Consider the following 226,214-nt stretch of genomic DNA (forward strand, 5'->3'; position numbering starts at 1 on the left):
GAAGCTCGCCTACGTGGCGGCCTTCGACCGGACGGCCAGCCGTCCGGACGCCATCGTGGTGCTGGACACCGATCCCGACTCCCCCGCCTACGGGGTCGACGGGCGGCGGCACCCGGGCCGCTCTGGCTCGGGGCAGGCGGCACCGCGGCCGCCGGCGGCACCGGCCCGCGCGCACGGGCCGGCTCGGCCGGCGCTCCCGTCCGCGGCCTGGCGGACTCTACCGGCGCACCCGTCCGCGGCCCGGTGGGTTCGGCCGGCGCACCCGTCCGCGGCCCGGCGGGTTCGGCCGGCGCACCCCCGCGCGGCCCGGCGGGCTCCACCGGCGGACCACCGTGGGGGCGGTGGGGTTCGGCCGGCGCGCCGTCCGGACCCAGTTCACCGCGTTGCTGCTTGGCCGAGCGGAGGTCGTCGATCCAGCCGAACTCCTCGCCGGCGACCGGCTCCTCCGGCTCGGCCTCGGCCGCCCGGCCTCGACCCCACCGGCGCGTCTTGGCGCGGGGATCGCGCCGTTCGTCCGGGCCCTCGTCCGGGCGGTCCCCACCACGCGATCTCACTGTTGACCCTCTCCTGCGGCGTCAGCGCCGCTGTCCTGCGTCGTGCCGGAGGTGCCCGTGCCCGTCGTCGGGCGGCCGTTCTCACCAGGAAGCGCGGACGCGGTCCGCGTCGTTACCGGCGGCTCGGCTGTCGGAGTGTCCGGACGGGTGGCCGGGGCCGGCAGGCCACGCACGATCCGGCGCAGCACCGGCAGCCGGTTGGCCACCGACCGTTCCGCGCCGTGCGGGCTGGGCTGGTAGTAGTCGGTGCCGACCAGGTCGTCCGGCACGTACTGCTGGGTGACCACGCCGCGCTGGTCGTCGTGCGGATAGCGGTAGCCCGTGCCGTGGCCCAGGCCGCGAGCGCCGGCATAGTGCGCGTCGCGCAGCCCGCGCGGCACGGGGCCTCCCCGACCGGCCCGGACGTCGGCGATCGCGGCACCGATGGCGGTGGTGGCCGAGTTGGACTTGGGGGCGGTGGCCAGGTGGATCACCGCCTGGGCCAGGTTGAGCTGCGCCTCGGGCAGCCCCACGTACTCGACGGCGTGGGCGGCGGCGGTGGCGACGCTCAGCGCGCCGGGGTCGGCCATGCCCACGTCCTCGCTGGCGAAGATGACCAGGCGGCGGGCGATGAACCGGGCGTCCTCACCGGCGACCAGCATGCGGGCCAGCCAGTGCACGGCGGCGTCCACGTCCGAGCCGCGCATGCTCTTGATGAAGGCGCTGACCACGTCGTAGTGGGCGTCGCCGTCGCGGTCGTAGCGCACCGCCGCGACGTCGACGGCCTGCTCGGCGGTGGCGAGGTCGATCCGCCCGCCGCCCAGCGCCATGGCGGAGGCCGCCGCCGCCTCCAGCGCGGTGAGTGCCTTGCGGACGTCACCGGCGGCGAGTCGGACCAGGTGGTCCTCGGCCTCCGGGGCCAGGGTGAGCACGCCGCCCAGGCCACGCTTGTCGGCGACCGCGCGGCGCAGCAGGCCCCGCACCGCCTCGTCGTCGAGCGGTTGCAGGGTGAGCAGCACGCACCGCGACAGCAACGGCGAGATGACCGAGAAGTACGGATTTTCGGTGGTCGCCGCCAGCAACGTGACAGTGCGGTCCTCGACCGCGGCGAGCAGCGAATCCTGCTGGGTCTTGCTGAACCGGTGCACCTCGTCGATGAAGAGTACGGTCTGCGGGCCGCCCGAGCGGCGCTGGCGGCGGGCCGCCTCGATCACCGCCCGGACGTCCTTGACGCCGGCAGAGAGCGCCGACATGGCGACGAAGCGCCGGTCGGTCGCCCCGGCCACCAGGTGCGCGATGGTGGTCTTGCCGCTGCCCGGTGGACCCCAGAGGATCACCGACATCGGGGCGCCGCCGGAGACCAGTTGCCGCAGTGGGGCGCCGGGGGCGAGCAGGTGGTCCTGGCCGATCAACTCGTCGAGAGTCACCGGGCGCATCCGGACGGGTAGGGGCGAGTCGTCGGCCACCGCGGTGAAGCCGTCGACACCGGCGGGACCGTCGGGCGCGCTGCGCGACCCGGCGGGTTCACCGAGGGAGAAGAGGGCGTCGGACTCCATCACGAAGACAGTACCGGGCCGGGCCCACGAGGCCAGAATCGCGCCGTGGGCCCGGCCCCGGTGATCGGTTCCGGTCAGCCACGGCCGGGGCGACGGCCCCGGTACCAGCGACCGCCGCCGCCACCGCCGCCACCGCGCGGGCCGCTGCCCACGCCGCCCAGGTAGAGCGCGAGCAGGAACAGACCGAGGAGCACGAGGGTGTTCCAGTTGAACAGGTCGGGTGCGCCGAAGTCGGTGTCGAGCAGATCGATCAGCAGGGCAAAGCCAAAGACGATGGCGGCCAGGATGGCGAGCATGTCGGTCCTCCGGTGGGGGTTCCCAGTAGGTCGGCGCGTGATGTACCCAATCGGTCGACTCGCCAATCTCCACCGTGGATCTGGGGTGTCCACCTCCGGACCGGGTGGACCGCCGCCCGGGTGCGTGCCCTCCTACCGTTGCGCCGACACGGGCACCGCGGTCGGCTCGACGGGCGTCGCGGCCCGACGGCCGGCCAGCCAGGCGGGCAGGTAGAGCGGCGCGGCGACGGCGAGCACCACCGCGCCGACCACCATCGCGGTGCTGACGCTGACGGCGGCGGCGATCGCGGTCAGGATCACCCCGCCGAGGGCGAAGCCGGGTTGCGCCATCATCGAGTTCAGCGAGAGAACGCTGGTCCGGTACGGGCCGTCGACCTGCCGGTGCAACAGGCCGCTGTGCAGCGGGTTGGACGCGCCGTGCACGGCATAGCAGGCCAGGTAGGCCACCAGCACCCCGACCGGCCCGGCGAACAGCCCCATCCCGACCACCGTGACGCCCTGCAGGATGCGCAGCAGCGCCGCTCCCGGAGCAGCCCCGAACCAGCGCAGCAGCAACGGGGTCAGCGCCGCGCCGGCGGCCGAGGCCAGCCAGGCCGCCGAGTTGGCCGGCCCGAGCAGCGCGGCGGCGCGTTCCGGGTCACCGATCACCTCAGCGAGCCGGACCGGCAGCAGCGACTCAAAGGTGACCATGCCGAAGCCCCAGAACAGCTCCACCAGCACCAGCGCCAGCAGCACCCGGGAACGGCGCAGCAGCCCGATCGCCTGGCCGATCATCCGGGGCGCCTGGACCACCGAGGCCCGCAGGGCCGCGAACCCGCTGGCCGGTCGCTGCTCGACCAGCAGGACGAGCAGCGCGACAAGCGACACCGCCTGCGCGATGATCGCGGCCAGCACGGGCACGGTGAGCGCGCTGACCCGCCCGATCGAACCCAGTGCGACCAGGCCGCCACTGAGCAGCGCGCCAGCACCGATCGCCCCGCCGCTGACGGTGCCGGCGTAGCCCAGTCCCCGCTCATACTCGGCATCCGGGTCCGCGGCCAGTGTGGCGTCGACGTACCAGGACTCCAACGGCCCACTGTCGAGTGCCCGGTAGATCCCCTGCACCGCATAGACCAGGAAGAACACCCAGAACGAGTCGGCCACCGCGAACAGCGCCAGCGAGACGAGGCTGAGCGCCCCGGCCACGACGAGCACCGGTCGGCGGCCGAGGGCGTCGGCCAGCCCGCCGGTGGGCAGCTCCAGCGCGAGCACCAGCAAACCCTGCGCGCTGAAGACCAGGCCGATCTGCGGCAGCGACAGGCCGCGCTCCTGCATCAGCAGGATCATGACCGGGATGATCAGACCCGTGGGCAACCAGCGCAGACCGTAGAGCGTGAGGTAGCGGAACCGGACCTGGCGTACGGTCAGCGCGCTCACGACGACACCTCACTTCGCGACTGCGGGGTTCGCAACACCGGCTCACTCCTCGCGCTCACCAGGCCACCGTTCGTTCGCGACTGCGGGGCTCGCAACACCGGCTCACTCCTCGCGCTCACCAGGCCACCGTTCGTTCGCGACTGCGGGGCTCGCAACACCGGCTCACTCCTCGCGCTCACCAGCGATCGTCCAACCGGGGGAAGCCGGCCAGGAACACGTGCACCGGCTTGGCGTCCGACGCCTCGGTGACCGCCTCCTCGCGGTAGCGCATCAGCACCGCCCACAGGTCGGCACTGAGGGCCCGCAGCCGGGTCGGGTCCAGCGGCAGCACCAGGTCGCTCATGCCGGCGGCGTCACGCCAGTCACGGGACTGGTGGTGCTCGACGGCCATCCACCGCTCGGCCAGCTCGGCCATCACCCGTACCTGGTCGCCCTGGATCCACTGCACGGCGGCACGGGCGTCCGGATCGTCGTCGAAGTCGGTGGGCTCGAAGTCGCTGACGTCGTGTGCGGCCTGCCACCATCGCTGCCGGCTGGTGCCCCGGTCGGGGTCCTCGGTCACCAGCCCGACGTCGGCGAGCTGACGCAGGTGGTAACTCGTGGCGCCGGTGTTGGTGCTCAACCGCTCGGCCAACGCGGTCGCGGTCGCCGGGCCGTCGACCCGCAGCGAGCCGAGCAGCCGCATCCGCAGGGGGTGGGCAAGCGTGCGAACCTGTCGGCCGTCCAGATGGACGCGGCGCTGCTCGACCGGTCGGTCGGGTGAAGGACTCTCCATTCCTGCACACTATCCCTGCACAACTCTTGTGCACAAGAGTTGTGCATGACATGTGTGCAAGGCTGCTCAGGGCGCGAGAAGTTCGCGTACTCCCCGCAGTCGCGTGCGGAGCAGGCCGGCGGCGCGAGCGGAGTCGAGGCGTACGTCGAGGGGGCGGGACAGGCCGGCGGCGGCCCCGGTGGTGGTTGTCAGCCCGGCCGCGTCCAGACCGAACCGCGTCGCGACCAGCAGGCCCAGGTCGGCGCGGCTGACGGCGTCCGGGCCGGCGACGTTGAGCAGACCCGTGTACGAGGAGGCGACCAACTCCAGCACGGCGTCGGCCAGGTCGGTGACATCGATCGGGCAGCGGGACTCGTCGGTGAACAGCGCCGCCCGGCCGGCGAGCGCGTCCCGGCAGAGCTGGATCTGCTTGCTGCCCTCCCCCAGGATCAGGGAGGTACGCACCAGGGCCGCACCGGGGTCGATCGCCCGCACGGCGGTCTCGGCCGCGGCCTTCGCCGCTCCGTAGGCGTGCACCGGGGTGGGTGGGTCGTCGTCGGCGTACGGCATGGGACGGCCGGCGTGCAGCGCGTCACTCGACACGTGCACCAGCCGGGCGCCCACCTCGGCGGCGGCGACCGCCACGTTCGCGGCGCCGTCGGCGGTGACCGCCCAGTCGTCGTACCGGTAGGGGGTCCCGACCACGGCGTCCGGTCGCACCTGCGCGACAAGCGCGCGCACGGCGGACCGGTCCGTCACGTCCAGCCGCCGCGCGTGCACGCCCGGCACCGCGAGCTCACCGGAGTGGAAGGTCCCGACCACAGCGAGCCCGGCGCGAACGCCCCGCCGACACACCTCGGAACCCAGAAACCCACTGCCCCCGACCACAAGCACCCGCATGCCAGCCCACTCCCCCACCGATGATCAAGAGGTTTGCGTCATCTCGCGGGGCGATGATGACGCAAACCTCTTGATCAACCAAGCGGGGGCGGGGGTGCGGTTAGACCGGGTCGGCTACCGGGGCTGCGGGGCCGGCCGTACCCGTGTGGGCTGTTGCGGGGGGCTTGGGCTTGGCGTCGATGCCGGCCTCGGTGCGCTGCTGGGCGGTGATCGGGGTGGGGGCACTGGTCAGCGGGTCGAAGCCGCCCCGGGTCTTCGGGAACGCGATCACCTCGCGGATCGAGTCCGCGCCGGCGAGCAGCATGCAGACCCGGTCCCAGCCGAAGGCGATGCCGCCGTGCGGCGGTGCGCCGTACTTGAACGCCTCCAGCAGGAAGCCGAACTTGTCCTGCGCCTCCTCGGGCGTGATGCCGAGCAGGTCGAAGACCCGCTTCTGCACGTCACCCCGGTGGATACGGATCGATCCGCCGCCGATCTCGTTGCCGTTGCAGACGATGTCGTACGCGTACGCCAGGGCCCGGTCCGGAGCCTCCTCGAACCGGTCGACCCACTCCGAGTTCGGCGAGGTGAACGGGTGGTGCACAGCCGTCCAACCGCCCTCGTCCGTGCGCTCGAACATCGGCGCGTCGACCACCCAGCAGAACGCCCAGGCGCTCTCGTCGATCAGACCGGACCGCTTGGCGATCTCGACGCGGGCCGCGCCGAGCAGCTCCTGCGCCTCCCGAGTGGTGGCGCTGGCGGCGAAGAAGATCGCGTCGCCCGGCTTGGCGCCGACCGCGTCGGCGAGCCCGCCCAGGTGCTCGGCGGAGAGGTTCTTCGCCACCGGGCCGCGCGCCTCGCCGGTCTCGGCGTCCAGCACCACGTACGCCAGGCCGCGCGCGCCACGCGCCTTGGCCCAGTCCTGCCAGCCGTCCAGCTCCTTGCGGCTCTGCGCCGCGCCACCCGGCATCACGACCGCGCCGACGTAACCGCCCGCGTCGATCGCCCCGGCGAACACCCGGAACGCGGTGCCGCGCAGGTAGTCGGTCAGCTCGGTCAGCTCGACGCCGTAGCGCAGGTCCGGCTTGTCGGAGCCGTACCGGGCCATGGCGTCGTGCCAGGTGATCCGCGGGATCGGCCCGGAGATCTCGTGCCCCGCCAGCTCCTTCCACAGCGTCGAGACGATCGCCTCACCGAGGTCGATCACGTCGTCCTCGGTGACGAAGGACATCTCGATGTCGAGCTGGGTGAACTCGGGCTGCCGGTCGGCCCGGAAGTCCTCGTCGCGGTAGCAGCGGGCGATCTGGTAATACCGCTCCATGCCGCCGACCATCAGCAGCTGCTTGAACAGCTGCGGCGACTGCGGCAGCGCGTACCAGCTGCCGGGCTGCAGGCGCACCGGCACCAGGAAGTCGCGGGCGCCCTCGGGCGTCGACCGGGTCAGCGTCGGCGTCTCGATCTCCAGGAAGTCCCGCTCGTGCAGGACACCCCGGGCCAGGTGGCTGGCGCGCGAACGCAACCGCAGCGCGTTCGCCGGCCCGCTGCGACGCAGGTCCAGGTAGCGGTACTTGAGCCGAATGTCGTCGCCGGCCTCGATCTGGTCGTCCACCGGCAGCGGCAGCGGCGCGGCCTCGGAGAGCACCTCCAGCTCGGTGACGGTCACCTCGACCTCACCGGTGGGCAGCTCCGGGTTCTCGTTGCCGGCCGGTCGGCGGGTCACCTCGCCGACGACCTTCACGCAGAACTCGTTGCGCAGCGCGTGCGCGTCCTCCTCGCGGAAGACCACCTGGACGACGCCGGTGCCGTCGCGCAGGTCGACGAAGATGACCCCGCCGTGGTCGCGCCGGCGGGCCACCCACCCGGCGAGCGTCACCGTCGAGCCGGCGTCCGCGGCGCGCAGGCTTCCGGCATTGTGGGTACGGATCACGGCTGGCAACTCCTCATCGTGGAACAGTCCTCACCCGCATTCTGTCAGGGGTGGCCGCCCCGCCTCCGGGCACCCGGCAGGCCGGCGCGATTCGCTGGTGGGGTGGACCGGCGAACCCGACTCCCCCGGCAGCCGCGCCGGTTAACGTGGCGAAATGCGGCCCGTACCGAACTGGGCCGTCGCCACGGCGGCGGCGGCGCCCGTGCTGCTGGTGGCCGGTTGGACCGTCGCGGAGGCCCGGCAACCCGCCGGGTACGACCCGATCCGGGACACCATCAGCGAGCTGGCGGGGCAGGACGCCACCGACGCCTGGATCATGGTGGTGGCGCTGGTGCTGCTCGGCTGCTGCTACCTGTCGGTGGCCGCCGTCCTGCACGCGGCCGGACTGCCCAGCCGGTTCCTGCTCGCGATCGGTGGGGTGGCCACCATCGCGCTTGTCGCGTTTCCCCGGCCGCCGGTCGGCGGCTCGGTCAGCCACGGCGTCGCGGCCACGGTGGCCGTCCTCGCCCTGGTGCTCTGGCCGGCCGGCTCGGCACTGCGGCTGCCGCGCGGTCACGACACCGCGCACCCCACCCGACCGGAGGCGCCCTGGGCGTTCCGCCGGGCGGTGGGGCTGAGCACCACCCTCGTGCTGCTCGCGCTCTTCGGCTGGTGCGCGTTCGAGGTGACGAGTGGGTCGCGCACCGGGCTGGCCGAGCGGGTCACGGCGGTGGCGGTCTCCCTGTGGCCGCTGCTGGCGGTCGTCTCCGCCCGGCGGGCACACCTCGCCTGGTCCGTCGGCGCCGCGACACCCACCGGTCCCGCCGTGGGTGTCGTACCCCCGGATCCCCTGCGACCCACCCAGCGGCCCGACCGGCTCGCGTGAGCCGGCGCGCGACGGCGCCCGGACGCGCGACGCGGGCCGCCGGAATCCTCCGGCGGCCCGCGGGCGGTGACGGGATCAGAAGACGCTGACGCCGTAGCGGCTCAGGGCCTCGGTGACGGGCTGGAAGAAGGTCGTGCCACCGGTGCGGCAGTTGCCACTGCCGCCGGAGGTCATGCCCAGGGCCGTGGTGTTGGCGAACAGCGAGCCGCCGCTGTCGCCCGGCTCGGCGCAGACGTTGGTGCGGATCAGGCCGGAGACGGAGCCCTCGGCGTAGTTGACGGTGGCGTTCGTCGCGTTCACCGTGCCGCCGCGCAGGCCGGTGGTGCTGCCGGAGCGCTGCACCGACTGGCCGACGGACGCGTTGCCGGCGCCGGTGATGTCCCGGTAGCTGCCGTTGTAGAGGTAGACGTTGCCGGCGGCGTTCGCCGAGTTGCTGTGCCGCACGATGCCGTAGTCGTTGCCCGGGAAGCTGGTGCCGGTCCGCGTGCCGATGAGGGCGGTCTGGGCGGAGTTCGAGTACCAGTTGGCGGAGATGTTGGTGCAGTGCCCGGCGGTCACGAAGGAGTAGGTGCTGCCGCTGCGCACGTTGAAGCCGAGCGAGCAGCGCCCGCCCCCGCCTGCGTAGATGGCCTGGCCGCCGGAGATCCGGGTGCTCAGCACGCCCGCCTCGGCCTCGACGCGGACCGCGCCGTTGGCCCGCGCGGCGGCGGCCTTGACCCGCTCCAGCTTGGCGCCGGTGACGGTGCTGTCGACGGAGACGACGACCTGGTTGGTGACCGGGTCGCTCCACCAGGCGGTGCCCGGGATCTTCGCGGAGCGCTCCAGATCGGCGGTGGCCCGGTTGAGTTCGCCGGCACCGCGGGTGACGTAGCGGACGGCGGCGCCGGCCTTGTTGGCCGCGCTCGCGGCGGCCGCGTCGGTCACCGTGACGACGGACCTGCCGCTGGCGTCGATGTACGAACCGGCCGAGCGGTCGCCGAGTTGCGCGGACAGCGCGGCCGCGGCGTCGGGCGAGGCGGCGGGTGCGGCCTGGGCGGGTGCGCCGATGAGCACACCGACGACCAGACTTCCGGAAACGGCGACAGTGGCCGCAACGCGGAATGTGGACCTCGTGGGTCGCATGTAACAACCTCCTGGGCGGGGGAGCGGGTCTCGCCGAGGTCGGCTGACCCGAGGGCAACCCGGCCGATCTGGGGAAACCGGCCAAGTGCACTGAAGTATTCACATACTTAAGATCATTGACAAGGCTTGGTTGAGCCCGGATTCAGCGAACGCAGCCGGCCACATCTCCGCAACACCACCGACACGATGGCGAACAGCCGCCGTCACACCCAACCCGCCCTCGGCGGGCATGGTTGTCGATGCCTTGTGACACCGGTCGGCGCGGGTCCGCCCGTCAGGGCGTACGGCGGCGGGCACCGGGGCCGGGGCGGGGAACCACGTCACGCACCCGCCCCACATCGTGTCCGTCGGCGCAGCGCAACTCGACGTGCACGAGGGCGCCGCAGTCACGGTGAGTGACGGTGAGCGGCGAGCCCTCGGCGTCGGCAAGGTGCCGGTCACCCCACCCGAGCACGGCCACCAGGACGGGCCAGAGATCCAGGCCCTTCTCCGTCAACAGGTACTCGTGGCGCAGCCGGCTCCCCGGCTCCCGGTACGGCTCGCGGCGCAGCACGCCCCGCTCGACCAGGCCGGCCAGCCGGTTCGTCAGCACCTGCCGTGGGATGCCGGTGCGTACCCGCATGTCGTCGAAGCGGCGGACGCCGGTGAACACCTCGCGGAGCACCACAAGGGTCCACCGCTCACCGAGGATCTCCATGGCACGGGCGATGGTGCAGTTCTCCACCGACCAGTCCAGCGCTGCGGGTCGCATCCGACCAGGCTAGGTCTCGTTGACAGACTCAGCAACCTGCTGCCAGGCTGCGTCGATGACGCAGACGCAGGAACCGGCGCGCAGCCGTACCTTCACCTGGGCGGACCCGGCGGTCAACGCCGCTCAGATCGGTCGACGCAGTGGCCTCGACATGCTCCGGGCGATGATCGCCGGCGAGCTGGCCGCACCACCGGTGATGCACCTCATCGACATGACCCGGATGGCGGCCGACGAGGGCGTGGTGGTCGTCGAGCTGACCCCGCAGGAGTTCCACTACAACCCGCTCGGCACCGTCCACGGTGGTGTCCTCTCGACACTGCTGGACACGGCCGCGGGCTGCGCCGTGCACAGCACCCTGCCGGCCGGCGTCGGCTACACCTCGCTGGACCTCAACGTGAAGTTCCTCCGCCCGGTCACCGTCGCCAGCGGCACGCTGCGCTGCGAGGGCACGGTGCTGCAGAGCGGCCGCCGGACGGCCCTGGCCGAGGCCCGCATCACCGACGCCAACGGCCGCCTGACAGCCCACGCCACCAGCACCTGCCTCCTCCTCCCCCAACCCTGACCCCGTCCCTGGATGGTTGATCAAGAGGTTCGCGTCAGGAAACGGGCTCCCGGTGACGCAAACCTCTTGATCAACACGGCAATTGGTGGGGGTGGGGGTTAGCGGAGGGCTAGGCGGGCGGCTCTTGCGTCGCGCTTTTCCTCGAAGCGGTTTGCTGCCTTGTCCAGGTTGTCCAGTTGGGCGGCGAGCTGCTCGCGGGCCGCCTCGCCGTCGGCGTCGAGACCTGTCACGTTGAAGACGTCCCACTGGCGCAACACCGGCTGGAGCACCTCGTCGCGGTGCTGGCGCAGGTCGTAGATGCCCGCCAGGGCGATCGCCACCGACTTGCGGGCGAAACCGTCGATGCCGGCGCCCGGCATCTGGAAGTCGGCCACCACGTCGGCGACGGCCCGCATGGCCTGACTCGGGGCCAGCTCGAACGCGGCGGCGAGCAGGTTGCGGTAGAAGACCATGTGCAGGTTCTCGTCGGCGGCCACCCGGGCCAGCAGTGCCTCACAGGCGGGGTCGCCGGTGGCCTTGCCGGTGTTGCGGTGCGAGATGCGGGTGGCCAACTCCTGGAACGAGACGTACGCCAGCGAGTGCAGCACCTCGTCGCCGTGGGCGTTGGTGTAGCCCTCCGACATGTGCGTCATCCGGGCCCGCTCCAACGCCACCGGGTCGACCGCCCGGGTGACGGTCAGGTAGTCGCGGATCGCGACCCCGTGCCGACCCTCCTCGGCGGTCCACCGGTGCACCCAGGTGCCCCACGCGCCGTCCCGGCCGAACAGGGTGGCGATCTCGTGGTGGTACGAGGGCAGGTTGTCCTCGGTCAGCAGGTTCACGATCAGCGCCGTGCGGGCCACGTCCGGGATGGTGGAGTCGGTCGGTGACCACGCCTCGCCGCCGAGCGGCCCGTCGAAGGTCCGCCCTTCGCTCCACGGCACGTACTCGTGCGGGAACCACTCCTTGGCGAGCGAGAGGTGGCGGTCGAGGTTGCGGGCAACCACCGGCTCCAACTCGACGAGCAGTGCGGTCTGACTGACTGTGGTGCTGACGGTCACGAGAAGCTCCCTACGGTGGCGTAACTTACGCTACCGTAGGTCCCCGCGGCCAGGAGCGCCAGTGGTGAGACTCAGCTGACCGTCGGTTTGCGGTCCGCCAGGGGTGGCATCCACTCCCCCGCACCGGCCGTGACCTGCTCACCCGAACGGATGTCCTTCACCTCGTCCGGCGCTCCGTCGGCACCCGGGAACCACACGTACGGGATGCCGCGCCGCTCGGCGTAACGGATCTGCTTGCCGAACTTCGCCGCGCTCGGCGAGACCTCGGTGGCGATGCCGCGGGACCGCAGCGCCGCCGCGATCCGGCCACTGGCCGGCCGGTGCTCCTCGTCGGCCAACGCCACCAGGACACAGGTGGGCACCGAGCGGGACACCGACAGGTCCCCCGCGCCGAACAGCAACCCGAGCAGCCGGGTCACCCCGATCGAGATACCCACCCCGGGGTACGAGACAGCGCCGGCGCTGGCCAGGTTGTCGTACCGGCCGCCGGAGCAGATCGAGCCGAACCGCTCGTAGCCGCGCAGCTGGGTCTCGTAGACGGTGCCCGTGTAGTAGTCCAGGCCGCGGGCGATGCGCAGGTCCGCGACGCAGAGGCCGGGTGAGTGCTCGGCGGCGGTCTGCACCACCCGGACCAGCTCCTCGATGCCCTCGTCGAGCAGCGGGTCACTCACCCCGAGCGCCCGCACGGCGTCGGCGAACGACGCGTCCGGCGCGGAGATCTCGGCCAGCGCCAGGCACGCCTTGGCCTGCGCCTCGCTCGCCCCGGCGGTCTGGGCCAGCAGCTCGGCCACCTTCGCCGGACCGATCTTGTCGAGCTTGTCGATCGCCCGCAGCGCCGCCTCCGGGTCGGTGAGCCCGATACCCCGGTAGAAGCCCTCGGGGATCTTGCGGTTGTTGACCTGGATGGTCACCGGCGGGATCGGCAGCGACCGCAGCGCGTCCCCGATGACCAGCGGCATCTCCGCCTCGTGGTGCGGGGCCAGAGTGTCCCGGTCGACGATGTCGATGTCGGCCTGGACGAACTCCCGGTAGCGCCCCTCCTGCGGCCGCTCCCCCCGCCACACCTTCTGGATCTGGTAGCGACGGAACGGGAAGGTCAGCTTGCCGGCGTTCTCCAGCACGTAGCGGGCGAACGGCACGGTCAGATCGAAGTGCAGGCCGAGCTGGTCGTCGCCGCCCGCGCCCTCGGCGTCGGCGTGCAACCGCCGGATCACGTAGACCTCCTTCGAGGTCTCGCCCTTGCGCAGCAGCTGGTCCAGCGGCTCCACCGCGCGGGTCTCCAGCGGCGCGAAGCCGTACAGCTCGAACGTGGCCCGGATCTTGTCGAGCACGAACTGCTCGATCATCCGCTGACCGGGGGTCCACTCCGGGAAACCGGAGATGGGCGTGGGCTTGCTCATCGGCGTACTCCTTGCGGTGCCGCGCCCGCGGCGCGGTGGTGTCGTGGGTCCGCGCCGCGGCGCGGACGAAAGATCTAGAGGCCCCGGGTGGGAGCGGCCGGCGTCGTGCCGGCCACCTCGACGAGGTACGGGTTGCTGGCGCGCTCGCGGCCGATGGTGGTGGCGGGGCCGTGGCCGGGCAGCACGACGGTGTCGTCGGCCAGCGGAAGGATCTTGTCGCGCAGGCTGGTGAGCATGGCCGGCATGCTCCCGCCCGGCAGGTCGGTGCGGCCGATCGACCCGGCGAAGAGGACGTCGCCGGACAGGCAGATCTCGTCCGCCTCCCAGCCCGAGCCCGCGCCGGGCAACCGGAACAGCACCGACCCGCCGGTATGGCCCGGGGCGTGGTCGACGGCGATCTCCAGGCCAGCGAGGGTGAGGGTGGCGCCGTCGGTCAGCTCGGCCACCTCATCCGGCTCGGTGTAGCTCAGTCGGCCGCCGAACAGCGACGTCAGGTCGGCGGAGAGGCCCTTGGCCGGGTCGGCAAGCATCTCCCGGTCGCCGGGGTGCACGTAGGCGGTGATGCCCCGCGCACCGCAGACCGGCGCGACCGAGAACGTGTGGTCGAGGTGGCCGTGGGTGAGCAGGACAGCGGCCGGATGCAGGCGGTGTTCGGCGAGCAGCGCGTCGAGCTGGTCGAGCACCCCGATGCCGGGGTCGACCACCACGCACTGCTCCCCCGGCGCGGTGGCAACCACGTAGCAGTTGGTGCCGAAGGCGTCCGCGGGAAAGCCGGCCACGAGCACGGGCGCTGTCCTTTCGTCGAACGGCTGTCGTCCTGCCCAGCAGCCTAACGGGCGCGCCGAGTGAGTTTGCCGCGTCCGTCCCGCGCGCCCCGCGGGACACAGTGACACCGCCCGATAAGCGCTGCTCGGAACGGGGTGGACCTCGTACACCACTTTCCCAGTCACTAGCCGTACACTCTGGCGGGCGTGTGGCGCGGCACACGTGACGCCCGGACGGGCCGGGACGCCCGGTCGCCGGCGACGACCAGGTAGAGGAAAGGGGAGCACCGGTGGCTTCCAGCAGGGACCGGCAGCGCAAAATGGCGCGGGCCAAGCTCGACCGGCAGTTGGCCCGCCGGGCCGCCGCCACGCGGCGGCGTCGGCAGATCCAGGCCGGCGTCGGCGCCGCCCTGATCCTCGTGCTGGTCGTGGCCGGCTCCGCCTGGGCACTCGGAGCGTTCGACTCCGACTCCAAGCAGAACACGGCAAACGAGGACACCTGCCTCTGGACGCCGCAGGACGCCTCGGCCAACGCCAACCTCAAGGACGTCGGCACGCCGGAGAGCAAGGGTCTGCCCACCGAAGGCACCCGGGCGATGACGGTGACCACCAACCAGGGCGGGCCGATCACCGCGGAGCTCAGCCTGACCAACTCGCCCTGCGCGGCGGCGAGCATCGCGCACCTGGCGAGCCGGTCGTTCTACGACAACACCAAGTGCCACGAGATCACCGCCGACGGCGCGCTGCGCTGCGGTGACCCGAGCGGCACCGGCCTCGGCGGCCCGACCTACTCGTTCTACGACGAGGAGCTGCCGACCGTGCCGTCGGCCAGCCCCGCTTCCGGCCAGCCGCCGACGTACCCGAAGGGCACCGTGGCGATGATCGCCAACCCGCCGGGCAGCAACGGCAGCCAGTTCCTGATCTTCTTCAAGGACTTCACCACCGCCGAGCCGAAGTTTCCGGTGATCGGACGGGTGACCGCCGGGCTGGACGTGGTGGAGAAGATCGGTGCCCTCCCGACCGTGGACAATGGGACCGGGGCCAAGGTCAAGCCCAGCACCGACGTGACGATCCAGAGCCTCACCGTCGGTGAGCCGGTCACCGCGGCGGCGCCGATGCCGTCGGCCTCCGGCGCGCCGTCCAGCAGCCCCAGCGCCGGCTGACCGGCCGCCACCACCCACACCCAAGCGGCACCCCAGCAGCAGACAGCCAGGAGGATCCAGGCGTGACGTCCACCAGAGAGCGGCAGCGCGCGGCGGCACGCGCCCGGCTCGAGAAGGAGATGGCCGAGCGGGCGGCCAAGGCCCGCAAGCGCCGGCAGACGCGGGCGATCGTCAGCGCGGCAGGCGCGCTGGTGCTCGTGGTTGCCGGCACCGTCTGGCTGGCGGTGAGCCTCGGCGGCGGCGACGACGACAAGAAGAACACCGCCGCGCCGGCCGGCGCGGCGGAGTGCGCCTTCAACGAGCTGCCGAAGGAACAGCGTCCCCCGCAGATCAAGGACGTCGGGCTGCCGAGCAACCAGCAGTCCGCCACCGGCGTGCAGACCATGACGATCGACACCAACCTGGGCCCGATCACGGCCAAGGTCGACCGGTCGAAGGTGCCGTGCACGGCGGGCAGCTTCAGCTATCTCGCGGAGAAGAACTTCTTCGACAACACCAAGTGCCACCGCCTCGTGAGCGAGGGCATCAAGGTGTTGCAGTGCGGCGACCCGAGCGCCACCGGCAACGGCTGGCGCCCCACCGACGGCCAGGGCGGCCCGAGCTACCGCATGGCCGAGGAGAACCTGCCCACCGACAAGCGCCCGCCGTACCCGGAGGGTGTCATCGCGATGGCCAAGTCGCAGGATCCGGGCAGCACCGGCAGCCAGTTCTTCATCGTCTACGGCGACTCGCCGCTGGACCCGGCGTACACGGTGCTGGGCACCATCACCGGCGGCATGGACCTCGTCAAGGACGTGGCCAAGGCCGGTGACGACGGCGCGTTCGCCCAGCAGGCCGGTGGTGGCCACCCGAAGAAGGAGGTCATCATCAAGGACCTCGCGATGAGCCCGCCGCAGGGCTGACCCCCGCGCTGACGACCAGGCGCCCGCCGGCTGAGCCGGCGGGCGCCTGTGTGTCCGGGGTACGCGTCAGGCGCCGGAGGTGACCCGGTACGCGTCGAAGACGCCATCCACCTTGCGGACCGTGGCCAGCAGGTGGCCCAGGTGCTTCGGGTCGGCCATCTCGAAGCTGAACCGGCTCACCGCCACCCGGTCGCGGGTGGTGGTGACGGTGGCGGAGAGGATGTTGACCCGCTCGTCGGAGAGCACCCGGGTGACGTCGGCCAGCAGCTTGTGCCGGTCCAGTGCCTCGACCTGGATGGCGACCAGGAAGGTCGAGGCGGAGGTGAGCTTCCAACTCACCTCGACCACCCGCTCGCTCTGGGCCCGCAGGTCCTCGGCGTTGGCGCAGTCGTCGCGGTGCACGCTCACCCCGCCGGAGCGGGTGACGAAACCGAACACCGAGTCCGGTGGGACCGGGGTGCAGCAGCGGGCCAGCTTGATCCAGACGTCGCTGACGCCGCGGACCACGACACCGGGGTCGTTGCTGCTCTGGCGGCTGCGCGGTGGCCGGGTGGCGACGGCGGTCTCGGCGATGTCCTCCGCCGCGCCCTCCTCGCCGCCGTACGCGGCCATCAGCTTCTGCACCACCGACTGGGCGGAGACCTGGCTGTCGCCGACCGCCGCGTAGAGCGACGCCACGTCGGCCAGGTGCAGGTCCCGCGCGATCGACATGAGCGCGTCGGAGGTGAGCATCCGCTGCAACGGCATGCCCTGCTTGCGCATCGCCTTGACGATCGCGTCCTTGCCGGCCTCGATCGCCTCCTCGCGCCGCTCCTTGTTGAAGTACTGGCGGATCTTCGTACGCGCCCGCGGGCTCTTCACGAAGCCCAGCCAGTCCTGCGTCGGGCCGGCGGTCTCGGACTTCGAGGTGAAGATCTCGATCACGTCGCCGTTGGACAGCGTCGACTCCAGCGGCACCAACTTGCCGTTGACCCGCGCCCCGATGCACTTGTGCCCCACCTCGGTGTGCACCGCGTACGCGAAGTCCACCGGCGTCGACCCGGTCGGCAGCGGGATGACGTCACCCTTCGGGGTGAAGACGTACACCTCCTGGCTGGACAGGTCGAAGCGCAGCGCGTCCAGGAACTCGCTCGGGTCCGCCGCCTCCCGCTGCCAGTCGAGCAACTGCCGCAGCCAGGTCATCTCGTCGATGTGCGCCGGCGGGCCGACGATCTGGGTGCCCTTGTGCTCCTTGTACTTCCAGTGCGCGGCGATGCCGAACTCCGCGGTGCGGTGCATCGCGTACGTGCGGATCTGCATCTCCACCGGCTTGCCGGTGGGCCCGATCACAGTCGTGTGCAACGACTGGTACATGTTGAACTTGGGCATCGCGATGTAGTCCTTGAACCGGCCCGGAACCGGCTGCCAGTTGGCGTGGATGACGCCCAGCGCCGCGTAGCAGTCCCGAACCGTGTCGACCAGGATCCGCACCCCGACCAGGTCGTAGATGTCGTTGAAGTCACGACCCCGCACGATCATCTTCTGGTAGATCGAGTAGAGGTGCTTCGGCCGTCCGGTGGTCTCCGCCTTGATCTTGGCGGCCTTGAGGTCGGTGCCGACCTTCTGGGTGACCTGCCGCAACAGCGTCTCGCGCTGCGGCTGGTGCTCCCCGATCAGCCGGTTGATCTCCTCGTAGCGCTTCGGGAACAACGTGCCGAAGGACAGGTCCTCCAGCTCCCACTTGATCGTGTTCATACCGAGCCGGTGCGCCAGCGGCGCCAGGATCTCCAACGTCTCCTTGGCCTTCTGCTCCTGCTTGGGGCGGGGCAGGAAGGTCAGGGTGCGCATGTTGTGCAGTCGGTCGGCCAACTTGATCACCAGCACCCGCGGGTCCTTGGCCATCGCCACGACCATCTTGCGGATCGTCTCGGCCTTCGCCGCGTCACCCAGCTTGACCTTGTCCAGCTTGGTGACGCCGTCGACCAGCAGGGCGACCTCGCCGCCGAAGTCGGCGCGCATCGCGTCGAGGGTGTACTCGGTGTCCTCGATGGTGTCGTGCAGCAGCGCGGCGACGAGCGTGGTGGTGTCCATCCCCAGGTTGCCGAGGATCGTCGCCACCGCGAGCGGGTGCGTGATGTACGGGTCACCGGACTTGCGGTACTGCCCGGAGTGCCACCGCGCGGCCGTGTCGAAGGCGCGCTGGAGCAGCCGGGCATCGGCCTTGGGATGGTTGTCCCGGTGGCTCGCGATGAGCGGCTCCAGCACCTCGCTGACCTGGGAGGTCTGCCAGGGCGCGTTGAACCGGGCCAGCCGGGCCCGCACCCGCCGACCGGTGGGCGCGTTGGACAGCCCGAAGCCACCGCTCGGCGACGGGTCGACGCCGGCGTCACCCGGGAACGGCACCACCACCCCGTCGGCGCCGGGAGACGCCTCGACGCTCGGCGGGCCGCTGATCGGTCGTGCCGCGCTCTCGCCCGCAGCCCGGCCAGAGCCGCTGCCGGCGCCCGTGACCCGGGCTGGCGCGTCGCCTGCCCGGTCAGTCACCGTGCCGTCAGCGTCGCCTGTCGGGTGCACCGTGCCCTCCGCCGGAGGGACGACATCGTGGGACACCGGCCTCCTCACCGCTCGCCGGGAAAACACCTGCCGAACAATCGGCCGGCCTGGTCTCGCGCCGCCGGACGGCGTACCGCCGGCGTCAGCAATGGGCAATGCTACCCGCACGCACGGTCCGCTGCCGCTCCGCCGGACGGTCGGCACAGGCTCCGCCCGACCAGTCCACCATCAAACGGTCAGCCCGCCACCGAACGACTCAAACGGTCAGCAGGGCATGGACGGGACGCGGCGCCAACCGCTCCCGCCCACCCAGGAAACCGAGTTCCAGCAGCACGGTGAAACCGGTGACGGTGCCGCCGGCCCGCTCCACCAGGTCCAACGTCGCCTCGGCGGTACCGCCGGTCGCCAACACGTCGTCGACCACCAGCACCCGGTGCCCGGCGGTGAAGGCGTCCTCGTGCACCTCGAGGGTGGCCTCGCCGTATTCGAGCGCGTAGGAGACCGAGTGCGCCGGGCGGGGGAGCTTGCCGGCCTTCCGGACCGGCACCACGCCGACCCCGGCCGCGTACGCCACGGCCGCGGCGACGACGAACCCGCGTGCCTCGATGCCGACCACCACGTCGAAGGCGTCCCGACCGTGGTACGCGACGATCCCGTCGATCACCTCACGGAACGCCTTCCCGTCGGCGAACAGCGGCATCAGGTCCTTGAACATGACGCCGGGCTTGGGGAAGTCGGGCACGTCCAGCACCCGGCTGGCGACCAGTCGGGCGGCCTCCGGGCCGCTGTCCCCGCGCGCCGCGGTGCTGTGGGTCTCCGTCATGGCTGTTCCGCTCTCCTTCAACGACGACGGCGTCCGGCAGTGCTGCTCGCACAGCATGCCGGACGCCGTTCGGTTGTGTCGTGGCGGGTCAGCGCCGTTTGGCGCCACCCGGCCGGTTGCCGCCACCACCGGGGCGACCGCCCCGGGCACCGGTCGGCCGCTTGCCCGCCGGGCGAGCGCCCACCTTGGGCGCGGCGCCGGCCAGCGCGGCAGCGTCCGGGTCGAGCGACTCCTCGGTCACCTGACCCTGGGTCGGGCTCACCGCACCCTTGCCGGTGACCTCGCCCCGGGCGAGCCCGCTGCGCCGGGCCAGGACGCGCTTGTTGTGCGCCTGGATCCGCGGGTCGTAGTTCTTCAGCAGGGCCAGCAGCGGCGTGGCCACCAGGATGGAGGTCAGGAACGCCACCGCCATACCGACGAACAGCACCAGGCCGAGGTCCTTCAACGTGCCGGCGCCGAGCAGACCGGCACCGATGAAGAGCAGACCGCCGACCGGCAGCAGGGCGACCACCGAGGTGTTCAGCGACCGCATCAGGCTCTGGTTGACGGCCAGGTTGGCCGCCTCGGCGTACGTCTGGTTGTTGTTGGCGGTGATGCCGCGGGTGTTCTCCTGGACCTTGTCGAAGACCACCACCACGTCGTAGAGCGCGAAGCCCAGGATCGTGAGGAACCCGATGATCGTCGACGGGGTGACCTCGAAGCCGACGAGCGAGTAGATGCCGGCGGTGAGGATCAGGTTGGTGAACAGCGACGCGACCGCCGCGACGGCCATCCGCCACTCGAAGCGCAGGATCAGGTAGACCATCACCAGCGCGATGAAGATGACCAGACCGAGTACGGCCCGCTGGGTCACCTGACTGCCCCACGCCTCGCTGACCTGGTTACCGCTGATCTGGTCCGCGTTGATCCCCAGATCCTCGGCGATCTGACCCTTGACCGCGTTCGTCTGCTCGGCGCTGAGCTGCGGCGTACGCAGCTCGTAGGTGTCACCACCGGTGCCGCCGACCTTCTGTGCGGTGGCCACCTTGATGCCGGTGTTCTCCGCGGCGAGGGCCGAGTTGACCTCCCGCTCGGCGTCTTCCAGGGTGCCGACACTGGCCGGCACCTGGAACGAGTTGCCGCCGGCGAACTCGATGCCGAGGCTGAACCCACGCAGCCCGAAGCTGAGCAGCGCGATCAGGATCAGGACACCGGCGACGCCGAACCAGAGCTTGCGGCGGCCGACGACGTTGAGACCGGCCTCGCCGTTGTAGAGGCGGCTCGCCAGACCGTTTTCAGCCATCTCAGGCCTCCTTGGCGCGCGGGTTGCGGGGCTGAGTCTGCTGGCTGCGGGCCGGCAGTGCCCGGCCCAGGCCGCTGACCCGCGGGGACAGGAACGCCCGGGTCCGGGCGAACATCGTCATGATCGGGTGCCGGAAGAGGAAGACCACGACCAGGTCCAGCACGGTGGCCAGACCGAGGGCGAACGCGAAGCCCTTGACCGTGCCGACCGAGACCACGTAGAGCACCACGGCGGAGAGCAGGGTGATCGCGTTGGCCGAGATGATCGTGCGACGAGCCCGCATCCAGGCGCGCGGCACCGCGCTACGCGGGCTGCGCCCCTCCCGGATCTCGTCCTTCAACCGTTCGAAGTAGATGACGAACGAGTCCGCCGCCACACCGAGCGAGACGATCATGCCGGCGATGCCGGCGAGGGTGAGCGTGAAGCCGATCTGCCGGCCGAGCACCACGAGCGCGCCGAAGACCAGCAGCGCGGAGAGGATCAGGCTCAGGAAGATCACCGAGCCGAGCAGCCGGTAGTAGAAGAACGCGTAGATGATGACCAGCAGCATGCCGATGCCGGCCGCGAGCAGACCGGCACGCAGGTGGCTGGCACCCAGCGTCGCGGTGACGTTCTGCGCCTCCTGCTGCTTGAACGTCACCGGAAGCGCGCCGAAGCGCAGCTGGCCGGCGAGCGCGCTCGCGTCCTTCTGGTTGAAGTTGCCGGTGATCTGGGAGTTGCCGGTCAGCACGCCCTGGATCTCCGGCGAGGAGACGATCTCGTTGTCCAGCACCACGGCGACCCGGCACTTGCCGTCCTGGCCGAGTGCGGTCGCGTCGCAGGCCTGGCCCTCGTTGTTGAACGACTCACGGGTGAGGTCGGTCCACTTGCCCTGACCGTCGCTCTTGAAGTCGAGGCTGACCACCCAGGCGTTGGTCTGGTCGAGCACCGCGTCGGCGTCGGACACGTCGGTGCCCAGCACCTTGGCCTGGTCGAGCAGGTACTTCGAGGCGCCGTCCTCGCAGGAGACGACCTGCTGCTTCGGCTCGGAGATCGACGCCGGGGGGCGCTCGTCGAGCTGCTTGCAGCCGATGGTCGGCACGTTGAACTGCATCTGCGCCGACAGCACGGCGACCTCTTGCGGCGACAGCTCGCCGAACGGCTTGAGCTTGTCGGCGAGCGACGGGTCGGCGGTCAGGTCGGCCGGGGCCTGCAGACCGTTGGCGGCCTGCCAGGCGGCGGCGCCGACCTTCTGCTCGACGGCCTTGCGCTGCTCCTCGATGCTGGCCGGCACCGGCTCCGCGCTGGCACTGGCACTGGGCGCCGCGGCACTCGCCGAGGCGGACGCGGACGGAGTCGGCGTGGCGCTGGGCGCCGGGGCCATCCCACCCTGACCGCCGCTGGGCGACGGGCTTATCTTCGGCGCGCCGCTGCCCGACGGGGTCGGGGTGGCGCCGCCGGACGGCGTCGCGCTGCCGGACGGGTTGGGAACGGCGCTGCCGGACGGGGTGGGCGCGGCCGGCGGCGGCACGGCGGCCGTCCCGCTGCCGTCGGCACCCTTGAGCACCTTGCGGAAGCGCAGCTCGGCGGCGTTGCCCACGTCTCTGAGGTCCCGGTTCTCACCGGGCAGGGAGATGACGATGTTCCGGTTGCCCTCGGTGACCACCTCGGCCTCGGCCACGCCGAACGCGTTGACCCGGCTCTCGATGATCTGCCGAGCCTCCTCGAGATTCTCCGCCGTCGGCGCCTTGCCGCCGATGCTGTTTCTCGCCTCCAACGTCACCCGGGTGCCGCCGATGAGGTCCAGACCGAGCCGAGGCTCGAGCCGATCCTTCAGGCTGCCGCTGGCACCCGAGAAGAACACCAGAAGATAGAGGACGACGAAGATGAACCCGAGCACGGCGAGCTGCCGCCCGGGGCGCATCTGTCCCTGAGGTGGTGCCACGGCTGTCCTGTCTCCCTGTGCGGTGGCGCCGCTGTGCGCAGCGGCGGCGGTGTCGGGCCGGGGGTCCCGGCTGACGGGCTGACCTGAGCCGACGAGATGCCGACACGTGGTCCGGACACCCAGCGCGGAACGCCGATGGTCACGGGTACGTGCCGACGCCCGACGTCGACCCAACTATCCAGTTTTCACGTCTGGTCCGCTGCCCCGTCGGGCGCGGTGGCCCGGAAGCCGGTCGACCGGCCGTACGCCGGACTCGCCACCCCCGGAGAAGACGTCATTCCTTGATGACGTCGGCGTCCCCGCTGACCGGCTCGCTCGGCAGCTCCGCGCGGGTGACCACCCGGGCGATGGCGGCCCGCGCGTAGCGGGTCTGCACACCAGGGGCCACCTCGATCAGGACGGTGTCGTCCTCGATGCCGGTGACCGTGCCGTAGAGCCCGCCGATGGTGACGACCTCGTCGCCCGGGCCGAGCCCGGACTGCATCGACTCAGCCTCGCGGCGGCGCTTCTGCTGGGGTCGGATCATCATGAAGTACATGACACCGAAGAGCAGGACGATCATCAGGATCGGCGTGATACCGCCACCTGAGGGGCCCGCTGCTATGTAATTCACGGTTACTGACCTTCCCACTGGCCACCGGCCCGGCACCTGGGTGCCGGAGCGGAGGCGGAATCTCACGTCCTGTACAGACCGCGGCGAAGTCTAAACCCTGCACCTGAGAACACCGAATGCGGCACAGATCACGTTCACATCACGGCTGATCGGTATCCATCGAGAACAGATCGGGCACAGGCGGACTATCCATACCAAAGGTACCATTCGGCGGAGTGCGCCCCAGATGCCGCCAGGCGGCCTCCGTGGCCACCCGCCCCCGCGGCGTACGCGCCAACAGACCAGCACGGACCAGAAACGGCTCGCAGACCTCCTCGACCGTGTCCGGCTGCTCCCCCACCGCCACGGCAAGGGTGGACAGACCCACCGGCCCACCCCGGAACGAGTCGACCAACGCGGTCAGCACCGCACGGTCCAACCGGTCCAACCCGAGCGCGTCCACGTCGTACACGATCAGCGCCGCACGGGCGGTGTCGACATCGACCACGCCGTCGGCCCGCACCTCGGCGTAGTCGCGGACCCGGCGCAGCAGCCGGTTGGCGATCCGCGGCGTGCCCCGGGACCGACCGGCGATCTCGGTCGCACCCTCCGGGGTGATCGGCACACCCAGGATCCGCGCCGAACGGTGCAGCAGCGTCTCCAGATCCGCCGGAGCGTAGAAGTCGAGGTGGGCGACGAACCCGAACCGGTCCCGCATCGGACCGGTCAACAGACCCGAGCGGGTCGTCGCGCCCACCAGGGTGAACGGCTCGACATCCAGCGGGATCGCCGTCGCCCCCGGCCCCTTGCCGACCACCACGTCGACCCGGAAGTCCTCCATCGCGCTGTACAGCAACTCCTCGGCCGGACGCGCGATGCGGTGGATCTCGTCGATGAAGAGCACATCGCCCTCGGTGAGACTGGTCAGGATCGCCGCCAGGTCCCCGGAACGCTCGATGGCCGGGCCACTCGTCACCCGGATACCCGCGCCCAACTCGGCGGCGACGATGTTGGCCAGACTCGTCTTGCCCAGACCGGGCGGGCCGGAGAGCAGGATGTGGTCCGGTGGCGACCCCCGCCGCATCGCGCCCTGCAACAACAGGTCGAGCTGATCACGCACCCGGTCCTGGGCGATGAACTCGGCCAACCGCCTCGGCCGGACCGTGGCCTCCGCGTCCCGGTCGGCGTCACTGACGTACGCCGAGACAAGCCCGTCGGTCTCGCTCACCGTGCCCTCTTCACTCGCGACTGCGGGGCTCGCAACCCCGGCTGACTCCTCGCGCACACCGCGCGGGCGCTCACCGGGTCCGACCCAGCAGGCGGATGGCCTGCTTGAGCAGGACCGGCACCGGCGGCGTCTCACCCTCGATCGACTCGGCCACCGCGGCCACCGCCTGATCGGCCTGGCCAGCCGTCCAACCCAGTCCGACCAGCGCCTGCCGGACCTGGTCCGACCAGCTACCGCGGGTCACCCCGGTCACCCCGTCGACGCCGATCGGCACCGGGCCGATCCGGTCGCGCAGTTCCAGCACCAGGCGCTCGGCGCCCTTCTTGCCGATCCCGGGCACCCGGGTCAGGGCGGCCGTGTCGGCGTTGGCGATGGCCTTGCGCACCGCGTCCGGGCTGTGCACGGCAAGTACCGCCTGGGCCAGTCGCGGACCCACCCCGCTGGCGGTCTGGAGCAACTCGAACAGCGACTTGGCGTCGTCGTCGGCGAAGCCGTAGAGGGTCAGCGAATCCTCCCGCACGATCAGGCTGGTGGCGAGCCGGGCGACCTGGCCGACCCGCAGCTCCGCGAGGGTGCCGGGGGCGCAGTGCACGGCGAGACCGACACCGCCAACCTCGATCACGGCCTGGTCCGGACCCGTCGCGGTCACCGTGCCGCGCACGCTGGCGATCATCGTGCTCCTCCTCGTCGTGCCCGGTCGGCTGCCGCGGCCAGCTTCGAGCGGGTCCCGCCGCGCCACACGTGGCAGATGGCCAGGGCGAGCGCGTCGGCGGCGTCGGCCGGCTTCGGCGGCTCGGCCAGCCGCAACAGCCGGGTGACCATCGCGGTCATCTGCGCCTTGTCCGCCTGACCGGACCCGGTCACGGCCGCCTTCACCTCGCTCGGCGTGTACGTCTGCACCGGCAGTCCGGCGCGCGCCCCGGCCAGCACGGCGATGCCGCTGGCCTGCGCGGTGCCCATCACCGTACGCACGTTGTGCTGACTGAACACCCGCTCGACGGCGACGCTCTCCGGCTGGTGCTCGGCGACCAACTTGTTGAGCGACCGGTCCAGGTGCAACAGGCGCAGCGCCAGGTCGTCGGCCGGGTCGGTGTAGACCACGTAGTAGGCGATCAGAGTGCAGGGACGCCCGGGCACACCCTCGACCACACCCACCCCGCACCGGGTCAGCCCCGGGTCGACCCCCAGCACCCGCACGCCGCCCCCTCCCCAGCCGTCAGCAGTACGTGTGTTCGACACCCTAACCGGCGCCCTTCCCACCAGCCCCACGGGACACGCCCCGCGCCCCGCGCGCCCCACGCTCGACCGGCGGGAGCGGAGGTCCGGGGCGCCAGCCGCAAGGTCACGCTCGATCCGGGATGTAGTGGCAACGAAGCACCCGGACACCACTACATCCCAGATGCTGCGCGATCTGCGGCGGCGAGGGCGGGTGGGCCACACAGCTTTGGTACGGAGTATGTGTCGCTGGCCCATGTGCCGGAGAGCACACAGCTCGTAACTTCTTGCGCCATGACGGCAGAACCCGTGGCGGTCCCCCACGTCGTACAGCTCGACCTCGCCGGTCGGACCGCCCTGGTCACCGGGGGCGGTGGCGGCATCGGGCGGGCGTGTGCCCTGCGGCTGGGCGCGGCCGGCGCCACGGTGCTCGTGGTGGATCGCGACCTGGAGGCGGCCAAGGCGGTGGCCGCGGAGGTCGGCGGCCGGGCAGAGGGTGTGGACCTGTCCGACGCCGCGGCGGTGGACCGCCTCGACGTGGACGTGGACATCGTGGTGAACAACGCCGGCCTTCAGCACGTCGCGCCGCTGCAGGACTTTCCCGTCGAGCGCTTCGAGTACATCCAGCGGGTGATGGTGGAGGCGCCGTTCCTGCTGATCCGTCGCGCGCTGCCGCACATGTACGCCCGGGGCTGGGGTCGGATCGTCAACATCTCCTCGGTGCACGGGTTGCGCGCGTCGCCGTACAAGGCGGCCTACGTCTCGGCGAAGCACGCGCTGGAGGGGCTGTCGAAGGTGGTGGCGTTGGAGGGCGCCACGCACGGGGTGACCGCCAACTGCATCAACCCGGCGTACGTGCGCACCGCGCTGGTGGAGAGCCAGATCGCCGACCAGGCGGCCAGCCACGGCATCGACGAGGCCGAGGTGATCGAGAAGATCATGCTGGCCCGGGCCGCGATCAAGCGCCTGATCGAACCGGAGGAGGTCGCCGAGCTGTTGGCGTACCTCTGCTCGCCGCCGGCGGCGTTCATCACCGGCGCGTCGATCGCCCTCGACGGGGGCTGGACGGCCAACTAGTGGGGCTGAGCACAATGTCGACCATGTCATCGCCGGTGGAGTTCCTGGAGCTGCTCGCCCGTGAGGCCGCGGCGGTCGAGTTCGAGGGACCGTTGGTGGCCGCGCGGGCCGCGGGGCTGCCGCCGGAGCGGCTGGCCGAGCTGGAGCAGGCCAGGTCGGTGGCGTTGCGGGTCCGCGCGCTGCTGGAGCGTCGCCGTCGCCGGGAGTCCGAGCTGTCCGGCCTGTACGACACGGTCAGCGACCTGGCCGGGCTGCGCGACCTGGACGACGTGCTGCGGGCGATCGTGCACCGGGCTCGTAACCTGCTCGGCGCGGACGTGGCCTACATGACGCTCAACGACGACGAGCGCGGCGACACGTACATGCGGGTGACCGACGGGTCGGTCTCGGCCCGTTTCCAGCGGTTGCGGTTGCCGATGGGCGCCGGTCTCGGTGGCCTGGTGGCCCAGTCCGGCGCGCCGTACGTCACCGGGAACTACGGCGAGGACGCGCGCTTCCACCACACCGGGGAGATCGACGCCGGGGTGGGCGAGGAGGGTCTGGTGGCGATCCTCGGGGTGCCGCTGCGGCTCGGTTCCACCTCGATCGGTGTTCTCTACGCGGCCAACCGTTCGGCTCGGCCGTTCGTCCGGGAGGAGGTGGCGCTGCTGGTCTCGTTGGCCGCGCACGCCGCGGTGGCGATCGACACCGCCCGACTGCTGACCGAGACCCGCTCGGCGTTGGCCGAGTTGTCGGCCGCGAACACCACCATCCGGGCGCACAGCAGCTCGGTGGAGCGGGCCGCGGCGGCGCACGATCGGATGACGGCGCTGGTGCTGCGCGGCGGCGGGGTGGAGGACGTGGCGGCGGCGGTGACCGAGGTGCTGGGTGGTGCGCTGCTGGCGTTGGACGCCGAGGGCCGCCTGCTGGCCCGGGTGGGTGAGATCGACGAGCCGGACCGGGCGGACATCGTGGAGGCGGTGGCGGCGTCGCGGACCGAGGGGCGAAGTGTGCGCCGGGGTCCCCTCTGGTACGCGGCGGTGGTGGCGGGCGCGGAGAACCTGGGCGCCCTGGTGCTGCGTCCGGACGACGAGTTGGTCGACGCCGACCAGCGGATTCTGGAGCGGGCCGCCCTGGTGACCGCGCTGCTGCTGCTGTTCCGCCGGACGGTCGCGGAGGCGGAGGGGCGGGTGCGTGGCGAGTTGCTGGACGACCTGATCGCCCGTCCGCTGCGCGACACCGACGCGTTGCGCAGTCGTGCTCGCCGGCTCGGGGTGGACCTGGACGCACCGCACGTGCTGGTGGCGGTGGGCGACGACGCGATCGCGGCGACCGGCTCGGCCCGGCAGCGGGTGCTCTCCTGGGCCACCACGTACGCCTCGGCGCGCGGTGGGCTGGCCGCGGCTCGCGACGGTCGGGTGGTGCTGATGCTGCCGGGGTTGGACGCGGGCGGCAGCGCCCGCGCGGTGGCAAGGGACCTGTCCCGGGTGACCGGCCGACCGGTGACCGCCGGGGCGAGCGGCCCGTCGAACGGGCCGGCGGCGCTGGCCGGGACCTTCCACGAGGCCGACCGGTGCCTGACGGCGCTTGGCGCGTTGGGCCGGACCGGCCAGGGGGCGAGCACCGCCGAGCTGGGCTTCGTCGGGTTACTGCTGGGCACGGTCGGTGACCGGGGCGAGACGGACGTGGCCCAGTTCCTCCGCACCACGGTCGGGCCGGTGGTCGACTACGACGCCCGGCGGGGCACGGCTCTGGTGCGGACGTTGGAGGCGTACTTCGGGGTGGGTGGCAGCCTGGCGCGCGCCGCCGAGCAGCTGCACGTGCACGTGAACACGGTGACCCAGCGGTTGGAGCGGGTCGGGCAGTTGCTCGGCGCGGACTGGCAGCGGCCCGAGCGGGCGTTGGAGGTGCAGCTCGCGCTGCGCCTGCACCGGCTGCGCGCATCGGCCGACTGATCGACCGAGGCCAGCCGGCGACCGCCCCGAGCAGCCGCCGGCTCGCGGACCAGCGGCCTGCTCAGCGGACCTGGATGCCCCGCAGTACGGCGTCGACGACCCGCTCGGGCAGGGTCTGCTCGTCCAGGTCCGGGTTCCACTGGAGCACCCGCTGGATCAGCATCGGCCCGGTGAGCAGCGCCATCGTCACCTCGATGTCGATGTCGCCCCGGAGCACTCCCTCGTCGATGCCGCGCCGCAGCACCTCGCGCATCAGCTGCCGGCGGGGCGCGATGATGTTCTGGTAGAGCTGGAACTGATCCGAGTCGCGGTTCACGGCGGACGCGAGACAGGGCATGATCTTCGGCGCACGCGGGTCGACGTTCTTGCCGATCGCGCCGACCAGCAGCACCAGGTCGTCGCGGACCGAGTGCCCGGCGGGCTGCGCCAGGACGCCCTTGAGGCGACGTAGCGCGTCCAGCAGCAGGGCGTCCTTGCCCGCCCAGCGGCGGTAGATGGTGGCCTTGCCGACCCCGGCGCGAGCGGCGATCGCCTCGATCGAGAGCGCCTCGATGGTGCTGCCCTCGGCGAGCAGGTCGAGGGTGGCCTCGATGATCGCCTCGTCGGCACGGATGCTCCGCGGTCGCCCGGGCGACCGCGGAGCATCAGCGGTGGACGTCATGGCAGACATCTTTCCGCACCTATGCCGTACCGGCCAACTCGGGCTCGGCGACCGGGGCCGCCGGAGCGACGCTGGTCTCCTCCCGACCCGGCATCCAGCGCAGCACCACGATGATCCCGAGCGCGGCGATCACCGCGGAGAGCCCGGCCGCCCAGTGCATGGCGGTGACGAAGGCGTCGTTGGCCGCCGAGATCAGCGACGGGCCCGCCGGGCCGAGCTGGCCAGCCGCCGCGTACGCGCCGGAGATCGACTCGTTGGCCGCGTCGCGGGCCTGCGTGGGCAGGCCGGTCAGCGCGTCACCGATGTCGCTGCGGTAGACCGCGGAGAGGACCGAGCCGAGGACGGCCACGCCGAGCGCGCCGGCCACCTGGCGGATGGTGTTGCTGACCGCGGAGCCCACGCCGGCCTTCTCGCGGGGCAGCGCCGACATGATCGACTCCGTGGCGGGCGGCATGATGTTGGCCATTCCCGCGCCCTGGATGAGGAAGACGAGCAGCACGATCCAGATCGGGGTGGAGGCGCCGATGAAGAGGAAGGCGCCGAGGGACACCACGGTCAGCGCCAGGCCGACGGTGGCGACGGCCTTACCGCCGTAGCGGCGGACCATCGCGGCGCTGCGCGGCGCGAAGATCAGCTGGGCACCGGCGAAGGGCAGGAAGAGCAGACCGGTCTGCAACGGGCTGTAGTCGCGTACGAGTTGCAGGTAGAACGAGCCGAAGAACATCGAGCCCATCGCGGCGAAGAACACCAGGCCGACGATGGCGACCGGCGCGGCGAAGCGGGGCACCTTGAACAGCCGGACGTCCAGCGACGGGTGGTCGCTGCGCCGCTCGTGCCGGACGAACCAGGCGAGCACCGCGACGCCGATCAGGATCGAACCCCAGGCGATCGGGCGGTCGAAGCCGTGCTCGCCGCCGTCGATGATGCCGTAGGAGAGGGCGACCAGGCCGACCACGGAGAGCAGCACGCCGAATACGTCGATCCGGCCCGGTCGCGGGTCACGCGACTCCGGGACCAGCAGGCCCACCAGCACCACGCCGGCGATGACCACCGGCACGTTGATCAGGAAGACCGAACCCCACCAGAAGTGCTCCAGCAGCGCGCCGCCGAGGATCGGGCCGATGGCCACGGCGAGGCCGACGGCGCCGGCCCAGACACCGATGGCCCGGCCACGCTCGCGCGGGTCGAAGACGTTGGAGATGATCGAGAGCGTCACCGGCATGATGGCCGCGCCGCCGACCCCCATCAGGGCGCGGGCCGCGACGAGCTGGCCGGGGCTCTGGGCGTACGCGGAGAGCAGCGACGCCAGGCCGAACAGCACCAGACCGATCATCAGGAAGCGCTTGCGGCCGGCGCGGTCGCCGAGCACCCCGAAGGTGAACAGCAGTCCGGCGAAGACGAGCGTGTAGGAGTTGATGGACCACTCCAGCTCGCCCTGGCTGGCGCCGAGGCCGTGCACCGGGTCGGCCAGGGTGCGCAGGGCGACGTTCAGGATCGTGTTGTCGAGGACGACCACGAGGAGGCTGATCACCAGCACCCCCAGGATCGCCCACCTCCTCGGGTGGCCGGTGTTGTTGTGCAGCTCCATGCCTGGTTTCCCCCCACGCTTTCCCCGCGCCGCAATACGATACGGGTCAGACTCGTAACGCGGGTCAGCCTACGGCGCGCATTAACGATACGGCACCGATCCGTATCGTATGTGGTGGGCATCACGCCGGGTAGCAACGGCCAGGCAGGCGGCGACGGCGGTCGGCAGCGAGTCGAGGCGGTCCGCCGGCGCGGTGAGTGGCTCGATCCAACCCGGTCCCGCGCCGTACACCCGCAGGCGTGGGAAGTCCCGGGCAAAGCGCACCAGACGGTACGCGCGGCCGGTGACCGGCGTCTGCGACCAGAGCACGACGGTGTGCGGGCGGGCCCGGTACACCGCGCTGGCCAGCGCCGACCAGGGCAGCGCGGGCCCCAGGTGCAGACACCCGCGCCCCTGCTCGCGCAGCGCGGCGGCGAGCGCGTGCAGACCAAGGCAGTGCGCCTCCTTCTCGGCGCCGGCCAGCAGCAACCCGCCGGCGGGCAGTGACCGGCCCGGCTCCCGGCGGTACACGTCCAACCCGACCCGGACGCCCTCGGAGAGGGCATGTTCGACGGCGACCTCGGCGGCGGAACGTCCCCGCAGCCGGGCCAACAACGGACGACAGACCTGCTCCCAGAGCGCCGGCACGCCCCAGGCCTCGGCCACCTCCAGCACCAGCGTGGCGACGGCATTGCCGTCCAGGTCCTCGGCAGCCAGCGAGACCTGCTTGTACGCGATCTCCACGGTCCGCGCCGGCATCGGCTCGGTCAGCACCAGACGTACCCCCGGATAGACGTTCCCTACCCGGGGTTTCGCTGGAACGGCGGGCGGTGGATGCGCCGGCGCGGGATTTGCCGGCGGCGACCTTGACCGGACCTCCTAGGTTGATGATCTACCCAGCCCCGCGGAAGGTCCCCACCCATGCCTGTCGGCTTCACCACGGCGATCGTCTTCACCGCCGCCCTGGCGGTCAGCGCCGTCCTGGCCCTCGTCACCCGCGCGCGGCCACTGAAGCGGGTGGCCGCTCTCGCGGCCCTCGGCTTCCTGGCCCTCACCCTGCTGGTCGGGATCACCTCCAGCGCCCACTCGGTGCCCATCCGCTCGGTCGGCATCGTCACCAGCTTCGGCAAGCCCACCGGCGAGGTGACCGGTTCCGGCCTGAAGTGGGTGGCGCCCTGGCAGAAGGTCGGCGAGTGGGACGCCGGCCGGCAGAAGTACGACCACATCGGCGGCAACAACTGCGTACGGGTCCGCACCGGCACGCTCGCCGACGCCTGCGTCGAGGTCCTCATCGAGTGGCAGGTCAAGCCGGAGAACGCGCCGAAGCAGTTCATGGACTACAAGGGCGACTTCAACAGCTTCCGGGGTCAGCGGGTGGGAGTGCAGTTGGACAGCGCGGTCAACGACGCCTTCGCCGCGTACAACCCCCTTGAGAAGATCGACGCCCAGACCGGTGACCTCAACGTCGACCTGAAGCCGTTCGCGGCGAACATCAAGACCAGCGCGGAAGCCCGGCTCACCACCGACGTGGACATCCTCTCGGTGACGATCACCCGGGTGAACCACGACGACAAGACCGAGGGCAACATCAAGGCGTTCCAGGACAAGCTGGCCCAGACCCGCAACCTGGAGCAGGACCGCAAGAACGCCGAGATCTCCAAGCAGATCACCGAGACCAACGCGAAGGTCGACAAGGTGACCCGTTGTCTGGAGATCGCCGAGAAGAACGGCGCCAACCCGGGTCTGTGCATCAACCCGGGCATCGTCACCGGCAAGTGACCGACGCCGAGCGGGTCGGCGCTCGTCAGCGCGCGGCGGCCCGCTCCCAGGCACGGGGAGCGCTGACCTTGGCCCAGCTCGCGCCGAAGGTCATCCGGCGCAGCGGTGGCACGATGTCGCAGAGGCTGAACCAGCGACGGGTCAGGCCCACGTTCAGCGGGTTGCTCATCATGCCCTGGTGGAGGGTCCGCAGGGCCAGGTCGACGGCTTGGAATCCGTACTCGCGCATCTCGGTCTCGTACTCGCCGATCGCGTCCAGCAGCGGCAGGTGGCCGGTGCCGGCCAGGGACAACTGGCGGGTGAGCAGGGCGGAGTCGCGCAGTGCGGTGTTGGCGCCGTTACCGCCGGCCGGCGGCATGCCGTGCACGGCGTCGCCGAGGACGGTGACCCGCGACGGCGCCCAGGGCACCGGGCGATCGGACGCCTGGAACGGAAACGCGCTCACCTCCCCCGGTGGACACTCGTCGATCAGCCGGCGGAGCGCCGGGTGCCAGCCCGTGATCAGCCCGGCGACGTAGGCCTTCAACTGTGCGCCGTCGAGGCGCTCCGGACGCGAGGGAAACAGTTCGTTGCGGCCGACGAACGCGCAGAGCAGATAGTCGTCCCCGACCGGCTGCTGGCGTTCGAACACGGAGGTGAACAGGAAGTACGGCGCACCGGTCAGGACGAGGTTCATGCCGTCCGCCAGCCGGGCGGGTAACCAGGCTCGGGTGTCGTCGTTCAGCGGCAACTTGAGCCCGACGCCCACCGCGCCGGTGTCGCGCTGGGTTGCGGTCGGCAGGTACTGCGCGCGTACCCGGGAGTTGATCCCGTCGGCGCCGACCAGGACGTCGCAGCTGACGGACGTGCCGTCGGCGAAGTGCGCGGTGGGCCGACCGTCGGCGGCGAGCTCGTAGCGTTCGAACGTCCTGTCGTAGTGGACGGCGTCGTCGAGTCCGTCGAGGAGGACGCCGCGCAGTGTCTGACGGTCGACCGGGTAGGCCCGTTCCGCGGGGTCGGGATCGTCGGGATGCATGAGCGCGTCCTCGACGAGGACGAGCGTGCGCAGGTCCGTGCCCAGGAAGCCGAAACCGCCGCCGGGGCGGCCCGCGGTGTCCGTGAACGCCTGCCACTGCCGGTCGGGCAGGCAGGCACGCAGCGACCGGCTGCCCGCCGGGTTGATGGCGAGCCGGTAGCGGTCCACCCGGTCGTCGCGGCACCGGTCACGCTCGTACACGGCGGCGTCGAGGCCGTGTTTACGCAGACCCTGGGCGAGCGCGAGACCGCCGATGCCACCGCCGACGATGAGGACGTCAATCATGGGTGAGTCCTTCCGGTGCGAAGAGGTCGCACAGTTGGTTGACAACCGACTCGGCCTTGTCGGGACGCAGACGGATGCCCTTGACGGTGGCGATCACCAGCTCGACGCTGGCGGCGACGTTGAGGTTCACCGACCAGACGTGGTGCGCGACGCCCTCGCTGAAGATCGCCGCGAGGGCGTCGCGCCACCCCTGTTCGTCACGCTCGATATCGACCTCGGTGGACGCGTCACGTCGAGCGCGAAGATCAAGCTCATCGAGTACGACGAACAACTCGGGCCGTTCCGCGACGGCGGTGGCGATCTCGCTGAGGTGTTGCCGCAACCGGGCGGCGGGTTCCAGGTCGGTGTGCATCGTCGCCTCGAATTGGCTGGTCACGTGCTCGAGCACCGCGGCGATCAGATCGGCCTTGGTCCGGAAGTAGTGGTGCAGGGTGGAGTGGTCGATGCCTGCCGCGGCAGCGATCGGTCGCAGCCGGAACCCCTCGAAGCCGTTCTCGGCGATCGCCGAGAACGCCGCGTGCACCAGGGCCTGCCGGCGGTCGAGCTGTTCAGTCATTCCCACCCATCCTCAACCAAGCGGTTGGTTGATAGTTCAGCATCTGTGTGACCAGGTGTCAACCACCTGGTTGGTGGGCACCTCCCGATCCCGGCCGGGAGGTGCCCACACCGCCGAGCGCGCCCTAGGCGTAGCTGAACAACGGGGGAAAGACGAGGACCACGATCCAGGCCCACGCCGCGTACACCGGCAGGTAGCCGGTCTGCCACCGTTCCAGCGTGGCGAACGGCGTGCGTCGGCGGATGAAGGTCAGCAGGAGCCACGCCGACCACGCGAGATTGACCAGCAGGATCACGTTCTCGCCGAGCGCGGCCGCCCGGTTGGGCGTGCTGCCGTACTCGTCGGTGATGCGCCCGGTGATCTCCAACAGCACCAGCACGTCGATCGCCAACGCACTGACCACCAGCGCGAGTTGGAGTTTGTCGAACGCTCCGGCCGGGGCCAGCGGATCACGGGCCGAGAGTGAGTAGAGCAGCAGCCCCAGCACCACGACCAGCAGGAGGTCGAACAGGATCAGCGCCTCGCGCTCGACGTCGATGCCGTGGCTGGTCCAGACCACCGCGACGAGGAAGGCGAGCAGGGCGGCCGTGAAGAGCGGCGTGAACAGTCGGGTGAGGACCGGCGCGATGTTCTCCACGACACTCTGCTTGGCCTCGACCAGCCACCCGGCCACCACGACCGCGGCCGCGGCGCCGCAGGGCAGGAGCCACTGCGAGACGAACGCCTCCGGGACGATGCCGATGGCCGCGAAGGTGTTGAACAGGAACGCGGCGAGCACGCCGCCGCCGAGGGCCATCAGCACGAAGTAGATGAACCACTCGCCGGTGAAGCGGATGAAGTCCATGCGTCGACGAGACGAGCGCCAGTCGTCGGCGACGTAGGCCAGACCGACCACGAGCCAGAGAGCGATGGGCAGGTGGACGCCGGTGACGACCACGGACTGCGAGTCGTCCGGCAGGGGGTAGGCGTTGGCCGCCGCGACGCCGAGCGCGAACAGCGCCACCAGCACCGCGAGCACCGCCGGCCGGGCCTGCCGGCGCCAGGCCAGGAACCCCGCCAACCAGGGCAGCGCGAACAGGGTGGCGTTGCGCGCGTAGAACGAGCCGTCGTCGTCGAGGCTCAGCCCGAACAGCGCGGGCGCCTTGACGGACACCACCGCACCCGCCGCGCAGCCGAGCAGGACCCACAGGTCCCGGCGGGAGCGTGTGCCGGCGACCGGACCGCCGGAGTCGCCGGTCAGCACCAACTGCTTCCACAGACGTTCCGAATGTTCCCGGGCGAACTCGCGGGAGAGATCGTCGAGGCTGCCCATCCGTTTCACCGCGACCAGGAACGCCTCGTCCGGGCTCAGGCCGGCGGCGACGAGCTCGTCGACGGAGCCGCGAAGGTGGTCTTCCAGCTCGTCCGCGTCCACCGCCTGCAGCTCCCTGCGGCGCAGCACGTACCGACGCCACTGCGCGAACTGCTCTTCCAGCTCCTCCGGCCCACCGTGCCTTGTCATGCGAGGCCCTCCAGCGGGTACGCCGTCAGTGGCGCGCGGTCGTGCCAGATCTCCTTGAGCGCACCCACGACGGTGTCCCACTGCCGGCGCTGCTCGGCCAGTTCGGCCAGGCCCCGGTCGGTGATGCGGTAGTACTTGCGCTTGCGCTCACCGGCGACCGCCTGCCAGCTCGACTCCAGATAGGCGAGCCGTTCGAGCCGGTGCAGCAGCGGGTAGAGCAGCCCCTCGGTCCAGTCCAGCTCTCCCCCCGACAGCTCGTTGATCCGCCGCAGGATGGCGTACCCGTAGCTCTCGCCCTCGGCCAGGATGCCGAGCACCATCGGTGTCGCCGAGGCGGCGACCAGATCCTTGGCGACTTTCATGAAGCCTCTCACCCCTAACCCTAGAAGTACAATGCATCGTACTGCTAGGTATTGCTCCACCCGCAAGGGGCGACGACCAAATCGCCGTTACGGGCAGCTGTGGTGCCCCGAACCGGCACGGCCGGGTTAGCCTTGGCGCATATGGCTACCTTTCGCAGCGCCTCAGTGCTCCTTTCCTCCGACGGCACCCGCACCCCCGGCACCGCCGCGCTCTTCGCCGAGCCGGCCCGTAGGGGCGGTATCGCACCCTGGGCGGGCGACTTCCGCCCCGCCAACAGCGCCGGCAACGGCCCCAAGAACGCGATCGGAAAGACCTTCACCCTGGAGCTGCCCGACGGCAGCACCGGCAAAGTCGTGGTCCAGGGCCTCAAGAGCGGCAAGGGTGGCGTCGTGCTGGCGCTGATGGGCGAGGACGCCCCACCCTTCTGATCTGTCGCCCGGCTTTGTCGCCCGGGCGCCCAGGGTTGGCCCGTTCGGAGCCAGCCCAGGGCACCGGGCCAGGCACGCCCCTCGTCGCCGACAATCCCCTGGGAAACCGGTGGTCGGGTCGCGATAATGCCTGCCGTGCAGGAAGTCGAAGTCGTCGTCGCCCATCGCGAACGCGCGACCCTGCGCGTCGGCGACACGTTCCTGAAGATCGACGCCGATCCGGTACGCGCCGACGTCGAGGTCAAGGCGATGGCGATCGCACCGATCCCGACTCCCGAGGTCCTCTGGCACCGGCCGCCGGTACTCGCGCTCGCCGCCCTGCCCGGAACCGCGCTCGGTCGCCTCGGCGAGCCGTCGACCGCGTCGCCGGCGGCGTGGGCCGCGGCGGGCGCCGCCGCACGTACGCTGCACGACGCGCCGCTGCCGCCCTGGCCCGGCCGCAGCCGCGACGAGTTGGCCGCACGGCTCGACGTCGAATGCGAGTGGCTCGTCAGCAACGACGTTCTCCCCACCGACCTGGTCATCCGCAACCGCCACGTCGCCGAGGCCGCGCTCCGGCCGTGGACACCGGTGTTCACCCACGGCGACCTGCAGATCGCTCATGTGTTCGTCGACGGTGACGAGATCACCGGTGTGCTCGACTGGTCCGAGGCGTGCCGGGGCGATGCCCTCTTCGACCTCGCCACGTTGACGCTCGGGCACGAGGAGCACCTCGACGACGTCGTGGCCGGCTACGGCGTCGACGTCGACCTCGACGTGATCCGGGCGTGGTGGTCGATGCGCAGCCTGCTGGCGATCCGCTGGCTCGTCCAACACGGCTTCGACCCCTCGTCGCCAGGCTGCGAGGTCGACGTGCTGCGGGCGCGGATGTGACACGCGTCCGGGTGAGCGGCAGTGGCCGACCCACTCGGCTCAGTCCAGGGTGACCACCCAGCGAGCGCCCTCGCCTCGCGCCAGTCGGGCGAATGCCGTGGGCGCGTCGTCCAGCGGGACTGTGCCACTGACCAGCACGCGCAGATCCAGCGCGCCGTCGGCCAGCTTGGCAGCCAGCGCCGGCACCTCCCGCTCCGGGTCGGACGAGCCGTACACCGAGGAGCGCAGGGTGCGGGCGGAGTGGAAGATGTCGAGCGCGCCGAGACTGACCATGTCGTCCTTGGCGCCCATGCCGACCACTGTCACCACTCCCCCGCGCCGGGTCAGCCGCCAGGCGGCGCGGATGGTGGTGGCGCGGCCGACGCACTCGAAGGCGTGGTCGACGCCCCGGCCCTCGGTGCGCGCCCGTACCTCCTTGGAGAGCCGGTCGTCGGAGAGCAGGAAGTCGGTCGCCCCGGCGGCGAGCGCCAGGTCCCGTTTGGCCTCGGCGACGTCGACCGCGAGGATCGTCGTTGCGCCGGCCTGGCGGGCAGCGGTGAGCACGGCGAGCCCGACCCCGCCGAGTCCGATCACCGCGACCGACTGGCCGGGCGCGACCCGGGCGGTGTTGTGGACCGCGCCGACACCGGTGAGCACCGCGCAGCCGAGCAACGCGGCCCGCTCCGGCGGCAGGCCCGCCGGGATCGGGATGACGGCGTTCTCGGGCACCACCACCGCCTCGGCGAGCGCGCCGAGGCCGAGGGTCAGGTGCAGCGGGAGGCCGTCGTCGGTCTCGCCGCGCGGCACGGTCGGGGCGGTGGTGTCGGCGCAGAGCCACGGTTCGCCGTTGCGGCACCACCAGCAGGCCCGACAGGCCGGTGCCCAGTTGAGCACCACCGGGGTGCCGACCCGCAGGGTGCTGCCCGGCCCGGCCTCGGCGATAACGCCGGTCGCCTCGTGCCCGAGCGCCAGCGGGAACCTCGCGGCGATGGTGCCGTTCACCATGGACAGGTCGGAGTGGCAGACGCCGGCGGCTCGGATCGTCACCCGTACCTCGCCCGGACCGGGCGCGGGCAGGCGTATCCGCTCGACGCGCAGCTCGGCGCCGGCCCCGCGCGCGACAAGCGCGCGGACGATGACCGGCTCGCCGCGGCCCGGCGCGGCCGGGGACGGCTCGGGGCCGCTCATCGCTGGATCGCCTTCAGCTCGCAGAACTCGGCGAGCCCGTGCACGCCCAACTCCCGGCCCAGGCCGGACTGCTTGTAGCCGCCGAACGGGGCGAGCGGATTGAACGGGGCGCCGTTGATGTCGACCGCGCCGGTCCGCAGCCGCCGGGCCACCGCGAGCGCCGCCTCGGTGTCGGCGGACCAGACCGCGCCGGCCAGCCCGTACCGCGAGTTGTTGGCGATGGCGACCGCCTCGTCGGTGTCGTCGAACGGGAGGACGGCGAGGACCGGGCCGAAGACCTCCTCCTGGGCGAGCGCGCTGTCCGGGTGCACGTCGGCGAAGACGGTCGGGGCGACGAAGTGCCCCTGGGCCGGCACCGGAGCGTCCGGTCCGCCGGCGACCAGCCGGGCGCCGTCGGCGAGCGCCCGGTCGACGTGGCCACGGACCCGCTCGACCTGGGCGGCGGAGACCAGCGGGCCGAGCCGCGTGGCCGGATCGAACGGATCGCCGAGCCGGTAGCCGGCCACCGCCGCGGCGACCAGGTCGAGTGCTTCGGCGTACCGGTCGCGGTGCACCAGCATCCGGGTCCACGCGGTGCAGGTCTGCCCGGAGTTGAGCAGGGCGTTGCCGACGCCCACCTTGACCGCGCCGGCCAGGTCGGCGTCGCGGAGGAGCACGTTCGCGGACTTGCCGCCCAGCTCCAGCGCGACCCGGGCGATCCGGTCGGCGGCGACCCGCATGATCCGCGCGCCGGTGGCGGTGGAGCCGGTGAACGAGACCAGGTCGACGTCGGGGTGCCCGGCCAGGGCCTCGCCGACCACCGGTCCGGTGCCGGGGACCAGGTTGAGGACCCCCGGCGGCAGGCCGGCCTCGGTGACGGCGTCGAACAGCAGGTACGCGGTCAACGGGGTCAACTCGCTGGGCTTGAGGACCACCGTGCAGCCGGCGGCCAGCGCGGGCGCCAGCTTGGCCACCACCTGGTGCAGCGGGTAGTTCCACGGGGTGATCGCGCCGACCACGCCGATCGGCTCGCGGACGACGAGCGAGTTGCCGATGCTCTCCTCGACGGGTGGTCGGGCGGCGAGCGCGACGTGGTCGCGCAGCACGGTCAACGGCAGCCCGACCTGGACGCGGGTGGCGAACCTCAGCGGCGAGCCCAGCTCCACGGCGATGGTGCGGGTGAGGTCGTCGGCGCGGGCGGCGAGTGCGGTGTGCAGCCGGTCGAGGTGGGCGGCACGCTCGCCGGGGGCGGTGGCCGCCCAGCCGGGGAAGGCGGCGCGGGCCGCGGCGACGGCGCGATCCACATCGGCCGGGGTGCCGGCGGGCACCTGCCCGATCGGCTCGCCGGTGCTCGGATTCTCCACCTCGAGCAGGTCGGTGCCGGCGGGAGAGGTCCACTCGCCGCCGATGTGCAGGTGACGTCGGAGGCGCAGGGTGTCGGGCAGCTGCGACGGCGGGGCGGCGAGGTCCATGGCGTCCCTTCGGGGGTGGTCGACGGGCGATGGCGACGGGGTCGCGGCGGGTGATGGCGACGGGGCGATGAAACTAGCGCTGGGAGTTTGGACGCTACCCGCTGGGCCGCCCGGACTCCACCGTGCCGACGCTGCGGGCGTACTCGGCGGCCAGACCGTGCAGCAGCGCGTCCAGGCCGAGGGCGAAGGCGCCCTCGTCCACGCTCTGCTGGTGCTCGGCGAGCCGGTGTGCCTGCCGCAGGTGCGGGTAGTGCGCGGCGTACAGCTCCGGGTCCTCGACGAAGCCGCGGGCGAACGAGCCGAGCGCCGACCCGGCCACGAAGTAGCGCAGCGCGGCGCCGATGTGGGTGGCGCGGGCCGGCGGCCAGCCGGCGCGTACCAGCCCGCCGTAGACGGCGTCGGCCATGGCGAGGGCGGCCGGTCGGCGGCCCGGCCCCTGCGCCAGGTACGGCACGATGTTCGGGTGCGCGGTGAGCGCCCGCCGGTACGACCAGGCCCAGTCGCGCAGCGCGGCGGCCCAGTCCCGGCTGGCGAAGCCGCTGGTGTCGACGGCGCCGGTGACCGTGTCCGCGACGGCGTCGAGGATCTCGTCCTTGGTGGCGAAGTGGTTGTAGAGCGACGGGCCGCGGACGCCCAACTCGGCGGCGAGCCGGCGGGTGGAGAAGGCGGGCAGGCCCTCGGCGTCGATGAGCGCGGTGGCGGTCTCGACGATCAGCTGCCGGGTGAGGCGGGGCTGGCGGGGTCGGGGCACTGCGCTCCTCGCGGGTCTCGGCGGTGGGGGTCTGGACGCGGCAAAACTTGCACCGCTAGTTTAATGGTGACCGGCAGCTCCGACGCCAGGAGGACCACCGTGGACTTTTCGCTGACCGACGAGGAGCGGGCGGTGCGGGACACCGTCCGGTCGTTCATCAGCCGCGAGGTGCTGCCCCTGGAAGCCGAGGTGCTCCGCCGGGAGCGGGCGCACCAGCCGGGCCTGGACCACTCCGAGGTGCGCGAGCTGCAACTCAAGGCCCGCAAGTTCGGCTTCTGGGGCCTGGCCACCCCCGAGGAGTACGGCGGCATGAACCTGCCGGCCGTACTCCAGTCCTTGATCTGGACGGAGTTGGGCCGCACGTTCGTGCCGTTCCGCTTCGGCGGGGAGGCCGACAACATCCTGTTCCACGCCACCGAGGAGCAGAAGCGGGAGTTCCTTCTCCCGACCATCGAGGGCGAGCGGCGCTCCTGCTTCGCGATCACCGAGCCGGGGGCGGGCTCGGACGCCGCGAACATCCGGCTCTCGGCGCGCCGCGACGGCGACGACTGGGTCCTGGACGGCGAGAAGACCTTCATCACCGGCGGGCACGACGCGGACTTCGCCATCGTGGTCGCGGTGACGGATCGGGACAAGGGCGCCCGCAACGGTGGGGCCACCGCCTTCCTGGTCGACCGGACGATGGGTTGGCGCTCGGAGTTCATCCAGACCATGGGCGAGGGTGGCCCCGCATCGCTCATCTTCGACGGCGTCCGCGTGCCGCACCGCAACATCCTCGGCGAGATCGGGCAGGGCTTCACGCTGGGCATGGAGTGGATCGGCAAGGGCCGCTACACCATCCCGTCGCACGCCATCGGCATCGCCGAACGGGTGCTGCAGATGGCGATCGACTACGCCAACACCCGCGAGACGTTCGGCGCGAAGATCGGCACCAACCAGGCCATCCAGTGGATGATCGCCGACTCGGAGACCGAACTGGAGGCGGCCCGGTGGCTGGTGCTGCGTTCGGCGTGGACCGTCGACCAGGGCCTGGATCCCCGGCACGCGTCGTCGATGGGCAAGCTCTACGGCGCCGGCATGGTCAACCGGGTGGTCGACCGGGTGCTCCAGATCCACGGCGGCATGGGCTACACCCGGGAGCTGCCCATCGAGCGGTGGTACCGGCAGGTCCGGCTCTACCGGATCTTCGAGGGCACCGACGAGATGCAGCGGCTGATCATCTCCCGGGACCTGCTGCGCGGCTACACGAAGATCGGTGGTCACCTCGCCTGAGCGGAGTCACCCCGTCAACGCCTCCAACGCCGCGTCCACGTCGGCCTCGGTGGAGTAGACGTGGAAGGAGGCGCGGACCCGTCCGGCGCGGACCGCCGCCCGGATGCCGGCCGCCGCCAGCCGCTGCTCCGCGTCCGGCACGTCGACGCTGACGATGGCGCTCTCCCCCGGCGGCCGGCCCAGCCCGGCCAGGAACCGGTTGGCCAACGCCACGTTGTGCTCCCGGATCGCCGGCACGCCGATCTCGGCGACCAACTCCAGCGCCGGCGCCGCGCCGACCCAGCTGAACCAGGCCGGGGAGATGTCGAACCGGCGGGCGTCGTCGGCCAGCCGCAGCGGCGCGCCGTAGTAGGAGGCGTGCGGGTCGCGGCCCGCGTACCAGCCGGCGGCGTCCGGGCGCAACCGCTCGCGCAGCGCCGGGGCCAGGTAGGCGTAGGCGGTGCCGCGCGGGTTCATCAGCCACTTGTAGCCACCGACGGCCACCACGTCGGCCCCGCTCCCGTCGAACGGCAGCCAGCCGCACGCCTGGGTCGCGTCCACCACCACCAACGCGCCGTGCGCGCGGGCCGCGGTCACGATCTCGTCGTACGCCGCCACCGCCCCGTCGGCCGACTGCACCAGGCTGAACGCGACCACATCGGTGTCGCTGTCGATCGCGTCGACCAGGCCAGCCAGCGACACCGTACGGACCTTGACCCCGCGCTCCTCCTGCACCAGCCACGGAAACAGGTTGGAGGTGAACTCGACCTCGGGGACCACCACCGTCGCCCCGGCCGGCAGGGCCGCCGCGACCGGCGCGAGGATCTGCGACACGGCCGCGCCGACCGCGACGTCACCGGCCGGCACCCCGATCAGGGCGGCGAACGCGGTACGGGACGAGTGCACCGCCTCGCCCCAGCCCTCCCACGACGTGCGGCCGACGCGCCACGCGCCCAGGGCGTCCTGTAGTGCCGTCCACGCCGGCTCGGGCGGCAACCCGTAGGAGGCGGTGTTCAACCAGCCGGGCTCCGGCTGCCACAGCTTCTGCGCCTGCTCGATCTCCATCTCGCCGACGTTAGGCGAGGCGGCGTCGAACGGGCAGGACCAATCGGCGATCGGCGGCCTGTCAGATCCGGACGAAGTCCTGGCCGAGCACCGTCCGCAACCTGGTCAGTGCGCGGGCGTTCTGCGTCTTGACCACCGAGACGGAGACGCCGAGGGTGCTGGCGACGGCCTCGACGCTCTGGTCCTCCCAGTGCCGAAGCACGACGATGGCCTGGTCCCGAAGGGGCAGGGTGGCAAGCGCCCGAAGCAGGGTGACGTGCACCTCCGCGGTGTCGTCGAGCCGTCGGGGCGCCGCCTCGGGCAGCTCGGCCAGCACCAGCTCGGTGGCGCTACGCCGCTTCGCGTGGTCGAAGACGACGTTCATCAGCACCCGCCGGCTGTACGCGTCGAGGTTCGTGGTGTGCCGGATCCGGCTCCAGTTCGCGTACATCTTCGCGAAGGTGGTCTGGGTCAGGTCCTGCGCCAGGTGCCAGTCGTGGCACATCAGGTAGGCGGTCCGGCGCAGTCGCGGCGCGGTGGTCTCGACGAAGGCGGTGAACTCCGCCTGCCGGGCGGTCTGCTCGCGCCGTCGGGCCGCGCCCCAGCGCACACCCGCCATCAGTCGACCGCCGACGCGTTCGTGCCGGCCGGGCAGTCGATGCCGATGATCTCTTCGACTCCGGGCATGCGTTTGACCAGGCCCTTCAACGTCGCGAACTGCTCCCGCGCGACGAGCGTGATCCGGTACGACTCCGGAAATTGGCTGGCCTTCACGCTGGCGGCGAGTTCGGGCGCGTCCTCGTACATCTTCCTGAAGTTGATCAACGCCTGTTCGCGACTCACGAACACCAGGGTCCCGACCGCCGGATCCACGTCCAGCGCGCGGTTGACCGCGTCGCGCTGCCCATTGGTGATGTCGTCGGTGAGGAAGATCGAAGCATCGGTCGCGGTCGTCTGGGCGGGGGCCTCGCACGCCCTGTTCACCAGCATGCCGAACGCCGCCGGCACGGTCGTCGGTTCCGGGGCCGACCGTTGCGGCGGTGCCACCACGTTCACCACCCCGACCGCCGCGATGGCGGCCACGGCTGCCGTGCCCGCCGTCACCAGGCGCTGTCGACGTCGGCGCAGGCTGGTGCCGGCTGCCATCGCCGCGCCGGCCAGGTCGGTCGACGGCAGTGCGGGCTCGTCGACGATCGCCCGGTCGAAGAGCATCCGCAGGTTCTGATCCATGATTCACTCCCGTGCTCCGGTGGACTCCCACACTCCATGACTGGTTGGGGCACCGGATCGGTCACATCGGGGCCGAATCGCCAGCCGGTGGACGGATTCGGGCGAGGCTGGCCGAGAGGCCGGTGAGCCACCTGTCGACCTCCACGAGGTGCCGGACCGACCGCGGGTCCGGCCCGCTGAGCAGTGGACGAACCCGGTCCAGTTCGTCGCCGCAGCCGGCCGGGTCGGCCGTCGGACCCGCGGCGCGGTCGTGCGCCACCTCGCGGGCGACGTCGTCGTACGCCGAGCGCAGATGCGCGGCGGAGTCCCGCAGCAGGGCCGCCGCGGCCGGCCAGCCGGCGAGGCAGCCGGGCGGGTTGCGGCGCAACAGCGACTCCGCGCCGGGCACCACGTGGTGCCCGGCGCTCAGGACCGCGTCCCAGTTCACCTGCTGCCGGTGCGGATGGTGTCGCTCCGAGTGGTACTGGCAGTACGACGAGTCGACAAGGATCATTCGGCGCCGGACCCGGTCGAGGGCACGGTCGGGAGGCGGAGCGCCGCCGACGATCGCCAGCACGGTCTGCTCGACGGCGTCCGCGCTGGCCCTCAGGTAGCCCGTCGCGTTGTGCCGCAGATCGTGGCTCGCGCCGCGCGGCCACATCGCCACGCCGGCGAGCACGCCGATCACCGCGCCGAGCAGCACGTCGACGAGGCGGGTCTCGGCGAGCCGCCACCCTTCCGGGCTGAGCTGGGCGAAGACGACGGTCAGCAGCACGGTGAACAGCGCCTGCTGCCACACCGGGCCGAGCAGGCGACCGACGCCGAAGGCCAGCAGCAGGGTCACCGGCAGGACGACGGCGTACACGATCGGCTTGTCGATGACGAGCATCAGCCCGCCGCTGACGACGGCACCGACGATCGTGCCCAGCACGGCCGGGCGCAGGGCGGTGCGGGTGTCGGCGGCCGAGGTACGCAGGACGGTGAGGGTGGCCAGCAGCACCCAGAAGCCGTGGGTCAGGTGCAGCGCCCCGGCGGCGATCCGGGCGACGGCGAGCGCCACGGCCACCCGAAGCGAGCTGTGCAGGTGGGCCGAGCGGGGTGCCAGGTGGGAGCGGAACTGCCACCAGTACAGCCGCCACGGGCTGTGCCGCGCGTACGCGAAGAGCCCTCCGGGGGCGTCCTCGCCGTCGGGCCGCGACCCGGTGGCCACCCGGACGCCCACGGCGAAGACCCGGGTCTGGTCGGCGACGGCCAGTGCCGTCGCGTCCCGGCACAACCGGGACGCGTCCGGCGGGTCGTGGCCGTCGCCCTCTCCGGCGAGGTACGCCGTCTCGGCTCGCCCGATCGCGGCGTCCAGGTCGTCGAGACCCACCGGCGGGGCGCCCGGTGTCAGGGTCCGGCCGGCGGCGCGGGTCGTCACCGCGCACGAGCGCAGCAGACTCGCCGCCGCCAGATCCCCAATCGGTACGGCTGGCGCGTCCACGGCCAACCGGTCCGCCTCGGCGAGCGCCTCGCGGAGCGCGGACGCGCAGATCCGCAACGCCCGATCCTGGGCGCCCGCCGCGCTCGGCGCCCACTCCGGGGGGTTGCGGCCCAGTTCGATGGCGGCCACCGAGTCGTACGCGCGCTCGCGCCGCGGGTCCCGAGCACCCGGACCGGTGGGCGGGTCGGTCAACCGCTCGGCGGTGACGTCGAGGAACGCCGCGACGCGGTCCGCCGCGACGGCGAGGCGCTGCCGGTAGGAGACCGGCACCGGATCGGGCCAGAGGAGCACCTCCGCCGCGGCGAGCAGCACGATGGCGAACGTGACGCCGCCGAGTCGCTCCGGCAGGGTGCCCGGCTGGTACGGCGGGAACGACGCCAGGATGTAGAAGAGTTGGAACGCGCTGGCCAACCCCACCAGGCGCGGGTTGCCGACCCCGGCGAACGCCACGACGAACCCGATGACCACCATGCCACCGGCGGCCGACCACGTGCTCCACGCCAGCAACGACCCCACGGCGATCAGCGCCCACGCCGCCGGCAGTGCGGTGACGAGGATCCGCGCCCGTTGCGGCGCCGGACCGGGCAACTGCGCGAACGATCCGGCGGCGATCGTGCCGAACAGGCCGTAGGTGGCGAGCACCGAACTGCCCGCGCCGTAGCGGCAGCCGTAGAAGACGACGGACGCGACGAGTGTCAGTCGTGCCGCCCGCCGCAGGACGGCATCGCCCGGGTCGCGGCGGCGGAGCCGGCCGAGGAGGCCGGTTGCCCGCACGCCTGCTCCCCCGGATCGTCGCGGCACCCCTCATTCTCGCCCCGGGACCTGCTGGTGGCGGCGCGTTTCGCGACGAATCAGCGCGATGTGGCGGGCGCGCCGCTGAGCGCTACACGGTGGTGCGTCGCCACTGTTGGCTGGTGCCGGTGCCGCAGGTCCACTGCACGGTCTGGGCGCCGTCCGCGGTGGCGGCGTTCAGCACGTCCAGGCACTTTCCGCTGTGCCGGGCGACGAGCCGGACGTAGCCGGTGCCGAGATCCTCGACGCGCCACTGCTGGTTGGTGCCGCCGTTGCACGCCCACTGGATGACCCGGACGCCGTCGGCGGTGGCACTCGCGCCGCCGTACACGTCGAGGCACTTGCCGCTGCTGACGCTTGTCACCGTGGAATAGCCACCACCGGTGTCCTGGAACCGCCACCGCTGGTTGGCCTGCCCGTTCGCGCCCCACTGCACGACGTTCGCGCCGTCCGCGGTGGACGCGTTGGAGACGTCGAGGAGCTTCCCGCTGTGCCGCGCGGCCACGGTGGAGGTGGTCGGCGTGGGGGTGGTGGTCAGCGGCGCCAGCCGGTACAGGCCACTGCCGTGGGCGGGGAGGGACCCGCTGAGCGTGCCGGTGACGGTGCCGAGACTCGCGCCGGACCACAGGTCGGTGACGGTGGCCGAGCCGATGCCCAGGTCGGCCAGGTTCAGCGAGACGGTGGCGGTCGCGCTCTCGCGGTTGAACAGCGCCACGTACCGGTGGTCGCTGCCCGGCACGTCGGCGGTCCACACCTGCCGGGTGCCGCCGACGAGCTGCCGGTTGTTGGCGCTGTTCTGGTCGACGGCGAGGACCGCCGCGTTCGTCATCAGCGCCAGCTCGGCGGCGCGGTTCTCGACCAGGTTGCCGCCCCACATCAGCGGGGCCCGGTTGATCGCCCACAGGGTCATCAGCGTGCGCTGCTCATCGGCGGTGAGCGCCGAGTAGCGGGGTGCGCCGACCGGGCCGTACTTCGACAGCCGCCCGATCGGGATCATGTCCGGATCGGGCCAGGCACCGGTCGTCCGGTACGGCGTCCAGTTGCGCAACTGGTCGAAGAGCGCGTCGAGCGACGACCAGTTGTCCCACAGGTCGTTGACGATGCGCCACATGTGCGCGTTGTCCCGCACGTGCCCGCCGCTGGCCAGTGGTGTCGCACCGGGCGAGAGGCTCAGCACCATCGGCCGACCGCTGCGCTGGATCGCCGTCCGGTAACCCTCGACCTCGGCCTGCCGGTAGGTCGGGGCCGCGATGTCGTCCACCTTCACGTAGTCGACGCCCCAGCCGGCCAGGAGTTGGAAGACCGAGTCCAGGTACGCCTGCGCGCAGGCGTTGGACATGTTCAGGCCCCACATCAGGTTGAGCCAGGCCGCGGTGGTGCTGTTGTTGATCTGGTTGGCTCGACAGTTGGTGCCGAGGATGGGCACGTTGTCGGCCACCGCCTGCCGGGGGATGCCGCGCATCAGGTGGACGCCGAACTTCAGCCCCTGGGCGTGCACGTAGTCGGCGAGAGGCTTGAACCCGTTGTCGCCCGCCGCCGAGGGGAACCGCGTGGTGTCCGGCAGCAGGCGCCCGTTGGCGTCCATCCGCAGCCGGGGGTTGAGGCCGGCGTCCTGGTTGGGGCTGTTGTTGTGCTGGCCGGGGTAGTACCAGGCCCAGTCGATGACGACGTACTGCCAACCGTGCTGGCGCAGGTTGTCGCGCATGTAGTCGGCGTTGGCCCGGACGTCGGACTCGGTGACGCGCCAGTTGAACGAGTCGTAGCTGTTCCAGCCCATCGGCGGGGTGTCCGCCGTGCCGTTGTCCCACGCCGCGGCCGGCTTGCCGGAGATGACGCTGAGGCCGACGGCGAGCAGCACGACCAGAGCCGTGAGCCCGGCCATCCGACGTGCGGTGGAACGCGCGAGGACGAGCGTCATCGGACCTCCCGACAGACAGTGGTGGTTGTCGATGTTAACGCTCACACATCGCTTGTCAAGCGCACCGGGGGTAGACAGGACCCGTGACCTACTTCGCGGACCTGACGCCGTACACGTACCTGGAGCGGCGTGAGGACGAGCCAGGGTTAACCGACGAGCCGTGGCCGGACCTGCCGCTGCTCAACGTCGGTTGGCTGGACGCCGCGCATCCGTTCCCGACCGGCGCTCCCCCGGACGGCCTGATGCCAGCCCTGACGAAGCTGGCCACGGTGCGGGTCCGCCAGACACGCGGATACCACTTCTGCGAGATCTGCATCCGGGACATCGGCGGTGACGCCAGAGAAGCCATTCGGCTGGGCATGATCGCCCGCGAGAGCGCCGAGTTCCAGGTCCAGGGCGACGGCGTCGTGTACGCCGCACCTCAGCTCCTGCTCCACTACGTCTCCGTCCACGAATACCTGCCACCAGCCGAGTTCTGCGCGGCGGCTCTGGGTGCGACGAGCTGACACGGGTCGGCGCGTCACCCGAGGCGCCGGATGCGGACCTTCGGATCCTCGTCGCGCAGGTGGCCCGGCTCGTGTCGGTTGATGTGATCGCGGAACCAGTCGAGCGTGAAGCGGTGTGCGGCGATGCCGTAGTCGAGCGTTGCGCGTTGATGGGTGGCGAGGTCGCGGTGCTCCTCGGGCACCTCCAGGTCTCGGAGGTGCGTGGCGAGGGCCGAGAGCCTGGCGAGGTCGTTCTCGATGCGACCCGTGACACCGCGCAGCGCCGGTACGCGTTCGTCTGGCTTCAGCAGACCGAGGAAGTAGAGCCGGGACAGCGCCGCGGTTTCCAGATCGGACCCGGTCAGCTCTCCGGTCATCCACGCGTGGAACTCCTGCCGGCCGGCGTCGGTGACGCGGTACACCTTCCGTCCCCGCCCGCCGGCTTCGGTGCTGGCCACCTCGATGAGCCCTCGGGTGAGCAGGGTGTCCAGCGCCCGTTTGATGCTTCCGGAACTGGCGCTGTAGAAGAGCGCGACGCCGGCCTCGAATCCCTTGATGAGGTCGTAGAAGGTCTGCGGGGTGATCAGGAGCAGACCAAGGATCACGTGGGCCATTGGCCGAGTCTAGGTTGTTGCCTCTCAGAGACATGTCTAGTAGACATATGCTGGTGAGATCGTCACTGACCACAATCACCGCTCACGACAATCACGTTCCCGCCGGTGTCGACGCGCGACTGAGGGGCTTGCTGGAGAATCTCGTCGCGCACCGCGGCGTACACCACGCCAACCTCGCCGTCGCCAGCGGCGACGGGACGCTGCGCTGGTCGGCTGCCTGCGGGCGGGTCGGCGCCCACGATCAACCGGTGCGTCCCGACACCCCGTTCTTCATCGCCAGCGTCACCAAGCGGTTCATCATCGCGCTGGTTCTGCAGGCGCACGAACGCGGTGAACTCGACCTGTCCGCGCCGATCACCAGCTACCTGCCGGCGGAGACGACGACCGGCCTGCATGTCCTCGGAGGAATCGACCGTACGTCGGCGATCACGGTGCGCCACCTCGCCAGTCACACGTCCGGCCTGCCCGACCACTTCGAGAAGCGTCGGGAAGGCCCCAGCCTGAATGAGCGCCTGGCTACCGGGCAGGATCTGGCCTGGACCTTCGAGGACACCGTGCGGACCACGCGCGAGCAGCAGCGCCCGCACTTCACGCCGCAGGACCTCAGTGCCGTACGGCAGAAGGCCCGCTACTCCGACACCGGCTTCCAACTGCTGATCCGCATCATGGAGACGGTGACCGGTCGGTCGTTCGCCGACCTGCTGACCGAACGGATCCTCGGCCCGCTCGACCTGACGCACACCTGGCTCCCCGGGGATCCCCCGCCACCTGCGGCGTCCGCACCGCCCTCGCCGCTCTACGCGAAGCAGCGCCGCGTGGAGGTGCCCTCGATGATCGGATCCTGCAACGACCTGTTCAGCACCACCGCCGATCTCCTCACCTTTCAGCGAGCGCTCCTTGGTGGTGCCCTCTTCCGGGACACCCGCTCAGGGCAGCTGCTCACCGAGCGGCGCAACCGACTGCGCAACATCCCCGTCCTCAGGTACGGGCTGGGCACCATGTTCTTCACGGTCGGCCGGCTCATGTCGTCGGGCCGCCGCCCGGTCACGCTCGTCGGCCATTCCGGAGTCACCGGCACGTGGCTCTTCCACTGTCCACAGCTCGACCTGCACCTGGTGGGCACCGTCGACCAGACCAGGGGCCAGGCCATCCCCTACCGGGTGATGGCCCGGTGTCTGGGCGCTCTACGAACATGAGGCGACGACGACGCGCCGAACCTGAGCCGGAGTTAAGGTGATTTTCTCATTCCGGTCGGCGGCGCTGCCGTCACCCGTCGCCGACATCGACAGAATTCGAGGTAGCCAGTGCTCACCGTAGGCTCGGCGGACACGACCGCGGTGCCCGCGAGTGAGCGGTTCGGTTACTGGCACGACCTGGTGGCGCGTGAATCGGTCCCGATGCGGATCCACAGTGCCCACGCGGCAAACTTCCAGGCCCGGGCCGAGGTCATCAGTCTGGGTGAGATCGTCCTGTCGTCCTGGCGGTACCCGTCCCTGGACATGCAGCGGACCAGCACGTTCATCCGCCGCAGCGACCCGGAGATGTACGAGTTCGCGCTGCCGTTGTCCGGGCACGGCGGGGTGGAACAGGAGCGGCGGACCAACCTCTTCACGCCGGGGCAGTTCGCCGTCGTCGACACGTCGCGACCACACCAGTCGTCGCATCAGGGGCGGTCGCGGCTCGAGGGTCTGTTGACCACCCTGACGATCCTCGTGCCGCACGGTCTCGTACCGCTGCATCCCGACAAGATCGCGCAGCTCCTCGGCACCAACATCTCCGCCGTCGAGGGAATGGGCGCGCTGCTCAGCAACTTCGTACACCAGGTGTTGGGCCACCCGGAGCAGTACCAGGAGCGCGACGTCCCACTCCTGGGCATCGTCGCCCGAGACCTCATCTCCGCGACACTGGCCCAGCGCCTGGACCTCACCGAAGCCCTGCCGACCGAGGTACGCGGGCACAGCCTGCGCGTGCGCGTCAAGGCATTCATCGACGAGCACCTCGGCGACCCGGACCTCTCCCCCGGCACCGTGGCGGCCGCGCACCACGTCTCGCTCCGCAGCCTGCACCGGGCGTTCGAGGCCGAGGACCAGACCGTCGCCGACATCATCCGGACGAGGCGACTGGACCGGTGCGCGCGCGACCTGCGCGATCCCCTGCAACGCGGGCGGGCCATCCACACCGTCGCCGCCCGCTGGGGCTTTCCTTCCCAGGCCCACTTCAGCAGGGTGTTCACCGCCGCCTTCGGCATGTCCCCCCGAGCGTTCCGCAACGCCCCCTCGGCGCCCGACCGGCGTCGCTGACGAGACCGGTCAGTCGGTTCGGGTGCGGAGGCTCCGCGCGAGGACGGGAATCGTCACCGCCGCAGGCACCAGGTGCAGCCCGACGAGGGCGGCGATGGTCGCGGCGCTTGCCCCGGAGATGACCGGCGGGACCAACGAGATCGCGGTCAGCGACACCGTCGTCCACACGAATCGCTTGGCGGGACGAGCGCTCCACCGACGAAACGCGGCGGCGATGACGATGCCCACGACCGAGAAGAAGCCGGTCACCACGGCGAACCCGGCCAACGGGATCGTCTCGCCACCATCGGGGACCTCGAAGTCGACGCCACCGGCCTGGGCGAGCGCAGCGCCGAGGGTGGTGGCCACCACCGCTGCGAGCGCGGCGACGAGGCCGGTGCCGACGAGCCCACGGGTGGTCCGGCCCGGTGCCGGGCTCGCGCCGGACCCGAGCATCCGGTAGCCGCGCACGTGCACCGCCGGCTCGGCGACCTCACCAAAACCGCTCACGCCCAACTCGTTCAGCCGCGTATCCGCACTCATCACGTGATCCTTCCGCCTCGTCAGGTCCTGTCGCAGGTATGACGGGCAGGGGCGCCGAAACTCATCACTGTCATCGGGTCAGGCCGACCAGGATGGCCAATCGCGCCACGCCGGCCGATGGGCGTCATGGTCGCCGCTCACCCTGCACGGCGGCTTCGGGGCAACGAGCTGACACGGGTCGGCGCGTCACACGAGACGTTGGATGCGGACCTTCGGGTGCTCGTTCCGCAGGTGGCTCTGCTTGTGCTGGCGGACCTGCTCGTCCCAGACCTCCTGGTCGTAGTCGGGGCTGGGCGGGATCCACCTGTGTGACCCGTCGCTGTAGTGGAACTTCTCGTCTCCGGCCCGAATGATGCTCACCGCACCCAGCCGAGAAAGCGCCCCGGCTCGCAGGGCCAGTCGGCAGCACAGTACCCGCAGTTCCAGAGCGGTGAGGTCGGCTGATGGAGGGTCGTCACGACGTGCCCTGGGCGGGCCAGTGGACGCGGTTGATTGGGAGACGATGACGGCTTCGGCACGGCAGGTCGGTTCCGCAACAGCAGATTCGTCGCCAATGCCGCCAGGACCAGACAGGCCGGTGCCTACGGGCCAGGGTCAGTGCGACCACCGCGAGGTATTCGTCGTACGAGACGCGTCGCACGCGTCCTCCCCGTCTTGGCGAGGGCGGCCAGCCACCCCTGAGGTTGAGGGGGACGCGGCGACCAGGCGAAGTCCGCACCGCCCGCCGCATCCCGTGGCGGGGACGTTACGGAGGGTTTCGGGGCATCGTGGGTAGAGTTCGTACCCCTAGATCAAGAGACGAGACCGACCTTCAGTGCGAGATCTCGGGCGTCCTCGCGGCTGGACGGCGGCCCGCTGAGCAGGTCCAGAGTGATCTGTCGGGCGTAGCCGTTGAAGCGGACCGTCTCCGGGGCCGACTCGTGCGCCTGGCGAAGGTTCGCCATGGCGGTGTCACTGTCGCCCTTGCCGTAATGGGCCCGGGCGACCTCGACGAGGTGTCGCGCGCGGCGGGGTCGCGACGGAATGGCTGCTGCGTCGTGGCGCCGTGCCTGCCGCACCGCTTCGCCGGACTTCTGCAACTCGACGGCCACGGTGACGGCGTGGGCACCCATGATGACGCGGGAGAACGACGTCTGCGGCTGGTAGAAGCCCTGCGGCAGGCGCTGCGCGATCCGATCGGCGTGGTCCCAGTACCGCCAGGCACGACCCTCCTCACCTGCTCGGGCAGCGGTGTAAGCGGCTTCGAAGTGGAGCGCGCCGAAGAGGGCCAGGAGGTTGGTGTTCGCGTCGGACGCACGCGCCTCCAGGGCGGAGAGGACGTCTAGCGTCACCGCCATGGCGGTGTCCCAGTCGCCCGCGTCCCGGTGCACCTGGCACAGAAACCACCCCGCGCAGGCCAGCGCCTCGGGATCACCGGACTCCTGCGCGGCCACCATCGCGCGGTCGGCGACGCGCCACAGAATCTCGGCGGCCGGCTGGTAGGCGAGGAACATCTGCGCGAGCCCGAGCGCCTCGCCCAAGAGCGCCTGGGCTCGTCGACGCTCGTCACCCTCGTAGGTCAACGCCGCGCGTTGGACGTCGCGGAGCAGGTCCGGCAGGAGGGCGCCCAGCACCGTGCGATGGTCCGGCGCCTGATGGCGTGCCCGCCAGGCCGCAGCGAGACGGTTTCCGAGCCGACCCAACGGCTCAGGCGTGGCGTCGCCGGAGAACGTGTAGCGGTTCACGGCGTCCCGAACCGAGGCGAGCGCCGGATGTTCCGGCCCGTTCACGATCGCGGAGCGGTCGCTCAACTCCCCGACCAGGACCGACAGGTCGACCTTGAGGGCACGCGCGATCCGGTCGAGCATGTGGACGCGCGGCGGCAGAATGCGGTCGGTCTCCACTGCCTTGACCCACTCGGCGCTGCGACCCACCAGGCCGCCGAGTACGGCACGAGTCTTGCCCGAACGCTCGCGGTAGACCTTGAGCCGCTGACCGAACGTCAGCTCCGGCAGGGAATCCATCCCGAACCTCCTCGTGGCGCGGGACGTCGTACCGGCCCGTCCGCCGCCACGCCCCACGCTACCGACCGGCGCGCCGCCCAGGAACCCGCACACGCCCCCGCCCGCGGCCCCGACCCCGGCGCCTTTCGGTGGTGATCGACACGAGGTCAGCGATATCGGGGTCTCCTACGCGCTCGGACACCCCGATATTGCCGATCCCGTGTCGATCATCGCCGTGGACCAACAGGCGGGACGGTCAGGCGGGGACGCCGGCCGGCGTGGTTGCTTCGTCGGGGCGTGCCGCCGAATCGTCGTCGTGCTCGTCGAGCATGGTGGCCTCGTCGAACGGGTCGTCGCCCTTGAGCACTCCGACCGCCCGGTCCCGGTCGAACTCGCCGGTCCAGGTGCCGACCAGCACGGTCGCCACCGCGTTGCCGGCGAAGTTGGTGAGCGCGCGGGCCTCCGACATGAACCGGTCGATGCCGACGATCAGGCCGACCCCGTCCACCAGGTCGGGCCGGTGCGACTGGAGCCCGCCGGCCAGGGTCGCGATGCCGGCGCCGGTGACGCCCGCCGCGCCCTTCGAAGCAATGATCATGAACAGCAGCAGCGAGATCTGCTCGCCGATGGAGAGCGGGTTGCCCAGCGCGTCGGCGATGAACAGCGACGCCATGGTCAGGTAGATCGCCGTGCCGTCCAGGTTGAAGGAGTACCCGGTCGGCACCGTGATGCCCACGACCGGCTTGCTCACGCCGAAGTGCTCCATCTTCGCGATGAGCCGCGGCAGCGCCGACTCCGACGAGGAGGTCGACAGGATCAGCAGGAACTCCCGGCCCAGGTACCGCAGCAGCGAGAAGATCGAGATCCGGGCCACGAACCAGAGCAGCGCGCCCAGGATGACCAGCACGAAGATCAGACAGGTGGCGTAGAAGCCGAGCATGATCTGGGCGAGGCTCTTGAGGGCGTCCACGCCTGTCGCGCCGACGACGGCGGCCATGGCACCGAACGCGCCGACCGGCGCCAGCCACATGATCATGGCGAGGACCTTGAAGACGACCCGCTGAATGACGGCGATCGCGCCGAGCACGGGCTCACCGCGCCGGCCCATCGCCTGCACGGCGAAGCCGACGAGCAGCGCCACCAGCAGCGTCTGGAGCACCTCCCCCTCGGTGAGCGCGGAGAACAGCGTGGTCGGGATGATCCCGAGCAGGAATTCCGTCGTACCGCCGGCCTCGTCTCCGGCGGCGGCCTTGCCCGCGCCCGCGAGGTCCTGGCCGAGATCCAGGCCGGAGCCGGGGTGGATGAGGTTGCCGACGACCAGGCCGATGGCGAGCGCGACCGTCGACATGGTCAGGAAGTAGCCCAGCGCCAGGCCGCCGACCTTGCCGACCTTCGCCGCCTGGCGGACGGAGCCGACGCCGAGCACGATCGTGCAGAAGATGACCGGGCTGATCATCATCTTGATCAGGTTGACGAAACCGGTGCCGACCGGCTTGAGTTCCTTGCCGAAATCGGGGGCGACCAGGCCGACCACGATGCCGGCGAGCACGGCCACGATGACGGCGAGGTACAGGTAGCGGGTACGGTCCCGGCGGACCGCCGGTGCCGGTGTGGTGGCGGATGTGGTGGTGTCCATGTCGACAATGTGAACCGTGTCTCACCCGTTGACAGCCTTGCGGTCATTCTGTTCACCGCGAACGCGACAACGGCAGCGGCGCGACGAGGAGGTGGTGAAGGTGGCTCGACGGCAGTGGAGCATCGCGGGGCAACTCTTCGCCCTCCAGGCGATGGTGGTGACGCTGCTCGTGTTGGCCGGCGCGGCGGGCGCGGCCTGGCTGGCCCGCGTCGACTCCCGCCAGGCCGCGCAGGAGAAGGTGCTCGCGGTGGCGCAGACCGTGGCCGGCTCCCCCGACGTCCGCGCGGCCCTCACGACCGCCGACCCGGCCAGCATCCTTCAGCCGTACGCCGAATCGACCTGGCGGGCCACGGGCACCGACTTCGTGGTGGTGATGGCCCCCGACCGCACCCGTTTCTCGCACCCGACCCGGGACCGCATCGGCGAGCCGTTCGTCGGTGACATCGGGCCCGCCCTGGCGGGCCGCGCGTTCACCACCACCAACGTCGGGACGCTCGGCGAGTCGGTGCGCGCGGTGGTGCCGGTGTACGACGAGCAGAAGCGCATCGTCGGCCTGGTGTCGGTGGGCATCACCACCCGGGCCATCAACCGCAAGCTGCTGCGCCAACTTCCCGTGCTGCTGGGCGTCGCGACGCCGGCGCTCGCCCTCGCCGCGACCGGTTCGTGGCTGCTCAGCCGCCGACTTCGCCGGCAGACCCACGGCCTGGGACCGACGCAGATGACCCGGATGTACGAGTACTACGACGCGGTCCTGCACTCGGTGCGCGAGGGTCTCGTGGTGCTGACCACCGATCGGCGGGTGGCGCTGGTCAACGACGAGGGTCGGCGCCTGCTGGGCCTCGACGCCGACGACCCGGTCACCGACCAGCCGGTGGCCGGAATCGACCTGCCGCCCGCGGTGGCCGAGCTGCTCGGCTCCGGCCGCGACGCCCTCGACGAGCCCATGCTGGCCGGTGACCGGGTGCTGGTGGCCAACCAGCGGACCGCCCGCTTCGAGGGGGCGCCGCTCGGCACCGTGCTGACCCTGCGCGACCAGACCGAGCTGCGGACCCTGGCCAGCGAGCTGGACTCGGTCCGCGCGCTGACCGAGGCGTTGCAGGCGCAGACCCACGAGTCGGCCAATCGGCTGCACACGGTCCTGACGCTTGTGGAGCTGGGCCGGGCCGACGAGGCGGTCCGGCTCGGCACCCGGGACCTGGCCCTGGCGCAGCAGCTGACCGACCGGGTGGTCGACGCGGTCACCGAGCCGGCCCTGGCCGCGCTGCTGCTCGGCAAGTCGGCACAGGCCGGCGAGCGCGGGGTGGACCTGGTCATCGAGCCGGACTGCCGCCTCGACGACAGCCCACTGCCCACCAACGACCTGCTCACCGTCGTGGGCAACCTGATCGACAACGCCCTGGAGGCGGTCGCCGGCACGCCCCCGCCGCGCACGGTACGGGTCTTCGTCGGCGCCGTCGACGACGAACTGGTGGTCCGGGTCGCCGACAGCGGACCCGGGCTGGCCGCGGACCGGGTGGCGGACGCGTTCCGGCGCGGCTGGTCCACGAAGAGCACCGGACGGGGTCTCGGTCTGGCGCTGATCGGGCAGGTGGTCCGCCGCCACGGTGGCCGCTACGAGGTGACCCGCTCGGACGACGGGGGCAGCCTGTTCACGGTCCACCTACCGGTCGGCGGTGCCCCGCGATGACCGACATCCGGGTGCTGGTCGTCGAGGACGAGCCGCTGCTGGCCGAGGCGCACACCGCGTACACCGAACGGGTTCCCGGTTTCGTGGTGGTCGGGGTGGCGCACACCGCGCGGGCCGCGATGGCGGCGTTGCGCGCGGGCGACGGCGGCGACGTGGACCTCGTACTCCTGGATTTTCGGCTGCCCGACCTGCACGGCCTGGACGTCTGCCGGGCGCTGCGGGCCGCCGGCAGCAACGTCGACGTGCTCGCGGTGACCTCCGCCCGGGACCTGGCGGTGGTACGCACCGCGGTGTCCCTCGGGGTGACCCACTACCTGCTCAAACCGTTCACGTTCGCGGCGTTCCGCGACAAGCTGGAACGCTACGCCGACTATCGCGCCCAGGCGCTCGCCGACGGCGAGGTCGCCGCCCAGCACGAGGTGGACCACATGTTCGCCACCCTGCGCGGCACCGCCGGGCACAGCCTGCCCAAGGGGCTCGACGCGCAGACCCTCAATCGGGTACGCGCGGCGCTCACCGACGGGACCGGCCCACAGGCGGGACTGTCCGCGACCGAGGTGAGCGGGCTGACCGGCATCTCCCGGGTGACCGCACGCCGCTACCTCGAATACCTGGTGACCGTCGACCGCGCGGTCCGCAGCCCCCGCTACGGCACCCCCGGCCGCCCCGAGGTCGAGTACCGCCCAAGGTGACCGTGCTTCCGCGCCGAGCCGGTAGGTCTCTCGAGCCGTGCCTCCCGGTGAGTGCCCCGCCGCAAGATCGCGCAATATCCTGGTTGTAGTGGCATCCGGGACGCCCGACACCACTACATCCAGGTTCGAGCACGATCTTGGGGCCACGTGCCCCACGCGGGAGCACCGCCTGGTCGGGAACCCGGTGGCGGGGTGAAGATCCGTTGTTAGACTTGGCGAGTTGGGTTGGTGACACGACCAGGGAGACCAGACATGGCGGGTGACGACGACATCTCCGGGTGAGACCGGACGTGTTCGGCCATCGGTTCGGCGCGCGTAGGCGCAGCCGCCGAGGCCATGTCGTCGTTCCACCGGTCCCGTGTCGTCGGGCGACCTAGGCGCGCCCACCCCACCCTTTGAGGTCACTCTCATGTCTGATGCGTTCATCGTCTGCTCGAACCTTTCCTTCTCCTGGCCGGACGACACCCCGGTCTTCTCGGAGTTGTCCTTCACCGTCCCGGGCGGGCGCACCGGCCTGGTCGCGCCCAACGGCGCCGGCAAGAGCACCCTGCTGCGGCTGATCGCCGGGGAGCTGCCGCCCAGCGGTCGCAGCGTCACCGTCGACGGCCTGCTCGGCTACCTTCCGCAGACCCTGCCGATGGTCGGCGACCTGACCGTGGCGCAGGTGCTCGGCGTCGCCGAGCGGATCGCGGCGCTGCACGCCATCGAGGCCGGCGACGCCAGCGAGGCACACTTCGCCACCATCGGCGACGACTGGGACATCGAGGAGCGCACCCGCGCCGAACTGGACCGGCTCGGCCTCGGTGACCTGGCGCTCGACCGGCGGCTGCACACCCTCAGCGGCGGCCAGGTGGTCTCCCTCGGCCTGGCGGCGCAACTGCTGCGCCGCCCGGACGTGCTGCTGCTCGACGAACCGACGAACAACCTGGACGTGGAGGCACGGCACAAGCTCTACGACGTGCTCACCGACTGGTCGGGGTGCCTGCTGCTGGTCAGCCACGACCGGGAGCTGCTGGACCGGATGGACCGCATCGCCGAGCTGGACCGCGGTGAGATCAACTGGTACGGGGGCAACTTCACCGCGTACACCGAGGCGGTGCAGGCGGCGCGGGAGGTGGCCGAGAGCAACCTGCGCAACGCCGAGCAGGAGGTCAAGCGGGAGAAGCGGGAGATGCAGCAGGCCCGGGAGCGGGCCGACCGGCGGGCCAGCAACGCCTCCAAGAACCTGAAGAACGCCGGCCTGGCGCGGATCGTGGCCGGTGGGCTGAAGCGCAGCGCGCAGGAGTCGGCGGGCCGGGCGCAGGAGACCCACTCCAACCGGGTCGGATCGGCCCAGGCGCGCCTCGACGAGGCGGGCCGGGCGGTGCGCGACGAGGACCGGATCACCGTGGACCTGCCGGACACCACCGTGCCGGCCGGGCGCACCGTCTTCTCCGGCCAGGGGATGCGTGCCCGCTTCGACGATCGGGAGCTGTTCGGCGGCGACGGCGCCGACCTGGTGATCCGGGGGCCGGAACGGATCGCGCTCACCGGGGCGAACGGCGTCGGCAAGTCGACCCTGCTGCGCCTCGTCAACGGTGACCTGGAACCGGCCGGCGGCGACATCAAACGGGCGGACGGACGGATCGCGTACCTGTCGCAGCGGCTGGACCTGCTGGACCTGGACCGCTCGGTGGCGGAGAACTTCGCCGCGTACGCGCCGAGCCTGCCGGACGCCCGGCGGATGAACCTGCTGGCCCGGTTCCTGTTCCGGGGCTCCCGGGTGAACCTGCCCGTCGGGGTGCTCTCCGGCGGTGAGCGGCTGCGCGCCACCCTCGCGTGTGTGCTCTGCGCCGAGCCGGCACCGCAACTGCTGCTGCTCGACGAGCCGACGAACAACCTGGACCTGGTCAGCGTCGCCCAGTTGGAGAGTGCGCTGTCCGCGTACCAGGGGGCGTTTGTCGTGGTCAGCCACGACGAACGGTTCCTCGCCGAGATCGGCGTGCAGCGGTGGCTGCGGCTGGCCGACGGCCAGCTGCGGGAGATCGCGGCCCCCGACCGGGACTGAGCCCGACGGCCCGGCCGGATGTACGCCGGCCGGGCCGCGGACCCGTCAGCTCACGTTGGCCGGGCCGAGGACGCTCTTCAGGTCACCCATCAGCGCGGTCGTCGCCGCCACCCGGAACGGACCCAGCCGCAGGGTGGTGGTGCGGCCGCCGTTCTGGAGTTTGACGTGCACCTCGGTGTCGCCGGGGTGCAGCACCAGGGTTTCCTTCAGTTTCTCCACCAGCGGCGGTGTGCAGCGGTGCACCGGAATGGTGAGGGTGACCGGCTTGTTGGTGGCGCTGGTGCTGACGTCCGGCATGGACATGTCCATCGCCATGATCCGTGGGGTGTCGTCGCGGCGGTCCACCCGGCCCTTGACCACCACGATGGCGTCCTCGGCGATGTACTGCCCGATCACCTCGTAGGTGTTGGGGAAGAACAGCGTCTCGACCCCACCGGCCAGGTCCTCCAGGGTGGCCGAGGCCCAGGCCCGGCCCTGCTTGGTGACCCGGCGCTGCACTCCGGACAGGATGCCGGCGAGGGTGACCACCGCCCCGTCGGGCACCGCGCCGTCCTCGGCCAGGGAGGCGATCGTGGTGTCGGCCGCCGCGCCGAGGACGTGCTCCAGGCCGAACAGTGGGTGGTCGGAGACGTACAGGCCGAGCATCTCGCGCTCGAACGCCAGCTTGTCGCGCTTGTCCCACTCGCTCTCGCTGATGACCGGCATCACCGTCGTGCTGCCGGTGTCGGCGTCGCCGAAGCCGGCGCCGAACAGGTCGTACTGGCCGACCGCCTCCTTGCGCTTCACGTCGGCGTACGCGTCGATGGCGTCCGCGTGCACCGCGAGCAGGCCCTTGCGGGGGTGCTCGAGGGAGTCGAACGCGCCGGCCTTGATCAGCGATTCGATTGTCTTCTTGTTGCAGACCACCGCGTCCACCTTGGACAGGAAGTCGTAGAAGTCGGCGTAGTCGCCCTTCTCCTCCCGGCACCGCATGATCGAGGCGACCACGTTCGCGCCGACGTTGCGCACCGCGGCCAGACCGAAGCGGATGTCCTTGCCGACCGGGGTGAACGGTCCGGCCGAGGTGTTCACGTCCGGTGGCAGCACCTGGATCCGCATCCGGCGACACTCGGACAGGTAGAGCGCCATCTTGTCCTTGTCGTCACCGACGGACGTCAGCAGCCCGGCCATGTACTCGGCCGGGTAGTGCGCCTTGAGGTACGCGGTCCAGTAGGACACCAGGCCGTACGCGGCGGAGTGCGCCTTGTTGAAGGCGTACCCGGCGAACGGCACCAGGACGTCCCACACGGCCTGGATCGCCTCGTCGGAGTAGCCGCGCTCGCGGCAGCCGTCCCGGAACGGGATGAACTCCTTGTCGAGGATCTCCTTCTTCTTCTTACCCATGGCCCGGCGCAGCAGGTCCGCCTGACCGAGGGTGTAGCCGGCGAGGATCTGCGCGGCGCGCTGCACCTGCTCCTGGTAGACGATCAGGCCGTGGGTGGGTGCCAGGATCTCCCGCAGCGGCTCCTCCAGCTCCGGGTGGATCGGGGTGATCTCCTGGAGGCCGTTCTTGCGCAGCGCGTAGTTGGTGTGCGAGTCGACGCCCATCGGGCCGGGTCGGTACAGGGCCAGGACCGCGGAGATGTCCTCGAAGTTGTCCGGCTTCATCAACCGCAGCAGGGACCGCATCGGCCCACCGTCGAGCTGGAACACGCCCAGGGTGTCACCGCGGGCCAGCAGCTCGTACGCGGCCGGGTCGTCCAGCGGCAGGGCCAGCAGGTCGAGCTTGAGGCCGTGGTTGAGTTCGATGTTCTTGACGGCGTCGTCGATGATCGTCAGGTTGCGCAGGCCGAGGAAGTCCATCTTCAGCAGCCCGAGCGACTCGCAGGTCGGGTAGTCGAACTGCGTGATGATCGCCCCGTCGGCGTCGCGGCGCGTCAACGGGATGTGCTCGATGATCGGCTCGGCGGACATGATGACGCCGGCGGCGTGCACACCGGTCTGCCGGATCAGCCCCTCGATGCCCTTCGCGGTGTCGATCACCTTGCGGACGTCCGGGTCGGAGTCGTACAGGCCGCGGATCTCGCCGGCCTCGGCGTAGCGGGGGTGCTTGGTGTCGAAGATGCCGGTGAGCGGGATGTCCTTGCCCATCACTGCCGGCGGCATCGCCTTGGTGATCCGGTCGCCGACCGCGTACGGGAAACCAAGCACCCGGGCCGAGTCCTTGATCGCGGCCTTCGCCTTGATCGTGCCGAACGTGGCGATCTGGGCGACCTTGTCCTCACCCCACTTGTCGGTGACGTACTTGATCACCTCACCGCGCCGACGCTCGTCGAAGTCGATGTCGACATCCGGCATCGACACGCGCTCGGGGTTGAGGAACCGCTCGAAGATCAGGCCGTGCTGGATCGGGTCCAGGTCGGTGATGCCCAGCGCGTACGCGACGAGCGAGCCGGCGGCCGAACCACGACCCGGACCGACCGAGATGCCCTGGCTCTTGGCCCACTGGATGAAGTCGGCGACCACGAGGAAGTACGACGGGAAGCCCATCTGGTTGATGACGCCCAGCTCGTACTCGGCCTGGACGACGTGCCCCTCCGGGATGCCGTTCGGGTAGCGGCGGCCCAGGCCGGCGAACGTCTCCTTGCGGAACCAGGACTCCTCGGTCTCCCCGTCGGGCACCGGGAAGCGCGGCATCAGGTTGTGGAACTCGAACATGCCCTTCGGGTCGACCTTCTCGGCGACCAGCAGCGTGTTGCGGCACCCCTGCTGCCACAGCTCGGACGAGTCCACCGCGCGCATCTGGTCGGCGCTCTTGACGAAGTAGCCGCCACCCTCGAAGCGGAACCGGTTGGGGTCGTCGATGTTGCTGCCGGTCTGCACGCAGAGCAGCACGTCGTGGGCGGTGGCCTGCGCCTCGTGGGTGTAGTGCGAGTCGTTGGTGACCACCGGCGGGATGTCCAGCTTGCGGGCGATCTCGGTGAGCCCCTCGCGGACCCGGCTCTCGATGGAGAGGCCGTGATCCATGATCTCCAGGAAGTAGTTGTCCTTGCCGAAGATGTCCTGGTAGCTCGCCGCGACCTTGAGCGCCTCGTCGAACTGGCCCAGCCGCAGCCGGGTCTGCACCGCGCCGGACGGGCAGCCGGTGGTGGCCATGATCCCCTCGGCGTGCTCGGCGATCAACTCCATGTCCATCCGGGGCCACTTGACGTAGTGCCCCTCCATGGACGCGCGCGAGTTGAGCGTGAACAGGTTCTTCAGGCCCTGCGCGTTCTTCGCCCACATCGTCTTGTGGGTGATCGCGCCGTTACCCGAGACGTCGTCGCTCTTCTGCTCCGGCCGACCCCACTTGACCCGCGCCTTGTGGTAGCGCGACTCCGGCGCCACGTACGCCTCGACGCCCAGGATCGGGGTGATCCCGGCGGCCATCGCCTGGTTGTAGAAGTCGTTCGCGCCGTGCATGTTGCCGTGGTCGGTGATCGCCACCGCCGGCATGCCCAGCCGGTTGGCCTCGGCGAACAGGTCCTTCAGCCGGGCCGCTCCGTCGAGCATCGAGTATTCGGTGTGCACGTGCAGATGCGCGAACGAATCGGCCATGCCTGGCGCCCCCCGGCGGTGTGGATCTTGTTGGTCGGAGCCGACCGGGACCTACCCTACCGAGGTGATCTCGACGGCTCCACCGTCCGCGCCGGGGGTCGTGGCCCTCGTCTCGTCCGCCGGGCGGTCCACCGAGCCCGCGCCTCCCCGCCGCGCAAAATGAGCCTAGGCTCATCAGCATGGCGAGGTACTACGACGTGCACCCGGAGAACCCCCAGCCCCGAATCATCGGCCAGGTCGCCGACCTGATCCGAGGTGGTGGGCTGGTCGCCTACCCGACGGACTCCTGCTACGCGCTCGGCGTCCAGCTGGGCAACGCGGACGGGCTGGACCGGATCCGCCAGATCCGCCACCTCGACGACCGGCACCACTTCACGCTGGTCTGCCGGGACTTCGCGCAGCTCGGCCAGTTCGTGCAGATCAGCAACTCGGTCTTCCGTCTGGTGAAGGCGTCCACCCCGGGCAGCTACACCTTCATCCTGCCGGCCACCAAGGAGGTGCCGCGCCGGATGTTGCACCCGAAGAAGCGCACCGTCGGTGTCCGCGTACCCCGGCACACCGTCACCCAGGCGCTGCTGGCCGAGCTGGCCGAACCACTGGTGTCGAGCACCCTGGTCCTGCCCGGCGACGACGAGCCGATGACCCAGGGGTGGGAGATCAAGGAACGGCTCGACCACCAGCTCGACGCGGTCCTCGACGCCGGCGACTGCGGCAAGGAGCCGACGACCGTGATCGACCTGTCCGGCCCCGAGCCGGAGATCCTGCGTCGGGGTGCCGGGGACGTGTCCCGCTTCGAGTAACGCGCCGGTCCGGGTCGGGTGCCGGACCGTACCGGGCCACGCCGGTGTCACCGGTCGTACGCTCGGGGATCGGCACCGGCGAGCATTGGACACCCGGCATGCCCGACGCGGACGACATCGACGCCCTGGCCCGGTCCGCCGCGCACGGCGACCCGGCGGCGCTGGACGCCCTGCTGGTGGCGGTGCGCCCCGAGGTGCTGCGGCTGTGCGCCCGGTTCCTGCCCAACCGGGAGGACGCCGAGGAGGCCTGCCAGGACACGCTGCTGGCGCTGGCCAACGGCATCGCCCGGTTCGAGGGGCGCTCCTCGTTCCGCACCTGGCTGCACCGGCTGACCGCCAACCGGTCCCGCTCGACCTACCGCACGCTGCGCCGCCGCTGGCGGCTGGAGGCCGGCGGCGTACCGCTGCCCGACCGGGCCGACCCGCGGCGGACCAGCGTGGTCGCGGGCACCCGCCTCGACCTGCTGGACGCCTTCGACTCGGTCCATCCCGACCTCGCCGAGGTGGTGGCCCTGCGCGACGTCCTCGGGCTGAGCTACCCCGAGATCGCCGCCCTGCTCGACGTGCCGGTGGGCACCGTGAAGTCCCGGTTGCACCTGGCCCGCCGACAGGTCCGGCAACGGCTCGGCGCCGAGTGAACGCGGCATCGTTCCGCCGGCTCGTCGTCGTCCTCGCGGCCACCGCGGGGGTCGCCGCCTGCGGCGCCGACGCCGTCTCGCCCCTGCCCGTCCAACCGCCCGGCCCGAGCCGTTCGACGCCGACACCCGCCACCCCCGCCACGACCACCATGCCCGCCACGACCCCCGCGACCGCCGGGTCGCCGACGCGACCGCCGCCGACCAGCGCGCGCCCGGTCCCGGCACCGCCCGAACCCACCCGGACCAGGGGTACGCCCCGCACGACTCCCCCGCCGGCCGACGCGACGCCGGCCTGCCAGGGCGCGGTCCGCTACGACCTGCCGCTCGCCGAGACCGAGATCGAGTTGCTGCGATCGCTCTGCTTCGCCACCGGTGCGGTGCTGCGGATCCAGGGCATCGGGCCGGGGCTCGTCACCGTGGACCGTCCAGAGTTGGTCTCGCAGCAGTACGAGGCGGGCGTGGTGGACATCCGCTTCGTCCGCCCCGGCACCGTCGCTGTGACGATCCCCAAGGACGGCCGGGAGCACACCATCACCGTGGTGGTCCGCTAGCGCGCCTACCGCAGGCGTACGCCAGCGAGCAGGGTGTCCACGAAGTCGGGTCCGCTGCCCGCGGGCGGGCTTATCTGCACGTACACCAAGGCGGGCCGGCCCGGGTGCGTGGCGGCCGACTCGATGATCTGCGGCCGACCTCGGTCGCAGCGGTACGCCACCACCGTCCACTCGACACCCGCCGGCCGGATGAGCCGGGACGGCGCGGGCGCGCAGTCACCGTGGGTGCGCTCGGCCAGGAACCCGGCCGGCGTGGCGCGTGCCGCCGTGGTGGCGGAGAGGCCCACGAACGCGCCGGGCAGACGAGGGTCGGCGGCCCACCGGCGGGGTTGGGGTGACATCACCAGCGCCGGTTCGGGTTGGCCGTCGGCACCGTACTGACCGGCCCAGGTCGCCCCGGTGGCGGACCAGCCGGGTGGCAACACCACGGTCAGCGGCCCGGTCGTGTACGTGCCGCCGACCGGCCGCGCCGACCCGACTCCACCCGGCTCGGCACCCACCGCACCCACCAGGACTGCCACGACAGCGGCCCCGGCCACCCGCAGCAGCCAGTACCGACGGCGCACGGGACCGGTCGCCACAGCCAGCCCCACCTGGTCGCTCACGCGGGTCAGCGCGGTGTGCAGGGCCGCGGCGTCGGGATAGCGGTCGGCAGGGTGGTGGGCGGTGGCCTGGGCGAGCACCGCCGCGACCGCTGGCGGCACGTCTGCCCGCAGTCGGATCTCCGGGGCGTACCCGGGCGGGTCGGCGCCCAGCAGCCGGATGCCGAGCCGGCCGAGCCCGTACACGTCGGCGCGGGTGTCGATCACCGCGCCCGGGTTGTCCTGCTCGGGGGCCATGTAACCCGGGGTACCGGCTCGGGCGGTCAGCCCGGAGGCGGCGGCGAGCGCCTTGGCCAGGCCGAGGTCGGCGATCAGCACCTTCTCGGTGTCGGGGTCGTCCGGACCGGCGGAGTGGAACAGGATGTTGCCCGGGGTGAGATCACGGTGCACGACGCCGTGCCGGTGCAGCACGGCAACCCCCGCGCAGATCTCGCCGAGCAGCCGCAACGCCGTGGGCGTGGGGATCTCACCGGCGGCCAGGCGGTCCCGCAGGCTCCCCCCGTCCGCCCAGGCCAGGACCGCGTACGGCCGGCCGTCGGGCAACTCACCGACGGCGTGCACCCGGATCAGCCGCTCGTGGTCCAGCCGGCGCAGCAGCCGGGCCTCGTCGCGGAAGCGTTCCCGGACCCGCAGGTCGTGGCTCCAGTTCTCGGCCAGCACCTTGATCGCCACGTGCGCGTCGAGCGCCCGGTCGTAGCCCAGCCAGACGGTCGCGAACGATCCGACGCCGAGCAGTCGCTCGATGGCGTAGGGCCCGATCCGCAGTGGAGCCGTCACCGCGTCACCCCCGGCCGGCGTTTCCTTGGAGAGTAGACCGGGTCGGTCGCAAACCCGACGAACCGTTGGCCCCGGCGCGGTGACTAACAGGGCAGGAGACCCATCACCGAAGGAGCCACCATGAACCGTCCCACGATCCTCCTCACCACCGCCGCGCTGGCGTTCGGCACGCTCGTCCCGGTGGCCGTCGCCGGCCCGGCGGCGGCAGCGCCCCGGACCGGCGGCACCGCATCCGCCTCGGCGCGCGGCCCGCTCGCCGCCGCTGTCGAGCACAGCCACCCGCAGGTGCTCAGCGTCGCCGGCGCCGGTGTGTACCGGATCGGCGCCAGCCTGAGCACGCTGACCGCGAACGGGCACATCGGCTGGACCGCTCCTGCCTGCGGCGGGGTGGTGCACGCGGGATCGACCGGTTCCTGGGCCGGCGTGTTCGTGCTGGCCTTCCGCGACGGGCGACTGGTGGAGGTCGGTACGGCCACCGCACCGCCGCAGTCCCCCGCCGGCGCCACGGTCGGTATGTCGTTCGACGAGTTGGAGGCGATCTACGGCCGGCGGGGTTCGTTGATCCGCAACGACGCGGGGGACGCCGAGGCGTACCTCGTGCGGGTCGGCTCGCGGGTGGAGCTGTTCACCGGGCACCCGATCCGGCCGGGCGTGGGCTACTTCCAGGTCGGTCCGGCCAGCTTCGTCGAGCGGAACTTCCGGGCGGGTCCGGCCTGCTGAACAGCGTCAACCGTCGGGGCGCCCGGTTTCTGCCGGGCGCCCCGCGTGCTGCCCGGCACACCAGTCTGCGAGCGACACGATGATGTCCCGGTAGACAACACTGTGTGGCACACAGTATGGTGTGACACATGGTTAGCGAGGACGTTCTACGGACGCACCTACAGGAGTTGCGTCGAGGCACCGTCGTGGTGGCCAGCCTGGTCGCGCTGCGCCGACCGGACTACGGCTACGCACTGCTGCAACGGCTCACCGACCACGGCTTCCCGGTGGACGCCAACACGCTCTACCCGCTGCTGCGCCGCCTGGAGGACCAGGGGCTGCTGACCAGCGAGTGGAACACCGAGGAGAGCCGACCGCGCAAGTTCTACCGGACCAGCGACGAGGGCGAGTCGATGCTGAACCGGCTGCTCGACGACCTCGCCGCCGTGCAGGCCTCCATCACCGGGCTGATCCAAGGAGTGGACCGATGAACACCCTGACCAATCGCTACCTCGCCGCCACCCTGCGCTCGGTGCCCGCCCCGCGTCGTGACGAGATCGCCACCGAGCTGCGGGCCTCCATCGACGACATGATCGAGGGCCGGACCGACGGTGGCGCGGACCCGGTCACCGCCGAGCGGGCGGTGCTCACCGAGCTGGGCAACCCGGACGTGCTGGCCGCCCGGTACGCCGACCGTCGGCTCCAGCTGATCGGCCCGACCTACTACCTGCTCTGGCTGCGGCTGTTGAAGCTGCTGCTCAGCTTCATCCCGGCGCTCGTCGGCACGATCGTCACCGTGGTCGACGCGGCCGAAGGAAAGGGTTTCGGGGCCATCGGGCCGGGCATCGTCGTGGCCATGCAGGTGGCCGTGCAGATCGCCTTCTGGCTCACCCTGACCTTCGCCATCATCGAGCGCACCCAGACGGCCGTGCACGTGCCGGAGTGGACTGTCGACCAGCTGCCCGACGTCCCGGCGCACCGTGACGTGTCCCTCGCCGACACCATCGCGTCGGCGGTCTTTCTGGTGGCCACGATCGGTTACCTGCCGTTGCAGCACTACCACTCCTGGGTCCGCGACACCGACGGCGACAACATCCCGGTCCTCGACCCGGCGCTGTGGTCCTTCTGGCTGCCGGCACTGATCGTCGTCCTGCTCGGCAGCCTGGTGTTCGAGATCGTCAAGTACCGGATCGGGCATTGGACCTGGGCGCTGTTCGGGACCAAGGCGCTTGTCAACCTCGCGTTCTCGGTGCCGGTGGTATCGCTGGCGCTGTCCGACCGGCTGCTCAACCCCGCCCTCGGCGAGCGGCTGAGCTGGCTGGCGGACGCGGACAACCGCAACACCATCGGGGTCGCCATCGCGGTGGGCACGGCGGCGATCCTGGTCTGGGACCTGATCGACACCGCTCTGAAGACGCGCCGTCAGACGGCGTGAGTGAGAGCCCATCTCCGGCGGCCCGGCGCGTACCTCGCGTCGGGCCGCCGCCCGTGGCCCGGGTCCGACGGCACCGGTCCGCCCACTGGACGGGCGTGGCGGGCGACGTGGCATCGTTCCCGGATGACCGTGGCACCGCGAGACGAATGGCGCCGACCGGGTCCGACCACCCAGCAGCGCCGCAAGGACCTGTGGCTCGGCCTGGGGATGACCGTGCTGGCGCTGGTCAGCCTCACCCTGGCCCACAGCACCGGGGCGTTCCTGCTGGGCTCGCCGCCGTCCGGGGCGGAGCAACTGTTCTGGACCGTCGCGGTGACGGTGCCGCTGATCTGGCGGCGGCGCTGGCCGGTGACGACCCTGCTGATCGTCTCGGTGGGGTTCATCGCCGCGCAGGCCCGATCGGCCCCGGAGACCCAGTTCTCCTCCTGGGCGTTGTTCTGCGCCCTCTACACCGTCGGCGCCTGGGGGCAGGACCGTCGCCTCGCCCGGCGGCTGCGCATCGGCGTGATCACCACGATGTTCGCCTGGCTGGGGATCTACTACGCGATCACGATCGACCAGATTCCACCCGGGGCCTTCGACGACGCGGCCGGGCCGGTGCCACCCGTGCTCGCCGCGATGGTCACCGGTGTCCTGCTCAACGTGCTGGTCTTCGGCTTCGCGTACTTCTTCGGTGAGACCGCCTGGGTGGCCGCTCGTCGCGAACACGAGCTGCGGACCCAGGCCGAGGACCTGCGCCGGTCGCAGACCGAGTCCCGGGAACGGGCGGTGCTCGGCGAACGGGTCCGGATCGCCCGGGAACTGCACGACGTGGTCGCCCACCACGTGTCGGTGATGGGAGTGCAGGCGTCCGCCTGCCGCCGGGTGTTCGACCGTGACCCCGCCAAGGCCCGCACCGCGCTCACCGCCATCGAGCAGAGCGCCCGCACCGCGGTCGACGAGCTACGCCGGATGCTGGGGGTGCTGCGGACCACCGGCACGGCCGACGCCGCGCCGCCGGCCGGCGGCGACGTCGACCGGATCGGTGAGCTGGTCGAGCGGGCTCGGGCCGCGGGCCTGACGGCAACCCTCGGGGTGTACGGCGACCCGGTCGCGCTGCCCGAATCGGTCTCGCAGGCGCTGTATCGGGTGACGCAGGAGGCGGTGACCAACACCCTGAAGCACGCCGGTGCGGACCTGCTGGACGTGCGGGTCCGCTACCTGGCCCGGGAGGTGGAGGTCGACGTGACCGACAACGGGCGAGCCGGCGGCCGGGTCGACGCCGTCGGGCTGGGCCTGATCGGGATGCGCGAACGGGTCACCGCGCACGACGGCGACCTGGAGGCCGGACCGCGTGCCGGCGGCGGATGGCGGGTACGCGCCCGCTTCCCGCTGGCGGCGACCGACCCACCGGTCGGCGCGCAGCGGGAGCCGCACGACGAACACCAGCCGGCCGTCGACACGGAGGTGACGGCATGAGTGCCGCGCCAGCCCACGAGAGGTCGGGACCGGATCGGACCATCCGGGTGCTGCTCGCCGACGACCAGCACCTCGTCCGCACCGGCTTCCGGGTCATCCTGGAGGTGGAGGACGACATCGAGGTGGTCGGCGAGGCCGCCGACGGCGAACGGGCCGTCGCCATGACCCGGGCCACCCGCCCCGACGTCGTACTCATGGACGTGGAGATGCCCGGGATGGACGGCCTGGAGGCCACCCGGCAGATCACCGCCGACGGACCCGGTGGGCCGGCCGTGCTGATCCTCACGACCTTCGACCGCGACGACTACCTGTTCGCCGCGCTGCGTGCCGGGGCCAGCGGTTTCCTGTTGAAGAACGGCACACCGGAGGAGCTGATCGAGGCGATCCAGGTGCTGGCCAGGGGCGACGGCCTGCTCGCCCCGGAGATCACCCGCCGGGTGATCTCCACGTTCGCCCGTCCCGGAGACCCGGCGGGCACCGCCCACCGGGGGCCGGAGGCGGACGCCGCGCTGGCCGGGCTGACCCCACGGGAACGGGAGGTGCTGGTCCTGCTCGCCGCCGGATCGAGCAACGCGGAGATCGCCGCTGCCATCCACCTGGGCGAGGCGACCGTGAAGACCCACGTCAGTCGGGTGCTGGCCAAACTCGGCCTGCGCGACCGGGTGCAGGCGGTGGTGTTCGCGTACGAGAACGGGGTGGTCCGGCCCGGCGGGTGACCGCCATCCGCCGCGCGACGGACCGCCCGCTCACCCACCGGGCGGACGGCGGGGCGGGGTGTTCGATCTAGCGTGGACTGGTGACCAGAACGCTTCGCCTCGACGGCGTCGACCGTAGCTTCGGCGACCGGCAGGTGCTCAAGAACGTGTCCTTCGAGGTGGCCGCCGGCCGGATGACCGGCTTCGTGGGCGCCAACGGCGCCGGCAAGACCACCACCATGCGCATCATCCTGGGTGTGCTCGCCCCCGACGCCGGTGAGGTGAGCTGGGGCGGCAGCACGTTGACCCCGCGGGACCGGCGGCGCTTCGGCTACATGCCGGAGGAGCGGGGCCTCTACCCCAAGATGACCACCCGGGAGCAGGTGACGTACCTGGGCCGGCTGCACGGCCTGGACGCGCCCGCCGCGAGGCGGGCCACCGACGCGCTGCTGGACCGGGTCGGCCTCGGTGAACGCGGTGACGACCTGCTGGAGACGCTGTCGCTGGGCAACCAGCAACGCGCGCAGATCGCGGCCGCCCTGGTGCACGACCCCGAGGTGCTGGTGCTCGACGAGCCGTTCTCCGGCCTCGACCCCCTCGCCGTCGACACCGTCGTCACCGTGCTGCGGGAACGGGCCTCGGCCGGCGTGCCGGTGCTGTTCTCCAGCCACCAGCTCGACGTCGTGGAACGCCTCTGCGACGACCTGGTGATCATCGGGGACGGGACGATCCGGGCCGCCGGCAGCCGACAGCAGCTGCGCGACTCCTACACCGTGCCCCGCTACGAGTTGGTGGTGGCGACCGACGCCGGTTGGGTACGCGACCAACCCGGGGTGACCCTGGTCGAGCTGGACGGCCCGCGGGTGGTCTTCGACCTGCCGGCCGACGCCGACGAACAGCCCGTGTTGCAGGCGGCCCTCGCGCGCGGCCCGGTGCGCGCCTTCCGCCCGGTCAGCCCCTCGCTCACCGAGATCTTCCGAGAGGTCACCCAGTGAACATCACCCAGGCCACCCGGCTGGTCGCCGAACGGGAGATCCGCGTCAAGCTGCGCGACCGTACCTTCCTGTTCGGCACGCTCTTCTTCCTGCTGATCGCCGCGGCGGGCACCATCCTGCCGCCGCTGCTCTCCGGCGGTCCGGACACGGTGGCCGTCACCCAGGAGGCGGCCGGGCCGCTGCGGGACGCCGGACTCGACGTCCGCGTGGTGGCCGACGACCGGGCCGCCGAGCAGGCCGTCCGCGACGGTGACGTGGACGCGGCGGTGGTCGCCGGTCCGAAGGTTCTCGCGATGGACGAGTCCCCCACCGACGTGGTCCAGGCGCTGAGCAGCTCGCCGCCGGTGCAGTTGCTCGACCCGGACGCGGTCGACCCGGTGGTGGCGTTCCTGGTGCCGTTCGTCTTCGCGTTCGTCTTCTTCATCACCTCGCAGACCTTCGGCCTGCAGATCGCGCAGAGCGTCACCGAGGAGAAGCAGACCCGCATCGTGGAGATCCTCGTCGCGGCGGTGCCGGTACGGGCGTTGCTGGCCGGCAAGGTGGTGGCCGGCGGCATCCTGGCGTTCGCACAGATCGCGCTCATCGCCGTGGTGGCGGTGATCGGCATGCAGATCGGCGACAGCGGCGACCTGCTCAGCCTGCTCGCCCCGGCGATCGGCTGGTTCGTGCCGTTCTTCCTGTTCGGTTTCGTGCTGCTCGCCGCGATGTGGGCGGCAGCCGGAGCGCTCGCCAACCGGCAGGAGGACCTCGCCGCCGTGTCGACACCCGTGCAGCTCGCCGTCATGCTGCCGTTCTTCGCGGTGATCTTCCTGAACGACAACGCGACAGCGATGCGGGTGCTGTCGTACCTGCCGTTCTCGTCGCCCACGGCCATGCCGTTGCGGCTGTTCACCGGCGACGCGGCCGGTTGGGAGCCGTTCGTCTCGCTTGTCGTCCTGCTGCTCGCCACCGGCGCGTTCCTGCTCGCCGGCGCCCGGGTGTACGAGGGATCGCTGCTGCGCACCAACGGCCGCACCTCCCTGCGGACCGCGTGGCGGGAGCGGGAGACGATCGGCTGAGTCTTGGGTTCGCCCAGCGGGCGTCGGTGTCCTCAAGGGACACCGGCGCCCGCTGTGTGCGGCAGCGTTCCGACCGTTGTTCGCAGGCCGTGAACAGGGCGAACGCTCCTACGGTGAGCCGATCCTCACGGCAACGACCTCGTCGTCGCCGGTCCCGGACCGGAAAGGCTCTCGATGAACCCACCGATCGACCCGCGGCACCACAACCACGGACGGCAACTCCGTCGCCTGCTCAGCATGCTGCTCGCAGTCGTCCTCGCCAGCACCCTCGCGGCCCTCGTCCGGCCCGCGCCGGCCGCCGCCGCCCCGGGCGACCTCATCCTCAACGGCACGTTCGACAACGGCAGCACCCAGCCCTGGTGGACCCGCCTCGCCTCGACCAGCACGACGGTCAACGCCGGGCAGCTGCGCATCCGCACCAGCGCGACAGTCGACGACCCCACCTACGAGGACCTGGTCGGCCACTTCGAGTTCGGGGTGACGGCCGCGCAGCCGTACCGGCTGCAGTTTGACGCCTCCGCCGACGTCAGCCGCCCGCTGCGCGTCTCGGTCTCCCGGGCGAACACGCCCTTCACCTCCGCGGTCGACCAGAACGTCACGCTGACGTCCACGATGCGCCGGTTCACCTTCGACTTCGCCTCGCCGTTCGGTGACCCCAGAGCGGTGCTCCTGTTCCACTTCGGCGGGCATGCCGCCTCGACGGTCCGGTTGGACAACATCTCGCTCACACCGTTGGCCGTCGACCCGAACACCGACCCTGTCCTGTACTGGAACGGCATCCTGCTGGACACCTTCAAGGGTCTGCCTTTACCGCCCACCGCCCTGTCCCGACAGGCGGCCATCCTGCACGCGGCGATGCACGACGCCGCCGTCTCGGTCACCGGGGTCGGCAATCCCTACCGGGTACGGGTGCCGGTCAGCTACCCGGGCACCATGGACAACGTCGTGGCACCGTCCCTGCACGCGGCCATCGACCAGGCGGCGCACGACGTGCTGACCGCTCTGTACGACCGCTCCTTCTCCTCGGCCATGGATCGGGCCGTTGCCCGCCGGCCGTCCGGCGTGAATGGCGCAGAGGTCACGCGAGGCAACACGGTCGGCGCCGCAGCCGCCGCCGCGAACCTTCAGGCCCGCACCAACGACGGCTCCGACAACGAGGATCCGTACCAGGTGGAGGGGGTGCCGGGGTCGTGGCGACCCACCGACGGCGAGGACGCGATCAGCCCGAAGTGGGGCCTGGTCACCCCGTTCGCGCTGACCTCCGGCGACCAGTTCCGGCCGGACCTACCCGCCGACGCCGTCGACTACGAGGACCTGCTCGGCAAGCAGGAGTACGTCGACCAGGTCGAGGAGGTCCGCGCATACGGCGCCAAGGGACAGTCTCTGCGCACCTCCGACCAGACGCAGATCGCGTTCTTCTGGGCCAACGACCTCGCGGCCACCTACCGGCCACCGGGCCAACTCTTCGAGCACACCCAGATCGTTGCCAAGCAGCGGAAACTCGGCATCCTGGCCAACGCTCGGCTCTTCGGGCTGGTCGCCCTGGCACTCGCCGACGCCGCCATCGCCGCCTGGGACGCCAAGTACCTGACCGAGATCGACCTGTGGCGGCCGGAGAGCGCGATCGGCGGCGGATGGCAGCCGCTGTCGCAGGACACGAACGGCGTCTCGTTCTCGCCGGCCTTCCCGGCCTACGTCTCCGGGCACGCCACCTTCGCCGGGGCCTGGGCGGCGGTGATGCGCAGGTTCTTCGGCACCGACGCGATCGCCTTCGACGCCACCACCGACGATCCGCACGCAGAGGGCGTCGTCCGGCGTATGAGCGGCTTCGGTCATGCCGCCGAGGAGAACGCGCTAAGCCGGATCTACCTGGGCGTGCACTACCGATTCGACGCCGAAGCCGGGATCGCCACCGGCGACGCCGTCGGGGCGTACGTCTACGCCAACCGCCTGCGGCCGTGAGCCGTCAGTCGGTGTGAACGGGGGGACGCTCCCCGTCCGGTCCACGGGCCGAACGGGGAGCGTCACCCACCCGCCGTAGGTGCTTGCCGATCCGGTCCTCCGGCCAGGTCGCCGGCACGATCGGCTCGCCCGACAATGCGTCCAGCACCCGCCCATCCACTGTCCCACTCACCGGCAGGCCACCCAGCGCCTGGAAGGCGATCACCCGGCTGGTGGTGTCCGAGCCAAACCAGCCGTCCGCCGGCACCTCCAGCCCGCCGCACCAGGTAGCAGCGCACCGGAGATCCCGACCGTCAGCACGCCGAGCACCGCGAGCGTCGCCAGACGAAGCCAGCGACGGGACGGCCAGGGCGCCCCGGGTCGCGGCGTTGCCGGTCCGACGCTGGGGCCGACGCCCACCTGGGCGGTCGCGGACGGGGCGACGTCGGTCGGTGCCGCGTGGCTCTCTGACCGATCCCGCTCGCTGAGGCGCGCCTCGAGGCCCCTCCGCATCTCCACCCATCGGTCGACCTCGGCCGCCGTCATGCCGCAGGCCACCAGCAGCGACAGGACGATACGCTCCCGAGGCAGCGTCGTCCGCCCCAGCATCGAGGCGAGGGTGCTCGGCGGCAGCCAGTGTCCCGCCGCCGAGGCGCGTCGGGCGATCTCCCGATAGGTCAGGCCGGAGCGCCGTCGCACGTCCCTGAGCAACGCCACGTACTCGCTCGCCGTGGCCACCTGTGGCACCGGATCCCGGGCAGCGTCATCCATCAAGTCCCCCCGTGTTGTCGATTCGTCCGGCTCGGACCGGTGCGGGTCCGAGCCCACCGGCCGTCCGCGACCAGCGGCACGGCCATCGAGAAAAGACGCTAGATAAGCCCTTCCACGAGAACAATGCCCTGCTCGAGGGGCTGCGATGTCCAGGCAGCTCAGGGCGGCTTGTCCGGGTCTTGTCCGACCATCTCGGACAGTCGCTCGACGTTGACTTGCCACCGACCCGCCGATATCAGGAGAATTGGACGATGACCACGGGGGAACTTCGACCGGACGAGGCGGCCGACCCGACCGAGTTCATCGAGATGCTGCGTCAGCTCAAGGACCGGTCGCGACTCACGTACCGGCAACTGGAGCAGCGCGCCTCGGCGGCGGGTGACGTGCTGGCTCGCAGCACCGCGGCGGACATCCTGCGCCGCTCCACATTGCCGCGACCGGAGGTGGTGGCCGCGTTCGTTCGCGCCTGCGGTGCCGAGGATCAGGTCGAGACATGGCTACGGGCGCGGCACCGTCTCGCGGTGGGTGCGTACACACCGACCGGGCCGGACCAGCAGCCGACCGACGACGACACCACCTCGGACCCGTCGCCGTCGACCAGCAGCACTGCCGAGGGCCGGCCGAGCGGCAGCACCGCACCCGTGGTGGAGCGCGAAACCCCGGACCGGGCGCGCTGGTTCGCCCGGCGTACGCCGCTGACGCTCGTCGTCGTCGGGGCCCTGCTGGCGGTGCTCGGTCTGGGCTTCTGGATCCAGCGCCCCGACGACGACCAGGACACCGGCCAGCGCGGCACACCGGCCAGTTCGACATCCGACGGTCCCTCGGCCACCCCGGACGTCGACACCAGTCCGACGATCGGGCCGAACGCACGCCTGAGCCAGATCCGCCCAGCCCGCAGCCCGCAGCTCTGCCTCAGCGAGGGGCACGACCGCACCGGCCGCTATCGGAGCGAGGTGATGGTGCAGCGTCCCTGCGCGGACGCCACCCCACCCGACACCTACCTGGAGCCGGCGGCCGGCGGGCTGTACTTCATCAAGTGGGACCACCCGGAGCACGGGACGGGCTGCCTGAGCGTCATCGACGGCAACCCCGGCCAGAACCTGCTCGAACCAACGCAGAGGTGCAGCACGACCGACCCGTTCCAACTGTTCCGCTTCGAGCCGACCGCGGCCGCGCCGGCCTCGTACCGCATCCGGCTGACCAGTTCGGACCTGTGCGTCGGGCTCCGCGACGACGACACCGAGGTGTCGGCCGAGGCGCTCGTCGAGCGGTGCACCAACGGCGCGGACCAGATGTTCCTGGTCGACGGCCTGCCGGGAGGCTGACGACTCCGGTGGATCGACGGCCGCTTAGCGGGCCGGCGGCACCCGATCCCAGCCGGCGGGCAGCGGCGACGCCGACCAGGCCGGGTCGGGCTGCCACGCCGCCCACGCCGGATCCCACCAGCGCTGCCCCGCGTCGAGCAGCGCCGCGATCCGGTCACCCTCGGCCTGGATGGCATCCCCCATGCCCGGATAGCGGCCCTCGACAAGACGCTGGGCGAAGATCTCCACGTCCTTCCAGACGTAGGAGTCGGCGTCCGCGCCCCACCACAGGTCCAACTCGTGGTCCAGCGTGTCCACCCCGATCGGCGTACGCCGGACCGGGTCCTGGAGGTTGAAGTACCAACCGGCGAAGTCGCGCCCGGGGCCGGTCCAGAAGACGTCGACGGAGTGCGCCTCACCGGGGCGTTGCAGCATCAGCTTGCCGTGCCCCGACCAGGAGCGGTGCCCGGCGGTCTCCCACGGGTGACGCCCACACGGGAAGACGCCAGCGGTGGGGAAGCCGAACTCGGCGCCCGGCGGAAGGTAGAGGGCGAGCAGGTCGGGCGAATCCTCGACGACGATCGTCGGGCAGCCGAACCACACCTCGCCGCGCAGGATCTCACGCCGCACGACCACGTCGCCCGGCGCGAACCGGTCCAGCACCAACTCCGCCAGCACGTCCTCGCTCACCGACGGATCGTACCGAGTCGCGGGGCGCCGGGCGGCGCGGACGCTCCGCCCGGGTTGACGGCAGAGCAGGTCGGGCCGCTGACTCCCGCCGGGCGACGGGTGGCCCGGCGGGAATCAGCGCGACCGTACGTGGGTCAGGCGTCGACCGCGGCCATCACGTCGTCGCTGACGTCGAAGTTCGCGTAGACGTTCTGCACGTCGTCGCAGTCTTCCAGGACGTCGATCAGCTTGAAGATCTTGCGGGCGCCGTCCTCGTCCAGCGGCACGTTCATGCTGGGGACGAGAGAGGACTCGGCCGACTCGTACTCGATGCCGGCGTCCTGCAACGCGGTGCGCACTCCGACGAGGTCGGTCGGCTCGGAGACCACCTCGTACGCCTCACCGAGGTCGTTGACCTCCTCGGCGCCGGCGTCGAGGACGGCCATCATCACGTCCTCCTCGGACGTGGCCTCCTTCGGCACGATCACCACGCCCTTGCGGGAGAACATGTACGACACCGAGCCGGCGTCGGCGAGCGAGCCGCCGTTGCGGGTCAGCGCGGTACGCACCTCGGTCGCCGCCCGGTTGCGGTTGTCGGTGAGGCACTCGATCAGCAGGGCGACGCCGTTGGGCCCGTAGCCCTCATACATGATCGTCTGCCAGTCGGCGCCGCCTGCCTCCAGGCCGGAGCCCCGCTTGACCGCGCGGTCGATGTTGTCGTTCGGGACCGAACTCTTCTTCGCCTTCTGGATGGCGTCGAAGAGCGTCGGGTTGCCGGTGGGGTCGCCGCCGCCGATCCGTGCGGCCACCTCGACGTTCTTGATCAGCTTGGCGAACATCTTGCCGCGCTTGGCGTCGATGACGGCCTTCTTGTGCTTGGTCGTCGCCCACTTTGAGTGGCCGGACATCTTCTACCTCCGTTGCTAGCCGCCGGCTGCATCGACCGCACCGCTCACGCCCCGCTCCCGCCGGCGCACGCGGAGGTGCCGGTCAGCTCTGGTGGAAGCCGTGGCGGGCAGATGGCCCTGCCGAATCTCCGCAATCCTACCGACGTCCCCCGGGTCGCTGTCATGCACCGCGCGCGGCGACCTCCCCACGTCCGCCCGAATCGGGCAGACGTGGGGAAAACGGAGTCACATCCCGAATCCGTACGACCCCGTCACCGTGCACTCGACCATCGACCGTTCGTCGCACCGATCATCCAGCCCGGCCCGGTAGCGCCGGAACGACTCCATTGCGGGCAGCGGGCCGGGCAGGTCCGGACCCAGCACGACCTCGACGAAACTCCGGCCACCGTCGAGCCGCAACGTCAGGTAGCGCAGCCCGGCGGGGTTGGTCCGGGCCAACTCCTCGTGGACGGCCCCGAGCAGCCGCAGATGTTCGGCCAGGTGCTCGGGACGCACCCGGTACCGGATCAGCATGGTCTCCATCTCAGCCCACCAGCTCCGCGGCACCGGCCGCCACCCGTGCCGGGTCGACCGAACGCAGCGCTCGGGACCAGGTCACGACCTCGGCGAGCATGGCGGACAACTCCGCCTCCCGGCCGTCACCCGGCGCGAACCGGCCGGCGGTCGGGTCACCCGGGTCGGCCCCGGTGGAGTCGAAGTCGGTGAAGATCGACAGGGCCACTCCGGTCGGCACCACCACCGTCCGTACCTCGGTCAGAATCGCCCGCAGGTGGTCGGCTGCCCGGTTACCGCCCTGCACGCCGTAGCTCAGCACCCCGGCCACCTTGTCGGTCCACTCCGCGTACAGGTAGTCGATGCCGTTCTTGAGCGCGGCCGGGATCGAGCGGTTGTAGTCCGGGGTGACGAAGACGAAGGCGTCGCAGGCGTCTACCACCGCCGCCCACCGCCGGGTGTGCGGGTGCCGGTAGTCGCCGAACAGTGCCGGCACCGGCTCGTCGAGCAGTGGCAACTTCTGCTCCGCGAGGTCGACGAGCGTGCAGACGGCGTCCCCGGCGCGGACCGCCTCGTGCCGCTCGGTGACCTCCATGGCCCACCGGGCGATCGCCGCGCCGCGCCGGCCGGGACGGGTGCTGCCCACGATCAGACCGATCCGCAGCGGTCCTGGGCTCTGTGCGTTTGTCATGACCACGATCCTGTGCGCGACGGGACGGGCCGGGGAGACCGCCGCGAGGATGGCCCTGCCAGGGACACCCATCGGCCAGCGCCGGCTGCCAGACTGGGTCGGTGATGGACGGAGAGCTGGGCGCGTTCCTGCGCAGTCGCCGCGAGGCGCGGCAACCGGCCGAGGTCGGTCTCGCCGAGGGGCCGCGCCGACGCACCCCGGGGCTGCGCCGGGCCGAGCTGGCGACGTTGGCGCAGGTCAGTGTGGAGTACCTGACCCGGCTGGAGCAGGGCCGCGACACCCGGCCGTCGCCGGAGATCCTCGCCGCGCTCGCCGACGCGCTGCGCCTGGACAGCGCCGACCGGGAACACCTGCGGCAGCTCGCCTCGGCCCAGCACGCCCGGCACCTCTGCTCGGGCGACCGGCCGACGGTGTCCCGCACCGTACGGCCAACGGTCCGCGCCATGCTCGACGCGCTACGCGACACCCCGGCGTACGTGCTCAACCGACTCGGCGACGTGCTGGCCTGGAACGAACCGTTCGACCGGCTGGCCCGCCCGCTCGGCCTGCTGGACGGATCGCAACCGAACCTGGTGTGGTTCGTGCTGACCGACGAGCGGGCCCGCGAGCACTACCCGCAGTGGTCGGCGGTGGCCGACCAGCAGGTCGCGCAGCTGCACCTGCTGCGCCGCGGCGACCCGGCCAGCGACGCGTTCGCCGAGCGGCTGGCCCGGACCGTGGGAGCGCCGTTCACCGACCGCTGGCGGCGGCGACCGGTGACCGCCGCACGGGCCGGCCTGCTGACGGTGCGCCACCCGGACGCGGGGCTGCTCCGCCTCGACGTCGAGACGCTGGAGCTGGCCGAGGCCGACCCGCAGCGACTGGTGGTGCAGTTGCCCGCCGACGCCGCCACGGCGACCGCGCTCGACGAGTTGGCGGGCCGCCGCCCGGGGCACCTGCGCGCGGTCGCCGGCTGAGCGACGGGTCACGCCGAAGCGGTGCGGACCAGATCCACGAAGTACGCGTGCACGCGCAGGTCACCGGTCAGCTCCGGGTGGAACGAGGTGGCCAGCAGGTTGCCCTGGCGGACCGCCACGATCCGGTCGGCCGCCGGCCCACCGGTCACCGACCCGATCACCTGCACCCCGGCGCCGACCCGCTCGACCCACGGCGCCCGGATGAAGACCGCGTGGAACGGCTCACCCGCCACCCCGGTGATGGTCACCGGCGCCTCGAACGAGTCGACCTGCCGGCCGAACGCGTTGCGCCGCACGGTCATGTCGATACCGGCGAAGCCCCGCTGGTCGGGTCGACCGTCGAGCACCTCGGTCGCCAACATGATCATGCCCGCGCAGGAGCCGTAGACCGGCATGCCGTCGGCGACGCGCTTGTCGATCGGCTCGCGCATCTCGAAGATGTCGGCGAGTTTGCTGATGGTGGTGGACTCACCGCCGGGGACGACCAGGCCGTCCACCGCGTCCAGTTCCGTCGGACGGCGGACCGCGCGGGCGTCCGCGCCCGCCGCGGCCAACGCCGCCAGGTGCTCCCGGACATCGCCCTGGAGCGCGAGCACACCGATGGTGGGTGCGCCCATGCCTACCAACCCCGCTCGGCCAGGCGGTGCGGCTGCGGGATCTCGTCGACGTTGATGCCGACCATGGCCTCGCCCAGACCACGGGAGACCTTCGCCAGCACGTCCGGGTCGTCGTGGAAGGTGGTGGCCTTGACGATCGCGGCGGCCCGCTGAGCCGGGTTGCCCGCCTTGAAGATGCCGGAACCGACGAACACGCCCTCCGCGCCGAGCTGCATCATCATCGCCGCGTCGGCCGGGGTGGCGATCCCGCCGGCGGTGAACAGCACCACCGGCAGCTTGCCGCTCTCGGCGACCTCCTTGACCAGCTCGTACGGGGCCTGCAACTCCTTGGCCGCGACGTACAGCTCGTCGGCCGGCAGCGACGACAGCCGGGCGATCTCCTGACGGATCTTCCGCATGTGGGTGGTGGCGTTGGAGACGTCGCCGGTGCCCGCCTCACCCTTGGAGCGGATCATGGCCGCCCCCTCGGTGATCCGCCGCAGCGCCTCGCCCAGGTTGGTCGCGCCACAGACGAAGGGCACCGTGAACGCCCACTTGTCGATGTGGTTGGCGTAGTCGGCCGGGGTCAGCACCTCGGACTCGTCGACGTAGTCCACCCCGAGCGACTGGAGGATCCGCGCCTCCACGAAGTGGCCGATGCGGGCCTTGGCCATCACCGGGATGGAGACCGCCCCGATGATCCCGTCGATCATGTCGGGGTCGCTCATCCGGGACACCCCGCCCTGCGCGCGGATGTCGGCGGGCACTCGCTCCAGGGCCATCACCGCGACCGCGCCCGCGTCCTCGGCGATCTTGGCCTGCTCGGCGTTGACCACATCCATGATCACGCCGCCCTTGAGCATCTCGGCCATGCCACGCTTCACGCGGGCCGTTCCGACGACGGGGGCGGTACCGGCGTTCGACGCGGTGTTCTCGGGCACGGGTCATCGCTCCTTGGACGGGCTCTGGCGGGGGCAGCAAAAATGCTACGCGCGGGTCAACGCCGTACCGACAGCCAATCAGACCCCCGGTGGCCTGCCCTGTGGCCCTGGTCACCGGCTCCCCGGCGCCGCCCGGGTCAGCTCGCGGGAACGTCCGCCGGGACGGTGAGGGTCGGGTCGTCGATGTCGAAGTAACGCGGCCACTCCCGGCCCCGTCCCATCCGCAACAACCGCACCAACGGGCGACTCCGCGCCGAGCGGGCGTCCCGGACCAGGTCCGTGTGCACCTGCCGGGACAGCGCGAGCCGGCGACTGGCGGCGATGACCGACCCACAGTCCGGATCACCCGGATCCAACTGGACACCCCGCAACTGCCGGGTCAGGTCGTTCTCCGCCGCCTCCCGCTCGTCCGGGCTGGCGTCCAGGGCGATCCGGGCCGCCGCGTACAACTCGACACCGAAGCGCCGCTCGGCCAACACGGCGGCCGCCGCGGCCCGGCGCAGCAGGTGGGCGTCGAGTGCCCGCGCCGCCAGTTCCGCGCGGCCCTGCAACCGCTGCACCCGACCGGCGGTCCAGACGAGGTACGCCACGACCAGCCCCAGGACCACGATCGCGGCCACCACCCACCACATGTGCGGCATCGTAGTGCTGCTCCGTTTCGCCTCCGATTGGGCGCGGCCACACCGGTCACCCCGGTCGTCGTCCGCACCATCCGTCCCACCGGCTCAGCCCAGCCCCACCCATTCCTGGTCGATGACCCGCCCGTCGGTTGCCTCGATCGCCGCTGCGTATACCTCCACAACGCGGCGAGCAACCACCGGCCAGTCGAAATTCGCCACGACCTGATCGCCGCACGCGCTCAACGCGGCCCGTGCGGCCTGGTCGTCCAGCAACTCGGTCACCGCGTCGCGCAACCCCACCGGGTCGCCCGTGGGAAAGAGCCGACCGGCCCGCCCGCCGTCGAGCACCCGCCGGAACGCGTCCAGGTCGCTGGCCACCACCGTGGTACCCGCGGCCAACGCCTCGGTGAGGATCATGCCGAACGACTCGCCGCCGGTGTTCGGTGCCACGTAGAGGTGCACACTGCGCAACATCCGCGCCTTGTCCGGTTCGGTGACCAGCCCCAGGAACGTGACCCGCTCGTGCAGGTCGGCCGGGAACTGGTCGTACAGGTCGTCGGGGTCGCCCGGGCCGGCGACCAGCAACCGCAGCCCCGGCCGGGTCGCGGCCAACGCCACGAACGCGTCGCGCAGCACCGGGAAGCCCTTGCGCGCCTCGGTGAACCGGCCCAGGAAGCCCAGGGTGCCGCCGGTGCCCGGGGCGCACTCCCCCGGCCAGCCCGGCAACGGCTCGACGTCGGCGAACTTCGCCACGGCCACCCCGTTGGGGATCTCCACCGCCCCGCCGTCCATGTGCTCGACCTGCACCTTGCGGGCCAGCGCACTGACCGCGATCCGGGCGGTGATCCGCTCCAACACGATCTGCAACACACCCTGCGCGGCGGCCAGCACCCGGGACCGGGTCATCGCGGTGTGGAAGGTCGCCACCACCGGGCCGCGCGCGGAGAGCACGGCCAGCAGCGACAGGCTCAGCGTGAGCGGCTCGTGCACGTGCAGCACGTCGAAGTCGCCGTTGATGATCCAACGCCGGACCCGGGCGGTGGAGACCGGGCCGAACGCGATCCGGGCCACCGAACCGTTGTACGGCAGCGGCACGGCACGACCGGCGGACACCACGTACTCCGGCAGCGGCGAATCCTCGTCGGCCGGGGCGAGCACGCTGACCTCGTGGCCGAGCGCGATCAACGCCTCGGCCAGGTCCATCACGTGGTTCTGCACCCCGCCGGGGACGTCGAAGGAGTACGGGCACACGATGCCGATCCGCATGCGTCAGCGCCCCCCGCCCACGACCGCGGCACACCGTCCCACCGTGCCCACCACCTCCTCAGGCCGGACCGGCGGCCGAGGAGGGCAGCGCCGTGCCGTCCCCCGACCCCCGCTGGTCCAGCCACATCCGCTGCAACATGTGCCAGTCTTCCGGATGCCGGGCGATACCCGCCGCCAGACCGTCGGCGATCAGCTGGGTCAGCGACCGGACCCGCTGGTCCAGGGGCCCCGCCTCGGGCCCCGGCACCGGCAGCGGGCCGGCGAGCGACGCGCACGCCGCATCCGATTCGTACCACATCGAGGCCACGTACAGCGGCGCTCCGGTGTGCAACGCGAGCAGCGCCGGCCCGGCCGGCATCCGGGTCCTACCGCCGAAGAAGTCCACCTCCACCCCCCGGGCGGAGAGGTCCCGGTCGGCGAGCAACGGCACCACGGCACCGGCACGCACCCGGTCCAGCAGCACGTCGAACGCCGGACGCGACCCCCCGTGGGTGGGCAGGATCTCCATGCCCACGCTCCCCCGGAAGGCCACGAAACGCTTGTACACGCCCTCCGGCTTGAGCCGTTCCATCACCGTGGTGATCGGCCAGCCGGTGGCCGCCACCCAGGCGCCCGCGGCGTCGTAGTTGCCGGCGTGGGGAAGGGCCACCACGGCGCCCCGGCCCGCGGCCACGTCGGCGGCGAGCAGCTCGGCGCCGTCGAGTCGGAAGCCGGACAGGATCTGCGCCCGACTCAACGCGGGCAGCCGGAACGCCTCCATCCAGTACCTGGCGTACGAGCGGAGCCCCCGCTTCACGAGATCGTCCAGCTCGGCCTCGGGCAGCTCCGGGCCGACCACCCGGCGCAGGTTCGCGCGCAGTCGGGCCGTACCCCCTCCGCCGCGGCGGTGGGCGCGGTCCGCGCCCGCCTGGAACGCCGCCGCCACCAGCGGCCGGGGTAGCGCGCGGACCACCCGCCAGCCGGCGACGTAGCCCAGCTCGGTGAGGTTCACGCGGCCCGGCCGCCGGTCGCCCGGCGCGGGGCCGTGGACGCGCCGCTCACGCCTGGCCGTCCGGCTGGAGCTGCTGGGCCTGGCGGTAGACGTGCGCCATCCGCTGCCCCACCGTGAAGATCGACACGGCGGCGAGCAGCCAGAGCGCGATCTCCAGCGCCGGCTTCACGTCCAGGCCGGTGAGGATGCCGCCGACCCCGACGATCAGCAGCCGCTCGGTGCGCTCGGCGATGCCCACGTTGCAGGTCATGCCGAGCCCTTCGGCGCGTGCCTTGACGTAGGAGACCAGGCTGCCGGCGGCCAGGCAGACCAACGCGGCGGCCACCCCGGAGTAGTTGCCCTGGGTGGCCAGCCAGTACGCGACGGCACCGAAGACGGCGCTGTCGGCGACCCGGTCCATGCTTGAGTCGAGGAACGCGCCGAACCTGGTGGAGCCGCCGCTCATCCGGGCCATCGTCCCGTCGAGCAGGTCGGTGAGCGCGAACAGGGTGACGATCAACGCGCCCGCGACCAGATGGCCGCGGGCACCGAGGCCGAGCGCGCCGACGAGCACACCAACGGTGCCCGCGACGGTGACGGCATTGGGGGTGACGCCCGCGCGCAGCAGGGCGCGGGCAATCGGCTCGACGACGCGGGTCATCCCCGCGCGGGCCGACACTTGGAAGATCTTCGCCATGGCGGTCCCCACGATAACGGTCCGCCCAGGTCCGCCGATACGGCCGCCCCTCCGACCCGCCCGGGAGAGGCTTGTGCCTACCCGGCAACGGGTGTGAGATCGAGGCGGAGGGTGAGCCAGCTCACCCGCCCACCCGTCCCGTTCCCGCTGTGCACGAGACCACCGGAGGATACTGCCGCGCACTCGCCCCGGGCCGCTTACCGTCGCGCGGCGGTCGCCACCCACCACCGGCTGAGGGAGGTGCGCCCCATGGCGCAGAAGCATGAGAAGGGTTCCACCGGCGGCGCGCCGGTGGTGACCGAGCCCGCGCGGGTTCGCAACGTGGTGCTCGTCGGGCATTCCGGCGCGGGCAAGACGACGCTTGTCGAGGCCCTGCTCGCGGCCACCGGCACGATCGGCCGGGCCGGCGCCGTGGTCGACGGCACGACGGTCGGCGACCACGACCCCGCCGCGGTCCGCCAACAGCGGTCGGTCAGCCTGTCCTGCGCGCCGCTGCTGCACAACGGCATCAAGGTCAACCTGCTGGACACCCCCGGGTACGCCGACTTCGTGGGCGAACTGCGCGCCGGGCTGCGGGCCGCCGACGCCGCCCTCTTCGTCGTCTCCGCGGCGGGCGGCATGGACGCGGCCACCGTCGCGCTGTGGGAGGAGTGCGCGGCGGTCGACCTGCCCCGCGCGGTCGCGGTCTCCCGACTGGACCAGCCCCGCGCCGACGTCGACGAGACGGTGGCGCTCTGCCAGCGCCTCTTCGGCGACAACGTGATGCCCCTCTACCTGCCGATGCTCGGCGACGATGGCGTGTCCACCGAGGGTCTGCTCGGCCTGATCACCCGCCGGGTCTTCGACTACTCCGCCGGACTGCCCGCCGACGTCCGCGACCCAGACCCGGAGCACCAGCGGGCCATCGACGAGTCCCGCGACGAGCTGATCGAGGGGATCATCGCCGAGAGCGAGGACGAGACCCTCATGGACCGCTACCTCGACGGCGAGGAGATCAGCACCGAGGTGCTCATCGACGACCTGGAGAAGGCCGTCGCGCGGGGGCACTTCTACCCGGTGGTACCGGTCTGCGCCGAGACCGGGGTGGGGCTGGACGTGCTGCTGGAGGTGCTCACCGCCGCGTTCCCGTCGCCGTTGGAGCACGAGTTGCCGGCGGTGACCGGCGTCGACGGCTCGCCGCGTCCGCCGCTGACCTGCGACCCGGCCGGGCCGCTCGTCGCGGAGGTCGTCAAGACCACCATCGACCGCCACGTCGGCCGGGTCTCGCTGGTCCGGGTCTTCTCCGGCACGCTGCGCCCCGACCAGACCATGCACGTGTCCGGTCACGGCATGGCCGAACGCGGGCACCCCGACCACGACGCCGACGAGCGGGTCGGGCACATCTTCACCCCGCTGGGCACCACCCTGCGGGAGGTGCCGCTCTGCGTGGCCGGCGACATCTGCGCGATCACCAAGTCGGGCAGCGCCGAGACCGGCGACACCATCTCCGCCCGGGACGAACCGCTGCTGATCGCCCCCTGGGAGATGCCGGAGCCGCTGCTGCCGGTGGCGGTCGTCGCCCACCGCCGCGCCGACGAGGACGCCCTGGCCCGCAACCTCGCCCGCCTGGTCGCCGGCGACCCCACGCTGCGGCTGGAGCGCAACCCGGAGACCCACCAGTTGGTGCTCTGGTGCATGGGCGAGGCCCACGCCGACGTGGTGCTCGACCGGCTGCGCGCCGGCGGCGTCGAGCTGGACACCGAGCCGGTCACGGTGTCGCTGCGCGAGACGCTCACCGTGCCCGCGACGGGGCACGGCCGGCACGTCAAGCAGTCCGGTGGGCACGGCCAGTACGCGGTCTGCGACATCGAGGTCGAGCCCCTGCCCCCGGGCAGCGGCGTCGAGTTCGTCGACCGGGTCGTCGGCGGCGCGGTGCCGCACAACTACATCCCGTCGGTGGAGAAGGGCGTCCGCGCCCAACTGGAGCGCGGCCTGGTCGCCGGCCACCCGGTGGTGGACCTGCGGGTGACCCTGGTCGACGGCAAGGCGCACAGCGTCGACTCCTCCGACGCGGCCTTCCAGACCGCCGGCGCGCTGGCACTGCGGGACGCCGCCGACCGTGGTCAGCCCGCGCTACTGGAGCCGATCGACGAGGTCACCATCCGGGTGCCGGACGGCTCGGTGGGCGCGGTGCTGGGCGACCTGTCCAGCCGGCGCGGCCGGGTGCTCGGCACCGAACCGGACCCGGACACCGAGGGCCGCACCCTCGTGCGCGCCGAGGTGCCGGCCATCGAGTTGCTGCGCTACGCCGTCGAGTTGCGCTCCCTGACGGCTGGCACCGGCACCTTCCGCCGTCAGTACGTCCGCCACGACCCCATGCCCGCCCACCTGGCCGACCAGATCCGCAAGGAACACACCCCCTGACCCTCGCCCCGCCTCAGGGGTGGACGGTGGGGTGCGCGGGAGGGGGCCGGTGGGGGCGGTCGGCGTCCAGCAGGGCGGCGGTGCGCAGGGCCGCCAACTGGCGCTCCACCTCGACGAACTGGTCCGCCGGCAACGGACCCCGGTGCAGCGCGGCGGCGTTCTCCTCGACCTGGGCGACCGTACGGCAGCCGGGGATCGGGATGGTGCGGCCGCTGCGCGCCCAGATCCAGCCCAGCGCCCCCTGGGCGAGGGTGCGCCCATCGGCGGTGAGCGCCGCGCGGACCGCCCCGACCCGGCGCAGCCACTCCGGTGCGGGCCGGCCACCGCGGAACCACTCCAACCACCCGGGGGTCAACCCGCGTACGTCGTCGCGGGGCAGCACCGACCCGGCCGAGTACTTGCCGGTGAGCAGGCCCATCCCCAGCGGTCCCCGGTTGACGCTGGCCAGGTCGTACTTGTCGCAGACCGCGAGCAACTCGGGGGCGTCCCGCAGCACCGACAGGGTGTGCTGCACGGCGGTGGCACCGGCGGCGCCGTGACCGAAGGCGGTGGCCCGGTCGACCCGGTCGGTGCTCCACCCGTATGCCCGGATCAGGCCCTCGGCGACCAGGTCCTCGCAGGTGCCGACCAGCGCCTGCGCCCGCGGCACCGACAGGTCGGCCAGGTGCAACTGGTAGAGGTCGATCCGGTCGGTGCCCAACCGCCGCAGCGAGTCCGTCACGGCCCGGCGCAGGTACGTCGGCGACGCGTCCTCCCCGGTGGCCTGCCGGCTCGCCTCGTCGAAGGTGTAACCCCACTTGGTGGCGATCACCGCCTCGTCCCGGCGGCCCGCGAGCGCGCGGCCGAGGACCCGCTCGCCGTGCCCGGCCCCGTACGTGTCGGCGGTGTCGAAGAGGGTGATGCCCTCCTCGAGTGCCCGGCGGACCGCCCGTACGGACTCGTCGTCGTCGACCGCGCCCCAGCCCAGCGGTTGGGTGCCCTCCGCCCAGGGGCCGCCGATCGCCCAGCACCCCATGCCGAGGGCGCTGACCTCGATGCCGCTGCGCCCCAACGTCCGCGTCGTGACTGCCATCGGCCGATCGTGCCACCTTCACCTGGTCGGGACGAGCAGATCCGCGGGCGGATACGCGGGCCCACGGAGACGGTCCGGGTGCGGCATGATCGGCGCGGCGACTGACCGCGCCCGGGGCGGACGGCCGCGTGCCCGGCCGTCGCGCGGCCGGCGGTCAGGACGGCCAGGCGCGGGCGAGGAGGTCGCGGGTGTCGCCGAGCAGTTGCGGCAGGACCTTGGTACGGCCGATCACCGGCATGAAGTTGGCGTCGCCGCCCCAGCGCGGCACCACGTGCTGGTGCAGGTGCGCGGCGATGCCGGCGCCGGCCACCCCGCCCTGGTTCATGCCCAGGTTGAAGCCGTGCGCGTTGCTCACCTTGCGGATCACCCGCATGGCGGTCTGGGTGTAGGACGCCAGCTCGGTGGTCTCCGGCAGGTCCAGGTCGGTGTAGTCGGCGACGTGCCGGTAGGGGCAGACCAGCAGGTGCCCTGGATTGTACGGATAGAGGTTGAGCACCACGAACACGTACTCACCACGGGCCACCACCAGGCTGTCCTCCGGCGGCAGCTTGGGCGCCCGGCAGAAGGGGCAGCCGGTGGGCTTCTCGTAGCCCTCGGCCGGGCGGTCCTCGCCGGAGATGTAGGTCATCCGGTGCGGCGTCCAGAGCCGATCCAGGCCGTCCGCCATGCCGTCGATGTCCGTGTGCCGTTCCGCCCCTGTCACGAGCCGATCCTACGGAGCCGTCCCGTCGGACCGCGACACCCGTCGCCGGGAAACCCGGGCGCTGCACATTCTTGACGGATCAATGCCAAGCCCTGAAGATTCCATGCATCCAGATCCGTGCATGTATCGATGGAGGGTCACCCATGATCCGACGGCTCGGCCGGCTCCTCGCGGCACTCGCCCTGACCGCCGCCACCACAGTGGCCGGCATCACCCTCACCGCCGGCGCCGCACAGGCGGACGGCTGTTACACCTGGGGTCGCACTCTGTCCCAGGGGGCGTCCGGCGACGACGTCCGGCAACTCCAGATCCGGGTCGCCGGCTACCCCGGCTACGGTGCGGTGCTCACCATCGACGGCGCGTTCGGCCCCGCCACCCGGTCGGCGGTGATCCGCTTCCAGCAGGCGTACGGGCTGCCCGCGGACGGCATCGCCGGCCCACAGACGTTCAACCGGCTCTACGCCCTCCAGGACGACGACTGCACACCCGCCAACTTCAGCTATCCCGAGCTGAACAGGTGCAACAGCGACTGGTCCGGCGGTGCGGTCGCGGCGAGCACCGCGCGAGCCAACGCGCTCGTCTCGATGTGGAAGCTCCAAGCCCTGCGGCACGCCCTCGGCGGCGTGGCCATCTCGATCAGCAGCAGCTTCCGCAGCTACGCCTGCAACAGCGCGGTCGGCGGGGCGTCCAACAGCCGGCACCTGTACGGAGACGCGGTGGACCTCGTCGGGTCACCGTCGCTCTGCCGACTGGCCCAGCAGGCCCGCTACCACGGCTTCGGGCAGATCCTCGGCCCCGGCTACCCGGACCACAACGACCACACCCACGTAGCGGCCGTCGGCGGCTGGTCCGCACCGACCTGCGGTATCTGACACCCACGCCGCGTCCGGGCGCTACGTCCCGGGGAAGATCGCGCTCGAACGTGGATGTAGTGGCCTCCCTCGGCGAGGAGGCCACTACATCCCGGATCGAGCGCGGTCATGCGGGACGCGGGCGGGCCGCGAGCGGGACGCGGGCCGCGGCGGTTCCGTTACTCGGCGGCGGCGGCGGACGGGCCGATGTTCGTCCGCGAGCTGACCACGTCCAGGATGTGGGTCACCGCCTCGGCGACCGGCACCCCGTTGCGCTGGGAGCCGTCGCGGTAGCGGAAGGAGACCGTGCCGGCGGCCACGTCGTCGTCGCCGGCGATCACCATGAACGGGATCTTCTGCTGCTGCGCCGTACGGATCTTCTTCTGCATCCGGTCGTCGCCCGCGTCCACCTGCGCCCGGATGCCCTCGGCGCGCAGCGCCGCGACGAAGCCGTGCAGGTAGTCGGTGTGGTCCTCGCGGATCGGGATGCCGACCACCTGCACCGGGGCCAGCCAGGCCGGGAACGCGCCCGCGTAGTGCTCGGTGAGCACCCCGAAGAACCGCTCGATCGACCCGAACAGCGCCCGGTGGATCATCACGGGCCGCTGGCGGGTGCCGTCGGCGGCCTGGTACTCCAACCCGAACCGCTCCGGCTGGTTGAAGTCGACCTGGATGGTCGACATCTGCCACGTCCGGCCGATCGCGTCGCGGGCCTGCACGGAGATCTTCGGCCCGTAGAACGCCGCGCCGCCCGGGTCGGGCACCAGGTCCAGGCCGGAGGTCGCGGCGGCGGTCCGCAGCGCCTCGGTCGCCTCCGCCCAGTCCTCCTCGGCCCCGATGAACTTGGGCGAGTCGTCGCGGGTCGACAGCTCCAGGTAGAAGTCGTCCAGGCCGTAGTCGCGCAGCAGGTCCAGCACGAAGCTGAGCAGCGCGGACAGCTCCCCGGCCATCTGCTCGCGGGTGCAGTAGATGTGCGAGTCGTCCTGGGTCAGCCCGCGGACCCGGGTGAGGCCGTGCACGACGCCGGACTTCTCGTACCGGTAGACCGTGCCGAACTCGAACATCCGCAGCGGCAACTCCCGGTACGACCGCCCGCGCGACCTGAAGATCAGGTTGTGCATCGGGCAGTTCATCGCCTTGAGGTAGTAGTCCGCGCCCTCCAGCTGCATGGGCGGGAACATGGTGTCCGCGTAGTACGGCAGGTGACCGGACGTCTGGAACAGCTGCGCCTTGGTGATGTGTGGGGTGTTGACGAACTCGTACCCCGCCGCCTCGTGCCGCTGGCGCGAGTAGTGCTCCATCTCGCGGCGGATGATGCCGCCCTTGGGGTGGAAGACCGCCAGGCCGGAGCCGATCTCGTCGGGGAAGCTGAACAGGTCGAGGTCCGCGCCGAGCTTGCGGTGGTCGCGCCGGGCGGCCTCCTCCAACAGCTTCAGGTACGCCTTGAGCTCGTCGCGGGTCGGCCACGCCGTGCCGTACACCCGCTGTAGTTGGGGGTTCTTCTCCGACCCCCGCCAGTACGCGGCGGCCGAGCGCATCAGCTTGAACGCGCCGATCAGGCGGGTGGTCGGCAGGTGCGGGCCCCGGCACAGGTCCGACCAGCAGACCTTGTCCTCCTTGGCGTCGAGGTTGTCGTAGATGGTCAGCTCGCCGCCGCCCACCTCCATCACCTCGTCGGTGTCCAGGCCCTCGCCCTTGACCTCGATCAGCTCCAGCTTGAACGGCTCGTCGGCCAGCTCGGAGCGCGCCTCGTCCAGGCTGCCGAAGCGGCGGCGACGGAACCGCTGCCCGGACTTGATGATCTCCTGCATGCGCTTCTCGAGCTTGCTGAGGTCATCGGGCTGGAACGGCTTGTCGACGTCGAAGTCGTAGTAGAAGCCGTTCTCGATGGGCGGGCCGATGCCCAGCTTGGCCTCGGGGAAGATGTCCTGCACGGCCTGGGCGAGCACGTGCGCGGTGGAGTGGCGCAGCACGTTCAGCCCGTCGGGCGAGTCCAGGCTGACCGGCTCGACGACGGTCTCCTCGGCCGGCGCCCAGTCCAGGTCGCGGAGCTGACCCTGCGGGTCGCGGACCACGACGATCGCCTTGGGGCCGTTCGCGGGCAGTCCGGCCGCGGCCACCGCGTCGGCCGCCGTGGTCCCGGCGGCGACGACGACGGGGTCGGCCACGGCGGGGGTACGGGGTGCGGACACGGTGACTCCTCCAAGTGGTACGAAACGGTGCCGATCCTCGGCTCCTGCCGATGCTATCGGTCGGCCCGCCCCCGACCGGGAACGGCACCTTCCTTACCGCCGGCGTTGAACCTTTCGCGCCCCGGAGCCGAACTAGAAGGTGTGGCCGGAAACCGGTGCCGGTCGCGTCGACAGGGATGGGGACACGAGATGGCGAGCACGCACGGTGGTGGACGTCGGCGGCGGATCGCGGCGGTGACCGCGGTGACCGCCGCCGGGCTGCTGCTCTGGCCCGGCGCGGCACGCGCGGTGGACGTGACGACCACTCCGAGCGAGGCCCGACAGGGCGACGCCGTACGCCTGGAGTTCACCGTCCCCGAGGAGCGGGCCGGCACGAAGACCAACCAGATCGAGGTCCGGTTGCCGGCCGACGCGCCGATCGCCGAGGTCTACCCCATGTCGGTGAACGGTTGGGCGCCCCGGATCAGCTCCCGCACCCTGGACAAGCCGGTGGCCGGCATCCACTCCTCCGGAGTGAGCACGGTGACCACGGCGGTGACCTGGGTCCGGGTGGGCGAGAGCGAGCCCGGCCCGGCCCGGCTGGCGCTGTCCATGGGGCCGATGCCGCAGGCGGAGCGGCTCACCTTCGAGGTCGTCCAGACGTACGCCGACGGCACGGTGGTCCGGTGGGCGGACGCCGCCGGCCCGCACCGGGCGCCGGCGCTCACCCTGCTGCCGGCGGCGCCCGGCGCGGCCGGTCCGGCCGCACACGGCGGGCACGGCGGTCCGGCGGCGGGCGGTCCGGCTGCCGCGGACAACGGTGCCGACGCCGCCCCGCCGGCGCGGTCGGGCGGTGCCGACGAGGGCAGCGCCGACGGGATGTTGGCCGCCGGTCTGCTGGCCGGGCTGGGTGGCGGCGCGGCGATCGGTTGGCTGGTCAGCCGGTGGCGCCGACGCGACCCGGACGAGGCCACGGCGCTCGCCGAGGTGACCGGCGACCCGGACGAGGCCGCGAAGCCCGACGAGGCCGCGACCCTGGCCGAGATCACCGGCCGCGCGAACGAGACCGCCGCACCCGCCGAGATCACCGACCGCGCGGACAACATCGCCGCGCCCACCGAGGTCACCGGCCGCGCGAACGACATCGCCGCGCCCACCGACCCCCAGCCCGGCGATCTCCAGCCCGCTGGTCCCCAGCCCGCCGATCCCCAGGCCGCTGTGCCCGCAGCGGCGCGGTGATCCACTCCGGTTACCGAAAACCGCGGCATCCAGGCCGCACGGACAGCCCGATTTAGCGGTGATCCACTCGGCTTTCCGGAAACCGTGCCATCCACGCCGCGCGGAAGCACCGAGTTGCAGGAAGCCGAGTTGATCGTGGCCAGGGCAGCCCGCGCCGACGCAGGCCAGCCCGCAGGGCGGCAGGCCAACCCGCAGGCGCAGGCCGCCCACCAGGCGCAGGCCGCCCACCAGGCGCAGGCCGCCCACCAGGCGCGGAGCGACCCCCTTTGTCAGGGAAGCCAGGTAGGTAGCGGCTCGCGGGCGGCCAGCCACGACTCGGGCACCCCGCCCGGGGTGCCGACACCCGTGTACGCGGCCACGATCGCTCCGACGATGGCGGCCGTGGTGTCCATGTCACCGCCGGCCCGGACACACGTCCGGATCGCCGTCGGGTAGTCGTCGAGGTGGGTCGCGGCGACCCAGAGGGTGAATCCGACGGTGTCCTGCGCCGTCACCCGGGAGCCGTTGCCGAGTTCCGCCACCACCCGTTCCGCCGGTCGGCCGAGCAGCCCAGCCGCCCGGCTCACGCTCCGGTGCACCTCGGTGCCCGGGTCCAGCGCGGCGGCGATCCCGGCGAGCAGGCGGTCCGGTGCCGGCCGGTGCCCGTCGAGGCGGCCCCGGGCGGCCAGCGCGGCGGCCACGGCCACCGCGACGGCGCCGGCGATGCCTTCGGGGTGCGCGTGGGTCACCTCGGCCGAGGCGCGGGCCTGCGCCGCGGCACGAGCGGTGGAGTCGGCGAAGTACGCGCCCAGCGGACCGACGCGCATCGCCGCGCCGTTGCCGCAGGAGCCCTGGCCGTCGAAGGCGGACGCGGCGGCCAGTGGCCAGGGGGTGCCGGTGCGGATCAGCTCCAGGATCGCCATCGCGCCAGCCCCGTAGCCCCGGCGTGGAGCACACCGCTCGGCGAAGGACAGGGCCAGTCGGTCGCGGTCGACGCCACCGGAGTGGTCCAGCTCGGCGAGGACCGAGCAGGCCATCTCGGTGTCGTCGGTCCACTCCCAGGGGGCCGGCGGCAGCGCGTCCGCGGTGATGTCCGAGGGCGCCGCCCCCGGCGCGAAGTACTGCGCGCCGAGCGCGTCGCCGGTCGAGAGACCGGCGAGGCTGTCCCGGGCGAGCGCCAGACGGGCATCGACGAACAGGGTGAACGACATCGTCGTACCAGCTTGCCCGCTCGCCGGGCACGCCGCAATGCGATCAACTTGCCAGGCCAAGTACGGTCTTGTCGTGGCCTCCGTGCTCCTGGTCGAAGACGATCACGTCGTACGCGGCGCGATGCTGCGGTCCCTCACCGACCGGGGGCACGCCGTGCACGCCGTGGGCACGGCGTTGGACGCTCTGCGTCGGGTCGCCGCGGAGACACCCGACCTGGTGGTGCTCGACCTCGGCCTGCCCGATCTGGACGGCTCGGACGCGCTGCGGATGCTGCGCGGCATCACCGACGTCCCGATCATCATCGCGACCGCCCGCGACGACGAGCAGTCGGTGGTCAAACTGCTGCGTGCCGGTGCCGACGACTACATGGTCAAGCCGTTCACCGGGGCGCACCTGGACGCGCGGATCACCACCGTGCTGCGGCGGGCCGGACGGGCCAGCCGGACGGTGCAGCCCGCGGTGCACAGCGTCGGCGGGCTGCGGGTGGACGTGGGCGAGCGCAGCGCCCAACTCGACGGGGAGCCGCTGGCGCTGACCCGCAAGGAATTCGACCTGTTGGCGTATCTCGCCGCACGACCTGGGCGGGTAGTGTCCCGCCGGGAACTCTTGGAGGAGGTATGGCGGCAGCCATCGGTCGGCGAGGATCAGACCATCGACGTTCACCTGTACTGGCTCCGCAGAAAGATGGGCGAGTCCGCGGCGAAGCCGCGCTACCTGCGCACCGTGCGGGGGGTCGGATTCCGGCTGGTGGCACCGGACTGAGGACGGCGCTGGCCCTGCTCACGGCCAGCATGTGCAGTCTCGTCGCGCTCGCGTTCCTGATCCCGCTCGGGCTCAGCCTGCGGGAGCAGAGCCGGGACGAGGCGATCGCCGACGCGGCCCGACGCAGCGCGTTGGTCACCGGCGCGCTGGCGGTGAGCACCGACCCGGCGGTCGTCGAGCGGGCCGTGGTGGCGAGCGCCGAGGGCGCGCCGACCCGGCCCGTGGTGCACGGTCTGGGTCTGGACGAGTCGGCCGGTCGAGCCACCGGCGGCGACCTGGACCGGGCCCGGGCCGACCGACGGTCGCGGGTCGTCGACGTGGACGGGGGCGTGATCCGGCTCGACCCGGTCGTTCTCGGTGACCGCACGGCCGTGGTCGAGGTGTTCCTTCCGGAGTCGACGCTGGGCGAGGGTGCCGGTGGCACCTGGCTGCTGCTGTTCGCGGTCGGCGCGGCGATGGCCGGCGCGGCGGTGCTGGTGGTCGACCGGGTCGCCGCCCGCGCGGTGGACTCGACCCGAGGTCTGGTCCGGGCCGCGCTGTCCATCGGCGACGGCGACCTGGGGGTGCGCGTCGAGCCGACCGGTCCGCGCGAGCTGGCCGAGGCCGGGTACGCCTTCAACCGGATGGCCGACCGGCTGGACGCGGCCCGCACCGACGAGCGGGAGCTGGTGGCTGATCTGTCGCATCGTCTGCGTACCCCGTTGACCGTGCTGCGCCTGGACGCGGAGGCGTTGGAGTCCGACGACACGAGCGTGGGGTCGTTCAGCCCGGCGGAGCTGGACCGGCTGCGCGGCATCCGGCGGATCCGGCAGGCGATCGTCACCCTGGAGGGTGAGATCGACGTGCTGATCAAGACGACCCGCAAGTCGGTGGCGCACGAGGCCGGGCCGGCGATGTGTGACGTCAGCGAGGTGGTCCGGGACCGGATGGTGTTCTGGGCGGCCCTCGCTGGCGACCAGAACCGACCACACCGGGTGAACGGCGCGCAGCTGCGCATCCCCGCGCCGGTGCCCCGGGCCGAGTTGGCCGCCGCGCTGGACGCGGTGATCGGCAACGTCTTCCGGTACACCCCGCAGGGCACGGCGTTCGAGGTGGCCGTGTCGCGGCGCGACGGTTACGTGGCGATCCGGATCGACGACGCCGGCCCCGGCATCGCCAACCCGGACCGGGCGCTGCGGCGGGGCACCAGTGACCAGGGCTCGACCGGGCTCGGCCTGGACATCGCCAAGCGGGTGGCGTTGCAGGCCAACGGGTCGGTGAGCATCGACCGGGCCCGGCTGGGCGGGGCCAGCGTGGTGATGCTCCTCGCCGATCCGGAGGCGACGCCGCGGCAGGTCAGCCGCTTCGGTCTGGTCGGACGGATGGCCCGCGACGCCCGGGACACCAAGGGTGCGGGACGGCGCTGGCCGCGTCAGCGTCCCACCGACGACTGACCGGGTTGTGGGCCGTCGCAAGTCTTCCTTAGATCGCGGTTAACGACCGGGCTGGACCGGCCACCAGCTGACAGGATCAGTACACGAACCCACCAGTTTCACCGGTCGTAGCGCGCCTCCGTGCACCCACGACCGGTGAAGCCGCGCGCGCGGCGGGAGTCTCAGGTCCCCCCACACCCACGCTCCCGCCGCGCGCCCCGCTCCTCCCGACCCGCCCCCTCGCTCAGCCGGCGGCGAGGTACGCGTCGATCTCGGCCGTGATCCGCTGCTTGCCGTCGGGGTCGAGGAAGGACGCGGTCACCGCGTTGCGGGCCAGTCCGGCCAGCCCCTCGGGGCCGACCCCGAGCAGGCGGGCCGCCACCGCGTACTCGTCGTTCAGGGTGGTGCCGAACATCGGCGGGTCGTCGGAGTTGATGGTGACCAGCAGCCCCGCCTCGACCAGCTTTGGCAGGGGGTGCTCGTCGAGGGTGGCCACCGCGCGGGTCCGGACGTTCGACGTCGGACAGATCTCCATGCCGATCTGCCGCTCGGCCAGGTAGGCGAGCAGCTCCGGGTCCTGCGCGGCGGAGATGCCGTGCCCGATCCGCTCGGCGCCCAGCTCGTGCAGCGCGTCCCAGACGGTCTGCGGGCCGGTGGTCTCCCCCGCGTGCGGCACCGAACGCAGCCCGGCGGCGCGGGCCTGGTCGAAGTAGGGCCGGAACTGCGGCCGGGGTACCCCGATCTCCGGGCCACCCAGACCGAAGCTGACCAGCCCGTCTGGGCGCTCCTGAAGGGCGATGCGCAGCGTCTCCTCGGCCGCGGGCAGGCCCGCCTCGCCCGGGATGTCGAAGCACCAGCGCAGCTCGATGCCGAAGTCGGCCGTCGCGCGCTTGCGGGCGTCCTCGATCGCCTCGCAGAACGCCGGCGCGGGGATGCCCCGCCGCACGTGCGAGTACGGGGTGATCGTCAGCTCCGCGTAGCGGACCTGTTGGCGGGCCAGCTCCCGGGCCACCTCGTGGGTGAGGATCCAGACGTCCTCCGGGTCCCGGATGAGGTCCACGACGCTCAGGTAGACCTCGATGAAGTGCGCGAAGTCGCGGAACTCGAAGTAGTCGGCGAGCGCCTCCGGGTCGGCCGGCACGGGGGTGCGTCCCTCGTGGCGGGCGGCCAGCTCGGCGACGATCCGGGGCGAGGCGGAGCCGACGTGGTGCACGTGCAGCTCCACCTTGGGCAGGCCGGCGATGAAGGCGGACGGGTCGGTCACGGACTCTCCTCTGCACGGTCGCCGGTGCGGGCGACGACGAAGACGCGGCGGAACGGGAAGTACACCTGACCCTGCCGGACCGGGTAGGCGGCGGCGAGGCGTACCCCCAGCTCGGCCCGGAAGGCCGACCAGCCGGCGGCGTCCAGCGCGGCCCGGACCGGACGCAGCGCGGTGCCTTCCATCCAGGCCAGCACCGGGTGGTCGGCGGCGGGCCGGGCGGGCAGCAGGTGCACGTAGGTAGTCTCCCAGGCGTCCACCGCGCACCCGGCGGCGGTCAGCAGTGCCGCGTAGTCGGCCGGGTCGTCGACCGGGTCGGCGCGCAGCAGCGGGGCGATCTCGGCCCGCCAGGCCGGCCCGTCGGCGACCTGGCGCAACGCCCGGTGGGAGGCGGCGGCGAAGTTGCCGGGGATCTGCATGGCGAGCCACGCGCCGGCGGGCAGCTCGGCGGCCCAGCGACGCAGCAGCTCCTGGTGGCCGGGCACCCACTGGAGCGCCGCGTTGCTGACCACCACGTCCTCGTCACCGGTGGGCCGCCAGTCGCGCAGGTCGGCGACGGCGAAGTCGACGGGGGCGCCGAGGGCGGCGGCTCGGTCGATCATCTCGGGCGAGGAGTCCAGGCCGCGTACCCGGCTCGCCGGCCAGCGTTCGGCGAGGGTGGCGGTGAGCTGGCCGGGGCCGCAGCCGAGGTCGACGATCGTCCGGGGCCGGTCGGCCGGGATCCGCGCGACCAGGTCGTGGAACGGCCGGGATCGCTCGTCGCCGTAGCGCAGGTAGGTCGTCGGGTCCCACATCACTGCCTCCCAAACCGTACGTCCGTCTTGTTAGCGTACGGCTCCCGTGGCAGGCCGGCAACCCGATCACTAGGCTCGGGGTATGGAACAGCGCAGCTTCAACCGGCTCGGCCGGACCGTCGGAGCGGTCGGCCTGGGCGCCTGGCAACTCGGCGCAGACTGGGGCACCGTCAGCGAGGCCGACGCGATGGCGGTGCTCGCCGCCGCCGTGGACGACGGGGTCACCTTCCTCGACACCGCCGACGTGTACGGCGACGGCCGCAGCGAGCAGCTGATCGGCCGCTTCCTGCGCACCCGACCCGACGCCGGGCTGACCGTCGCCACCAAGATGGGCCGTCGCGTCGAGCAGCGGCCGGAGGCGTACACCCTGGACAACTTCCGGCAGTGGACCGACCGGTCCCGAGCCAACCTGGGCGTGGACACCCTGGACCTGGTCCAGCTGCACTGCCCACCCACCGCCGTCTTCTCCTCCGACGAGGTCTTCGACGGCCTGGACACCCTCGTCGCCGAGAAGGCCATCGCCGGGTACGGCGTCAGCGTCGAGACCTGCGACCAGGCCCTCACCGCGATCGCCCGGCCAGGGGTGGCGAGCGTGCAGATCATCCTCAACGCGGTCCGCCACAAGCCCCTGGAGCGTGTCCTCCCGGCGGCCGCCGCGGCCGGCGTGGGCATCATCGCCCGGGTGCCGCTGGCCAGCGGCCTGCTCTCCGGCCGCTACGACGAGCACACCGAGTTCCCCGCCGACGACCACCGCAACTACAACCGGCACGGCGCGGCCTTCGACGTCGGGGAGACGTTCTCCGGGGTCGACTACGAGCGGGGCCTGGCCGCCGTACGCCGGCTGGCGCCGCTCGTCGACGCGGACCGCACGATGGCGCAGTTCGCCCTGCGCTGGGTGCTGGACCAGCCGGGCGTCACCGTCGTCATCCCCGGCGCCCGCGACGCGGAGCAGGCCCGGCGCAACGCCCAGACGGCGGCCCTGTCGCCGCTCACCGACGGCCAACTGGCCGCCGTCCGCGAGATCTACGACGAGCTGATCCGCCCGCAGGTGCACGACCGCTGGTGACTGGCACGCCCGGGCTCGCGCCGCGCCGTCCGAGCGGCGATGCTGGAGGACGACGCGCCGCTCCGGGCGGCGGAGAGGGGATGCGATGAGGGGTTGGCTTCCGCTCACCCTCGGCCTGTTGGCCGTGGTGATCGGTGCGGTGTGGACGGTGCAGGGCCTCGGCTACGTCAGCGGCAGCGTCATGACCGACGAGAAGATCTGGGCGGTGATCGGTCCGCTGGTGGCGTTGGCCGGGCTGGTGGTGCTCTGGCTCGGCCTGCGCTCACGCCGCCGGAACTGACCCACTGGTCCACACTGGCGTCCGACCGCAGCAAGGACGAAGCCCCGTATCCCGGACGGGATACGGGGCTTCGCAAACGACCCGGACCGGATCGTCCCCCTGGCCGGCCGGAGCCGACCAGCTCACTCAGATGGGACGGACCTGCTCGGCCTGCGGGCCCTTCTGACCCTGTGCAATCTCGAACTCCACCCGCTGGTTCTCCTCCAGCGAGCGGTAGCCGCTGGTCTGGATGGCCGAGAAGTGGACGAACACGTCAGCACCCCCACCATCGACGGTGATGAAGCCGAAGCCCTTGTCAGCGTTGAACCACTTCACGGTTCCCTGAGCCATGTGTATCTCCTTCTAAAAACTGGTGGCCGTGCACGCCGTCCGGCCATTTGGCCGTTTTCGAGCAGCGGCGTCTGAGGCGGCCCCACGAAGGAGACTTCTCTCAACCCACGCCATCTCGCAACAGCGTGGACCAGCAAATCACGGAGGCAAAAAGTCTGTCACGACCTCTCCGACGAATTTCTCCGACATGTGACCTGACGGATGCCTCAGTTGCGCTGGGCGGCGTCCGAAGCCATGCGAAAGCCCCCTTCCCATCGATGCGGGAAGAGGGCTGACGTCACCGGGTGGTCAGTCCGGCCAGCTGCCGGTCATCCGGCGGACGCCGACCGCACCGCCCCGGTCCACAGCGGCCCGGACGACCGCGAAGATGGCCCCCTGCAACGCCGCGGCGGCGAGGATCTCGCCCCAGCCGCGATCCTCGTCGGTGGCGTTGGGCGCCTCACCGTCGCCCGCGGTGACCTTCCAGACCTGCCGGAAGATCGCCCCGGCCACCGTGCCCGCGGCGATACCCAACAGCACGCCGACCGGCCGGTACGCGACCCTGCCGATTTTCTTGCTCACCGACGCCTCCCCCGCACGATCATCAACACCACCACGGTGGCCACCGCACCCGCGGCGACGACCGCCCACGGCATCGGGTTGCGGCGTACCAACTCGCCCTTGTCGTACGCCTGCGCGCGCACCAACCCGCCCTTCTCGTAGGCCTGTGCCCGCGCCATCCCGGCGCCCCGCACGGCCTGCCCGCGAACCCGGGCGACGGTCTGCGCCGCCTGCTCGCGCATCCGCTCCTTCGCCTGCTCGGCGGACTCCTTCAGGCGGGCCTTGACGTCGGCCTTGGCGGCCAACGCCTCCATCGTCTCGCCCAACTCGACCCGGGTACGACGGATCTCCTCGCGGAGGGCCTCCGTGTCCCCGGTCCCGTTGCCCGTCATTGCCGCCCCCTGTCCTTCACCGCGGCGGTGACGGTGTCCACGTCGGCCCGGAGGCTGCGGACCGTGGCCGCCGGCATCGGCGGAACGGCCCGACTGACCTGCTTCTTGCCCACCAGGGCGAGAATGCCGGCCACCAGGAAGCAGGCCACCGCCACGATCAGCGCGGCGGCCCAGGCGGGCAGCACCAGGTCGAGCAGCAGGATCGCCGTGGCGACAAGCGCGCCCAGGCCGAAGAACGCCAGCGCGCCACCGCCGCCGAACAGGCCGATCCCGATGCCCGCGTGTTTGCCCTTCTGGGTCAACTCCGCCCGGGCCAGCGTCAGTTCGTCCCGTACCAGACGGGAGATCTGCTCGGTGGCCCGCTGCACCAACTCGGCGGTGGAGGGCTCGCTCCCGTTGTGGGATGTGCGGGCGTTCGCCACGTCAGCCATGCTGTCCTCCTTTCCCTATCACCGCGCTGTATGCCCGGAGTTGCCGCCCGTCAATCCTAAAACGCGACGAGCGGCCCACCGTTCCCGTTGTCCGGACGCCGCGCCGAAGAGTCGGCTCAACCGATCACGCCAGAGACGTCCGGCAGCACATCCCCCGCCCAAGCCCGACCAAACCTCGCGGTCAGGTGCGGGCTTCCTCGGGACCCACGAAGGCCTCGCTGCGGGCGTCGCCGTCGTCGCTGCCGCCGAAGACGCGGGCGTCGTCAGGCGCCTCGGTGTCGGCCGGGCGGCGTGCCGGTCGCCTCGGCTGCACCCACTGCCAGGGCAGGTTGCTGGTGGCGTCGCCCAGCTCGGTGCGTACCCGGGGCATGGCCGTCGGGCGGTTGTCCCGGATCCAGCCGACCAGGTGCTCCCGGACGAGGCAGCGCAGGTCCCACAGACTGCCCGCGTCGGCGGCGCTGACCAGAGCCCGCATCCGGACCATCCCGCCGGTGGCGTCGGTGACCTGCAGGACGCAGACCCGCCCGTCCCACAGGTCGGTGCCCTCGACCAGCCGGCGCAGTTCCTCGCGCATGGTCTGCACCGGCACCGCCCAGTCGACGTCGAACTCGGCGGTGCCGAGCACCGCCGCCTCGGTACGGGTCCAGTTCTGGAAGGGCTTGCTGGTGAAGTACGAGGTGGGCAGGATCAACCGGCGGTCGTCCCAGATCTGCACCACGACGTAGCTGAGGGTCAACTCCTCGATCCGACCCCACTCCCCCTCGACGACGACCACGTCGTCGAGCCGGACGGCGTCGCTGAAGGCGAGTTGGAGGCCGGCGAAGACGTTGCCGAGCAGGCTCTGCGCGGCGAGCGCGGCCACCACACCCACCACCCCGGCGGAGGTCAGCACACCGGCGCCGATGCCCCGCACGGCGGGGAAGGTCATCAGCATCACGCCGACGGTCAGGATGACGATCACCGCGATGGTCAGCCGGCGCAGCATCACCACCTGGGTCCGGACCCGCCGGGCGTGCCGATTGTCCGGTACGTCGACCCGGAACCGGGCCAGCGCGGTGTCCTCCACGACGACCAGCAGGGAGGCGACGAGCCACGCCGTGGTGGCGATGACGCCGAGGATGAGCAGGTGCAGCAGCAGCCGCCGCCAGCTCTCGCCGACCGCGTACCCGGTGCTGAAGCGGACGGCGAACTGCACGGCGACGACCACGCCGGCGACCTGGAACGGGCGGTGCGAGTGATCGGTCAACTCGGTCAACAGCAGTGACCGGCGGCCGAACCGCCGGGTGAGTCGGTGGACGATCTCCACCAGGAACAGGGCAACCGCCGCCGCGACGAGCGCGGCGACGGCCGTTTCGAGATAGTTCTGCACGGCTTGGATGCTTCCCTTCGACCAGGCGTCGGGCACTCCGGGCAAAAGCCCAAGAGTGCCCGACAACCCGGATATCGACCAGCTCAGACCTTGCGGTACCGGGACTGGAGGAAGCAGAAGACGCCGAAGGCGGCGATGCCCAGGGCGACGAGGGTCAGCAGGAACACGCCGTACGACTGCTCGCGCAGCAGGTGCAGGGCGGCGTCCAGACCACGGGCCTTCTCCGGGTCGTAGTTCACCGCCGCCACGATGATCAGCAGACCGGCGATGCCGTACGCGACGCCCTTGGCGATGTAGCCGGCCATGCCCAGCCGACGGGCCAGCGTGCGGGTCTTGGCGCTCATCTCGCCGGTCTTCAGGTGCTTCTCGAACCGCTTGACCGCCCCGTAGATCACCAGTCCGACACCGATCGCGGCGAGCACCAGCCCGGCCAGGCCGACCAGCCAACGGCCGCCGCTGGAGGTCATCAACTTGCCGGTCAACGCCTCCTGCTGGTCGGCGCTGTTCGACCCGACATCCTTGAAGACCTTGAAGGCGGTCCAGGCGAAGTAGAGGTAGACGATCGTCCGGCCGGCCGAGGCGAGTCGCTCGGTGACCCGCTCCTTGCCACGCTCGGCGCGGTGCCCGACCGCCGCCTCCAGCGCCTGCCAGATCGCCATGGCGAGCAGGCCGACCGCGACGGCGATCACCAGGAACTTGCCCAGGGGCTGTTCGGAGAGGGTGCGCAGCGCGCCGGACTGGTCGCCGTCGTCGGACGACGTGCCGAACGCGATCTGCAACGCCAGCCAGGCGAAGAGGAGGTGGACGATGCCGTAGCCGACGAAGCCGGCCCGGGCGAGGACTTCCAGCCACCGGCTGTCCGCCGTACGGGAGGCGGTGGCTTCGGCGCTACGGGTGAGTGACATGGCGTCACAATCTCCGATTTCGAAGATTCCCAAACGTCGGCCACCGCCACCCGCCAGGTCAGCTACCCGGGTTGCGCGACACGCGAATCTTGACCTGCTGGTCGGTCACGCTGTCCAGGGTGACCGCGAAGCCACCGGCCTCGGCGGCCTGCTGGCCGGTGGTGAGGGTGAGCTGCTCACCGGCGACCTCGACGGTCACCTGGTCACCCTCGGCGCCGACCAGCTTGGCCTCGATGCCGAAGATGGTGGCGCTCGCGTCGACGCCCCGCTCGAAGGTGACCGTGCAGGCGTCCAGTCCGCAGTCGGTGGAGGCGCCCTGGGAGCTGCACCCGGCGAGCACGGCGAGGCCGAGCGCCAGACCGGCGAAGAGACCGGCGACGCGACGGACGGGGGGAATGGGCATGGTGGCGGGTCGGTTCGTCACCTCGCCAAGAGTACGAGACATCCGCGACGCCCCGCCCCCTGGTGATCCACCCGCCGGCCGAGGGGGGCAGCGGGAGCACCGGCTAGGGTCCGGGACATGCCGTTCGACATCGCCCGTACCCGGGCCGCGTACCCCGCCCTGACCGAGGGCTTCGTCCACTTCGACGGTGCCGGGGGCACCCAGACCGCGATCGGTGTGATCGACGCGGTCACCGACGCCATGCGGACGGCGGTCGGCAACCGCACTGCCGCCAACGTAGCGGGTCGCCGGTCGTTGGAGTTGGTGGCCGAGGCCCGCTCGGCGGTGGCCGACCTGCTCGGCGCCGACCCGGCCGGGGTGGTGCTCGGCCCGAGTGCCACCGCGCTGACGTACACGCTGGCCCGCACGCTCGGCGCGACCTGGCGCCCCGGTGACGAGGTGGTGGTCTCCCGGCTCGACCACGACGCGAACGTCCGGCCGTGGGTGCAGGCCGCCGAGGCGGCCGGCGCGACCGTGCGCTGGGCCGAGGTCGACCGGCACACCGGCGAGCTGCCCGCCGCCCAGTACACCGACCTGGTCGGCGAGCGGACCCGGCTGGTCGCGGTGACCGCCGGCAGCAACGCCATCGGCACCGTGCCGGACGTGCCGGCGATCGCCAAGATCGCGCACGCGGTCGGCGCGCTGGTCTGCGTCGACGGGGTGCACTCGGTTCCGCACGGGCCGACCGACCTGGCGTCGCTCGGCGCCGACGTGCTGGTCACCAGCGCGTACAAGTGGTCCGGTCCGCACCTGGCGGCGATGGTGGCCGACCCGGCCCGGTGGGCGGCGCTGCGCCCGGCGAAGCTGGTGCCGTCCTCCGACGCGGTGCCGGACCGGTTCGAGTACGGCACCCCCAGCTTCCCGCTGCTGGCCGGCGTGACCGCCGCGGTGGACCACCTGGCGGGGCTGGACCCGGACGCGGTCGGCGACCGGCGGGCGCGGCTGCGCGCCGGGCTGGCCGCCGCCCAGGCGCACGAGGAGGCGCTGCTGGACCGGCTGCTCGCCGGACTGGCGCAACGCCCGGCGATCACCGTCTACGGCTCGCCGGCCCGGCGCTGCCCGACGGTGTCGTTCCGCGTCGCCGGGGTGTCACCGGCGGCCACCCAGGAGGCGCTGGGCGCCGCCGGGTTCTGCCTCTCCGTCGGCGACTACTACGCCTACGAGTACTTCCAACTGATGGGCCTGCGCGACAGCGGCGGCGCGGTGCGGGCCAGCATCTACCACTACAACACCGCCGACGAGGTGGACCTGTTGCTCGGCGAACTGGACGCGGTGGCCGCCGGCGCGGGGAGAATGGCCGGATGAGCACCCTGGTCGAGGACAACCCGGCGAAGCACCGCTTCGAGATCCTGGTCGACGACGCGCTGGCCGGCTTCACCGCGTACCTGATGCGCGGGGAGGTCCTGGTCTTCACGCACACCGAGGTGGACCGGGGCTTCCAGGGCAGGGGCGTGGGCGGCGCGTTGATCCGGGGCACCCTGGACCAGGTCCGCGCCCGAGGCGGCACGGTGGTGCCGCAGTGCCCGTTCATGGCCGCGTTCATCGACAAGCACCCCGAGTACGCCGACCTGGTCGCCGACCTGCCGTAGGCGGGCCGGCCGGCTCAGCGGGCTCCGGTCAACACCTCGGCGGCGGCCCGGCCACTGGCCCGGGTGGCACCGTGGGTGGCCAGGTGCACCGCCCCGGTGACCACCTCGGGCACGCCCAGCTCGACCACGACCGCGTCCGGCCGGGCGGCGAGGGCGCGTTGCACGGCGGATCGCATCCACTCGTGCCGGTGCAGATCGCGGACCACCAGGACCAGCGGGCGGGTGCCCGCCCCGGCAGCCGGGTCGGCCGGCACGTCGGGTTCGGCGTAGCGGACCGTGCTCGTGCCGGGCAGCAGCTCGCCCAGCGGTGCGCCGATGCCCCACGGGGTCTCCGCGCCGATGGCGATGTTGCGCATCGGCTCGAACTCGACGACGTGCGCCGCGCGGGTCAACGGCAGCGCGTCCGGCGTGGTCCCGGTGGCGGTGATCCGGACGGCCCGACGGGCGGCGACGAGCCCGACGTCGGCGGCGTCGCGTGCTCCGGCCAGGCCGGTGGTGCGGGCGGCCATCGTCCAGGCGGCGAGTTGGCCGACGCGCTTGGCCGCCTCGGCCAGGCGTTCCTCGGGCAGCTCACCGGAGACGACCGCGGCCACGATGGCGTCGCGCAGTTCGCGGGCCGCCTGCTCGTCGGACCGTTCGCCGCCGACGCAGATCGCGTCGGCCCCGGCGGCGAGGGCGCGGACCGTCGCCCCGGCGAAGCCATACCGGTCGGCGACCGCGCGCATCTCCACCGCGTCGGTCACCACCACCCCGGAGAAGCCCATCTCGTCGCGGAGCAGCCCGCCCAGGATGCGCTGACTCAGGGTGGCCGGCAGCCGCGGGTCGAGCGCGGGCACCAGCAGATGGCCGGTCATCACCGCCTGCACCCCGGCCGCGACGGCGGCCCGGAACGGGACCAACTCGCAGGTGTCCAGCCGCTCCCGGTCGGCGGTGATCCGGGGCAGGTCGTGGTGGGAGTCGACGCGGGTGTCGCCGTGCCCGGGGAAGTGCTTCGCGCAGGCCGCCACCCCGCCGGCCTGGAGCCCGCGAACCCAGGCGGCGGTGTGCCGCGCGACCAACGCCGGGTCGGCGCCGAACGAGCGGACGCCGATCACCGGGTTCGCCGGGTTGGAGTTGACGTCGGCGTCCGGGGCGTAGTTGAGGGTGACCCCCGCCGCGGCCAGCTCGACGCCGAGGTCCCGGGCGACCGCCTCGGTCAGCTCGGGGTCGTCGACCACTCCGAGGGCGAAGTTGCCGGGCCGGGAGCTGCCCTGGACCGACTCCAGTCGGGTGACGTCGCCGGCCTCCTCGTCGATCGCCACGATGACGTCCGGACGCTCGGCGCGGAGCGTCGCGGTGAGCGTCGCCACCTGCTCGGGGTCGACGACGTTGCGGGCGAAGAGCACCACCGAGCCGAGGCCCTCGCCGAGCCAGCGGCACACCCAGGGTGGCGGGGTGGTGCCCACGAACCCGGGCTGGAGGACGGCGGCGGCGAGGGCCGGGAGGTGCCCGGTGGGAGTGGTCACGCCACCCCCTCCTGGCGCTCGGCGTCGATCACGGGCGTCGGTACGCCCCCGTCGGCCCACTGGTTGCGCTCGCTCATGCGGCCCCCGTACCCCATCTCTCGCGCGCCCTCGGCGCACCGCCACCGGCAGGCGGTCCTGCCATGGTCACACTGAGCGATTCAATAGTCAATAAACCTTACAGTTGCCCGGCGGCCCGCTCCCGGGGAGAGTGCGGGGATGGACCCCGCCCTGCTGGCCGACGCGACGAGCCCGGCCGACATCCCCGGCGTACGCCTGCTCGGCCTGGTGGTCGGCGCCCTGCTGCTGCTCGCCGCGATCCGGGCGATGTTCGGCCGGCGCTGAGCGCCCCGCACCGCGCCCGGCCGGCGCGTCGGGTGTGGCCGACCACGACCGGGGTACGGCTTCCCCATCAGCAGGTACGCGCCGAAGGGGAGAGCCATGAAGATCGGATATTTTCTGTCCAGTGAGGAGTTCACGCCGGCCGAGCTGCTGGAGCAGGCGCGCGGTGCCGAACGCGCCGGCTTCGAGGCGCTGTGGATCTCCGACCACTACCACCCCTGGGTGGACGCGCAGGGCCAGAGCCCGTTCGTCTGGTCGATGATCGGCGCGCTCAGCCAGGTCTGTTCCCTGCCGGTGACCACCGCCGTGACCTGCCCGACGGTACGGATCCACCCGGCCGTGATCGCCCAGGCGGCGGCGACCAGCGCGGTGCTGCACGGCGGGCGTTTCGTGCTCGGCGTCGGCACCGGCGAGGCCCTCAACGAGCACATCTTCGGCGACGCCTGGCCGCAGGCCGACGTCCGGCTGGAGATGCTGGAGGAGGCCGTCGAGGTGCTGCGCAAGCTGTGGGACGGCGGCTTCGTCAACCATCGCGGCACGCACTACACCGTGGAGAACGCCCGGATCTACACGCTGCCCGACACCCCACCGTCGATCTACGTCTCCGGCTTCGGACCGAAGGCCATCGACCTGGCCGCCCGGATCGGCGACGGCTACGTGAGCACCATGCCCGACGGCGACATGGTCCGGCGCTTCCGCGAGAACGGCGGCGGCGACAAGCCGTGCCAGGCCGGGTTCAAGGCGGCGTACGCCGACAGCGAGGACGAGGGCGTCCGCATCGCGTACGAGCGCTGGCCCAACGCCGGGGTGCCGGGCGAGTTGTCCCAGGTGCTGCCCTCACCGCGGCACTTCGAGCAGGCCGCCGAACTGGTCAAGCCGGAGATGGTCAAGGAGGCGTTCGTCTGCGGCAACAGCGTCGACGCGCACCTGGAAATGATCGACAAGTACGCCAAGGCCGGCTTCGACGAGATCTACGTCGCCAACACCGGCCCGCACTACCAGGGCCTTTTCGACCTCTACCAGCGCGAGGTGCTGCCCCGGCTGCGCTGAGCCCGGGATCAGACGAGCCCATGATCGTCCGGGATGCGTTTCGGCGGTCATGGGCTCGGGTACCTCCGGCCCTCGATGAAACTGTCCACGCACTCGATGACGTTGCGCCGCGCGGCCCGCAGCCTTTTCGGCTGGAAGGCGCTGCGGCCCAACCAACTGGCCGCCATGCGCGCGGTCATGAAGCGACGCGACGCCCTGGTGGTGTTGCCCACCGGCGCCGGCAAGTCGGCCATCTACCAGATCCCGGCCAGCCTGATCCCCGGCCCGACCGTGGTGATCTCCCCGCTGCTGGCCCTCCAGCAGGACCAGATCGCCTCGCTCAACGAGCGGCAACGTCCGGAGCTGCGGGCGGTGCGGATCAGCTCGAACGAGTCGCCCAGCCAACAGGCCCAGGCGATCACCGAGGTCCGCGAGGGCCGGGCGGAGTTCCTGTTCATCACGCCGGAGCAGCTGAGCAACCCGGACCGGATGGCGGAGGTCGCCGCGCTGAAACCGGCGCTGGTGGCGATCGACGAGGCGCACTGCATCTCGGCCTGGGGGCACGACTTCCGGCCCGACTACCTGGCGCTCGGGCACCTGATCGACGGCATCGGCCGGCCGCCGGTGGTCGCGCTGACCGCCACCGCGTCCCCGCCGGTACGCGACGACATCATCGCCCGGCTGCGGCTGCGCGACCCGGAGGTGGTGGTCTCCGGGCTGGACCGGCCCAACCTGTTCATCGAGGTGGCACACTGCCCCGCCGAGGACTACCGGTGGCGGCGCCTGATGACGCTGCTGCGCGACGAGGGGCGGCCGGGAATCATCTACGTGCCGACCCGCCGCGCCGCCGAGGAACTGGCCACCCGGTTGACCGACGCCGACTTCCCGGCGCAGTTCTACCACGGTGGGATGCCGGCCGGCGCGCGCGCCGAGCTGCACGAGGCGTTCCTCGCCGACCAGGTCCCCATCATGGTGGCGACCTCGGCGTTCGGCATGGGCATCGACAAGCCGAACATCGCCTGGGTGGTGCACATGGCACTGCCCGACTCGCCGGACAGCTACTTCCAGGAGATCGGCCGGGCCGGCCGCGACGGGCAGCCGGCCCGGGTGCTGCTGCTCTGGCGGGCCGAGGACGTCGGCCTGCAACGCTTCTTCAGTGGCGGCCTGCCGGACGCGGACGAGCTGCGGGACCTGGCCGCACTGCTGCGCAAGAAGCCGGCCACCAAGACCGAGCTGCGCGAGACCACCGGCCTCGGGCCGCGCAAGCTGGGCCAGTACCTCTCCCTGCTGGAGCAGATCGGCGCGGCCGAGCCGCGGGCCCGGCAGCGCATCGGCGCCCCGCGCTACTCCCCCGCCGCGACCGAGGCCGCCGCGGCGGCGGTGGCCGAGGCGGAGCGCCAGCAGACGGTGACCCGGTCCCGCACCGACATGATGCGGGCCTTCGCCGAGACCAACGCGTGTCGGATGCAGACCCTGCTCGCCTACTTCGGTGAGCAGATGACCGAGGTCTGCGGGCACTGCGACAACTGCCACGCCGGCACCAGCGTCGCCGACCAGGGCGCGGTCGGGCCGTTCCCGGTGCACAGCCACGTGCGTCACCCGGAGTGGGGAAGCGGCATGGTGCTCTCCTACGAGGAGGACAAGATGACTGTTCTCTTCGACGAGGTCGGTTACAAGACGTTGTCGGTGCGCGTGGTGTCCGAACAGGGCCTGCTGACCCTGGACTAGCCTGACCCGGGCGCCGCCGCGCGCCCGGTGGATCCACCAGACAGAGCACCGATTGATCAAGCAGAGCAGGGCGGAAGGGGCGTGGCCGTGATCGAGCAGCCGGCGTACACCGGGTTCGGTTTCTCCGACGGGGAGTGGGGGCTGCTGGTCGGCCTTCCCCAGTCGGTGCTGACCGCGGCGAGCGCCGCCGAGTCCGACGGCACCCGCCGGACCATGGCGGAGAACGCGGCCGGGCTGGAGACCATCGCCGCCGGCCGGGAGTCGGCCAGCCCGCTGGTCGCCGCCGTGGCCGGCGAGATCGTCACCCGGGTCGGTGACCCGGACACCGGTGAGGAGTTGCCGGCCATCGCGCCCGCCGACCCGGGGGCGTACATCGACGACGTGCTGGTGCGGGCCGGCCAGGCCGCCGCTCTGCTGGCCGGCCGCGTCGACGAGGGTGAGGCCGGCGCGTACAAGCACTGGCTCGTGAAGATCGCCGAGCAGGTGGTGGGTGCCGCGTCCAGCGGTGGGCTGCTGGGCATCGGCGGCGAGTCGGTCAGCGACTCCGAGCGGCGTTTCCGCGACCGGCTCGCGCACGTGCTCACCGACTGACCGACGACAACGAGACATCGGCGGGACCGGCCGGCTCGGCGGCGAGTGCCGTGGGGTCGGCCGGTCGGACGCCACGCAGCGTGGTCAGCGCGGCCGCCGCGCCCAGCAGCATCGCCACCATCGCGGCGATCGCGGCCAGGTGCATCCCGTCGGTGAACGCGACTCCGGCGGCGTGCCGCACCGCGTCGGCCAGGTCCGCCGGCAGTCCCTGGGCGACCGCGAGCGCACCGGCCAGGGTCTCCTCGGCCGCGACGCCGGCCTCGGCGGGCAGCCCGGCCGGCAGGCCGCCGACGATCTCGCGGTGGTAGACCGCCGCTCCCACGCTGCCGAGGATCGCCATGCCCAGCGCGCCGCCCAGTTCGCTGCTGGACTCGGTGAGCGCCGACGCGACACCCGCCTGCTCGGGCGGTGCCGCGCCGAGGACCACCTCGGTGACGAGTGACATGACCATCACCAGGCCGCCGGCGTAGATGCTCGCGCCGACCAGCAGCACCCACAGCGCCGAGTCCGGCGTGACCCGGGTCAGCACCACGAAGCCGAGCACGGCGATCGCGAACCCCGCGCCGATCAGGTAGGCGCGCTCGACGCGCTGGGCGAGCGCGGCGGCGGCCGGCGCGACCCCACCCACGGCGAGGGACGGCACCAGGCTCCACAGTGCCGCCCGCAGCGGGCTCAGGCCGAGCACCAGTTGGAGGTGCTGGGTGGTGAAGATGGCGAAGCCGACGATGGCGAACATCGCCAGCAGGTTGACCGCGAGCGATCCGGCGAAGCCGCGACGGCGGAACAACGCGAGATCGACCATCGGGTACGCCCGGGTCCGCTGCCGGTGCAGGAACAGCGCGCCCACCAGCAGGCCGCCGACGATGGCGAGCACCCGAACCGGGCTGACGCCTTCGCGGGCCATCTCCTTGATCCCGTAGATCACCGGCAGCAGGGCACCGAGCGACAGGGCCGCGCTGACCAGGTCGAACCGCCCGGTCGCGGGGTTGCGGAACTCGGGCACCAACGGCGGGGCGAGCAGGAGCAGCAGCAGCATCGCCGGGATGTTGATCAGGAAGATCGAGCCCCACCAGAAGTGCTCCAGCAGGATGCCGCTGAGCACCGGGCCGATCGCGATGCCGCCGGTGAGGGTGGCGGTCCAGATGCCGATGGCGGTGCCGCGCTGCTTGGCGTCGGGGAACATGTTGCGCACCAGGGCGAGCGTCGAGGGCATCAGGGTGGCCCCACCGACGCCGAGCACGGCGCGCGCGGCGATCAGCGTCGCGGTGCTGTCGGCGTACGCGGCCAGCAGCGACGCCGCTCCGAACGCGGTGGCCCCGATGAGCAGGAGCCGGCGTCGGCCGATCCGGTCACCGAGGGTGCCCATGGTGATGAGCAGCCCGGCCAGCACGAAGCCGTAGATGTCGAAGATCCAGAGCTGCTGGGTGGCGGTCGGACGCAACTCCGCGCTGATGAACGGGACGGCGAAGTAGAGCACCGACACGTCCATCGAGACCAGCAGCAGCGGCAACATCAACACCGTGAGCCCGATCCACTCGCGTCGGCCCGCCCGTGGTGCCGGTGTGGTCGTCGTCGTCATGATCAATTTCCTCTCTGCGTATGACGTACGCTGTTACGCGTAGACCATACGCAGAACTAGGATGGCCGGGCAAGGAGGAAAATGTGGCGGCGACGACAGACGACAACGAGCCGGTGCTCCCACCGGCCATCGAGAACGCGTGGGGGCTGCGGGACCGCCCACCCAAGGGCCCGCGGCCGGGCATGAGCGTGCCCGCCATCGTGGACGCCGCCGTCCGGGTGGCCGACGCCGACGGGCTGGCCGCCGTCTCGATGAGCCGGGTGGCCAAGGAACTGGGCGCCGCCACCATGGCCCTCTACCGCTACGTCGGCTCGAAGGACGAGCTGCTGATGCTCATGGTGGACGTCGGGTACGGCCCGTCGCCCGGCCCACCCCCACCGGGCACCGACTGGCGCGCCGGGCTGACCCGCTGGGCCTGGGCCGAACACGACGCCCTGCGGCAACGGTCCTGGCTGCTGCACGTGCCCATCACCGGCCCGCCGATCACCCCCCAGCAGCTCGGCTGGATGGAGGACGGGCTGCGCTGCCTGGACGGCTCCACGCTCGCCGAGAGCGAGAAGATGTCGGTGCTCCTGTTGCTCACCGGGTACGTCCGCAACGAGGCCACCCTCACCTCGCAGGTCGCCGAGGGCAGCCGGGCCACAGGCGTCGAACCGAGCGAGATGATGCCGGCGTACGGCCGACTGGTGGCCCGGCTCATCGACCCGGCCCGCTTCCCGGCCCTGCACCGCGTGCTGGCCGCCGGCGTGCTCAACCAGGACGACGATCCCGACGACGAGTTCACCTTCGGCCTGGACCGGATCCTCGACGGCGTCGAGGCGCTGATCCAGCGTCGAGCGGGCTGAGGGATTCCGATGCTACCGAGAGACACCATCGACACCACCGTCCTGCCACCGGGCGAACGGTTCGGCATGTGGCTGGACCTGGTGGCGCGCACCTCGGCACCGCTGCGCATCCGGTCCGCGCACAGCGGCGACTTCGCCGCTCGCGCCGACTTCACCGCGCTCGGCCCGATCGAGCTGGTGCAGTACGAGTACCCGTCCCTGGACGCCACCCGGACCCGGAAGCTGGTCCAGCGGTCCGACCCGGAGCTGTACATCCTCGCCCTCACCACCGGGGGCGTCGGCGCGTCCAGCCAGGACGGGCGCCGCAGCGAGATCCTGGCCGGCGAGTTCACCTTCTACGACGGGTCGCGGCCGCACGACGTCTGTCACCACGCCACCGAGCCGGAGCAGGACCAGGCCACTTCGATCATCACGCTGATCCCGCACGCCGCGCTGCCGCTGCCACCGCAGCGGATGGCCGCCCTCTACGGCGGCCGGATGTCCGGCAGTGAGGGCATCGGGGCGCTGCTGGCGCAGTTCCTGCTCCAGGTGACCGGGCACCCCGAGCAGTACCACGCGGCCGACGCCAGCCGGCTCGGCGCGGTGGGGCTCGACCTGGCCACCACGATGCTCGGCCGGCACCTCGTCGCCGAGGACGCCGTGCCCACCGAGGTCCGCCGCCGGGCGCTGCTCACCCAGGTGCAGTCGTACATCCACCGCCACCTCGGCGACGCGACGCTCGGCCCACAGGTCGTCGCCGACGCCCACCACATCTCGGTGCGGTCCCTGCACCGGTTGTTCGAGGCCGAGGACGCCACGGTGGCGTCGTACATCCGGGATCTGCGGCTGGCCCGCTGTCGGCGCGACCTGACCGACCCGGCCCTGCGCGGCCTGCCCGTGCAGGCCGTCGCGGCGCGGTGGGGGTTTCCCGACAAGGCCCACTTCAGCCGGGCGTTCCGCGCCGCGTACGGCACCACCCCGCAGGAACACCGCGACGGTGGCTCGGATTTGGCGCGGATTCTCAACCGCCAGGCATCCATGGTCAACTCGCTGCCGGCAGACTGACACCAGGGCGGCCGGCCATCGCCAGGTGGGCCGCCAACGGGGGCCGTGGCGAGGCGCCCGCCGCGCGAGCGGCGGGCGGCCGCCCGGTGGCACCCGGTGATGCCGAGGCTCCGGCCCCGTCGTGCGCATCCCCCAGAATCGCCGACGGGGCCGGTCAGGCTTTCTCCAGCAACTCCAGGACCACCCGCTCGGCCTCCGCACGGGGTGCCCGCGGGTCCACCGACGCCACCACCCCGTCGTGGTACAGGTCGACCACCCGCGGGTCCACGTACGACGCGCGAGCCACCGTCGGGGTGTTGCCCAGCAGCTCGGCCACCTCCCGCATCACGGCGACCACCGCCCTGCGCCGGGCCGTCACCGAGCGGGCCGGGCCGGCGGTGGCCAACTCGGTGGCGGCGAGCACGGTGGCGTGCCAGGTGCGGAAGTCCTTGGCGGTCATCTCCCCGCCGCTGGCGTCCCGCAGGTAGCCGTTGACCTCGTCGCTGCGCACGTCGCGCCACTCCCGGCCGTCCCAGTAGCCGAACAACCGATCCGCCCGTCGCCGGCGGCGGCGCAGATTGGCCAACACCTGACACAGCTCCGGGTCCTCGATCCGGCGTACCTGCTCGATGCCACCCTTCGCGGGAAACACCAGGACCACGCAGCCGCGCCGGGTCCGGGCGTGCTCGGGGCGCAGCGTGGACACCCCGTACGTCGGGTCGTCGCCGGCCGCGTACTGGTCGCTGCCGACCCGGAACATGCCCATGTCCAACAGTCGGGCGACAGTGGCCAGCACCCGGTCCCGGCCCAGCCCACGGCCGTCCAGGTCACGGCCCACCCGCTCCCGCAACACCGGCAGGCGCCGGGCCACCTCCAGCATCCGGTCGAACTTCGCCTCGTCCTGCTGCTCCCGCCACTGCGGGTGGTAGACGTACTGCTTGCGCCCGGCCGCGTCGATCCCGATCGCCTGGATGTGGCCGTTCGCGTGCGGCGCGATCCAGACGCTCTGCCAGGCCGGGGGGATGACCAGCTCCCGCAGCCGGGCCAGCACCTCCGGATCCCGGACCGGATCACCGGTCGGGTCCACAAAGAGCCAGCCCCGACCGCGCCGACGCCGCCCGTACCCCGGTCGCCCCGGGTCGCTACGCCGCAACCGCACCGGAGACCCGCACCACCTTCGCCACCTCAGCCACGGCGGCCAGCACCTCGTCGAGGCGCAGGGCCGCCATCGTCGGGTGGCTTCCTACCCCGTCCCACCTCGGCCAATCTCTCGCGCCGGCCCAGAGCACCCGGTGCCGGGGTCGGTCCACCGGCGGCCCCCAGTGCGCCGGCGGCACCGGCCCGAAGAGGACGACCGACGGGGTGCCGAACCCGGTGGCCAGGTGGGCCACCCCGGTGTCCCCGCTGACCACCACCCGGGCGTTGGCCACCAACGCGGCGAGCGCGCCGAGGTCGGTCCGCCCGGCCAGCACGGCGTCGGACGACAGGCCGGCCGCGTCGGCCACCTGTGCGACCAGCGCCCGCTCGTCGGCCGAGCCGGTGAGCAGGACCCGGTGCCCCTGGTCGGTGAGCGCCCGGGCCAGCGCGGCGAACCGCTCGGCGGGCCACCGTTTGGCGGGGACCTTGCTGCCGGGATGCAGCACGGTGACACCGGTGGGCAACCCGGTCGCCCCGGGCCGACGCAGACCGAGGTCGGTGCCGTCGGCCGGAATGTCGTACCAGGACAGCAGCCGGCACCACCTGTCCACCTCGTGCTCGTCGGCGGACCACGGCGGGCCGTCGCCGCAGCCGGCCTCGGCGTTGGCGAAGGCCAGCAGCCGGTCCGGCCGGGTGGCCGCCAGCAACCGGTGCGACCCCGGACCCCGGCCGTGCAGGTTCACCGCGACCGACACCGCCGCGCCGGTCCGCAGGGGCCGCTCCAGCCCGGTGGTGTCCACCAGCCGGTCGACGCCGCCGACCAGGTCGACGAGCGGGGACAGCCAGGCGGGCGCGGCGAGCGCCAACTCCGGACCGGGGTACGCGGCCCGCAGCGCCCGCAGCGCGGGCACCGCGGTGAGCAGGTCGCCGACGCCCAGCGCGCGCAGCACGAGGATCACGGGTACGAGGTCTCCTGCTCGGCGCAGACCACGAGCTCCCGAACGGCGCAGCCGGGCGGCTGGTTGAGCGCGAACATGATCGCCGCGGCCGTGTCGGCGGGGTCGTTGAGGATCGCGTCCGGCCCCGGCTTGTACTGCGGGTCGCGCTCGTCGAAGAACGACGTGCGCATCCCGCCCGGAATGAGCAGCGTGACGCCGACCTGACCGGCCAGCTCGGCGGCGAGGGCGCGGGTGAACCCCACCACTCCGAACTTCGCCGCGCAGTACGCGGTGGCGTCGCTGACCGCCTTGACGCCCAGCGTGGAGGCGACCGTGACGATGCGGCCCCGCGACGTCAGCAGGAACGGCAGGGCGGCCCGGATCACCGCCGCGGTGGCGAGCAGGTCCACGGCGATGATCCGGTCCCAGGTCTCCCCCGGCACGTCGGCGAGCCGACCGGGCACGTCCGTGCCGGCGGCCGTGACCACCGCGTCCAGGCCGCCGGCCTGCTCGGCGAGGTGTTGGGTGGCCACCTCGGCAGCCCGGGTGTCGGCCAGGTCGCACTCCGTCCAGGACACCCCGTCGGCCGGCGGTTGCCGGTCCAGCACGATGGGCCGGCCACCGGAGGCGGCCACCGCGGCGACCACCGCCGCGCCGAGCCCGCTCGCGCCGCCGGTGACCAGGACTGTCGGTCCGGCGCCGGGCCGCGTGGCGGTCATCGGGTGCGCTCCCCGCCGGAGCGAACGATCAGGTCGGTGGTGGAGCGGCCGTCGAGGTAGGGCACCACCACCGTGTTCCCACCCCATCGGCGCAAAACCTCCGCCTCCGGCAGGGTGGCGGCGGCGTCGCCGCCGCCGGTGGCGTAGTCGCCACCCTTGACCCAGATGTCCGGTCGGACCCAGGACAGCGCCGCGTCCGGGGTCGGCTCGTCGAAGATGAGGACCGCGTCGACGCAGCTCAGCGCGGCCAGCAGCCGACTGCGGTCACCCTCGGACATCACCGGCCGGTCCGGTCCCTTCAACCCGGCCACGCTGTCGTCCGAGTTCACGCACACGATCAGGCAGTCACCGAGTTGCCGGGCCGCCTGCAGGGTGGCCACGTGCCCGGCGTGCAGCAGGTCGAAGCAACCGCCGGTGGCCACCACCGTGCCGCCCGCGGCGCGTACCTCACCGAGCAGCGTGGCGACCGCCGCGACGCCCACCCGATCGCCGCCCGGACCGGCGACGCTCGTCGGCGTGGGACGCACCGGCGGTGGCAGGGCCGCCGCCACTCCCCCACCGGCCACGTACGCGGACGCCTCCGCGACCGCCGCCTGCACCGCCTCGGAGACCAGCGCGCCCTGGGCCAACGCGAGGCTGGCGGCGGCCGCGAACCGGTCGCCCGCCCCGCACGTGTCCCCCTCGGCGCTGCCCGGGGTCGGCACCACCAACGGTGTCGACCCGGCATGGCAGAGCAGCGCGCCGTCCCCACCCAGCGTCACCGCGACCGCACCGGCCCGCCAGCGTCGCCGCAGGCCCTGCGCGCCCCGCGACGCGGTGGCCAGCCGGGAGGCGCCGGGCAGCGCGGGGACCAGCTCGCGCACCTCCGACTCGTTCGGGGTGGCCAGATGGACGCCGGGGACAGCCGCCGGACCGCGCGGATGCGGGTCCCACACCACCGGCGCGCGGGTGGCGGACAACGCGGCACGCAGCGCCGGCTGCCGGGCCACCCCCCGGCCGTAGTCGCTGACCAGCACCGCCGACGCTCCGGCGATCACCCGAAGCACCTCGTCGGAGGGCTGCCCCGGCTCCCCGGACGCCCCGCCCCGGTCGTGGCGCAGCAGCACCCGACCCCGAGCCCGCAGCCGGATCTTCTCCGGCGTCGCACCGGACAGGGCCAGCGGGTACACCTGCACGCCGGCGGCGGCGAGCAGCGCGCTCAGTCGGGCGCCGCCGGCGTCGTCGGCGAGCGCGGTCACCAGCACCACCTCGGCACCCTGCGCGGCGGCGAAAACCGCCGCCAGACCGGCGCCACCGGGTCGGTCGCTGGCGGCGGTCTCGTCCAGGACCGGCACCGGGGAGTCCGGGCAGAGCCGGTTCACCACCCCCTCCACGTCCCGGTCGAGCAGGGTGTCGCCGAGCACCACCACCGGTCCCCTCACGCCTACCTCCCCATCCCTCACGCGTCGACCTGCTGTCCGGATTCACCGTCGAGCACCACTTCGACCCCGGCCCGCACCGGCGCCGGCACGTCGTGGCCGAGCGCCGGGTCGGTGGTCGCGGCCAACTCCTGTTCGAGGTACTCGCAGAGCAGATGACTGGTCACGAGGTGCAACTCCTGCACGACCTGGGTGTCCGGCGACGCGACGGCCAGCACCTCGTCGCACGCGTCGGCGAGGGGATTCGGGGTGGCGCCGGTGAGGGCCCACGTGGTCAGGCCGGCGTCGCGGGCGGCCTGGGCGGCGCTGACCAGATTGGGGCTGCTGCCGCTGGTGCTGAGCAGCAGCAGGACGTCGCCGCGGCGGCCGTGCGCGCGCACCTGACGGGCGTACACGTCGGTGTAGCCGTAGTCGTTGGCGATGGCGGTGAGCGCGCTCGTCTCGGCGTGCAGCGCGATCGCCGACAGCGGCTGGCGGTCGTCGTGCAGCTTGCCGACCAGCTCGGCCGTGAGGTGCTGGGCCTCGGCGGCGCTGCCACCGTTACCGGCCACCAGCAGGCGTCCCCCGGCGGCCAGCCGGTGGGCCAGGTCCGCGCCCCAGCGGGCCAGCTGCGACTCACAGCGCCGGTACGGCACCAGCGCCGCGGCGAGGTTCGTCAGGTGGGTGTCGAGCAGGCTGCCGGCCGGCATCAGGCCACCACCCGGGCCGGTCGACGGACGGCGGAAACCTCGCTGTAGACCTCGACCAGCCGCTCGGCGGTGACCGCCCACGAGTACCGCGTGCGGGCCCGCTCGCGGGCCGCCGTGGCGTACGCGAAGCGCCTGATCCGGTCGTCGAGCAGGCCCTGGATCGCGCCGGCCAGCGCCTGCGGGTCCCGGGCCGGCACGAGGTCGCCCGTCGTCCCGTCGACCACGGTGTCCCGGATGCCGCCGACGGCGGTGCCGACGACCGGCACCCCACAGGCCATCGCCTCCAGCGGGGTCAACCCGAACGGCTCGTACCAGGGTGCGGCGACCAGCAGGTCCGCCGAGCGGTACCAGCGGCCCATCTCCTCGCGGGGTACCGCGCCGACCAGGTGCACCCGGTCGGCCACCCCGCAGGTCTCGGCCAGGGCCCGCAGCCGCCGGGCGTACGGGTCGGTCTCCAGCAGCCCCTCGGGCGGGCCGCCGACCACCACGCACTCGGCGTCACCGACCAGGGCCATCGCGCGGATCACGGTCTGGAAGCCCTTGCGTTCGACGAGCCGGCCCACGGTGAGGATCCGGGCCCGTCCCGGCTCCCGGTCGGCGGCCGGCCCGAGCGGGGCGAACGTGGCGAGGTTGACTCCGGAGGGCACCACTGTCATCCGGGAGCGGGGCACGCCCATCCGGACCAGTTCGCCGACCTCGTCGCGGCACTGCGCGACGATCCGGTCCACCGAGCTGCCCAACTCGCGCTCGTAGGAGACCCGTCGGGCCGGGCTGGTGTCCTGCACGCCCTGGTAGCGGCGCTTCACGGTGCCCAGCGCGTGGTACGTCTGCACCACCGGCACCCCGGTCTGCCGGCCTGCGGTCAGCGCCGCCAGACCACTCATCCAGAAGTGCGCGTGGATCACCTCGGGCACCCAGTCCCCGCCCCGCCAGCGTTCGATCAGCCAACTACTGAAGTCGCGCATGTGCGGCAGCAACGCGTCCTTGGCCACCGGCTCGGCCGGGCCGGCCGGCACGTGCACCACGTCGTACCCGTCCGGGCTGCGTACGGTCACCGGCAGGTCGGGCGCGTCCCGGCGGGTGTAGACCCGCACCTCGTGCCCGGCGGCGGCGAGCGCGGCGGACAGCTCCGCGACGTGCGTGTTCTGGCCGCCGGCGTCCTCCCCTCCGAGGACGGCGAGCGGGCTGGCGTGCTCCGAGATCATCGCGATCCGCATACTTCCTCCTCCAGCAGCCGGTCCCAGTCAGCGAGGAAACGGTCGAGGCCATACCTGTCCCGCGCGGCGGTACGCGCCGCCGCGCCGGCCTGGCGCGCGGTCGCCGGTTCGGCGATGAACCGGCGGGCGGCGTCGAGCAGCACGTCGGTCCGGGTGGCGAGGGCGCCCGCCTCCGGGGGCACCGCCGTCACCGCCTCGGTGGTGGCGAGCGCGACGACCGGCATCCCGATCGCCATCGCCTCGATGAGGCTGAGCCCGAGCGAGGTCCACCGGCACAGGTGCAGGTACGCGCGCCGCCGGGCCAGCTCGGCGTGCATCCGGTCCTGGGGCACGTCGTCGTGGCTGACGAGCCGGTCGGCGGGCAGCCCGAGGTGGTCGGCCAGACCGGCGACGCCCATCCCGAACACGTCCAGCGGCGCGATCTCGGCGAACCGGGGCAGCAGGTCGGTGCCGGTGACCCGACCCCGCCGAACCGGCTCGTTGATCACCACGGCGAGCCGGTCGAGTTCGCCGGTGTAGGAGACGGCGGGTGCGACGATGCCGTGGTCGACCACCGTGGTGCGGGTGGCCCCGGTGTCCCAGAAGATCTGGTTGAACCCGGTGACGTGGGCGATGAGCAGGTCGTCGCGGTCGGCCATCGGGTGCCGGGTGTTCGGCACGTCGCCCTTCGGTGTGTTGTGTTCGACGTAGACGGCCGGGATGTCGCGACCCGGGCGGCGACGCAGCCACGCCTCGGCCCGGTCGATCTCCTCGGGACGTTGCAGGATGACCAGGTCGACGTCGGCGCCCGGCAGGTCCTCCGGGAAGACCTCGACCGCGCTGTCCGGCCAGGGGTAGGTGCGGGCCCGGCCGAGGCCGTAGGGGCCGCGGTCGGGTGTGGTGGGGATCAGGTAGCGGTGGCTGCCGTGCACGAACGACGTGGTCCAGGATCCGTGCACGTGCCAGAGCAGGATGTTCATCGCGGGCCACCACCACCGCTGACGGTCAGCGTGCGCAGCGCGTCGACCACCTCGTCCGGGTCGATGCCGCTCAGGCAGGGGTGCCCGGGGACCGGGCAGTTTGTCGCGCGGGTGTCCCGACAGGGTGCGGCGGCGTCACCGAGCCGGACGGTGGGCACCCGGTAGGGCCCCCACTGGCCGAACGGGACGGTCGGCGCGAAGAGACTCACCACGGGCACGCCGGCCGCGGCGGCCAGGTGTGCGGGACCCGTGTTGCCGACCACGACCGCGCTGGCGTCCGCCATGATCCCGGCCAGGCCGGCCAGGTCGGTTCGACCACCCAGGTCGGTGCCGCCGGCCGCCGCCACCCGGGCGGTGACCGCGCGCTCGTCCGGGCCGCCGGTGACCAGCACCCGGTGCCCGGCGGCGGTCAGCGCCCCGACGATCCGGGTCGCCACCTCCGGCGGGCAGGCCCGGCTCGACGCGGCCGACCCGGGGTGCAGCACCACGTACCCCGGGTCGCCGAGAGCGGCCGGGCGCGGCGGCACGGCGTCGCGGCGCAGCCGGAGCACGGGCTCGTCGCCGGCGGGCAACCGGTGGCCGGCGGCGGCGGCGAGGGAGAGGGCACGTTCGGGTTCGGGAACACCCACCGGCACCCGGTGCCGGACGTCCAGCAGCGAACCCGGGTAGTCGTCGCTGATCGCCGCGATCCGACCGACCCCCGCCATCCGCAGCAGCAACGCCAGCGGCAGCGCGGACTGGTGGAACGAGGTGAACACCACCGCCTGGTCCGCACCGACCGCACCCAGCCGCGCGGTCAGGCTCCGCACCGCCTCCGGGTCGACCGGCCCCGGCATCGGGTCGATCCACGGCAGCGGGTGCTCGATGATCTCGTCGACGCCGGGCAGCAGATCGGCGGCGGCCCGGCCGCGTGGACCGCACAACAGCACCACCCGCTGCGCTCCGGCCGCGACCGCGCGGATCGCCGGCCCGGTGACCAGCACGTCCCCCGCCGAATCCGAGCGGACCACCAACGCCGTCCGCACCTGGCCGTCCGGCGAGGTCGCGGGGCGCACGGCCTGTTGGCGGCGCAGGATCTCGTCCACCGCCGCCGGCAGGTCGGTGGCCACCCAGCCGGCCGCGGCGATCTCCTCCGGTCGGGTCACCGGGGTGGGTACCAGCACTCCCGCCGCCCCCGCGGCCAACGCGGCGGCGACGTCCCGGCCGATGTCGCCCACCAGCACGCACCGCGACGCGGTCGTGCCCAGCTCCCGGGCGGCGGCGTACACCAGGCCGGGCGCCGGCTTGCGACAGTCACAGCCGTCGGCGTCGTCGTGCGGACACACCAGCCACGCGTCGAACCGGCCCAGCAGCTCCTCGACCCGGGCGTGCACGGCCCGCATCTGCTCCGCGCTGAAATATCCCCGGGCCAGGCCCGACTGGTTCGTCACGACCGCCAGGCGCAGCCCGGCCGCCCGCAACCGGTCCAGCGCCGCCCGCGCCCCCGGCACCGGCCGCACCTTCTCCGGGTCGCCGTTGTACGGCACGTCCTCGATCAGGGTGCCGTCGCGGTCCAGCAACACCGCGTCGTAGAGGACGGGTCGAGCGCTCCCGCCGGGAGTGCGCCCGGACCCGGCGGAACCGGCGCGGTCAGCAGCGGCGTAAACCGGGGCTGACCTGCGCTGATACGGATCCTCCTGGTCCTGTCGCACAGGCGGCGGGTTCCCTGCGCCCGAAGGAGTAAACGTCGTCGGTCAGGGGGTGGGCAGCGCCGCCAGCGGTGTCCCAGGTCGGCCTTACCCGCCGTCCGGGAGAAGCTAACCCGCCGGTCGTTAGCCCTCGCCCCACCGGGGGTATGGGAGCCCAGTGGCGATTGTGGAGAAAGTGATCGAAGCTCCCCCGCAGCAGGTGTTCGACGTGCTCGCCGACGGGTGGACGTACAGCGACTGGGTGGTGGGCACGGCACACGTGCGGGCCGTGGACGACGCCTGGCCCCGGGTGGGCAGCCAGCTGCACCACCGGGCCGGGCCGTGGCCGTTCTCCTTGCAGGACGCGTCGACGGTGCTGGTCTGCGAGCCCCCGCACCGGCTCGTGCTGAAGGCGGGCCTCTGGCCGGCCGGCGAGGCGATAGTGGCCTTCACGCTGCAACCCGTCGACGGGGGCGCCACCCGGGTCCGCCTCGGGGAGGACTTCGCCGCCGGACCGCTGCACTGGGTCCGCAACAAGGTCAACGACCTGGTGCTGCACCTGCGCAACCGGGAGACGCTGGACCGGCTCGCCGACATCGCCACCCGACAGAAGGGGCCGCGATGACACCGACGGTGGTGGTGACCGGAGCAAGCGCCGGCGTCGGTCGGGCCGTGGCCCACGCGTACGCGGCCCGGGGCGCCCGACTGGCGCTGCTGGCGCGGGGAGAGGCGGGCCTGGCCGCCGCCGAACGGGAGTGCCGACAGCGCGGCGCCACCGACGTCCGCGCCTACCGGGTGGACGTGGCCGACGCGGGCGCGGTGCAGCAGGCCGCTGACGACGTGGTGCACCGCTGGGGCGGCATCGACGTGTGGATCAACAACGCCATGGTGTCGGTGTTCGCGCCGGCCTGGGAGATCCCGGCGCGGGAGTTCCGCCGGGTCACCGAGGTGAACTACCTGGGCACGGTGCACGGCACCCTGGCGGCGCTGCGGCACATGCGGGCGCACGCGCGGGGCACGATCGTGCAGGTGGGCTCCGCGTTGGCCTACCGGGGGATCCCGTTGCAGTCGGCGTACTGCGCGAGCAAGCACGCCATCCAGGGATTCAACGACTCGCTGCGCGCCGAACTGCTGCACGACTGCCCGGGGGTGAAGCTGACGATGGTGCAGCTACCCGCCGTCAACACCCCGCAGTTCTCCTGGGTACGCACCCGGCTGCCGCGGCATCCGCAGCCGGTGCCGCCGATCTTCACCCCGGAGCTGGCCGCCAGGGCGATCGTGTGGGCCGCCGACCGTGGCACCCGGGAGCTGAACGTGGGCGGCCCGACGTGGCAGGCCCGGCTGGCCGACATCCTCTTTCCCGGTCTGCTCGACCGGAAGCTGGCCCGCGACGGCTACGACAGCCAGCAGACCGGCGACGAGATCGATCCACACACCTGGCGGGACAATCTGGACCACCCCGGCGACGAGGAGACGGATCGGGGCACGGCGGGCGTGTTCCGCGAGCGGGCCCGCAACCGGTCGGCGGCGCTGTGGGTCGGCACCCACAAACCGGTGGTGTCCGGTGTCGCGCTCGCCGCGGTGGCGCTCGGCCTCACCGCCGTGACCCGTCGCCGACGGTGACCGCCCCGCGGCGGCATCGACGCCGTCGCAGGCGCTGACTCGCTCGTCGCGGCCACCGGCACGCACCAGCCACGACCAGCGGGATCGATGCCCGCACCCGCCGTGGCACCGCCGTCCGCAACGCCCGGAAGGGGTGCCTCTTCAACCCGAATGTGACAACTGGATACCCTTTCCGGGAGCCCCTCTCCGCAAACCGAGGATGTCCACATGATCGAGCCTGTGCAGCTGCCGTCGCCGTGGCGGGACGCACGCCTGACCGTTGTCGTGCCCACCTACAACGAGGCGGGCAACCTGCCCACGCTTGTGGAGCGGGTCCTCGCCCTGCCGCTGCCCGGCCTGCGCATCCTCGTCGCCGACGACAACTCCCCCGACGGCACCGGCGACGTGGCCGACAAGCTGGCCATCGAGCATCCGGACCGGGTGGAGGTCGTGCACCGGGCCGGCAAGGAGGGCCTCGGCCGGGCGTACGTCGACGGGATGACCCGGGCGGTCGAGGGCGGCGCCGAGTACGTGGCGCAGATGGACGCGGACCTGTCGCACCCGCCGGAGGCGCTGCCGGGGATGCTGGGCGCGCTGCTGTCCACCCAGGCGAGCGTGGTGATCGGTTCCCGCTACGTGCCCGGTGGGGAGCTGGACGAGAACTGGCCGCTCTACCGTCGGGCCCTCAGCGGCTGGGCGAACCTCTACGTGCACACCCTGTTGCGGGTGCGCATCCGGGACCTGACCGCCGGTTTCAAGATCTGGCGCGCGGACGCGTTGCGTGACATCGATCTGGGCCGGGTGCAGTCCAACGGCTACAGCTTCCAGGTGGAGATGCACTACCTCGCCACCAAGTTGGGCCACACCATCCTGGAGGTGCCGATCCGCTTCGAGGAGCGGCGCGACGGCATCTCCAAGATGACCACGGCGACCAAGGTGGAGAGCGCCCTGATGCCCTTCCGCCTCCGCAACAAACACCGCAACATCACCCGCTAACCCCCAACCCCCACCCCACCCCACCCCACCCACCCCACCTCGGTTGATCAAGAGGTTTGCGTCACCGACGCCCTCGGATCTGACGCAAACCTCTTGATCAACCGGGGCGGACGGCGGAGTGGGGGTGGGGGTGGGGGGGCAGGGGGGTGGGGGTTAGTTGGGGTAGATGGAGCGGTGGGCTGTGGCGATGGCTGCGGCGTAGGCGCGGCCGGTGAGGGCGCGGTCTCGGGCCAGCGCCGCGCGGGCCGCGTTCGCGCCCGGTGCCCCGTGGACACCGCCGCCGGGGTGCGCCGACGCGCTGGCCAGGAAGAGCCGGTCCACCGGGGTGTCCGCCCGGCCCAGGCCGGGGATCGGGCGCAGGAACAGCTGCTGGTACGCGGCGGCGGTGCCCCCGCCGAGCGCACCTCCGACCAGGCTCGGGTTGTCCCGTTCCAGGTCGGCCGGCCCGGCCACGTGCCGGCCGACGACGAGCTGCCGGAAACCCGGCGCCGCCGCTTCCAGTACGTCCTCCATGCGCTGCACGTGCCCGGCGACGTCCTCGGCCCGCCAGTCCCGCCGGAACGGCAGGTGCGTGTACGCCCAGAGCGACTCGGTGCCCGGCGGGGAGTGGCTGGGTTCGGCCACCGACATCTGCCCGACCAGCAGGAACGGGTCACGGGGCAGCTCGCCACGGGCCAACTCCCCCGCGTAGTGGGTCAACCCGTCGAGGTCCGCGCCGAGGTGCACGGTGCCGGCGCCGGCCAGCTCCCGGTTGGTCCAGGGCACCGGCGCGGAGAGAGCCCAGTCCACCTTCAGCGTCGACCCGTCCCACCGGAAGTGCGCCAGGTCCTCCACCAGCCGCGACGGCAGGGCCGCCGCGCCGACCAGGTCGAGGAACAACGCGGGGGCGGGCACGTCGGCGAGCACGGCCCGGCGGGCGCGCCACAGCGTGCCGCCCTCGGTGCGTACCCCCATCGCCCGGCCGCGGGCGGTGAGCACCCGGTCGACGCGGGCGCCGTAGAGGATCGTCCCCCCGCGCTCCTGGAGCCGGGCCACCAGCGCGTTGGTGATCTGCTGCGCGCCGCCCTCGGGCACCGGCCAGCCGATCTGTTGGCCGAGCATGGCCAGCAGCCAGCCGTACACCCCGGAGCCGGCCTCCTCCGGCGCGAGGTCGGTGTGCAGGGCGCAGCCGGCCAGCAGGGCCGGCCCGCCGGCGCCGTCGAAGAGTTCGTCGCCGAGCTTGCGGACCGGCACCACCAGGCGTCGCGCCAGTCGCAGCGCACCGGCGACGCGCAGCTGACGCAGCAGGCCCAGCCCGCCGCGTACCGGTGGGAACGGCGTGGTGATCGCCGTCAGCATCGGCTCGGCCACCTCGCACCAGTCGGTGTAGGCGTTGAGCCAGCGCTTGCCGTCGCCGGGGGCGAACTGCTCAAGGGAGGCGGCCGTGACGTCCGGGTCCCGGTTGATCACCGCGGCCCGACCGTCCGGCAGCAGGTGCGCCAGTACGTCCGGCGCATGCCGCCAGGACAGGCCGTGCCGACCCAGGTCGAGGCCGCGCAGCACCGGTGAGGCGTACCCCAGGGGGTAGAAGGAGCTGTAGAGGTCGCTCAGGTAGCCGGGCGCGGTCACCTCGGCGGAGCGGATCGCGCCGCCGGGCACCGCTGTCGCCTCCAGGACCACCACCTCCCAGCCGGCGTCCGCCAGCAGGTTGGCCGCCACCAGGCCGTTGTGACCGGCCCCGACGACGACGGCGTCCACGCTCTGCGCGGCGGTGGTTGTCATCCGATCCGCCTACCCGGCGCGCAACCGGGCGAAACGCGTTTGCCCGGCCGGGGCCGGGGCATGCAGCGCCGCATGTACACGGTTGCGCAGTTGGTGGGTGGGGTGTGGGGCGCGGGCGGCGACGGCGGTGAACTGGTGGTGCGCGACCCGGCGGACGACTCGCCGGTCAGCACGGTGCCGGTGGCCACCGCCGACGAGGTCGGCAAGGCGACGCAGGCGGCTCGCAACGCGGCCGCCCAGTGGGCGGCGACCGCGCCGGCCGAGCGGGCCGCCGCGCTGCACCGGGCCGCGGACGCCGTGGCGGAGGTCGTCGAGGAGCTGTCGGCGGCGGTCACCGCCGAGATGGGCAAGCCGTTGGCGGACGCCCGCGGCGGCGTCGAGGCGGGTATCGGCACCCTGCGACAGTACGCGGAGCTGGCTCCGCTGCGCGGCGGGCGGACGCTGAACGGCGCACCGGACGCGCTGGACTTCATGACCCCGCAGCCGCGCGGGGTGGTGGCCGTGCTGACGCCGTGGAACGACCCGGTGGCGGTCTCCTGCGGGCTGCTGGGCGCCGCCCTGGTGACCGGCAACGTGGTGCTCTACAAACCGAGCGAGCGGGCTCCCGCGACGGGTTGGCTGCTGGCCCGGGCCCTGGACGAGGCGTTGCCGGCCGGCGTGTTGTCGCTGCTCACCGGCGGCCCCGAGGTCGGTGCGGCGCTGGCCGCCCAGGAGGTCGACGTGGTGGCGCACGTGGGATCCACGGCGACCGGGCGGGCGATCGCCGCCGCCGCGGCCCGCACCGGCGCGAAGGTGGTGCTGGAGAACGGGGGCAGTGATCCGTTGATCGTGGACGCGGGCGTGGACCCGGAGTGGGCGGCGGAGCAGGCCGCGCTGGGCGCGTTCGCCAACGCGGGGCAGCTCTGTGTGGCGGTGGAGCGGATCTACGTACACCGCGAGGTGGCCGAGGACTTCGTGGCCGCGCTGGTGCGGCGTGCCACCGCCCTGCGGGTCGGGCCGGGCATGGACCCGGAGACCGAGCTGGGTCCACTCGTCGACCGGCGGCACCGGGATCAGGTCCACGGGCAGGTCGCGGCGGCGGTGGCGGCCGGCGCCCGGGTGCGGGTGGGCGGCGAGGTGCCCGGCGGGCCGGGGGCGTTCTATCCGGCCACCGTCGTCACCGACTGCCGGCACGACATGCCGCTGGTACGGGAGGAGACGTTCGGGCCGGTCGCCCCGGTCGTGGTCGTCGACTCGTTCGACGAGGCGCTGCGCTGTGCCGCGGACTCCCCGTACGGGTTGGCCGCCACGGTCCTGACCACGTCGATGAGTCACGCGCAGCGGGCCTGGCGGGAGCTGCCGGTGGGCACCGTGAAGGTCAACGCGGTGTTCGGGGGCGCGCCGGGAGGGGCCGCGCACCCACGACGGGGCAGTGGGCAGGGCTTCGGCTACGGTCCGGAGCTGCTGGACGAGTTCACCGCCACCAAGGCGGTGCACATCGGGGCGCCCGGCGGCGGGCACTGGTGAACGGTACGGGCGGACGCAGGGGTGGCGCGTCCGCCCGTACCGTGTCGGTGTTGTCGGCCGCGGTGGTGGTCAGTCCCCGCGCGCCTTGCGGGTGGCTCGGTCGTTGGCCTTCTCGATCGCCGTGACCAGGTCCGATTTGGTCATGCTGGACCGGCCGGGCACGTCGAGTTTGCGGGCCACCGCCATGAGGTGGTCCTTGCTGGCGTTGGCGTCGACTCCACCGGCGGTGGGGGCTCGCCGTTCCGGCCCGCCGCCGGCGGCCTGCTGGTCGCTGGGGCCCTTGCGGCCCTTCGGCTCCCAGTGGTCGCCCACCTTCTCGAACTGGTGCTTCACCGCGGCGAAGGCGGTGCGGTGCGACCGCTCCCCCTCGCCGTAGGTCTCCACCGCCGAGTCGTGCGTCTCCTCCCAGGTGCGCTGCGCCTTCTCCGGGGAGCGTCGCAGCGTGCTGGGCAGGTCCTCGCGCCCGGGCATCTCGTCCTCCTCCGTGCCGACAGGGTCACCCTGACCGTTCCCCGCCGACGCGGCGGCAAACCATACGTGCGGCGAGCGCGACGCCGCCGAGTTTCTCGATTTCCCGATCCGGGTATCGGTGGCCAGGCCCGACCGGACGACCGGTCATACCGGTGGCCGGGGCGCAGGGAGCGGGCATGACGACCACGGAGCCCGGTACGACGCGCGACGACACGCGCGGCACGCATGTTCCCCGCCGGATGCGGCAGTTGAGCTGGCGGACCTGGCGTGGGGTGCTGGTCCGCAGTGTGCAGAACTTCGTCAACGACAACTGCTCCGACTGGGCCGCCGCGCTCACCTACTACGGGGTCCTGGCGCTCTTTCCGTCCGCCATCGTGGTGGTCGCCCTGGTCGGGCTGGTCTCCGACGGCGAGCGGACCCTGGACACGGTTGTCGACCTCGCCAACCAGGTGGGCGCCGGGTCGGTGCTGACCAACGACGACGGCGGCGTGGTCGGCGTGCTCCGGTCGGTGGTGGTCCAGGAACACAACGCCAAGGTGCTGCTGAGCTTCGGTCTGCTCGGCGCGCTGTGGTCCGCGTCGGGATTCATCGGCGCGTTCACCCGGGCCTCCAACTCCATCTACGGGGTGACCGAGGGCCGGCCGGTGTGGAAGTTGCGGCCGATACAGATCGGCCTGGCCGCGGTGACGCTCGTGCTGCTCGCGGTGGTCGCCCTCGCGCTGATCGTCAGCGGCCCGGTCACCGACGCGGTGGGTGATCTGATCAACGCCGGTGGCCTGGCCCGAACGGTGTGGAGCGTGGCGAAGTGGCCGGTGCTCGCCATGGTCATGATGGTGCTGCTGTCGCTGCTGTTCTGGATCGCGCCGAACGTGCGCCAACCCCGCTTCCGCTGGCTCACCCCCGGCGGCGCGGTGGCCCTGGTCTCCTGGACGGCGGTCTCCTTCGGCTTCGGCTTCTACGTGGCGACCTTCGCCTCGTACAAGACGACCTACGGCAGCCTGGGCGCGGCCATCGCGTTCCTGGTCTGGCTCTACCTGTCCAACTCGGCGCTGATGCTGGGGGTGCAGATCAACGCCGAGGTGCAGCGCGGGCGGCAGTTGCAGGCCGGCGACCCCGACCCGGACGAGCCGGTGCTGCCGCCCCGCAAGCCCGCCGACGACTGAGCGCCGGTTGTCGCCCGGATGTCCGGCCTGCGGGCCGGTTCGTGGCCCGGTGCCGGTTTACCGGGCGGGGTGCCGGGTAGCGCAGAAGGCATGGAGCGTGGCAACAGCAAGCACGGACCGAGAATCGACGAACAGATGAGTCAGGAGGTCAGCGGCCTCGTACAGGGGCCGGGGACCGGCGGCTCTCGGGTCGACGAGTCGCGGGTGCCGGAGCCGGCTGGCGAGGACCAGCCGGAGACGACTACCGCCCCGGCCGGAGACCTGCGCACCGGCACCCCGCAGGGGATGAGTTCCACGGACGTCGAGCAGCGCAGCCGGCTGGGCCGGTTCATCTCGATGAGCGCGCTGCCGGGCGACCGCCTGGTGCTCATCGCCAGTGCCCGGGAGAACGAGGCGCCGGACGACATCGTGGCGGCGTTGGAGCGACTGCCCGAGGGCACCCTCTACCAGACGGTCTCCGAGGTGTGGGCCGCTCTCGGCAACAAGAACGAGACAACTCGCTGGTGACGGGTCGTCCCCCGACCCGATGACCACCAGCGGCTGAAGGAGGTTCTCAGATGAGTGGCGTGACCGAACATGTAGACGTCTCCGTGCCCGTACGCACCGCGTACGACCAGTGGACGCAGTTCGAGGAGTTCCCCCAGTTCATGGAGGGCGTGTCGGAGGTCCGGCAGCTCTCCGACACGATGACCCACTGGACCGTGGACATCGCCGGGGTGAAGCGCGAGTTCGACGCCGAGATCACCGAACAGCTTCCCGACGAGCGGGTCGCCTGGCGCTCGACCGACGGCACCCAGCAGGCCGGCGTGGTGACCTTCCACCGGCTCGACGCGGACAAGACGCGGGTCACCCTCCAGCTCGAGTTCGAGCCGCACGGCGTGGTCGAGCAGGCCGGCGACAAGCTCGGCATCGTCGACCGGCGTGCCAAGGGCGACCTGGAGCGGTTCAAGACCTACATCGAGCGGCGCGGTCAGGAGACCGGCGCATGGCGCGGTTCGGTGGACCGTCCGCAGCCGTGATCCCCGCACGACACCCGATGGCCGCCGGAATCCCGGCGGCCATCGCCGTGTCCGAGCCTTGTCGCCCGTTTGCGATCATCGCGCCCGGGTACCGCTGAAGACATGACCGACGACAACATCAGGGTGTGGCGGGACGAGGAACGGCTTCCGCTGGAGGAGCTGGAGAAGGCGGTGTCGGGCTCCAGCCTCGACGGGCAGGCCGACGACGTGACCGGCAACGACGCCGGCGAGGAAGCCGCGTTCGGGCACGGGCCGGCCGCCGCGGACCGGGACGGGCAGGCCCAGGGCAACAGCCGCGAGGCGACCGACCCGGAGCGCCCCTACCGTCCCTCCACCACCGGCCGGACCGGTCCGGACGTCTGACCCTCCCCGCCGGGTTGAGCCGGCACGGGCCGGCCGGTCGCGCCACGGGCGCCCCACTCGTAGAGCGCGATCAACGCCAGCGCGAGCACCACCAGGGCCGAGCCCAGCACCTGCACCGACGTGTTGCCGATCACCACACCCAGGCCGGCTGGGGCGAGCGCCGCGCCGATGCCGGAGGCACCGATCTGTAGGCCGATGGCCCGGTCGGCGTGGGCCGCGCCGACCCGGTCGGCGGTGGTGAGGGTGAGCAGGGGAAACACCGGCGCGGCGGCGAACCCCACCACGACCAGGCCGAGCACCGCCAGCGCGCCCGGCCCGGGGGCGGCGATCAACCCCGCGCCCACGGCCATTCCGACGAGACTGACGCGCAACACCAGCGCCGCCCCCAGGCGCTCGGCCACCACGCCCTGCACGACCCGGCCGACGAAGAGGCTCCCCCAGTACGCGGAGACGCAGCCGCCGGCCACCGCCGCGCTCAGGCCCCGACCCTCGGTCAGCAGCAGGAACGCCCACAGGCCGGCGGACACCTCGATGGCGACGTACAGCGCGAAGGCGAGCGTGCCGGACCACACCGCCGGCAGCCGCAGGGTCGCCCGGATCGGCACCCGGACGGCCGCGGCGGGCTCGGCTCCCGGGGCGGCGCCCTCGGTGGCGGCCGGGCTGCCGCGTCGCCAGGCCCGCACGGTGAACGCGAACGCGACGGCGAGGGCGAACTGGGCGGCGGCCACGATGCCGTACCCCCACCGCCAGGACAGCCCGGCGCTCAGTGCCCCCGTCATGATCAGCGGACCGATCGCCACGCCCAGGCCGAAGAAGGCGTGCAACCAGTTCATGTGGCGCGGCCCGAAGGCCCCGGCGGCGTACGCGTTGAGCCCGGAGTCGACCGCGCCGGACCCGAGCCCGACCAGCAGCGCACAGCCCACCAGCACGGCCAGCACCGGGCTCAGGACGTAGCCGCCCAGGGCCAGGCTGGCCAGCAGGGTGCTGGCGGCGAGCAGCGCGCCCACGCCGACCCGGGCCAGTGTGAACCCGGCCAGCACGCTGGAGGTCAGGTAGCCGACGGTGCCCGCGGTGAGCACCAGACCGACGGCCTCGGTCGGTACGTGGAAGTCGTCCCGGATCGAGGGCCAGGCGACACCGAGCAGGCCGTCGGGCAGGCCGAGGCTGACGAACGCGAGGTAGGCCAGCAGGAGCAGGGCGGCGCGGGGGCGGGCGGGCGCGGTGGACACGGGACACCATCCTGCCGCAGGGGCACTTTAGTGCCGTCGGCGCCCGATCGCCCGCCGCGCAAAGAAGTCGTGTCCGGACGGTCGAGAAAACGGACAGCTCATCCAGAATCGGCCGATCGGAGGACGGCAAACGGACTGACTCGCGTAAGAATTTCGGAATGCATCAAGGCTCCGGAATCCTCTCGTCGCGTCAGCGCCGGCTCGCCTGGCTCGGCTTCCTGCTCGCCGCCCTGCAGGCACCCGTGTCCGCCCGGCTGGTCGCCGACGACTCGTGGCTGTTCAGCCTCTGCGTCGCGCTGATGGTGGCGACCGTGATCATCGCCGACGACGCGGCGCGGCGGCGCCCGGCCGACGCGACAACCGACTGACCCACGCTGCCCGGCCGGTCCGTCCGGCCGCTGTCCCGCTGCCTGCCTTCCTGTCCTGCAACGCCCGTGGTTCTTCCGTTGGCCCGTCTGGGCGGATCGACCCCCGCGGTCAGCACCGAACGGCCAGTGGCGCAGCCGACATCCGCCGAGTGGCCGACGGCGACACCGTCACCCGTCGGTTAGCCTCGGTCACCATGCGTGTGCCGTTCAACCGGGTCGCCACCCGTACCGCCGTCGACTCGGCGCGGTCCACCCTGGCCGCCCTCACCGTGTCCCTCGGCACCGTCGGGCTCGCGGCCGCCGCCGCGCGACCGGGGCTGCTGGCCCTCGTCGACCAGCACGCGGCTGCCGTGCGGGACAGCCTCGACGGTGACCGCCAGCCGCTGACCGCCGCGGCCCTCGCCGGCTACGCCGAGGGCGTCCGCGCCGCCGCGCTGGAGCACGGGTGGGTCCCGCCGGACGGGCCGGTGGACTGGAGCAACCCGGAGTGGCTGCTCACCCGGCTGCTCGCGGTCTGCGCGCTGGCCCGCCCGCTCGACGGCGCCTGACGGGACGCGGGGAGGGCACCCCGCGCATCGCTGCGCGGAGCACCCTCCCCAACCTGCCGTGCCGTTCCGCCTCGCTACGAGCGGTACTGCGGAGCTTCCTCGTCCACCCGAGGCATCGCCTGGGTACGGTCGCCCCCGCGGTCGGCCATCTGCCGCTCCACGTCGCTGCGCCCGGCCGCATTGGCCTGACGCTGCTGTTGCACCGCCCGAGCTTCCCGGGCGGCCCGGTCCAGCCAGCCGTCCCAGCGGTTCTGCATCGGCTTCACGAGACCGCCACCGACACCGACGATCAGGATGCCGGCCACCGTGGCGAGCACCGCGATCAGCACCGGGGTCGTCACCGTGGTGGCGATACCCACCTGGTTCAGTGCGGCGATCACGCCGAGCGCGATGACGAAGATCGCCGCGAGGTCGGCCAGGACCTTGCCGTACGACAGACCGCCCAGCGCCCCGGTGACCAGATCCCGGACGGCGTTGGCGATCGCAGCCGCCACCACCACGATGACGATCGCGACGAACGCCCGCGGCAGCCAGGACACCACGCCACTGATCAGGTCACTGATCGCGTTGGGCCCCCAGACTCCGAACGCGAACTGCAGCGTGAACAGCAGTACGGCGTAGTACGCCAGTCTGGCCAGAATGTCGGAGGCGTCGTACTTCGTTCTCTCCAGGGCCCGTTTGATACCGCCACGTTCGACGGCTTGGTCGAAGTGCACCCGTTCCAGCACCGTATCCACGATCTTGAGGACGGCTCTGGCGATGAGCCAGCCGACCACCAGGATGACGATGAAGGCCACTGCCTTCGGGATGAAGAGCAGCACCGACCTCCAGGTGTCGGCGATGGCATCGCCGATGTCGGCCTGCCGAACCGCGAGGGTTTTCAGCATGATGTCCCTCCTGTCGCATGGACTGCGCCGGGCGCTTACCCGGCTACCGGTCCGGCAGTCCGCGCAACGCGCCGCGTTTTTCCCGGCCGGCCGACGAGCAGGTGCCCTGAACTGCCCAGATGGGCAGCGCGACGGTCGCGGCGACGCCCCGCGGCCATGATCGGATGCCTTTTCCGACGAGCCGACTAGGCTGCGAACATGCCAGGAACGGTCGGGCGAGTCCCCACGCCAGCAACTCCGGTCCCGGGTACGTCCACCGGCGCCGGTACGTCCGCTGCCGTGCTCGCCCACGACTGGGCCGGCACTCCGTTGGGTCCACCCGAGGGCTGGGACGTCGCGGTGCGGGCGGTGATCGAGCTGATCCTCGCCTCGCCGATGCCGATGGCCCTGGCGTACGGAGACGACCTCGTCCTGCTCTACAACGCCGGTTACGCCGAACTGCTGGGCACCAAACACCCGAGCGCGCTCGGCCGCCCGGCCGCCGAGGTGTTCGCCGAGATCTGGGCGCTGCCCGGCGTCGGTCAGGTGTTCGAGCGCACCTACCGGCAGGGCGAGCCGTTCCTGGAGAAGGAGTCCACGCTGCCGCTGGTGCGGGGGCACTCCGCGACGGTGGAGCAGGCGGTCTTCACCCGGGGCTACTCGCCGGTGCGGGACAGCACCGGGAAGATCGTCGGCACGTTGACGGTCGCGGCCGAGACCACCCACGTCACCGAGCAGTTGCAGAGCCTCAGCGAGGTGGCCGCGGCGCTCGCCGGCACGCTCACCCTCGACGACGTGGCCCGGGTGGCGCTGCGGTACGCGATCACCACGTTCGACCCGGACCAGGCCTCGTTCGCGGTCGACGAGGGCGGCGGCGGTTGGCGCATGGTGCGCCGGGTCCGCGGCGAGTTGCTGGACGAGGCCGACGAGCGGCTTCCTCCGCTCTGGCGGCGCGCTCCGGCGGACTGGTCGGCCCCGGTGGTGCAGGCGGCCCGCTCCGCCGGCCCGTTCTTCGTCCGCGACGGGCAGCCGCTGCGGGAGATCGCGGTGGACCGCCACGATCAGAAGATCCGCTCGATGGCGGCCCTGCCCCTGGGTACCTCGGTGGTGCGCGGCGGGCTCGCGGTCGGCTACCAGGTGCCGCACACCTGGTCGCCCGCCGAGCGGGCGCTGCTGGCCGCCTCGGTCGAGCTGATCGGCCAGGCCGCGGAGCGGGCCCGCCGCTTCGAGACCCAGCACGGCACGGCCCAGTTGTTGCAACGCAGCATGTTGCCGGAGCACCTGCCGGACCTGCCCCGGTTGCGGGTGGCGGCCCGCTACGACCCGGGGGTGGACGGCAACGCCGCCGGCGGTGACTTCTACGACGCGTTCCTCCTGCCCGGCGGCGCGCTCGGCGTGGTGCTGGGCGACGTCGCGGGCCACGACGTGCAGGCCGCCGCGCGAATGGGACAGGTCCGGGCAGCGCTGCGCGCGCTCGCCCTGGCCGATCCGGCGCCCGACGCGGTGCTGGCCGGACTGGACCGGCTGGTCACCAGCCTGGGCGCGGAGGCCAGCACCCACGAACTGTTCGTCACCGTGGCGTTCGGGGTCATCGACGCGGAGCGGCGGGAGCTGACCCTGGCCAGCGCCGGGCACCCCGCGCCGCTGATCCGCCGCAGCGACCCGACGGGCCGCAGCTACGCCGAGTACGTCGACGTGCCGGCCGGCCCGCCGCTGGGTCTGGGCAGCCGACCCGGCACCACGACTGTCCCGTTCCGTCCCGGTGACACCCTGCTGCTGTTCAGCGACGGGGTGGTGGAGCGTCGTCGGCAGAGCCTCACCGCCGGGCTGGCCGGCCTCAGCGACGCCGTCGCCAAGGCCGGCAGTGGCGACCCCCGTGCCCTCTGCGCCGTGGCCACGGCGGCGGTGCCCGGCGGCACCGAGGACGACGTGGCCGTGCTCGCGGTCGAGCACGCGCTCAAGCCGAGCCGCTCGGCGAGCATGGAGGTACCCGCGGAGCCGACCGCCCCCAGCCGCGTGCGGCACTGGATGACCGGTCAGCTCACCGAATGGCAGGTGGCCGAGTCGGTGATCGGGGCGGCGGTGCTGTGCACCAGCGAACTGACCACAAACGCGTTGCTGCACGCCGGCACCGCCGCCCGGGTGGAGATCGACCTCAGCCCCGAGCGTCTCCTGGTCTCGGTCGCCGACTCCGGCACCCGGGGCACCGTGACCCGGACCCGCACCGACACGTTGAGCAGCCGTGGGCGTGGCCTGGGCCTGATCGAGGAGCTCAGCGACGCCTGGGGCACCGACCCGTCGGTCCGCGGCTCCACGGTCTGGTTCGAGATTCTGACGCCGCCGACCGCGCATCCCTGAGCCGCCCGACGGGTAGGAGGGCGCCATGCGTAGCGAACAGCCGGCCGGAGTTCTCTTCGACGTCGACGGGACCCTGGTGGACACCACGTACCTGCACACCGTGAGTTGGTGGGAGGCGTTGCGTCAGACCGACCAGCCGGTGCCGATGGCGGTGGTGCACCGCTCGATCGGGATGGGTTCGGACAAGCTCCTCGACCACCTGCTCGGCCCCGAACGGGACCGGGACGCCGACGCGAAGCTGACTGACGCGCACGACACCCTGTACGCCGAGTACTGGGATCGCCTCACCCCGCTGCCCCGGGCCGCGGACCTGCTGCGCGCCTGCGCCGAGCGCGGCCTGCGGGTGGTGCTCGCCACCTCCGCCTCCGAGTCCGAGGTGGGCGCACTGCGCCGGGCGCTGGCCGCCGACGACGTGATCGACACGGTCACCTCCTCGGCGGACGCCCAGCAGAGCAAGCCGGCCCCGGACATCCTGGTCGCCGCGCTGGAGCAGTCCGGGTTGGCCGCCGAGCGGGTGGTCTTCGTCGGCGACTCGGTGTGGGACGTCGTCGCGGCCGGCAAGCTCAACATTCCGTGCGTCGGGGTGACCTGCGGCGGCACCAGCCGCGGCGAACTCGCCGGCGCCGGCGCGGTGGCGGTGTACGACGACCCGGCCGCGCTGCTCGACGAATTGGCGGACTCGCCACTGACCCGACCGCGCTGAGGATCACTCGGGTTCACCGGCACGTACGCGCATAGCCGGTGCCGTTGCGGGGCAAGGTCTGTCACCACCTGCCCGCGCCCCGCGGGTGCGGCCGAAAGGTGGTGCCGTGGAGCCGGTAGACGTGGCGTTCGCGCTTGTGGGCCTGGGCGCTCTGCTCGCGGGCATCCTGCCCCGGGTCCTGGAGCAGCGTCCGCTGTCCATGCCGATCGCCTTCCTCGCCCTCGGCATGCTGGTGTTCCTGCTGCCGGTCGGGCTGCCGACACCGGACCCGCTGGCCCACCCGGAGCTGACCACCCATCTCACCGAGATCGGCGTGATCGTTGCGCTGATGGGCGCCGGGCTCAAGATCGACCGACCGTTGAGTTGGCAGCGGTGGTCGTCCACCTGGCGGCTGCTGGCCATCGCCATGCCCCTGTGCATCGCGGCGGTGACCCTGCTCGGCTGGTGGTGGGCGGGCCTGGTGCCGGCCGCCGCCCTGTTGTTGGGCGCCGCGCTGGCCCCGACCGATCCGGTGCTCGCCGCCGACGTGCAGGTCGGCGAGCCGACGGACGTGGAGGACTCCGAGGACGAAGTCCGCTTCGCGTTGACCTCGGAAGCCGGCCTCAACGACGGGCTGGCGTTCCCGTTCGTCTACGCCGCCATCGCCATCGCCTCGACCAGCCTCGCCCCGGGCGACTGGATGGCCGAGTGGTTCACCGTCGACGTGCTCTGGAAGGTGGGCGTCGGGGTCGGCGGTGGGCTGCTGATCGGCTGGTTGCTCGGCAAGCTGTTCTTCCGCGCGCCCAGTGAGCTGCGGCTGGCCCGGCACGCCGAGGGCTTCCTGGCGCTGGCCGCCACGTTCCTGGCGTACGGGCTGGTCGAGGTCGTCGGCGGGTACGGCTTCCTGGCGGTGTTCGTGGCCGCGCGGGCCATCCGGGCCGCCGAGCGGACCCACCAGTTCCACTCGGTGCTGCACGACTTCGCCGAGCAGGTCGAACGGCTGCTCACCCTGGTGCTGTTGCTGCTGCTCGGCGGCGCGATCGTGGGTGGTCTGCTGGCGCCGCTGACCTGGCCGGCGGCCGCCGTCGGGTTGGCGCTGGTGTTCCTGATCCGGCCGCTGTTCGGCTGGTTGTCGCTGCGGGGCGCGCCGGGGCGACCGGCCGAGCACTGGGTGATCTCGTTGTTCGGCATCCGCGGTGTCGGCTCGTTCTACTACCTCGCGTACGCCACCACGAAGGCGGACTTCCCGCAGGCCGAGCTGCTGTGGGCGACCGTCGGGCTGGTGGTGCTCGTGTCCGTGGTGGTGCACGGCATCACGGCGACCCCGGTCATGCAGCTGCTCGACCGGGAGGGCGAACGCACCTCCGACCCGGCCGAGCGGGACGCCGACGCCCGGCCGGTCGCCGCAGCCGGCCACTCCTGAACGAACAGGTCAGGCCAGGCGGGCGGCGATGGCGCGGCCCAGGTCCCGACCGGAGCGCCAGGCACTCTGCACCCGAGGTTTGCCGAACGCGTCGCCGGCCAGGCCGATCCCGTCGGCATCCAGGTGGTAGGTGGCACCGGTGGCACCGCTTGAAGGCTTCGCGTACGTCCAACGGTGCACCCGCACGTCGACGGCCTGTTCGGGCAACCCCAACAGGTCCCGGACGGCCTGCTCGACGGCCGGGGCGGCACCGGTGGGCTGGGCCAGGTGCCCGGCGGCGAATTCCGGCACCGTGTGCGCGACGAGCACCGGAGCGCCGTCACCGCGCCGGTCGCCGTCGTCGCAGACGAGATTGACGACGGGATGGCCGTTGACGAACGCGCCGCGGAAGTCCGGCCACCGCCGGGTCGGGAAGCGCAGCACCACGGCCAGGGACGGTGACCAGCGTTGTGCCTGCACGGCGCGGGTGGCGTCGGTCAGCGCCGGGTCGAGCAGCAGGGCGGCCTGCGGACCGGGCATGGCCAGCGCGACCGCGGCGCACGGTTCGCCGTCCACGGCCGGGCCGGGCTCCACGCCGAGCACCAGCCGATCCACGGTCACCGGCACCTCGCTGGCCAGGTGTTCGACAAGCGAACGCAGCCCACGCGGGGCGGCGAAGCGCATCGGACCGGGCACGTCGTGGCGCCCGTTCTCGTCGTACGCCTGGAAGGTGTCGGTCCACTCCCGGACCAGACCGGCGGCGCGCCACTGCTCGGTGACGGCGACGAAGTCCGGGTCGGTGGCGGTGAAGTACGCCGCCCCGATGTCCGCGGGTCGTCCCTCGAAGCGCTTGCTGGCCATGCGGCCACCGCAGACGTGCCCTCGCTCCCGGACCCGCACCGGCACCCCGGCCCGTGTCAACTCCACCGCACAGGCCACCCCGGCGATGCCCGCCCCGACCACCACCACACCCGACCGGTCCACGCTCATTCGATGATCGTAGGTGGCGGTGTTCGGGCATGAACCACCGATGACCTGGGTACTGGCACAACTGTTCGAAAGAAAGGGTGATGAGTGATGACGGACCGCCGCACCGAGCAGGCCGACCAGAACGCCGCGATCAAGGACCCGGACGAGTGGGTCACCGGTGACGAGCCGCCGACCGCCGCCCAGGAGTCCTACCTGGGCACGCTGGCTCGGGAGGCCCACGCGGATCTCCCGGACGACCTGACCAAGGCCGAGGCCTCCAAGCGCATCGACGAGCTCCAGGCCAAGACCGGCCGAGGCCAGTAACCCCGGGTTGCGGGGGCGGTCAGGGACGGGGCAGGGCGTGCAGGCGCACCTCGGTCAGGCTGCCCCCGTGTACCTCGGCGGTGAGGTAGGTGGCGTGGGGTTGGGAACGCCGGTCGGTGGGCGAGCCGGGGTTGAGCAGGCGCAGACCACCGGGCGCCTCGGTGTCCCAGGGGATGTGCGAGTGCCCGAAGACCAGCACGTCGACATCGGGAAACCGGGCCGCACACCGCTTCTCCCGACCGGTGCGTGGCCCGGTCTCGTGCACCACGGCGACGCACAGGCCGTCGAGGTCGACCCGGGCCACCTCCGGCAGCCGGGCGCGCAGCACCGGCCCGTCGTTGTTGCCGTACACCCCGACCAGCCGGCGCGACCGCGCGGTCATCGCGTCGAGCAGCGCCGCGTCCACCCAGTCACCGGCGTGCACCACCACGTCCGCGGCCTCGATCGGCGCCCAGAGCGGGTCGGGCAGGTCCCGGGCCCGCTTCGGTACGTGGGTGTCCGCCGTGAGCACCAACCGCATCCGGCCATTCTCCCGCGTGCCCCGACGACCCGCCCGGCTAACGACCCGTCGGGGTGAAGTACGCCGGGGGCATCCCGCACTCGCGCAACGTCGGGTTCCGCTCGACGTCGGTGAGCACTCCGGCGGCATTGATCAGGCCGATGTGCGAGAACGCCTGCGGGAAGTTGCCCAACTGCTCCCCGGTCTGTTGATTGATCTGCTCGGCGAACAGGCCCAGGTCGTTGACCCGACCAGCCAGATCGCGAAACAACTCGTGCGCCCGGTCCCGCTCGCCGGCCAACGCCAGGCAACTCACCAGCCAGAACGAACAGATGACGAAGCCCGCCGGGTCACCGTCCCAGCGCCGCAGCAGGCCGTCGTGCGACAGCCCCCGTTCCACCGCGCGGACCGTCGCGCGCATCCGCGGGTCGTCGGCCCGCAGGAAACCCACCAGCGGCATCACCAGCACGGACGCGTCCAGCTCGTCGGAGTCGAAGATCCCGGTGTACGACTGGAGCCGGTCGCTCCACCCCCGCGTGAGGATCGCCGCGCGCACCTCGTCCCGGGCCGCCGTCCAGCGGGCCAGGTCCTGCGGCTCGCCGAGCTGGTCGCCGAAGCGGACCGCCCGGTCCAGGGCGACCCAGCACTCCACCTTCGAGGACACGTGGTGGTGTTGGACGCCTCGCTCCTCCCACATCCCCGCGTCGGGCTGTCTCCAGTCCTGCTCGGCCTGGTCGGCGAGCACCCGGAGCAAGTGGTAGACCTCCGGGTCGAACGGCTCCAACTGGTCCCGCATCAGCCAGGCGGCGTCCATGGCCGCGCCGTAGATGTCGTTCTGCCGCTGCCGCCACGCGTCGTTACCGGTCACCACCGGCGGGCTGTGGCGGTATCCGCCGAGTTGGTCGAGCCGGTGTTCGGTGAGGTCCCGCTCCCCCAGCACCCCGTACATGATGGGTACCGGCTGGTCGTCGATCCGGCCCATGGCCCGCCCCAACCAGGCGAACTGTCGCCGCACCTCGTCGAAGCACGCCGACCGCCACAGTGCCCGCAGGGTGTGGCTGAAGTCGCGCACCCAGACGTAGCGGTAGTCGTAGTTGCGGTCTCCGCCGAGCTCCTCCGGCAGCGAGGTGGTCACCGAGGCCACCACGGCGCCACTGGGCCGGTACGTCATGCCCTGTATAACCAGCCCGCTGCGCCGCACCTCCTCGGCGTAGAGGCCCTCGTAGTGGTGCTCGTCGGCCCAGGACTGCCAACCGGCGACGGTGTCGGCGATCGTCTGGTCGGCGTCCGGCACCTCCGGCAGGGGGGCGTCGTAGGTCGGGGCGTACCCGAGGGTGAAGTTGTGGGTCGCGCCGGCGCGGACGGTGAACGTCGCCGTGGCATCGCCGTCCTCGCCGCACGTCAACCGCACGCTGCTGCGGAAGGTGAGCCGCGCGGCCCCGGCGATGGCTTCGAGCATGTCCGCGCGCTCGACCAGGTACGCGATGGTGCGCCCGTACTCGAAGCGCGGCCGGTAGTGCACCCGCATTGGCACCGCGCCGGTGAGCCCCTGCACGCTGCGGACCAGCACCTGCGGGGAGCGCATCCCGATGTCGTGACCACGGCTGCCGGGCTCGAAGGCGAGCGCGTCGGTGAGCGCGACGTCCCCCTGCGCGGTGCGGAAGACGGTCCGCAGCACGAGGGTGTTGTCGAGGTAGCAACGTTCGACTGTGAAATCGGCCTCCGGCCGGATCGACCAGTGTCCAGCGCCCTCGTCGAGCAGCCGGCCGAACACCGACGGGGCGTCGAACCGCCCCGGGCACCACCAGTTAACCGAGCCCAGGGAGTCCACCAGCGCCGCGCTGCGTCCGTCGGCGAGAAACCCGTAGTCGCTGATCTGTCCGTTCTCCACCCGCCTGGCTACCCGGGCCGCCCGCCCCCATTCCTCCGAGCCGGGGACGGCACTCCGCGTGCTGGCCGGCGTTACCGCTCGGCACGGGCGGGAACCCGGAGGGCTGACGAGGGAGGATGCTCATGACGTCAGCTTCGGGGCCGACCGCCGCGTGGCGGCCCGGCACACAGGATGACGACCTGCTTCCAACCGGGCCGGCCGGCCGCCTGTCGACACCGGGTGGTGACGGCCACGGGCCGGAGACCGGCGCGCCGACCGTGACGATCGGCTCGTACCCGGACTATCCGGCTGCACAGCGGGTCGTCGACTATCTGGCCGACAATCGCTTTCCGGTGGAGCACACCGCCATCGTCGGCACCAACCTCACCCTGGTGGAGACGGTGCTCGGGCGGATGACCACCGGTCGAGCCGCACTGCTCGGCGCCGGCACCGGCGCCTGGTTCGGACTCTTCATCGGCCTGCTGTTCGGCATCTTCACCGTCGGCAACTGGCTGGCGGTGATCCTGGTCGGGCTGGTCATCGGCGCGATCTGGGGTGCCGTGTTCGGTGCGGTCGCGCACGCGATGACGGGCGGGCAGCGGGACTTCACCTCGGCCAGCTCGCTACGCGCCGGCCAGTACGCGGTGACCGTCGACGCGCAGCTCGCCGACCAGGCCCGACAGCTGATGGGTCGGATGCAGATGCCCGGCGGGGCCGCCAACCGCTGAGCGACGATCGACCGGCCGCCCGTCCCGGCACCATCCGGGGCGGGCGGCCGTTCAGTCGTGGTACGCCAGCTCGCCGGCGCGGATCTCGACCTCGACCCGGTTCTCCGGCGGCGCCAGGGGGCACGCCCAGCGGTCGTCGTACGCGCAGCTGGGGTTGTAGAGGTAGTTGGCATCCAGTCGGACCCGGTCGCCGGGCAGCAGCTCGACGCCTCGACCGAAGGTGCCCTTCACCGTGTCGGTGAGGTAGCGGCCTCCCCCGTAGGTCTCCCGCCCGCAGGTGCCGTCGCGCAGCGGCACGAACAGCCCGCCGCCGTACGCCTCGATCCACCACAGGGTCAGCGGCCCCCACGGCGTCTCGGCCACCGCCACCCGCCGGTACGCGACCACTCCGTCCGGGCCTCCGGTGTCGATCCGCAGCTCGCCGCCGGCCGACCGTAGGGGTGCCTCGACCACGGCCTCCGGGTTGGGCGGGAAGTAGCGCACCCCGGCGAAGCCCGGCCGTTCCGCCGCGGGGATCGGGCTCTGCGAGTGGGTGGCGAACAGGTCGTCGCGGCCGGCCCGGAACCCGGTCAGGTCGGCGTCGGACAGGTACAGCCGGGCCACCCGCTCCCGCCAGTCGGCCAGTTCCAGTTGATCCACGTGTCCGAGCCTAGGCCGTCGCGGTGGGGCAGCTCAGCGCGACGGCCAGTTGCTCAGAACCGCGTCGAGGGCGTCCAGGGTGCGCGACCACGAGTCGTCCGTCGCCCGCGGGGTGTGCCGGAAGCCGCCGGTGCGCTCCAGGCTGACGAACCCGTGGAACGTGCTGTGCATCATCCGGACGGCGTCGGTCTGGTCGGGCTCGACGAGCCGGTAGCCACGCAGGATCGCCCGGGTCATCTCGGCGTGTCGGACGCCCGCGCTCGCCGCGGCGGTCTCCGGGTCCAGGTCGATCTGCATGGCGGCGTACCGGCCCGGGTGCTGTGTCGCGTAGTCCCGGTAGGCGTTGGCGAAGGCCACCAGCGCGTCCTTGCCGGCGCGGCCGGCGAGCGCGGCGCCCACCCGGTCGGCCAGTTCCGCCAGCGCCAGCAGGGCGATGCGGACCCGCAGGTCCTGTGCGTTCCTGAGGTGGAAGTACAGGCTCGCGTCCTTCACCCCGAAACGGCGGGCGAGCGCGGCGACTGTCACGTTGTCCACGCCCACCTCGTCGGCCAGCTCGGCCCCGGCCAGCGTCAGCCGTTCGACGGTCACCCCGGCACGTGGCATGCAGCACTCTCCCAACCTAGCCATAATATTCGCTTGCCTAGGAGAGCTAGGCTACTACCTATGTTAGTCCTGACCGAATCCGCCATCCGCGCGTCCTTCGTCAACTGCAGCCGGGGCGAGGCGAAGCGGCTCACCGTACCCAACGATCTTGCGATGCGTCCCTGGGACGACCTCGACTTCCTCGGCTGGCGGGACCCCTCCGCTCCGCAGCGGGCCTATCTGGTCGCCGAGACCGACGGCAAGCTGGCCGGGGTGGTGCTGCGGGCCGCGAAGCACCAGATGGGGCGCGTGCGGCACAGCATGTGCTCGTTCTGCCTGACCACGCACCTCGGCGGCGGCGTCTCGCTGATGACCGCCCCCAAGGCCGGTCCGAGCGGACGGCAGGGTGACTCCGTGGGCACGTACCTGTGCTCGGACCTGGCCTGTTCGCTGTATCTGCGCGGGAAGAAGCACGCCGGGCCTCCCGCGCCCGAGCCACTGCCCCTGCCGGAGCGGATCGAGCGCGTCCAGACCGCCCTCGCGACCTTCCTCCGCAAGGTCACCGAGTGACGGCTCGGCGCGACCGGGCCGAAACGTGTGCGGACCCCGACTACCTGTCGGTCGACAGACGGGCGTGCAGGTGCTCGTCGTAGCGGCGGCCGTCACCGTAGCGGTACGACTCGCGCAGCGTGCCCTCGGCGGGGTAGCCGGCGCGCTCGGCGACCCGGCAGGACGCCGGGTTGGCCACCGCGTGACACAGCTCCAACCGGTGCAACCGCAGGTCGCTGAACGCCCAGTCGGTGAGCCGGACGACGGCCCGCACCGCCACCTGCCGCCCGCGCGCCGCCGGCGCCGTCCAGTAACCGATGGACGCGTCGCCGTGGTGGATGCTGTGCAGCGACACCGAGCCCAGCAGCTTCCCGTCGGCCGCCGAGGCCACCGCCAGAGAGACGTGGTCACCGGCGGACCAGTCGGCCCGGCGGCGGACCCAGAGCAGCGCGGCCTGATCGTCGATCGGGCCGCCACCCTGCGGGTTCCACTGGGCGATGGCCGGATCGAGCAGGGCTTCGCGCACCGCCGGCGCGTCCTCGTCTCGCCAGGGGCGCAGCAGCAGGTCGGCGGTGGTGAGCTCCAGGTGTTCCACGAGGCCGGAGTCTGGCACATCGCGCCGCCGTCGCACCGCTGATTTTGCATCCACTTCCTTCAAGTTTGCAGAAACCGGCGGCTCGGCGGCCCGAACGTGACCCAGGCAACGCTCAACAGCAGTAGTTAAATTTTGAACAAGTGCTATCGTCGTGGTCATGACTGAGAGCCTGGGCCGCACCCGAGAGGCCGCCTGGCGCACCTACATCGAGGCCAGCCAGCGTCTCTACACCCAGTTGGAAGAGGATCTGCGCGCCGACAGCGAGCTGACCTTCGCCGACTACCACGTGCTGGTCCTGCTCTCCGAGGCACCGGGGCAACGGCTGCGGATGGGCGAGTTGGCCAACCGGCTGATCTTCTCGCCCAGCCGACTGACGTACCAGATCTCCTCCATGCAGCGCCGCGGCCTGGTCAGCAAGGAACCCTGCCCGGACGACCGACGCGGCAGCGAGGCGGTGCTCACCGCCGCCGGGCTGCTCGCCCTGTCCGAAGCCGCACCGCACCACCTGGCGTCGGTTCGCGCCCACCTCATGGACGACCTCGACGACGCCGAGGTCGCCTGCCTCACCCGGGTCTTCGACCGGCTCGGCCGCCGCCTGCGCGCGGCCCGGACCGCCTCGTCCACCCACGCCACCCGTTAAGGAGCCTCCGATGCCCGCGATCACCGTCGACAACGTCGTTGTCCTGCCGCGCCTGCCCCACCTCGGCGAGAGCACCGCATTCCGCAAGGTCCGCACGGTGACCACCGCGCCCAGCGGCTTCGAGGGTGAGGGCTTCCCGGTCCGTCGCGCCTTCGCCGGGGTGTCGACCACCGACCTGGACCCGTTCATCCACCTCGACCAGATGGGCGAGGTGGACTACGCGCCGGGCGAGCCCAAGGGCACCCCGTGGCACCCGCACCGCGGCTTCGAGACCGTCACGTACATCATCGACGGCATCTTCGACCACCAGGACTCCAACGGCGGTGGCGGCACCATCACCGACGGCGACACGCAGTGGATGACGGCGGGCAGCGGCCTGCTGCACATCGAGGCGCCGCCGGAGCACCTGGTGATGAGCGGTGGGCTCTTCCACGGCACCCAGCTCTGGGTCAACCTGCCCCGCTCGGCCAAGATGAACCCGCCCCGCTACCAGGACATCCGGGGCCGGCAGTCGGCGCTGCTCACCACGCCCGACGGCGGCGCGCTGATCCGCGTCATCGCCGGTGAGATCGCCGGGCACCGCGGCCCGGGGTCGACCTTCACGCCGATCACCATCACCCACGTCACGGTGCAGCCCGGGGCGCAGGTCGACCTGCCCTGGCAGCCCGACTTCAACGCCCTGGTGTACGTGCTCGGCGGTCGCGGCACGGTCGGCACCGAGCGGCGGCCGGTCCGCACCGGTCAGCTCGCGGTGCACGGCCCGGGCGACGCGCTGCGCTTCGGCGCGGACACCGCGCAGGACAGCAACACCCCGGCGCTGGATCTCTACATCATGGGTGGCAAGCCGATCCGGGAGCCGGTGGCGCAGTACGGCCCGTTCGTGATGAACACCCGCGACGAACTGCTCCAGGCGTTCGACGACTTCAAGGCCGGTCGACTCGGCGTAATCCCCACCGAGCGGCTGCCGCACACCGGCGGCCAGGGCGCCCGGCCCTGACCCTTCGTCGGCACTGAGGTCGGCGCCGGCGCCCCCGGTTCACCACGGGCGCGCCGGCGCCGCCTCAGGAGACCGCAAAAATCCCAGCCACACCAAGAATCACCATCACCAACACCGCTACCAGCGCACCCCGTTCGCTCTCCACCGCCGGCTCGCGGTACTCGGTCACGGGGTTCGTTGTGTCGCGGGGCATGGTGTGGCCTCCTCGGCTGTTGTCGCGTCGCTGCGATGGCGTTGGCCAGGTCACCGGTCTGCCGGGCTGGCGTGCGGACCCGCGTCGGGGGTCCTACCGTGAGGACGTTGCCGACCTCCAGGGGGGCTGGACGTTGCCGTCGCAGGACTGGTTCCTCACCGCGCAGGAACGCGCCAACCCGGTGTCTGGGTTACCCGTCTGGACCAGGGGAAACCTCGCTGAGCCGCTGATTCACGGTGCCGCCTACTTCGACCGGCTGGTCGACGAGGTGGAGGCACTGGGGCCTGGCGACCACCTGTTCTTCACCGACTGGCGCGGTGACCCGGACGAGCGGCTGCGTCCCGACGGCCCGACCGTGGCCCAACTCTTCGCCCAGGCCGCCCAGCGCGGCGTGGTGGTCAAGGGACTGATCTGGCGCTCGCACCTCGACGTCCTCGCCTACAGCGAGGCGGAAAACCGCGACCTCAGCGAGACGATCTCCGCGGCCGGTGGCGAGGTGCTGCTCGACCAGCGGGTCCGCCGTGGCGGCTCGCACCACCAGAAGCTCGTGGTGCTGCGGCACCTGGACGCACCCGAACGGGACGTCGCGTTCGCCGGCGGAATCGACCTGTGCCACAGCCGGCGCGACGACGCCGCTCACCACGGTGATCCGCAGCCGGTCCAGATGTCCCCCCGGTACGGCCCCAACCCGCCCTGGCACGACGTCCAGCTCGCGGTGCGGGGCCCGGTGGTCGGTGCGCTGGACACGCTGTTCCGGGAACGCTGGACCGACCCGATGCCGCTGGACTCGGAGAACCCGATGGCCTACCTGCGGGACCGGTTGCGCGGCGCGGACCTGCGGCCGGATCCGCTGCCCGAGCAACCCGCCGACCCGCCCGAATGTGGTCCCCACCAGATTCAGGTGCTGCGCACCTACCCCGCCGTCCGCCCGCGTTACTCGTTCGCGCCCGACGGCGAGCGGACCGTGGCCCGGGGTTACACCAAGGCGGTACGTCGCGCCCGCCGACTCATCTACCTGGAGGACCAGTACCTGTGGTCGGCCGAGGTGGCGGACCTGTTCGCGCACGCGCTGCGGGACAACCCGGAGCTGCACCTGATCGCCGTGGTGCCCCGACACCCGGACGTGGACGGCAGGTTCGCGCTGCCACCGAACATGGTCGGCCGCGAGCAGGCGCTGTCGCTGTGCGAACGGGCCGCACCGGACCGGGTGCACGTGTTCGACGTGGAGAACCACGCCGGCGATCCGGTCTACGTGCACGCCAAGGTGTGCGTGGTGGACGACGTCTGGGCCAGCGTCGGCAGCGACAACTTCAACCGCCGGTCCTGGACGCACGACAGCGAGTTGTCCTGCGCGGTGCTCGACGACACCCGCGACGAGCGGGCGCCCACCGACCCGGCGGGCCAGGGCGACGGCGCGCGGGCCTTCGCCCGGGACCTGCGACTACGGCTCTGGCGTGAGCACCTCGACCGGGATCCGGACGGCGCGGACGACGCCGACCTGCTCGACCCGGCGGACGCCGTGGCGGCTGTCACGGCCGCCGCCGACGCGCTGCAACGCTGGTACGACGACGGCCAGGTGGGCGAGCGACCGCCCGGCCGACTGCGCCCGCACCGCCCCGAGCGGCTGCCGTGGTACACCCGCGCCTGGGCACTGCCGGTGTACCGGCTGGTCTACGACCCGGACGGCAGGCCGCTGCGGGCGAGGCTGGCCGGCACCTGGTGAGTCGACCGGAGCGGCTCCGCCGCGGCGGCGACCGAATGCACGCTCAACCCACCGGGGTAGGCGAATGAGGAGCGCGGCGAGTAGTAGCCGAAGCCGATGGTCAGCGGATTGGCCGGGCGGAGCGCGTACATCGGATGCCCCGGCTGGAGGAACTCCACCGACTCGATCTCGAACGGGGCCACCGGTTCGGCGACGAAGGGGTAGACCGAGCTGAGGAGCTGGCCGTCGCGGCGGGTGAAGTAGCGGTGGTGACCGCTGCTGATCGCGTGGCCGGTCTCCCCCACCCGGCACCGTGCCCGGATCAACGTCGTCCCGTCGATGTCCGTCTCGGAGAGCAGGGCCTCGCCGCGCACCTCGATCCGGGTCCGGCCGGTCAACACCGGGGCGCCGCGGGCGGCCGCGTACTCACGGACCACGGTGCTGGAGGCCACGTAGGTGGTCCACCAGCCGCCCGGGTTGAGCCCACCGGGCGCGTCGACGCCGAGGAGCGAGACGCCGAGATAGGTGAGCGAGTACGCGCCGAAGCCGGAGGTCTGCGTCTCGTCCTCGACGATGTACTGGTTGAGGAACACCTGGTGGTCGGGGCGCGGGCACAGGCCCGGTGGGACCAGTGCGGCGACGGCGTCCGGGTCGGCCGGGATCCAGCTGAAGTAGAGCGTGCGACTGTTCACGACGAGCTGGGGAGCGGCTGGATCGAGCACGGTGCCTCCGAACCGGGTGTGTACACGCGACGCTACGGCCGGTCCCACCGGCGGGACAACGACGGATAGTCGACACTTCTGTTCACCTGTCGGATTCCATGTTGACCACACGACTGATGCGGTGGCTCCATCCGGCCGGGGTCGGCCGGGCCGAGCGGCTGAGCGGGGCCCCGGATGGGTAAGTGTGATCACAACTCCCTCAAACCGCGCCCTATTTGTACCTTTTGTCACAGGAAACGCCTTAAGTGCATCAGCCTTTCGGCTAGATTTCGGGGAGACGATCAGGCTAAGGTGAGTCCCGAACGGCCCATTGAAAGCTAAACCAAAGCGTCACACCTTTTTGTCCGCGGACGAGGTGCAGGGAGGACCACCCATGACCGCGCCAACGATCACCGAGCAGCCGAGCACCACGGCGAAGGCCAGCACCAAGCTTGACCCCCGCGCGCTCACCGACAGCGCCGCCGACCTGCTCAACGCCATGGCGGCCCTGCCCGCCAACCACCCGTCGCGCGCCGCACTGCGGGACCGCGCCATCGAGGCCTGGCTGCCGCTGGCCAACCACCTGGCCCACCGCTACAGCGGCCGCGGCGAGCCGACCGACGACCTGGCCCAGACCGCCGCGGTCGGCCTGATCAAGGCCATCGACAAGTTCGACCCGTCCCGCGGTGTCGACTTCGCCGGGTACGCGATCCCCACCATCATCGGCGAGCTCAAGCGGCACTTCCGGGACCGCACCTGGGACATCCGGGTGCCCCGCCGGCTCCAGGAGCTGCGGCTGGCCATCTCCGACGCCAACAGCTCGCTGCTGCAGACCCTCGGCCGCTCGCCGACGGTCGCCGACATCGCCGCCCACCTCAAGCTCACCGAGGAAGAGGTCCTGGAGGGCCTGGAGGGCGCCCGCGCCTACAACGCGGTGTCGCTGTCCACCCCGACCGGTGACGGCGAGCGCGCCACCGAGCTGGGTGACATGCTCGGCGGCGAGGACAACGAGTTCGAGCTGGCGGAGCTGCGGGTCGCTCTCGGCCCGGCGCTGGCCACCCTCGACGAGCGCGAGCAGAAGATCCTCACGCTGCGCTTCTACGGCAACCTGACCCAGTCGCAGATCGCCGACCAGATCGGTGTCTCGCAGATGCACGTCTCCCGGCTGTTGACCCGCGCGCTGACCAAGCTGCGCGGCCAGCTCGACGGCACGTACTGAGGTAGCGACGACGGTGGGCCGGGTCGACAGACCCGGCCCACCGTCGTACCCGGAGGCACCCGCGCCGGTGCGAGACTGGGCCGTGCTCTCCGACGTAACCCTGGACCTGCCGGTACGCCCGGTGCTGCCGGCGCTTGTCGCGGCACTCGACGCGGCCGGGGCCGGCGTCCTGGTCGCTCCGCCGGGCACCGGCAAGACCACCCTCGCGCCACTGGCCGTGGCCGACCGGGTGAGCGGTCGGGTGGTGATCGCGCAACCCCGTCGGGTGGCCGCGCGCGCCGCCGCCCGACGGATGGCCGAGTTGCTCGGTGAACGGGTCGGCGACCGCGTCGGCTACGCGGTGCGCGGCGAGCGTCGGGTCAGCTCCGCGACGCGGGTGGAGGTGGTCACCACCGGCCTGCTGGTCCGCCGGCTGCACCACGACCCGGAGCTGTCCGGCACGGGCGCGGTGCTGCTCGACGAGTGCCACGAGCGGCAACTCGACGCCGACCTGGCGCTGGCCTTCACGGTGGAGGCGCGGGCCGCGCTGCGGCCGGATCTGTGGCTGCTGGCGATGTCCGCCACCCCGGACACCGACCGCTTCGCCGCGCTGCTCGGCGGGTCCGCCCCGGCCCCGGTGGTACGGGCCGACTCGGCACTGCACCCGGTCGAGCGGATCTGGGCCCCGCCGGCGCGCCCGATCGTCACCTCCGGTGCCGGGCCGGTGGATCGGGCACTGCTCGACCACGTGGCCGCGACCGTCCGGCGGGCGCTGCGCGAACGCGCCGGTGACGTGCTGGTCTTCCTGCCCGGCGCCGGCGAGATCGCGGCGGTCAGCGGGCGGCTGGCCGACCTGCGGGACACCGTCGCCCTGTTGCCGCTGCACGGCCGGCAGCGGGGCGCCGAGCAGGACGCGGCCCTGCGTCCCGCCGACCGACGCCGGGTCGTGCTGGCCACCGCGCTGGCCGAGACCAGCCTGACCGTGCCGGGCGTACGGGTGGTGGTGGACGCCGGGCTGTCCCGTGTGCCCCGCATCGACCTGGCCCGTGGGCTGGGCGCGCTGGTCACCGTGCCGGTCTCCCGAGCCGCCGCCACCCAGCGGGCCGGCCGGGCCGGTCGGGAGGCCCCCGGGTACGTCTACCGCTGCTGGTCCGCGGCGACCCACGAACGGTTGCCCGCCCGCGCCGAGCCGGAGATCGCCACCGCCGACCTGACCGGCTTCGCACTGGAGCTGGCCGCCTGGGGCCGGCCGGACGGCGTCGGGCTCGCGCTGCCCGACGCGCCACCGGCTGCCGCGCTGACGGTGGCCCGGGACACCCTGCTCACCCTGGGCGCGGTCGACGTCGACGGTCGGATCACCGCGCGGGGGCGGGCGATCGCCGCCGCCGGCGCGCACCCACGGCTGGCCCGGGCGCTGCTCGACGGCGCCGGTCGGGTCGGCGCGGACCGGGCGGCCGAGGTGGTCGCCCTGCTCGCCGAGGAGGGCGCGGCCGGCCCCGGCGACGACCTGGTCGCCGGTTGGCGTCGGCTGCGCGCCGGCGTCGACGCGGGGGCGACCGCCCGCTGGCGCACCGAGGTACGCCGGTTGCGGGCCGCGTTACCCACCGGCTCCCCGACCGATGGCCGCGCCGCCCCCGGCTCGGGTGGGCTGAGCGACGATCTCGCCGCCGGTCTCCTCGTCGGTCTGGCGTACCCGGAGCGGTTGGCCCGGGTGCGGCGGCCGGGCGGATCGTCGTACCTGATGACCGGCGGGACCGCCGCGGAGCTGACGGCCGGGTCGGGGCTGGCCGGGTCCGACTGGCTGGCGGTGGCCGTCGCGGACCGCAACCCCGGCGCGCCGTCGGCCCGGATCCGCCGGGCCTCGCCGGTGGACGAGGCGACGGCCCGGGAGGCGGCCGGCCCGCTGCTCCGGACGAGTCGCGAGGTGGGCTGGTCCGACGGCGACGTGGTGGCCCGGGAGGTGACCCGACTGGGCGCGATCGAGCTGCTCCAGCGGCGGCTGGACCGGCCGGAGCGGGCGGAGGTGGCGGCGGCCGTGTTGACCGGTCTTCGCCAGGAGGGGCTGGGGCTGCTGACCTGGACGCCGGCGGCGCGGGCGCTGCGGGAGCGCCTCGGGTTCCTCCGGCACCACCTGGGCGACCCGTGGCCGGAGGTCAGCGACGAGGCGTTGCTCGACGCCGCCGCGACCTGGCTGGGTCCCGAGCTGGCCGGGGCTCGCCGTCGGGCCGACCTGGCCCGGGTGGACGTGCCGTCGGCACTGCGCCGGTTACTGCCCTGGGCGCAGGCCGCCCGCCTGGACGAGCTGGCCCCGGAGCGGATCGAGGTGCCGAGCGGATCCCGGGTACGGGTGGACTACACCGATCCGGCCGCGCCGGTGCTCGCCGTGAAGCTCCAGGAGACGTTCGGCTGGTCGGCGGCCCCCCGCATCGGTGCCGGGCGGACACCGGTGCTGCTGCACCTGCTCTCCCCCGCCGGCCGGCCGGTGGCGGTCACCGCCGACCTGGACTCGTTCTGGCGTACCGGCTACCCGCAGGTGCGCGCCGAGTTGCGCGGGCGCTATCCCCGGCATCCGTGGCCGGAGGATCCTCGGACGGCGACCCCCACCCGGCGCGCCGCGCCACGCCGACGCTGAGCGCCGGCGCTACTCCTCTAGGACGTCGGCCACCACGACACTCACGTTGTCCGGTGCGCCGGCGTGCAGTGCCAGATCGATCAGCTTGCCCGTGCAGGCGGTCCGATCGGGATAGTCCCTGAGCACCTCGGTGAGGGTGTCCGGGCGGACGACGTTGGAGAGGCCGTCGCTGCACAGCAGCCAGCGGTCGCCGACCCGGGGCACCATGGTCGAGTACGACGGGTTGACCTCCTCACCCTGGAGCGCCTGGGTGACGACGGCGCGGCGCGGATGGCTGCTGGCCTGGTCCGCGGTGATCACGCCCTGGTCCACCAGCATCTGGACGAACGTGTCGTCCCGGGTGACCTGCTTGAGCACGCCCTCGCGGAACAGGTAGGCCCGGGAGTCGCCGACGTGCGCGAGGGCCAGGCAACTGCCGGTCCGGGCGAACAGCAGGGCGGTGAGTGTGGTGCCCATGCCCTGGCGCTCGGGATCCTCGGCGACCGCCTGCCGGATCCGGGAGGTGGCCAGCGCGATGCCACCTTCGAGCGCGGCCACCAGGGCGTCCTCGGGGGTTTCCAGGTCCAGCGGAGCCAGCGCGTCGATGGTGAGGGCGCTGGCCAGGTCGCCGGCGGCCATCCCGCCCATGCCGTCGGCGACGGCGACGAGCCAGTTCCCGGCGTGCAGGGCGTCCTGGTTTCCGCTGCGGATCAGCCCACGGTCGCTCGTTCCCACGGAACGCAGCTTCAGGGTCATGGGAGGCAGCCTGCCAGGCGAAGGGCGCAGTTGTCTCTAGGAGATCAGGACGACGGCGCGTGGCGCGGCCAATCTCACGTCCACACGCCGGTGTCCCGGGCCGAGCCGGGCGCGGCGGTCGCCCTCGTCGCGCGCCAGAACCCATCCAGTCAGATCAATTGACACGCGGTGCCGCCGCTGGAAACATCGAGCCGTTACCTGGGAGCGCTCCCAGGTTTTCGGTCACCACCACCGTCCCCCACCCGTCCGGAAGGACTCCCCGTGACGAGATCCCGACGCCGCCTCCTGTTGGCCGCGGCGACCACCCTGGCCCTCACCGGCGCGGGCGCCGGCGCGGCCCACGCCGCGCCACCGCCGGATGCCCCCGAGCAGATCGACAACGGCGACTTCAGCGAGGGGGTGAGCCCCTGGTTCTCGTTCGGCACCGGCGCACTCGCGGTCACCGACTGGCAGCTCTGCACCACCGTGGCGGGCGGGCTGGCCAACCCCTGGGACGCCGGCATCGGCCAGGACGGGGTGCCGCTGATCGCGGGCGCCGAATACACCCTCGGCTTCGCCGTCTCCGCCACCCCCGGCGCCGCCGTCAAGGCCGTGCTGCAACTGGGCAGTGCCCCGTACACGACGTACGCGGCCGTCGACGCCACCGCGACCGGCACCCTCCAGCGGGTCGAGCAGACCTTCACCGTCCCGGACGACAATTCCAACGCCCAACTGATCTTCCAGGTCGGCGGCTCCGCCCAGACGCAGACCATCTGCCTCGACGACGTCTCGCTGCGCGGCGGCGAACCGCCCGAGCCGTACGTTCCGGACACCGGGCCGCGGGTGCGCGTCAACCAGGTCGGCTACCTGCCCGGCGGGCCGAAGAACGCCACAGTCGTCACCGAGTCCACCAGCGCGCTGCCGTGGCAGCTGCGCAGCGCTGCCGGTGCCGTCGTGGCCAGTGGCACCACCACCGCACGCGGTGTCGACGCCGCCTCCGGCCAGAACGTGCAGACCGTCGACTTCTCCAGCTACCGCACCCCCGGCAGCGGACTGACCCTCACCGTCGACGGCGAGACCAGTCACCCGTTCGACATCTCCGGCGCCGTCTACGACCAACTGCGCTCCGACTCGCTGCAGTTCTTCTACGCCCAGCGCAGCGGCATCGCGATCGACGGCGACCTGATCGGCGACGAGTACGCCCGCCCCGCCGGACACCTCGACGTGGCACCCAACAAGGGCGACACCAACGTGCCCTGCCAGCCGGGCGTCTGCGACTACTCGCTGGACGTGCGCGGCGGCTGGTACGACGCCGGCGACCACGGCAAGTACGTGGTCAACGGCGGCATCGCCACCTACCAACTGTTGAACACCTTCGAGCGCACCAAGACCGCGGCGACCGCCGACGGCGGCGCCGAACTCGCCGACAGCACGCTGCGGGTGCCGGAACGCGACAACGGTGTGCCGGACATCCTCGACGAGGCCCGCTGGGAGCTGGAGTTCCTGCTGCGCATGCAGGTACCAGCCGGCAAGCCACTGGCCGGGATGGTCCACCACAAGATCCACGACCAGAACTGGACCGGGCTGCCGCTCGCGCCGCAGGACGACCCACAACCGCGTGAGCTGCACCCGCCGTCGACCGCGGCCACCCTCAACCTGGCCGCCACCGCCGCCCAGTGCGCGCGACTGTTCGCCCCCTACGACGCGGCGTTCGCCGCCCGCTGCGGCACCGCCGCGACCACGGCCTACGCCGCGGCCAAGGCCCACCCCGCGGTGTACGCCAGCCCGACCGACGGCACCGGTGGCGGCGCGTACGACGACAGCAACGTCACCGACGAGTTCTACTGGGCGGCGTCCGAGCTGTACCTCAGCACCGGCGCGGCGACCTACCTGACCGACCTGACCGCGTCGCCGCACCACACCGGAGACGTGTTCGAGGCGCGGGGCTTCGGCTGGCAGAGCGTGGCCGCGCTGGGCCGCCTCGACCTGGCCACCGTGCCGAACGGGCTGCCCGCCGCCGACCTCACCCGGGTCCGCGCCTCGGTCACCACCGCGGCCGACGCGTACCTCGCAGAGCTGCGCCGGCAGGCGTACGGGCTGCCGATGCCCGGTGACGCCGCCAGCTACTTCTGGGGCGGCAACAGCAACGTCATCAACAACGCCGTCGTGCTGGCCACCGCGTTCGACCTGACCCGGAACCCCGCCTACCGCGACGGGGCCGTGCAGGCGATGGACTACATCTTCGGCCGCAACGCCCTGAACATCTCCTACGTCACCGGGTGGGGCGAGCACGCCGCGCAGAACCAGCACAGTCGGATCTTCGGCCACCAGCTCGACCCGAACCTGCCCCGACCGCCGGCCGGCTCCATCGCCGGTGGACCGAACGCCGCCCTGCAGGATCCGTTCGTGGCACAGCTGCTCGCCGGCTGCAAGCCGATGTTCTGCTACGTCGACGACATCAACTCGTACTCGACGAACGAGGTGGCGATCAACTGGAACTCGGCGCTGACCTGGATCGCCTCGTTCCTGGCCGACCAGGGTGACGCCGGCGCGGTGCCGGCCAGCACCTGCTCGGTGAGCTACAGCAACTACGGCACCTGGCAGGGCGGCACCGGGTTCACCGCGCAGCTGACCATCCGCAACACCGGTGCCACGGCCGTCAACGGCTGGAACGTGCGCTTCGCGTTCACCGGCGGCCAGCGGGTACGCGAGGCGTGGTTGGCGAAGGTCACCCAGTCGGGTGCGACGGTGACCGCGAAGAACGAGTCACACAACGCCAAGATCAATCCCGGCGGCACCGTGACGTTCGGCTTCAACGCGACGACCTCCGGCGGCGCCAACCCGAACCCGGGCCTGGTCACCGTCAACGGGAATCCCTGCTCGCTGTCCTGAGCACGCACGCCTGGTGGCCGCCCTCCCCCCCGGGCGGCCACCAGCTCCGCTGGACCCGGGTACCTACCATCGCGAGCATGGATGGACGAGTGTGGATCCCGGTCGGGGTGGCCGCCCTGCTGCTCGCCGTACTCCTGGTGGCCGCGCTGCTGGTCGGGGCGCGACGCAGTCGTCGCGCCCCGGCCGGAGCCGACGAGACGATGCGTCGGGCGCGCCAGGCGATCGCGGCGAGCGGGCACCGTCAGCGCCGCCAACGCCGGGGCACCATGCGCGGCAAGGGCTACGGCGGCAACGACAGCCAGGCCTACAACAGTGGTCACGCCAGCGACTCCGGCGGCGGGCCCTGACCGCCCGCCTCGATCGTCGACGTGGCGGGCGGCGACCCGGACCCCGGCCGGGGTTCGGGCCGTCTCAGCGTGCGCCCGGGCCCGCGTCTCACGCCCGGTGCCTACCTGCCCTCGGAGGTGGAGCCGTGCCCATGGATGACGGACCCGTGACGCCAGCGCTCCTGATCTGGACCGCACAACGGGTGATCAACCAGCATCGCAAGCCGCCGAGCCGCTGCGCGCAGTGCCAGGACGACGGGTGCGAGATGTTGACGTGGGCGCGCAACGCGCTCAAGGTCGGCAGGCACGAATAGCCTCCCCACGCGCGGGTCGCCGAAGTTGTCGTACACCTGTTCTATTCTCGGTGGGTGTTCGAGGAGTTGGCGCAGGCGGAGGCGGCGGTCGCCGCCTGCGCCGACGCGCCGGCCTGGGCTCTCACCGAGCCCGACCTCGTCGCGGCTCTCGACGCCGCGCACCGGCTTGAGAGCCGTCTGGCGGCCGTGCGACTGACCCTGGTGCGTGAGCTGGACGGCCGAGGCACGGCGGTGGCGCAGGGCGCGTCCTCGACGGCGGTCTGGCTGCGCGACCGGCTACGGCTCACGGTCCCCGCCGCCCGCCGACTTGTCGACCTCGCCGGCGCGCTGGACACCGGCCCACCGGGGGTGCGCGCAGCTCTGGCCAGTGGGGCCATCAGTGTGGAGCAGGCCCGGGTCATCGGCGCGACGGTCGGCGACGTGCACGCCGCCGCCGGCGCCGAGGCCGCCGACAAGGCGGTCGATGTGCTGGTCGAGTGGGCCGGGCAGTTCGAGCCGACCCTGCTGCGCAAACTCGGCACCCGGATCCTCGACCACGTCGCCCCGGACATTGCCGACACCGCCGCCGAGGCCGCGCTACGGGCATCGGAGTCACGCGCCGCCCGCGACCGACACGTCATCGTCAGCGAGCAGCCCGACGGCCGGCTCCGCCTCACCGGCATCCTCAACCCCGAAGCCGCAGCCGCGTTCCGCGCCGCCATCGACCCACTGACCACACCCACCGGCCCCGACGACACCCGCACCCCGGGCCAGCGCCGCCACGACGCCCTCGCCGACGTGTGCCGGCTCGCCCTGCGCACCGGCGAGCTACCCGAGAACGGCGGCGACCCCGTCCAGGTCGTCGTCACCACCAGCTACGACGGGTTGACCCAGCAGTTGGGCAGCGGCGCTCTCGACATCGGCCAGCAGATCAGCGCCGAGACGGTGCGCGGGCTCGCCTGCGACGCCGCCATCCTGCCCGCCGTCCTCAACAGCACCGGTCAGGTCCTCGACGTCGGCCGGCAACGCCGCCTCATCACCGGCCCGCTCCGCCGCGCCCTGGTGCTGCGCGACCGGGGCTGCGCCTTCCCCGGCTGCGACCGCCCGCCCCGCTGGTGCGACGGCCACCACATCCGACACTGGGCCGACGGCGGTCCGACCAGCCTCGACAACGCCGTCCTACTCTGCGGCCACCACCACCGACATCTCCACCACAGCGAGTGGGTCGTGCGGCTCGGCGGCGACGGGCATCCGGAGTTCATCCCACCCGCCTGGCTCGACCCCGAACAGGTCCCCCGCCGAAACCACTACCACCGGCGGACGTGATCGCCCGCGCCGATCCGAATCGGGCGAACGCAGTGCGGCCGACGAACACGCCAGGCCCAGAGGCCGGCTGAGAGCGATGGGCACGACGCGTCGCAAGATACCGGGCACCCCCGATAGGTCCATGAATGCCCCCGACGTACGGGGTGAGACCGAGGATGCCTGGCGTCAGCGGTTCGACCTACACGGACCAAGGTGTTCTCCCAGCGGGTAACAGTGACCTGGCTGGTTCAGAACGGCGGGGTGGGGTCGAACGTGGATGGCTTGCGACGCAGGAACGGTAACCAACGCTTCAAGCCCCTGTACTTGGCCGGATGGAAGATTACACGCTCGGGTGGATCTCCCAACGTCCGCGTCCAGCGAAGACCTGCGACATCAGTGAACTCGACCGTGACCAAGGCTTCTCGCGGATCATACGAGCCGTAGTCGAGAGCCAACGGTGGATCACACTGCACGACCCCCGAGGCTTGCCCCTCGATTACCTCGCCCCACCTTTCTTCCGTCCACCCATCGATCGAGACGACGGCATCGAAGATCGGCGCTTGGCTGTGGTTCTTGACCCGCCAGTGCACCCCGACCATCGTGCCGACGGGATAGCCAGTTTCCTTATCGGTGCCGGCCATCTCTAGGCCAGCGATCTGAGCGACGACCAACCGCGCCTGCGCTGCCTCGCTGTCGCGCTGCTCATCACGACGTACACGGATCTCGTGGCGGAATAGCAGGCCGGTGAAAATCACGGCTGCGGTCGACATCACCAGACCGGCGAGGCTCCCCCACGCCTGCATCCAGTCGGTGATCTTCGGAGCCTCAGCAGCAAGCACCCGGCCAGGGTAGGGCCATCTGTCCACTCTGGCCTTCGTCCGCCATCCTGACGAGGTGACCACTCCCCTGCAGCCTGCCACCTCGACCCGGTCCCTCGCCCGAGACGTCTTGGTCAACGTCCTGGCCAACCTCATAGCTGCCGCGATCGTCTACGTCTTGGCAGTTCTTGGCGGCTACCTGAAGTCGAACCCGCTTATCCTTGGGCTGGCATTCGCAGTCCTGGCGCTTGCGGGCATACCCGCCGTGTTGTACATGACCCTCTGGTCCGACCGACGCCACACGAGAATTGGCGACTATTTGACCTTTGCAGTCATTGCATGCCTGGTGGCCGCAATCGCCATGTGGAAGATTGGCACAATGCCTTAGCAATGGTTCACACGCTCGACAGGCGCTGACATGGCAGTCCCGCCAGATGAAGACGACGTCTCAGACCAGATGGGAAGGTATTAGGAATGGTCAGGACTCCTCTTACGTGGGCTGGACAACGGTCCAACTGGCCACGGAGGACAGCCATGGCCGAATCGACCAAGCCCGCTGCCACCACCGCCAAGGCGACCGAGGACCGATGATCACCCGATGGCCCACACAGACACGCTCAACGACTGACCCGTGCGGGGATAGAGGCCGATATGACTTAGGCCGTTACGCGCGAACTGGACCGCCTCGGTTGCACACCCGCCGGGGCGGTTCGCCGTTGGATGACAATCCCGGCCCTCATGACGTACAGCTCGCGCCTGGCCGTAGCCAGCCACTTCGCGTCGAGTACGTACCCGATTATCCACATCCAGCCGTTGTACGGGTCGACCTCGCCGACCAGCACCAGCCGGACCCGTAGCGCTCGGTCGCCGGTGAACTGCGGCGAGCAGGCAGCGCCGATCAGCACGACGTCTCCGGCCTTCACGCTAGCCACCGGAGGAACCTGCGGCACACGGCGTCGGCGGGAGCCCAGGACATGCCCTGCGTTGCTGCCACCAGGTGCGGCCCCAGGTAGATCCGGAGGACTACCGACGACGGGGCGTACTCCCCGAACAGCTCCCCGCGGCGCGTGGCACAGGGCCAGGGCCGGTCGCATCCCTCGCACAGCCACAGCGGGAGGACCGGCCCGTGCGCGGTCATCGGTTCTCACCCGGCCAGTGGCCCCGGTTGATCGGGACCTTGTGTCTCGTCCGGCAGGGCAGCTCGTTCCCGCACTTGCAGACGTTCCGCCACTTGACCCACGACCACACCGGCTGATGCCTGCGAGCCAGGGTCATGGCTACTGCCGCCAAGTATTCGCCGTAGGGCACGTGTCGGGTCATGCGTCCACGGTCGTCGCCCCGGTCGGATTAGTCAACTGGCAATATCCGAAAGGAAAGGGCGAGTCGCTTTACGTTCGGGCTATGGACCGAGGGCCAGGGCAGCTCATGGGGCCGTACGAAATCGCCGAGCGCCTGGGCGTCTCGCGGCAGCGGTTCCAGCAGCTCGCCCGGTACCCCACCTTCCCGAAGCCGTACCAGGAGCTACGGGGAACGAAGGTCTGGCTGGCCGAGGACGTCGAGGCGTGGATCAAGAAGTACCGCCAACCGCGCCCAACCGAGGACGACACCCCGGACTGACCGGGCAGGACGTAGCCCGCCCGGCCACCCGTCACACGGCTACCCACGCCATCAGCGGACCAGCCGCGGCGACGGGTTCGATGCTGGACAGTCCCACGTGCCACATGACACCTCGGGAGCGCTGGGGCAACGGATGCGCCCGTAGGCGGGCTGTGACGGGCGCCGCAGCGCTCGGGGCATCGACACCCACGCGTCGGATCTAGGGTCGGACGTGTGGGCATCCGGGCGGGGATTCGGGGCCGCTGGCGGTCGCTGTCGCCGCTGCCGCCGCCGGGCCGGCTGCGTACCCTGTCGCTGGCCACGCTCGCCAACACCGTCGGGACCGGGCTGTGGGTGACCGGCTCGGCGCTCTAACGGTGATCTACACCCTGGGCGACCTGTGGCATGCCGGGGCCGGGGCGGCGCTGGCCTACGACCTCGCCGCCCCGGACGCCGTTGGGGCCTACCAGGGGGTCGACACCCTGCTCGCCGGGCTGGCCCGCGCGGCGGGGCCGGCGGTGCTGACCTGGCTGATCCTCGGCGGTGGTCCGCTCGGCTGGCTGGCCCTGGCCGGGCTCCTCGCCGGCACCGGCCTGGCCGTGCCACCGCTGACCCGGTGGGCCCTGACCAACCGCAGCGGTCAGCCGATCTCCTCGTCGACGTAGCACCAGCGCCAGGTCTCGCCCGGCTGCACCGACCGGATCACCGGGTGGGCGGAGGACTCGAAGTGCTTCGTCGCGTGCTGGTACGGCGACGAGTCGCAGCAGCCGACGTGCCCGCAGCTCAGGCAGGCCCGCAGGTGCACCCAGTCGGCGTTGCCGATGGCGACGCAGTCCGGGCACTCCTCGGTGGTGCGTGGCTCCACCGCGTCCGCCTCGGCCAGATGCTGGCAGCTCACTTCTCGACCTCCCGCAGCAACGACTCTTCCAGGTCCAGGTCACGATAGGCCCGCACCAGCACCTCCTCGGGGATCCGGCCGGAGTCCCGGGCAGCCCGGAAGACATCCCGCTCGGCGTCGATCATCTTCTGTCGTAGCCGACCGTACGCCTGCGACGGCGTTTCCCGCTCGGCGCCTCCGAGCCGCTCCCAGGCCAGGTTGTTGCGATCTTCCAGCGCGCGGCGCAACCGGTCGACCACCGCGTCGGGGGCGCTGTCGGCCAGCTCGTCGAGGCGATCCTGGGCGGCACGGCTGGCCTGTTGCTGCACCCCGGCAGCCGACAACGCGTCCTGCACCGGGTCGTCCTGGGGCAGCTTCAACCGGCGGGCGACCAGCGGCAGGGTGGCGCCCTGGCCGACCAGGGTGACCACGATCACCGCGAAGGCCAACCAGATGAACAGTGCCCGGGGGTACGGCTCGTCGCCGGCCAGGGTCAGCGGCAGGGCCAACGCGGCGGCAAGCGTCACCACGCCCCGCATGCCGGCCCAGCCGATGACGATCGGGAACCGGGGTGACGGGGCCGAGTCCCGGCGGCGGACCCGGGGGACCAGCCGGGCCAGGTAGGTGGCCGGGAAGAGCCAGACGAAGCGGGTCAGGACGACCGTGGCGAGCACCGCGACGGTGATCAGCGCGAGCGACCCGGCCGGCTCGTCGAGGTCGCGAAGCACCTCCCGCAGTTGCAGGCCGACCAGGAGGAAGACCAGCCCTTCCAGCAGGAACTGGACCAGCCGCCAGAACGCGGCGGTCTGCAACCGGGAGGCCGCCGAGAGCAGTTGGGACAGCTTGTGGCCGAGCGCCAGCCCGGTGACCACCACGGCGACCACGCCGGAGGAGTGCACCGCCTCGGCGGCGAACACCACCGCGAACGGAATGATCAACGAGAGAGCGTTGTCCAGCAGGGGGTCGGTGATCCGCCGGTGCAGGAAGCCGAAGACCACCGCGCCGAGCGCGCCGATCAGGATGCCGCCGCCGGTGGCCCGCAGCACCTCGATGGTGACGTCGGCGGCGCCGACCGCCGAGCCGGCGGTGGCCATCGTGGCGACCCGCAGCAGCACCAGCGCGGTGGCGTCGTTGACCAGGCTCTCCCCCTCCAGGATGGTGACCACCCGGCGGGGCAGCCCGACCCGGCGCGCGACCGCGGTGGCGGCCACCGCGTCCGGCGGGGCGACCACCGCGCCGAGCGCCAGGCAGATCGCGAACGGCACCTGCGGCAGCAGCAGGTGCAGCACGAACCCGACCACGAACGCGGTGAACAACACGAGGCCGACCGCGAGCAACAGGATCGGCCGGATGTTGTTCTTGAACGCCGGCACCGAGGTCTCCAGCGCCGCGACGTACAGCAGCGGCGGCAGGATGCCGACGAGCACCAGCTCCGGGTCCAGTTCGACGTGCGGGACGCCGGGCACGAAGGAGAGCGCCAGGCCGAGCACGACCAGCACGATCGGCGCGAGCAGGCCGAGCCGGCGGGCCAGCGCGGCGCCGAAGGTGGCGATCGCCAGGAAGACGACGACCGGAAACAGGCTTTCCATGGGGTACGAGCCTAGGGGTCCGCGGATCCGTCCCTCGATCAGCCGGTCGGCCGCAGCTTCGGCAGCACCTCCGCGCCGAACGCGTCGATGAAGCCGCGCTGCTCCTGCCCGACGTGGTGCAGGGCGATCTGGTCGAAGCCGAGTTGCGCGTACTCCTCCAGCCAGCCGACGTGCCGGCCCAGGTCGGCCGAGATGTTCACCATCTCGGCGACCCGCTGTTTCGGCACGTCGGCGGAGACCACGTCGAAGTGCTCGACGGTCTCCAGGTCCCAGCAGACCGGCGGGGCGAAGACGTTGCTGCGCCACTGGTCGTACGCGAGCGCCTCGGCCTGCTCCTGCTCCGGCGCCCAGGAGACGTGCACCTGCAGGTGCAGCGGGCCGCGCCCGCCGGCGCCCCGGTACGCGTCGATCATCTCGCGCAGGTGTGCCACGGGGGCGTTCACGGTGATCAGACCGTCCGCCCACTCGGCGCACCAGCGGGCGGTGGCCACACTGACGGCGGCGCCGACGAGGGCGGGCGGCTCCTCGGGGCGGGTCCACAGCCGCGCCCGGTCCACCCGGACCAGGCCGTCGTGGCTGACCTCCTCGCCGGCCAGCAGCGCCCGGATCACGTCCACGCACTCCCGCAGGCGCGCGGCGCGGACGTCCTTGCGCGGCCACGGGTCGCCGGTGATGTGCTCGTTGCTGGCCTCACCGGTGCCCAGGGCGGCCCAGAACCGGCCCGGGTACATCGCGCCGATGGTGCCGATCGCCTGCGCGATGATCGCCGGGTGGTACCGCTGGCCGGGCGCGTTCACGACCCCGAACGGCAGGCCGGTGGCCTGCAACGCCGAGCCGAGCCAGGACCAGGCGAAGCCGGACTCGCCCTGCCGGGCGCTCCACGGGGAGAAGTGGTCGGAGCACATGGCGGCGTCGAAGCCGGCCCGCTCGGCGTGTTTCACCGCCTCCAACAGGGCGCGCGGACCGATCTGCTCATGCGAGGCGTGGAATCCGAACAGCGTCATGGGCGCACTTCCTACCCATGACGGCACCGGCTGATGCCTGCGAGCTACTCGGCGTGCGCGCCGGCTCCGGCCGAGGCGGCACCCTCGCCCACCCAGACCGTCTTGGTGTTGCAGAACTCCCGCATGCCCAGCGCCGACAGCTCACGCCCGTAGCCGGAGTTCTTCACACCGCCGAACGGCAACTCCGGATAGGAGGTGGTCATGCCGTTGATGAAGACGTTGCCGGCGTCCAGGTCGGTGGCGAAACGCTCCTGCTCGGCCGGGTCCCGGGTCCAGGCGTTCGAGCCGAGCCCGAAGTTGGTGCCGTTGGCGACCTCGATCGCCTCCTCGTACGACGACACCCGGAACAGGCCGGCGACCGGGCCGAAGACCTCCTCGGACCACATCCGCATCGTCGGGGTGAGGTCGGTGACCACGGTCGGCGGGTAGAACCAACCCTCGCCGGTCGGCAGTTCGCCACCGCAGAGCACGGTCGCCCCGTTGTCCACGGCGTCGCGGACCTGGGCGTGCACCTCGTCGCGGCCACGCTCGCTGGCCAGCGGCCCCACGTCGGTGTCCGGGTCCATCGGGTCGCCGACCCGCAGCGCGGCCATGTTCGCGGCGAACTTCTCGGCGAACGCGTCGAAGACGTCGGTGTGCACGATGAACCGCTTCGCGGCGATGCAGGACTGGCCGTTGTTCTGACAGCGGGCGGTGGTGGCCACCTCGGCGGCCCGGTCCACGTCGGCGGAGGGCATCACCACGAACGGGTCACTGCCGCCGAGTTCCAGGACTGTCTTCTTCAGCTCCCGTCCGGCGATCTGGGCGATGGAGCGGCCGGCCGGCTCACTGCCGGTGAGCGTGGCGGCGCGGACCCGGGGGTCGGCCAGGATCGTCTCGACCGCGTCCGAGCCGACCAGCACCGTGGTGAACGCTCCCTCGGGGAAGCCGGCCCGGCGAAACACGTCCTCCAGCAGCAGTGCGGTCTGGGGCACGTTCGAGGCGTGCTTGAGCAGGCCGGTGTTGCCGGCCATCAGAGCCGGCGCGGCGAAGCGCATCACCTGCCAGAGCGGGAAGTTCCACGGCATCACCGCGAGCACCACACCGATCGGCTGGTAGCGGATGAACGCCCGGGTCGCCTTCACGGCGTCGGCGTCGGCCGGCTCGTCGGCGAGGAACCCCGGGGCCTTGTCGGCGTAGAAGCGGGCGGCCGTGGCGCACTTGGTCACCTCGGCCTGCGCCGAGGCGTACGTCTTGCCCATCTCCGTGGTCATGATCCGGGCGATCTCGTCGCGCTCGGCGTCGAGCAGGTCGGCGGCGACGGTCATCCACCGGGCACGCTGGTCGACGGTCGTCGTCCGGAGCTGCTGGTACGCGAGGTCGGTGCGCTCGATGGCACCGTCGAGCTGCTCGGCGGACATCGCCTCGTAGGTCTTGAGCACCTGGCCGGTGGCGGGGTTGGTGGTGGCGATGTGGGGCATCTCGTCCTCCTGTCACTCGAACAACGAGTGTCGTACGCCCGGCTCCTCGCGGTGCCGGGCGGCGCGGCGGCGCTGGATCACGACCAGGTCGACCACGGCGACCACGGCGAAGATCGCGCAGAGTACGCCGAGCCAGGCGATGCCGGCCCAGAACGCCAGCACCGCGAAGAGCACCATGATCACCAGCCCGAAGCCGGCGAGGGTGAGCCGGAGGTTCAGCGCGCTGTACGCGTGCCCGACCGTGCCACGGGCACGCCGGGGCTGCGATCTCGTCATGCCCAGGACCTACCCCCGATCGCCAGCGTTAACCGGCCTCGGACGGCTCGGTCAGTCGCGCCAGGCGCCGCGCGAGGCCGCCTCGGCCGCGTACGCCGAGAAGTCGCGCGCGTCGCGACCGGTCAGCCGGCGCACGGTGTCGGTGGGCTCGGCGTGGCCGAGGTCGCGCAGGGCCGTGAAGGCCGCGATCTGTTGCTCGATCTCCTCGGCGGGGACGCCCAGCGGACCCAGCGCGGCCCGGTAGTCGTCGGCTGTGCCGAGGTGGCGCACCGGTCGGGCCGACGCCCGGCTGATGATCTCGGTCGCCTCCGCGAAGGTGATCGCCCGAGGCCCGGTGACCTCGTAGACCGCGCCGGCGTGCCCGGGCTCGGTGAGGGCGGTCACCGCGACGGCGGCGATGTCGTCGGCGTCGACGAACGCCTGGCGTGCCCCGCCGACCGGCACGGCGACCTCGCCGATCAGCACCGCCTCCCGGAACACGCCCTCGTCGAAGTTCTGGTCGAACCAGTCCGCCCGCAGGATCGTCCAGTCGGTGTCGGCCTCGCGGACCGTCCGTTCGGCGGCCAGCAGGCGCTCGTCGCCCATCGCCTCGATCGCCCGGCTGGAGAGCAGCACCACGTGCCGCACCCCCTGCTCGACGGCCAACCGGACGAGGGCCGGCTCGACCGGCTGACCGTCCGGCGCCATCAGGTAGACCCCGGACGCGCCGGCCAGTGCGGGCGCCCACGTCGACTCGACCGACCAGTCGAAGCGCACCGGGCCGCCGCGGGAGGCGGCGCGGACCCGGACGCCCAACGCCCGCAGCCGGTCGGCCACCCGTCGCCCGGTGGTGCCCGTCGCGCCGAGCACGAGGATCGCCCTGTCGTCCATGTGCCCGAGTAGACCATCGACCACCGACAGGTTCCGACCGATCGGCTCCCCAGGCGGACGGCACCGGTGTGCTCGATTACATCCGTTCGCGTCGCGGCCCCCACTGCCCCCACGATGGGCGCATGTCAATGACCCTCGCCGTGCCGGTGACCGTCGCCATCGCCCGCCGTGTCGACCCGGCCCGGTCCAGCGAGATGGTGGCCTGGATGCGGGCCGGCACCGCGCTGGCCGAGGCGTTCCCCGGTTTCCTCGGCGCCGGCTGGGTGCAGAGCGGTCCCGGTTCGCCGGAGTGGCACATGCTCTACCGCTTCGCCGACGCCGAGACGCTGCGCCGGTGGGAGGAGTCGCCGCAGCGGCACTGGTGGCTCAGCTCGGCCCAGGGGATCGTCGAGCACACCCGGGTCGAGCGGCGTACCGGCATCGAGGGCTGGTTCGACCCGCCGCTGGAGCACTCGGTGGAGCCGGTGGCGCCGGTCGGGCCGGCGTCGCCGCCGAGGTGGAAGCAGGCGGTGACGATCTGGTTGGCGTTCTTCCCGCTGAGCCTGAGCGCCACCCTGCTGACCAGTCACTTCCTCGCCGCCGTGCCGTTGGCGGCGCGGGTGCTGCTGATGACGCTCTGCCTGACCCCGCTGATGACCTATCTGGTGCTGCCCCGGATCACCCGGGCGCTGCACGGGTGGCTGCACGGCCAGCCGGCACCCCGGCTGGATTAAAGCACCTCGCCGCCCGGCCATCGACACTCTGCCGCATACCCGACAGCAACTTCCCGATGAACCACCTCCTACGCATAGAGTTACCGCGCTGTCGCTCTGCGCTGCGGAACGGGGGACGTCATGCCTCGACGGTGGGTCGCCGCGCTGGCCTGTCTCGTCGCGCTCGTCGCGTTGGCCTGCGAGGGCGGCACGTCCGCGACACCCCGCCCCACGAAGAGCGCACCGCCGTCGAGCGGGCCGGGCGGCATCGCCTCCCTCGGTGACTCGATCAGCACCGGCTTCGCCTCCTGCCTGGTGCTCACCTCCTGCGAACGCAACTCCTGGTCCACGGGCGACGGGCTGCGGGTGGAGAGCCACTACCGGCGGCTGCTCGACCAGAATTCGGCGATCCGCGACCGGACGTACAACCACGCCCGGGCCGGGGCTCGCGCGGACGCGCTCGAAGGTCAGGCCCGGGCGGCGGTACGCGACCGTCCCGACTACGTCACGGTGCTCATCGGCGCCAACGACATCTGCCGGGGCGGGGTGGACGCGATGACACCGGTGGCGCGGTTTCGGGCCGACGTGGACCGGGGGATGCAGGTGCTGCGGACCGGCCGGCCCAAGGCCCGGGTGCTGGTGGTGAGCATCCCCGACCTGTACCGGCTCTGGGAGGTCGGGCACGAGGATCCGCGGGCGGTCCGCGCGTGGCGGCGGGGCGTCTGCCCGGCCCTACTGGCCGAGGCCACCTCGACGGCGCCCGCCGACCAGGAGCGCCGGGTGGCCGTCCGGGATCGGATCGACGCGTACAACGCCGAGCTGGTCGCGGCCTGCCGGGCGTACGGCTCACGCTGCCGCCACGACGGCGGCGCGGCGCACAGGGTCCGGTTCACCCTGGACCTGCTCAACCCGCTGGACTGGTTCCACCCCAACGCCAGCGGCCAGGACCGGCTCGCCGAGGTGACGTGGCGACCCTCCGGGATGGCCGGTTGACCCTCCCGGAGGGGCGGTCAGGGTTGGCGGGGTCCCGGCAGCGCGCTGCCCCGGGGGCGGTAGAGCGCCCGGGAACGCTGCGCGAGGTCCTTCGTGGCCGACGAGTTGGCCCAGGTGCCGAGCACGATGGCCGCGCCCGGGACGATCTTGGCGACGATCCGCTTGGCGGCTCGGACGCCGGCCATCTGGGCCAGCCGGACGCCGAGTTGCAGCATCACCCGACCGAGTGGACGCTGCCCGCCCAGGCCGAAGAGCGCGTCGGCGCGTTCCCGCCCGGCGGCCACGCCGAGCGCCAGTCGGGCGCTCTCGGCGACCTTGTGCACGCGCTGCAGCACCAGCAGGTCGGTGGCCCGGTCGCTGTGCAGCGGATCGACGTCGTACGCGGCGGCGATGTGCAACACCATCCGCGCCTGGGTCCAGGCCAGGACACCCACGTCGATCACGGCGCCGGGTAGTCCGGCCACGCCGGAGACCGCGCCGGACAGCCGGGCCAGGTTGACGAACTTGCGGGCCGCCTGATCGGCCAGGGCGTCGGACGACACCCCGGGCTGCTCGGCACGGGCCCGGTCGGCCCACTGCTCGGCTTCCGGCCCGAGCCGGCGCACCGCCTCCAGGGCGAGGTGCTCCGGAGCGTACTGGGGGTCGTCGCGCATCCGGTCCCAGAGACGGGCCGGCGGACCCTCGGGGGCGTCCGCCGGCCCGGCGGGCAGATCGACGGACGGCTGGGGAGTAGGGGCGGGCTGGCCGCCGGCGGGCGGAGTGTCGGTCACCGGGTCTCCCCTGGAATGGGAATGGCGGACAGGGCGGCCGATGGAGCGGTCAGCGGCGGCGGTTGGAGAACCGGGCGGCCAGACCCTTGAGCTTCTGCTGGTTGGCGGGCTTGGCCATCTCCTGACGACCCCGCTGAACCAACTGCTGCCCCTTCGGCGATCTCAAGAACGTGGTGATCCGCTGCATCAGTGACATGGCGTCCTCCTGTCGATGGTCCCTCAGTCATGTGTACCCCGAACCCGCAACACATGTACCCGGGATGCGACAGCCTCAACCCTGACCGTCCACAGTGGCCGGAAGACTACCGCCCCGCCGGCGCGATGGCGTCGACGACCCGGTTGGCCCGCCATTCGTGCTGCTGGTAGAACTCGGGGTACGCGGAGACCTGCACCGCCTGGGCCGCGTCGGTGAGTCGCATCCGCTCCCAGCCGGGCACCTGCTCCAGCGCGGAGAGGAACTGCCGGGTGGCGAACTCGGGGTCCATCAGCCGGCCGACCGGACCCCAGCCGCTGCTGGAACGCTGTTGGAACAAGCCGACCGAGTCGTGGTCCCAGCCGACGCCCTGGTGCGGGTAGTCCTGCGACTCGGGCAGCACACCGCTCGCCACGTTGTAGAGGTTGCTCTCCTGCATGGCGGTGGCGACCGCGATCACCAGACCCCGGCGGGGCACCCCCATCTTGCGGCCGGCGCGCACGATCGCCTCGGCGTTCTCCATCTGGTCCTCGTCCAGCCCGGCCACGGGCGCCGGCTTGGTCGGGCGGGCCGGAGCGGCCTTGCGGGCGGGTGCCGCGGTGTCCGGGTCGCCGGGGGTCGCCGAGGCGGACGGCGCCGGGACAGCGGCGCGGTCGAGACCACGCGAGGCGACGCCCTGCTCGGCCCGCTGGGCCAGCTCCGCGCTGGCGGGCCGGCCGGAGCGGGTCGCCGCGCCGGGCTTCTCGTCGCAGACCTGGGCCACGACGGTCAGGCCGAGGCAGCAGACCACGCCGGTGGCCAGGGCCAGCTGGGTCCGGCGTCGACCGGTCAGGCCCCGGGCGTACGCCCGGAGTCGACTCGCGGCGGTTGTCCGTTCGGCTGAGGTGCCATCCTCCGTATCGGCAGTAGGGCTGCTCGGGGCGTACGGGTCGTCGAGGGTGCCGTCGTCACGCATCAACCGAGGCTAGGCACGGCGGTAGTCCGATCACGCACGGTGATCACGTGGTGATCGCCACAGATCGGGGCCGCACTGGTGGACGTCGCGGGCGGGTCGACCCGCCCGGGGAACGTACCTCGCGTACCGGATGAACCCGGCGGCGCACGCAGGCCGGCACGGCCGGTGTCAGGCCCGGACATCGGGCCCGCGGTCCTGACATGATCGACAAACTGGGCCGATGGGTCGAACCACCCATCGGCCGATCGGCTGACCACCGCCGCCTGGCGGCGTAATCAGGCGAATAGTCCGGTCACGCCCATCCCCCGGGCGACGAATCGCCCGGCGCAGGAATGCGCCAGGATGGCGGGTACGTTGCCCGAACGGGTGCCCTCCGTCGCGTCGGCGCCCCGCAGGCACATTTCAGGGAGGTCCGCACCGGTGCTCGACCCACACGAGCTCTACCAGCTCACCGACGATTTGCCCGATCTCGGGCAACCGGTCCTGATCCAGGCCCTCACCGGGTTCGTGGACGCCGGCAACGCCAGCCGGCTGGCGCGCGAGCAACTGCTCACCTCGCTGGAGGGTCGACCGATCGCCACGTTCGACGTCGACCAACTCTTCGACTACCGGTCGCGACGACCGGTGATGACCTTCGTCGAGGACCACTGGGAGAGCGTCGACGCGCCCAAGCTGGAGCTGCACCTGCTGCAGGACGACGACGAAACCCCGTTCCTGCTGCTCACCGGCCCCGAGCCGGACCTGCAGTGGGAGCGGTTCGTGGCCGCCGTGGCCGGGCTGGCCACCCGCCTGGGCGTCCGGCTCACCGTGGGGCTCAACTCGATCCCGATGGCGGTGCCGCACACCCGTCCGACCGGCGTGACGGCGCACGCCACCCGCCCCGAGCTAATCGCCGGATACGAGCCCTGGCTGCAACGCGTCCAGGTGCCCGGCAGCGTCGGCCACCTGCTGGAGTTCCGCCTCGGCGAGCAGGGCCGCGACGCGTTGGGCTTCGCCGCCCACGTGCCGCACTACGTGGCGCAGACCGAGTACCCGGCCGCCGCCGAGGTGCTGCTCACCTCCGTGTCCCGCAGCACCGGGCTGCTGCTGCCCGGCGACGGGCTCCGCTCGGCCGCCGAGGTGGTCCGGGTGGAGATCGACCGCCAGGTCGCCCAGACCGAGGACGCCGCCGCCCTGGTCCAGGCCCTGGAGGAGCAGTACGACGCGTTCGCTCGTGGTCGGGGCGAGAAGAGCCTGCTCGCCCCGGACGCCGGGCCGCTGCCCACGGCCGACGAGCTCGGCGCGGAACTGGAGCGGTTCCTCGCCGAACAGACCCGTCCCGGCGACACCCCGGGCAGCTGACCCGGCGTACCCGGGACGGATGCGGCAGGCTAAGGGCATGCGCCTGGCGACCTGGAACGTCAACTCGGTGAAGGCCCGCCTCCCCCGGCTGCTGGAGTGGCTGGCCGACACCGGGCCGGACGTCGTCTGCCTGCAGGAGACCAAGTGCCCGGACGGCGCCTTCCCGGTGACCGAGGTGGGCGCGTTGGGCTACACCGTGGCCAGCCACAGCGACGGCCGGTGGAACGGCGTCGCCATCCTGTCCAGGGTCGGGCTGGACGACGTCCGGGTCGGGTTCGCCGGCGAGCCCGGCTTTCCCGACCCGGAGGCCCGCGCCATCTCCGCCACCTGCGACGGAGTGCGGATCTGGTCGGTGTACGTGCCCAACGGCCGGACACCGGACGACCCGCACTACGCGTACAAGCTGGCCTGGTTCGCGGCGCTGCGCGACGCGGTGGAGGCCGAGCTGTCCGACGGGCTCCCACTCGCCGTCTGCGGCGACTTCAACGTCGCCCCGACCGACGCCGACGTCTGGGACCCGGCGGTCTTCACCCACTCCACCCACGTCACCCCGGCCGAGCGCGCGGCCCTCGCGGCACTGCGCGACCTGGGCCTCGTCGACGTGGTGCCGACCCCGATGAAGGGGCCGCACCCCTTCACCTACTGGGACTACCGGGCCGGGATGTTCCACCAGAACAAGGGCATGAGAATCGACCTGGTGTACGCGTCCGCGCCCTTCGCCCGCGCGGTCGGTTCGGCCTACGTGGACCGGGAGGCCCGCAAGGGCAAGGGCCCCTCCGACCACGCCCCGATCGTGGTCGACGCGGAGCTGGTGCCCGCGGTGGAGGGGTTCTGAGTGGCTAGGGTGGGCAGATGGCAGTCGTGAAGATCAACGCAATCGACGTACCGCCCGGCGCCGGCGCGGAGTTGGAGAAGCGGTTCGCCGCCCGGGCCGGCACGGTGGAGAACTCCCCCGGCTTCCTCGGCTTCGAGCTGCTCCGCCCGGTGGCCGGCGAGACCCGCTACTTCGTCTACACGAAGTGGGAGAGCGAGGAGGCGTACCAGGCGTGGGCCGCCGGTCCCTCGCGCGCCGCCCACGCCGCCGCGCCCGGCGAGAAGCCCCGACCACCGGTCGCCAGCGGGGCCAGCCTGCTGGAGTTCGAGGTGGCGCTGCACGTCCCGCAGCCCTAGCCACCCTCGCGGTGCTGCCAGCCCGCACCACAGCCGAATCGCACCGGGCCGGACGTCTCCGTTGATAGCGTCGAGACGGCCCGAGCGGTAGCCGGCCACCAGTCGCCCTGCCTGCCGTTGCACGCCGTTCGCTCAGGGCACATCCCACGGTGCGGGGGTCCTGGCCATGTTCGACGGATTCGACGAGTTCGACATCGCCACGTCCGGCGCGACGATCCACGGACGTCGGGGCGGCAACGGGCCCCCGGTTCTGCTCCTGCACGGCATTCCCGAGACGCACCTCATGTGGCATCAGGTCGCGCCGCGTCTTGCCGAGCACTTCACGGTCGTCGCCACCGACCTGCGGGGTTGGGGCGACAGCGGCACACCGTCGAGCACGCCCGACCACGAGCCGTACGGCATGCGCGCCATCGCCCGCGACCAGGTCGAGGTGATGCGGAGTCTGGGGTACGAGCGGTTCCACCTCGTCGGCCACGATCGCGGCGCCCGCTGCGCGTACCGTCTCGCGCTGGACGCGCCGGACGCCGTCACCCGGCTGGCCGTCCTGGACGTCGTGCCGGTCGGGGACGTCTACAACCGCGCCGACCGGGCGTTCAGCCTCTCCTACTGGGTCTGGTCCTTCCTGGCCGCGCCGGCGCCGGTGCCCGAGCGGTTCATCGACGCGGCGCCCGCCGTGCTCGTCGACTTCATGCTCGACACCTGGCCCGAGGTGAAGGACGCCTTCCCGGCCGAGGTGCGGGCGGCGTACGTCAGGCAGTTCAGCGATCCCGCCCGGGTCCACGCGATCTGCGAGGAGTTCCGGGCGGCCGCGACGCTGGACTACCAGCAGGACGAGGCGGACCGCGGCAACCGGAAGATCGGCTGCCCGATGCTGTTCCTCTGGAGTCAACGTGGTCAGGTCGCGAAGCTCTACGACGACCCGCTCGCCATCTGGCGCGAGTGGGCCGACGACGTACGCGGCGAGCCGGTCGGAGTGGGGCACTTCATTCCGGAGGAGGCCCCCGACGAGACCACCCGCCAACTCCTCGCCTTCCTCAGCTGACGCAGGGCCGGGCTCGGGTCAGGGCTTGCGGGAGGACTGGAGGGTGGCGAAGGCGATCACGTTGTCGGCGTAGCCGGTGCGGCCGCCGATGAACTGGCCGCCGCAGGTGATCAGCCGCAGCCCGGCGGGCCCGTCGTCACCGTAGATGCGGTCGGCGGGCAGCCGGTCCTTCGGGAAGTGCTCGACGGTGTCGACCTTGAAGACCACGGTCGACCGGTCCGCCCGAGCCACCTCGACGAGGTCGCCGGGCTTGAGCTTGCCCAGGTCGTAGAAGACCGACGGCCCGCTCTTGGTGTCCACGTGGCCGACGATCACCGCCGGACCGGGTTCACCGGGCGTGGGACCGCGGTCGTACCAGCCGGTCTCGTTGTGCCGCTCCAGCGGCGGTACGGCGATCGAGCCGTCCCGCGCCTGCCCGACGGGTGCCACGGGCGCGGACACCTTGATCGCCGGGACGCTGAGGCGGATCGGGCGGCTGGCCGACAGTCCGGCCGACTCGCTGCGTGCCGGCCGGTCGCCACCGGCCGGGGCCAGGTCGAACGGGCCGACCGAGCGGCCCAGCCCCGCCCCGGTGGCGAAGACCCCGACCAGGACCAGCACCACGGCCAGCGGCACGGACCAGGGGCTGCGTCCGGGCGGACGACTACGCCGCGGCGTCACCGCGGTCGCCGGACGGGCAGCCACCGACGGGCGACCCGAGGCCGGCGGGCGCTCGTCGTCCGGCCAGCGGGAGCCGGGCGGCGGTGGCGTGGGGCGGAAGATCTCCACGGCGGTCAGTGCAGTCCGATGCCACGGGCGGCACGTGGTCGGCGCAGCGCCACCACGGCGAGGATCAGGCCGGTGACCGTCAACGCCGCGCCGACGGGCAGCAGCAGTTTGCCGGTCACGCCACCGGCACCGCCACCGAAGCCGGTGGCGGGACCGCGACTCGGGTGGGCCGGGACCTTCTTCACCACCTGGAGCATGGTCGAGGCGGTCTCGCCGTCGCGGCACTCCAGCTTGACCCGGTAGTTGCCGGGGCGGGTGCGCTCCCGCACCATCGGCGCGGCGGTGAGCACCCCACCCTGCGGCTGGACGCCGACCGCGCCGAAGGCGTCGGAGACGACGGTGGCGCCCACCGAGTTGTCCTGGCAACTGGCCCGGATCCCCACCAGGTAGCCGGGCTGCACCGTGCTGGGGCTCACCTCGACGAAGATGTCGATCGGCGGGTTGGGCTGCGGCTGACCAGCCGACGGGCCAGGCTGCGGCGCGGCGAACACCGGCGCGGCGGCCACCGGGACGGCGGCGTACGAAGGGGCTGCACTCAGCAGGGGGCCGGCGAGAACGGTCAACACCGACAGGGTCACGCCGCCGCGGGTCACTGCCACGATGCCCCCTCTCGACGCCGCGCGGCCGAGTCGGGCAGCGGAGCACCCGACCTGCCGTACCAGTTGGATCCTCTCATTTCCGGTCGCACATCACATCCGATTCGCTGGCGAGGTCGCGTACGCTCGATTGGCTGTGACCGCCACCGACCATGACCCCGCCGTCCCGCCCGTGAGCCGGACGATTCGAACGTTCCACCCCCGCCGGGGTCGGATGAGCGACCGGCAGACCGACGCGCTGAGCCGGCTCTGGCCCGCGTACGGCCTGGATGTTCCGGACGGACCGGTCGCGCCCGTCGACCTGGCCGACCTGTTCGGTCGTCGGGCGCCGGTGGTGCTGGAGATCGGTTCGGGCATGGGTGACAGCACCGCCGTGATGGCTGCCGCCGACCCGGATCGAGATTATCTGGCGGTCGAGGTGCACACGCCGGGAATCGCCAACCTGCTCGACCTGGTGGAGCGCGGCGGCCTGCGCAACGTGCGGGTGGCGCAGGGCGACGCGTTGTCCCTGGTCAGCGGCCTGCCCGAGGGCGTGTTGGACGCGGTGCACGTCTTCTTCCCGGACCCGTGGCCGAAGTCCCGCCACCACAAGCGGCGGATCATCCAGCCGGCGCACGTGGCGCTGCTGAGGTCCCGGCTGCGCTCCGGCGGCACGCTGCACTGCGCGACCGACTGGGCCGAGTACGCCGAGGCGATGCGGGAGACCCTCGACGCGGACCCGGAGCTGGTGGACACGTACGGCGGCTTCGCGCCGCGTCCGGCGCACCGGCCGGTGACGAAGTTCGAGCGGCGGGCGATCACGGCCGGCCGACCGGTGGCCGACCTGCTCTACCGCCGACGGTGACGCGCTGGCCCGTCCCGCCGACCCGCACCCGCCGGCCCGGACGGGGGTCCGGTGGACGCCGGGTTGGCGTAGCGGGGCATGATCCAGGCACCATGGACGGGATATGACGCTCACCGCCGCGCTGCCGACAAGCGCCGACCCCGACACCCTGTTCGACGCGTTCGCCGGCTGGGCGAAGGAGCGCGGCCTCGACCTCTACCCCCATCAGGAGGAGGCGGTCATCGAGATCGTCTCCGGCGCCAACCTGATCATGAACACGCCCACCGGCTCGGGTAAGAGCCTGGTGGCCATCGCCGCGCACTTCGCGGCCCTCGCCGACAGCCGGACGACCTTCTACACCGCGCCGATCAAGGCCCTCGTGTCGGAGAAGTTCTTCGCGCTCTGCGAGGTCTTCGGCGCCGAGAACGTCGGCATGCTCACCGGCGACGCCAGCGTCAACGCCGACGCCCCGATCATCTGCTGCACGGCGGAGATCCTGGCCAACCTGGCGCTGCGCGAGGGCACGAAGGCCGACGTCGGCCAGGTGATCATGGACGAGTTCCACTTCTACGCCGAGCCCGACCGGGGCTGGGCGTGGCAGGTGCCGATCATCGAGCTGCCGCAGGCCCAGTTCATCCTGATGTCCGCCACCCTGGGGGACACCACCCGGTTCGTCGACGACCTGACCCGGCGTACCGGGCGGGCGACCGCCGTCGTGCGCACGGCGGAGCGGCCGGTCCCGCTGATCTTCTCGTACGCCATGACGCCGCTGCACGAGACACTCGAGGAACTGCTGGAGACCAAGCAGGCCCCGGTGTACGTGGTGCACTTCACCCAGGCCGCCGCGCTGGAACGCGCCCAGGCGCTGATGAGCGTCAACGTCTGCTCCCGGGCCGAGAAGGACATGATCGCCGAGGCGATCGGTGCCTTCCGGTTCACCTCCGGTTTCGGCAAGACGCTCTCCCGGCTGGTCCGGCACGGCATCGGCGTACACCACGCCGGCATGCTGCCCAAGTACCGCCGCCTGGTGGAGACCCTCGCCCAGGCCGGCCTGCTCAAGGTCATCTGCGGCACCGACACCCTCGGCGTCGGCATCAACGTGCCGATCCGGACGGTGCTGTTCACCGGCCTGTCCAAGTACGACGGGGTCCGCACCCGGCTGCTCAAGAACCGGGAGTTCCACCAGATCGCCGGGCGGGCCGGTCGCGCCGGTTACGACACGATCGGCCGGGTCGTGGTGCAGGCCCCCGAGCACGTCATCGACAACGAGAAGGCCCTCGCCAAGGCCGGCGACGACCCGAAGAAGCGGCGCAAGGTGGTCCGCAAGAAGCCGCCGGAGGGCTCGATCGGTTGGGGCCAGCCCACCTTCGACCGACTCGTCGACGCCGAGCCGGAGCCGCTGACCTCCAGCTTCCAGGTCAGCCACTCGATGCTGCTCAACGTCATCGGCCGACCCGGGGACGCGTTCACCGCGATGCGGCACCTGCTCACCGACAACCACGAGGAGCCCCACGCCCAGCGCCGGCACATCCGCCGGGCGATCGCCATCTACCGGGCCTTGCGCGCCGGTGGGGTGGTGGAGGAGCTGCCCGAGCCGGACGAGACCGGCCGGCGGATCCGGCTCACCGTCGACCTCCAGCTCGACTTCGCGCTCAACCAGCCGCTCTCCCCCCTCGCGCTGGCCACCATCGAGCTGCTCGACGCCGAGTCCCCGTCGTACGCGCTCGACGTGCTGAGCGTGATCGAGTCGATCCTCGACGACCCCCGGCAGATCCTGTCCGCGCAGCAGTTCAAGGCACGCGGCGAGGCGGTCGCCGCGATGAAGGCCGAGGGCATCGAGTACGAGGCCCGCCTGGAACTGCTCGACGACGTGACCCACCCGAAACCCCTGGCGGAGCTGCTGGAGGCCGCGTACGAGATGTACCGGCAGGGCCACCCGTGGGTCGCCGACCACCAGCTCTCCCCCAAGGCCGTCGTCCGCGACATGTTCGAGCGGGCGATGACCTTCACCGAGTACGTGCAGTTCTACGGACTGACCCGCTCGGAGGGCCTGGTCCTGCGCTACCTGGCCGACGCGTACAAGACGCTGCGCCAGACCGTGCCCGAGGACGCCAAGACCGAGGAGCTGATCGACCTCATCGAGTGGTTGGGTGAGCTGGTCCGCCAGGTCGACTCCAGCCTGATCGACGAGTGGGAGCGGCTGCGCAACCCGTCGGACGTGGCCGAGGTGGCCCAGGCGCACGCCTCCCTGACCGACCGGCCGCCCGCGGTGACCCGCAACGCGCGGGCGTTCCGGGTGCTGGTGCGCAACGCGCTGTTCCGCCGCGTGGAGCTGGCCGCGCTGCGCCGCTGGGACCTGCTCGCCGAGTTGGACGGCGGCGACGGCTGGGACTACGACGCGTGGGCCGACGCGCTCGCGCCGTACTTCGAGGAGTACGACTCGATCGGCGTCGGTCCCGACGCGCGTGGGCCGGCGCTGCTCATGATCGAGCAGGGGCGGGAGCGGTGGACCGTCCGGCAGAGCTTCGACGACCCCAACGGTGACCACGACTGGGGCATCAGCGCCGAGATCGACCTGGTGGCCTCCGACGAGGTCGGCGCCGCGGTCGTCCGGATCACCGACGTCGGCCAGCTCTAGCGACCATCTCGACCCGGGCCGTTCCCAGCAGGAGCTGCCCGTTCAGCGGGCGTCGGCGAAATGGACGCTGCGGGCGGTCGGTTCCCAGGCCAGGAACTCGGCGCGGGCTTGCTCCAGGCTGGCCGAGATCGCGTCTGCCGCATCGTTGCCGAGGACCAGCCGCAGCGGGGTCGCGTCAGCGTCGAGTGCGGCGAGGATGGCGGTGGCGGCCTTGGCGGGGTCGCCGGGTTGCCGGCCGTCGGCCGCGTCCAGGTCCGCCGCGACCGCCCCCACGCTGTCGGCGTACGCGTCGATCGCAGGAGCGCGCAGCATGGCCCCGGCGGCGTTGAGGTTCGTCCGGAAGGCTCCCGGCTCGACGATCAGTACCTTGATCCCGAACGGAGCCACCTCGGCCGCCAGTGCCTCGGAGAGTCCCTCCAGGGCGAACTTGGTCGCCGAGTAGGCGGCGACTCCGGCGAAGGACATCCGCCCGCCCATGCTGCTGAGCTGCACGATGGCACCCGAACCCCGCCGGCGCATGTGCGGCAGCACCTCCCGGGTCAGGGCCGCGGGACCGAAGAAGTGCAGGTCCATCAGGTCCCGTAGCTGCCGGTCGGTGGTCGCCTCGACCGCGCCGACCAGAGCGCGGCCGGCGTTGTTGACGAGGACGTCGATCCGGCCGTACCGGAGGATGACCTGGGTGACCACCGCGGTGATCCGGGCTGCGTCCGTAACGTCGAGTTCGAGCAGGCATACCCGGTCGGGGTGGGCCGCGGCCAGGTCCTGGAGCGTCGGCGGGCGGCGGGCGGTTGCCACGACGGTGTCACCGGCGCTCAGTGCCGCCTCGGCGATCGTCCGGCCGAAGCCCGAGGAGGTCCCGGTGATCAGCCAGACCCGGCCGGTCGGCGGGCGGGGGGACGGGGTTTCGGTGGACATCTCGGCCTCCAGTGGCGCGATGAGCTGAAAACAGTGTGGCCAGCGGCTACCTGGCGCGTCCAAGACAGAAGATCGTTCAGGCCATAAGGCCGATTTATGATTCCGGGATGGAGCTGCGCCAACTGCGCTACCTGGTGGCGATCGACGAGGCCGGGAATCTGGGCCGGGCCGCCCAGGGGCTCTACGTCAGCCAGCCCGCTCTCTCCTACGCTCTGCGCAAACTGGAGGCGGAGATCGGCGTGCGGCTCTTCGACCGGCACGCAGGGGGCGTGACGCCGACCGCCGCCGGGCGCGACGTGATCACCGAGGCGCGCCGTACGCTCCGGCAGGTCGACCGGATCACGGCCGTGGCGCAGCGGCACCGGCGCGGCCAGACCGGGGTGCTGCGGGTGGGCTTCGAGGCGAGCGGCGCGGGCGAGCTGACGACGCGTTCCCGGGCGGAGTTCGCCCGCCGGTATCCGGGCGTACGGGTGGAGCCAAGGCGATTCGACTGGGGCGAGGAGGCCGGCGCGCTGCGCGATGGCCGGGTCGACGTCGCCTTCGTCTGGCTCCCGAACGACCTCACCGGTATGCGTGTCGAGGTGGTGCAGACCGAGCATCGGCTGCTTGCCGTGGCCCGGGAACACCCACTCGCCGGTCGGGACAGCGTCTCGATCCTGGACACCAACGACGAGCCGTTGGTGTGGACCGAGCGGGCGCCGCGCGAGTGGGTGGACTGGTGGGCGGTGAACCCGCGGCCGGACGGGTCGAGCCCTCGCTGGGGCCCGACCAGCAACAACGTCGAGGAGATGTTGGAGCAGGTGGCGGAGGGGACGGCCATCTGCTTCGTGCCGGAGAGCATGGCGAGCTACTACGCCCGTCCCGACCTCGCCTGGGTGCCGCTGATCGACGTCGAACCGCTCCGGATCGCCCTCGCCTGGCCCGACCGCACCGACACCCGACTCGTTGGCGGTTTTGCCCATGTGGTCCGGGAACTCGCCGCCGAGAGAGCCTAGCCGGACCGTTGCGGTGTGCGGCCGACCATCTCCACCAGGGGGGTCGCCGGCACGCCGGACGGCCCCCTTTGTCGCGTTTTCCGCACCCCCGTTTTCACTGGGCGATGTCAGACCCGTCGATTAGAATGTATGTACTAATCGAGTTCCTGACCTGCAGGATTACGACTAGGGAGGACGCTCGTGACCGCTCCCGCCTCCACGCCCCTCACCCCGTACGCCACGCTGCTCGGTTTCACCCGCTACGTCGACCGCACCGGCCCCACCAAGGCGACCTTCGTGGGCGGGCTGCGCAAGCAGCGCGCCAGTCGATCCGGCTTCAACCCGCACGGCCAGTTCGTCAAGGCCCTCAAGGCCGACATCGCCTTCCACACCGGCGGCACGCACCTGAGCGGGGTGGTCGATCTGGTCAAGCCACGCTGGCGCCCGCTCTACCAGGCGCTCGTCCCCGGGGCCACGACCTGGTTGCACTCCCTCGGCGAGCCGGCCGCCGTCGACCTCGCCCAGACCCGCGACGCCCTGGCCATGCTGGGCGACCTGCCCGTCAAGATCAACCCCCACTTCGGCGTACGCCACAGCGACGGTCGCGCCGAAGCGGTCCGCCTGCACTTCGACGAGACCCCACCGAGCGAGGAATCGGTGCTCGCCACCCTGCACCTGATGGCCCGCCACATGGACGCGGTGCTCCCGCACGCCGAGCCGGTCCTGGTCGACGTCCGCCGTGGCCAGGCCCACCGCATGCCCGGCGACGCCAAGCCCGACCAGATCGAACGCTGGCTGTCCGGCGAAGCCGCCGCCTTCCGCGCCATCTGGTCCACCGCCGCCTAACCCGACACCCCTCCACCCACCCATCCCCACGCCAACCCACCCCCACGGGTAACTCGGCAAGATCACGCTCGATGCAGGATGTAGTGGCCTCGCCTACCCGGGAGGCCACTACCTCCCTGTTCGAGCACGATCATGCGTACGGCCGCCGACGCACGATCCATGGTTATCCACAGGGGCAGCGTGGCGGGCGGCTGATCGGCCAGCCTGGAGCGCATGCCGAAAGCTCCGCGACGCCCGCCGCAGTTGCGTGGTCGGGTCTTCCGCGGCTCGATCGCCGTCTCGCGCGGCCTGCTGAGCCGAAACGACTTACGCAGTTCCGCCTGGAGACCACTGTTCCGAGACATCTACGCCGATGCCGGGGTCCGGGTCACGCACGGCATCAGGTGCGCCGCCGTCGATCGTTGGCTGATTCCGCCAGGAGCGGCCATCGCGGGCCGCTCCGCTGCGGCCCTGTACGGCTGCCCGGCACCCGCCGCGAGCGAGCCGGTGGACGTGCTGATTCCCCGGGCGACCCGGGTCGGGCCGACCGCCGGGCTCCGGATCCACCGCGGGGAGTTCGACCCCGGCGACGCGGTGGACAGGGCCGGACTCAGGGTGACAAGTCCGGAGCGCACCTGCTGGGATCTCGCCCGATGGCTCGACGTGGTCGAGGCGGTGGTACTCCTCGACGGCATGCTGGCCAGGCGGCTCACCGATGTGCCCGCCCTCCGCGAATACGCCCTGAACCGGGCCGGTCGACGCGGCTGGCGGTCCCTGCTGCGTGCCGTCGATCTGGCGGACGCCGGCGCGGAGTCACCCCAGGAGTCGCGGACCCGCGTACGGCTGGTGCTCGCCGGCCTGCCCCGCCCTCAGACGCAGTGGGTCGTCGCCGAGCAGGGTCGGTTCGTGGCCCGACTCGACCTGGCCTGGCCCGAGTTCAAGGTGGCGGTGGAATATGACGGGCTCTGGCACGACGATCCCGAGCAGTTTCAGCGGGACCGCCGACGGCTGAACCGACTGCTCGGCAACGAGTGGATCGTGCTGCACGTCACCGCCAAACGCCTCCGGGACGACTTCGACGGATTCCTCGCCGAGGTCAGGGCCGCCCTACGAGCGCGATCCCGCGCCATCCGGTCGCGATGATCGTGCTCGAACATGGATGTAGTGGCTTCCCTGCGCAGGGAAGCCACTACATCCTGGATCGAGCGCGATCATGCGCGGGGCGGGGCGGGGCGGTGCGGGGCTCCGGGGGGCTTGTCAGGCGGCGGGGAGGTACTTGGCCAGATCGTCGAGGATCTTGTTGGCGGCGCCGACGCCGATGCCGGTCATCCAGACCTCGTCGGAGACGGAGTACGCCTTGCCGGCCTTGACGGCGCTGAGGCCCTTCCAGAGGGTCCCGCCCGCGACCTTGGCCTGCTCGGCGGCGGCCTTGTCGCCGTACGCGGTCACGAAGATGACGTCACCGTCGACCTCGTTGACCCGCTCGGGGCTGACCAGGTCGAAGCGCTTGTCCTCCTTGTTGGCGAGCAACTGCCGCTCGGGGCGCCCGAGCCCGGTGTCGCCCAGGACGATGCCGGAGAAGGAGTCCGGGCCGTACACCCGGATGTTGCCGGGCAGGAACCGCACGATCGACACCTTGCGGGCGGCGGCGTCGCCGAGGGTGGCGCCGAAGTCCTTGGCCCGCTTCTCGTAGGCGCCGAGCAGGTCCTTGGCCTGCTGCTCACGCCCGAGCGCCCGGCCGTCGAGGAGGAAGTTGTCCTTCCAGGTGATGCCCACCTTGTCGGTGAACACGGTCGGCGCGATGGCGGACAGTTCGTCGTAGAACTTCTCCTGGCGGAACTTGCTGCCGAGGATGAGGTCGGGCTTGAGTGCGTTGATCGCCTCCAGGTCGGGCTCGGCGAGCACCCCGACCGTCTTGATGCTGGCGAGCTTGTCCGCGCCGAAGTAGGTCGGCCAACTCTTGGCCTCACCGGCCGTGGCGGCGCCGACGGGCGTGACGCCCAGCGAGAGCGCTGTGTCGATCTTGTCGGTGTCGAGCACGACGACACGCTTGGGCTCGGCCGGGACCTTTGTGGTGCCCATGGCGTGGGTGATCTCCCGGGTGTCCCCGGTGGTGGAGCCGGCGACCGGGTCGCTCTCACCGCAGGCGGTGAGACCGACGCCGAGGGCGACGGTCGCGGCGAGAGCGGCGACGAGACGACGCATCAGAGTCCTTTCGAGGGGTACGAGCCGACGAGCGGGATGGCCGCGTCGCCGGTGGGGCAGGTCAGGCGGAGTTGCCGCCGGTGTACGCGGGTACCACCAGCGGCGCGCCGGTGACCGGGCAGGGCACGACCACGCAGGCCAGCCCGAAGACGACGCGGACCAGGTCGGCGGTGAGGATCTCCCGGGGCGGTCCGGCGGCCACCACGGCACCGTCGCGCATCGCGACCAGGTGGTCGGCGTAGCGGGCGGCCTGGTTCAGGTCGTGCAGCACGGCGACCACGGTGCGGCCCCGCTCGACGCGTAGCCGGTGCAGGAGGTCCAGCACCTCCACCTGGTGGGCCAGGTCGAGGAAGGTGGTCGGCTCGTCCAGCAGCAGGGCGTCGGTGTCCTGGGCGAGCGTCATGGCGATCCACACCCGCTGCCGCTGCCCGCCGGAGAGGCTGTCCACCGGCCGGTGGGCCAGGTCGGTCACGTCGGCCAGGGTCATCGCCCGGTCGACGGCCGCGCCGTCCTCCGGCGACCACTGCCGCCACCACCGCTGGTAGGGCTGCCGGCCGCGCCCGACCAGGTCAGCCACGGTGACGCCCTCGGGCACCAGCGGGCTCTGCGGCAGGACGCCGAGGCGGCGGGCCACCTCCCGGGTGGGCAGCTCGCGGATCGCGGTGCCGTCCAGCAGGACCGTGCCCCGGCGCGGGCTGAGCAGCCGGGCCATAGTGCGCAACAGGGTGGACTTGCCGCACGCGTTCGGGCCGACGATCACGGTGAACGCGTCGGTGGGCAGATCCAGGTCGAGCCCGTCGAGCACGGTCCGCTCGTCGTAGCCGGCGACCAGGTCGCGGGTGGAGAGCATCACACGACTCCTTGAGGCGTCACGACGACCGCCGCCGTCCGCGCAGCAGCAGGAAGATCAGGTACGGGCCGCCGATCGCGGCGGTCAGCACACCGGCGGGCAGTTGGGTGGGTGCGAGCAGGCGTCGGCCGGCCAGGTCGGCCAGCACCAGCAGCAGCGCGCCGAGCAGCGCGGCGCAGACCAGCGGTGGCCGTTCGGCGCGGACCAGTCGACGGGCCACCTGGGGCGCGACAAGCGCGACGAAGTCGACGGCGCCGACCTGGGCGGTGACCATCGCGGCGACGAGGACGCCGGCGCCGGCCAGGCCGATCCGGCGGGCCACCGGGCGCAGCCCGACGCCGCGGGCGGTGTCGTCGTCCAGGGCGGTGCTGTTCAGCGCCCAACCGGCCCAGGCCAGCACCGGCAGCAGCACCAGCAGGGTGCCGGCGATCCAGGCGGCCTCGGTCCAGCCCTTGCCGGCCAGGGTGCCGATCAGCCAGATCTGCGCGCGCAGCCCATCGATCGGGTCGGCGGTGAGCATGACCACCTCGGTCAGCGCCCGGAAGGCGAACGCCACCGCCACGCCGGCGAGGACGAACCGCTGCGCGGCCAGCCCGTGCCGGGCGCCCAGGGCGAACAGCAGCACCGCCGCGAGCAGCCCGCCCACCAGCGCGGTGGGTGCCACCAGCACCGCCGCCATGCCGCTGGTCAGGGCCACCGTCGCGGCAAGACCGGCGCCCTGGGTGATGCCGATGACGTCCGGGCTGGCGAGCGGGTTGCGGGCCACGCTCTGGATCAGGGTGCCGGCGATGCCGAAGGCCGCGCCGGCCGTCGCCGCCAGCACGACCCGCGGCAACCGAAGATCAAAGACCACGAGGTCGTACGGGGTGCCGGCGCCGGAGAGGGCGCGCAACACGTCGGCCGGGGCGACGTACGGGGTGCCCAGGGAGAGGCTGAGCACGACGGCCAGCAGCAGCAGCACGGTCAGCACGGCGGCGACCAGCACCGCGCGACGGCGGATGACCAGGCTGACCGGGCCGAGCCGCAGCAGCGACCGTCCGGCCAGCCGGGCGTCGCCGTTGGTGGGTGACAGGCCGGCCGGGGCGGACGAACCCGCGGAGCGTTGGGTGGTGGTCACGCGGTCACCACCCGGGCGCGGCGGACCAGGACGGCCAGCAGCGGCGCGCCGATCAGCGCGGTGACGATCCCGGCCGGTATCTCGCCGGGTGGGGCGACGAGCCGGCCGACGACGTCGGCGCCGAGCAGCAGCGCCGGGCCGAGCAGGGCGGAGACGGCGAGGGTCCAGCGGTGGTCCGCGCCGACCAGGGCGCGGGCCAGGTGTGGCACGGCCAACCCGACGAAGGCGACCGGTCCGGCTGCCGCCACCGCCGCGCCGGTCAGCAGCACGGCGGCGAGACCACCGCCGAGGCGGACCAGGCCGATGCGGTGGCCGAGGCCGCGGGCCACGTCGTCGCCGAGGGCCAGCGCGTCCAGACCTCGGGCCACCAGGGCGGCAAGCACCAGCCCGGCGAGGACGAAGGGCAGCACCTGCGCGGCGACCGAGAGGTCGCGGCCGGCCAGCCCGCCGACCACCCAGAACCGGTACTCCTCGAAGGTGCGGGCGTCGATGCTGAGCAGCGCGTACACCCCGGAGGCCAGGCTGGCGTCGAGGGCCGCGCCGACGAGCGCGAGGGTGACCGGGCTGGCGCCCTCGCGGGCGCGGGTGGCGATGGCGAAGACCAGCAGGCCGGCGATCAGCGCCCCGGCGATGCCGAACCAGACGTACCCGGCGAGCGTGCTGACGCCGAAGACGGAGATGGCGAGCACCACACCGAACGACGCGCCCGCGCTGATGCCGAGGATGCGCGGCTCGGCCAGCGGGTTGCGGGTGAGCGCCTGGAACAACACGCCGGCCACGGCGAGGGCGAGACCGACGGTGAGGCCGAGCGCGGTACGCGGCATCCGCAACTCGCGCACGATGGTGCTGGCCTCGCCGCCGTCCGGTGCGACGAGAGCGTGCCAGACCTGGTCGACGCCGAGGTCCCGACTGCCGAGCGCGAAGCTGGCCAGCACGGCGAGCAGCAGCACCAGCGCGGAGCCGACGGTGACGGCCACCCGGCGGCCGGTGCGGGTGCCGGACCGGCCGCGGACCTGGGTCGGCCGGCTGGCGAGCGCGGTCACGAATCTCCCTGCACGATCGGGCTTAGGTTCGCCTAACCTTAGCCGACCTGCGGAAAGTGACCTAACCGGCGTCGGTCGATGCCGTCGAGGGCTCCTCCGGTACGCCCGGCGCGCCACCGTCGCCGGTCTCCGCGCCGCCGCGCGGCAGTACGGTCAGCGGCCGCATCATCTCGTTGTCCTCGTGCTCCAAGAGGTGGCAGTGCCAGGCATAGCGGCCCGGCAGGTCGAAGTGCGCCTTGATCCGGGTCACCTCCCACGGGTACGCGAGCACCGTGTCCATCCGCCCCCGGTGTCCCGGGCCGGGCCGCGCCCGGCCGGACTGCCCCTGGCCCAGCAACTCGAACTGGACCTGGTGCAGGTGGACCGGGTGCACGTGGCGGGTGAAGTTGCGCACCTCCCACACCTCGGTCGTGCCGAGGGTGGGCTGTTCGGTCACCGGGTCGCTCCAGCGCAGCGGCAGACCACGGCCACGCTCGTCGAGGACGCCGAGGAGCATGGTCATCGAGCCGTCGGACGTCCGCTCGTTGAGCGACAGCCGGCGGACCCGTTGGGCCGTTCCGAGCCGCGGTTGCCCCGGCAGCCGCAGCTGCTCCGGCGGCACGCTCGGGTCCACCTCGGCCGTATCGGTGACCACGAAGCGCAGCACCTGCCCGGTGGTCCGCGGGTCGGCCGGCGCGAAGTCCACACCCGGCCGGCCGCCGCCGTACATCCCGTCGGGTCCCTCGTTGACGAGGTACAGCTCGGTGCCGGCCGGCACGTCGGTGAAGTCGACGATCGCGTCGACCCGCTGGGCGGGGCCGAGCGCCACGCGCTCGTGCGGCACCGGCTCGGGCAGGAAGCCGCCGTCGCTGCCGATCTGCCAGACCGGGAGCACTGGACGGGCCGGCCGCGCGGTGGCGTTGGCGGCCACGCTGAGCAGCAGGAAGCGGCTGTTGCAGGCGTTCAGCAACCGGAATCGGTAACGCCGGCGCCGCACCGTGAGCGTGGGCCAGGTACGACCGTTGACCACCATGGTGGAGGCGGAGAACCCGGGCACCCAGGTCGGCGGCCCGTCGCCGCCGCCGGAGTATCGCCGCGGGTAGCGCAGCTCGCCGTCGGCGGTGAAACTGCGGTCCTGGATCATCAGCGGGATGTCGTGGTGTGCGGTGTGCGGCGCGTCGGCGCGGGCCGGCGCCGGGCCGGGCAGCACCCCGTCCGGCAGGTCGTCCCCACCGCCGCCGAGCAGGTAGAACCCGGCCGGCCCGGCGTAGACGTTCGCCCGGGTGAGCCCAAGCGTGTGGTCGTGGTACCAGAGGGTGCAGGGCCGCTGGTCGTTGGCGTACTCGAAGGTGGCCGAACCCGGCGCCCAGCGCAGGCCGGAGCGTTCGGCGAAGCGGGACCGGAACTCGCGGTACGCGCCGCCGGCCACGGCGAAGTCGGGCGGTAGGTCGCGGGCCACCGGCAGGTACCACGCCTCGGAGTGCCCGTCGCTCTCCTGCGTGCTGTGCCCACCGTGCAGGTGCACCACCTGCGGCACCGGCCCGCGGTATCCCTGCGGGCTGCCGTCCGAGTGCCCGTGTCGGTCGCGGCCCTCGACGCCACCGGCCGGGTTGGCCCAGTGCAGGGTGGGGTCCACCGGCAGCAGGTGCGGCAGGTAGTCGCCCCGGCCGTCGACGAGCTGGTTGACCCAGGTCACCCGCACCGGGCGGCCGACCCGCGCCACGATGCTCGGGGCGGGGTAGCCGAAGCTGTCGGGATGGGCGGTGGAGCCGTAACCCCACACGGTGGTGCGCGGCCACGACGGCGGCAGGATCTGCTGGCGGAACTGTCGCACCGCGATCTCGTACGTGTCGCGCTCCGGGTCGGTCGCCACCGCTGGCATGGCCGGCGGGATCCGCAGCGGTGTGACGTACTTCGGGATGTCACGGGCGTCCAGCGTCGCCAGCGCGGTGGCCGCCCGGCCGGACGTCGTCCAACCCGCCGGACCCAGCAGCGCGGCGCTGCCGGCGGCACCAGCCGCGAACAGCCGTCGTCTGGTGACCATGGCGCACCTCCACGTGTTCGCGACCCGGACAGAAGAAGAATGGGTTTCGCGGAGTGCCACCGGATGGGCAGAAGGCGGATCAGACCCATAAGAGGGACAAACCGCACCAGTCGCGTCCTAGGGTGTGGGCATGCGATTCGACCAGCACACGGTCGTCCTGCTCCTCCGACCGGCGGACCCGCCGGAGTTGCCGCAGGACGCGATCGACCGGTTGCAGGACGCGCATCTGGCCCACCAGGCGGGGCTGGTCGAGCAGGGGTTGGTGCTCGCGACCGGGCCGTTCCTGCACCCCGACGATGACCTGCTGCGGGGTTTCGTCGTGCTCTCCATCGCCCCGGACGAGGCGCGCGCGCTCTACGCCAACGATCCGGCGGTGCGGGCCGGACGCCTGGTCGCGCAGGTGGCGAGCTGGCTGGTGCCGGAGGGCAACGTGCGGTTCGAGGGCGTGCCGATCCCCCGGTCGATGCTGGAGGCGGCGGCGGGCGACTGACTCAGCCGGCCAACGAACCGATCTCGACCACCCGCAGCGCGTCCAGCTCTCCGGTGATCACGCGCAGCGCCGGAAAGTAGTCGGCCAGCACCTGCCGGCAGTCGCCACACGGCTCCCTGACGTCGCGGCCCCGGTCGGCGACCGTGACGATTGTCTCCAACTCGGTGACTCCCTGCGTGGCGGCCGTGCCGACCACCACGAGCTCGGCGCAGGACCCACCGGTGGCGTGTTGGACGTTCACGCCGGTGAAGACCCTCCCGTCGGCGGTCCGGGCGGCCGACGCGACGGTGTGGTGCTGGCTGCGGCAGCGCAGCTTGGCGACCGCGGTGGCGGCCTGCACCAACGCGCGGTCGGTGTCCCGCAGCTCCATCTCGGCCCCCAGCGCTCGACGTCGAGCGCCCACTCTAGGTGCCACCCCCGGACGTCGACGGACCGGCCGCGCGGTAACCCAGGGGCGGTACGCCGTCGGGCTGCCTATCCTTGGGCACGACATGCAGAATCCAATCGCCTCCGTCGCGACCGACCCGGTTCGCGAGCTGCACCGCCGCCTGACTCCTCTGATGTTCCGCGACCAGCGCCGGCTCCAGCGGCGGCTGGACGGTGCCCGCAAGCTGCGCGACCCGCAGCGCCGGGAGGCGGCGCTCGCCGAGATCACCGCCGACCTGGTCCGGGCCGAACAGCGGCTCGCCACCCGCCAGGCCGCGGTGCCGGTGATCACGTACCCGGCGGGGTTGCCGGTCAGTGAGCGCAAGGACGACATCGCCGCCGCCATCCGCGACCACCAGGTGGTGATCGTCGCGGGTGAGACCGGCTCCGGCAAGACCACCCAGTTGCCCAAGATCTGCCTGGAGTTGGGGCGCGGGGTGCACGGCCTGATCGGGCACACCCAGCCCCGGCGGTTGGCGGCCCGGACGGTGGCCGACCGGATCGCCGAGGAACTGGGCACCGAGCTGGGTGACGTGGTCGGCTACAAGGTGCGCTTCAGCGACCAGATCAGCGAGCGCAGCCTGGTCAAGCTGATGACCGACGGCATCCTGCTGGCCGAGTTGCAGACCGACCGGATGCTGCGCCAGTACGACACATTGATCATCGACGAGGCGCACGAGCGCAGCCTCAACATCGACTTCATCCTCGGGTACCTGCGGGAGCTGCTGCCCCGCCGACCCGACCTCAAGGTGATCATCACCTCGGCGACCATCGAGACCGACCGGTTCGCCCGGCACTTCGCCGGGCCACCGACGGCCGACGAACCGGAGGGCGTGCCCGCACCGGTGGTCGAGGTCTCCGGGCGCACCTACCCGGTGGAGGTGCGCTACCGGCCGCTGCTCGAACTCGCCGAGGGCGAGGAGGACGGCGACGGCGACGAGGAGAACGTCCGCGACCAGATCCAGGCCATCGGCGACGCCGTCGAGGAGCTGGCCGGCGAGGGTCCCGGCGACATCCTGGTCTTCCTCAGCGGCGAACGCGAGATCCGGGACACCGCGGACGCGCTCGCCAAACTGGTGCAGACCAAGCGCTCCCTGCTCGGCACCGAGATCCTGCCGCTGTACGCGCGGCTCTCCAGCGCCGAGCAGCACCGCGTCTTCGCCGCGCACACCTCGCGTCGGGTGGTGCTCGCCACGAACGTCGCGGAGACCTCGCTGACCGTGCCCGGCATCAAGTACGTGGTGGACCCGGGCACCGCCCGGATCTCCCGCTACTCCAGCCGGCTCAAGGTGCAGCGGCTGCCGATCGAGCCGGTGTCCCAGGCGTCGGCCAACCAGCGCAAGGGTCGCTGTGGGCGTACCTCGGACGGCATCTGCATCCGCCTCTACGACGAGCAGGACTTCCTCTCCCGGCCCGAGTTCACCGACCCGGAGATCCTGCGCACCAACCTGGCGTCGGTCATCCTCCAGATGACCGCGATCGGGCTCGGCGACCTGGCCGCGTTCCCGTTCATCGACCCGCCGGACAAGCGCAACATCACCGACGGCGTCAACCTGCTGCACGAGCTGGGCGCGTTGGACCCGACCGAGGCCGACCCGGCGAAGCGGCTCACCGCGCTGGGCCGTCGCCTGGCCCAGTTGCCCGTCGACCCGCGGCTGGCCCGGATGGTGGTCGAGGGCGAACGCAACGGCTGCGCCACCGAGGTGCTGGTGATCGCCGCCGCGCTCTCCATCCAGGACCCGCGCGAGCGGCCGGCGGAGAAGCAGGCCCAGGCCGACCAGGCGCACGCCCGGTTCGCCGACAAGGAGTCGGACTTCGTCGCCTACCTCAACCTGTGGCGTTACCTGCGGGAGCAGCAGCGGGAGCTGTCCTCCAGCGCGTTCCGCCGGATGTGCAAGGCGGAATACCTCAACTACCTGCGGATCCGCGAGTGGCAGGACATCGTCGGCCAGTTGCGTCAGGTGTTGCGTACCCCGCCGCAGGAGGGTGATCGGCGCGGCGGGCGACCGGCGCGCGACACCGCCGACGGCGCGGACGCCGGCCGGGGGGAGAGCCGGCGCGGCGGCGCGGACCTGCCGGAGGAGATCGACACCCCGAAGGTGCACCAGTCGCTGCTGCCCGGCCTGCTGTCCCACATCGGGCTCAAGGACCCCCAGAAACACGAGTACCTGGGGGCGCGGGGCGCGAAGTTCGGGATCTTCCCCGGGTCGGCGCTGTTCAAGAAGCCGCCACGGTGGGTGATGGCCGCCGAGCTGGTGGAGACCTCCCGGCTGTGGGGCCGCATCGCCGGCCGGGTCGAGCCGGAGTGGGTCGAGCCGCTGGCGCAGCACCTGGTCAAGCGCAGCTACAGCGAGCCGCACTGGGAGAAGAAGCAGGCCGCGGTGATGGCCTACGAGAAGGTCACCCTGTACGGAGTCCCGCTCGTCACCTCCCGCAAGGTCAACTTCGGTCGGATCGACCCGGTGCTGAGCCGCGAGCTGTTCATCAGGCACGCCCTCGTCGAGGGCGACTGGCAGACCCACCACCAGTTCTGGGCGGACAACAAGCGGCTGCTCGCCGAGATCGAGGAGTTGGAGAGCCGGGCGAGACGCCGGGACATCCTGGTCGACGACGAGACCATCTTCGGCTTCTACGACCAGCGGATCCCCGCCGACGTGTCCTCCGGCCGGCACTTCGACAGCTGGTGGAAGAAGACCCGCCGGGAGCAGCCCGACCTGCTCACCTTCACCCGCGACGTGCTGGTCAACGACGGCCGGCCGGGGGTGGACGAGGACGACTACCCGGACGAGTGGCAGGCCGACGGGGTGCGCCTGCCGCTGACGTACCGGTTCGAGCCGGGCACGCCGGACGACGGCGTCACCGTGGACATCCCGCTTCCCCTGCTCAACCAGGTGCCGGCGGAGAGCTTCGACTGGCAGGTGCCGGGGCTGCGCGAGGAGACGGTGATCGCGCTGATCCGATCGCTGCCCAAGGCGATCCGCCGCAACTTCGTGCCGGTGCCGGACTACGCCCGCGCCGCCCTGGCGGCGATCACCCCCGGCGAGACGTCGCTGCTGGACGCGCTCACCCGTGAGCTGCGCCGGATGACCGGGGTCACCGTGCCCCGCGACGCCTGGGAGCCGGACAAGCTCCCCGCCCACCTCCGGGTGACCTTCCGGGTGCTCGGCGACGACGACAAACCGGTCGCCGAGGGCAAGGACCTGCCGGCCCTGCAACGTCAACTCCGCCAGGAGGTACGCCAGGTGGTGGCGGCCGCCGCGCCGGAGATCGCCCGTACCGGGCTGCGGGAGTGGAGCCTGGGCGCCCTGCCGAGGACCATCGAGCAGGTGCGCGCCGGATACGCGGTGACCGCGTACCCGGCGCTCGTCGACGAGGGCGCCACGGTCGGGGTGAAGGTGTTCGACTCCCCCGCCGAGGCGGAGGCGGCGCACTGGGCCGGCACCCGCCGGCTGCTGCGGCTCACCGTGCCCTCCCCGGCCCGGTTCCTACAGGGTCGGCTCAGCAACGAGGCGAAGCTGGCGCTCAGTCGCAACCCGCACGGCGGCGTGCAGGAGCTGATCGAGGACGCGGCCGGCGCGGCGATCGACCGGCTGATCGGCGACGCCGGCGGACCGGCCTGGGACGCCGAGGGGTTCGCGGCGCTGCGCGAGAAGGTCCGGGCCGACCTGGTCGACACCGTGGTCGAGGTGATGGACCGGGTCCGCCGGGTGCTCGCCGCCGCGTACGCCGTGGAACAGCGGCTCGGCGCGACCCGCAACCTCGCCGTGGTGGCCGCGCTCGCCGACATCCGCAAGCAGCTCGCCGGTCTGGTGCACGCCGGGTTCATCACCGAGGCCGGATACGCCCGGCTGCCCGACCTGTTGCGCTACCTCACCGCCATCGAGCGTCGACTGGACCGCCTCGGCGGCAACCCGCAGCGCGACCGCCAGCAGCAGGACCGCGTCGCGGTGGTGCAGAAGGAGTACGACGACCTGCTCGCCGCGCTGCCGCCGGCCCGCCGACAGGCGACCGCCGTGCGGCAGATCCGCTGGATGATCGAGGAGTTGCGGGTGAACGTCTTCGCCCAGGCGCTGGGTACCCCGTACCCCGTCTCGGAACAGCGGATCTACCGCGCGATGGACGACGCCGAGGGCCGCTGACACCGGCGGCCGCTGCGGTCAGCGCGCCTGGATGGAGAGCCCGCGGGCGCCCGCGGCGGTCCGCACGGTGCTGGTCAGCGCCGTGCCACGCGGGGGTGCGGCGGCGGCCGACCACCAGGCCCGGTTCTCCCGGTACCAGTGGAAGACCTCGCTCAGCCCGTCCTCGAACCGGATCTGCGGCTCGAAGCCGAGCTCGTCGGTGATCTTGCGGTAGTCCAGCGAGTAGCGCTGGTCCTGCACCTTGCGGTCGGGTACGTGCCGGACCCGTTCCCAGCCGGCGCCGGCCAGCCGCAGGATCCGCTCGGCGAGGGCACGGTTGGTGAGTTCGAGGTCGCCACCGATGTTGTAGACCTCGCCGGCCCGGCCCTTGGCCAGCACCAGCGCGATGGCCCGGCAGTGGTCGTCCACGTGCAGCCACTCGCGCACCGCGCTGCCGTCGCCGTGCAGGGTGATGTCCTGACCGGTGAGCAGGCTGGTGACGAATCGCGGGATGACCTTCTCCACGTGCTGGTACGGGCCGTAGTTGTTGGCGCAGCGGGTGATCGACACGTCCACGTCGTAGGTGCGCCAGTAGGACCGGACCACGCAGTCGCTCGCGGCCTTCGACGCCGCGTACGGGGAGTTGGGCTCCAGCACGCAGCTCTCGTTCCAGGAACCGGCGCTGATCGAGCCGTACACCTCGTCGGTGGAGACGTGCACGACCCGGCCGACGCCTCCGCGTGCGCACGCGGCAAGCAGGTGGTGCGAACCCATCACGTTGGTCTCGAAGAACGGCGCCGGGTCGTCGATGGATCGGTCGACGTGGGATTCGGCGGCGAAGTGCACCACGGCGTCATGCCCCGGCACCACGTCGGCGAGCAACTGGCGGTCGCAGATGTCCCCGCGGACGAACGTCAGGCGGGGGTGCGCGGCCGGCAGGTTGGCCCGGTCACTGGCGTAGGTCAGCTTGTCGAGGACGGTCACGTCGCAGTGCTCGAACCCGGTGTAGCGCCCGCCGAGCAGACTCCGCGCGAAGTGCGATCCGATGAAGCCAGCACCGCCGGTAACCAGGATCCTCATGGATGGCCTCCCTGCCGGCGAGAAAGGCCGTCGGCGCGCTGAGACGAATGGGGCTTTTGCCCGCAAGCAACCACCTTAGGGGACCAGTGTCGGCACCAACGCTGATATCTACACCTTAAGCATTATTCAACCCATCGGGTCGATTACCGGACCCGATCAGAGCGGATCCACGCCCGGCGGGAGGTCGTCACCGTCGATCGCCGACTGGATGTAGTCGAGCAGGATCCGCCGGAGCTCCCGGCCGGCGTGGGTCGGCACGACGTCGCGACGCCGGGCGACCGCGATCGTCCGCCGCACCCCGGGCGGGGCCAGCGGAGTGGCCCGCACGGCCGGGCGACGCGCCAGCACGATGCCCGGCACCAACGCGATGCCGAGTCCCGCCTCGACGAAGCTCAGCACCGCGTCCATCTCCCCGCCGTCCACCGCGAAGGTCGGTTCGAAGCCCGCGTCGCGGCACGCCTGGATGGTGGCGTCGCGCAGGTCGTACCCCTCCCGGAACATCACCATCGGCTGGTCGCGCAGGTCGGTGATGTGCAGGTCGCCGGTCACCGAGGCGGTCGGCACCTCCCCCACCGAGGCCACCACCAGGCTCTCCCGCAGGATCGGGTCGACGCGCAGGCCCGGGTCGGCGCCCTGGGCCGGCATGATGATCAGCGCCAGGTCGAGGTCGCCGCGCAGCAGGTCGCGGACGAGGTCCTGGGAGCCACTCTCCTCGACGCGCAGGTCGATGGTGGGGTGGGCGTCGCGGAACCGGCGCAGCACCGGCGGGGCGAGTGAGGTGGCCAGGCTCGGGGTGGCCCCGAGCCGGACGCGGCCCCGGCGCAGCCCGACCAGCTCCTGCACCTCCCGGGTGGCGGTCTCCACGTCGGCGAGGATCCGGGTGGCCAGTGGCAGCAGCACCTCGCCCGCCGCGGTGAGGGCGATGTTGCCCCTTACCCGCTCGAACAACGGTGCCCCGAGGTCGGCCTCCAGAGCGTGAATTTGCTTACTGAGAGAAGGCTGAGTGATGCCCACGAGGTCGGCGGCTTGGGTGAAATGTCGTACTTCGGCCACCGCGACGAAGTACCGGAGCTGATGGAGCTGCATCTACATAGCCTACGGCTATCAACACTGCGAGTTTGATGCATTGGACGACTGATCGAAGTGCTCCTAGCGTCGGTCCTGTGGTAATCACGAAAACTCGGTCGCCCATCCGCTCGAACGTCGGCCTCAAGGCCGTCATGGCGGTGACGGGCATCCTGCTGGCGCTGTTCCTCATCGCGCACATGTTCGGAAACCTGAAGGTGTTCACGGGGGAGACCTCGTTCGACCACTACGCGCACTGGCTGCGCGACATCGGCAAGCCGCTGCTGCCCGGCGTCTGGTTCCTGTGGATCCTGCGCACCGTGCTGGTGCTGGCGGTCGTCGCCCACATCGTGGCCGCCACCGTGCTGGCCCGGCGCGCCCGCGCGGCCCGCCCGGTCAGGTACGCCCACCGCAAGAAGGTCAACGGCAGCTACGCCGCCCGCACCATGCGCTGGGGTGGCGTGATCATCCTGCTCTTCGTGATCTACCACCTGCTGGACCTGACCACCGGCACGCTGAACCCGGTCGGCGACGCCAGCAAGCCGTACGGCAACGTCGTCGCCGACTTCGCGCCCGAGCGCTGGTACGTCACGCTCTTCTACACCCTCGCCATCCTCGCGGTCGGCTTCCACCTGCGCCACGGCGCGTTCAGCGCGTTCCGCAGCCTCGGCCAGCAGACACCGCGCGGCGAGCGCCGGGCGCGTACCGCCGCGCTGGTCTTCGCCGTGCTGCTCTGCGCCGGATACCTGGTGGTCCCGTTCGCCGTACTCACCGGATTGGTGTCCTGACATGGAACTCTTCACCGAGGGCGACCCGATCGCCGACACCAGGGCTCCCGCCGGCCCGGTCGAGAAGCGTTGGGAGACCCGGCGCTTCGAGGCCAAGCTGGTCAACCCCGCCAACCGCCGCAAGATGACCGTGATCGTGGTCGGCACCGGCCTGGCCGGCGGCTCCGCCGCCGCGACCCTGGCCGAGCAGGGCTACCACGTCAAGTCCTACTGCTACCAGGACAGCCCGCGCCGGGCGCACTCCATCGCGGCACAGGGCGGCATCAACGCGGCGAAGAACTACCGCAACGACGGCGACTCCGTGCACCGGCTGTTCTACGACACCGTCAAGGGCGGCGACTTCCGCTCCCGCGAGTCGAACGTGCACCGGCTCGCCGAGGTGTCGGTCAACATCATCGACCAGTGCGTCGCCCAGGGGGTGCCGTTCGCCCGCGAGTACGGCGGTCTGCTCGACACCCGCTCCTTCGGTGGCGCCCAGGTGCAGCGCACCTTCTACGCCCGGGGCCAGACGGGCCAGCAGCTCCTGCTCGGCGCGTACCAGGCCCTGGAGCGGCAGATCGGCCTCGGCAACGTCGAGATGAACGCCCGGCACGAGATGCTGGAACTGGTCCTCGTCGACGGCAAGGCCCGCGGCATCGTGGTCCGGGACCTGGTCACCGGCGAGATCAGCACCGAGATGGCCGACGCCGTGGTGCTCGCCTCCGGCGGGTACGGCAACGTCTTCTACCTCTCCACCAACGCCAAGGGCTGCAACGTCACCGCCACCTGGCGCGCGCACCGCAAGGGCGCGTACTTCGCCAACCCCTGCTACACGCAGATCCACCCGACCTGCATCCCGGTCTCCGGCGACCACCAGTCGAAGCTGACCCTGATGAGCGAGTCGCTGCGCAACGACGGCCGGGTCTGGGTGCCGAAGACCAAGGGTGACGACCGCAGCCCGAAGGACATCCCGGAGGACGAGCGGGACTACTACCTGGAGCGGATCTACCCCTCCTTCGGCAACCTGGTCCCCCGCGACATCGCCTCCCGCGCCGCCAAGAACGTCTGCGACGAGGGCCGGGGTGTCGGCCCGACGAAGCTCGGCGTCTACCTCGACTTCGCCGACGCCATCGGCCGGCTGGGCCGCAAGGCCATCGAGGCCAAGTACGGCAACCTCTTCGAGATGTACGAGCGGATCACCGGCGAGGACCCGTACGAGGTGCCGATGCGCATCTACCCCGCCGTGCACTACACGATGGGCGGCCTGTGGGTCGACTACGACCTCCAGTCGAACATCCCCGGCCTGTTCGTGATCGGCGAGGCGAACTTCTCCGACCACGGCGCGAACCGACTCGGCGCCTCGGCGCTGATGCAGGGCCTCGCCGACGGCTACTTCGTGCTGCCCACCACGATCGCCAACTACCTGGCGTCGGGCGGCCTGGAGAAGGTCGACGCCAGCCACCCGGCGGCCGTCGAGGCGCGTACCGACGTCGAGAACCGCGTCCAGCGGCTGCTCGCGGTCAACGGCGACCGGACCGTGGACTCGTTCCACCGGGAGCTGGGCCAGATCATGTGGGAACACTGCGGCATGGAGCGCAGCGAGGCCGGTCTGCGCAAGGCGATCGACGAGATCCGTGCCCTGCGCGAGCAGTTCTGGCAGCGCGTCAAGGTGTCCGGCACCGGCGAGGAACTCAACCAGTCGCTGGAGAAGGCCGGCCGCGTCGCCGACTTCTTCGAACTGGCCGAGCTGATGTGCATCGACGCCCTGCACCGCGAGGAGTCCTGCGGCGGCCACTTCCGGGCCGAGCACCAGACCCCCGACGGTGAGGCGCAGCGCGACGACGACCGGTTCGCGTACGTGGCGGCCTGGGAGTTCACCGCCACCGGTGAGCCCTCCGTGCTGCACAAGGAAGACCTGAAGTTCGAATACGTCCACCCCACGCAGCGGAGCTACAAGTGAACCTGACCCTGCGCATCTGGCGCCAGAAGGGCCCTGAGGACAAGGGTCGGATGGTGACCTACCCGGTCGACGACGTGTCCCCGGACATGTCGTTCCTGGAGATGCTCGACGTGCTCAACGAGCGGCTCATCCTCGCCGGCGAGGACCCGGTCGCCTTCGACCACGACTGCCGCGAGGGCATCTGCGGCATGTGCGGCCTGATGATCAACGGTGACGCGCACGGGCCGCAGCGCGGCACGACCGCCTGCCAGCTGCACATGCGACAGTTCACCGACGGCGAGACGATCGACATCGAGCCGTGGCGGGCCAGCGCCTTCCCGGTGATCAAGGACCTGGTGGTCAACCGGGGCGCCTTCGACAAGATCATCGCCGCCGGCGGTTACATCACCGCCCCGACCGGCAGCGCGCCCGAGGCGCACTCCACCCCGGTCGCCAAGGCCAACGCGGACGCCGCCTTCGAGTCGGCGGCCTGCATCGGCTGCGGCGCGTGCGTGGCGGCCTGCCCGAACGGCTCCGGCATGCTCTTCACCGCCGCCAAGCTCACCCAGCTCTCGCTGCTGCCGCAGGGCCAGCCGGAGCGCTACACCCGGGTCATCGGCATGGTCGACGCGCACGACGAGGCCGGCTTCGGCGGCTGCACCAACGCCGGCGAGTGCACCCCGGCCTGCCCGAAGGGCATCCCGCTGAACACCATCGGCCGCCTCAACCGCGACTACCTCGCGGCCACCGCCAAGGGCGCCGGCAACACCCCCGGTTCCTGACCGTCCGCCGCACCGACCGCCGTATCCCGCTCTCCCAGGGGGTACGGCGGTTTGGCGTTTGTCCTCCCGGCGGCATCGCCCCCGAACTGCTTGATCCACTCGGACTTCTTGAAGTCGGGCTGTCATCGCACCTCGGATACCGCGACTTCAAGGAACACGAGTCGATCAACCCGAGATCGGCCCGCGGCAGCTCCTCGAGAGCACGATCAATGGAGCAAGACGGGCATATCGACGCGTGATGGTCGGCAAACCGACCGGCGTACCCGAGCCCGACGGACAGCGGCCACCCACGGGGCTGGGGGCGACCGTTCCCGGCGGAGGGATCAAGCCTGACCGCCCGGAGCCGGGGACGGTCGCCCCCAGCCCCCCTACCGCAACCACCGACCGAGACGCCGCCCTCCAGCCCTCGACCGCAACCACCGAGACACAGCCCGAGTCGACAACAACCCGGACGTCGGAGGCGCGCTGGTTCAAGTGCCCGAGCCCGGGTAGCAGTCTTCGGAGACGGTAGTGAGAAGGGATGAGGGACATGAAGGCACTGACCTGGCAGGGCAAGCGGGACGTACGGGTCGAGGAGGTGCCGGACCCTCGGATCGAGGAGCCCACCGACGCGATCGTCAAGATCACTTCGACCGCGATCTGCGGCTCCGACCTGCACCTGTACGAGGTTCTCGGGCCGTACCTGAAGCCCGGTGACGTCCTGGGCCACGAACCGATGGGTATCGTCCAGGAGGTCGGGTCCGAGGTGACCGGGCTGAAGCCGGGCGACCGGGTGGTGGTGCCGTTCAACATCTCCTGCGGGAGTTGCTGGATGTGCCAACGCCAGCTCTACGCCCAGTGCGAGACCACCCAGGTGACCAGCGAGGGCAAGGGCGCCTCGCTGTTCGGTTACACCTCGCTCTACGGTTCGGTGCCCGGTGGGCAGGCCGAGTACCTGCGCGTCCCGCAGGCCCACTTCGGCCCGATCGTCGTCCCGCCGACCGGCGCCGACGAGCGCTACCTCTACCTGTCCGACATCCTGCCCACCGCGTGGCAGGCGGTGAAGTACGCGGACACCCCGCCCGGTGGCACCCTGGCCGTCTTCGGGTTGGGTCCGGTCGGGCAGTTCTGCGCCCGGATCGGCCGCCACCTCGGCGCCGGCCGGGTGATCGGGCTGGACCTGGTGCCCGAGCGGCTGGAGCTGGCCCGTCGGCACGGCATCGAGGTGCTCGACGTCCGTGAACTGTCCGACGTGCCGGGCGCGCTCATCGACCTGGTCGACGGACGCGGCCCGGACGCGGTGATCGACGCCGTCGGCATGGAGGCACACGGCTCGCCGGGCGGCAAGCTGGCCCACGCCGCCGTCGGGCTGCTGCCGGACAAGCTGGCCCAGGTGATGACCGACAAGGCCGCCATGGACCGGCTGTCCGTCCTGCACGCCGCGCTCAAGGCGGTCCGCCGCGGCGGCACCGTGTCGATCTCCGGGGTCTACGGCGGTGAGGTGGATCCGATGCCGCTGATGGAGATGTTCGACCGGGGCATCCAACTGCGGATGGGGCAGTGCCACGTGCGCCGGTGGACCGACGAGATCCTGCCGCTGCTCGCCGGTGACGACGACCCGCTGGGCGTGGAGGACCTGCGTACCCACCGGGTGCCGCTGGCCCGCGCGCCGCAGGCGTACGAGATGTTCCAGAAGAAGGAGGACGGCTGCATCAAGGTCGTGCTCGAACCGTGAGTCGGGTGGTGGTGGTCGTCGGCGCGAGCAGCGGGATCGGCCGGGCGACAGCCCGGGCGTTCGCCGAGCGCGGCGACCGCCTCGTCCTCGCCGCCCGGGCCACCACCACCCTGGCCGAGGTACGCGCGGAGTGCGCCGACGTCGACGTGCTGACCGTGCCGACCGACGTCACCGAGCCGGGCGCGTTGGAGGCGCTCGCGGACGCGGCCATCGATCGGTTCGGCCGGATCGACGTCTGGGTGCACACGGCGGCCGTGATGGCGTACGGGCGCTTCGACGAGTTGCCCGAGCAGGTCTTCGACCAGGTGGTACGGACCGACCTGCTCGGCGCCGCCGGCTCGGTACGGGTGGCGGTGCGGCACTTCCGGGCCGCCGGGGCCGGCGTGGTCATCCTCACCGGTTCGGTGCTCGGGCACATCACCGCGCCGTACATGAGCGCGTACGTGGCGAGCAAGTGGGGTTTGCAGGGTCTGGTCCGCACGGTGCAGCAGGAACTACGCGACAGTCCGGAGATCCAGCTGTGTCTGATCAACCCGGGCAGTGTGGACACACCCGTCTACCAGCAGGCGGCCAACTATCTGGGCCGGGTCGGCCGGCCCCCACCGCCGGTCACCAGCCCGCAACGGGTGGCCCGCGCCATCGTGGACTGTGGGGACCGGCCGCGCCGCGAGGTCTCGGTGGGCCGGCTCAACGTGGTGCTGCGAGCCGGGTTCACCGTGCTGCCGGGCGTCTACGACGTCCTGGTGGGGCCGCTGATGCGGCTGGCCGGCCTGAGTGGACGGCCGGTGGCCGCGACCGACGGTAGCGTCTTCGTCGCGAACCCGGCCGGCGAGTCGGTGCGCGGTGGTCACCTGCCCGACCTGCGGCAACTCGTGTCCGGGCCGGTGAGCGCGGTCGGTGCCGCGCTGCGCCGACGCCTCGGCTGATCTGTTCGGGACTGTTCGGGACAGTTTGGAGTCGTTGTGCGTCGATCAACTCGCCTAGGGTGGTGGGCCAGCAAGCGCTCTGGCGCTCCACTATGGGGGAGACGATCGACCATGCGACTCAATCGCAGAACGGCACTCGGCTTGGGAACGATGGCTACCGCCGGGACGGTGTTGGGCGCCGCGTCGCCCGCGAGCGCCGCGACTCCGGCGAGCACCAACGAGGCCACACCGACCACGCCCGCCCGGGCCGCCCGGCGGATCGCCTCCGTGTTCACCAGGCACAGCACCGAGGTCGGTGGCAACTGGCAGGCGTACATCAGCGTCGCCGACCCGGCCGGCGCGCCGGTGGTCGCGGTGACGGCCGACGCCGACCGGCGGATCGAGGCGTACAGCGTCAACAAGATCGCGGTTGCCACCGCGGTGCTCGACAAGGTCGACCGGGGGCTGCTCACCCTGGACCAGCAGGTCGAGGTGACCGCGGCGATCGTCGTGCCCGGCGGTGACGGCATCTTCAGCCTGGACGGCGCGTACCCCAGCAAGGTGACCATCGGGCACGTGCTGGCCAACCTGCTGACCGTCTCGGACGACACCGCGGTGCGACTGTGCGGGCTGGTCGCCCCGGCCGCCGAGATCAATTCCATCCTGGTCGCCAAGGGCTTCCCGAACACCCAGGTCGAGCCGGTGGCCAACCCGAACCGGTTCTTCCTCGGCACCAGCACCCCCCGGGAGACGCACGACCTGCTGCGCGCCCTGGTCGGCGGCACGCTGCTCTCCCCCGCCTCGACGACGTACCTGCTGGGCATCCTGCGTTCCCCGGTGGCGTTCACCGACGGCATCCGGCGCACGATGTCCTCCGACGAGCGGGCGCGGATCGCCACGAAGGCCGGCTGGTACGGCGACGCCCGGCACGAGGCCGGCGTGATCTTCGACGGCTCCGGCGCGGCGGTGCTCACCTACGCGCTCTTCGCCGACGGGCAGGCCGACCCGGACAACTTCGGCGCCACCCACCCGGCGGTGCAGGCCCGCGCCGCCATGGGTCCCAAGTTCCTGGCCGCGGTGGACCGGATCGCGGGCGTCGGCAAGACGTTCCGGATCACCGCCCGCCGTCCCAGCAACGGCGGCTAGGGTACCCACCGCACCGTTCCGGGTCGGTCGCCGCTGCCGGCGGCCGGCCCGGCGTGGCGACCGCCGAGGCACGCTCCGGCGCGGGTGACTACCGTGTAGGGCGGACACGGCGGAGGGACGGCAATGGCACGAGTGCGGAGCACGGACGTCGAACGGTCGCTCGGTCGGCGGATGCGGGGGGCGGCGGGACTGGCCGCGCTGGCCGGCCTGGCCTGGGTCGCCCGGGATGTGCCGGCGGCCCTCGGTGGCCGGCTCAGCGGAGCCCGGGCCGAACGGGCGGCCCGCTCGCCCCAGTTCCGCGAGGGCACCTTCCACAACCGGGCCGGCACCCGCACGATGGTCACCGAGCCGGGGCGCAACCTGCTCCGCGAGCTGATCTTCGGCAAGCAGAAGCGGCGACCCACCGCGCCGGTGCCGCTGCTGCGCCCCACCGGAGGGCCGGAGGCCGCCGACACCGCCGACGAGCTCAACATCGTCTGGTACGGCCACGCCTCGACGCTCATCGAGATCGAGGGCCGGCGGGTGCTGCTCGACCCCATCTGGAGCGACCGCTGCTCACCGTCGGGCCTGGTCGGTCCGCGCCGGCTGCACGAGCCGCCGGTGGGCATCGACGAGTTGCCCCCGCTGGACGCCATCCTCATCTCGCACGACCACTACGACCACCTCGACATGGCCACCGTGCGAGCGCTGCTCGCCGGGCAGTCCGCGCCGTTCTTGGTGCCGCTCGGCGTGGGCGCGCACCTGGACCGCTGGGGCGTACCCGCCGAGCGGATCATCGAACTGGACTGGTCCGAGTCGCACCACGTCGCCGGGCTGGAGATCACCGCCACCGCCGCCCAGCACTTCTCCGGTCGAGGCTTGCGCCGCGACGGCACGCTCTGGAGCTCCTGGGTGGTGGCCGGGGCGCGCCGCACGGTCTTCTACACCGGCGACTCCGGCTACTTCGAGGGGTACGCGGAGATCGGTGCCGAGCACGGCCCGTTCGACGTGACGCTGATGCAGATCGGCGCGTACGACAGCGCCTGGCCGACGATCCACATGTTCCCCGAGGAGGCCGTCGCCGCCCACCTCGACCTGCGCGGTGGCCTGCTCGTGCCGGTGCACTGGGCGACGTTCAACCTGGCCCTGCACGACTGGTCCGAGCCGGTCGACCGGTTGTGGGCCGAGGCGAAGGCCCGCGACGTGCGGCTCGCCGTGCCCCGCCCGGGTGAGCGGGTCGTGGTCGACGAGCCGCCCGCCGTCGACGGGTGGTGGCAGGCCGTCGCCTGAACCAGGCCAAGGCAGGCATCGCCTGAACCAGGCCAAGGCAGGCATCGCCTGAGCGGGCAGGCCGCTCAGAGCACGAACGCGTCGGTCCAGAGCGCACCCGAGCGGCCGGAGAGCGCGTCCAGCATGGCCACCGCCTGACCGTCGGTGAGCTGCGCGACGAAATCCACGATGGCTCGGCCCCGGGCCCGTCCGATCCGGTCCGGGGTACGCGGGTGCAGCTCCGCCTCGGCCAACTCGACCAGGTCGTGCAGCCGGCGGGGCAACCGGGACTCCTCCTCCGGGTCGAGCAGCCACTCCCAGAGCGCCTCGACCAGGGTGCCCAGCAGCCGGGCCTGGCCGCGCTGGTGCAGGGCGAGATCCGGGCGGGCCAGCACGAACCGGTGGTGGACGAACTTGAGCACCTGCACCTCGTGCCACTGCGCGCAGCCCAGCAGCACGTACCCGGAGCGCACCGACGGCTGGTCGGTCACCGTGATCGCCTCGACGAAGCGGGTGGACCAGCGGGCGGAGAACCGCGCCACGTACTGCTCGGCCTCGATCGAGCCGTCGAACGGCATCGCCAGCAGCCCGTCGACCAGCTCCTCGCGGACGTGCTCGACGGCGGCGGCGAAGGCGTCGTCGTCGGCGATCCAGGCGTCCTTGCGGTGCAACTGCCGACGGAGCCGCTCGATCGCCGCACCGGGTCGTCGCGCCGCGGTGGCCAGCGCCGAGTCGGTGATCGCCCGGAGCTGCCCGCTCTCGCGCTGCCAGGCCATCAGCTCCGCGGAGACCGACCCCTGCTGGAGCACGCCGACCCGGTAGAAGTCCTCCACGTCGTGGATGGCGTACGCGATGTCGTCGGCGGTGTCCATCACCGACGCCTCCACGGTCTGCTGCCAGTCCGGGATGCGCCCGGCGAACGGCTCCCGCGCCTGCCGCAGGTCGTCCAGCTCGGTGCGGTACGCGCCGAACTTCGACGAGCCGCTCTCCGGGTCGTCCGGCGGCGGGGTGGCGCCACGCGGCGGCGGGTCCATCGTGCGGGGGTGCGGGTCGGGGTGGTCCAGGCGCGTCCACGGGTACTTCAACATCGCGGCGCGGACCGCCGCGGTCAGGTCCAAGCCGGTGGTGGCGGCGCCGCGGATCTCGGTGCTGGTGACGATCCGGTACGACTGGGCGTTGCCCTCGAACCCGTCGGTGAGGCCGAGGCGCTGACGGGCCAGCCGGTCCAGCACCCGCTCCCCCAGGTGCCCGAACGGCGGGTGGCCGAGGTCGTGGGCGAGCGCGGCGGCCTCCACCACGTCGGGTGAGCAGCCACCAAGCTTGTCCAGCAGGTCACGCGTGTGCTCGTCGGCCGTCAGCCGCTCGGCGATCGACCGGCCCACCTGGGCGACCTTCAGGCTGTGGGTGAGCCGGTTGTGCACCAGCAGCCCGGAACCGACCGGGCTGATGACCTGGGTGACGCCGCCGAGGCGGGCGAAGAACGGCGAGCCCACGATCCGGTCCCGGTCGGCGCGGAACGGGTCGGCGGCGAGATCGCCGAGGGCGCGGGCGCTGCCGCCGAAGAGCCGACGGGCGCGCGGCTCCGCAGGTGTTTCCATGATCGCAACGCTAGCGCAGGCCCGAGGGGGCCGTCCGGGGGTCGCCCGGCCGGGCGCGGTGGTTCGGTCCTCCGCCCCGGCCGGGCGCGGCGACAGCGCCCCGGCCGGCCCGGCAGAATGCAGGCGTACCCACTCCCGAAGGCGGATCGAGATCGTGACCCAGTCTGTTCATCAGCGGATCGCCGACGAGCTCGGCGTGGCCGAGCGTCAGGTGCGGGCGGCCGTGGAGCTGCTCGACGGCGGCGCCACCGTGCCGTTCATCGCCCGTTACCGCAAGGAGGCCACCGGCCTGCTCGACGACACCCAGCTGCGCACCCTGGAGGAGCGGCTGCGCTATCTGCGCGAGCTGGACGAGCGGCGGACGGCGGTGCTGGAGTCGATCCGCGGCCAGGGCAAGCTGGACGAGGCGCTGGAAGCGCAGATCATGGCGGCCGACTCGAAGTCCCGGCTGGAGGACATCTACCTGCCGTACAAGCCGAAGCGACGCACCCGGGCGCAGATCGCCCGCGAGGCCGGGCTCGCGCCGCTGGCCGAGACGCTGCTGGCCGACCCCACCCAGGACCCACGGGCCACCGCCGCCGGGTTCGTCGATGCGGAGAAGGGCGTCGCCGACGCCGCCGCCGCGCTGGAGGGCGCCCGCGCCATCCTGATCGAGACGTTCGCGGAGGACGCCGACCTGATCGGCACGCTGCGCGAGCAGATGTGGTCGCGGGGCCGTCTGGTGTCCCGGGTACGCGAGGGCCAGGAGGCCGCCGGCGCCAAGTTCGCCGACTACTTCGACTTCTCCGAGCCGTACCCGAAGCTGCCCTCGCACCGGATCCTGGCGATGTTCCGGGGTGAGAAGGAGGGCGTGCTCGACCTGACCATGGAGTCGGAGGAGGCGGGCGAGGCGGACGCCGTACCCACCGGCCCGACCCGGTACGAGGCGGCGATCGCCGGCCGGTTCGGAGTCTCCGACGCGGGCCGCCCGGCCGACCGCTGGCTGGCCGACACGGTCCGCTGGGCGTGGCGTACCCGGATCCTCATCCACCTGGGCGCGGACCTGCGGATGCGGCTGTGGCAGGCGGCCGAGGAGGAGGCGGTCCGCGTCTTCGCCACCAATCTCCGCGACCTGCTGCTGGCCGCCCCCGCCGGCACCCGTCCGACGATGGGCCTGGACCCCGGCCTGCGCACCGGGGTGAAGGTGGCCGTGGTGGACGCCACCGGCAAGGTGCTCGCCACCGACACCATCTACCCGCACGAGCCGCGCCGGCAGTGGGACGCCTCGGTCGAGACCCTCGCCCGGCTGGCCGGGGCGCACGGGGTGGAGCTGATCGCGATCGGTAACGGCACCGCCTCCCGGGAGACCGACAAGCTGGCCGGCGACCTGATCGCGCGGCACCCGCAGCTCAACCTGACCAAGGTGATGGTCTCCGAGGCCGGCGCGTCGGTCTACTCCGCCTCCGCGTACGCCTCGCAGGAGCTGCCGGGGATGGACGTGTCACTGCGCGGCGCGGTGTCCATCGCCCGCCGCCTCCAGGACCCGCTCGCCGAGCTGGTCAAGATCGACCCGCGGTCGATCGGCGTCGGCCAGTACCAGCACGACCTGTCCGAGGTGAAGCTGTCCCGGTCGCTGGACGCGGTCGTCGAGGACTGCGTCAACGCGGTCGGGGTGGACGTCAACACCGCCTCCGCGCCGCTGCTGACCCGGGTCTCCGGGATCGGCGCCGGCCTGGCCGAGAACATCGTGCTGCACCGGGACGCCAACGGGCCGTTCCGTACGCGTACCGACCTGAAGAAGGTGGCGCGGCTCGGGCCGAAGGCGTTCGAGCAGTGCGCCGGCTTCCTGCGCATCCCGGACGGCACCGACCCGCTGGACTCCTCCAGCGTGCACCCCGAGGCGTACCCGGTGGTGCGCCGCATCCTCTCCACCACCGGGCAGGACCTGCGCTCGGTGATCGGTAAGAGCGGCATCCTGCGCGGGCTGCGGGCCACCGACTTCGTCGACGACCGGTTCGGCCTGCCCACCGTCACCGACATCCTCGCCGAGCTGGAGAAGCCGGGCCGGGATCCCCGGCCGGAGTTCCGCACCGCCACCTTCGTCGAGGGCGTGGAGAAGATCAGCGACCTGACCTCGGGCATGGTGCTGGAGGGTGTGGTCACCAACGTGGCCGCGTTCGGTGCGTTCGTCGACGTCGGCGTGCACCAGGACGGCCTGGTGCACGTGTCGGCGATGTCCCGGACGTTCGTGAAGGACCCCCGCGAGGTGGTCAAGTCCGGCGACGTGGTCAAGGTCCGGGTGCTCGACGTGGACGTACCCCGTAAGCGGATCTCGCTGACCCTGCGCCTGGAGGACGAGCCGGCCGCCGCCGGTGGCGGTGGTCGGACGAGTCAGGAGGGGCGCGGTGGCCCCGCGCAGGGCGGACGCGGCGGGCAGGATGGTCGCGGCGGCGCCGCTGGCGGCCAGGGCGGGTCCGGTGGTGGCGGCAGGTCCGGCGGGTCCGGTGGACAGGGCAGGTCCGGCGGACAAGGCGGGCGCGGCGGCCAGGGCGCACGGGGCGGGCAGCAGCGGCAGGGCGCACCGGCGCCGGCCAACGACGCGATGGCGGAGGCTCTGCGCCGCGCCGGGTTGGCCTGATCCCGGGGCCGGCGCGAGGAAGCGACCGGGACGCCCGGCGGGGCGGCGACCTTCGGCGCCTCCCGGGCCGGACGCGCGCTGACCGACTCGGCGGGCGGACAGCGAGTGTCCAAGATCTGGAGTTGTCGGAGATTCCTGTCGAGCACGCCCCAGATCTGGGGCGTGCTCGAGAGGGCGCATCCAAAGGTTGGGGTCTGAGCGCGGCCATCCGCGACCGGTCCAGCCATCGGCGGGCGGCAGGCGCGCGCGGGCGGCGAGAAATCGGGTCGCGTGTCTGCGGGGCCTGGGCGATGATCTCGCGGTGCGGATGCATGCCGACCAGGTGGATGTGAGCGTGGACGTCGTTGCCGCGCTGGTGGCCGAACAGTTTCCGCGCTGGCGGGAGCTGCCGGTGCGCCCCCTCCGTTCGGCCGGCACGGTGAACGCGCTGTTCCGGCTCGGGCCGGAGATCGTGCTGCGGTTTCCGCTGCGGCCCTTCGCCGATCCCGACCTGCGCGCCGAACTTCGGCGGGAGCAGGAACACGCCGTGCTGCTCGCGGCGCACCTGCCGGTCGCGGTGCCCGAACCGCTCGCCCTCGGTGCGCCCGGCGAGGGGTACCCCGGGTCGTGGACGGCGTACCGGTTCATTCCCGGGGAGACGGCGCAGCCCGATCGGATCGAGGATCCGGAGCTCTTCGCCCGTGACCTGGCCGCTGTCGTGGTCGCCCTGCGCGGCATCGACGCCGGAGGGCGGTCGTGGCCGGGGTACGGCCGGGGCGGGCCACTGGCGGGCGAGGACGTCGACGTGCGGGCCGCCCTCGCGGTCAGCGGTGAACTCATCGACACCGCCGCGCTCGCCGAGGTGTGGGACAGGTGCCGGGACGCACGCCGGGACGATCCGGCCGACGTGTGGATCCACGCAGACCTGATGCCGGGCAACCTGCTGGTCCGCGACGGGCGACTGGCCGCGGTCATCGACCTGGAGGCAGTCAAGCTCGGTGACCCGGCGGTGGATCTGATGCCGGCGTGGAACCTGTTGGACCCCGGCTCGCGGGAGACGTACCGGCGGGCGTTGGGCGTGGACGACGCCACCTGGGAGCGGGGGCGCGGCTGGGCCCTGGCGCAGGCGATCGTCGCGCTGCCGTACTACGTCGAGACCAACCCGGTGATGGCCGGCATCGCCCGGCACACGCTGCTGGCCGTACTCGACTGAGTCGGGTCGCGTACCGTCGGCTCGTGGGTGAGGACGACGACCGCGAGTGGCGGGAGCGGCAGCGGCAGGCGGTGCGGGCACACGCCGACGCGGACGCCCGCCGACGGGCCGCCGAGCAGGCGGAAGCGGCGGAGTTGGTGGCCTGGTTCGTGGCCGAGGCGACCCGTCGAGGGCTGCCCACCACCCGACTGGTCGCCCGGGGCTACGACGGGCGCGGGCGCTACCGGACCAGGCTGACCGGTTGGTACGTCGACCGGGCCGGCACCCGGGCGGTGGACGTGGCCGGCCGGTTCCACCTGTTGACGGTGCCCGGCGGCGTGCGCGCCCGGCTGTTCGGGGTCGACCCGCAGCCCAGCCCGGCGCCGTTGGTGGTCGGCGCGGGAGGCCGCGACGGCGAGTCGATCCCGTTGCGGACGTTGCTCACCCGGCTGCTGGACGACGGGACCGGCGGGCCAGGTTCCACCACCAGGCCTGCTGCACCACGAGGGTGAGCAGTCCGGCCAGGACGATCGCACAGATGTTGATCACCAGTTGGAGTGCCGAGCCGCCCGCCTCGTCCCACACCCCGTAGGCGGCGGCGACCGCCACGTTCGCCGCGGCTGGCACGGTGGTCACCGAGATCAGCACCCCGACCAGGCTGCCGGACTTCTTCGACGTCAACGACAGCATGCCGGCCACACCGGCGAGCAGACCGACCACCCAGGACAACGCGTCCGGACGCCAGATGAAGTCGGTGAGGGGTCGCTTGGCGAGCAGCATCTCCTCGCTGACCAGGCCGGCGGCGGTCAGCGCCCAGGTGCTCAGCACGGTCGCCACCATGGCCGCCAGGAAGCCCACCGAGAGCGCCTGCACCGAGCGGCCGATCACCCCGAACCTACGGCGTAGCAGCGCCACGCAGAGCGCGGCGAGAGGGCCGAACTCCGGGCCGACCACCATCGCCCCGACGATGAGGATCGGCTGGTCCAGCAGCACACCGATGCCAGCGATCATGGTCGCCACCACGATCAGAACGAGGTAGGTGCCGGACAGCTCGGTCTGCTCGCCGGTCTTCGCGGCGATCTCGTCCCAGACCACCGCGTCGGCGCCGCTGCCGGGGGCCCGGCGGGCGGCCCGGTCGGCCGCTCTCGACAGGGTCAGCTCGACGTCGTCGGCCGCGATGCCGCCGCTGGTGTCCACACCGATCCGCTGCAAGCCCTGCAACACCTGGTCGGCACTCTCCCGCACCACGTCACAGAGGATGAGGTCGCCTTTCGGCTGCCGGGCCGCACCGGGCAGCACGGCCAGGTGCGTCACCCCCGCCTGGGCGGTGAGCAGATCGACGACCTCGGTCGACCGATCCGCCGGGGCAATCACCCTGAGGTGCAGCACTCGTTCTCCCTGGTGTGGACGTATCGCCAGCGCGGCCGGCAGCACTCTACCGGCCACGTCCGGTGACCAGCCGAACGCGAGGACCGATCGGGTGGATTCGTCGCAGCAACGGCGAAAAGCCCCGCTCAGTCTCATAACGCCTGATACAACAATCGTGGTCTTCCCTATCGTCCGATCGGAGGCGCCATCCGTGGAGCTGATCCACCACCGTCCGCCCGTGGCGCGCAGCGGCGGTCCCGGCGTTGCCGACCCGGTCTTCCTGTCCCCGCCCGACGTGGGCGAGTTGGAGGAGTCCTACCTGCTGCGGGCCATCCGGGCCGGGCGCTTCGACCCGGACGGGCCGGAACTGGGCGCGTTCGAACGGGAGCTCGCCGCGCGGGTCGGCGTCGGCTACGCGCTGGGGCTCTCCTCCGGCACGGCCGCCCTGCACCTGGCACTGCTCGCCGTCGGCGCGGGACCGGAGACGGTGGTGGTCGTGCCCACGCTCACCTTCGCCGCCACCGCCAACGCGGTCACCTACACCGGCGCCGAACCGGTCTTCGTGGACTGTGACGCCGCCACCGGCAATCTCGACGTCGACCTGCTCGCCGACCTGCTCGGTCGTCTCGTCGACGCGGGCCGACGGGTCGCCGCCGTACTGACCGTGGACATCAACGGCCGGTGCGCCGACTACGACAGGTTGTTGCCGCTCTGCGCGGCCGTCGGTGTCCCGGTGGTGGAGGACGCGGCGCAGGCGCTCGGCTCGACCTACCGGGGGCGGTGTGCCGGCACGTTCGGCCGGGTCGGGATCTACTCGTTCAGCCACAACAAGGTGATGACCACCACGGGCGGCGGGATGCTGGTCTCCGACGACCCCGCGCTTGTCGCCCGAGCCCGACACCTGGCCACCCAGGCCCGCGAGCCGGTGTCGCACTACGAGCACCGCGACGTGGGCTACAACTACCGGCTCAGCACGTTGCTGGCCGCGCTCGGCCGCGCCCAGCTCACCCGACTGGACGCCATGGTCGCCCGACGGCGGGCGCTGCGCGACAGGTACGCCCGGCTCTTCAGCGGCGTGCCCGGCACTCGGATCCTCGGCGCCGGTGACCCCGGCTCGAACTGTTGGTTGACCTCCGTGGTCATCGAACCGGAGCGCACCGGCTGGCAGCCCGGCCAACTCGCCGAGCACCTGGCCGGCCACGGCGTGGAGTGCCGCCCGATGTGGAAACCGATGCACCGCCAACCGGTGTACGCCGACCGGCAGGTCGCCCAGACCGGTGCCGCCGACCGCCTGTTCGCCACCAGCCTGTCCCTGCCCAGCGGCTCCGCCCTCGCCGACGACCAGGTCGAGCGCGTGCTCGCCGCCACCACCGAGTTTCTGGACGGACACCGATGAACCGGCCCTACGACACCGTCAAACGGATGCTGGACGTGGTTCTGGCCGCCACCGGCCTGCTGCTCGCGACGCCGGTGCTCGCCGCGGTGGCGCTAGCCGTGCTGGTCACCATGGGTCGGCCCGTGCTGTTCCGGCAGGCCCGCCCGGGTCGGCACGGTCGACTGTTCCGCCTGGTCAAGTTCCGTTCGATGACCGTTGGCGGCGAGGACCAGGCACCCGCCAACGACGCCGTCCGACTCACCAGCTTCGGCCGCTGGCTGCGGACGACAAGTCTCGACGAGTTGCCCCAACTGTGGAACGTGCTGCGCGGCGAGATGAGCCTGGTCGGGCCGCGTCCCCTGCTGCCGGCGTACCTGAGCCGCTACAGCCCGGAGCAGCTCCGCCGGCACGAGGTGCGCCCCGGCATCACCGGTCTCCAGCAGGCGTACGGGCGCAACGCGCTGAGCTGGGACGAGCGTTTCGCTCTCGACGTGCAGTACGTGCGGCACCGCTCGCTCGTGCTGGACGTGCGGATCCTGCTGCGCACGGTACGAACAGTCCTGCTCCGGGAGGGGATCACCGCGGCCGGCGCGGCCACCGCCCACGAGTTCCTCGGCCCGGCCGAGCTGGCCACTGCCGGCGGTCGCGGACCGGCAGAGGGCCGCCGGTGAGCCTGGACATCGTCATCGTCGGCTGCGGCGGGCACGGCCGCGAGGTGCTCGGCATCGTCCGGGCCGTCAACGCCGCCGCCCGTGGTGGCCCGGTGTGGCGGGTGCGGGGCTTCGTCGACGACCAGCCCAGCGAGGTCAACCTGAAACGGGTGCAGCGGCTGGAGGTGCCCTACCTCGGTGGCAGTGCCCGCCTGGGCGAGCAGCCCGCCGGCACCCACCTGGCGCTGGGCATCGGGGATCCGGCCGCGCGACGGTCGGTGGATCAGCGGCTGACCGCGTACCGGCTGCCGGCGGCGGTGCTGGTGCACCCGGACGCCACCGTCGGCCCGGACACCGTGTACGGCGAAGGCCTGATCGTGTTTCCGGGCGCGCGGGTCACCACGAACGTCACGCTGGGCCGGCACGTGCACCTCAACCAGAACAGCGCGGTGGCGCACGACTGCGCGCTGGGCGACCACGTGTCGGTCAACCCGTTGGGGGCGGTCTCCGGCGACTGCCACCTGGGCGACGGGGTGCTGATCGGGGCCGGTGCCGTGGTGTTGCAGAGGCTGCGGGTCGGCGCGGGCGCCACGGTCGGCGCCGGGGCCTGCGTGGTCCGCGACGTACCCGCCGGCGCGGTGGTCAAGGGAGTCCCGGCCCGGTGAGCGTCGGTCCCCGCGCGAGCCGGCCGCTCGGCGTCCGCCAGCTCCGGATCGCGGTGCTGGTCAAGACCAGTACCGGCGGGATGTGGCTGCTGCCGCAGGTCGAGGAGTTGCGGCACCGGGGGCACGAGGTGACAGTCGTGCTGCCGCGCGGAGCCGGCCGACTCACCGACGAGTTGGAGCGCCGCGGGGTCGACGTGCTCAGCTCCCCGTACGACTTCACCATGGGCCGGTACGCGCCCATCGGGCTGTTGCTGCTGCGCGCGCTGCTGCGCCGGTTGCGCCCGGACGTGGTGCAGTACCACCTGATCGCCTCGGCGTACGCGGTGCGACTGGCCACGCTGGGCCTGCCGCTCCGCCGGGTGCACATGGTGGCCAACCCGGCGTACCTGGAATCCCGGTTGGTCCGCTCGGCGGAGTGGTTGCTGTGGCGGCTGGACGACGTGCTGATCTGCGGCTGCCGCTACGCCTCCGCCCGCTACGGCGAGTTGGGGTGTCCGCCGCAGCGTCGCCCGGTCGCCGTGTACGGGGTGGACACCGACGCGTTCAGCCCGGACGCCACCGGCCCGGACCAGCGGGCGAAGCTCCGCGCCGAGCTGGGCATCGACCAGGGCGTGTTCCTGGTGGTGATGGTCGCGCACGTCTACCCGCCGAGGTGGTTCATCCACTCGGGTCGGGGGGTCAAGGGGCACGACGTGCTGCTGGACGCCTGGCGGACGTTTCGTCGCCGGCACCCGGACGCGCACCTGCTGCTGGTCGGTGGCGGCTGGACGGCTGCCGGTGAGGACTACCGGCGGCAGCTCGAGGATCGCTTCGGCGTCGCCGGTGACCCCGGGATCACCTGGGTGGAGTCGGTCCCGGACGTGCGGCCCTGTTACGCCGCCGCGGATGTCAGCGTGTCCCCGTCCCTCGGCGACGGCCCCGGCGCGGCGGTACAGGCTGGCGCGATGGGTGTGCCGAGCATCGTCAGCGCGGCCGGTGGTCTGCCCGAGGCGGTGACCGAGCGGTCCGGTTGGGTCGTCCCGCCGGGTGATCCGACGGCTCTGGTGGCGGCGCTGGACTCGGCATACCAGGGGTGGGTCGCGGGCCGGCTCAGCCTGTGCGGCCGGTTGGCCCGCCGCCACGTCCTGACGTCCTTCGACGACCTGCGGGCGGCGGCCGAGGTGGCGGACATCGTCGAGGACGTGGCGGGCCGGCGGCGTTGAGCACGCCGCGGGGCGGCCGGTGGCCGGTCCCGCCGGACCACCGACCGCCCATGGTGGCGGCTCAGTGCCGGATGCCGGCCCAGTCGTGGTGCCGGCGCACGGTGGAGAGGATGAAGTCGACCACCCGCCGCGAGGTGTCCGGCACCTGGTAGTCGGCTGGGCAGGGCACGCCGTCCGCCGCGACCTGCGCCACCGTGACCTCGACCGCCTCGACCACCCCCTGCGGGTCGAGACCGGTCATGATGATCCCGCCCGCGTCGAGCGCCTCGGGGCGTTCGATGGACTCCCGCAGGGTCACCGCGGGGAAGCCGAGGATGGCGGCCTCCTCACTTATCGTCCCGCTGTCGGACAGGGTGCAGAACGCCTTCGTCTGCAGGTGCACGTAGTCGAGCAGACCGAACGGGTCGTGGAAGGCGATGCCGTCCAGCGCGGTGGCGTCCGGGGCGAGGGCCTCCAACCGCTTGCGGGTGCGCGGGTGGGTGGAGACCAGCACCGGGTAGCCCCAGCGGTCGCGGACCGCGACCAGGCAGTCCAGCAGCCGCCGCAGCCGGTCGGGCCGGTCCACGTTCTCCTCCCGGTGGGCGCTGACCAGGAAGTACCGGCCGTCGTCCAGCTCCAGTTGCCGGAGGATGGTCGAGCTGGCGATCGGTGCCCGGTAGTGCTCCAGCACCTCCCGCATCGGTGAGCCGGTGTGCAGGATCCGGCGCGGGTGCAGGCCCTCGGCGAGCAGGTTACGCCTGGCGTGTTCGGTGTAGACCAGGTTGAAGTCGGCGACGTGGTCGACGAGTCGCCGGTTCGTCTCCTCCGGCACGTTGAGGTCGAAGCAGCGGTTGCCGGCCTCCATGTGGTAGACCGGCACTCGCATCCGCCGGGCCATCAGCGCCGCGATGCAGCTGTTGGTGTCGCCGAGCACGAGCAGCGCGTCCGGTCGCAGCTCGGCGATCGCCGCCTCCATGCCGACCAGGACGCCGCCGAGCACCCGGCCCAACGAGGTGGTGTCGACGCGCAGGAACCGGTCCGGTTCGCGGAGTCGCAGCTCCTTGAAGAACACGTCGGAGAGGGTGGCGTCCCAGTTCTGCCCGGTGTGCACGAGCACGTGGTCGACGGTGTCGTCCAACCGGCTGAGCACCCGGGACAGTCGGATGATCTCGGGACGGGTGCCGACGACGGTCATCACCCTGGTCATGTGGTCTCCCTCCGCCTGTCACTCACCGGGCGCCCACCGGCACCAGGTGTTCGTCGCCGACCGGCTCCGGCCACGTGTCGGGCCGTTCCGGGTCGAACAGCTCGTTGGTCCAGAAGAGGGTGAGCAGCTCGTCCGGGCCGGTGTTGGTGATGTTGTGCGCCCACATGGTCGGCATGTCGACGACCACGGGCTGGTCGCCGCTGACCGGAAACCGGACGACGTCGGTGTCGCCGACGCGGCGCAGGCTGATCTCGGCGGTGCCGCGCAACACCACGAACCGCTCCACCTTGGCCAGGTGGAAGTGCTCACCCCGGGTGATCCCGGGCCGGGTGGTCGAGCAGAAGGTCTGTCCCGCTCCGCCGTGCGCCTTGACCGTCTCGACGAGGGCACCCCGGGCGTCGGCCCGGGTGGGCAGGGCCAACGGGTAGTGCGCCGGGAAGCAGTGCGACCGGTAGGTGTTGAACAGCCGCACGTCGTGCCGGTCGCGCAGCGGCGGGATCTCGCCGGTGCGGTAGACGCCGGCGTACGAGGTGAGCTGGTCGGCGAGGTCGCGGACGCCGATCCGCAGGGCCGGCAGCGCCGGGTCCCAGGAGCCGGCCGCCGCGACGCCGGCCAGTCGGGCGGCGGCGTCGGTGACGTGCACCAGGTCCAGCTGTCGGTCGGCGTGCACCTCCGGCCGGCCGCCCTCGGCGAGGACCCGGCAGAAGGTGGCGACGGCCGAGTTGTACCAGGGTCGGCCGTGCTCGCCGTACAGGTTGGGCAGCAGCACGTCGTCCAGGGGTACGCCGGTCTCGGCGAGGATGCCGGCGGCGGTGGCCTTGGCGTCGCCGTAGGGGGTGCCGTTGCCGGCCTGCACGGAGTTGGCGAAGACCACCCCGATGGGCGGGTCCGGGCAGGCGCGCAGGCCGTTGGCGAGCTGGGCGGCGAGCTGGACGTTGCCGGCCGCCACGTCGGCGGGCTCCCCCCGGTTGACCCCGGCCAGGTGCAGCACCCGGTCCACCCCGGCGATCTTGCGGGCGACCACCGCCGGGTCGGCCAGATCGGTACGGGTCAGCACGGTCGGCTCGGGCCAGCCGAGCGCGCGCAGCAGGACCCGCACGTGCCAGCCGAGGAAACCGCCGGCGCCGGTGACGGCGAGGCTCAGCACGCCAGCACCGGATCCCGCAGCGCCAGCTCCGCGCGGATCTCCGGCAGCGACTTGAGCAGCCGCACCACATCGGGTACGCCGAGCCGGGTGGCGTTCGCCGAGTTGAAGTCCGCGCCGGGCCGCTCGCCCAGCTCGCCCTCGGAGACGTACAGCGCGTAGTTGAGGTCGCGCGCGTCCAGCGGCACCCGGTAGAAGTCCCCGAAGTCGTCGGCCTGGGCCAACTCCTCCCGGCTCGCGAGGGTCTCGTGCGACTTCTCGCTGTGCCGTACGCCGATGATGTCCAGCTTGAACGGCACGTCGAACAACTGGCAGACGGCCTCGGCGAGGTCGCTGATCGTGCAGGCGGCGGCCTTGCGGATGAACACGTCGCCGGGGCGGGCGTGGTGGAAGGCGTGCTCGACCAGGTCGACGGAGTCGGCGAGCGACATCAGGAAGCGGGTCATGGCCGGGTCGGTGACGGTGGGCGCGCGGCCGGCCTTGATCTGCTCGATGAAGAGCGGGATGACCGAGCCACGCGAGTACATCACGTTGCCGTACCGGACGCAGGACACGGTGGTGGCGCTGTTCGGGTTGTTGCGGGCGTACGCCTGGGCGACCTTCTCCATCAGCGCCTTGCTCATGCCCATGGCGTTGACCGGGTAGACGGCCTTGTCGGTGCTGAGCACGACGACCGAGCTGACGCCGTTGTGCGCGGCGGCCTCGACCACGTTGCCGCTGCCGAGGATGTTGGTGCGCACCGCCTCCAGGGGGAAGAACTCGCAGGACGGCACCTGCTTGAGCGCCGCCGCGTGGAAGACGAAGTCGACGCCCCGCGTGGCCCGCAGCACCGTGTCGATGTCCCGGACGTCGCCGACGTGGTAGCGCATCCGCTCGTCGCCGATGGAACGCCGCATGGCGTCCTGCTTGGCCTCGTCCCGGCTGAGGATCCGCACCTCGGCGACATCGCGGTCGAGCAGTCGCCGCGCCATGGTCTGTCCAAAGGATCCGGTCCCACCGGTGATCAGCACCCGGCGGCCCGCGGTCATCACGCTCATTGACTCTCCCGTTCGTCACCCGACGGGCGGTTCTCACCCGTCGACCCGGCACGCACAGCCGCTGCGCGCTGTGGCACGGGCGCCGGTCTCCGGTGGTCAGGCGGAAGCCCCGCCGGATGCGGCACCCGGGTCAACGAGGGGCCTCAGCAGCAGATACGTGTATGGGCGGCAAACGGGCCAAACGAGCTATAGGGCACTCAGAAAACATGTCGGTGTATGCAGTGATTTGGCCACTTCGCACCGTCGCACCTGGTAGAAACGGTTCCGTGCCTCGCCGAGCCTGTCCAGACGGGCGCGGGGCGCACACGCTGGCCGACGCGCCGCCGCGACACCACCCGACCCACGCCCCGCGACACCACCACACCGCCGGTGCCCAACTGGTGCCCGCCCCCTTGGCCCCACCCGGACGGCGACCCGCGGCACAGCCCGGCCCCTCGCCGGCCGCGCCCACCGGCAGCCTGCCCGCCGTGCTGGTCCTGTGTGTCGCCGCCTACCTGGTGGCCCGGCCACCGTGGTGGTCGTTCAACTACGTGGCGATCCTCGCCGTGTTGGCCGTCGTGCTGAGCGGCCGGCTGCCCCGGCTGCGGCCGGTCGACACCGTCGCGCTGCTCACCGCCGGCTGGGCCGCCGCCAGCCTGCTCTGGACCAGCCACCCCGACATCACCGGACCCGCCGCCTACCGGTACGTCTCGGTCAGCCTGCTCTTCGTGGCCTGCCGACACGTCGTCCGGGGCCGCCGGGACCTGCTGCTGGTCGGTTGGACCTTCCTGCTCGGCTGCGCGGTGGTCGCCGTCGAGGTGGCGACCGGCGCCCGGTCCCAGGGGCAGGTGGTCCTCTTCGCCGAGCGCTACGGCATCGACGGTCGGGAGGTGAACGGCACGGCGTACACCCTGGCCGCCGGCGTGGTGCTGGCCCTGGTGCTCGCCGCGGCCGGCGCGCACCGGCCGGTCCTGCGTCTCGCGCCGCTGGCCCTGGCCGTGCTGCTCGGGTACGGCGTGCTGCTCACCGGCTCGCGTGGCGCGGCCATCGGCATCGTGGCCGGTCTCGTCGGCGCGCTGGCCACCCGCGTGGCGCCTCGACTGACCGGGGTCACCGTCGCCGGGCTCGCCGCCACGCTCATCGTCCTGGTGCCGTTCGGGCTGACGCCGAGGGCGGAGCTGCTCTGGCTCGACGGCCTGTACGGACGACCCACCGGCGACATCTCCGGACGCCTCTGGATCTGGCCCTACGCGTTGTCGACCTGGTCGGAGTCACCGCTGAACGGATCCGGCGCGGGAGTCTTTCTCAGCACCAACCCGTACGAGATCGGGCCACACAACCTGCTCCTCACCGTCGGCAACGACCTGGGGCTGGTCGGCGTGCTGCTCTACTTCGGCGCGATGACCGCGGCGCTCGTCGTCGCGGCCCGCACCGGCCGAGCCGGACTGCTGCTGGCCTGCGCGTTCACCGGCGTCATGCTGCCGATCTGGCTGACCGGCCAGTGGGAGACGTCCCTCGCCTTCTGGCTGGTGCTGGCGCTGGTCACCGTACTGCCGGGGATCTGGGGTCCGCCGGCGGCGCCCCGGCACTCCCGCGCCCGCCGCCACCGCCCGGCCCCGGCCGCGCTCGTCGGCAGCGGCGACGGCCGGACGGTCCAGGCTGGCCTCCACCGCTGACGGGCCGGTCGGCGCGTCAGTCGGCGTCCGCCAGCGCCCCGGCCCGCCCGGATCGGGGCACCGGTGGCCGGTCGACCGGACAGGTCGCCGCCTCCCGCAGCACCTCGGCGAAGCGGGCCGCCACCTGGTCGGTGCGGTGGTGCCGCACCGCGTACGCCAGCGCCCGCCCGCCGAGCCGGGCCCGTAACCCGGCGTCGGCGCAGAGCGGGGTGAGCGCCCCCACGAGTGCCGCCGGGTCGTCGGTTCCGACCACCGCGCCGGCGTCGGCCGCCGCCAGGTGCGCCATCGAGGCCAGTTCGGCCGGGCCGAATCCGACGACGGGACGGCCGGATGCCAGGTACTGCGGGATCTTGGTGGACAGCGAGTAGCGGGTGTAGCGACGGTGCTCGGCGGCGAACGACTCGACGTGCACCAACACGTCGGAGCGGCGCAGCACAGCGGCGACCTCGTCGCTGGCCAACGATCGGCCCAGGCGCACCGCGGACAGCCCGGTGAACGCGCCGGCGTACCGCGCGAGGTCGGTCGCCGGGGCGTGCACGGTCAGCCGGGCCGGTGTCCCCTGGTCCGCCAGGCGAACGACGGCCTCGCCGACGCGGCGCAGTGACCGCCACCGGTCCAGGTGCAACCCGCCCACGTAGACCAACTCGACAGGCGCCCCGACCGGGCGGTCCGGCGCGGGCCGGTCCGGGTCGGCGAAGTCCGCGGCGTCCACGCAGTTGCCGAAGGCGGCGAAGGGCAACCCGTAACGGCGTTCGAACTCCCGCGCCATCGCCACGCTGATCCCCATTCCGTACGAGGCGTGCCGCAGGACGTCCCGGAAGCCGGCACGGACCGCGAGCCGGGGCAGCCCCAGAACCTGACCGCCGGTGTAGAGCGTGGTGGGCCAGTCGTCCATGAAGTGCGGCACCAGGGGCACCCGGCACTCCTGCGCGGCGGCGACGGCGAGGCGCATCATCCGGATGCTGCCCAGCGTGGTGTAGATGACGTCCGGCCGCTGCTCCCGCAGCCACCGACGGACGTCGTCGGGAACACGGACCGGGCTGAGGTCGACGAAGGCACGGAGTTGGGTGCGCAGCCGGGCACGCACCGGGCCGGGCCCGGGATCGCGCGCCACGCCGGTCGGGCCGGCAGCGCCTGGCGCACCGGTCGCGCCGAGCAGCACGGACCGGACCGGTCGGCGGACGCGTTCCCACTGCCGGAACAGGTGGTACTCCACCGGAGCGTTGCGCGGCGCGAACCGGGCGAACGTGCCGACGGCGTCCGGACCCGGGGCGCGGTCCTCGGCGTAGAGCTGGGCGAGGCGGTCCCCCGGCCAGCCGGTGAACAGGTTCGACAGGGTGATGCCGGTGCCGGTGGAGCGATCGAACACGGCCGCGCTCACCACCAACACGCGGGGATAGTCGTCAGCGCGCATGGTCGGACACCAATCTCCGCTCGATGGTCGGGCCACGGTGCAGCCGCAGCGTCCGGCGATATCCGTACAGCGCCGCCGGCACGACGGTCAGCGCGTAGCCGACCGCGCCGACCCAGGGCACGGCGGCGACGGCGATGCGGTCGGCGGCGTACCACTTGCCGAGCACCGACAACACCAGGAACGCCGCCCAGCCGCACAACTGCGGGACGAGGACGCCGCCGGCGTTCTGCACCATGAACCGGGGCGAGAGCGCCGACTGGAGCAGCCACCAGACGCCCAGCCCGGCCAGCAGCCACCGGTCACCGCCCATCGGCACCGGCAGCCAGGCCGCGAACAGCCACTCACCGAAGGCGACGAGCACGGCGGCCGGCAGACCGGCGGCGAGCACGGACAACACGGTCATCCGTCGGGTGGTGCGGCGGACCCAGTCCACCTGGCCCTGGGCCAACGCCTCGCCGTTGGCCGGCCACAGTGGCACGTTGACCAGGACGACGAGCTGGCCGAGTTGGGACAGCAGCTTCGCGGGCACCACGTACCCGGCGACGGCGGACAGGCCGAGCGCGTGCGCGATGATCAGCGTGTCGGCGTTGGTGGCGAACGAGATGACCACGGTCAGCACGAAGAACAGCCCACTGAGCCGGGTCAGCTCCAGGGCGGCGTGCGCCTGCACGGCCCTCGGCGTGGGTCGGATCCGCGGCTCCTGCCGGCCGAAGAACCAGAGCGTGTTGAGCAGGTTGACCAGCAGCGGCGCGGCCACCGACAGGGCGACCACCAGGAGCGGCGACCAGCCGGCCCAGACCACGCCGAGCACCGCGCCGAGCGCGGCCAGACTGCCCGCGGTCTGCCAGACGTTGCTCCGACCGACCTGCTGGTAGGCGTACTGGACGCGGGCGATCAGGCTGAGTGGGATGTTGAGCGCGAACGCGGTGAGACAGATCAACGAGATCATCCGGGTCTGCTCCGGGCTGACCTGACCTGTCACGTTGAACAGCGCCGACCAGGGCACGGCACCGGCGAAGACCCAGAGCAGGCCGGTGAGGGCGAGCGCGAGCCCCGACA

Annotated in this window: 218 protein-coding genes (1 of these 218 running past the window's edge); 101 read left to right on the plus strand and 117 right to left on the minus strand. The window is 72.2% G+C overall.

Annotated features, from left to right (window positions below):
- Positions 1-550: 550 nt before the first annotated feature.
- The 6 genes from AB0A90_RS11430 to aspS all read right to left on the minus strand — a co-directional run bounded on the left by AB0A90_RS11430 (position 551) and on the right by aspS (position 7,361).
- Positions 551-2,089, minus strand: coding sequence for a replication-associated recombination protein A (locus AB0A90_RS11430; RefSeq protein WP_357245220.1), 1,539 nt, complete (start codon positions 2,087-2,089; stop codon positions 551-553).
- A 74-nt stretch (positions 2,090-2,163) separates the two neighbouring features.
- Positions 2,164-2,385 (minus strand): hypothetical protein, encoded by a 222-nt coding sequence (locus AB0A90_RS11435; protein WP_357245222.1) that lies wholly within the window; start codon positions 2,383-2,385, stop codon positions 2,164-2,166.
- 132 nt (positions 2,386-2,517) lie between these two features.
- Positions 2,518-3,801 (minus strand): MFS transporter, encoded by a 1,284-nt coding sequence (locus tag AB0A90_RS11440; protein ID WP_357245224.1) that lies wholly within the window; start codon positions 3,799-3,801, stop codon positions 2,518-2,520.
- 175 nt (positions 3,802-3,976) lie between these two features.
- A complete protein-coding gene (locus tag AB0A90_RS11445; protein WP_357245226.1) occupies positions 3,977-4,576 on the minus strand; it encodes a helix-turn-helix domain-containing protein in 600 nt (199 codons plus the stop codon).
- 66 nt (positions 4,577-4,642) lie between these two features.
- Positions 4,643-5,455, minus strand: a complete 813-nt coding sequence (locus AB0A90_RS11450) for a sugar nucleotide-binding protein (RefSeq protein WP_357245228.1) — start codon at positions 5,453-5,455, stop codon at positions 4,643-4,645.
- 100 nt (positions 5,456-5,555) lie between these two features.
- Positions 5,556-7,361: an aspartate--tRNA ligase gene (aspS, locus tag AB0A90_RS11455; protein WP_357245229.1), complete on the minus strand. Its 1,806-nt coding sequence runs from the start codon at positions 7,359-7,361 to the stop codon at positions 5,556-5,558.
- A 154-nt stretch (positions 7,362-7,515) separates the two neighbouring features.
- Between aspS and AB0A90_RS11460 the strand changes: the two genes are divergently transcribed.
- Positions 7,516-8,226, plus strand: a complete 711-nt coding sequence (locus AB0A90_RS11460; RefSeq protein ID WP_357245231.1) for a DUF998 domain-containing protein — start codon at positions 7,516-7,518, stop codon at positions 8,224-8,226.
- A 75-nt stretch (positions 8,227-8,301) separates the two neighbouring features.
- Here AB0A90_RS11460 and AB0A90_RS11465 read toward each other — a convergent pair whose 3' ends face one another.
- Both AB0A90_RS11465 and AB0A90_RS11470 read right to left on the minus strand, forming a co-directional pair.
- A complete protein-coding gene (locus tag AB0A90_RS11465) occupies positions 8,302-9,348 on the minus strand; it encodes a S1 family peptidase (RefSeq protein ID WP_357245233.1) in 1,047 nt (348 codons plus the stop codon).
- A 274-nt stretch (positions 9,349-9,622) separates the two neighbouring features.
- On the minus strand, positions 9,623-10,099 hold the full coding sequence (locus AB0A90_RS11470) for a helix-turn-helix domain-containing protein (protein WP_357245235.1): 477 nt from the start codon (positions 10,097-10,099) through the stop codon (positions 9,623-9,625).
- A 55-nt stretch (positions 10,100-10,154) separates the two neighbouring features.
- Between AB0A90_RS11470 and AB0A90_RS11475 the strand changes: the two genes are divergently transcribed.
- On the plus strand, positions 10,155-10,661 hold the full coding sequence (locus AB0A90_RS11475) for a PaaI family thioesterase (protein WP_357245237.1): 507 nt from the start codon (positions 10,155-10,157) through the stop codon (positions 10,659-10,661).
- A 98-nt stretch (positions 10,662-10,759) separates the two neighbouring features.
- Here the strand turns inward: AB0A90_RS11475 and AB0A90_RS11480 are convergent, their stop codons facing one another.
- The 3 genes from AB0A90_RS11480 to AB0A90_RS11490 form a co-directional block, all read right to left on the minus strand.
- On the minus strand, positions 10,760-11,701 hold the full coding sequence (locus AB0A90_RS11480) for an acyl-ACP desaturase (RefSeq protein ID WP_357245239.1): 942 nt from the start codon (positions 11,699-11,701) through the stop codon (positions 10,760-10,762).
- A 71-nt stretch (positions 11,702-11,772) separates the two neighbouring features.
- Complete coding sequence (hisS, locus tag AB0A90_RS11485) at positions 11,773-13,101, minus strand: histidine--tRNA ligase (protein ID WP_357245241.1); 1,329 nt, start codon at positions 13,099-13,101, stop codon at positions 11,773-11,775.
- Between the two features lie 74 nt (positions 13,102-13,175).
- Positions 13,176-13,886: an MBL fold metallo-hydrolase gene (locus tag AB0A90_RS11490; protein ID WP_357245243.1), complete on the minus strand. Its 711-nt coding sequence runs from the start codon at positions 13,884-13,886 to the stop codon at positions 13,176-13,178.
- 269 nt (positions 13,887-14,155) lie between these two features.
- Between AB0A90_RS11490 and AB0A90_RS11495 the strand changes: the two genes are divergently transcribed.
- Together AB0A90_RS11495 and AB0A90_RS11500 are read left to right on the plus strand one after the other, a co-directional pair.
- Positions 14,156-15,028, plus strand: a complete 873-nt coding sequence (locus AB0A90_RS11495; RefSeq protein ID WP_357245244.1) for a peptidylprolyl isomerase — start codon at positions 14,156-14,158, stop codon at positions 15,026-15,028.
- A 62-nt stretch (positions 15,029-15,090) separates the two neighbouring features.
- A complete protein-coding gene (locus AB0A90_RS11500; RefSeq protein ID WP_357245246.1) occupies positions 15,091-15,930 on the plus strand; it encodes a peptidylprolyl isomerase in 840 nt (279 codons plus the stop codon).
- 66 nt (positions 15,931-15,996) lie between these two features.
- On the opposite strand, the gene AB0A90_RS11505 is transcribed toward AB0A90_RS11500, so the two are convergent.
- The 8 genes from AB0A90_RS11505 to ruvC all read right to left on the minus strand — a co-directional run bounded on the left by AB0A90_RS11505 (position 15,997) and on the right by ruvC (position 25,508).
- Positions 15,997-18,519, minus strand: a complete 2,523-nt coding sequence (locus AB0A90_RS11505; protein WP_357245248.1) for a bifunctional (p)ppGpp synthetase/guanosine-3',5'-bis(diphosphate) 3'-pyrophosphohydrolase — start codon at positions 18,517-18,519, stop codon at positions 15,997-15,999.
- 199 nt (positions 18,520-18,718) lie between these two features.
- Positions 18,719-19,285 (minus strand): adenine phosphoribosyltransferase, encoded by a 567-nt coding sequence (locus AB0A90_RS11510; protein ID WP_357245249.1) that lies wholly within the window; start codon positions 19,283-19,285, stop codon positions 18,719-18,721.
- A gap of 88 nt (positions 19,286-19,373) precedes the next feature.
- Positions 19,374-20,567, minus strand: coding sequence for a protein translocase subunit SecF (gene secF / locus AB0A90_RS11515; protein WP_357245252.1), 1,194 nt, complete (start codon positions 20,565-20,567; stop codon positions 19,374-19,376).
- A 1-nt stretch (position 20,568) separates the two neighbouring features.
- Positions 20,569-22,491, minus strand: coding sequence for a protein translocase subunit SecD (gene secD / locus AB0A90_RS11520; RefSeq protein WP_357245254.1), 1,923 nt, complete (start codon positions 22,489-22,491; stop codon positions 20,569-20,571).
- Positions 22,492-22,765: 274 nt separating this feature from the next.
- Positions 22,766-23,104 carry a preprotein translocase subunit YajC gene (gene yajC, locus AB0A90_RS11525; protein ID WP_357245256.1) on the minus strand — a complete coding sequence of 113 codons (339 nt, stop codon included), beginning with the start codon at positions 23,102-23,104 and terminating at the stop codon, positions 22,766-22,768.
- Positions 23,105-23,243: 139 nt separating this feature from the next.
- Positions 23,244-24,311: a Holliday junction branch migration DNA helicase RuvB gene (gene ruvB / locus AB0A90_RS11530; RefSeq protein ID WP_357245258.1), complete on the minus strand. Its 1,068-nt coding sequence runs from the start codon at positions 24,309-24,311 to the stop codon at positions 23,244-23,246.
- Between the two features lie 70 nt (positions 24,312-24,381).
- Positions 24,382-24,984 carry a Holliday junction branch migration protein RuvA gene (gene ruvA / locus AB0A90_RS11535; RefSeq protein ID WP_357245260.1) on the minus strand — a complete coding sequence of 201 codons (603 nt, stop codon included), beginning with the start codon at positions 24,982-24,984 and terminating at the stop codon, positions 24,382-24,384.
- Positions 24,981-25,508, minus strand: a complete 528-nt coding sequence (gene ruvC, locus AB0A90_RS11540) for a crossover junction endodeoxyribonuclease RuvC (RefSeq protein WP_357245262.1) — start codon at positions 25,506-25,508, stop codon at positions 24,981-24,983. The genes ruvA and ruvC overlap by 4 nt, the downstream gene beginning before the upstream one ends.
- 312 nt (positions 25,509-25,820) lie before the next feature.
- Here ruvC and AB0A90_RS11545 point away from each other — a divergent pair, with 312 nt between their 5' ends.
- Positions 25,821-26,603 carry a 3-hydroxybutyrate dehydrogenase gene (locus AB0A90_RS11545; RefSeq protein ID WP_357245264.1) on the plus strand — a complete coding sequence of 261 codons (783 nt, stop codon included), beginning with the start codon at positions 25,821-25,823 and terminating at the stop codon, positions 26,601-26,603.
- 14 nt (positions 26,604-26,617) lie between these two features.
- Positions 26,618-28,537: a helix-turn-helix domain-containing protein gene (locus AB0A90_RS11550; RefSeq protein WP_357245266.1), complete on the plus strand. Its 1,920-nt coding sequence runs from the start codon at positions 26,618-26,620 to the stop codon at positions 28,535-28,537.
- A 61-nt stretch (positions 28,538-28,598) separates the two neighbouring features.
- Here AB0A90_RS11550 and AB0A90_RS11555 read toward each other — a convergent pair whose 3' ends face one another.
- The 3 genes from AB0A90_RS11555 to AB0A90_RS11565 form a co-directional block, all read right to left on the minus strand.
- The gene (locus tag AB0A90_RS11555) at positions 28,599-29,207 is read right to left on the minus strand and encodes a TetR/AcrR family transcriptional regulator (protein ID WP_357245268.1); all 609 of its coding nucleotides are present in this window, start codon (positions 29,205-29,207) and stop codon (positions 28,599-28,601) included.
- Positions 29,208-29,217: 10 nt separating this feature from the next.
- Entirely contained in the window at positions 29,218-30,786 is a 1,569-nt protein-coding gene (locus tag AB0A90_RS11560; protein ID WP_357245270.1) for an MFS transporter, read from the minus strand.
- Positions 30,787-30,867: 81 nt separating this feature from the next.
- Positions 30,868-31,539, minus strand: coding sequence for a transcriptional regulator (locus AB0A90_RS11565; protein WP_357245272.1), 672 nt, complete (start codon positions 31,537-31,539; stop codon positions 30,868-30,870).
- A 147-nt stretch (positions 31,540-31,686) separates the two neighbouring features.
- Here AB0A90_RS11565 and AB0A90_RS11570 point away from each other — a divergent pair, with 147 nt between their 5' ends.
- Positions 31,687-32,544, plus strand: coding sequence for an SPFH domain-containing protein (locus tag AB0A90_RS11570; protein WP_357245274.1), 858 nt, complete (start codon positions 31,687-31,689; stop codon positions 32,542-32,544).
- Positions 32,545-32,569: 25 nt separating this feature from the next.
- On the opposite strand, the gene AB0A90_RS11575 is transcribed toward AB0A90_RS11570, so the two are convergent.
- The 4 genes from AB0A90_RS11575 to AB0A90_RS11590 form a co-directional block, all read right to left on the minus strand.
- The gene (locus tag AB0A90_RS11575) at positions 32,570-33,844 is read right to left on the minus strand and encodes an FAD-dependent monooxygenase (protein WP_357245275.1); all 1,275 of its coding nucleotides are present in this window, start codon (positions 33,842-33,844) and stop codon (positions 32,570-32,572) included.
- A complete protein-coding gene (locus AB0A90_RS11580) occupies positions 33,837-34,400 on the minus strand; it encodes a TetR/AcrR family transcriptional regulator (protein WP_357245277.1) in 564 nt (187 codons plus the stop codon). Before AB0A90_RS11580 ends, AB0A90_RS11575 begins: the two co-directional genes overlap by 8 nt.
- 124 nt (positions 34,401-34,524) lie before the next feature.
- Positions 34,525-35,901 (minus strand): permease prefix domain 1-containing protein, encoded by a 1,377-nt coding sequence (locus AB0A90_RS11585; RefSeq protein WP_357245279.1) that lies wholly within the window; start codon positions 35,899-35,901, stop codon positions 34,525-34,527.
- The gene (locus AB0A90_RS11590; protein WP_357245281.1) at positions 35,898-36,263 is read right to left on the minus strand and encodes a PadR family transcriptional regulator; all 366 of its coding nucleotides are present in this window, start codon (positions 36,261-36,263) and stop codon (positions 35,898-35,900) included. Before AB0A90_RS11590 ends, AB0A90_RS11585 begins: the two co-directional genes overlap by 4 nt.
- Positions 36,264-36,428: 165 nt before the next feature.
- On the opposite strand from AB0A90_RS11590, the gene AB0A90_RS11595 reads away from it, so the two are divergent.
- Positions 36,429-36,692 carry a hypothetical protein gene (locus tag AB0A90_RS11595; protein ID WP_357245283.1) on the plus strand — a complete coding sequence of 88 codons (264 nt, stop codon included), beginning with the start codon at positions 36,429-36,431 and terminating at the stop codon, positions 36,690-36,692.
- 126 nt (positions 36,693-36,818) lie between these two features.
- The gene (locus AB0A90_RS11600) at positions 36,819-37,565 is read left to right on the plus strand and encodes a phosphotransferase (RefSeq protein WP_357245285.1); all 747 of its coding nucleotides are present in this window, start codon (positions 36,819-36,821) and stop codon (positions 37,563-37,565) included.
- 39 nt (positions 37,566-37,604) lie between these two features.
- Here AB0A90_RS11600 and AB0A90_RS11605 read toward each other — a convergent pair whose 3' ends face one another.
- From AB0A90_RS11605 to AB0A90_RS11615, 3 genes are all read right to left on the minus strand, one after another.
- A complete protein-coding gene (locus AB0A90_RS11605; RefSeq protein WP_357245287.1) occupies positions 37,605-38,732 on the minus strand; it encodes a zinc-binding dehydrogenase in 1,128 nt (375 codons plus the stop codon).
- Positions 38,729-40,183, minus strand: a complete 1,455-nt coding sequence (locus tag AB0A90_RS11610) for an aldehyde dehydrogenase family protein (protein WP_357245289.1) — start codon at positions 40,181-40,183, stop codon at positions 38,729-38,731. Before AB0A90_RS11610 ends, AB0A90_RS11605 begins: the two co-directional genes overlap by 4 nt.
- Positions 40,184-40,277: 94 nt before the next feature.
- Positions 40,278-40,934, minus strand: coding sequence for a TetR/AcrR family transcriptional regulator C-terminal domain-containing protein (locus AB0A90_RS11615; RefSeq protein WP_357245291.1), 657 nt, complete (start codon positions 40,932-40,934; stop codon positions 40,278-40,280).
- A gap of 99 nt (positions 40,935-41,033) precedes the next feature.
- Between AB0A90_RS11615 and AB0A90_RS11620 the strand changes: the two genes are divergently transcribed.
- Positions 41,034-42,206 carry an acyl-CoA dehydrogenase family protein gene (locus tag AB0A90_RS11620; RefSeq protein WP_357245292.1) on the plus strand — a complete coding sequence of 391 codons (1,173 nt, stop codon included), beginning with the start codon at positions 41,034-41,036 and terminating at the stop codon, positions 42,204-42,206.
- 6 nt (positions 42,207-42,212) lie between these two features.
- Here the strand turns inward: AB0A90_RS11620 and AB0A90_RS11625 are convergent, their stop codons facing one another.
- The 5 genes from AB0A90_RS11625 to AB0A90_RS11645 all read right to left on the minus strand — a co-directional run bounded on the left by AB0A90_RS11625 (position 42,213) and on the right by AB0A90_RS11645 (position 48,631).
- On the minus strand, positions 42,213-43,250 hold the full coding sequence (locus AB0A90_RS11625; RefSeq protein ID WP_357245294.1) for an aminotransferase class V-fold PLP-dependent enzyme: 1,038 nt from the start codon (positions 43,248-43,250) through the stop codon (positions 42,213-42,215).
- Positions 43,251-43,311: 61 nt separating this feature from the next.
- Positions 43,312-43,848: a SigE family RNA polymerase sigma factor gene (locus AB0A90_RS11630; RefSeq protein ID WP_357245296.1), complete on the minus strand. Its 537-nt coding sequence runs from the start codon at positions 43,846-43,848 to the stop codon at positions 43,312-43,314.
- On the minus strand, positions 43,848-44,459 hold the full coding sequence (locus AB0A90_RS11635) for a permease-like cell division protein FtsX (protein ID WP_357245298.1): 612 nt from the start codon (positions 44,457-44,459) through the stop codon (positions 43,848-43,850). The genes AB0A90_RS11630 and AB0A90_RS11635 overlap by 1 nt, the downstream gene beginning before the upstream one ends.
- Before the next feature lie 61 nt (positions 44,460-44,520).
- Positions 44,521-46,695 (minus strand): FUSC family protein, encoded by a 2,175-nt coding sequence (locus AB0A90_RS11640; protein WP_357245300.1) that lies wholly within the window; start codon positions 46,693-46,695, stop codon positions 44,521-44,523.
- Between the two features lie 109 nt (positions 46,696-46,804).
- Complete coding sequence (locus tag AB0A90_RS11645) at positions 46,805-48,631, minus strand: alpha-galactosidase (protein WP_357245302.1); 1,827 nt, start codon at positions 48,629-48,631, stop codon at positions 46,805-46,807.
- Between the two features lie 83 nt (positions 48,632-48,714).
- On the opposite strand from AB0A90_RS11645, the gene AB0A90_RS11650 reads away from it, so the two are divergent.
- Positions 48,715-49,137 carry a hypothetical protein gene (locus AB0A90_RS11650; protein ID WP_357245304.1) on the plus strand — a complete coding sequence of 141 codons (423 nt, stop codon included), beginning with the start codon at positions 48,715-48,717 and terminating at the stop codon, positions 49,135-49,137.
- Positions 49,138-49,151: 14 nt separating this feature from the next.
- On the opposite strand, the gene AB0A90_RS11655 is transcribed toward AB0A90_RS11650, so the two are convergent.
- Complete coding sequence (locus tag AB0A90_RS11655; RefSeq protein WP_357245306.1) at positions 49,152-49,730, minus strand: helix-turn-helix transcriptional regulator; 579 nt, start codon at positions 49,728-49,730, stop codon at positions 49,152-49,154.
- A gap of 53 nt (positions 49,731-49,783) precedes the next feature.
- On the opposite strand from AB0A90_RS11655, the gene AB0A90_RS11660 reads away from it, so the two are divergent.
- Positions 49,784-50,926: a serine hydrolase domain-containing protein gene (locus tag AB0A90_RS11660; protein ID WP_357245308.1), complete on the plus strand. Its 1,143-nt coding sequence runs from the start codon at positions 49,784-49,786 to the stop codon at positions 50,924-50,926.
- 108 nt (positions 50,927-51,034) lie between these two features.
- Complete coding sequence (locus tag AB0A90_RS11665) at positions 51,035-52,030, plus strand: helix-turn-helix domain-containing protein (protein WP_357245310.1); 996 nt, start codon at positions 51,035-51,037, stop codon at positions 52,028-52,030.
- Positions 52,031-52,039: 9 nt separating this feature from the next.
- Here AB0A90_RS11665 and AB0A90_RS11670 read toward each other — a convergent pair whose 3' ends face one another.
- The 4 genes from AB0A90_RS11670 to AB0A90_RS11685 form a co-directional block, all read right to left on the minus strand.
- Positions 52,040-52,552: a DUF6069 family protein gene (locus AB0A90_RS11670; protein WP_357245312.1), complete on the minus strand. Its 513-nt coding sequence runs from the start codon at positions 52,550-52,552 to the stop codon at positions 52,040-52,042.
- Positions 52,553-52,738: 186 nt separating this feature from the next.
- Entirely contained in the window at positions 52,739-52,912 is a 174-nt protein-coding gene (locus tag AB0A90_RS11675; RefSeq protein ID WP_357245314.1) for a hypothetical protein, read from the minus strand.
- 431 nt (positions 52,913-53,343) lie between these two features.
- Positions 53,344-54,555 carry a transcriptional regulator gene (locus tag AB0A90_RS11680; protein ID WP_357245316.1) on the minus strand — a complete coding sequence of 404 codons (1,212 nt, stop codon included), beginning with the start codon at positions 54,553-54,555 and terminating at the stop codon, positions 53,344-53,346.
- A gap of 235 nt (positions 54,556-54,790) precedes the next feature.
- Positions 54,791-56,170 (minus strand): cation:dicarboxylase symporter family transporter, encoded by a 1,380-nt coding sequence (locus AB0A90_RS11685; protein ID WP_357245318.1) that lies wholly within the window; start codon positions 56,168-56,170, stop codon positions 54,791-54,793.
- Positions 56,171-56,270: 100 nt separating this feature from the next.
- Between AB0A90_RS11685 and AB0A90_RS11690 the strand changes: the two genes are divergently transcribed.
- The 3 genes from AB0A90_RS11690 (at position 56,271) to abc-f (ending at position 60,596) form a co-directional block, all read left to right on the plus strand.
- Positions 56,271-57,857: a sensor histidine kinase gene (locus AB0A90_RS11690; RefSeq protein ID WP_357245320.1), complete on the plus strand. Its 1,587-nt coding sequence runs from the start codon at positions 56,271-56,273 to the stop codon at positions 57,855-57,857.
- Positions 57,854-58,549: a response regulator gene (locus AB0A90_RS11695; protein WP_357245322.1), complete on the plus strand. Its 696-nt coding sequence runs from the start codon at positions 57,854-57,856 to the stop codon at positions 58,547-58,549. The genes AB0A90_RS11690 and AB0A90_RS11695 overlap by 4 nt, the downstream gene beginning before the upstream one ends.
- Before the next feature lie 409 nt (positions 58,550-58,958).
- Positions 58,959-60,596 carry a ribosomal protection-like ABC-F family protein gene (gene abc-f, locus AB0A90_RS11700; RefSeq protein ID WP_357245324.1) on the plus strand — a complete coding sequence of 546 codons (1,638 nt, stop codon included), beginning with the start codon at positions 58,959-58,961 and terminating at the stop codon, positions 60,594-60,596.
- A gap of 45 nt (positions 60,597-60,641) precedes the next feature.
- Here abc-f and dnaE read toward each other — a convergent pair whose 3' ends face one another.
- A complete protein-coding gene (dnaE, locus tag AB0A90_RS11705; RefSeq protein ID WP_357245326.1) occupies positions 60,642-64,172 on the minus strand; it encodes a DNA polymerase III subunit alpha in 3,531 nt (1,176 codons plus the stop codon).
- 179 nt (positions 64,173-64,351) lie between these two features.
- Here dnaE and AB0A90_RS11710 point away from each other — a divergent pair, with 179 nt between their 5' ends.
- From AB0A90_RS11710 to AB0A90_RS11720, 3 genes are all read left to right on the plus strand, one after another.
- Positions 64,352-64,972 carry an L-threonylcarbamoyladenylate synthase gene (locus AB0A90_RS11710; RefSeq protein ID WP_357245328.1) on the plus strand — a complete coding sequence of 207 codons (621 nt, stop codon included), beginning with the start codon at positions 64,352-64,354 and terminating at the stop codon, positions 64,970-64,972.
- 98 nt (positions 64,973-65,070) lie between these two features.
- Complete coding sequence (locus tag AB0A90_RS11715) at positions 65,071-65,610, plus strand: RNA polymerase sigma factor (RefSeq protein WP_357245330.1); 540 nt, start codon at positions 65,071-65,073, stop codon at positions 65,608-65,610.
- Complete coding sequence (locus AB0A90_RS11720) at positions 65,607-66,161, plus strand: hypothetical protein (protein WP_357245333.1); 555 nt, start codon at positions 65,607-65,609, stop codon at positions 66,159-66,161. Before AB0A90_RS11715 ends, AB0A90_RS11720 begins: the two co-directional genes overlap by 4 nt.
- 5 nt (positions 66,162-66,166) lie before the next feature.
- Here AB0A90_RS11720 and AB0A90_RS11725 read toward each other — a convergent pair whose 3' ends face one another.
- A complete protein-coding gene (locus AB0A90_RS11725; RefSeq protein ID WP_357245335.1) occupies positions 66,167-67,540 on the minus strand; it encodes a serine/threonine-protein kinase in 1,374 nt (457 codons plus the stop codon).
- A 120-nt stretch (positions 67,541-67,660) separates the two neighbouring features.
- Between AB0A90_RS11725 and AB0A90_RS11730 the strand changes: the two genes are divergently transcribed.
- The 8 genes from AB0A90_RS11730 (at position 67,661) to AB0A90_RS11765 (ending at position 75,842) form a co-directional block, all read left to right on the plus strand.
- On the plus strand, positions 67,661-68,260 hold the full coding sequence (locus tag AB0A90_RS11730) for a hypothetical protein (protein WP_357245337.1): 600 nt from the start codon (positions 67,661-67,663) through the stop codon (positions 68,258-68,260).
- Between the two features lie 128 nt (positions 68,261-68,388).
- Positions 68,389-68,730, plus strand: coding sequence for a PadR family transcriptional regulator (locus AB0A90_RS11735; protein ID WP_357245339.1), 342 nt, complete (start codon positions 68,389-68,391; stop codon positions 68,728-68,730).
- Entirely contained in the window at positions 68,727-69,674 is a 948-nt protein-coding gene (locus tag AB0A90_RS11740) for a permease prefix domain 1-containing protein (protein WP_357245341.1), read from the plus strand. The genes AB0A90_RS11735 and AB0A90_RS11740 overlap by 4 nt, the downstream gene beginning before the upstream one ends.
- A gap of 123 nt (positions 69,675-69,797) precedes the next feature.
- Positions 69,798-71,132: a sensor histidine kinase gene (locus AB0A90_RS11745; protein WP_357245343.1), complete on the plus strand. Its 1,335-nt coding sequence runs from the start codon at positions 69,798-69,800 to the stop codon at positions 71,130-71,132.
- Positions 71,129-71,848: a response regulator transcription factor gene (locus AB0A90_RS11750; protein ID WP_357245345.1), complete on the plus strand. Its 720-nt coding sequence runs from the start codon at positions 71,129-71,131 to the stop codon at positions 71,846-71,848. The genes AB0A90_RS11745 and AB0A90_RS11750 overlap by 4 nt, the downstream gene beginning before the upstream one ends.
- An 80-nt stretch (positions 71,849-71,928) precedes the next feature.
- Positions 71,929-72,822 carry an ATP-binding cassette domain-containing protein gene (locus tag AB0A90_RS11755; protein ID WP_357245347.1) on the plus strand — a complete coding sequence of 298 codons (894 nt, stop codon included), beginning with the start codon at positions 71,929-71,931 and terminating at the stop codon, positions 72,820-72,822.
- Complete coding sequence (locus AB0A90_RS11760) at positions 72,819-73,880, plus strand: ABC transporter permease (RefSeq protein ID WP_357245349.1); 1,062 nt, start codon at positions 72,819-72,821, stop codon at positions 73,878-73,880. Before AB0A90_RS11755 ends, AB0A90_RS11760 begins: the two co-directional genes overlap by 4 nt.
- A gap of 174 nt (positions 73,881-74,054) precedes the next feature.
- Positions 74,055-75,842 (plus strand): carbohydrate binding domain-containing protein, encoded by a 1,788-nt coding sequence (locus AB0A90_RS11765; RefSeq protein ID WP_357245351.1) that lies wholly within the window; start codon positions 74,055-74,057, stop codon positions 75,840-75,842.
- A 4-nt stretch (positions 75,843-75,846) separates the two neighbouring features.
- On the opposite strand, the gene AB0A90_RS11770 is transcribed toward AB0A90_RS11765, so the two are convergent.
- Both AB0A90_RS11770 and AB0A90_RS11775 read right to left on the minus strand, forming a co-directional pair.
- Complete coding sequence (locus AB0A90_RS11770) at positions 75,847-76,047, minus strand: hypothetical protein (RefSeq protein WP_357245353.1); 201 nt, start codon at positions 76,045-76,047, stop codon at positions 75,847-75,849.
- Positions 76,044-76,592 carry a helix-turn-helix transcriptional regulator gene (locus AB0A90_RS11775; protein WP_357245355.1) on the minus strand — a complete coding sequence of 183 codons (549 nt, stop codon included), beginning with the start codon at positions 76,590-76,592 and terminating at the stop codon, positions 76,044-76,046. The genes AB0A90_RS11770 and AB0A90_RS11775 overlap by 4 nt, the downstream gene beginning before the upstream one ends.
- A 251-nt stretch (positions 76,593-76,843) precedes the next feature.
- Here AB0A90_RS11775 and AB0A90_RS11780 point away from each other — a divergent pair, with 251 nt between their 5' ends.
- Complete coding sequence (locus tag AB0A90_RS11780; RefSeq protein WP_357245357.1) at positions 76,844-77,917, plus strand: helix-turn-helix domain-containing protein; 1,074 nt, start codon at positions 76,844-76,846, stop codon at positions 77,915-77,917.
- A gap of 24 nt (positions 77,918-77,941) precedes the next feature.
- Here AB0A90_RS11780 and AB0A90_RS11785 read toward each other — a convergent pair whose 3' ends face one another.
- From AB0A90_RS11785 to AB0A90_RS11800, 4 genes are all read right to left on the minus strand, one after another.
- Positions 77,942-78,586: a DUF402 domain-containing protein gene (locus AB0A90_RS11785; RefSeq protein ID WP_357245358.1), complete on the minus strand. Its 645-nt coding sequence runs from the start codon at positions 78,584-78,586 to the stop codon at positions 77,942-77,944.
- Positions 78,587-78,720: 134 nt separating this feature from the next.
- Complete coding sequence (locus AB0A90_RS11790; RefSeq protein WP_357245360.1) at positions 78,721-79,473, minus strand: YebC/PmpR family DNA-binding transcriptional regulator; 753 nt, start codon at positions 79,471-79,473, stop codon at positions 78,721-78,723.
- Positions 79,474-79,698: 225 nt separating this feature from the next.
- On the minus strand, positions 79,699-79,995 hold the full coding sequence (locus tag AB0A90_RS11795) for a hypothetical protein (protein WP_357245362.1): 297 nt from the start codon (positions 79,993-79,995) through the stop codon (positions 79,699-79,701).
- 1 nt (position 79,996) lies between these two features.
- Entirely contained in the window at positions 79,997-80,656 is a 660-nt protein-coding gene (locus tag AB0A90_RS11800; protein ID WP_357245364.1) for an NADPH-dependent FMN reductase, read from the minus strand.
- Between the two features lie 104 nt (positions 80,657-80,760).
- On the opposite strand from AB0A90_RS11800, the gene AB0A90_RS11805 reads away from it, so the two are divergent.
- On the plus strand, positions 80,761-81,612 hold the full coding sequence (locus tag AB0A90_RS11805; protein WP_357246153.1) for a helix-turn-helix transcriptional regulator: 852 nt from the start codon (positions 80,761-80,763) through the stop codon (positions 81,610-81,612).
- An 8-nt stretch (positions 81,613-81,620) separates the two neighbouring features.
- Here AB0A90_RS11805 and pdxT read toward each other — a convergent pair whose 3' ends face one another.
- The 6 genes from pdxT to pgsA form a co-directional block, all read right to left on the minus strand.
- The gene (gene pdxT, locus AB0A90_RS11810) at positions 81,621-82,229 is read right to left on the minus strand and encodes a pyridoxal 5'-phosphate synthase glutaminase subunit PdxT (RefSeq protein WP_357245366.1); all 609 of its coding nucleotides are present in this window, start codon (positions 82,227-82,229) and stop codon (positions 81,621-81,623) included.
- A gap of 2 nt (positions 82,230-82,231) precedes the next feature.
- The gene (gene pdxS / locus AB0A90_RS11815; RefSeq protein WP_357245368.1) at positions 82,232-83,149 is read right to left on the minus strand and encodes a pyridoxal 5'-phosphate synthase lyase subunit PdxS; all 918 of its coding nucleotides are present in this window, start codon (positions 83,147-83,149) and stop codon (positions 82,232-82,234) included.
- A 137-nt stretch (positions 83,150-83,286) separates the two neighbouring features.
- Positions 83,287-83,790, minus strand: a complete 504-nt coding sequence (locus AB0A90_RS11820) for a hypothetical protein (protein ID WP_357245370.1) — start codon at positions 83,788-83,790, stop codon at positions 83,287-83,289.
- 84 nt (positions 83,791-83,874) lie between these two features.
- The gene (locus AB0A90_RS11825) at positions 83,875-85,035 is read right to left on the minus strand and encodes a glycosyltransferase family 4 protein (protein ID WP_357245372.1); all 1,161 of its coding nucleotides are present in this window, start codon (positions 85,033-85,035) and stop codon (positions 83,875-83,877) included.
- 58 nt (positions 85,036-85,093) lie between these two features.
- Positions 85,094-86,026, minus strand: coding sequence for a phosphatidylinositol mannoside acyltransferase (locus AB0A90_RS11830; RefSeq protein WP_357245374.1), 933 nt, complete (start codon positions 86,024-86,026; stop codon positions 85,094-85,096).
- A gap of 46 nt (positions 86,027-86,072) precedes the next feature.
- A complete protein-coding gene (gene pgsA / locus AB0A90_RS11835) occupies positions 86,073-86,702 on the minus strand; it encodes a phosphatidylinositol phosphate synthase (RefSeq protein WP_357245376.1) in 630 nt (209 codons plus the stop codon).
- Between the two features lie 249 nt (positions 86,703-86,951).
- Here pgsA and AB0A90_RS11840 point away from each other — a divergent pair, with 249 nt between their 5' ends.
- Positions 86,952-89,105, plus strand: a complete 2,154-nt coding sequence (locus AB0A90_RS11840) for an elongation factor G-like protein EF-G2 (protein WP_357245378.1) — start codon at positions 86,952-86,954, stop codon at positions 89,103-89,105.
- A 13-nt stretch (positions 89,106-89,118) separates the two neighbouring features.
- Here the strand turns inward: AB0A90_RS11840 and AB0A90_RS11845 are convergent, their stop codons facing one another.
- Together AB0A90_RS11845 and AB0A90_RS11850 are read right to left on the minus strand one after the other, a co-directional pair.
- Positions 89,119-90,177, minus strand: coding sequence for an aldo/keto reductase (locus AB0A90_RS11845; protein ID WP_357245380.1), 1,059 nt, complete (start codon positions 90,175-90,177; stop codon positions 89,119-89,121).
- 154 nt (positions 90,178-90,331) lie between these two features.
- Positions 90,332-90,844 (minus strand): HIT domain-containing protein, encoded by a 513-nt coding sequence (locus tag AB0A90_RS11850; RefSeq protein ID WP_357246156.1) that lies wholly within the window; start codon positions 90,842-90,844, stop codon positions 90,332-90,334.
- Between the two features lie 179 nt (positions 90,845-91,023).
- On the opposite strand from AB0A90_RS11850, the gene AB0A90_RS11855 reads away from it, so the two are divergent.
- Positions 91,024-91,752 carry a D-Ala-D-Ala carboxypeptidase family metallohydrolase gene (locus tag AB0A90_RS11855; protein ID WP_357245382.1) on the plus strand — a complete coding sequence of 243 codons (729 nt, stop codon included), beginning with the start codon at positions 91,024-91,026 and terminating at the stop codon, positions 91,750-91,752.
- Positions 91,753-91,910: 158 nt separating this feature from the next.
- On the opposite strand, the gene thrS is transcribed toward AB0A90_RS11855, so the two are convergent.
- On the minus strand, positions 91,911-93,923 hold the full coding sequence (gene thrS, locus AB0A90_RS11860; RefSeq protein ID WP_357245384.1) for a threonine--tRNA ligase: 2,013 nt from the start codon (positions 93,921-93,923) through the stop codon (positions 91,911-91,913).
- A 189-nt stretch (positions 93,924-94,112) separates the two neighbouring features.
- On the opposite strand from thrS, the gene AB0A90_RS11865 reads away from it, so the two are divergent.
- The gene (locus AB0A90_RS11865; protein WP_357245386.1) at positions 94,113-95,141 is read left to right on the plus strand and encodes a DUF1775 domain-containing protein; all 1,029 of its coding nucleotides are present in this window, start codon (positions 94,113-94,115) and stop codon (positions 95,139-95,141) included.
- 269 nt (positions 95,142-95,410) lie between these two features.
- Here AB0A90_RS11865 and AB0A90_RS11870 read toward each other — a convergent pair whose 3' ends face one another.
- On the minus strand, positions 95,411-96,331 hold the full coding sequence (locus AB0A90_RS11870) for an ADP-ribosylglycohydrolase family protein (RefSeq protein ID WP_357245388.1): 921 nt from the start codon (positions 96,329-96,331) through the stop codon (positions 95,411-95,413).
- A 73-nt stretch (positions 96,332-96,404) separates the two neighbouring features.
- On the opposite strand from AB0A90_RS11870, the gene AB0A90_RS11875 reads away from it, so the two are divergent.
- Positions 96,405-97,094, plus strand: coding sequence for a response regulator transcription factor (locus tag AB0A90_RS11875; protein WP_030489108.1), 690 nt, complete (start codon positions 96,405-96,407; stop codon positions 97,092-97,094).
- A 29-nt stretch (positions 97,095-97,123) separates the two neighbouring features.
- Complete coding sequence (locus AB0A90_RS11880) at positions 97,124-98,527, plus strand: HAMP domain-containing sensor histidine kinase (protein WP_357245390.1); 1,404 nt, start codon at positions 97,124-97,126, stop codon at positions 98,525-98,527.
- A gap of 223 nt (positions 98,528-98,750) precedes the next feature.
- Here AB0A90_RS11880 and AB0A90_RS11885 read toward each other — a convergent pair whose 3' ends face one another.
- Together AB0A90_RS11885 and AB0A90_RS11890 are read right to left on the minus strand one after the other, a co-directional pair.
- Positions 98,751-99,770 (minus strand): adenosine deaminase, encoded by a 1,020-nt coding sequence (locus tag AB0A90_RS11885; RefSeq protein ID WP_357245392.1) that lies wholly within the window; start codon positions 99,768-99,770, stop codon positions 98,751-98,753.
- Positions 99,767-100,561 (minus strand): trans-aconitate 2-methyltransferase, encoded by a 795-nt coding sequence (locus AB0A90_RS11890; RefSeq protein ID WP_357245394.1) that lies wholly within the window; start codon positions 100,559-100,561, stop codon positions 99,767-99,769. Before AB0A90_RS11890 ends, AB0A90_RS11885 begins: the two co-directional genes overlap by 4 nt.
- An 82-nt stretch (positions 100,562-100,643) precedes the next feature.
- Between AB0A90_RS11890 and AB0A90_RS11895 the strand changes: the two genes are divergently transcribed.
- Together AB0A90_RS11895 and AB0A90_RS11900 are read left to right on the plus strand one after the other, a co-directional pair.
- Complete coding sequence (locus tag AB0A90_RS11895) at positions 100,644-101,627, plus strand: aldo/keto reductase (RefSeq protein WP_357245396.1); 984 nt, start codon at positions 100,644-100,646, stop codon at positions 101,625-101,627.
- Positions 101,628-101,712: 85 nt separating this feature from the next.
- Positions 101,713-101,907, plus strand: coding sequence for a hypothetical protein (locus AB0A90_RS11900; RefSeq protein WP_357245398.1), 195 nt, complete (start codon positions 101,713-101,715; stop codon positions 101,905-101,907).
- Between the two features lie 126 nt (positions 101,908-102,033).
- Here the strand turns inward: AB0A90_RS11900 and AB0A90_RS11905 are convergent, their stop codons facing one another.
- The 7 genes from AB0A90_RS11905 to AB0A90_RS11935 all read right to left on the minus strand — a co-directional run bounded on the left by AB0A90_RS11905 (position 102,034) and on the right by AB0A90_RS11935 (position 106,277).
- A complete protein-coding gene (locus tag AB0A90_RS11905) occupies positions 102,034-102,237 on the minus strand; it encodes a cold-shock protein (RefSeq protein ID WP_030338233.1) in 204 nt (67 codons plus the stop codon).
- Positions 102,238-102,525: 288 nt separating this feature from the next.
- Entirely contained in the window at positions 102,526-102,798 is a 273-nt protein-coding gene (locus AB0A90_RS11910; protein WP_357202603.1) for a DUF4235 domain-containing protein, read from the minus strand.
- Positions 102,795-103,169 carry a DUF3618 domain-containing protein gene (locus tag AB0A90_RS11915; RefSeq protein ID WP_357245400.1) on the minus strand — a complete coding sequence of 125 codons (375 nt, stop codon included), beginning with the start codon at positions 103,167-103,169 and terminating at the stop codon, positions 102,795-102,797. Before AB0A90_RS11915 ends, AB0A90_RS11910 begins: the two co-directional genes overlap by 4 nt.
- Positions 103,166-103,600 carry a phage holin family protein gene (locus AB0A90_RS11920; RefSeq protein ID WP_357245402.1) on the minus strand — a complete coding sequence of 145 codons (435 nt, stop codon included), beginning with the start codon at positions 103,598-103,600 and terminating at the stop codon, positions 103,166-103,168. Before AB0A90_RS11920 ends, AB0A90_RS11915 begins: the two co-directional genes overlap by 4 nt.
- 181 nt (positions 103,601-103,781) lie before the next feature.
- Entirely contained in the window at positions 103,782-104,969 is a 1,188-nt protein-coding gene (locus AB0A90_RS11925) for a mechanosensitive ion channel domain-containing protein (RefSeq protein ID WP_357245404.1), read from the minus strand.
- Positions 104,970-105,052: 83 nt separating this feature from the next.
- On the minus strand, positions 105,053-105,874 hold the full coding sequence (locus AB0A90_RS11930) for a DUF1206 domain-containing protein (protein ID WP_357245406.1): 822 nt from the start codon (positions 105,872-105,874) through the stop codon (positions 105,053-105,055).
- Positions 105,875-105,932: 58 nt separating this feature from the next.
- Entirely contained in the window at positions 105,933-106,277 is a 345-nt protein-coding gene (locus tag AB0A90_RS11935) for a hypothetical protein (protein ID WP_357246159.1), read from the minus strand.
- 117 nt (positions 106,278-106,394) lie between these two features.
- Between AB0A90_RS11935 and AB0A90_RS11940 the strand changes: the two genes are divergently transcribed.
- The gene (locus AB0A90_RS11940) at positions 106,395-107,621 is read left to right on the plus strand and encodes a cysteine desulfurase-like protein (RefSeq protein ID WP_357245408.1); all 1,227 of its coding nucleotides are present in this window, start codon (positions 106,395-106,397) and stop codon (positions 107,619-107,621) included.
- On the plus strand, positions 107,618-107,905 hold the full coding sequence (locus AB0A90_RS11945; RefSeq protein WP_357245410.1) for a GNAT family N-acetyltransferase: 288 nt from the start codon (positions 107,618-107,620) through the stop codon (positions 107,903-107,905). The genes AB0A90_RS11940 and AB0A90_RS11945 overlap by 4 nt, the downstream gene beginning before the upstream one ends.
- A 14-nt stretch (positions 107,906-107,919) precedes the next feature.
- Here AB0A90_RS11945 and AB0A90_RS11950 read toward each other — a convergent pair whose 3' ends face one another.
- Positions 107,920-109,410, minus strand: coding sequence for a glycoside hydrolase family 3 N-terminal domain-containing protein (locus AB0A90_RS11950; protein ID WP_357245412.1), 1,491 nt, complete (start codon positions 109,408-109,410; stop codon positions 107,920-107,922).
- A 216-nt stretch (positions 109,411-109,626) separates the two neighbouring features.
- Here AB0A90_RS11950 and AB0A90_RS11955 point away from each other — a divergent pair, with 216 nt between their 5' ends.
- From AB0A90_RS11955 to AB0A90_RS11970, 4 genes are all read left to right on the plus strand, one after another.
- Entirely contained in the window at positions 109,627-109,752 is a 126-nt protein-coding gene (locus AB0A90_RS11955; protein WP_255421242.1) for a hypothetical protein, read from the plus strand.
- 96 nt (positions 109,753-109,848) lie between these two features.
- On the plus strand, positions 109,849-110,799 hold the full coding sequence (locus AB0A90_RS11960; protein ID WP_357245415.1) for a TIGR03557 family F420-dependent LLM class oxidoreductase: 951 nt from the start codon (positions 109,849-109,851) through the stop codon (positions 110,797-110,799).
- A gap of 75 nt (positions 110,800-110,874) precedes the next feature.
- Positions 110,875-112,506 carry a RecQ family ATP-dependent DNA helicase gene (locus AB0A90_RS11965; RefSeq protein WP_357245417.1) on the plus strand — a complete coding sequence of 544 codons (1,632 nt, stop codon included), beginning with the start codon at positions 110,875-110,877 and terminating at the stop codon, positions 112,504-112,506.
- Positions 112,507-112,593: 87 nt separating this feature from the next.
- Positions 112,594-113,097, plus strand: coding sequence for a hypothetical protein (locus AB0A90_RS11970; RefSeq protein ID WP_357245419.1), 504 nt, complete (start codon positions 112,594-112,596; stop codon positions 113,095-113,097).
- Here AB0A90_RS11970 and AB0A90_RS11975 read toward each other — a convergent pair.
- On the minus strand, positions 113,087-114,676 hold the full coding sequence (locus AB0A90_RS11975) for an MFS transporter (protein ID WP_357245421.1): 1,590 nt from the start codon (positions 114,674-114,676) through the stop codon (positions 113,087-113,089). The genes AB0A90_RS11970 and AB0A90_RS11975 overlap by 11 nt on opposite strands.
- A gap of 83 nt (positions 114,677-114,759) precedes the next feature.
- Between AB0A90_RS11975 and AB0A90_RS11980 the strand changes: the two genes are divergently transcribed.
- Both AB0A90_RS11980 and AB0A90_RS11985 read left to right on the plus strand, forming a co-directional pair.
- Entirely contained in the window at positions 114,760-115,521 is a 762-nt protein-coding gene (locus tag AB0A90_RS11980) for a TetR/AcrR family transcriptional regulator (protein WP_357245423.1), read from the plus strand.
- 9 nt (positions 115,522-115,530) lie between these two features.
- A complete protein-coding gene (locus AB0A90_RS11985) occupies positions 115,531-116,565 on the plus strand; it encodes a helix-turn-helix domain-containing protein (RefSeq protein ID WP_357245425.1) in 1,035 nt (344 codons plus the stop codon).
- A 154-nt stretch (positions 116,566-116,719) separates the two neighbouring features.
- Here the strand turns inward: AB0A90_RS11985 and AB0A90_RS11990 are convergent, their stop codons facing one another.
- Genes AB0A90_RS11990 through AB0A90_RS12025 form a run of 8 tightly spaced genes read right to left on the minus strand, consistent with a single transcriptional unit; the run spans position 116,720 to position 125,183 of the window.
- A complete protein-coding gene (locus tag AB0A90_RS11990; protein WP_357245427.1) occupies positions 116,720-117,703 on the minus strand; it encodes a DNA topoisomerase IB in 984 nt (327 codons plus the stop codon).
- Complete coding sequence (locus tag AB0A90_RS11995; protein WP_357245428.1) at positions 117,687-118,640, minus strand: glycosyltransferase family 9 protein; 954 nt, start codon at positions 118,638-118,640, stop codon at positions 117,687-117,689. The genes AB0A90_RS11990 and AB0A90_RS11995 overlap by 17 nt, the downstream gene beginning before the upstream one ends.
- Positions 118,637-119,338 carry an SDR family oxidoreductase gene (locus tag AB0A90_RS12000; protein ID WP_357245430.1) on the minus strand — a complete coding sequence of 234 codons (702 nt, stop codon included), beginning with the start codon at positions 119,336-119,338 and terminating at the stop codon, positions 118,637-118,639. Before AB0A90_RS12000 ends, AB0A90_RS11995 begins: the two co-directional genes overlap by 4 nt.
- Positions 119,335-120,759, minus strand: a complete 1,425-nt coding sequence (locus tag AB0A90_RS12005; RefSeq protein ID WP_357245432.1) for a PfkB family carbohydrate kinase — start codon at positions 120,757-120,759, stop codon at positions 119,335-119,337. Before AB0A90_RS12005 ends, AB0A90_RS12000 begins: the two co-directional genes overlap by 4 nt.
- A gap of 17 nt (positions 120,760-120,776) precedes the next feature.
- Positions 120,777-121,448 carry an SIS domain-containing protein gene (locus AB0A90_RS12010; protein ID WP_357246162.1) on the minus strand — a complete coding sequence of 224 codons (672 nt, stop codon included), beginning with the start codon at positions 121,446-121,448 and terminating at the stop codon, positions 120,777-120,779.
- On the minus strand, positions 121,445-122,662 hold the full coding sequence (locus AB0A90_RS12015; protein ID WP_357245434.1) for a glycosyltransferase: 1,218 nt from the start codon (positions 122,660-122,662) through the stop codon (positions 121,445-121,447). The genes AB0A90_RS12010 and AB0A90_RS12015 overlap by 4 nt, the downstream gene beginning before the upstream one ends.
- Positions 122,647-123,621, minus strand: coding sequence for a glycosyltransferase (locus AB0A90_RS12020; RefSeq protein ID WP_357245436.1), 975 nt, complete (start codon positions 123,619-123,621; stop codon positions 122,647-122,649). The genes AB0A90_RS12015 and AB0A90_RS12020 overlap by 16 nt, the downstream gene beginning before the upstream one ends.
- On the minus strand, positions 123,618-125,183 hold the full coding sequence (locus AB0A90_RS12025) for an HAD-IIIA family hydrolase (protein WP_357245438.1): 1,566 nt from the start codon (positions 125,181-125,183) through the stop codon (positions 123,618-123,620). Before AB0A90_RS12025 ends, AB0A90_RS12020 begins: the two co-directional genes overlap by 4 nt.
- Before the next feature lie 301 nt (positions 125,184-125,484).
- On the opposite strand from AB0A90_RS12025, the gene AB0A90_RS12030 reads away from it, so the two are divergent.
- The 3 genes from AB0A90_RS12030 (at position 125,485) to AB0A90_RS12040 (ending at position 127,886) form a co-directional block, all read left to right on the plus strand.
- A complete protein-coding gene (locus AB0A90_RS12030; RefSeq protein WP_357245440.1) occupies positions 125,485-125,913 on the plus strand; it encodes an SRPBCC family protein in 429 nt (142 codons plus the stop codon).
- Positions 125,910-126,911: an SDR family oxidoreductase gene (locus AB0A90_RS12035; RefSeq protein WP_357245442.1), complete on the plus strand. Its 1,002-nt coding sequence runs from the start codon at positions 125,910-125,912 to the stop codon at positions 126,909-126,911. The genes AB0A90_RS12030 and AB0A90_RS12035 overlap by 4 nt, the downstream gene beginning before the upstream one ends.
- Positions 126,912-127,118: 207 nt before the next feature.
- Positions 127,119-127,886, plus strand: coding sequence for a polyprenol monophosphomannose synthase (locus AB0A90_RS12040; RefSeq protein ID WP_357245445.1), 768 nt, complete (start codon positions 127,119-127,121; stop codon positions 127,884-127,886).
- A gap of 153 nt (positions 127,887-128,039) precedes the next feature.
- On the opposite strand, the gene AB0A90_RS12045 is transcribed toward AB0A90_RS12040, so the two are convergent.
- Complete coding sequence (locus AB0A90_RS12045; protein WP_357245448.1) at positions 128,040-129,647, minus strand: NAD(P)/FAD-dependent oxidoreductase; 1,608 nt, start codon at positions 129,645-129,647, stop codon at positions 128,040-128,042.
- Positions 129,648-129,719: 72 nt separating this feature from the next.
- Here AB0A90_RS12045 and AB0A90_RS12050 point away from each other — a divergent pair, with 72 nt between their 5' ends.
- The gene (locus AB0A90_RS12050) at positions 129,720-131,153 is read left to right on the plus strand and encodes an aldehyde dehydrogenase family protein (protein WP_357245451.1); all 1,434 of its coding nucleotides are present in this window, start codon (positions 129,720-129,722) and stop codon (positions 131,151-131,153) included.
- 69 nt (positions 131,154-131,222) lie between these two features.
- Here AB0A90_RS12050 and AB0A90_RS12055 read toward each other — a convergent pair whose 3' ends face one another.
- On the minus strand, positions 131,223-131,624 hold the full coding sequence (locus tag AB0A90_RS12055; RefSeq protein WP_357245454.1) for a ChaB family protein: 402 nt from the start codon (positions 131,622-131,624) through the stop codon (positions 131,223-131,225).
- Positions 131,625-131,800: 176 nt separating this feature from the next.
- Here AB0A90_RS12055 and AB0A90_RS12060 point away from each other — a divergent pair, with 176 nt between their 5' ends.
- From AB0A90_RS12060 to AB0A90_RS12075, 4 genes are all read left to right on the plus strand, one after another.
- Entirely contained in the window at positions 131,801-132,787 is a 987-nt protein-coding gene (locus AB0A90_RS12060) for a YihY/virulence factor BrkB family protein (protein WP_357245457.1), read from the plus strand.
- Between the two features lie 90 nt (positions 132,788-132,877).
- Positions 132,878-133,294 (plus strand): DUF2795 domain-containing protein, encoded by a 417-nt coding sequence (locus AB0A90_RS12065; RefSeq protein ID WP_110564927.1) that lies wholly within the window; start codon positions 132,878-132,880, stop codon positions 133,292-133,294.
- Positions 133,295-133,344: 50 nt separating this feature from the next.
- Positions 133,345-133,806 (plus strand): SRPBCC family protein, encoded by a 462-nt coding sequence (locus AB0A90_RS12070; RefSeq protein WP_357245460.1) that lies wholly within the window; start codon positions 133,345-133,347, stop codon positions 133,804-133,806.
- 102 nt (positions 133,807-133,908) lie between these two features.
- The gene (locus AB0A90_RS12075; protein ID WP_357245463.1) at positions 133,909-134,169 is read left to right on the plus strand and encodes a hypothetical protein; all 261 of its coding nucleotides are present in this window, start codon (positions 133,909-133,911) and stop codon (positions 134,167-134,169) included.
- Here AB0A90_RS12075 and AB0A90_RS12080 read toward each other — a convergent pair.
- Positions 134,127-135,398 carry an MFS transporter gene (locus AB0A90_RS12080; RefSeq protein ID WP_357245466.1) on the minus strand — a complete coding sequence of 424 codons (1,272 nt, stop codon included), beginning with the start codon at positions 135,396-135,398 and terminating at the stop codon, positions 134,127-134,129. The genes AB0A90_RS12075 and AB0A90_RS12080 overlap by 43 nt on opposite strands.
- Before the next feature lie 158 nt (positions 135,399-135,556).
- Between AB0A90_RS12080 and AB0A90_RS12085 the strand changes: the two genes are divergently transcribed.
- Together AB0A90_RS12085 and AB0A90_RS12090 are read left to right on the plus strand one after the other, a co-directional pair.
- The gene (locus tag AB0A90_RS12085) at positions 135,557-135,766 is read left to right on the plus strand and encodes a hypothetical protein (protein WP_357245468.1); all 210 of its coding nucleotides are present in this window, start codon (positions 135,557-135,559) and stop codon (positions 135,764-135,766) included.
- Between the two features lie 194 nt (positions 135,767-135,960).
- Positions 135,961-136,314 carry a DUF6401 family natural product biosynthesis protein gene (locus AB0A90_RS12090; RefSeq protein WP_357245471.1) on the plus strand — a complete coding sequence of 118 codons (354 nt, stop codon included), beginning with the start codon at positions 135,961-135,963 and terminating at the stop codon, positions 136,312-136,314.
- Positions 136,315-136,388: 74 nt separating this feature from the next.
- Here the strand turns inward: AB0A90_RS12090 and AB0A90_RS12095 are convergent, their stop codons facing one another.
- Positions 136,389-137,201 (minus strand): hypothetical protein, encoded by an 813-nt coding sequence (locus AB0A90_RS12095; RefSeq protein WP_357245474.1) that lies wholly within the window; start codon positions 137,199-137,201, stop codon positions 136,389-136,391.
- Positions 137,202-137,399: 198 nt separating this feature from the next.
- On the opposite strand from AB0A90_RS12095, the gene AB0A90_RS12100 reads away from it, so the two are divergent.
- The 3 genes from AB0A90_RS12100 (at position 137,400) to AB0A90_RS12110 (ending at position 141,643) form a co-directional block, all read left to right on the plus strand.
- Positions 137,400-139,538: a SpoIIE family protein phosphatase gene (locus tag AB0A90_RS12100; RefSeq protein WP_357245475.1), complete on the plus strand. Its 2,139-nt coding sequence runs from the start codon at positions 137,400-137,402 to the stop codon at positions 139,536-139,538.
- Positions 139,539-139,563: 25 nt separating this feature from the next.
- Entirely contained in the window at positions 139,564-140,241 is a 678-nt protein-coding gene (locus tag AB0A90_RS12105) for an HAD family hydrolase (protein ID WP_357245478.1), read from the plus strand.
- A gap of 106 nt (positions 140,242-140,347) precedes the next feature.
- Positions 140,348-141,643, plus strand: coding sequence for a cation:proton antiporter (locus tag AB0A90_RS12110; RefSeq protein WP_357245481.1), 1,296 nt, complete (start codon positions 140,348-140,350; stop codon positions 141,641-141,643).
- A gap of 9 nt (positions 141,644-141,652) precedes the next feature.
- Here the strand turns inward: AB0A90_RS12110 and AB0A90_RS12115 are convergent, their stop codons facing one another.
- Positions 141,653-142,591 carry an FAD-dependent oxidoreductase gene (locus tag AB0A90_RS12115; protein ID WP_357246165.1) on the minus strand — a complete coding sequence of 313 codons (939 nt, stop codon included), beginning with the start codon at positions 142,589-142,591 and terminating at the stop codon, positions 141,653-141,655.
- A 108-nt stretch (positions 142,592-142,699) separates the two neighbouring features.
- Here AB0A90_RS12115 and AB0A90_RS12120 point away from each other — a divergent pair, with 108 nt between their 5' ends.
- Positions 142,700-142,915, plus strand: a complete 216-nt coding sequence (locus AB0A90_RS12120) for a DUF3072 domain-containing protein (RefSeq protein ID WP_357245484.1) — start codon at positions 142,700-142,702, stop codon at positions 142,913-142,915.
- 19 nt (positions 142,916-142,934) lie between these two features.
- Here the strand turns inward: AB0A90_RS12120 and AB0A90_RS12125 are convergent, their stop codons facing one another.
- A complete protein-coding gene (locus AB0A90_RS12125) occupies positions 142,935-143,435 on the minus strand; it encodes a YfcE family phosphodiesterase (RefSeq protein ID WP_357245487.1) in 501 nt (166 codons plus the stop codon).
- 37 nt (positions 143,436-143,472) lie between these two features.
- Positions 143,473-145,305, minus strand: a complete 1,833-nt coding sequence (locus AB0A90_RS12130; protein ID WP_357245490.1) for a glycoside hydrolase family 15 protein — start codon at positions 145,303-145,305, stop codon at positions 143,473-143,475.
- A gap of 122 nt (positions 145,306-145,427) precedes the next feature.
- Between AB0A90_RS12130 and AB0A90_RS12135 the strand changes: the two genes are divergently transcribed.
- The gene (locus tag AB0A90_RS12135) at positions 145,428-146,012 is read left to right on the plus strand and encodes a general stress protein (protein WP_357245493.1); all 585 of its coding nucleotides are present in this window, start codon (positions 145,428-145,430) and stop codon (positions 146,010-146,012) included.
- Positions 146,013-146,063: 51 nt separating this feature from the next.
- Here the strand turns inward: AB0A90_RS12135 and AB0A90_RS12140 are convergent, their stop codons facing one another.
- The gene (locus tag AB0A90_RS12140; RefSeq protein ID WP_357245496.1) at positions 146,064-146,651 is read right to left on the minus strand and encodes a DUF1684 domain-containing protein; all 588 of its coding nucleotides are present in this window, start codon (positions 146,649-146,651) and stop codon (positions 146,064-146,066) included.
- Positions 146,652-146,684: 33 nt separating this feature from the next.
- On the minus strand, positions 146,685-147,254 hold the full coding sequence (locus AB0A90_RS12145) for a TetR/AcrR family transcriptional regulator (protein ID WP_357245499.1): 570 nt from the start codon (positions 147,252-147,254) through the stop codon (positions 146,685-146,687).
- 60 nt (positions 147,255-147,314) lie between these two features.
- Here AB0A90_RS12145 and AB0A90_RS12150 point away from each other — a divergent pair, with 60 nt between their 5' ends.
- Positions 147,315-147,803, plus strand: coding sequence for an FBP domain-containing protein (locus AB0A90_RS12150; RefSeq protein ID WP_357245501.1), 489 nt, complete (start codon positions 147,315-147,317; stop codon positions 147,801-147,803).
- 40 nt (positions 147,804-147,843) lie between these two features.
- On the opposite strand, the gene AB0A90_RS12155 is transcribed toward AB0A90_RS12150, so the two are convergent.
- On the minus strand, positions 147,844-148,377 hold the full coding sequence (locus tag AB0A90_RS12155; RefSeq protein WP_357245504.1) for a GNAT family N-acetyltransferase: 534 nt from the start codon (positions 148,375-148,377) through the stop codon (positions 147,844-147,846).
- A gap of 157 nt (positions 148,378-148,534) precedes the next feature.
- Here AB0A90_RS12155 and AB0A90_RS12160 point away from each other — a divergent pair, with 157 nt between their 5' ends.
- From AB0A90_RS12160 to AB0A90_RS12170, 3 genes are all read left to right on the plus strand, one after another.
- Positions 148,535-149,017: a MarR family transcriptional regulator gene (locus AB0A90_RS12160; protein WP_357245507.1), complete on the plus strand. Its 483-nt coding sequence runs from the start codon at positions 148,535-148,537 to the stop codon at positions 149,015-149,017.
- 10 nt (positions 149,018-149,027) lie between these two features.
- Positions 149,028-150,014, plus strand: a complete 987-nt coding sequence (locus AB0A90_RS12165; RefSeq protein WP_357245510.1) for a pirin family protein — start codon at positions 149,028-149,030, stop codon at positions 150,012-150,014.
- A gap of 326 nt (positions 150,015-150,340) precedes the next feature.
- A complete protein-coding gene (locus tag AB0A90_RS12170; RefSeq protein WP_357245512.1) occupies positions 150,341-151,930 on the plus strand; it encodes a phospholipase D-like domain-containing protein in 1,590 nt (529 codons plus the stop codon).
- Here AB0A90_RS12170 and AB0A90_RS12175 read toward each other — a convergent pair.
- On the minus strand, positions 151,879-152,631 hold the full coding sequence (locus AB0A90_RS12175) for a hypothetical protein (protein ID WP_357245514.1): 753 nt from the start codon (positions 152,629-152,631) through the stop codon (positions 151,879-151,881). The genes AB0A90_RS12170 and AB0A90_RS12175 overlap by 52 nt on opposite strands.
- Positions 152,632-153,004: 373 nt before the next feature.
- On the opposite strand from AB0A90_RS12175, the gene AB0A90_RS12180 reads away from it, so the two are divergent.
- Positions 153,005-153,829, plus strand: coding sequence for a SigB/SigF/SigG family RNA polymerase sigma factor (locus AB0A90_RS12180; RefSeq protein WP_357245517.1), 825 nt, complete (start codon positions 153,005-153,007; stop codon positions 153,827-153,829).
- Positions 153,830-153,911: 82 nt separating this feature from the next.
- Positions 153,912-156,440, plus strand: a complete 2,529-nt coding sequence (gene hrpB / locus AB0A90_RS12185; RefSeq protein ID WP_357245520.1) for an ATP-dependent helicase HrpB — start codon at positions 153,912-153,914, stop codon at positions 156,438-156,440.
- Between the two features lie 9 nt (positions 156,441-156,449).
- On the opposite strand, the gene AB0A90_RS12190 is transcribed toward hrpB, so the two are convergent.
- On the minus strand, positions 156,450-157,175 hold the full coding sequence (locus tag AB0A90_RS12190) for a protein phosphatase 2C domain-containing protein (protein WP_357245523.1): 726 nt from the start codon (positions 157,173-157,175) through the stop codon (positions 156,450-156,452).
- Positions 157,176-157,436: 261 nt separating this feature from the next.
- On the opposite strand from AB0A90_RS12190, the gene AB0A90_RS12195 reads away from it, so the two are divergent.
- The 4 genes from AB0A90_RS12195 to AB0A90_RS12210 all read left to right on the plus strand — a co-directional run bounded on the left by AB0A90_RS12195 (position 157,437) and on the right by AB0A90_RS12210 (position 161,991).
- A complete protein-coding gene (locus tag AB0A90_RS12195; protein WP_357245526.1) occupies positions 157,437-160,046 on the plus strand; it encodes a glycoside hydrolase family 9 protein in 2,610 nt (869 codons plus the stop codon).
- Between the two features lie 77 nt (positions 160,047-160,123).
- Positions 160,124-160,393 carry a hypothetical protein gene (locus AB0A90_RS12200; protein WP_357245529.1) on the plus strand — a complete coding sequence of 90 codons (270 nt, stop codon included), beginning with the start codon at positions 160,124-160,126 and terminating at the stop codon, positions 160,391-160,393.
- 131 nt (positions 160,394-160,524) lie between these two features.
- Positions 160,525-160,686 (plus strand): hypothetical protein, encoded by a 162-nt coding sequence (locus AB0A90_RS12205; RefSeq protein WP_357245532.1) that lies wholly within the window; start codon positions 160,525-160,527, stop codon positions 160,684-160,686.
- 54 nt (positions 160,687-160,740) lie between these two features.
- Positions 160,741-161,991 carry a DUF222 domain-containing protein gene (locus AB0A90_RS12210; RefSeq protein ID WP_357245536.1) on the plus strand — a complete coding sequence of 417 codons (1,251 nt, stop codon included), beginning with the start codon at positions 160,741-160,743 and terminating at the stop codon, positions 161,989-161,991.
- A gap of 227 nt (positions 161,992-162,218) precedes the next feature.
- Here AB0A90_RS12210 and AB0A90_RS12215 read toward each other — a convergent pair whose 3' ends face one another.
- Positions 162,219-162,809 (minus strand): hypothetical protein, encoded by a 591-nt coding sequence (locus AB0A90_RS12215; protein WP_357245539.1) that lies wholly within the window; start codon positions 162,807-162,809, stop codon positions 162,219-162,221.
- Positions 162,810-162,864: 55 nt separating this feature from the next.
- Here AB0A90_RS12215 and AB0A90_RS12220 point away from each other — a divergent pair, with 55 nt between their 5' ends.
- Positions 162,865-163,176, plus strand: coding sequence for a hypothetical protein (locus tag AB0A90_RS12220; protein ID WP_357245542.1), 312 nt, complete (start codon positions 162,865-162,867; stop codon positions 163,174-163,176).
- A gap of 268 nt (positions 163,177-163,444) precedes the next feature.
- On the opposite strand, the gene AB0A90_RS12225 is transcribed toward AB0A90_RS12220, so the two are convergent.
- Positions 163,445-163,720, minus strand: coding sequence for a hypothetical protein (locus AB0A90_RS12225; RefSeq protein WP_357245544.1), 276 nt, complete (start codon positions 163,718-163,720; stop codon positions 163,445-163,447).
- 469 nt (positions 163,721-164,189) lie between these two features.
- Between AB0A90_RS12225 and AB0A90_RS12230 the strand changes: the two genes are divergently transcribed.
- The 3 genes from AB0A90_RS12230 to AB0A90_RS12240 all read left to right on the plus strand — a co-directional run bounded on the left by AB0A90_RS12230 (position 164,190) and on the right by AB0A90_RS12240 (position 165,049).
- Complete coding sequence (locus AB0A90_RS12230) at positions 164,190-164,405, plus strand: hypothetical protein (protein WP_334509531.1); 216 nt, start codon at positions 164,190-164,192, stop codon at positions 164,403-164,405.
- 213 nt (positions 164,406-164,618) lie between these two features.
- Entirely contained in the window at positions 164,619-164,759 is a 141-nt protein-coding gene (locus AB0A90_RS12235) for a hypothetical protein (protein ID WP_357245548.1), read from the plus strand.
- 2 nt (positions 164,760-164,761) lie between these two features.
- The gene (locus AB0A90_RS12240; RefSeq protein ID WP_357245550.1) at positions 164,762-165,049 is read left to right on the plus strand and encodes a hypothetical protein; all 288 of its coding nucleotides are present in this window, start codon (positions 164,762-164,764) and stop codon (positions 165,047-165,049) included.
- On the opposite strand, the gene AB0A90_RS12245 is transcribed toward AB0A90_RS12240, so the two are convergent.
- Genes AB0A90_RS12245 through AB0A90_RS12270 form a run of 6 tightly spaced genes read right to left on the minus strand, consistent with a single transcriptional unit; the run spans position 165,025 to position 170,460 of the window.
- Entirely contained in the window at positions 165,025-165,282 is a 258-nt protein-coding gene (locus tag AB0A90_RS12245) for a UBP-type zinc finger domain-containing protein (RefSeq protein WP_357245553.1), read from the minus strand. The genes AB0A90_RS12240 and AB0A90_RS12245 overlap by 25 nt on opposite strands.
- Positions 165,279-166,850, minus strand: coding sequence for a Na+/H+ antiporter (locus AB0A90_RS12250; protein ID WP_357245555.1), 1,572 nt, complete (start codon positions 166,848-166,850; stop codon positions 165,279-165,281). The genes AB0A90_RS12245 and AB0A90_RS12250 overlap by 4 nt, the downstream gene beginning before the upstream one ends.
- Before the next feature lie 38 nt (positions 166,851-166,888).
- Positions 166,889-167,854: a TIGR03885 family FMN-dependent LLM class oxidoreductase gene (locus tag AB0A90_RS12255; RefSeq protein WP_357245558.1), complete on the minus strand. Its 966-nt coding sequence runs from the start codon at positions 167,852-167,854 to the stop codon at positions 166,889-166,891.
- A gap of 44 nt (positions 167,855-167,898) precedes the next feature.
- Positions 167,899-169,314 carry an NADP-dependent succinic semialdehyde dehydrogenase gene (locus tag AB0A90_RS12260; RefSeq protein ID WP_357245561.1) on the minus strand — a complete coding sequence of 472 codons (1,416 nt, stop codon included), beginning with the start codon at positions 169,312-169,314 and terminating at the stop codon, positions 167,899-167,901.
- A gap of 12 nt (positions 169,315-169,326) precedes the next feature.
- The gene (locus tag AB0A90_RS12265) at positions 169,327-169,590 is read right to left on the minus strand and encodes a DUF6343 family protein (RefSeq protein WP_357245564.1); all 264 of its coding nucleotides are present in this window, start codon (positions 169,588-169,590) and stop codon (positions 169,327-169,329) included.
- A gap of 51 nt (positions 169,591-169,641) precedes the next feature.
- Positions 169,642-170,460 (minus strand): NAD(P)H-binding protein, encoded by an 819-nt coding sequence (locus AB0A90_RS12270; RefSeq protein WP_357245568.1) that lies wholly within the window; start codon positions 170,458-170,460, stop codon positions 169,642-169,644.
- A gap of 122 nt (positions 170,461-170,582) precedes the next feature.
- Between AB0A90_RS12270 and AB0A90_RS12275 the strand changes: the two genes are divergently transcribed.
- Both AB0A90_RS12275 and AB0A90_RS12280 read left to right on the plus strand, forming a co-directional pair.
- The gene (locus tag AB0A90_RS12275; protein WP_357245571.1) at positions 170,583-171,173 is read left to right on the plus strand and encodes an antibiotic biosynthesis monooxygenase; all 591 of its coding nucleotides are present in this window, start codon (positions 170,583-170,585) and stop codon (positions 171,171-171,173) included.
- Between the two features lie 120 nt (positions 171,174-171,293).
- Positions 171,294-172,145: a GDSL-type esterase/lipase family protein gene (locus tag AB0A90_RS12280; RefSeq protein ID WP_357245574.1), complete on the plus strand. Its 852-nt coding sequence runs from the start codon at positions 171,294-171,296 to the stop codon at positions 172,143-172,145.
- 17 nt (positions 172,146-172,162) lie between these two features.
- Here the strand turns inward: AB0A90_RS12280 and AB0A90_RS12285 are convergent, their stop codons facing one another.
- The 3 genes from AB0A90_RS12285 to AB0A90_RS12295 form a co-directional block, all read right to left on the minus strand.
- Positions 172,163-172,915, minus strand: a complete 753-nt coding sequence (locus AB0A90_RS12285) for an EcsC family protein (RefSeq protein WP_357245577.1) — start codon at positions 172,913-172,915, stop codon at positions 172,163-172,165.
- Between the two features lie 49 nt (positions 172,916-172,964).
- The gene (locus AB0A90_RS12290; protein WP_357245580.1) at positions 172,965-173,111 is read right to left on the minus strand and encodes a hypothetical protein; all 147 of its coding nucleotides are present in this window, start codon (positions 173,109-173,111) and stop codon (positions 172,965-172,967) included.
- Positions 173,112-173,217: 106 nt separating this feature from the next.
- On the minus strand, positions 173,218-174,063 hold the full coding sequence (locus AB0A90_RS12295; RefSeq protein ID WP_357245582.1) for a peptidase M23: 846 nt from the start codon (positions 174,061-174,063) through the stop codon (positions 173,218-173,220).
- A 420-nt stretch (positions 174,064-174,483) separates the two neighbouring features.
- On the opposite strand from AB0A90_RS12295, the gene AB0A90_RS12300 reads away from it, so the two are divergent.
- The 4 genes from AB0A90_RS12300 to AB0A90_RS12315 all read left to right on the plus strand — a co-directional run bounded on the left by AB0A90_RS12300 (position 174,484) and on the right by AB0A90_RS12315 (position 177,616).
- A complete protein-coding gene (locus tag AB0A90_RS12300) occupies positions 174,484-175,404 on the plus strand; it encodes a PAC2 family protein (RefSeq protein WP_357245585.1) in 921 nt (306 codons plus the stop codon).
- A 37-nt stretch (positions 175,405-175,441) separates the two neighbouring features.
- Positions 175,442-176,239, plus strand: a complete 798-nt coding sequence (locus AB0A90_RS12305; protein WP_357245588.1) for an exodeoxyribonuclease III — start codon at positions 175,442-175,444, stop codon at positions 176,237-176,239.
- 17 nt (positions 176,240-176,256) lie between these two features.
- Complete coding sequence (locus AB0A90_RS12310) at positions 176,257-176,574, plus strand: antibiotic biosynthesis monooxygenase (RefSeq protein WP_357245592.1); 318 nt, start codon at positions 176,257-176,259, stop codon at positions 176,572-176,574.
- Positions 176,575-176,740: 166 nt separating this feature from the next.
- Complete coding sequence (locus tag AB0A90_RS12315) at positions 176,741-177,616, plus strand: alpha/beta hydrolase (protein ID WP_357245596.1); 876 nt, start codon at positions 176,741-176,743, stop codon at positions 177,614-177,616.
- 18 nt (positions 177,617-177,634) lie between these two features.
- On the opposite strand, the gene AB0A90_RS12320 is transcribed toward AB0A90_RS12315, so the two are convergent.
- Together AB0A90_RS12320 and AB0A90_RS12325 are read right to left on the minus strand one after the other, a co-directional pair.
- Positions 177,635-178,276, minus strand: a complete 642-nt coding sequence (locus AB0A90_RS12320) for a class F sortase (protein WP_357246168.1) — start codon at positions 178,274-178,276, stop codon at positions 177,635-177,637.
- Positions 178,277-178,389: 113 nt separating this feature from the next.
- Complete coding sequence (locus tag AB0A90_RS12325; RefSeq protein WP_357246171.1) at positions 178,390-178,986, minus strand: hypothetical protein; 597 nt, start codon at positions 178,984-178,986, stop codon at positions 178,390-178,392.
- A 208-nt stretch (positions 178,987-179,194) separates the two neighbouring features.
- On the opposite strand from AB0A90_RS12325, the gene trmB reads away from it, so the two are divergent.
- Together trmB and AB0A90_RS12335 are read left to right on the plus strand one after the other, a co-directional pair.
- Positions 179,195-179,824 (plus strand): tRNA (guanosine(46)-N7)-methyltransferase TrmB, encoded by a 630-nt coding sequence (gene trmB, locus AB0A90_RS12330; RefSeq protein ID WP_357245599.1) that lies wholly within the window; start codon positions 179,195-179,197, stop codon positions 179,822-179,824.
- A gap of 103 nt (positions 179,825-179,927) precedes the next feature.
- Entirely contained in the window at positions 179,928-182,441 is a 2,514-nt protein-coding gene (locus AB0A90_RS12335; RefSeq protein ID WP_357245602.1) for a DUF3516 domain-containing protein, read from the plus strand.
- A 42-nt stretch (positions 182,442-182,483) separates the two neighbouring features.
- Here AB0A90_RS12335 and AB0A90_RS12340 read toward each other — a convergent pair whose 3' ends face one another.
- Complete coding sequence (locus tag AB0A90_RS12340) at positions 182,484-183,356, minus strand: oxidoreductase (protein ID WP_357245605.1); 873 nt, start codon at positions 183,354-183,356, stop codon at positions 182,484-182,486.
- A gap of 107 nt (positions 183,357-183,463) precedes the next feature.
- Between AB0A90_RS12340 and AB0A90_RS12345 the strand changes: the two genes are divergently transcribed.
- From AB0A90_RS12345 to AB0A90_RS12355, 3 genes are all read left to right on the plus strand, one after another.
- Positions 183,464-184,351, plus strand: coding sequence for a LysR family transcriptional regulator (locus AB0A90_RS12345; RefSeq protein ID WP_357245608.1), 888 nt, complete (start codon positions 183,464-183,466; stop codon positions 184,349-184,351).
- A gap of 180 nt (positions 184,352-184,531) precedes the next feature.
- The gene (locus tag AB0A90_RS12350) at positions 184,532-185,176 is read left to right on the plus strand and encodes a hypothetical protein (protein WP_357245611.1); all 645 of its coding nucleotides are present in this window, start codon (positions 184,532-184,534) and stop codon (positions 185,174-185,176) included.
- A 213-nt stretch (positions 185,177-185,389) separates the two neighbouring features.
- Positions 185,390-186,298 carry a hypothetical protein gene (locus AB0A90_RS12355; protein WP_357245614.1) on the plus strand — a complete coding sequence of 303 codons (909 nt, stop codon included), beginning with the start codon at positions 185,390-185,392 and terminating at the stop codon, positions 186,296-186,298.
- Positions 186,299-186,412: 114 nt separating this feature from the next.
- On the opposite strand, the gene AB0A90_RS12360 is transcribed toward AB0A90_RS12355, so the two are convergent.
- The 5 genes from AB0A90_RS12360 to AB0A90_RS12380 form a co-directional block, all read right to left on the minus strand.
- Entirely contained in the window at positions 186,413-187,360 is a 948-nt protein-coding gene (locus tag AB0A90_RS12360; RefSeq protein ID WP_357245616.1) for an iron-siderophore ABC transporter substrate-binding protein, read from the minus strand.
- A 61-nt stretch (positions 187,361-187,421) separates the two neighbouring features.
- On the minus strand, positions 187,422-188,210 hold the full coding sequence (locus AB0A90_RS12365; protein WP_357245619.1) for an ABC transporter ATP-binding protein: 789 nt from the start codon (positions 188,208-188,210) through the stop codon (positions 187,422-187,424).
- A gap of 19 nt (positions 188,211-188,229) precedes the next feature.
- Positions 188,230-189,327 carry an iron ABC transporter permease gene (locus tag AB0A90_RS12370; protein WP_357245622.1) on the minus strand — a complete coding sequence of 366 codons (1,098 nt, stop codon included), beginning with the start codon at positions 189,325-189,327 and terminating at the stop codon, positions 188,230-188,232.
- Entirely contained in the window at positions 189,324-190,370 is a 1,047-nt protein-coding gene (locus tag AB0A90_RS12375) for an iron ABC transporter permease (RefSeq protein WP_357245625.1), read from the minus strand. Before AB0A90_RS12375 ends, AB0A90_RS12370 begins: the two co-directional genes overlap by 4 nt.
- Before the next feature lie 61 nt (positions 190,371-190,431).
- Positions 190,432-192,393, minus strand: a complete 1,962-nt coding sequence (locus AB0A90_RS12380; protein WP_357245627.1) for a multicopper oxidase domain-containing protein — start codon at positions 192,391-192,393, stop codon at positions 190,432-190,434.
- A gap of 130 nt (positions 192,394-192,523) precedes the next feature.
- Here AB0A90_RS12380 and AB0A90_RS12385 point away from each other — a divergent pair, with 130 nt between their 5' ends.
- On the plus strand, positions 192,524-192,883 hold the full coding sequence (locus AB0A90_RS12385; protein WP_357245630.1) for a YciI family protein: 360 nt from the start codon (positions 192,524-192,526) through the stop codon (positions 192,881-192,883).
- Position 192,884: 1 nt separating this feature from the next.
- Here AB0A90_RS12385 and AB0A90_RS12390 read toward each other — a convergent pair whose 3' ends face one another.
- Positions 192,885-193,253: a cytidine deaminase gene (locus AB0A90_RS12390; protein WP_357245632.1), complete on the minus strand. Its 369-nt coding sequence runs from the start codon at positions 193,251-193,253 to the stop codon at positions 192,885-192,887.
- A gap of 121 nt (positions 193,254-193,374) precedes the next feature.
- On the opposite strand from AB0A90_RS12390, the gene hrpA reads away from it, so the two are divergent.
- Complete coding sequence (hrpA, locus tag AB0A90_RS12395; protein ID WP_357245634.1) at positions 193,375-197,448, plus strand: ATP-dependent RNA helicase HrpA; 4,074 nt, start codon at positions 193,375-193,377, stop codon at positions 197,446-197,448.
- Positions 197,449-197,466: 18 nt separating this feature from the next.
- On the opposite strand, the gene rfbB is transcribed toward hrpA, so the two are convergent.
- Both rfbB and AB0A90_RS12405 read right to left on the minus strand, forming a co-directional pair.
- On the minus strand, positions 197,467-198,507 hold the full coding sequence (rfbB, locus tag AB0A90_RS12400; protein WP_357245637.1) for a dTDP-glucose 4,6-dehydratase: 1,041 nt from the start codon (positions 198,505-198,507) through the stop codon (positions 197,467-197,469).
- A gap of 156 nt (positions 198,508-198,663) precedes the next feature.
- Complete coding sequence (locus AB0A90_RS12405) at positions 198,664-199,593, minus strand: LysR family transcriptional regulator (protein ID WP_357245640.1); 930 nt, start codon at positions 199,591-199,593, stop codon at positions 198,664-198,666.
- A gap of 35 nt (positions 199,594-199,628) precedes the next feature.
- Between AB0A90_RS12405 and AB0A90_RS12410 the strand changes: the two genes are divergently transcribed.
- The 7 genes from AB0A90_RS12410 to AB0A90_RS12440 all read left to right on the plus strand — a co-directional run bounded on the left by AB0A90_RS12410 (position 199,629) and on the right by AB0A90_RS12440 (position 208,094).
- Complete coding sequence (locus tag AB0A90_RS12410) at positions 199,629-200,360, plus strand: succinate dehydrogenase cytochrome b subunit (RefSeq protein ID WP_357245643.1); 732 nt, start codon at positions 199,629-199,631, stop codon at positions 200,358-200,360.
- A gap of 1 nt (position 200,361) precedes the next feature.
- Positions 200,362-202,299 carry a fumarate reductase/succinate dehydrogenase flavoprotein subunit gene (locus AB0A90_RS12415; protein WP_357245646.1) on the plus strand — a complete coding sequence of 646 codons (1,938 nt, stop codon included), beginning with the start codon at positions 200,362-200,364 and terminating at the stop codon, positions 202,297-202,299.
- Positions 202,296-203,060, plus strand: a complete 765-nt coding sequence (locus tag AB0A90_RS12420; RefSeq protein WP_357245649.1) for a succinate dehydrogenase/fumarate reductase iron-sulfur subunit — start codon at positions 202,296-202,298, stop codon at positions 203,058-203,060. Before AB0A90_RS12415 ends, AB0A90_RS12420 begins: the two co-directional genes overlap by 4 nt.
- A gap of 529 nt (positions 203,061-203,589) precedes the next feature.
- Positions 203,590-204,774, plus strand: coding sequence for a zinc-dependent alcohol dehydrogenase (locus AB0A90_RS12425; RefSeq protein ID WP_357245651.1), 1,185 nt, complete (start codon positions 203,590-203,592; stop codon positions 204,772-204,774).
- Positions 204,771-205,700 (plus strand): SDR family NAD(P)-dependent oxidoreductase, encoded by a 930-nt coding sequence (locus tag AB0A90_RS12430; RefSeq protein WP_357245654.1) that lies wholly within the window; start codon positions 204,771-204,773, stop codon positions 205,698-205,700. The genes AB0A90_RS12425 and AB0A90_RS12430 overlap by 4 nt, the downstream gene beginning before the upstream one ends.
- A 150-nt stretch (positions 205,701-205,850) precedes the next feature.
- Positions 205,851-206,825, plus strand: a complete 975-nt coding sequence (locus tag AB0A90_RS12435) for a serine hydrolase (RefSeq protein WP_357245657.1) — start codon at positions 205,851-205,853, stop codon at positions 206,823-206,825.
- A 123-nt stretch (positions 206,826-206,948) separates the two neighbouring features.
- Positions 206,949-208,094: an MBL fold metallo-hydrolase gene (locus AB0A90_RS12440; RefSeq protein ID WP_357245660.1), complete on the plus strand. Its 1,146-nt coding sequence runs from the start codon at positions 206,949-206,951 to the stop codon at positions 208,092-208,094.
- 65 nt (positions 208,095-208,159) lie between these two features.
- Here the strand turns inward: AB0A90_RS12440 and dgt are convergent, their stop codons facing one another.
- Positions 208,160-209,671, minus strand: a complete 1,512-nt coding sequence (gene dgt / locus AB0A90_RS12445) for a dGTP triphosphohydrolase (protein WP_357245662.1) — start codon at positions 209,669-209,671, stop codon at positions 208,160-208,162.
- A gap of 154 nt (positions 209,672-209,825) precedes the next feature.
- Here dgt and AB0A90_RS12450 point away from each other — a divergent pair, with 154 nt between their 5' ends.
- From AB0A90_RS12450 to AB0A90_RS12460, 3 genes are all read left to right on the plus strand, one after another.
- Complete coding sequence (locus AB0A90_RS12450) at positions 209,826-212,288, plus strand: Tex family protein (protein WP_357245665.1); 2,463 nt, start codon at positions 209,826-209,828, stop codon at positions 212,286-212,288.
- A 307-nt stretch (positions 212,289-212,595) separates the two neighbouring features.
- Positions 212,596-213,480 carry an aminoglycoside phosphotransferase family protein gene (locus tag AB0A90_RS12455; protein WP_357246173.1) on the plus strand — a complete coding sequence of 295 codons (885 nt, stop codon included), beginning with the start codon at positions 212,596-212,598 and terminating at the stop codon, positions 213,478-213,480.
- Positions 213,481-213,503: 23 nt separating this feature from the next.
- Positions 213,504-213,971: a hypothetical protein gene (locus AB0A90_RS12460; RefSeq protein ID WP_357245668.1), complete on the plus strand. Its 468-nt coding sequence runs from the start codon at positions 213,504-213,506 to the stop codon at positions 213,969-213,971.
- Here AB0A90_RS12460 and AB0A90_RS12465 read toward each other — a convergent pair.
- Entirely contained in the window at positions 213,901-214,848 is a 948-nt protein-coding gene (locus AB0A90_RS12465; protein ID WP_357245670.1) for a DUF389 domain-containing protein, read from the minus strand. The two genes, AB0A90_RS12460 and AB0A90_RS12465, sit on opposite strands and share 71 nt — an antisense overlap.
- A 217-nt stretch (positions 214,849-215,065) precedes the next feature.
- On the opposite strand from AB0A90_RS12465, the gene AB0A90_RS12470 reads away from it, so the two are divergent.
- The 4 genes from AB0A90_RS12470 to AB0A90_RS12485 are packed head-to-tail and all read left to right on the plus strand — an operon-like array spanning position 215,066 to position 218,719.
- Positions 215,066-216,223 carry a DegT/DnrJ/EryC1/StrS family aminotransferase gene (locus tag AB0A90_RS12470; RefSeq protein WP_357245673.1) on the plus strand — a complete coding sequence of 386 codons (1,158 nt, stop codon included), beginning with the start codon at positions 215,066-215,068 and terminating at the stop codon, positions 216,221-216,223.
- A gap of 26 nt (positions 216,224-216,249) precedes the next feature.
- The gene (locus tag AB0A90_RS12475) at positions 216,250-216,873 is read left to right on the plus strand and encodes a sugar transferase (RefSeq protein ID WP_357245677.1); all 624 of its coding nucleotides are present in this window, start codon (positions 216,250-216,252) and stop codon (positions 216,871-216,873) included.
- The gene (locus tag AB0A90_RS12480) at positions 216,870-217,517 is read left to right on the plus strand and encodes a NeuD/PglB/VioB family sugar acetyltransferase (protein WP_357245679.1); all 648 of its coding nucleotides are present in this window, start codon (positions 216,870-216,872) and stop codon (positions 217,515-217,517) included. Before AB0A90_RS12475 ends, AB0A90_RS12480 begins: the two co-directional genes overlap by 4 nt.
- Complete coding sequence (locus AB0A90_RS12485) at positions 217,514-218,719, plus strand: glycosyltransferase family 4 protein (RefSeq protein ID WP_357245682.1); 1,206 nt, start codon at positions 217,514-217,516, stop codon at positions 218,717-218,719. Before AB0A90_RS12480 ends, AB0A90_RS12485 begins: the two co-directional genes overlap by 4 nt.
- Positions 218,720-218,780: 61 nt before the next feature.
- Here the strand turns inward: AB0A90_RS12485 and wecB are convergent, their stop codons facing one another.
- Genes wecB through AB0A90_RS12500 form a run of 3 tightly spaced genes read right to left on the minus strand, consistent with a single transcriptional unit; the run spans position 218,781 to position 222,086 of the window.
- Complete coding sequence (gene wecB / locus AB0A90_RS12490) at positions 218,781-219,905, minus strand: UDP-N-acetylglucosamine 2-epimerase (non-hydrolyzing) (RefSeq protein WP_357245685.1); 1,125 nt, start codon at positions 219,903-219,905, stop codon at positions 218,781-218,783.
- A 22-nt stretch (positions 219,906-219,927) separates the two neighbouring features.
- On the minus strand, positions 219,928-221,052 hold the full coding sequence (locus AB0A90_RS12495) for an NAD-dependent epimerase/dehydratase family protein (RefSeq protein ID WP_357245688.1): 1,125 nt from the start codon (positions 221,050-221,052) through the stop codon (positions 219,928-219,930).
- Entirely contained in the window at positions 221,046-222,086 is a 1,041-nt protein-coding gene (locus AB0A90_RS12500; RefSeq protein ID WP_357245691.1) for a polysaccharide biosynthesis protein, read from the minus strand. Before AB0A90_RS12500 ends, AB0A90_RS12495 begins: the two co-directional genes overlap by 7 nt.
- Before the next feature lie 380 nt (positions 222,087-222,466).
- Here AB0A90_RS12500 and AB0A90_RS12505 point away from each other — a divergent pair, with 380 nt between their 5' ends.
- Positions 222,467-223,741, plus strand: coding sequence for an O-antigen ligase family protein (locus AB0A90_RS12505; protein ID WP_357245694.1), 1,275 nt, complete (start codon positions 222,467-222,469; stop codon positions 223,739-223,741).
- Between the two features lie 16 nt (positions 223,742-223,757).
- Here the strand turns inward: AB0A90_RS12505 and AB0A90_RS12510 are convergent, their stop codons facing one another.
- Positions 223,758-225,155: a glycosyltransferase gene (locus AB0A90_RS12510; protein WP_357245697.1), complete on the minus strand. Its 1,398-nt coding sequence runs from the start codon at positions 225,153-225,155 to the stop codon at positions 223,758-223,760.
- Positions 225,145-226,214, minus strand: partial view of a lipopolysaccharide biosynthesis protein gene (locus AB0A90_RS12515; protein ID WP_357245700.1) — the 3' portion only. Its footprint extends 337 nt past the window's final position; 1,070 of the gene's 1,407 nt are visible here — the last part of the coding sequence; its start codon lies beyond the right edge, outside the window; it ends in the stop codon at positions 225,145-225,147. The genes AB0A90_RS12510 and AB0A90_RS12515 overlap by 11 nt, the downstream gene beginning before the upstream one ends.

It is taken from the genome of Micromonospora sp. NPDC049204, assembly GCF_040647935.1.
Classification (GTDB): domain Bacteria; phylum Actinomycetota; class Actinomycetes; order Mycobacteriales; family Micromonosporaceae; genus Micromonospora.

Excerpts from the sequence above, each read along its gene's own strand:
- AB0A90_RS11850 (WP_357246156.1), bottom strand. The coding sequence starts at position 90,844 with ATGGCGGACGGCCTGGATCGGCTCTGGACGCCGCACCGGATGACCTAC.
- AB0A90_RS12315 (WP_357245596.1), top strand. The coding sequence starts at position 176,741 with ATGTTCGACGGATTCGACGAGTTCGACATCGCCACGTCCGGCGCGACG.
- AB0A90_RS12265 (WP_357245564.1), bottom strand. The coding sequence starts at position 169,590 with ATGACGAGATCGCAGCCCCGGCGTGCCCGTGGCACGGTCGGGCACGCG.
- AB0A90_RS12035 (WP_357245442.1), top strand. The coding sequence starts at position 125,910 with ATGACACCGACGGTGGTGGTGACCGGAGCAAGCGCCGGCGTCGGTCGG.
- AB0A90_RS11940 (WP_357245408.1), top strand. The coding sequence starts at position 106,395 with ATGCCGTTCGACATCGCCCGTACCCGGGCCGCGTACCCCGCCCTGACC.
- AB0A90_RS12160 (WP_357245507.1), top strand. The coding sequence starts at position 148,535 with ATGACTGAGAGCCTGGGCCGCACCCGAGAGGCCGCCTGGCGCACCTAC.
- AB0A90_RS12250 (WP_357245555.1), bottom strand. The coding sequence starts at position 166,850 with ATGGAAAGCCTGTTTCCGGTCGTCGTCTTCCTGGCGATCGCCACCTTC.
- AB0A90_RS11685 (WP_357245318.1), bottom strand. The coding sequence starts at position 56,170 with ATGGACACCACCACATCCGCCACCACACCGGCACCGGCGGTCCGCCGG.
- AB0A90_RS11570 (WP_357245274.1), top strand. The coding sequence starts at position 31,687 with ATGCCTGTCGGCTTCACCACGGCGATCGTCTTCACCGCCGCCCTGGCG.
- AB0A90_RS12510 (WP_357245697.1), bottom strand. The coding sequence starts at position 225,155 with ATGCGCGCTGACGACTATCCCCGCGTGTTGGTGGTGAGCGCGGCCGTG.
- AB0A90_RS12310 (WP_357245592.1), top strand. The coding sequence starts at position 176,257 with ATGGCAGTCGTGAAGATCAACGCAATCGACGTACCGCCCGGCGCCGGC.
- AB0A90_RS12475 (WP_357245677.1), top strand. The coding sequence starts at position 216,250 with ATGCTGGACGTGGTTCTGGCCGCCACCGGCCTGCTGCTCGCGACGCCG.
- AB0A90_RS12365 (WP_357245619.1), bottom strand. The coding sequence starts at position 188,210 with ATGCTCTCCACCCGCGACCTGGTCGCCGGCTACGACGAGCGGACCGTG.
- AB0A90_RS11975 (WP_357245421.1), bottom strand. The coding sequence starts at position 114,676 with ATGACGACGACGACCACACCGGCACCACGGGCGGGCCGACGCGAGTGG.
- AB0A90_RS12390 (WP_357245632.1), bottom strand. The coding sequence starts at position 193,253 with ATGGAGCTGCGGGACACCGACCGCGCGTTGGTGCAGGCCGCCACCGCG.
- hisS (WP_357245241.1), bottom strand. The coding sequence starts at position 13,101 with ATGAGCAAGCCCACGCCCATCTCCGGTTTCCCGGAGTGGACCCCCGGT.
- AB0A90_RS11560 (WP_357245270.1), bottom strand. The coding sequence starts at position 30,786 with ATGGAGCTGCACAACAACACCGGCCACCCGAGGAGGTGGGCGATCCTG.
- AB0A90_RS12020 (WP_357245436.1), bottom strand. The coding sequence starts at position 123,621 with ATGAACATCCTGCTCTGGCACGTGCACGGATCCTGGACCACGTCGTTC.
- AB0A90_RS12425 (WP_357245651.1), top strand. The coding sequence starts at position 203,590 with ATGAAGGCACTGACCTGGCAGGGCAAGCGGGACGTACGGGTCGAGGAG.
- AB0A90_RS12415 (WP_357245646.1), top strand. The coding sequence starts at position 200,362 with ATGGAACTCTTCACCGAGGGCGACCCGATCGCCGACACCAGGGCTCCC.
- AB0A90_RS12360 (WP_357245616.1), bottom strand. The coding sequence starts at position 187,360 with ATGCGTCGTCTCGTCGCCGCTCTCGCCGCGACCGTCGCCCTCGGCGTC.
- AB0A90_RS11800 (WP_357245364.1), bottom strand. The coding sequence starts at position 80,656 with ATGACAAACGCACAGAGCCCAGGACCGCTGCGGATCGGTCTGATCGTG.
- trmB (WP_357245599.1), top strand. The coding sequence starts at position 179,195 with ATGAGCGACCGGCAGACCGACGCGCTGAGCCGGCTCTGGCCCGCGTAC.
- AB0A90_RS12405 (WP_357245640.1), bottom strand. The coding sequence starts at position 199,593 with ATGCAGCTCCATCAGCTCCGGTACTTCGTCGCGGTGGCCGAAGTACGA.
- AB0A90_RS11730 (WP_357245337.1), top strand. The coding sequence starts at position 67,661 with ATGAACCGTCCCACGATCCTCCTCACCACCGCCGCGCTGGCGTTCGGC.
- AB0A90_RS11460 (WP_357245231.1), top strand. The coding sequence starts at position 7,516 with ATGCGGCCCGTACCGAACTGGGCCGTCGCCACGGCGGCGGCGGCGCCC.
- secF (WP_357245252.1), bottom strand. The coding sequence starts at position 20,567 with ATGGCTGAAAACGGTCTGGCGAGCCGCCTCTACAACGGCGAGGCCGGT.
- dgt (WP_357245662.1), bottom strand. The coding sequence starts at position 209,671 with ATGGAAACACCTGCGGAGCCGCGCGCCCGTCGGCTCTTCGGCGGCAGC.
- AB0A90_RS11865 (WP_357245386.1), top strand. The coding sequence starts at position 94,113 with ATGGCGAGCACGCACGGTGGTGGACGTCGGCGGCGGATCGCGGCGGTG.
- AB0A90_RS11580 (WP_357245277.1), bottom strand. The coding sequence starts at position 34,400 with ATGACTGAACAGCTCGACCGCCGGCAGGCCCTGGTGCACGCGGCGTTC.
- AB0A90_RS11765 (WP_357245351.1), top strand. The coding sequence starts at position 74,055 with ATGAACCCACCGATCGACCCGCGGCACCACAACCACGGACGGCAACTC.
- AB0A90_RS11870 (WP_357245388.1), bottom strand. The coding sequence starts at position 96,331 with ATGTCGTTCACCCTGTTCGTCGATGCCCGTCTGGCGCTCGCCCGGGAC.
- AB0A90_RS11825 (WP_357245372.1), bottom strand. The coding sequence starts at position 85,035 with ATGCGGATCGGCATCGTGTGCCCGTACTCCTTCGACGTCCCCGGCGGG.
- AB0A90_RS11845 (WP_357245380.1), bottom strand. The coding sequence starts at position 90,177 with ATGGCAGTCACGACGCGGACGTTGGGGCGCAGCGGCATCGAGGTCAGC.
- AB0A90_RS11645 (WP_357245302.1), bottom strand. The coding sequence starts at position 48,631 with ATGACGCTCGTCCTCGCGCGTTCCACCGCACGTCGGATGGCCGGGCTC.
- AB0A90_RS11805 (WP_357246153.1), top strand. The coding sequence starts at position 80,761 with ATGGACGGAGAGCTGGGCGCGTTCCTGCGCAGTCGCCGCGAGGCGCGG.
- AB0A90_RS11955 (WP_255421242.1), top strand. The coding sequence starts at position 109,627 with ATGGACCCCGCCCTGCTGGCCGACGCGACGAGCCCGGCCGACATCCCC.
- AB0A90_RS11820 (WP_357245370.1), bottom strand. The coding sequence starts at position 83,790 with ATGCCGCACATGTGGTGGGTGGTGGCCGCGATCGTGGTCCTGGGGCTG.
- AB0A90_RS11905 (WP_030338233.1), bottom strand. The coding sequence starts at position 102,237 with ATGGCTCAGGGAACCGTGAAGTGGTTCAACGCTGACAAGGGCTTCGGC.
- AB0A90_RS12050 (WP_357245451.1), top strand. The coding sequence starts at position 129,720 with ATGTACACGGTTGCGCAGTTGGTGGGTGGGGTGTGGGGCGCGGGCGGC.
- AB0A90_RS12190 (WP_357245523.1), bottom strand. The coding sequence starts at position 157,175 with ATGACCCTGAAGCTGCGTTCCGTGGGAACGAGCGACCGTGGGCTGATC.
- AB0A90_RS11735 (WP_357245339.1), top strand. The coding sequence starts at position 68,389 with ATGGTTAGCGAGGACGTTCTACGGACGCACCTACAGGAGTTGCGTCGA.
- AB0A90_RS11855 (WP_357245382.1), top strand. The coding sequence starts at position 91,024 with ATGATCCGACGGCTCGGCCGGCTCCTCGCGGCACTCGCCCTGACCGCC.
- AB0A90_RS11465 (WP_357245233.1), bottom strand. The coding sequence starts at position 9,348 with ATGCGACCCACGAGGTCCACATTCCGCGTTGCGGCCACTGTCGCCGTT.
- AB0A90_RS11840 (WP_357245378.1), top strand. The coding sequence starts at position 86,952 with ATGGCGCAGAAGCATGAGAAGGGTTCCACCGGCGGCGCGCCGGTGGTG.
- AB0A90_RS11590 (WP_357245281.1), bottom strand. The coding sequence starts at position 36,263 with ATGAAAGTCGCCAAGGATCTGGTCGCCGCCTCGGCGACACCGATGGTG.
- AB0A90_RS11795 (WP_357245362.1), bottom strand. The coding sequence starts at position 79,995 with ATGGAGACCATGCTGATCCGGTACCGGGTGCGTCCCGAGCACCTGGCC.
- AB0A90_RS12040 (WP_357245445.1), top strand. The coding sequence starts at position 127,119 with ATGATCGAGCCTGTGCAGCTGCCGTCGCCGTGGCGGGACGCACGCCTG.
- AB0A90_RS11745 (WP_357245343.1), top strand. The coding sequence starts at position 69,798 with ATGACCGTGGCACCGCGAGACGAATGGCGCCGACCGGGTCCGACCACC.
- AB0A90_RS11750 (WP_357245345.1), top strand. The coding sequence starts at position 71,129 with ATGAGTGCCGCGCCAGCCCACGAGAGGTCGGGACCGGATCGGACCATC.
- AB0A90_RS11550 (WP_357245266.1), top strand. The coding sequence starts at position 26,618 with ATGTCGACCATGTCATCGCCGGTGGAGTTCCTGGAGCTGCTCGCCCGT.
- AB0A90_RS11890 (WP_357245394.1), bottom strand. The coding sequence starts at position 100,561 with ATGTGGGACCCGACGACCTACCTGCGCTACGGCGACGAGCGATCCCGG.
- AB0A90_RS11610 (WP_357245289.1), bottom strand. The coding sequence starts at position 40,183 with ATGGACCTCGCCGCCCCGCCGTCGCAGCTGCCCGACACCCTGCGCCTC.
- AB0A90_RS12275 (WP_357245571.1), top strand. The coding sequence starts at position 170,583 with ATGTCAATGACCCTCGCCGTGCCGGTGACCGTCGCCATCGCCCGCCGT.
- AB0A90_RS12165 (WP_357245510.1), top strand. The coding sequence starts at position 149,028 with ATGCCCGCGATCACCGTCGACAACGTCGTTGTCCTGCCGCGCCTGCCC.
- AB0A90_RS11930 (WP_357245406.1), bottom strand. The coding sequence starts at position 105,874 with ATGTCACTCACCCGTAGCGCCGAAGCCACCGCCTCCCGTACGGCGGAC.
- AB0A90_RS12015 (WP_357245434.1), bottom strand. The coding sequence starts at position 122,662 with ATGCGGATCGCGATGATCTCGGAGCACGCCAGCCCGCTCGCCGTCCTC.
- AB0A90_RS12120 (WP_357245484.1), top strand. The coding sequence starts at position 142,700 with ATGACGGACCGCCGCACCGAGCAGGCCGACCAGAACGCCGCGATCAAG.
- AB0A90_RS12230 (WP_334509531.1), top strand. The coding sequence starts at position 164,190 with ATGGACCGAGGGCCAGGGCAGCTCATGGGGCCGTACGAAATCGCCGAG.
- AB0A90_RS11895 (WP_357245396.1), top strand. The coding sequence starts at position 100,644 with ATGGAACAGCGCAGCTTCAACCGGCTCGGCCGGACCGTCGGAGCGGTC.
- AB0A90_RS12410 (WP_357245643.1), top strand. The coding sequence starts at position 199,629 with ATGCATTGGACGACTGATCGAAGTGCTCCTAGCGTCGGTCCTGTGGTA.
- AB0A90_RS11470 (WP_357245235.1), bottom strand. The coding sequence starts at position 10,099 with ATGCGACCCGCAGCGCTGGACTGGTCGGTGGAGAACTGCACCATCGCC.
- AB0A90_RS11445 (WP_357245226.1), bottom strand. The coding sequence starts at position 4,576 with ATGGAGAGTCCTTCACCCGACCGACCGGTCGAGCAGCGCCGCGTCCAT.
- AB0A90_RS12500 (WP_357245691.1), bottom strand. The coding sequence starts at position 222,086 with ATGAGCGTGATGACCGCGGGCCGCCGGGTGCTGATCACCGGTGGGACC.
- AB0A90_RS11475 (WP_357245237.1), top strand. The coding sequence starts at position 10,155 with ATGACGCAGACGCAGGAACCGGCGCGCAGCCGTACCTTCACCTGGGCG.
- AB0A90_RS12345 (WP_357245608.1), top strand. The coding sequence starts at position 183,464 with ATGGAGCTGCGCCAACTGCGCTACCTGGTGGCGATCGACGAGGCCGGG.
- AB0A90_RS11585 (WP_357245279.1), bottom strand. The coding sequence starts at position 35,901 with ATGACAAGGCACGGTGGGCCGGAGGAGCTGGAAGAGCAGTTCGCGCAG.
- AB0A90_RS12205 (WP_357245532.1), top strand. The coding sequence starts at position 160,525 with ATGGATGACGGACCCGTGACGCCAGCGCTCCTGATCTGGACCGCACAA.
- AB0A90_RS11985 (WP_357245425.1), top strand. The coding sequence starts at position 115,531 with ATGCTACCGAGAGACACCATCGACACCACCGTCCTGCCACCGGGCGAA.
- AB0A90_RS11630 (WP_357245296.1), bottom strand. The coding sequence starts at position 43,848 with ATGGCGGGTGTGCGCTGGGGCGCGGCCCGACGGCGCGAGCAGACCGCC.
- AB0A90_RS11915 (WP_357245400.1), bottom strand. The coding sequence starts at position 103,169 with ATGACGGGCAACGGGACCGGGGACACGGAGGCCCTCCGCGAGGAGATC.
- AB0A90_RS11965 (WP_357245417.1), top strand. The coding sequence starts at position 110,875 with ATGAAACTGTCCACGCACTCGATGACGTTGCGCCGCGCGGCCCGCAGC.
- AB0A90_RS11545 (WP_357245264.1), top strand. The coding sequence starts at position 25,821 with ATGACGGCAGAACCCGTGGCGGTCCCCCACGTCGTACAGCTCGACCTC.
- AB0A90_RS11710 (WP_357245328.1), top strand. The coding sequence starts at position 64,352 with ATGGCGAGGTACTACGACGTGCACCCGGAGAACCCCCAGCCCCGAATC.
- AB0A90_RS12180 (WP_357245517.1), top strand. The coding sequence starts at position 153,005 with ATGACCGCGCCAACGATCACCGAGCAGCCGAGCACCACGGCGAAGGCC.
- AB0A90_RS11575 (WP_357245275.1), bottom strand. The coding sequence starts at position 33,844 with ATGATTGACGTCCTCATCGTCGGCGGTGGCATCGGCGGTCTCGCGCTC.
- AB0A90_RS11775 (WP_357245355.1), bottom strand. The coding sequence starts at position 76,592 with ATGGATGACGCTGCCCGGGATCCGGTGCCACAGGTGGCCACGGCGAGC.
- abc-f (WP_357245324.1), top strand. The coding sequence starts at position 58,959 with ATGTCTGATGCGTTCATCGTCTGCTCGAACCTTTCCTTCTCCTGGCCG.
- AB0A90_RS11945 (WP_357245410.1), top strand. The coding sequence starts at position 107,618 with ATGAGCACCCTGGTCGAGGACAACCCGGCGAAGCACCGCTTCGAGATC.
- AB0A90_RS11625 (WP_357245294.1), bottom strand. The coding sequence starts at position 43,250 with ATGGAGATCGAGCAGGCGCAGAAGCTGTGGCAGCCGGAGCCCGGCTGG.
- AB0A90_RS12045 (WP_357245448.1), bottom strand. The coding sequence starts at position 129,647 with ATGACAACCACCGCCGCGCAGAGCGTGGACGCCGTCGTCGTCGGGGCC.
- hrpA (WP_357245634.1), top strand. The coding sequence starts at position 193,375 with ATGCAGAATCCAATCGCCTCCGTCGCGACCGACCCGGTTCGCGAGCTG.
- AB0A90_RS11600 (WP_357245285.1), top strand. The coding sequence starts at position 36,819 with ATGCCTGCCGTGCAGGAAGTCGAAGTCGTCGTCGCCCATCGCGAACGC.
- AB0A90_RS11510 (WP_357245249.1), bottom strand. The coding sequence starts at position 19,285 with ATGACGGAGACCCACAGCACCGCGGCGCGCGGGGACAGCGGCCCGGAG.
- AB0A90_RS11935 (WP_357246159.1), bottom strand. The coding sequence starts at position 106,277 with ATGCCCATTCCCCCCGTCCGTCGCGTCGCCGGTCTCTTCGCCGGTCTG.
- AB0A90_RS11655 (WP_357245306.1), bottom strand. The coding sequence starts at position 49,730 with ATGGCCCACGTGATCCTTGGTCTGCTCCTGATCACCCCGCAGACCTTC.
- AB0A90_RS12095 (WP_357245474.1), bottom strand. The coding sequence starts at position 137,201 with ATGCTGAAAACCCTCGCGGTTCGGCAGGCCGACATCGGCGATGCCATC.
- AB0A90_RS12280 (WP_357245574.1), top strand. The coding sequence starts at position 171,294 with ATGCCTCGACGGTGGGTCGCCGCGCTGGCCTGTCTCGTCGCGCTCGTC.
- AB0A90_RS12435 (WP_357245657.1), top strand. The coding sequence starts at position 205,851 with ATGGCTACCGCCGGGACGGTGTTGGGCGCCGCGTCGCCCGCGAGCGCC.
- AB0A90_RS11960 (WP_357245415.1), top strand. The coding sequence starts at position 109,849 with ATGAAGATCGGATATTTTCTGTCCAGTGAGGAGTTCACGCCGGCCGAG.
- AB0A90_RS12125 (WP_357245487.1), bottom strand. The coding sequence starts at position 143,435 with ATGCGGTTGGTGCTCACGGCGGACACCCACGTACCGAAGCGGGCCCGG.
- AB0A90_RS11450 (WP_357245228.1), bottom strand. The coding sequence starts at position 5,455 with ATGCGGGTGCTTGTGGTCGGGGGCAGTGGGTTTCTGGGTTCCGAGGTG.
- AB0A90_RS12060 (WP_357245457.1), top strand. The coding sequence starts at position 131,801 with ATGACGACCACGGAGCCCGGTACGACGCGCGACGACACGCGCGGCACG.
- AB0A90_RS11715 (WP_357245330.1), top strand. The coding sequence starts at position 65,071 with ATGCCCGACGCGGACGACATCGACGCCCTGGCCCGGTCCGCCGCGCAC.
- dnaE (WP_357245326.1), bottom strand. The coding sequence starts at position 64,172 with ATGGCCGATTCGTTCGCGCATCTGCACGTGCACACCGAATACTCGATG.
- AB0A90_RS12455 (WP_357246173.1), top strand. The coding sequence starts at position 212,596 with ATGCATGCCGACCAGGTGGATGTGAGCGTGGACGTCGTTGCCGCGCTG.
- AB0A90_RS12135 (WP_357245493.1), top strand. The coding sequence starts at position 145,428 with ATGACGTCAGCTTCGGGGCCGACCGCCGCGTGGCGGCCCGGCACACAG.
- AB0A90_RS12065 (WP_110564927.1), top strand. The coding sequence starts at position 132,878 with ATGGAGCGTGGCAACAGCAAGCACGGACCGAGAATCGACGAACAGATG.
- AB0A90_RS11680 (WP_357245316.1), bottom strand. The coding sequence starts at position 54,555 with ATGGATTCCCTGCCGGAGCTGACGTTCGGTCAGCGGCTCAAGGTCTAC.
- AB0A90_RS12070 (WP_357245460.1), top strand. The coding sequence starts at position 133,345 with ATGAGTGGCGTGACCGAACATGTAGACGTCTCCGTGCCCGTACGCACC.
- AB0A90_RS12255 (WP_357245558.1), bottom strand. The coding sequence starts at position 167,854 with ATGACGCTGTTCGGATTCCACGCCTCGCATGAGCAGATCGGTCCGCGC.
- AB0A90_RS12290 (WP_357245580.1), bottom strand. The coding sequence starts at position 173,111 with ATGTCACTGATGCAGCGGATCACCACGTTCTTGAGATCGCCGAAGGGG.
- rfbB (WP_357245637.1), bottom strand. The coding sequence starts at position 198,507 with ATGAGGATCCTGGTTACCGGCGGTGCTGGCTTCATCGGATCGCACTTC.
- AB0A90_RS12380 (WP_357245627.1), bottom strand. The coding sequence starts at position 192,393 with ATGGTCACCAGACGACGGCTGTTCGCGGCTGGTGCCGCCGGCAGCGCC.
- AB0A90_RS11880 (WP_357245390.1), top strand. The coding sequence starts at position 97,124 with ATGTGCAGTCTCGTCGCGCTCGCGTTCCTGATCCCGCTCGGGCTCAGC.
- AB0A90_RS12385 (WP_357245630.1), top strand. The coding sequence starts at position 192,524 with ATGCGATTCGACCAGCACACGGTCGTCCTGCTCCTCCGACCGGCGGAC.
- AB0A90_RS11900 (WP_357245398.1), top strand. The coding sequence starts at position 101,713 with ATGAGGGGTTGGCTTCCGCTCACCCTCGGCCTGTTGGCCGTGGTGATC.
- AB0A90_RS12340 (WP_357245605.1), bottom strand. The coding sequence starts at position 183,356 with ATGTCCACCGAAACCCCGTCCCCCCGCCCGCCGACCGGCCGGGTCTGG.
- AB0A90_RS12260 (WP_357245561.1), bottom strand. The coding sequence starts at position 169,314 with ATGCCCCACATCGCCACCACCAACCCCGCCACCGGCCAGGTGCTCAAG.
- AB0A90_RS12090 (WP_357245471.1), top strand. The coding sequence starts at position 135,961 with ATGCGTGTGCCGTTCAACCGGGTCGCCACCCGTACCGCCGTCGACTCG.
- AB0A90_RS11555 (WP_357245268.1), bottom strand. The coding sequence starts at position 29,207 with ATGTCTGCCATGACGTCCACCGCTGATGCTCCGCGGTCGCCCGGGCGA.
- AB0A90_RS11695 (WP_357245322.1), top strand. The coding sequence starts at position 57,854 with ATGACCGACATCCGGGTGCTGGTCGTCGAGGACGAGCCGCTGCTGGCC.
- pgsA (WP_357245376.1), bottom strand. The coding sequence starts at position 86,702 with ATGGCGAAGATCTTCCAAGTGTCGGCCCGCGCGGGGATGACCCGCGTC.
- AB0A90_RS12100 (WP_357245475.1), top strand. The coding sequence starts at position 137,400 with ATGCCAGGAACGGTCGGGCGAGTCCCCACGCCAGCAACTCCGGTCCCG.
- AB0A90_RS11435 (WP_357245222.1), bottom strand. The coding sequence starts at position 2,385 with ATGCTCGCCATCCTGGCCGCCATCGTCTTTGGCTTTGCCCTGCTGATC.
- AB0A90_RS12145 (WP_357245499.1), bottom strand. The coding sequence starts at position 147,254 with ATGCCACGTGCCGGGGTGACCGTCGAACGGCTGACGCTGGCCGGGGCC.
- ruvA (WP_357245260.1), bottom strand. The coding sequence starts at position 24,984 with ATGATCGCCAGCGTGCGCGGCACGGTGACCGCGACGGGTCCGGACCAG.
- AB0A90_RS11920 (WP_357245402.1), bottom strand. The coding sequence starts at position 103,600 with ATGGCTGACGTGGCGAACGCCCGCACATCCCACAACGGGAGCGAGCCC.
- AB0A90_RS12000 (WP_357245430.1), bottom strand. The coding sequence starts at position 119,338 with ATGACCGCCACGCGGCCCGGCGCCGGACCGACAGTCCTGGTCACCGGC.
- AB0A90_RS11740 (WP_357245341.1), top strand. The coding sequence starts at position 68,727 with ATGAACACCCTGACCAATCGCTACCTCGCCGCCACCCTGCGCTCGGTG.
- AB0A90_RS11605 (WP_357245287.1), bottom strand. The coding sequence starts at position 38,732 with ATGAGCGGCCCCGAGCCGTCCCCGGCCGCGCCGGGCCGCGGCGAGCCG.
- AB0A90_RS11780 (WP_357245357.1), top strand. The coding sequence starts at position 76,844 with ATGACCACGGGGGAACTTCGACCGGACGAGGCGGCCGACCCGACCGAG.
- pdxT (WP_357245366.1), bottom strand. The coding sequence starts at position 82,229 with ATGGGCGCACCCACCATCGGTGTGCTCGCGCTCCAGGGCGATGTCCGG.
- AB0A90_RS12200 (WP_357245529.1), top strand. The coding sequence starts at position 160,124 with ATGGATGGACGAGTGTGGATCCCGGTCGGGGTGGCCGCCCTGCTGCTC.
- AB0A90_RS12085 (WP_357245468.1), top strand. The coding sequence starts at position 135,557 with ATGCATCAAGGCTCCGGAATCCTCTCGTCGCGTCAGCGCCGGCTCGCC.
- AB0A90_RS12355 (WP_357245614.1), top strand. The coding sequence starts at position 185,390 with ATGCCGAAAGCTCCGCGACGCCCGCCGCAGTTGCGTGGTCGGGTCTTC.
- AB0A90_RS12075 (WP_357245463.1), top strand. The coding sequence starts at position 133,909 with ATGACCGACGACAACATCAGGGTGTGGCGGGACGAGGAACGGCTTCCG.
- AB0A90_RS12335 (WP_357245602.1), top strand. The coding sequence starts at position 179,928 with ATGACGCTCACCGCCGCGCTGCCGACAAGCGCCGACCCCGACACCCTG.
- AB0A90_RS11790 (WP_357245360.1), bottom strand. The coding sequence starts at position 79,473 with ATGTCCGGCCACTCAAAGTGGGCGACGACCAAGCACAAGAAGGCCGTC.
- AB0A90_RS11670 (WP_357245312.1), bottom strand. The coding sequence starts at position 52,552 with ATGAGTGCGGATACGCGGCTGAACGAGTTGGGCGTGAGCGGTTTTGGT.
- AB0A90_RS11635 (WP_357245298.1), bottom strand. The coding sequence starts at position 44,459 with ATGGATCAGAACCTGCGGATGCTCTTCGACCGGGCGATCGTCGACGAG.
- AB0A90_RS12270 (WP_357245568.1), bottom strand. The coding sequence starts at position 170,460 with ATGGACGACAGGGCGATCCTCGTGCTCGGCGCGACGGGCACCACCGGG.
- AB0A90_RS12150 (WP_357245501.1), top strand. The coding sequence starts at position 147,315 with ATGTTAGTCCTGACCGAATCCGCCATCCGCGCGTCCTTCGTCAACTGC.
- wecB (WP_357245685.1), bottom strand. The coding sequence starts at position 219,905 with ATGACCAGGGTGATGACCGTCGTCGGCACCCGTCCCGAGATCATCCGA.
- AB0A90_RS12105 (WP_357245478.1), top strand. The coding sequence starts at position 139,564 with ATGCGTAGCGAACAGCCGGCCGGAGTTCTCTTCGACGTCGACGGGACC.
- AB0A90_RS11430 (WP_357245220.1), bottom strand. The coding sequence starts at position 2,089 with ATGGAGTCCGACGCCCTCTTCTCCCTCGGTGAACCCGCCGGGTCGCGC.
- AB0A90_RS12440 (WP_357245660.1), top strand. The coding sequence starts at position 206,949 with ATGGCACGAGTGCGGAGCACGGACGTCGAACGGTCGCTCGGTCGGCGG.
- AB0A90_RS12055 (WP_357245454.1), bottom strand. The coding sequence starts at position 131,624 with ATGCCCGGGCGCGAGGACCTGCCCAGCACGCTGCGACGCTCCCCGGAG.
- AB0A90_RS12305 (WP_357245588.1), top strand. The coding sequence starts at position 175,442 with ATGCGCCTGGCGACCTGGAACGTCAACTCGGTGAAGGCCCGCCTCCCC.
- AB0A90_RS12295 (WP_357245582.1), bottom strand. The coding sequence starts at position 174,063 with ATGCGTGACGACGGCACCCTCGACGACCCGTACGCCCCGAGCAGCCCT.